This is a genomic window from Enteractinococcus helveticum (genome assembly GCF_001657475.1).
Lineage (GTDB): Bacteria > Actinomycetota > Actinomycetes > Actinomycetales > Micrococcaceae > Yaniella > Yaniella helvetica.
Genome location: NZ_LXEY01000022.1, coordinates 288,358 through 484,753 on the forward strand (window position 1 = coordinate 288,358; position 196,396 = coordinate 484,753).

Consider the following 196,396-nt stretch of genomic DNA (forward strand, 5'->3'; position numbering starts at 1 on the left):
GATCTCGCTGCCATCATGGGCATCCAATCGCTGCCTACGGTCGTAGCATTTCGCAAGGGCAAACACGTCTTTGCCAAATCAGGCGTGACCACCCGCAGACAATTGGCAGAGATCATTGAACAGCTCAAAATGATCCAGCCAGAAAACACCTCGAACCTGGCATAAGAGTTATCCACAGTTTCGCCGACACGACCTGCGGGCCGGCATAGCTGCTGTCAGAGTCGTGATCATCCACACCATTTCTAGGCAAGGAGATCATGATGGACCGTCAAGCAGGCACCATATTCCGGATTCGTGAATTCACTCGGCGTGAGAAAACCTGCATCCGCCAGGACGTTAAACGTTTCGAGAAAATTGGGCGAGACCATCACTGCCAAAGTCTCGATGACTATGCCAACTTTGTGCGTGAACGCATGAAGCGCACTGTCGACGGTGAATTCACGCTCAAATCCGTGATGCTCATCAGAGGATTCATCGCGTATTTTGGTGATCGGCTCATGCGCGAAACCAAATTGGCAAGAGTTGCGACAACGCTTGAATTGGCGCCTGGATGGCTTTTGCGGGACGCAGCGACGTTCCAGACAGTTTTTGTAGGTGATGTGATCGTCGATTGCCTCCTGACAGACGATCTGTGGGCTCCAACCTTGGATGAAATCATGGATGAGTTGATCGATTGGAATTACGGATATTTAGATACCGAAGATGTTCCGACTCCGTATGTGTGGGATCCCAATACCGGACTACAGAATTACCTCGCAGCCTGACATCTCGGTCAACCCCTGACGCCATGGCCCTGCCTCGCTCGGGGCACCGTGCGTTGTCGAAGACGGGCATGTAGAACGAATTTGTGGAAAGGTTGAAAGCCAGAACCTTTTCATTCAGTTCATCCTCTGCACATCGAAAGCGAGGCGCAGCTAGATGCCAGAACACGAACGCCACCATCACGACGTCCACACGACCCAAGAACATGAGCATCATGCCGACCAAGACAACCACTCAGGGCATGGGCATCATGGCCAGGGTGATCATGGAGACCATGTAGGGCAATTCCGTCGGCTCTTCTGGATCAACCTGGTCATCGGCATTCCAGTGGTCTTGTTCTCTCCGATGTTTGGCCATTTACTGGGATATAACGTCCCGGACGGGGCACTGTGGATCGCACCGTTACTTGGCACAGTCATGTATGTCTGGGGTGGATGGCCGTTTTTGAGCGGTGCAGTTGGTGAGATCAAGGCCCGAGCGCCCGGGATGATGTTGCTGATTTCGTTGGGTATCACGGTGGCCTTTTTCGCCTCCTGGGCGGCGACCCTCGGGCTGGTCGCTGCTGATCTCGAATTTTGGTGGGAACTGGCGCTTCTGGTCGTGATCATGCTGCTGGGACACTGGATCGAAATGCGCTCGTTAGAGCAAACTACCTCGGCACTGGATTCGCTGGCGGCGCTGTTACCGGATGAAGCCGAACGTCTCGACGGCGAGGACATTGTCATCGTGACGCCAGACGAGCTGAAGGTCGACGATGTCGTGTTGGTCCGACCCGGCGCTAGCGTACCGGCCGACGGAGAGATCCTCGATGGACGGGCCGCTATGGACGAGTCGATGATTACCGGTGAATCACGACCAGTTGGCAGGGGCATTGGATCCTCTGTCACGGCAGGAACCGTGGCCACAGACTCTGGAATCAAAATCCGAGTGACCGCCTCGGGGGACGACACGGCGTTGGCCGGTATCAACCGGCTGGTTGCCGAAGCTCAAAGCTCATCATCACGAGCACAACGCCTTGCAGATCGCGCAGCTGCATTACTGTTTTGGTTCGCCCTTGCTGCCGCTGTGATGACCGCAATCATCTGGTTCGTTGTCGATGGCCCTGAAACTTCCGTCGCCCGAGTCATTACCGTCCTAGTCATTGCTTGTCCTCACGCACTGGGGTTGGCCATCCCCCTTGTCGTCTCGATTGCCACGGAACGTGCTGCACGAGGTGGGGTGTTGATTAAGGATCGCTTGGCATTAGAAGCGATGCGCGAGGTCGATGTAGTGCTCTTTGATAAGACTGGCACGCTGACGAAGGGCAGCCCGGCTGTCACCGATGTCGTGCCTGTGGGCGAGTACACGCAAGATGAGGTTTTGGCACTTGCTGCGGCGGCTGAGACACCCAGTGAACACCCACTAGCGAAAGCTATCGTTGGCGCAGCGCAACAGCGCGGTCTCGACATTTCCCGTCCTGCCGAATTTTCATCGTCACCGGCAGTCGGTGTGTCAGCGATGGTCAATGCTCAGCACATCCAAGTGGGTGGGCCGTACATGCTGGCTGAAGCTGAACGCGAGGAAATTACTGTGGCCAAGCAATGGAAGACCGAAGGCGCCATTATCTTGCATGTGCTGTCTGACGGGGAAGTGATCGGAGGACTCAAGCTTGCCGATGAGATCCGACCCGAATCATACGATGCCGTCAAAGCCCTCCATAAGCTCGGCGTCGAGGTCGTGATGATCACCGGTGACGCCGAAGCCGTCGCTCAAAACGTTGGTCGACAACTCGGCATAGATCGCATCTTCGCAGGGGTACGCCCCGAAGATAAATCTGCCAAAGTCGCCCAATTGCAAGACGAAGGTAAGAAAGTCGCGATGGTCGGAGACGGTGTGAACGATGCCCCCGCATTAGCGCAGGCTGATGTCGGTATTGCCATCGGTGCCGGAACCGATGTGGCCATTGCCTCCGCAGGGGTGATCCTGGCAAGCTCGGATCCACGCTCAGTGCTATCAGTGATCGAACTGTCACGTGCTGCGTATCGCAAGATGAAACAGAACCTGTGGTGGGCTGCCGGTTACAACCTGCTGGCTGTTCCACTGGCCGCCGGTGTCTTGGCACCCATCGGATTCGTGCTACCGATGTCGGTTGGCGCAATCCTGATGTCGCTGTCGACTGTGGTCGTTGCACTGAACGCACAGCTGCTCCGCCGCATCGATCTAACACCGGAAAACAGCACAGCGTCTGTACTAGCTGCTTGATACCTGTCGAAGATAACTCCACACAATATCTTTGACAGAAATCAACGCGCTGACCTGTGTTGGTCTTCGGATAACGAACGAATAGCAGGACTCTGCTTGGCGAGGTCTTGCACCGTAGACAGAATGAGTTCCTGCATGGCCCGAGCTGCACGACTCAGGGTGACCTCACGGCGATGCGCCAATGAAATGGTTCGGGTGAGCGCAGGATCAGTGAGACGGCATGACACCAAGTTCGGCCGATCAAGCAGCACCGTAGCCGGCACCACCGCGACCCCAAGCCCACGTTCAACAAAGCGCAGCACGGCGTCCATTTCTGCCCCTTCCAAGACAATATTCGGTTCCAATTTTTGCTGCCGGTAGGCGTCCATGGTCGTCGCACGCAGGTCATAACTGTCGGAAAATACGATTTGTGGTAAATCGGCCAATTGCCGAAGCGTCAGCTGGTTTCGGTGCCTGCCAAAATGCCGTCGATCGGAAGCAATCACCACCAATTCTTCCTCGAGCAACGGGATATGATCCAGGCTCTCAGCCGACGATGGATCATGCTCAGAGGCGACCACAAGTGCTAGATCAAGTGTGCCACTATTCAACTCGTTCAACAGATGATGTGAGCCAGATTCCCGGAGATGCAGATCTACTCCTGGGTAATCACGGTGATAGGGTCCAACAGTCTCAGCCACCACTGAGACACACATGCTCGGGGGCGCGCCAAGCCGTACGCGGCCACGATGCAAACCGGCCAGTTCTTGCATTTGGAAGCGGATTTGCTCCGCATCTGCCAGCATGCGGGCGGCTACCGGCAACAGTGTCTCTCCGGCAGCTGTCAATGTGATGTTTCCCCGAGCGCGATAAAACAGTTCGGACCCCAACTCTGATTCCAAGGTTGAGATCTGCCGACTCAGGGTGGGTTGAGCAATGTGTAATTGCGCGGCTGCCCTGGTGAAGTGCCCTGTTTCGGCCACCGTGAGAAAACTTTGCAGTTGTTCAAGATTCATATTGATAGCATATCTGCATTGAATCAACTCAGATAATTCATTGGACTAATCATTGCTGGGGTTCTTAGCGTGGAGTCATGATGAAAACCAGAACCAATGAACAACAGATTTCTACCAGCGTCTTAGTCATCGGCACCGGTGGCTCAGGCTTACGAGCGGCCATCGAATTGGCAGAACACGGTGTCGACGTGACCGCCGTCGGTAAACGTCCACGAAATGATGCGCACACTGCGCTCGCAGCCGGGGGCATCAACGCAGCTCTGGGCACCATGGACGCCGAAGATACCTGGCAACAACATGCCGCCGACACCATCAAAGAAAGCTACTATCTCGCTGACCCGAGAACCGTGGAGATTGTTGCCAAAGGGGCGGCAGAAGGAATCGGCGACCTTGAACGCTACGGCATGGGTTTTGCCCGAGAAGAAGACGGCCGCATCTCCCAGCGGTTCTTCGGCGCACACACCTTCCGTCGTACCGCATTCGCTGGAGATTACACAGGTCTAGAAATCCAACGCAGCCTGGTTCGACGAAGCGAACAACTTGAAATCCCGATCCTAGATACCGTGTACATCACGGACGTTCTGACCAACGACAATCGAGTCTTCGGAGCCTACGGCTTCGACATCAATAACGGCACCCGATACCTGATTCACGCTGACGCGGTGATCCTGGCGGCCGGTGGACACAACCGCATTTGGCGACGCACCTCCTCTCGGCGCGACGAGAATACTGGTGACTCATTCCGTCTGGCAGTCGAGGCCGGTGCTCGACTCCGCGACCCCGAACTTGTCCAGTTCCACCCCTCAGGTATTTTGGAGCCCGAAAACGCTGCCGGAACCCTCGTATCAGAGGCCGCCCGCGGCGAGGGTGGAATCCTCCGCAATGCGCTCGGAGAACGTTTCATGGAACGCTATGACCCCGAGCGCATGGAACTGTCCACTCGAGACCGGGTAGCGCTTGCCGCATATACCGAAATCCAGGAAGGCCGCGGCACCGAAAACGGGGGAGTCTGGCTCGATGTTTCCCACCTGCCACGCGAGATTATCCTGGAACGCCTCCCACGGGTCTATCAAACACTGATGGAAACCCAGATGCTTGATATCACTCGCGAACCAATCGAAATCGCACCGACGGCACACTACTCGATGGGTGGCGTCTGGGTGCGCCCAGAAGACCACTCAACTGATGTTGATGGGCTCTATGCAATCGGTGAAGCATCCAGCGGCCTACATGGTGCCAATCGGCTTGGCGGTAACTCACTGATCGAATTACTTGTCTTCGGCCGCATCGTCGGACAGGCCGCAGCACAATATTCTGCCAATCTGCCGGCCCAGACGCGTTCCGCAGATGTAGTTGCCAAGGCACGCGGCGAAGTCATTCGACTACTCACTGCTGACGGTGAGGAGAACGTGCGAGCCTTGCAGCGCGCCATCAGAGACATGATGACCGAATACGCCGGCGTTGTTCGTTCCGAAGAGGGACTACTGCAAGGTCTCGCTCGCCTGGATGAAATCGAAGCGCGGATGAAAAACGTTGGGATCCACCCAGACATCGCCGGATTCCAGGATCTGGCACACGCATACGATCTGAAATCCTCCGCGCTCGCCGCCCGGGCCACGCTCGAAGCAGCGCTGGAGCGTCGAGAGACTCGCGGCTGCCACAACCGAAGTGACTACCCAGAGATGGATCCAGACATGCAGGTCAACCTCGTATGGTCACCAGACACTGGGGTAACCCGAGAAGAAATCGACCCGATTCCAGAAGAAATCAGTGAGCTCATCCGTGACGTCAGCCAAGAAGGCAAGCTCGTCGAATAGTGCTTACAATGTGGTCTCCTGCGGCTAATAGGGGCGGGAGACCACACTGTCAACGCATGGGACCGGAGTCGCTCTGCGTCGGTGTGAATCACGAATTATTCCGCCGAAAGTTCAAAAACCCACACAGCCAACTCTGGACCAATTCCACCAGGTAGAGTAGGGGCCGTGTCTTTATCAATAGGTTTTGTCGGACTGCCCAACGTCGGTAAGTCAACGTTATTTAATGCCATCACTCGCCAGACGGTTCTCGCTGCAAACTACCCGTTCGCAACCATCGAGCCAAACGTCGGGATCGTGAATCTCGCCGATGAACGGTTGGACAAGCTCGCAGAAATCTTCGGCTCACAAAAGCTGCTGCCAGCAACTGTCTCATTCGTAGACATCGCCGGCATTGTTAAAGGCGCTTCCGAGGGTGAAGGCCTGGGCAACCAGTTCCTGGCCAACATTCGTGAATCTTCTGCCATTGCTCAGGTAGTCCGCGTATTCGAAGACACTGATGTTATTCATGTCGACGGCGAGATCGATCCCTCCTCGGACATCGAAACGATCAACACCGAGCTGATCCTTGCCGATATGCAGACTCTGGAACGCGCCATCCCACGTGTTGAAAAAGAGATCAAAGGCAAGAAGACGGATAAAGAAGTCCTGGATGCAATGCTTGCCGCTCAAGCAGTCCTGGAACGTGGCGACACCATTTTCTCGTCGATTGAATCCGACAAGTTGGAGATGGAATATCTGCAGGAACTCAACCTGTTGACAGCAAAGCCATTTATTTATGTCTTCAACTCTGACGACGGCGTGCTGGCTGACGAAGCACGCAAACAAGAGCTTGCTGACATGGTCGCTCCAGCTCAAGCCGTATTCCTCGACGCGCAGTTTGAATCCGAACTCGTGGAACTGTCCGAAGACGAGGCACGCGAAATGCTTGAGATGGCCGGCCGCGAAGAATCCGGTATGGACCAGTTAGCCCGCGTCGGCTTCGAAACGCTCGGTCTGCAAACGTACCTGACCGCCGGGCCAAAAGAAGCACGCGCTTGGACCATCAACAAGGGCGACACCGCACCACAAGCTGCCGGGGTCATTCATACCGACTTCCAGCGAGGATTCATTCGTGCTGAGGTTGTCTCCTTCGAAGACCTCGTTGCTGCAGGATCCATGGCCGAAGCCAAAGCACAAGGAAAGCTCCGAGTCGAAGGTAAGGATTACCTTATGCAGGATGGCGATGTTGTCGAATTTCTCTTTAACGTGTAGCGTTATTGACGCATCTCGTTAAGCTTGCGAGACTGTTTGTGTGATCAGATCCTTTGCGGGCAAAGAGACGGAGAGGCTATGGCATCGGGACAAGGTACGCTCGATCGATCCTCGCATACAAAAGGTTGCCCTCCGGAAGTTGACGCAGATTCACGCGGCTCGATTTCTCGACTCACTGCGCGTGCCACCGGGAAACCGGCTTGAGCAGTTGAAGGGTGATCGAGTGGGGCAGCACAGTATCCGTGTGAACGATCAGTGGCGGATCTGTTTCAGATGGATCGAAGGAGGCACTGAAGATGTCGAACTTGTCGACTACCACTGACAAGTTGGATCCCGTTCATCCTGGTGAGGTTCTGATGGAGGACTTCATTAGTGGCTTTGGGATTACACAGAATAAATTGGCGGTATCGATTGGGGTGCCGCCCCGACGCATAAACGAGATTGTGCATGGTAAGCGTGGTATCACGGCTGACACTGCACTCCGCTTAGGACGCTACTTCGGAATTGATCCGCAGTTCTGGTTGAACTTGCAATCACACTATGAGTTAGAAATCGCGGAGGACCGCGTCGCTGAACAGATTGCCGCGATCAAGCCTCTGAATGCCGCGTAGAACTTCGAAGTCTCGAAGGAGTTATGAAAGTCGCATGAAGCAGGGTACCGAACAGCGTCTCGAAGTATTCGAAGATACTGGAGTCTCCATGCGCGTCGTCAGGGCACTGGGTGTTGAGAGATGCGATATGTGACCTGCCAAATCGGAGATACACGAACGACTTTTCTTGCAACCCGCTCTGCTGGATGATGATTTCCCCGGGGCGACTCGGTGAAATCGTATTGTAGCGCCCGCGGGTTGCAGCACTCTCGAGGACGGACCCTGGCACCAAATCGCTAACCTAGTAGGCTGGTAAACGAATACGCAGAACAAATCCGGCTACATGCGATACAGGAGTATTGGGTCATGACTTTTTCTGTCTATCTTTCTGGTGAAATTCACACTGATTGGCGTGACGAACTCCAGCGCGGTGCGGAAGCCGCTGGGTTGGACGTGGTGTTTACCGCACCAGTAACCGATCACCCTGCAAGCGACGCTGCTGGCGATCACCTGGGCGAAACTGATAGTCAGTTCTGGCGTGATCATCAGTCCGCTAAGGTCAATGCTATTCGCACGCGAACACTCATCGAACAAGCCGACATGGTCGTAGTGCGTTTCGGCGACCAATATAAACAGTGGAACGCTGCATTCGACGCCGGTTACTGCGCTGCCCTGGGCAAACCATACGTGACCCTGCACGACGCCGACATTGTGCACCCGCTCAAAGAGGTCGATGCGGCAGCGCAAGCATGGTGTACCACGACCGATCAGGTGGTTGAAATCCTGCGCTACGTGCTCAAAGCTTGAGCACGACCTAAGGGCCCCAAGCGGTTTGACCGTATGCGGATCTGGGAGCACGAGACCTTGATCGCGTACGGCTCTTTGTTTGCGGCCCAAGACTGTCGGTAATCTAAACGCATGTCGTCAACTCACCCGTATTTCGCTAACTCGCTGCCAGGCCGATCGCACTGGCCCATCGTGGAGCCGACATTCAACGCGAGAACACCCTAACCGCGGTACGTCGCGCTGTTGACGCCGGCTTTGGATACATCGAAGTCGATGTGCGCGCCACAGCAGATCACAAGGTCGTGGTGTTCCACGATGAAACCCTCGACCGAATCACCACGGGGACCGGGAAACTCGGCGGCACCACGTGGGATGAGCTGGCATCCGTGCAGATCATCGGTGCGGAACCCCGGGACGAACAGATTTCGGAGCCGCTTGTGCTCTTTGAAGAGTTACTCGAGATGTTCCCGACGACGCGGTTCAACGTTGACCTGAAAGACCGGGCGTCGGCTGTACCGATGGTGGAGATTCTGCGCCGCCAAAACGCCTGGGACAGGGTGCTCATCGCCTCATTTCGAGATACCCATCGACGGCTATTCTTCAATAGTCTGCGTCCAACGGACCCGCCCGTGGCATCGTCGGGCGGTATGGAGACGGTCGCCCTGTTGCTGTTAGCCCACCGCACAGGTGCTTTCAAGACGGTGGTTCGTGGACTGCGTCGGAAGCTCCCGCTCGATGCGGTTCAGGTTCCGATACGCAAAGGGCCAATCCGGGTGGTGACACAGCAGTTTGTCGATGCCTGCCACACCGCGGGGATCGCTGTGCATGTGTGGGTGATCAATGACCCGCAACAAATGAAAAGCCTTCTGGCGATGGGCGTCGACGGAATTGTGACCGATAACGGGCCAGCAATTGCCCAAGTGCTTGGTGCGAGGGGAACATGGCCCCAGTGCTTCCACCGTCAAGGCCGTGAGTAATGTGACGGTTTGACGGCTGCACAATAGCCTTCCTAATGACGTAGCCCAGGGCTTGGTATTGGAACACGTGATCCGCCAACCTCCGTTGTCGAAACCAGAATGTTGTCTGCCCGCGCCCAGATGATTTCATCATCCCTACGAAACGTCACTCAAATAACTAGTGTCGTAATCTGCACTACGTATACGCAGGAAAACAGCCAAAAACCATTAGATTAGGTGGACCACTTGCCTATGAATGAGGTTGTATGTTTGGCGTTCGCCATAAGAACATGTTCCTAACTTCGGTGCTGTTGACTGGTTTATTCTTCGCTGGCTGCAGTTCTCCAGAAGCAACTCCGCAGGAGAGTGCCGATCTCCAGGGCCCAACAGCAACAGCAGAGGTCGAACACGACAACGAAGTGTCCGAAGCGACCGAAGACCAAGGTCTCAGTGAGAACGAAAGTGCTAATGCCGAGTCTGGAGACATAGAAGCAGCATTTGCTGAGCGGGATCAGTTTCACAAAGACCAGCAACTTCTAATGGACGGGTCACCCCTTTCAGCAGTCACACCGGAACAAAAGCAGTTTGTCGCCGAACAGCGTGCTCACATCGAGTCACAGGGTGGAACATGGACCCCGGAGTATGAGACCCTGATCCTCGCATTGACCGGCGACGCGTGCGAAAGCGCGATCTTGAGTTTTCATGACGTGGACACTTCAGCTGTTCAGATTCATATCGCGAGTTCACCGCTGTTCCGCGGCATGATCCCGGAGGATATGAATGACGCCGAGCGTGAGCAAGCAGAGGCGAACATGGCTGAGATTATGGTCTACGGCATGCAACACATGTGCCCGGCTGATTATCCGCAATGGGCGCAGGCTGTGATCGAACTGTATCCAGGGCTCATCAACGTACAGTGACGCAGCTCGCTGGACCTCGATGACGACCACACATGACCCTGTCGTTTAGAGTTGTGACGGGTAGCCGGCAGTTGCCGCGATCCGGTGTAGGTGATCCGTTAGCGGCCATGGATTTACCAGCTGAAGCATCTGTTCATTCATATTTATCCTGGTGTGGTGTCAACCATAAATATGAAATCCATCGCTGTGTTGGTATCAGAATGCAATTGTGGATAACACGCCCATCTACACAACCGGGGCGCTAGCAATCGACCACACCTAGGTGCCAGCTGTAGCGTGCTATAGGTAGAGACAAATGCGTTGGTCGCACGATGAAGGGGCATCAGGCATGGCATCGCCGGAGAACATTCTTTTGCATCTGTCGCAAGATGACGAACAACAGGTGCGCGATGTTTTCAAACGTCTGGAAGAGCGTGGATTCCCTGCTCAGCAGCAGACTCCTCACATCACCATTACGTTCTCTCCGAATATGCACGACGACGTTGTACAAAGCGCAGCCGAGTTACTTCCGCCCGTTATTCCAGCGTCCTTTCAACGCGTGGGCAGCGTTGTGTTTGGAACGAAACGTAAACAAACCGTTGCGTGGCTCCTCGAAACCACAGACGAGCTGGAGATAGCTGCTCGTCAGATCAGTGCGCTGAATCCTGATGGGCGTGGACCGCGCTGGATTCCACATCTGACGGTCGGCCTCAGGCTGCCCCGTGAAATTATTCCAGAATATATACGTGCCTTGGACGAATTGACCTCGGCACACCTCAGGGAGTTTACGGCTGTTCGAGCGGCATTCTGGCGGCCGCGAGATCGGGAGCTCACGGTTCTTGCCGGGACGAAGGAATCCTCGAATAGTCGCTAAGCCAGACCGCTTGAACGTGTAGGAGGACGGATAACGCCGTAGCGGTGAAAAGCGTGTAAAACATAGTCCCTGTTGCATTCCCTCGGTCGATGATACAGTGAGCGCCAAACACGGTCGCGACCTGTGATCGTGCCATCCGTTTTGAGGAGAATCCATGCCTCGTCCAGTCACTAATTCAGCAAAAGCCGTCTGGAACGGCGATCTCAAATCCGGCAGCGGCACCACCAGTCTGGAGACATCTCAGCTCGGCACTTTCCCAACGCACTGGAAAGCCCGCTCTGAGGAGTCCGAACGCGGCACCACCTCGCCCGAGGAACTCATCGGTGCTGCCCTAGCCACTTGCTTCTCAATGCAGTTTTCGAACATGCTCGCCGAGAATGGCACACCACCAACCACAATCGAGAGCACCGCAAACGTAACCTTCAACATCGCTGAAGGTGGCATTACTGGCATCGAACTGATCAACAACTCCACTATCGAAAATATCGAAGATGCAGACTTCCAGCGTCTTGCAAATGAAGCCAAGGAAACTTGTCCCGTCTCGAAAGCACTGCAGGGTGTGGAGATCACTTTGAACGCCACGCTCGCCTAACCCGGTTCACGTGGCTGTGGACGGGATCTCGGTCCGCAACCAGTGACTTGGTCCGGTGGTTCCTGGCGGAAGAGCCTTATCCAGGGTCTGGGGACTTTAGGCTACTGAAAGGGCACGGCTGTTCCGAGAGAAACTCCCTGAGTTAGGCATCGCACCAGGATTGTTTGTCGGTCCGCTACTGGCTGGAACCCTCGAGTGCTGTGTCAATCGTTATCACGATTGAGGCCTTGATTGTCAGTACTTTCTTCGTGCGTGATGCATCTGCATAAAAAACGAAGTAATCCCCTTCTTGCCGGTAGCTCGCAGCTTCGACGGTGCGTTCGTTGACGCCCTGTGTGTCGGTCGTTAGCTGGGCCTTGTTGATTACAACGTTGGCATTGATGTCTCCTATAAGCGGCTTCTCTGGTGAGGAAGCTCGGTGTTGTTTCGGAATCCACCATGTGAAGCGTGGATTCCGCATATCAGTGACAACTGTAGCTGGCAGGTGGGCACTGCCGCAGCCAGTAGCAGGGGGAAATAAAATGGAGCTGTGAGCACCCGTGCAACCAGCCCTCGCATCAGCATCCGCGCCTATGCAAGCACCGACGCAGAACCAACGATGCGGATATTCCAAGAAGCCATCAGGGTGACGGCATCCCTGGACTACACGCCTGAGCAGCTCGCAGCGTGGGCGAGGTCGCAGCAACGTGACCTCTCCACATGGGATGCTTCAATGCGGCGTCGTCATAGTTATGTGGCTGTCGTGAACGAACGGCTCGCGGGGTTCTCCGACGTCAGCGAAAGCGGTTATATCGACATGATGTATGTTGCCCCTGAGTTTGCTGGCAGAGGGGTGGCACGAGAACTCATAACGTTCCTGGAAGAACGAGCGCAGAGCTATGGAGCCAGGCGGCTGACGGCGAATGTGAGTATCACGGCTCGAGCGTTTTTCGAAGCGGTGGGCTTCGCGGTGGAGGCAGAGCAATATCCGGCGGTCGACGACGTCGTCCTGACTAATTACCGCATGGCCAAAGACCTTGAATCTCGCGACTGACTTTCTGGGGCTAGTCGGTGACTTCGGCGCCGGCGTCAACGGTCTCGGCTAGTTCAGCGAGCTTGATCACCGACCGATCCAGCGCTTCTTTGGTGTTGGCTCGGGCTCGTTCAAACCGGCTTTCGTCGGTAAGTTGGCTCCAGTCGTAGGTGTGACGGACCAAGGTTGTGACATTATCTATTGGTTCGAGTTCCCAACGCCACAAATGACCGGGAGCCTCTTCACCAACTGGGGCTGGCTTCCACGCAATGACGCGGCCTTCTTCAAATTCTACGATCTCGTTGACTCGTTGCTTGCCGCTGGTCAGCTCCATGGTGAAGCTCTGACCGACGCGGTCGATGCGTTGGCCCTGATCAGCATGGGCGAGGTTATCGTTGCCGTCAAATTGTGGGTGCCGAGAGGGGTCAGCGATCAGTTTGAAGATCTCGGCGGCTGGAAGTGCGATTTCACGTTCAGTACTGATAATTCGTTGTTCCGTCATGGCTCCACTCTTCCACTGGTAACCGACCCCGTCCAGGGGAGACATCGTTTCACAGCAAGTTCCCGGGTGGGCACGAAGCCGCACCGCCGAGACCGATCAGATCAACGACGAATCCGTGAACATTGTTGAATAAGGTCACAGGCCTGCACGGTCAGTGACATGAGTACCTCGGATGCCCACGGAAGTTCCTGCTTGACGCAAGTTGATATGTGAGGTTCGGAGTGCGCTCGTCGGAACGCACCCCGCCTGTGATGAGAAACATGCATGGGATTGACCATCAGTCGCGGAACGGGGCTTGCGTCCATGGCGGTGGCCTGTTTGTGTGGAACGTGGAGCCCATCATAGATCTGAAGGAGGACGTATGGCTGAGAACCTGAATGGTCACACTATTGCATTTGTTGCTTCCAACGGCGTCGAACAGGTGGAGCTCACCTCACCCTGGGAGGCAGTGAAAGAAGCCGGAGCTACTCCGGTGTTGGTATCCGATAAGGAAGACAGCATCACCGCAATGCAAGGTGACTGGGAACACGGCGATTCTTTCACCGTAGATCGTCACATTAGTGAAGCCAAAGTCGAAGATTTTGATTCCGTGGTTCTGCCAGGCGGGACGCTGAATGCGGATGCGCTACGTACCAATGAAGATGTACTGAACTTCGTGCGCGGATTCTTCTCTGCCAAGAAGCCCGTGGCATCAATCTGCCATGGGCCGTGGCTGCTGATCAACGCTGGCGTGGTCGAGGGTCGAACCGTTACCAGCGTCGATAAGATCTCCATAGACCTGAAGAATGCAGGTGCCAACTGGGTGGACAAAGAAGTGGTCGTTGACAATGGTCTGACGACCTCACGGAACCCAGGCGATCTTGACGCATTCAACGCCAAACTCATTGAGGAAGCCGCAGAAGGCAAACACCAGCAACAGACCACATAAAGCCTCACCTACTGACTGACCGCAAGGCCCGCTATCGTTCAATCGGTAGCGGGCCTTCGCCTGCGAGAGTCAAACCCCTTGAGGTCGTTACTTCTATTTGAATTGCGTGCTGGGGCAGGGCTAATGCACAAGATATGAAGGTGTCACATTAATTGTGGTCGGACGTCTTGATTCACCAGCGGATGAGTTTATTCCGTCATCAGTTAGATTCAGCGAGGAAGGGTGTGGACCGACAGAGGATCGTGGCAATGTTCTCGGATCCACTGATGCGCCATGATGTCGACAGCATCGGTAACGGTGCTACAGTTGTTAGCGATTTTTCAAAGGAGTGTTCAGCAGGCGTTAAAACCTGGGAACTTATCGGTGGCGTCATAGCACTCATCGCCTTGATTTTGTGGGTGCGATGGCTCCGAACACCTTCGCCATCAGCAACCTGGCCACGACTCCCGCTGTGGCTGCCATCCTATACATGATTCCCGTTTTCCTGTTGGGTTTAGTGCGATGGGTTTCACTGAGTTTGCACTGAGCCTTGGCGTGCCCAAAGAAATCGAAAATCTCACGTTCGGGATACCGGGGTTCTTCCTCATCATGCCCGTCATCATCATGGGGTATGAGATTTTGTAGGCGTCCCAGCACCACCAATTCTTGTACCTCGGTGGATTCGAGAGCAGGATCGGGAATACCGCACTATGAAACGAACGGCTCGACGACGTCGATGGCAAGACCCAAAAGTTAAAAGAGCCGATATTCAAGCGGCAATCACCGGGCCGATTATGGCTGTGGTGGTTGCCGCAGCGATCTTCTTTGTATTTTTTGTGATGGGGAAGCTTCTGTCCTCGCTGATAGAACGTCATTAAACTCCGGTACTGAGTTATCTCCGTGACCATATCGCTGAGGAGTCAGCCAGAAGGTTCAAAGGCAATATCGAATATGGCTTGTGGCTGTTTGGGAGGCAACACCCTTCCCGTAGATAAACCGGGCATGCTATGAGTTCTCCCTGTGTCCGAGGATTTTACGCGCGTGACTTCTGCTGAGCTACTGGAAGGTCCGGACTAGCAGGCGAGCACGCACAGTCACAGGGCTCAGCCCAGCATCGTCCCCTCTCCAGAACCGGAGGGTTCGGGATCCGGAAGCCGCATCATGCGGAAGGAGTTGGCCAAGCCAACGAGTCCGGCGAGAATTGGAATGAACAGCGCGATCTGTAATGCGATGGGCCGTGCGTCCGTGTTGATGCTGACGATCTCATCGTGGATAGCTTCTGGTTGGCCGACGAGCAGTTCTTCGAGTTGAGCATCACTGAGCAGCTGGGCATCTTCTTCCAGTACTTGGGCGACCTGCTGCTGCTCGTCGGGCGGCAGCACCGTACTGGTGGTCGCCATGCTCGTGAAGATGATCGACAAGGCTGCCAGCATCACACCGCCAGCAAATGCGAGACCGAACGATAAACCAAACGACCCGGCAGCTGAGTTCACGCTGGCGGCTTCACTGACTCGCTCGTCCGAGATCGGAGCTAACGTGTAGTTATTCAGTTGCGAGACCAACAACCCCAGCCCACCACCCGCGATGATTAGCGGGAACAGGAGCCACCAACCGTTGTCCGCTCGCGGCACGATCGGTACGAGCAACACCAAGCCCGCTATCAGCAGCAGGAAGCCCCACCTGATGAGACTAGCCGGGCGCCGTGTCCCGGATTTCTTTCCGGCGAGCATAGCGATCGCAAACATGCTCAGGGAGAGCGGAGCGATCGTCAACCCCGTGAGCATGGCGTTGTAACCGAGCACCATCTGCAGATAGATCGGCAGCACAATCATGGTGCCGCCGAGGGCAATCTGCTGGAGCATTTGTCCCGTTGCACCAAACCGGAAGCCCTTCGAACGGAATAAGACCGGGTCCAACAGGGTCGGCTTTTTGCTGCGTTTACGCCGCATGAGCCAGTAGATCAACCCGCCCAACCCGACGGCCCCAACAGCCAAGAGCGCGCCCACGGCTTCGCCGCCTTCCTGCCACACCAGAATGCCAAGCACGATTCCGCCCATGCCTACAATTGACAGCAACGACCCGACGACGTCTAGCGTTCTGGGGCCCTGGAACGGAACGTCGTGTACCAGTTTGATACCGGAGAGCACGACGGCGATGATGACAGCCTCGAGCAGGAACGCGATCCGCCACGACAGAAACGTCGTGATAAATCCGCCAAGCAGGGGCCCGACGGCGGCCGCGACCGCAGCGGATGCTCCGACCGAGGCGTAGACCCGTTTTTGTGCGTCTCCTTCGAAGTTTCCGTGGATGAGGGACTGCATGGCAGGAAGGAGCAGCGAGGCGCCCAGGCCGCCAATCAACGCCCAAAAGATGATGATTGGGAGCAGGGTCTGCGCCAGTGTCATCGACACGGCACCGATGGCATAGCACACCAGCCCGATCACGTAGGCGCGCTTTCTCCCGACGAGGTCACCGATCTTGCCGCCGATAAGAATAAAAGCGGCAGACACCAGTGCTTCGAGCGCGATTGTGGATTGGAGACCGCTGACTGTTGTGCCGGTATCCTTCACAACGGCCGAGATCGAGACGTTCATAATCGAAGTATCGACGACGAGCACAAACATCGCCATCGACAGCAGCAACGCGAGTTTGCCGTTGAACGCTTCCGTCTGGGTGCCGCTGTTCTGAAAGTTCATTGGCGGTCGCCTTCGGGGCTCGCGGCGGTCAGGCTCGTGCCGGACATGCCGCATCCGTCACCTTTGGGATAACGGATAGGTTTGGCTGAAGCTGTGAGGACGATCGAGCAGAGCCAAAGGTGTTTAACAATGCGCCCGCCGACCCGCTCGCCGGATTGGACTGCGCAGCCAAAATAGCCGCTGTTGGCCTTGAGCGTTTCAGCACCGACTTCCAGAGCGGCCTCGACATGAAAAGACTGGTCATTCATGCGCTGAAACTCCTTTATTGCGGCAGGGCCAGGGCATCAGCATCGGACCCCATAATGCATCACGGCGGGTGGTTCGAACGGCACGCGGTGTGCTTTCCACGATCTGCCTTTCAGCAAATAGACCCCACGCAATAACCATCCGACACCGCGGCGCATGCAGGCATCACCCAATCAGGGTGAAACCCTTTCGGGGCACCACTTTTTGCCTATCTTCCACATACCTGCGTCGGGCTCGCGGCCATAAAATGGTCAGTAAGAAACAATGCCGAAAGAGGCTATGAAACCATCCATCAAGTGCATTCACTTGGATACCACGGTTCTGCCGATCTTCCTGACGGTCCGACGCTGGGCGTGAGTGCTTCGCATAGTGGTCTGGACATTGGATTAGAACTTGGAGCAGACCGGGAGACGACATTGATGGGCCCGGACCGCGGCACAATATGGGCGAGATCTACGTGGTGTGTGTTGATCCGGCATATCAGGGTCATGGGACCGGAGAGCGGCTAATGGATCACGCGCACCAAGCAATCCGGCGTGCCGGGATGAGCCTGGTCATGGTCGAGACCGGCGGCGCTCCTGGGTATGCAGCAGCCAGAACTGCCTATGAAGCGCCGGTTATCAGCGGTGGCCCGTTGTACGGTACTTTAAAGACCTTACCGACTCAATGATCAGTGATTTCTTCGGGGTTTAGCCCGTTCGAAAAATGACGGTAGTGGTACCATGATGTGGTACCACTAAATGTTCTCTAAGGACGTCCCTCAAATGAAAATGTCAATGAGTGCAAGTGAAGCTCGCAAGACTCTGTATCCCCTCATTCAACGGGTCAACGAAGATCAAGACGCTGTTGAAATCGTCTCTCGGCACGGCAACGCTGTCCTGATGTCTGCTGAAGAATACGCCGCGTGGAAAGAGACTGCATATTTGTTCCAGTCGCCCGAGAACGCTCGCCGCCTTCTCGACTCATACCAGAGGGCTCGTTCCGGACAAACAGAAGAACACCCGCTTGACCGGGAGTGATGAGTGCGTTTGGTGTGGGACCGCAATGCGTGGAATGACTACAAGTATTGGCAGACGACTGACCGAAAGATCTTGAGCCGAATTAATGTCCTTATTGATGCATGTCTCCGCGAGCCATTTGGGGGAATCGGGAAGCCCGAACAATTGAAGTATGGTGCAGCTGGCGCCTGGTCTCGCAGAATCACTCACGAGCATAGGCTGGTATATCTCGTAGACGGTAACGACCTCATCATCTTGCAAGATCGTTACCACTATTAGGTCTGTAGACCTGCGCTCACAGAATTTTCAACGGCGCTCAACGATAGTCCCGTTGTGAGGGATTGACCCGTCGAACTGAATCGGAATGGCATGTGCTTGCGTGATATACCGGCCATCTACTGCATGCAGGTGCAGGTGGGGTTCTGTACTATTGCCCGAGTTGCCGCAGCGCCCAATCGGTTGGCCAGATGCCACCCGCTGACCGGTGGTCACCTCAGCGCTGCCTTGTTTCAGATGACACAGCGCAACGACTGCGGTTCCTGTCCGATACCCCGTCTCGATCAACACGTGATTACCGATCAGCGCAAGCCAACCTTCAGCGGCCCGACGACGCTGGGTCCGCGCGTAGCCGACCGAAGGGAAACCGCGATATGCATGATGATCAGCCTCGATATCGTGCACGCCGACAACCACGCCGTCGACAGGGGAGAGGACTGGCCGCCCAAAACCGGTAAACGCCTCGGGGGCTTCAGACCGAAACAAGGAGCCTAAGGTGAACGGCGCAGAGCGACCATCGTCGTCCACAGGCACGAAATCGATGGCATAACTGAGCCCAAACAGTGCTGTGCCGTGGCTCGGCACGCGATTTGCGGGGCTATTGCGAACCTGCCACCTGCCATCAAAGGGATAACTGAGATTCAACGGTGGATTCGGTGCCATCTGCGCCTCGATTCTTCCTCGGTGCGTACTGACGATTCCATCCTACGAGCTCCCCCGCTTGGGGCAGTCTCCTATAATTGAAGCAAGTCTCTATCGCCATATCTGAGGCCCCAAAAGCACCTCACCTTAGTGATCCAGACTGACGGCAACTGAAGTACGCACGCTTCGACGCCATCACATATCCGATGGCCTTTCTGTTGCCAAAGCTACAAGGAAGTCGCAATGGACCCGCTGAATCTCGTGGCTCAAATCGCCGCCATTTTCGGTGCCGTGACACTCAGCGTGGTAGCTCCCTTCGAAATGTTTTTCTACGCGCGCCCCTTTGCCCGCAAGTTGTTACATGTTGACACAAAAAATGTTGACGACGCCAGGCTGTGGGCATTTTGTATCGGTGCTCGAAATCTCATGGCAGCCGCCGGGACAATCATTGGCCTGGTGATGATGTGGACCGGCGATGTGCCTACGGGCGTCGTCATAGTTATGACTGCTAGCTGGTACATGTTGCTCTCGGCCATCGCGATGGGAGCGGCAGACCTGTTGGGGTTCTGGAGACCTCGAGGTGGGAGCCTAACCGGGGTGCTGGGTTCCGGCATTCCACCGCTGGTCGTGCTGATCGCTGCATTGTTTTAGTACCAGACGGCCGTGGCGTCAGTCGTTATTCTGGCCGCAGTCGCTGGCGATTGCGCTTAATTTCAGAACGCTGCCGTTTGGCTTCAAGACGACGACGCTTTGAACCCCGCGTGGGACGAGTCGGGCGCCGCACCACCTCGGGCATCACGGCCTCGCGTAATAGGGCAGCCATGCGCTGCCTGGCCGCCTTGCGGTTTTGACGTTGGGACCGGTGTTCGGCTGCATCAATGGTCAGCACGGTGCCAGCAAGCCTGGCAGCTAACCGGTGCAGGACTCGTTTTCGTTGGACGTCGTCCAGGGCAGTTGTTGTGCCAAGGTCAAGACTGAGTTGTACCCGTGAATCGGCGGTATTGACACCTTGGCCGCCGGGCCCAGAGGACCGAGAAAACTGTTCAGTCAGTTCGGCTGCTGGTACCCGGAAGCCTCGAGGTGCGCCGGGTCCTGCTGGTACAACCAAATCTTGCATAGCTTCAGCGTACCTGTGCTCCGCCTGCGGTTGGTTGACCCGATGCCTGCGGTGGCATAGACGTCGACGCCGGCTGGTGGAACACTTGAGAGCAGGAAAACTCAAGCTGCGGAGGACCCATGATCAGCGAAAACCATCACGCAATCAGTTACATAGAATTCGGCGTGACAGACCCGCCCGCAACCCAGGCATTCTATGAGGAAGCCTTCGGGTGGCAATTCAACGATTACGGGCCGATGTACAGCGGGATTCAAGCTGCCGACGGCGCGTCTGAAGTTGGTGGGTTGAACCCTAACGCCGAGCCTTCCAACACTGGGCCGTTGGTCCTGATCTTCTCCACCGACCTGGACGCAACGCTTGCGGCAGTCGAAGCCGCAGGTGACATCATCGTCGAAGCCCCATATGGGTTTCCCGGTGGCCGTCGATTCGAATTTATGGATCCCAGCGGTAATCGTTTGGGTGTCTATGCTGACCAGTGAGTGAGGAGCTCGAGAGTAACGACGAGATAGGAGAGGTGAACACGATGGGAGTCAGCAAACGGCACGCTGATCCAACTGCTGGTCGAACTTCACGGCATGTACCGCCACCTGTACTGGCAGCGGGCGCTCTTGGCGCCCAAGTATTGTTGAGCGAAAAGCACGAGCGAACGAAACGAGCAAAGGCTGCCGGAACGCTCGTTGCAGCCGGATCGTTGCTGTTAATGGGTGGTGCGGTGATCGAGTTTCAGCCTTACCATACGACCGTCAACCCAAAGACCATGGACACCACCACACTGGTGATTGAGGGGCCGAATCGGTTCACCCGAAATCCGATGTACCTGGGACTGGCTGGGTTACTGACCGCTCATGCACTGTGGCGACGGTCCTGGTCAGCGCTCATTCCGGTTGCAGCCTTTGCACTGGTCATAGACCGAACACAGATCCCAGCCGAAGAAACGGTACTCCAACAGCGCTTCGGAGCCGCCTATGAAAGGTATCGGGCGACCACTCCGCGGTGGATCGGACTCCCACGGCGCAATTGAACGGCCAATACGTCCACACCAGGGAACTGAGAGCTTAGTTCTCCTGGGTGGACTTTGGGAAACGTCGTCCAGTGACTTCATGGGGACGGATCCGAACGAAGCGCTCCTTCTTGCCGGCTTGCCACGGACGCACCTCAACTTCGAAGGAATCGACGGCTTCGTCAATCGCCCGGAAAGACGTTGCGTGGCCTTTGATCACCACGCTCCAGACCAAACCCGTCAGGGCGTCATAACCATCGGCTTCAAAAGCCACCGCTGCATCGCTCAACGCGCTGGCCACCTTGGTGCCTTGTGCAGAACGGAAAAGGACGGTGCCCTGATCGACCGCAAAGTTCACTGGGAAAATCTCGGGGTGGTCACCGACGATAACGGCCAGCCGTCCCACCTCGGTACTTCGCAATAGCTCCCAGCATTGATTTTCCGACAGCTTCTCAACCGAACTCATGATCCACTCTCCAGCAGACGACAGTACTTCGACTAGCGATTTCCATGCTACAGGCTGGCTGAAAATGACAACATGATCCACCACAGGTCGCTTGTTCAGCTGCCACGCTCCCATTAGTCTGTGAGCATGACGGCGCCGGTGTACCAGCGAGAAACTTCAAGTTTTGATCGCGTGCTCGGGTTCTTAGACGCGATCTACGCTTTTGCAGTGACTTTGCTTGTCCTCAATATTGACGTCACCTCGTCAGATGCCTGGAGCAGCATCGAAGCGTTTTTCACCCAGGGGATGGGTGGGCAATTACTGGGTTTTCTGATTAGTTTCGTCGTCATCGTTGCCTTCTGGCGCCGCAATCATGAGATCCTGGCAGACTTCACCGGGCTGGACTCAACCACCATCACCTGGAATATTGTTGTTGCCGGTTTGATCATATTCATCCCGTTCACGACGCAAGGCATAAGCGATCCGCACACCGATGAGCTGCCATTGCCAACCGCGGTATATGCCGCCAATATTGCGTTGGCAGTTATTGCTCATTCGATCATGTTGCAGGTCGCGGCTCGCCGAGGTTTACTCATCAAACCGTTGAATCGCCACCAGTTACGTGCCAGGGCTCTCGACTCACTGGGCGCCCCGCTAGTTTTTCTTGTCTCCATCCCGGTTGCATATCTCGCCGATGGCAATACGGCGAAGCTCTGCTGGCTCACGTTGTTGATCGTTGGGCCACTCGGAGCCCGTCTGGTACGCCGTGTAGACCGCACTCAGGCTTCGGGCTAAGCACTTTTGACACCTGCATACTCGCTTGATGACAGGCCGACGCGGTATTCAACGTCTCGTACGACGGATGCTGCACGAGTTGTGAACCGTTTTTGATGACGAAGCCAGGTTCTTCGCCAGTACTCGCCTCTGCTAGCTGAGCGTGTCATGGTGGAACCATGCAACAACTTTTAGTGATCCACCACGCACCGACCCACAACGTACAGCAGCTGCTTGAGTCAGCGCTGCGAGGGGCCAATCATCCTGACATCGAGAGCGTGGAAGTCACCTCCGTGCCAGCTTTGGCTTGGGCCCGAGGTGAACAAGATGAGACCGTGATCCAACAAGCTGACGGGTATTTGTTCATCACCCCGGCAAACTTCGGATATATGAGCGGTGCACTCAAACACGTATTCGACAGCACCTTCCTGAAAATTGGCGGGTCTCTGAGTGCTGACGGAAGTGCTAGTGGTAGTGGCAGCGAGGCGCGTCGTCGACTGTATGGTCTCATTGTGCATGGACGATATGACACCACCGGTGCGGTTCGATCTGTGGAAGGAATCGTTGGTGGTTTAGGGTGGCGCCGTGGCGGTGAAATCTTGGAAGCCCTAGGCGATGTCACACCAGAACATCTCGAAGCAGCTGAAGACCTTGGAGCCACCGTAGCCATCCAACTCGTGGACTAGTTATCTATCGGAAAACGTCTATATATCGGTTCTTTGCTCCGTGCCTCAGAGCAGGGCGAGATCGAGGCTTATATCGACGATAAACGGTCAAGAAACGCGCTGTTGTCTATACACTTGGCTCCACACACCGACTCGTTAGCCTTGAGGGGCGGCAGCTATGGGCATGCTGAATTATGCTGCGACCATTTCTCTTGATGGATACGTGGCCAATAGCAACGCAGATTTTCAATGGGCGGCTCCCAGCGACGAAGTGCTTGCACATCATCTACAACGCATGCATCAAGTGACCACCCAAATACTTGGACGCCGAGTATATGGACTCATGAAGCATTGGTCCACGGTTTGTGAGCAAGCTGCGCACTCCACAGCAGCGACCGAATTCGCTCAGCGTTGGGTAGCTATAGACAAGATCGTCGTTTCCAATACCCTCTCCAAGGTCGACTTTTCAGCCAACGGGAGCCGGTTAGTTCGCGAGCTGACTCTGAGCGATATACGCCATATGGTGGCAAGAAGCCACGGTGTCACCCAGATCTTCGGGCCCACCACAGCAGCCGAAGCGCTTCGCACGGGAATGGTTGATCGCTTAGAACTGTTCATTGTTCCGGTTATGCTCGGCCAAGGCCGACGAGCCCTCCCGGAGGGTGCGTATCGCAAAATGAAACTCACGCAGCAGCAAGTATTCGACGATGGCACCGTCTTTCTTCAGTATGACAGAACCTAAGGTCGGGCAATACCTAGTCTGGGGCCTCCACGTGGCACCCTGTGCTTCGGATGATGCAGCTGCGCAACCCAGAAAGTCAACGCGGCGCAGGCACCTCATGACGCCGGGTTTATATAATTCGAACAGGTCTCTATCGCGGTATCTGAGCTGGTTTCATCATCTTGCCTGCGCACAGATGCTGCAACTTATGGTAGAGGGAGTCATAGTCATCGATGCTTGAAGGTGGCCGAAAAGGCCACCGTTGAGCGTAACAGATTTTAAACTTTCGCTCTAATCAAGCGTTGTCGTGGGGCTATCTAACAATCTGCGCTGGGAAAGGCTTCTGGAATCTAGCGCTTTTTATTCCTCGTGTGTCCGTCAAACGAAGGCCGTATCTGACGCGACAAGCAACGTCATGACGGTTTGAGTTCTTGAGCGAACATCACAATGATGCCGCTGGGGCCACGAACATACGTGAGTCGATACTGGTCACGATAGGTCGCGACGCCGCGCAACGGATGGCAACCGTGACGCGCGGCGATGTCGAGTGCATCGTCGATATCGTCAACGGCAAACGCGACCCGATGCATGCCGATCTCATGGGGCAGTGTTGGTTGAGTCTCAATTGCTTGCGGATGAATATATTCGAAAAGTTCCAGCCGGCCATGGCCATCCGGTGTCTGCAATAACGCGATTTTGACGTGATTGCCATCCAGCCCGACAGCGGTATCGGCCCACTCACCATGGACAGTGTCACGTCCTAAAACAGTGAGCCCGAGGTCGGTGAAGAACGCGATGGTAGCTTCCAAATCTCGGACCGCAATTGCGACGTTATCGATCTTGATGCTCATGCACGCAGACGACCTAACCGGACGTTGCTTCGGAAGAGCGCTGCCGAAGGAAAATGTGTAGCGGAGTTTCCCAACCGTTACAGTTGGGCTAAGACGTCCTTCCAAATCGGTCGCCAGTAGGCAACAGCTTCTGCAGAATCGAGCTTGAAATGCTGCAGCCCAACGAGTGCTTTGCCGGCCTGCTTGTCATTGATATTGACAACAACCCGCGTGCCGTCCGACAACGATACTCGCCAGTACCGCCAACGATCAGTGCTCGACGTTGATGCTTCGCCTTCGATCGGTACCTCACCAAACTCGGTTCTGGAACCAACGAGCTCTAACCATGCCTCCAGCACCTGATCTTTATCACCTCCAACGATGCGTGAAGTGGAGACCTGGAAATCACCGGTGCTCGTCTGTCCCGGTACGCGCAGTCCGGCATGTTGTTCAAAAGCAACTGCCGTGCCTTGGGCCCACCATTCTTTCTGTTCCACATCGGCAGGCATCAGCTCAAGGGCCAGCACAGCAATCTGGGAGTGATTCATGTGCCTGGCACCAGCATCTTCAAGAAGTTGTACCCATCGTTGCCAAGGACGGTTCGTTGCAGCCGCAATGGCAGAAGTATTCATCGGTTTGACCATGCCTTCTTTGATACCAGCGATGAAGTGAGTTGTCACTGGTGCTGTCTTGTTGGATGTTTGGTGCAAGCGTAAAATTCTGTGCATGCACAGGGAGCTGAGCACGCAAGGTTTCCTGCGCAACCCGCATGGTTGATCGCTTCGACAACGTCAACCTTGACCTTCGACTTCAGGACCTGTCACGACCCACAGTTGGGTCCCACGAAAGTGTGAATATGACGAGCCCACAAATACACAGCCACCAGCTGGCCGTTGAAACGCAAAACCTCACGCAGCGCTTCGGCACCCAAGCAGCTGTGGACAACGTCAATCTCCACATCGCCATGGGTGGCGTTCACGCCGTGTTAGGCCCCAATGGTGCAGGAAAAACCACCGTCATGCGAATCCTGGCAACACTGCTGCGACCTAGCAGCGGGTATGCCCGGGTTCTTGGCTATGACGTTGTCACCCATCCTGCACAAGTTCGTGAGCGGATCGCATTGACCGGTCAGTTCGCTTCGCTCGATGAAGATCTGACCGGGGTGGAGAATCTCGCACTGCTTGCCCGGTTGCGGGGGTATCGAGGACGCAGCGCAAAATCGCGGGCGGAGTCGTTGTTGGCCGCGTTTGGTTTGATGGATGCTGCAGCTCGCCAGGTTCGAAAATACTCTGGTGGCATGCGACGTCGGCTCGATATTGCCGCCTCGCTGTTGGTCCGACCAGATCTGTTATTTCTGGATGAACCAACGACGGGCTTGGATCCGCGCAGCCGAAACGATGTGTGGAACGCTGTACGTACCCTCGTCGATGCCGGAACGACAGTCTTGCTCACCACACAATATCTCGATGAAGCCGACCAACTGGCAGACCGGGTTACCGTCTTAGACACCGGACGGATCGTGGCAGAAGGTACGCCCAGTGAACTCAAAGCCATCGTTGGGTCCGGAATGTTGCACATCCGGTTGGCCAGCCCTGACCAGGGACGTACGGCGGTCACGCTGCTTAATGCACGATCCGAAGAATCTGCTGAACTCAGTAGCGATGGCTTCACGGTGAGCCTTCGGTTAAGTGACATCGCCAAGGCCGCTCCGATGATCGCCGAACTGCAACACCAAGGTATACAGCTGACGGAGTTTTCACTTGGTCAACCCAGCCTGAATGAGGTCTTTTTGGCGCTGACCACTCCGCGTTCTACTCCACAGGAGCAACACGATGACGGTTAACAATCGTAGTGACGAACAGTTTGCTGTTCGCCTGGAAGACGCATTGGAAACTGCTGGATCGGTGCGTCTTATTGGACCTGGGTTAGCTGTGCTGACCTATACTCGGCGATCCCTGCTCAAAATCCGCCATGTGCCCGAGCAATTGCTCGATGCCGTGCTGTACCCGGTGTTGTTCGTCCTGATGTTTACATACGTATTTGGTGGTGCCATCAGCGGCACGCCCGAAGATTATCTCCAATTTGCGCTGCCCGGGATCCTGACACAGACGGTGATATTTCTGACGATCTACACCGCGATGACGATCAATACTGATATCGAAAAAGGCGTTTTTGATCGGTATCGTACCCAACCGGTCTGGCGACCAGCTCACCTGGTTGGAGCATTGCTTGCTGACTCCCTACGGTATGGCATCGCCACCACACTGACGTTGGTCGTCGGATTGCTAATGGGCTACCGTGCACCAGGTGGAGTGCTTGGTGTCGTGGCGGCCGTTGCCGTGTTATTCATGTTCTGTTTTGCACTGAGTTGGATGTGGTTGGTCATCGGGCTCAAAGTGCGAACGCCCAGCGCGGTCCAAGGTGTCTCGGTGCTGATCCTGTTTCCGCTGACATTCATCAGCTCGGTCTTTGCGCCACCGGACACGATGCCTGACTGGCTGCAGGTGTTCGTCAATGCGAATCCGGTCAGTCAGCTCGTCGATACGCTGCGAGACCTCATGAACGGTATGGCTAACTTCCAAAGCATCCTGATTGTGATCGGGGTATCAGTCCTGATAACGGTGATCTTTGCACCCATCGCACTGCGGATATACAACCGCATCTCATAACAGCACGACCACTCTTTTGCGCACATCGGATAACGCGTGTGAACTCGGTTGAAAGTGACTGGCCTAACGCCTTGAGTAAACTCTGGGTGGCTTGCTTGATGAAACCTCGATGAACAGCAATGGAAATTTCCCTGAGTTTCAAGATATGCAAGAAGGCTGCTGACGTGCGGGCGTGACGAGGGCTTCATGCTTCGGGATTGAGAGCGGCGGCTGCGGCACGGACATGTGCCGGATCTCCAGTTGTCAGAGCATAGATACCGTAGTTGATCGGTGAAATAGAATAGAGCTCGGCGCAGTGCTCAGCGAATTTCGGTCCAACGTTGCCACCGTGTTCTATGTACCGTTGAACGGTTGCCGCAAATGCTTCGTCGGAGACCAAGACACGATGAAACGCGAAATCCTGAGCAGGATCACCGATCGCGGCGGTCGTCCAGTCCAAGACACCGACTATTTTTTGATCGGTGAGCAGCAGATGACCCGGGTACACCTCGCCGTGGGTGAGGGCCGAAGTTGCCGGCCAGAATCCGTCATCGGCTAACCAGGTGTTCCACCGATCTAGCAAGCTGGCGGCGACCTGAAACTCAGACGACACTCGAGTGATGTCGTCTGCAATGGCCTGCCGCACCTCATCTGGAGTCCGGATTTCAATACCGGTGTCTGCAACCTGCCGGTGATCGATCGAATGCAGCTGTGCTAGGAATTCACCCAACGAATGCGTGTAGGTCGGGTCCTCAACATCCACGTGCCAATCCAGTGAGCCGTCGAGGCCGATTGATAAGCCAGGTTCCCCGGGCAAAAGCGGGTAGGCAATCAGCTCTGAACTATGAATACGCCAGTCGGGGACGGTTACATCTAGTAGCGGAGCAACACGTTGTAAGAGTCGACCCTCAATAGTGGCTCGGGGCATGACATCCGAACGGCGGGGAATCCGCAGGACCCATCGTTCGCCGTTGTGAGCCGTGGCAATGGCAACCCGAAAGTCCAGTCCGATTTCATTGATAGTGATGGTCTCAGGGATAAGGCCGAGGCCGTGCTGGGCGGCAAGCTGTGCGATAGATGTTTGGTTGTTGGCTTCTGTCTGCATGTTTCTACTGTTCCATACCAATTATCGAGGCAATAGGGGATGCGCAGCTACACAGCGGTGATCTGCCAGACGTGACCATCGGGGTCAGCACATAGCGCTGTGTAGCCCCAGGCCTGTTGGGCTGCAGCGGTGATAACCGTTCCACCGGCTGTGATGATTCGTTCAACGAGCTTATCAACATGTGCGGCGGCTTCCACCGGGAGACCGAGGATGCTCTCGTTGACGCCTGCGGGTGCATTTGTGTGTTTGTCCAGCACCCAGTCGAACCCGTCGTTTGGGATGAGCATCAGTCGGGTGTGATCATTGAGCCGGAATTGCAGGGGTTCCGGAACGCCGTCTTCGAGTGGCTCACCAATAAGTTCGAAGTCAAACGCCGCCATATAAAAATTCATGGATCGTTGCCGGTCGGCTATACCCATACTGATGATGAGGTCAACGGACTGTTCAGCCATAGAGCACTTCCTAAAGACCAGAGTCTGGTGATTGATGATTCGCGTTTGCACGATATGACCTAATTTTATGAGGTCGACTGGGAATGCAAAACGTGCTGGTCAACGGCTGTTGGAACTACAGCACAGATCAGCTCACATGCCGTCGGCGCATTGTCCAACAAGCTTAGGGGTGCTCAGATGCCAAACGGTGCGGAATAGCGAACAACCCCTGCCGGGAGTTTGCGATCCGGTCTGAGCGAAAGGGCCATGAGGGCATTGTCGGGCACCTCGATACTGAGCTTGATGCCATACGGTGAAGCTGGTTTGAAACCAAAGCGCGGGTAGTACTCGGGATGGCCCAGGACAATAACGAATGCTTCGCCTTGTTCCTCAGCAGCGTTCAGCGCGGCTCGGATTGCTGCAGAACCTGCGCCGGAGCGTTGATGGGAGGGTAAGACGGCACACGGAGCAAGTGCCAAAGCAGGAACTTCATCAATGTAGCAACGTGTTAAGAGCGCATGTCCGACGATCGCGCCGTCATCAGAGGTAGCCACCACAGATAACGATGCGATCCATTCTGGTTCGTCACGCAGCGCAGCTACCAGTTCGGCTTCCTCGGCCGTTTCAAATGCGGCACGATGCACTCGATGAATTGCGGGAATATCCGAGCTGGTTTCAGGACGTGTTATCCATGCTGGGGAAGGGCTCATAAGCATTACCTATTCGTTCGGGCGGGAGCGAGCGCTGGTGGACATTCGACGTGCAAGGCTCACACCACGTGGTGTGAGCACCAGCTCTGTCCCATGGTGCTTGGTTTCACGGCTCATGGTCAAGCTTGCTCACGGTGGTACCGAATTGAAAGGAACACAGGAACCATGATGACTGCATTGAATAGGCCATAAATTTTCAGAACCCACCGGATGTGCCAACGGGTCGACGACTAACGTTGTTGCAGCATGGGCTGACCCGTGAGAAGGCGGCGCCAATCGGTGGCAACGAGACTCAACAGTCCCGAACCGATAAGGAGCAGCACGCCAAGGACCAGCAGACCAACTTCAAACCAGGAGAGGCTCAGCCCACCACGACCGGAGTAGGCCTGCAAGGTACTGACCAGCACAATGAGCACGTACCCGAGGCTGGCTGCGCTGACCGTTGCGTACCGACGGGTGGGACTCCACTGCGTGAATAAGCCCAGCAGCCCAATGACCGGCAGGACTTGAATTGCATGCATGGCAATACCGTGCGGGTATTTCAAGATGCCTGCGTCACCGAACACAACACCGCTTGGCCCAAAGACGGCGTCATCATGACCGACGACAGCAGGTTGTACCCCGTGGGCGATGATCAGTGCCCCCAGCACTTGGCCTGCAAGTAACAACAGCATGCCGACCCGAATAGCCAAAATAATGCTGGAGGGCCCCCGGCGCATGTTGGTAAACGACAAGACTGTCAGGATCAGCAGAGTAGTCGCCACAATGGCCACGATAATACCCATTGCCTGAAAAACCATCGCATCGAAGGTCGTGGTGAAGTTGAAATGGGATGGCACGCCGCGCCAAGTTTGCATCGTAATCAGTGCGGTTTCGGCAACACTGGCGAGGCCAAGTGACCCCAACAACACCCATGACACGGTCTTGGACAGCCGCAAGGCTGGGCAGATTAGCGCGATCGTGGCTGCGGTAATCCCAAAAGACAACCCGAACAGCATCGGCTTGCGCCATGACAGTGGTCCATCGAATGAACCGCCTGTGGCGAGTATGACGATCCCATGGAAGATTCCCGAAGCGATCAGCAAGATCCCGCACGCTAGCAAAAAATGATGCGGTGCCTTAAGCCACCGTTGGGACCCTGGAGACAGCGTCGCCTCGCCCGTAGGTGATGGAGACGAAATATTGCGTGCCATGACATGAATCGTACGTTGCGGAGGTGCACTGCAAGTAGCCATTGTTCAACGGCAGGCCCAATTGTATTGCCGGGGGATTTTAGAAAATTTTCAAGTTATGCGTCATGTCAATCCTCCCGGTCATGTTGGCTGCTATCTTGCATAGAGCACTTCAGTAAGTGTGAAGCAGACGGCACGTGAGAGATAGGACGTAACGATGACCAAGCCAGTCAATACTCAGCAACCAGGGCGGTCGGGTGAAGATCGATCCGCCCGCATTGCGGTAACGGTCTTTCCGGTCATCATTATCGTCGCGTTTCTCATCGGGTTTTTGTTCCCAACACAGACGGCACCGCTTGCGCAATACACCAACATTGCACTTGGCATCATCATGTTTGCCATGGGGATCACCCTGACCATCCCGGATTTTGCTTTGGTCATCAAACGACCACTACCAATTCTGCTGGGTGTCATCGCCCAGTACGTGATCATGCCTACCCTGGCTGTGGCACTGGTCTTTGTCTTCCAATTGCCACCCGAACTCGCCGTTGGCGTGATTCTGGTGGGTTGTGCCCCGGGCGGCACCTCGTCAAATGTCATTACCTACCTCGCCAAGGGTGATGTCGCACTGTCAGTCACGATGACGTCGGTTTCAACGCTGTTGGCCCCAATCTTCACACCGTTGCTGACCCTATGGTTAGCCGGTACCCTGCTGCCGGTGGATGCCGGCTCTATGGCGATGTCCATTGTCCAGATGGTGCTCCTTCCAATCGTTGCCGGACTGCTGGTCCGCTGGTTGCTGCGCACCTGGGTTGATAAAGTTCTGCCGCTATTGCCATGGGTCAGCGTGCTGGGTATTTCCTACGTCGTTGTTGCTGTGGTCTCGGGCTCTGCCGATCGCATCGTCGAAGCAGGCCTGCTGGTCTTAGCTGTCGTCATCCTGCACAACGGCCTGGGATACCTACTTGGTTACTTCGCAGCTCGGGTATTCAACTATCCAGAACGCGTCGCGCGCACCACCTCGGTAGAAGTCGGCATGCAAAACTCCGGACTGGCAGCCACACTTGCTGCAGCACATTTCAGCCCGGTCGCAGCGCTTCCAGCCGCGGTCTTCAGTGTGTGGCACAACATCTCCGGTGGCCTGTTGGCACTGTTCTTCCGTTACCGCTCGGCACGCCAAGAACGACGTGACCTGGAAATCCAAGAAACACCCAGCAACGTCTCATAACCGCCCATCCGCACAAGCTCCTGGATTACGCTGGGTGCACACGATCATTCATGAGACGACTCGCGTTGCGAACTGGGCACTCTGGGGTGGTAATTCGCCATCAACGTCCGGTCTGCACGTGGGCTGTAGCCACGACAGGTCAGGAGCACAGGATGGCGTCGAATCACAATCGTTCGGTGGGAGCATTTTTTGCCGGGGTCTTCATGGTCAATAGTCTGGGACATTTCGCAACAGCGATTGCAGGAAAACAACACCTCACCCCGCTGGCAGGACGACGCTCAGGGCCTGCCGTCAACGCGCTATGGGGTGCCATGAATCTGGCCGGTGGGCTGGCCCTTGCCCGCCGGTAGACAACACCGGGTGCCCGATGGGGTCAGGAACTCCACAGCTTCGGTGTGGGTGCAGCGGCCATGAGTGGCTGGATGTTTGTCAGCGAGCTTGTCTGGCGGGTGAATACAACGGCATAACACCGCATGCTGTCATTGTTGGGCACAATGCAGCGTGCGTCGTCGAGCGCGAGGAAAACAGGTCCTGACCGTCTGGTACTGCCACAACTGGTTAGGACCGCATGCCGCGAATCACGCTGTCAAGAATTAAACTCTGTGCCCGTTGCACTTGGACTCCGGTGGCAAACCACTGGTGACCGTAATCGGAGGGCACCCAACGTGTCTTGCCAGCCTGACTGCCGTAGGCCGGGATCTGGATCTTCGCCTGTCGAAACTCAAAGACCTCCGGATGGCTGACCGCCAGCAGTGTGAGCGGATCACAGGGATTGGACTGTTCTAGGCCGTGATGGTGCCACCACGTCTGCGATTGCTCGACAATCAGCGCTGTAAGTGGATGCTCGGGTCTGGCTCGTTGGATCGTGTCTAGATCGGATGCAGCATAGGGTACTTGGCGGCACAGCTCGATGCCGATGCAGATAATGGGGATGCCCAGTTCCATGAACCGCGCGGCAGCCACGGCGTCGGAGAAGACATTGTGGTCGGGCCGGCCTTCCTCGAACTGGCCTGCCATGGCTACCACACATCGTGGTTTGACCTTGCAACCCTCCAGTGCCTCAACGGCATTGGTGAGCGGCCCGATGGCGGCGACGACCAGTGTCGAGCCGTGGGCCCGCAATGCGTCGGCATACACTGCGGCCGCGGTGGTTTCCGGGTCTTCAACCTGGCTGAGGTCGAATCCCTCGCCTTCGTGTCCGGTCCAGAACACATCGCGCCCAGATCTTGGTTCAGCACTGCCAAAACCAATAGGAACGTCGTCTCGTCCAGCGATCGACAACGTAGCGGCGGCAATTCTGGCCCGAAGGTGAGTGTGTCCGTAGACCGTCGTCACGCCGACCAGTTTCAAGTTTTGGCTGCCCAAGATAAATAATAGAGCCAGTAAATCGTCCACATTAGAACCGATATCGGTGTCTAACAGTACGGGTGTTTGTGATGCATCTTCGGTGTTGGTGAGTGGTGGAGGTGTCGACATGATGAGTGCTCGTTTCTCCCAAGCAGTCCGGCTGATGCGCCGCGCTTGTTCTTGCCTCTGTACCACCAACACTAACGGAAAACCTCCGTCAAAACGGGTTGCTAAAATACTAATCGACTCGTAGGTGAGCATATTTTTCATCGGCTCGACGTGTCTGATCGGACAACCCCGAGATGATGTTGTGTTCGCCAGGAATTGTCTCTGGAACCACGAACAAGATTCGGTGATTTTGCACTATGCGACCCTGTAGTATCCAAATGCCAGGAATACACATCGCGCAGCATGTCACGCTTTTTATCGTTGTGACCGCCTATGCGGTGGAGGATTTCGGACAATGCGCTAATTGCATCTACGATGAATGGGCCTTTGTTGAGCATGACGGCCTCGGCCTGCTGCGCGGCGCCCGCATCGGTAATTTCGGTTCTGGAGGGTAGCTCGGATCAGGGTTCGATCCGTCGATTACCGGGCAGGTCAGTAGGTTATCCACAGGCCCATAAAAGAATTCTGACGCCAGTCCTAGGCTGTAGACATGACACAGCACACCAAAGAAGACTCCATGAAATTCAAGTTGGCGTTGCACCCCTGGCCAGAGTTCAACATACGAAGCGAGAGCCTGTGGGGACACTGGCTTGATCAGGAACAAGGCCTGGTCAGTTGCAAGAATAATGCTTTCTACGTCCCGCTTGCGGTCAATGACACTGTTCGTGTTGCCCGGGATAGATCCGGCATTTGGCAGGTGGTGGAGATTGTCAGACTGGCGGAGTCTGTCGTCACGCTAACCTCATTCGACCCACCTGTGATGCCGAAACAAGCAGTGGCGGTCTATGACGGGTGGGTTGCCGAGGGCAAGTCCGTGTACACCGAGGGTCCGGGCAATGGAATGATGGTGACTGCTTGGCGAGAGTTCTTGTCAGTCGATGAGGTATTGGAAGCACTCTCACAGTGTTCGACGCACGGGTGGGCCATTTGGGAGATACTCACGCCGGAACGGCGCAATCAGGAATTGGTGGAATGCGTTGATCTTGTACTCGGTGGCTAGAAACCGTGCTGAGTGCAGCAATAGCTGGCACTTGACGATGGCAGACCACCTCTGTGGATGTGACTCTTGGCGAGATAACACTTGGTATGCGCCGACATATTGTAGTCACCGCTGCCGAATGGATGGCCAACCTGGGCCCTGCCATAGGATGGGGCTATGTGGATACGCGGCAGGCCCAAGCGCCAAACCAATAATGCCGAGCAGCGCACGCCGGTCAACCGTTTTGTGCGCGCGGTTCTCGGGTTCTTTGCCGCGCCGCGGGTCGATATGCGTGAAGATTATGAAAAAGTGCGCAGATTCCAACGTCACATTGCCGCACCCCGGGTTGCAACCAACCGCGCCGTCGACCACGAGGTGCCATCCGAATCGGGAACACACCACATCCCGGTCAGAGTCTTTCACCCCAAAGAACAAACCCGAGACGAGGTGCTGGTCTTTTTCCACGGCGGCGGTTGGGTTATCGGGGATGTCGAAAGCTACACGCCAACCTGTATCAACATGGCCGATCTGACCGGCGCCGTCGTCGTCGCCGTCGATTACCGACTTGCCCCTGAATACCCGTTTCCTGCCGGTCTTGAGGACTGCTATCAAATCCTTCGCAGTTTATTAGATGACCCCAACCCGGCTGGCATGGAGGATGCCGACAACATTGTGCTGATCGGTGACTCAGCAGGAGCCAACCTGGCTGCGGCCGTGTCACTGCGCTTGCACCAGGAAGGCCACCGAGGTGTGGCTCGTCAGATTCTGTTGTATCCGGTCACGTATTGGGATCACGATCCGCAAACTTCACCGTTCGACTCGGTACGAGAACACGGCGAGGGCCTGCGACTGACCAACGCCGAAGTCCAAGCGTACTTTGACCTGTATGTTCCCGACCCCGCCGGCCGCAAAGCATGGGAGGTGGCGCCCCTAATGGCACAGGATCTGACCAACCAGCCCCGCACACTGGTCATCACCGCAGAACTCGACTTGCTGCGAGACGAAGGTGAAGCCTACGGGCAGGCATTACGATCGGCCGGAAACAACGTGCATATTCACCGGGTCAACGGCGCCCTGCACGGGTTTATCGCCCTGCCCAGACTCTCCCGAGCGCTGCGGGAGTCCTACGAGGTGATCACCGCATTCTTGGATGACGCCGACCAAATACAGGACCCGACATGACGCGACGCAAATGGGTCCGATTAGACAACGCTTCGAATATTTTCCTGGCGGCACGCAGTGAAACCGACACCAAGGTCTTCCGGCTCAGTGCTGAGCTGGATCACGAGGTGGACCCCCAGCTGCTGCAAACCGCACTCGATATAACATACGACCGCTATACGCTGTATCATGCGGTGCTCCGCCGCGCGATCTTTTGGTACTACTTACAAGACAGCGATCTGCGCCCAACCGTGACACCGGATGAGCAACCGACGTGTGCTCCCATCTATGACGCCGACCGCACGGGTCTGTTATTTCGGGTCATATATCACCGGCAACGCGTCATCTTAGAGGTCTTCCACGCGCTGTCCGATGGCACCGGCGCCCTATGGTTTCTCACGGACCTGGTGAGCGAATACATCCGGTTACGCTACCCGCACCGCCCCGAATTTACCGACACCTCCACAGCCCAGCTCATCGCCCAACCGGGGGCCGCCGATGAGAACATCGCCGCACGAGATCTCGCCGTTGACAGCTTTGCCCAATACTTCCGACGGCGCAGCCTGTCCGATGACCAGGTCACAGACATTGAGGCCGACTCAAGCCTGACCACAACCACCAAGGTCTTCCAAGTCTCCGGAACCCGCACCCCCGACTACCGCACACGGGCCGTGGAACTGACCGCGTCCGCCAACGATGTGCTCACTTTGGCAAAAGCCGAAGGCGTGTCGATGACCATGTATCTCACCGCCCTATTTTTTGAAGCAATCCGCCGTTCCTCCGGTGGTTTCGGCAGATCTCGCACGGTGGCGGCAACGATCCCTGTCAACCTACGCCAGTTCTTCCCATCGGTGTCGCCCCGAAACTTTTTCGCCACCGTGCGCGTCGAACACACCTATGGTGAAGGCCCCGACGACATTGCTTCGGTCGGCCGACAACTGGAACAACAATTCCGACCCAAAGCCTCCCCGGAAGCACTGGGCAAAAAACTGCGCCGACTCACCCGGGTTGAGCGCTCGCCGGTATTACGCATCGTGCCACGCCCCCTCAAAGACGTCATCTTGCGTGGCCTGAACTGGGCCAATAACCGCGGGCTGACCGTTTCGGTTTCCAACCTGGGACGCGTGACTCTGCCCGAAACCATTGATGCCCACGTCGGAGCCATGGGCTTTCACGTCTCGGCCGTCCGCCCACAGATGTGCGTGATGTCGCACGCCGGACTCCTGACCATCAGCTTCACCTCACCGTTCATCGAAACTGACCACATCAGAGAATTCGCGCGCTATCTGACAGACCAGGGCATCGCGGTCACGGTCGCTGCAGCCCGGGTCACCGAAGCAGAACTCGCTCAGGAGCAAGAGCCATGAAACGATGCCCCGAATGCTCAGTCGAAATCGCAGGCGGCTGGCAGCACTGCCCACTGTGTGCCAAACCCACCCGCGGTCACGCTGCACCCAGTCCCTTTCCAGCCATTGCTCTGAACTTCTCGCGACGGCACATTTTCCGGATGTTGTTTTTTGGTTCCCTAGCGATCATCATCGGTTCCTTCGCAGTCCAACTGCTGCTGGGCCGCGGCGCGGCTGAATTCGGTGCGGTGCGCTCCGTATGGCTTGGCGTGGTCACCATGTGGCTGGTCGCGGTCATGGCGGTGCGCAAACGTCGCAACGTCGCCAAAAGTATCGTGTACCTGGTACTGATCGTCGGACTGGTGTGTCTCTACTGGGATTATCTCAACGGTTGGCAGGGGTGGTCGCTGAACTATGCCATCCCCATTGTGTGTGGTTCCTCCATCCTGGCGCTTTTGATCACTGTGTGGTCGATGCGCATGGAGGTCGGTAACTACATTATTTACAGTGGCATCACCATCCTGCTGGGCCTGTTGCCCATCGGGTTCTTAGTCTTCGGGTGGGTCACCACCACTCTGCCCTCGGCCATCTGCGTTGCCGTGAGCGTGATCGCACTGGTCGTCATCCAGGTTTACCGTGGCGCTGAAGTCCGGCACGAACTTGCCAAACGCCTACACGTATAAGCCGTACACCGCTAGACTTTGAGGCAGCAACCGCGCCTGCCATTTGGGCACGCGAGTCCCGCGCCAGGAGGTTCACCTCATGGGAACGCTGAGTTATGCAGTTACGATGTCGCTGGACGGCTACATTGCCGATACCAAAGGCGACTTCCAATGGGCCACCCCCAGCCCTGAAATCTTTGACGTCCACCTGCAACGCATGAGCGAAGTTTCCACAGAAATCATAGGGCGCAAGACCTATGAACTCATGCAATTCTGGGATATCTACCCAGATTCCGATGAGTCCACGCCAGCCGAAAAAGTCTTTGGGCGTCTGTGGCAGCACATCGATAAAGTCGTGGCATCATCCACCCTGAGCCCAGCAGATATGGTCGCCGACGACGACGAACTGGTACCCCACCTGGAAGTGGAACGGATACGACGCATCGGCCAAGAGGTTGAGGGAGTCGTGGAGATCTTTGGCCCAACCACTGCCGCAGACGCAATCCGTGCGGGACTCATTGAGCGTTTTGAATTCTTTATCGTGCCGATCATCATTGGTGGCGGCCTAAAAGCCCTGCCCGAAGGGGTGGAGTTGGGCATGGAGCTTGTCGAACAGCGCACCTTCGACAACGGTACGGTCTACCTGCGCTATGAACGGAGCGCGTAGATTTTCTGCGGTTTTCAAGTAATCGCACCCCAGAGGTAGCTTCTCTAGACCATCCCCGGTACGCTATGAGGTTGTTTGCCGCGGTTCTGTGCTGTTGGTGAAAGTCTTCTCACGTTACTAAAGCACCGAAGGATGTGTTGTTATGGATGGCTCATTTCTGTCTGGAGGGGCGCCCATCATCATCGGCCTGATCATCGTTCTCCTTATTATCTGGGGCATCGTGATCTACAACCGGTTAGTCAAAGCTCGTAACGCTTCGAAGGAAGCGCTCCAAGGCATCGACGTCGCCCTAGAAACACGCTTTGACCAGATCAAAGCCCAAGCCGATGCTGCCTCTGGAATCGTCCAAACCGAAGTCGAGCTCATACTGAAAGCCACATCACTGCGCACCGGTCGCACCATTCGCGACCTGACCGTCGATGAAAAATCTGAGCTGAATGCATCGCTGAAAGAAGCCGAGCAGTACCTGATCCAACAAAGTCAACAGGGTCCGGGTGCACTTGCCTCAATTGAGAACTACCCGGATATGAACACGTGGCAGAACGTTGAGTTGCTGCAACGTACCATCAATGAAGTTGAAGAGCGTCTGCAAGCTGCTCGTCGCGTCTACAACCGTGCTGCCACTGATTACAACACCAAACGCGAAGTCTTTCCAACCGTGCTGATCGCAGGCATGCTTGGCTTCCGCGAACACGAACTGTTTGAACTCACAGACCAACGCAAACGCGCTCAGTACAACCTTGAAGGATTTCTCGACAAATGAGTTCGCATCCAAGAATCTCTGTGCCATCATTTGACTCCGTTTGGTCAAATATTCGTCAACATTCCACCAAGGTCACCAAGGATACCTCCTGGATGACCACCTGGAATGCTAAATCCATCGGCTTGATGATTCCGGTGTTCATTGGTCTGGGCCTCTTTGTTCTGGCGCTATTATTCTTTTTCACCGGCCTTGAGCTCCTCGGTATGCTCGCCCTGGTACTTGCCGTGATTATCGCTGCACCCACCGTCGTCTACGTGATGCGCCAGATGAACCAAGCCTCTGGCCAGTACTCCCAAACCGTTGTCGCACCAATGCTTGAAGCGCTCGTCGAAGAACTCAGCGCCCGCACCGTCACCGGTAGTGAATCGAATTTGAAAGCATCCTATGATCCTGACGGTGGTATCTCCAGATCTGTGCTGTCTTCATCCGGTTTCATTCGGGACGCTAACGCAACTCAGGAAGACTACATTCGTGGCACCTTCGGTGACACCGACTTTATGATCTCCGATGTTAAATGGCAGACCTCCAAGATCGAACTGAGTCAGGAAGCCAAACAACGCCAGGCCCGTCGCCAAGAGCGCGAGCGCAAACGTCACGAACGCGAACGCGACCGCAGACTGCGTGATAAACACGGTGATAGCTGGCGTATTCACAAACGCATTGAAGACCACCGTCGCAACTCCAGCGGCTCGCTCACGGATTTGTTGCCAGGCTCCTTGGTAGAACAAGTCAAAGAAAAATACTCTCGGTTTGAAGAATCCACCAATTGCATGGGGCCTTCCATGGTGTTTTTCGTCGCTGATTTTCACAAAGATTTCAACTCTCGCACGTATCTGTTACCCCGCAAACGTGAAGACCAGGCGATCCGGTCCTTCACCGAAGAAAGCGCTGCAAAAACGGGACTTGAACCGATGGTGTTAGAAGACCCTGAAATCACTAAACGATTTGAAGGCTGGACCACCGATCAAGCTGAAGCTCGTTACTTAATCACCCCGCAACTCATGCTGGCTATTAGTGACGCTGCTGAACGCATGGAGTCCGATCGGATTGCCGTATCGTTCCATGGCACTCGTATGTACTTTGCGGTGGTCATGGATACCGACCGTTTCAGCCTGGGATTCCAGAAAAACGAGGACGATGGCTACCAGATGGCCAAAGAGATTTACGAGGATTTGGTCGCTTTCATTTCGCTGATTGAACATTTCAATCTCAACACCAGGATCTGGACCAAGGTCTAATCCGGGTCTGACCGGGTACGCTGTTAACACCACCAGCGAGCCCGGAAGGACGCAGATGCAAGCCAACCAAGCCCTGCAACGAGTCGGTCCCTTTTATAAAGCGTTACGTGAGTTTGCCTATGACGACGGCATCTTAGTAGATCTCAACGCATTAGATTGCCGCCGCACCCCGGGCTTTGAGGATTCCAACGGCGAAAACTTTGGCAAAGTGGCGGGACAACAACTGCTAGCCACCAATACGGAACGGTTATCAGAACTGCAAACCAAACTGTTCGCTAATGCCCAAGCCGCCGATCTTCACAGATCCGTGCTGCTCGTTATTCAGGGGATGGACACCTCTGGAAAGGGCGGTATTACCAAACACGTGGTCGGGTCGATGGACCCCCAGGGCATCCACCAGGTTGGTTTCAAAAAACCCACTCCAGAAGAGCTACAACACGACTTCCTATGGCGCATCCGCCGCCATACCCCACGGCACGGTGACATTGCGGTGTTTGACCGTTCCCACTATGAAGACGTCCTCGTGCACCGGGTTGAAGAACTGACCCCACCTGCTCGCCTGCAGCGCCGCTACGGTTCGATACGGCAGTTCGAACAAGAACTCGCCCACAACGGCACGCTCATTATCAAAGTCATGCTGCACATTAGCCTGGATGAACAATATCAACGGCTCTCCACCCGACTTGATGACCCGAATAAGCACTGGAAGTTCACCCCGGCAGATATCGATGCCCGGTTGAAATGGGATGATTACATGGAGGCTCATCGCATCGCAATCGAGGTCACCGATAAAGAACACGCCCCGTGGTTTGTTATCCCAGCTGACCGGAAATGGTACGCCAAGCTGGCTGTTCAACAGTTATTGATCGAAGCCCTCGAATCCCTGGACCTCTCGTGGCCGCCGGGCAATTTTGACCTTGCAGCGCAGCGTCGCAGACTCGAAGCGAGCCGATAGACAACCCAGGGGTCGATGGGAGAAATTGGGACGGCGGCTTTGCAGACAAACTCATCGCCACCGCAGACTTATGATGCACCCTCCTGCGCAGCGTTCTTCGCGTTGAGAACGGATGCACTTCAAAATCGTCTGCTTGACTATGATGAGCGCTCATGGAGACAACCGAAGTCGTACTGCAATCCTCCGAAGCGGTAATCGCACATATCGAAAACCACGCCACACCAGGTGGGGTAATCCTGGATCCTGAACAGCGCCGGCTTGTCGAAGAGATCACTGCGTTTCTGCACAACGCCGCCACCGCAGGGCACACCGCCAAGCTGGGACAAAGCGGCTATTTCGTCTACGGTCCACCAGGGCGCGGGAAAACCTGGTTGATGACGCAGCTATTCGAAACCGCACCGTATCCAGCCGAGACGAAACGTCAGGTGCATTTCCACGACTTTTTTCGCGGACTTCAGCGACAGCTCGGGGCCAAAACGAGTACACGGGAGGCCATCGAGGCGACGTTACAAGACCTGCTCACCGGCACCGAGCTCTTCTTCTTCGATGAGTTACACGTCCACGATCCCGGTAGTGCTGTCTTGCTGAACCGGCTGTTAGCCGCCATTGCAGAACACGGTATTCCCACCCTGATCACCTCGAATTATGAGCCGGAAGGATTATTACAAGAGCCAGCGTTTCATCACGTGATTGAGCCAGGCATCAAAATACTTCGTGAACATTTTTCGGTGCTCACGCTAGATGGCGGAACCGACTATCGCCTGCAACATGTATCCCATGATGCAGGGTTTGCCTCCGGCCGCTGGCTCGTCGTCGAGCCAGGACACACCCCGGCTCAGACGCTCCGCGCAGCGGGCTTGGTGCCGCCGGAACCAGAAGAGGCAACGACTGTGCTTGAGGGTCACCGAGTGCTGAGAGCCTTAGCAGCACGGGGCAGGCAGATTTGGTTCGATTTTGCTGACCTACTGCAGGCGCGCTCAGTGACAAGTGACTTTATGGAACTGGTCGAAGACTACGACCAGTGGGTGTTGACCGGTGTGCCCAAACTGTCCAATACCGACCCGGCCTCTCGTCAGCGTTTCGTGACACTCATCGACGTCTTGGTCGACCGGGACATCCCGCTGACCGTTTGTGCCACGGTCCCTCGTACGGAGCTGTCCCATACTGAAGAGCCACCACCAGACCTGTTTCGCACGATGAGTCGCCTGGCACTGCTCGGAGATCACTAGCCGACTCATCCCAGCGGCGCCGATGGGCACCAGTGCGTCGTCGAGGCAATTGCTCCACAATAGCTAGCTCACCGAAGCCTGCTGAATACTGAATTCACGCCGGTTCAGGGAGAGTTCACCGAGTGTTTCCTGAGCCTCGGAATTCATCTGTGTACAGAGCCAAGAGTCAGTCGTAGGGTGGAAGTGGATATCCTGTAGGAGGGCTTCATGTCGGATGTAACCAAAAGTGCACAACAGCTAGCGGACCTTCACGAATCTGGTCGCATGATCGTTTTACCAACCGTCTGGGATACCTGGAGTGCCGGGGTCGCAGCGGATGCAGGATTTCAAGGGCTCACTGTGGGGAGCCACCCCGTTGCTGACTCTATCGGTAGCGAAGACGGCGAGTACATGAAAATCACCGCATACCTCAAGGTCGTCAAACGCATTGTCAGAGCCGTGGATGTTCCCGTTAGCGTCGATGTGGAGTCAGGCTATGGGCTGCAGCCGGGGGAGTTAATCCACAGACTGCTCAGCGTTGGCGCAGCCGGTGCCAATATCGAAGACGTCGTACACACCGAAGGTGGCCGGGTGCGCTCCCGCAATGAACACGCCGACTACATTGCCCGGGCCCGAGAGGCCGCAGATGCCGCAGGTGTCCCATTTGTCATCAACGGACGGACAGATGCGGTCAAGCTTGGCATGGAATTTTACCGCGACCCACTCCACGAAGCTGTCGAGCGGCTTCGTGTCATGGAACAGGCGGGTGCTCGAGCTGTCTACCCGGTTGGGTTGACCTCAAAAGATCAAGTCAAAGCGGTCGTTGAGGCTGTTTCCGTGCCGGTTAATGTCACTGCACATCCCGTCGATGGTCACGGGGCCGGCGATTTCTCTGCTCTGGAGAGATTGGGTGTGCGCCGCGTGACTTTCGGCCCACTGTGGCAGAAATGGCTCGCGGAAGTCTCCACAAAACAGCTTAAACACTGGGTTGCTCCCTAGCGCAACGCCTGTTGATATGATGCATGGAGCTGACATCAGCTCATATCGCTCGATTTATTCAACAGGTGGAGTTTCCAAGTTATGTCTGATCAGTTGCCCGCATGCCCAGAGTGCTCCGAAGAATACACCTACGAATCCGGTGCACTATTCGTGTGCCCGATGTGCGGCCACGAGTGGTCCCCAGCCATCGCCGATGAAGCCGATACAGCACTGTCGGGTGCAGTCATCCGTGATGCCGTCGGCAACGTGCTGACCGACGGCGACACCGTCACCGTCGTGAAAGACCTCAAAGTCAAAGGCGCCGGCGGGACCATCAAAGTGGGTACGAAAGTTACCGACATCCGACTTCTTGAAGACGGCGTTGATGGCCACGATATCGACGCTCGAGTCCCGGGCTTTGGCAACATGCAGCTAAAATCCAGCGTGGTCAAAAAGGCCTAAGACTCCCGAAATGTAACAAGAGAAAGTGAGTCGTTATGACCCGACCTCGCATTATCTGCCACATGCACACGCTACTCAACGGCAAAGTCGATGGCATTGCCAACATCACAGACGTGGGGTGGCGCGCCCAGAAAGCGTATTTTGACCTTATGCTGGGCGTCAATCGTTTCTATGACCAACACCGCGGCTGGATCAGCGGCAGCGGTACGAGCGAAGCGATCATGGGTGGGCCCCGCGAGGTTGAGTTGTCGGAACCCACCGAGCCGGTTCCGGCAGGTGATTACCTTGCGGATCCAGAAGCAGCGATGTTTTACTTTGCGGTCGATCGGACCGGCAAGCTCGCCTGAGATCGCAATAGCTTTGAGTATTTCGATGTTAACGCGCACATTGTGGAGCTCATCCCGGCCAGCGTCAGTGATGCCTTCAAGGCGTATTTGCGTAGCATAGGCATCTCATATCTCATCGCAGGTGAAGAACAGCTCGATATGTCTGTGGCGGTAGAAAAGATTGGCCGCATTTTCGATATGGATCAGTTGATACTCGGCGGTGGGCCGACCCTGAACTGGTCCATGATCCGTGAAGGACTGTGCGACGAACTCAGCCTGGTGTTGATGCCGACCGCCGATGCGCAAAACCACACAAACTCACTGTTTGAATCGCATGAGCAGTTCTCGACACCAGCACCATATGAGTTCAAATTCCTTGACGCTCAACCGCTCGAAGACGGTAGCGTTTGGATACGCTACGATGTCGTCGGCGAGATCCAGGCAGACTAGAACGTCACGATAGGTTTGATGGTCTTACCCGAAGCCGAATCCTCAAATGCCTGGTTGATGTCAGCCAGGGGATAGGTCTGGGTGAGTTTTTCGATTGGGAATTTGCCCTGGCGCCACAGGCGGACCAATTTGGGGATGAATTCTTGTGGAACGGCGTCGCCTTCAATAATGGTCTGGAAAGACCACCCCTTGAGTAACGATGCCCCGACTTCGAAGCTGACTTCGTCACCGAGATTTGGTGCGCCAACTAATCCAACGCGACCGTTAATGCCGACTGCATCGGCGGCCTGGCGCGTCACTGCGGTGATACCGGTCGTGTCCAGCGCTACGTTGACTCCGTCGTCGCCCACGATCTCGTGTAGCCGCTTGCCAAGGTCTTCGGAACCCGAATTGATGGTGTCGGTTGCGCCGTAATCTTTAGCGGCTTCGAGCCGGGAATCGACCAGGTCAATGGCGATGATGGTGGTTGCCCCAACGGCTGCGGCAGCCATAATGGCCGATGAGCCAACCGCACCGGTACCAAAGATGGCAACCGTTTCTCCAGCGCCGACTTTCAGAGCGTTGATGATCGAGCCTGCACCGGTCATCAGGCCACAGCCCAAGGGGCCAAGTAGATCCAGTGGTGCGTCGTCGTCGACTTTTACGACCGAACGCACGGAGACGTTGGCGTGAGAGGCAAATGATGATTGACCAAAGAAGTGCGATGACACCTGAGTGCCGTTATCAGACAGTGCGGTCGTGCCGTCGATGCGGACGCCGCTGAAGTTATGGTCATAAAAGTTTTTGCAGTATGCGGGGCGGCCGTGCAGACACTGGGTGCATTCACCACACGAGTTGAATCCCAGCACGACGCGGTCTCCGGGTTTGATGGTGGTCACCGCCTCACCGATGGCTTCAACAATGCCGGCGCCTTCGTGCCCGAGCACAGCGGGTAGTGGGGTGGGGTAGACCTGATCACGAACGATCGCATCGGTGTGGCAGACCCCCGTTGCGGTGAGTTTGACTTGAACTTCGTCGGGACGAGGATCGTCGAGTTGCAGGGTTTTGATTTCAAATGGTGCGCCTTTGCCCGGCGTCACGGCTGCGGTAATTTCCACGGTGCCCTCCTAAGAATTGTGGCCTCGCTAAGACTCGCGAGACCACTTTTCACCGTACGCTTCGGTCGTAGCAGTGTCTAGGCGTACTCTACGAATCCCACCAGAGTGGTGCCTCACTTGTGCCAACCAGCTATGACCTCATTGATGGTTGCGGTGGAGGCCTGACGGTCTTCTTCGAGCCGTTGGAGCTGGGCGTCGTGATAATCCTGGCGAGCATCGGCCGTGGCATCGCGGATGACTGTGGTTCGAATGTTGTGCGCATAGGCATCACGCGCGGTTTGACTGACACAACCGTGGGTGGAGACTCCAGCGATCACAATCCGGTTGACCGACAGGTTCATAAGGCGCAAGTGCAGATCGGTACTAAAGAACGCGCTGTCGCGAGTTTTTTCAATCCGAGTGGTGTTATCAGTGTTGATACCCGGAATGACCTCGGTGCCTTCCTCACCTGAAAACAGGAAACCCTCACCGGCTTCGAACATGTTGAGTGTCCAGGTTGAGGTATCACGACTATGCACCGTCGTCACCACGAAGACCGGAATATCCGCTTGATTGGCTGCTTCAGAAAGCCTATTGGCGGCTGTGGCGAGCGCGTCTTCTTGTTCTGCCAAGCCTTCTTCATCAAAGAACGCATTTTGTAGGTCGACCAGTAAGAGTGCATCACGGTGGTGGGGCATGAAAACATTGTATCGGCTCAACTTAAGACATGCCTTTCAGCTGACAGTTACAAATTTGAAATAACCCTCTGTTTCAGGTGAAATAGAAAGGGAGTGCCCGGCTCAGAAGACCACTTCTTCGAAGATAGTCGGGGAAGAACTTTCAACAATGAAGGAGCACCCGTCTATGAAGATCGGTATCATCAACGGTTCAATCCGTGGAGAACGCAACACTGAACCCGTAGCAAAATTCGCTCACGAGATCGCTGCCCAGCGCAACGGCGAATTCGAATACGAATACGTCGATCTGGCAGCATACAACGTCCCGCTGCTGACCAGCGACGTCCACCCAATGGTTGCGAACAAAAACCACGATGATCCTAACGTCCAGAAATGGTCGGACAAGATCGATTCGCTGGATGCCTACATCTTCGTTACCCCCGAATACAATCACGGCGTGCCAGGCGGCTTCAAGAACGCTGTCGACGTGCTTGGTTCAGAATGGGTCGGCAAACCGGTTGCGTTCATTGGTCACGGTTCCGTCGGTGGCGTCCGCGCTATCGAGCAGTGGCGCCAGATCGTTGCGAACTTCTCTATGCCAGTGGTGCGTGCTGAGCTGAACTTCAACCTGTTCATCGACTGGAAAGACGGCGAGTTTGCACCCGCACAGCGTCACCCAGCAGAGATGAACGCCATGCTGGATCAGCTTGAAGAACTGGTCGCCAAGAATAGTGCCAGTGTCACGGTGTAGTTAGTGTTCTTCAAAACCGCGTGTATTGATCTCATAGATCAATACACGCGGTTTTTTGTACCCCAAGAATGCGCTAGTCGTGGTCTTGGTCTTCGGTTCTGACATCGATAACGCCTTCGACTTCACTAATCTTGCGAAGTAGTGATTCTGGTGGGCGTTGTTTACCATGGGTAAATTCAATGCGAGCCAGGACTGTGTGGCCACCTTCTCCGCGTTCACGACGTGTTTCCGACAGCGACATGTCGTAGCCTGCATCGGAGGCGACCTGCAGGATATCGCGCAGTATTCCGTGGCCATCCTGATAACGGACTTGATACAGCTCGGTGCGTTGTTGGGTTGGGAGCCGCCGAATCAGTGCGGTCAGAGCGGTGACAGCAAACACATATAACGCAACCGTTAGCGCGGCGATCAACGGCATCCCCGCACCACAGGCCATGCCCACTGCCGCCGTGACCCACACGGATGCTGCCGTGGTCAGCCCCGAGACAATATTTCGTCGAACGAAGATTACCCCGGCACCCAGAAAACCGATACCGGTCACGATCTGGGCGGCGATGCGTGAAGGATCCAGAACAACCTCATCACCCAGTACGTGTGCGAAACCGTAAGCTGAGACCAACGTAAAGAGCGCCGAACCCATGCCGACAAGAATGTGGGTTCGTGCCCCGGCAGATTTCTGTCGTAATTCTCGTTCAAGACCAATGATCCCCGACAGGACAAAAGAGCACACCAATAAGATCGCTTCGGTAACAAGCGTCTCTGGGAACCACTCAATTTCCATAGCACCCAGGATACGCTGCCTGGTGTGTGGTGTCCCAGGTGGCAGTGGAGATGGGCGCCTTACCCGGCGGGATGCCAGCCCAATAATGGCCCGAGGCGGTGAGCGATGTCGGTCAAAATTTGGACATAGTCATCGTGGTCGAAACTAAATGGCAGGGCGAAAGCTACTTCGGTGACCTCTTGGAATCCCGCGTGTGCATGCAGCTCTTCGACAATTTCTTCGCTGGTGCCGATCAGGTCTTTGGCAAACAGCATGTTGCGCGGGCCTTGCGGTTTCTCGGTGCGCGGTGTGCGCTCATCTACGTAGGCGTGGTATTTCGCTTTTTGTGCCGTGGTGGCGGAATCTGTGGGGATGACAACGAGACCCTGAGAGATACGAGCCGGGGAGTCCGGGGCATGCTCAGTCGCAGCTTGTCGAAACGCTTGGACCTGCCGGGCCTGGACCTGGGCGAAATCTGGTGTTTCGTCATCCTGTGGGAAGACCACGCTACTGGTGAGCAGATTCATGCCGTGCTCACCAGCCCAGACGGCCGAGCCCATGCTGCCGGCTCCGTACCAGAGACGATCCCGTAGGCCAGGGGAGTGCGGTTCCACGCGGTCGGAAAACTCTTCTACCACGCCCCTCTTGCCCGAGAATTCACGCACCGGCTCGCCAGCGACTAGCCGGTTGAACAATTCCACGCGAGCTTTACTGAAGTCCTCCACCTGAGCAGTGTTCGGGTACAACACATGCTGGACTGTCTCATAGTCCATGGGAGTGCCGACGCTGATCCCGGGGTTGATGCGGCCATGGGACAAGATGTCTACGGTTGCGAGATCTTCAGCCAGCCGCAGCGGATTCTCCCATCCCAATGGGGTCACCGCCGTGCCCAGTTCAATACGACTGGTGCGCTGCGAGGCAGCCGCCATGACTGCGATAGGCGAAGAAATGCCAAATTGCAGGTGCCGATGACGTAGCCAGGCGCTATCAAAACCCAGCCGCTCACCCAGTTCAATAATTTCCAGGGTCGATTCATGTCCTTCGGCTGGATTCTGTGGATCAAATAATCCGATCGTCAGAAATCCCAGACGTTGTAGATGATGTTCAGCAGACATGAGGCACCTTCAGAAGAAACTTGGAACTATCGGTGACTCTGAGTTTAGTGACACCACGTTTGCCCGGCACACTGGTCGGTCATGCAAGGACACTAAGATCTCGTGCGCTCGTTGGTCGAAAGTAGCCTCACCGGATGCCAGTCTCGACCATGACCGTAACGGATCGCTCAACAATGTTTGCCGCCACCCTGTGGCTCACCATGCGCTATGGACTGCGTTGAGCTACGTTTTCTTGGCGCGCTTGGGCATGTGAAACCTTCAGGTGGTTATAGCAGACATGTCTCTGCCGAGCATCATTCTGCAAGAAGTTTGCCAAGCAGAACTGGACTCTGTCCATGTCTTGGTCACAAGCCGAGATGACGCGAACCAAGAATTTCCGAGGCTCAAAGCTCATCTGAGTCCACGGGTTAACTGTGGTCTAGAGCGGCGCTAGCGGCGTCGTCGTTGGGAGGTGCTGAAGTGAAAGACGATTCCGGCAGCGGGGCGCTAATCTGAGGGATATAGCATTGTGAAATTGAGCGAGCCCAACCCTTAGACGTCGGGAGGATGCATGCAACAGGTCAAGGCTGATGAGATCTGGGACCTGGTTTATCGAACCACTCGACGGGCAGGTTTCACTGAGGCCGTGTGCCAGGCCCTTGCTGATGCAACGACCGAGGCCGAACTGCATGGTAAACCCTCGGTAGGGCTTGAGCACTTGTTTTACTACTTTCAGGCGGTCACGAATCGGTTGATCACGCCCACACCGCGAGTGAAACTGGCCTCGGTCACCGATTCAATGCTGATGGTTGATGCGGATCATGGGCCCATGCAGTATGCCTACCGCCAGGCTGAGGACTCCCTGCTGGCCGGTGTGAAAGCTCATGGACTGGTCATACTCATGATGAAGAACGCGTTTGCCGGCGGTGAGCTGGGATATTATGCTCGTCGACTGGCCAGACACGGTCTGGTGTCGTTGGCATTTGCGAATAGTCCCGCGGTGATGAGCGTGGGTGGCAGTTATGACCGGTTGTTGGGCACCAATCCGTTGAGCTATGGGGTGCCGATGGCTGATGGGCGGGCCCTGATTATTGATCAGGCGTCGTCGTCAACAGCGCGCGTGAATTTTCAAAAATACGCCATACGGCGTGAGCCGATCCCAGACAGTTGGGCGCTGAACCGGCACGGTCAGCCCACCACCGATGCCGGGGCCGCGCTGGAAGGCACCCTGTTACCGTTTGGTGGTTACAAAGGTGGCAACATTGCCCTGCTGGTAGAGTTCATGGCGATGCTGGGTGGTGGAGACTCTTCGTATGAGGCTGCCCCGTATTATGCCGGGGAGCGGCGTCAGGGGATCGGGGCCACGATCATCGCACTTGATACGGAGAAGCTGCCTGGCTATCGCCAACGTATTGATTCGCTGATTCACCAGTTTCGATATGATCACGGCAGTAAGATCCGGGTGACCGAGCTTGAGCCGAGTGATCGCATGGTGGAGGTGCGGCAGAGTCTGTGGTCGCAGCTGCAGCACTATGCTGAAAAAGGTGAAGTCAAGGAAATCTAGTGGGTGTATTTGGCTCGCAGGTGATCGCGGGCCTGAGCCATCAGACCCAGGTCTCGTTCGGCGGCACGAGCCGACTGGATAGGGTTATCGGCAAAGGTTGCAAAACCACAATCGGTATTGAGTAGGACTCGCTCGTAACCGAAAAGCTCGATTGCCCGCTCAGCACGCGCAATGACGTCATCGATCGTATCGTCAGCTGAGTCTTTTTGATTCAGGACCCCCACCCCCACGCGCTGATCATCGCGGATCCCGGCAAGCGCTTCGAGCTCGCCGGCACGTGGCGTACACAGTTCCAGCACGAGGGTGCCCACATTCACTGACCGAAACAGCGGTACCAATGGTTCATAGCCTCCTGTTAAGGCGGACGTCTCATCGGTGGTCCAGTTGCCGCGGCACACATGTAGGGCTAATCGGTCGGTGGGGAAGCCTTTGGTGACTTGTTCCAGCACTTTCTGGGCAAAGGCGAGCTCTTCGTCTTGTGCACCGCGCTCGCCGAGGGCGCCACACATAAAGGTGCGGCCACCTTGGCCTTGTTCGCCATAGAGCACTTCGGTGAGTACCGGTTCATCGAGCTGGACCAAGGCGGTGCCTCCGGCCAGCAGGTAGGCGATTTCTTCGCGAAGGATGCGCACGATGTCGGTGGCAAGTTGCTCACGGTTATCATAGGCCCGGTCAGAAATGCACTCCATCCACATGGTCCGAGTCAACAGATAGGGGCCAGGCAGACTAACCTTGACGGGCTTTGTGGCAATCGATTGGGCATATCGGACCTCGTGGACGGTCAACGGGTTCTTTCGTCCTAGCGGTCCGAAGACTGCGGGGTGGCGGACCTCCCCGGCAGGAACATCAAGAGCTTGGAGTTCCTTGTTGAACTGTTCGGGATCGTCCACGTATGGCAGCAGATCGGTGACCGGAATGAGCTGGCAGTTTTGCAGGATGCCACCGACAAAGGATGAGTAGTTGTCGCGGCGCTGTTCACCATCGGTCACCACATCGATGCCGGCGCGTTCTTGGGCCGCGATAGCCAGCTGCACCGCATCATCGGCGTCGGCTTGGAATGCTGCATCATCCAGCCGGTCTTCCAGATGTTGATGTAATGCATCCAGCATCCAGCGTGGTCGCGGCCAGGAGCCCAGACTCATCACTGACAGTGGCTCGATGGCCGGCGCATCGGCGGGCTCGGGCAGACTAGCTGGGATGTGTGGCGTCACGACCTCTTGGGTGATCGCCATCTGTGGTTTCTTCCGCTTGTGCTTCAGTTGTACTGGCTGCAGCGGTGCTTCTGATGCGGCGGCAGTGGCCGGTTTGCTGGGTGGGCTGGTTTCTTCGGGCGGTGTGAAAGGTCCCTTGCTGACTAAGAATCGCCACACACCGGGTTCGGTGTGCATATTGATCAGCTCGTTTTTAGTCAGCCTGCACCAGGAGGGCAGATCGACTTCCACCGTGGAATCGTATGAAACAATTTCCAACAGTTCGCCTGGTTCAAGCGGGTCAATGTGTTTACGAATCAACAGCAGCAGGCCATTGCCACAATCGAGATCCCCGCCGTTGAAGCTGGTCTTCGGTGGGTAGGGGTGCACGGTGGCAACGGACATAACAGGACCTTTCACACATCAAGAGTTCTAGTACGTGACGCTTGGGGTACCGTCGGCCAGGAATTCCACAAGTTTTGCCCCACCAACAATGGTTGCACCGTCAATCAGGTTTTCTGGATCGATGTCGCGTTTTTTGACACACGGTGCACACACATAGACCTGGCCGCCAGCCTCAACGAAGTTGCCGATCAGCTCGGCCAGCGGAGCAAAACCGTCTTCGTGGATGTCTTCGGCATAACCCTTTTCGGCTAGACGTACTCCTTCAGTGGACAAGAAGACCATGGTGTCTTGGTCAGATCCCACTGCAGCGTTGGCGACAACAAAACCAACGGTTGCTTTATCAGTATCGTTTTTGGCGTTGGTGATGGACACACAGAATTTTCCGGTACCGGACATGTTAGGGCTGCTCCTTGGCTTGAATATAGTATGTCGGATGCTCTTGATAGATCAGCGGATTGCGCGTGAGACGACACCAAGCAGGGATGTCTTGCGGGGCACCGGGGTCGGTTGCGGTCAGTTGCAGAATATCGCCGGCTCCCAGCTCATCGCGAAGCTTGAACTTGAGTTTGACGATCAGTTCGCCACAGCCCATATTTCCGGCATCCCAGGTCGTATCCGGTTGGGGTCGATCCACTGATAGAGCTCCTCACTCGTGGGAAATGGATATATCCACACCAGCGATATCTTAGTATCGAAACCCGAGCACCTCAATGCTGCATATCCTGTCAAAAGCTGCTGTCAGGACGTACTCAGGCATTGAACGACGTCGGTAGCTATCGTACTGTGAAGCCCATCGTAGCCACCGAAAGGATATATCATGCACCGGGTCAACGAATATGATCAACCCGTTGGGCCTGCGCTGCCGGATTGGGTGCCGCCTGCTGTCCCAGATGCCCTCACGATATCCGGACGTTATTGTCTCTTGGAACGACTCGATCCCCAGCGGCATGCAGCAGCACTCTTTGCAGCCTACGCCCAAGCTCCAGATGACCGGGACTGGACGTATATGTCAGCCGGGCCATTTGCCACCGAAGACGACTATGCCAACTGGACAACCGCCGCCGCCAACCGTGATACCGAACGTCACTATGCCATCATTGATCGGGCTACGCTGCGTCCGCTTGGCACGATGGCGTTGATGCGGATGACGCCGCAACACGGGTGTCTGGAAGTCGGCACCGTGATGCTATCTCCGGCAGTGCAGCGCACCCGAATCGCCACCGAAGCTCACTATATGTTGATGCGATATGTTTTCGAGCTGGGCTACCGGCGCTATGAATGGAAATGCGACAGCCTCAATCAAGCCTCCATCCGGGCTGCCCGCAGATTGGGATTTACCTACGAAGGAACGTCTCGTCAAGCGATGGTCTATAAACGCCGCAGCCGCGATACCGCCTGGTTTGCCATCATCGATCAGGATTGGCCGGCGATCCAGCGGGCCTTCGAACAATGGTTGGTACCCGAAAATTTTGACCCTGATGGAAATCAAATAACACGACTCAGAACTCAGCCCACCACGCTCTAAGACATATGTGCTGGTCAAAGAAGACAGACAGCATTCCATTAGCCATTTTTTAGCCCCTATTGCTGATGAGAAAATCAGGGCGAATTTTCTCATCAGGATGATGGTGTCTACAAGACCAGGGTGGTAGTTCTGCCACGACCATTCAGCATGCCGCTGGGACCGATATTGTTCATCGATCAACCACATCGGTCACCACGCGGTAAAACCAGCACGGTGTCACGTCCGAAGTCGGGATATAGCCCGTGTGAGCTACGGTAAGAGCATGCGCTTTTGTGGCATCGACCTGGCGGCAGAGCCGAAAAATACCGGGCTTGCGATCTTGGTCGACGACGATACTCGACTCACTGTCGACTCGGTTGTGGTGGGCGTTGTCGATGACCTCATCGTGGCAAGCATCCCAGACGTCGATTATGCGGGCATCGATGTGCCCTTTGGCTGGCCACAAGACTTTGTAGCTTTCGTGCAGCAGCAGGCCACTCACACCTTGGCAAGTCCCGAGACCCCCGGCCCTACATGGCGACGAGAATTGGCACTGCGTGTTACCGATCGGGAAATTCAACGCACCACCGGACTGACGCCCTTGAGTGTGTCAGCAAACCTGATTGCCTACCCAGCCTTCCGCTGGGCCGGAATTGAGGCGCGATTACGAGCCGCCCAGGTCGACGTCAGCAGAGACGGATCCGGTGCCATTGCCGAAGTCTATCCAGCAGCCGCGCTCTATCGCTGGGGATTGCCCCACACCGGGTACAAAGGTTCGCAACGACTAGCCATCCGCCAGCAGATCCTGGATGGATTAGCCCAACGCTTTCCGCAACTTGATTGGAACGGTCACGAAGCGTTGCTGTTGGCAAATGATAACGCCCTCGACGCGGTGCTCGCAGGATTAGTTAGTCACGAGATTCGGTACGGCCGCTGTGAAGGCCCACCGGAGCGTTATCGCAAAACAACATTGGTTGAGGGTTGGATTTGGGTTCCCCAACGTTGGGATCAGTGAGGGCTGTACCGACCTCGTTCCAGAGACGGCCACGATAGGACGGACGCGTGTGGCTGCAACAGACTGATAGAAAAATATCGGTAGACCAGTGTTTCGAATCAGCGGCGATGAAAACCTATGAATCACGTATTGTCAGAAGTAGACTCGCCACAACATCAAGGTGTTGCACTAGTGACGAACTTAGGCACGCCTGTAGCACTGAGCTGACGGTCATCCTTGGGTCCTCTAATCTCGAACCGGTTCATGGATCCGAGGAAGAAGGTGGTACCGATGATTGGCAAATGGTTCAAATTCGACAGACCAAAGAAATCGCTTGGCAAGATTATGACAGGCACTGCAACGGCTGTTGGCCTGGGCGCCGTCGTCGCTTACGATCTGCTGCAAAAGCGTTCAGGCGTCTTGCGCAATTATCCAGTAATTGGGCATGGTCGCACACTTCTGCTGAAGATACGTCCCGAGATTCAACAATACTTTATTGAACGAGATTGGGACGGTCGTCCCTTTGACAAAACATCACGTGAACTGATTTATTCGCGCTCTCGCGACGACAAGAGCGAAGAGTCATTCGGCACGGTGCACGATGTAACAGCAGAAGGCAAAGAGTGGTTTGTTCATTCGATTACTCCCGTGAAACCACTGGTTGACCCGCCTCGGATTCCGGTGGGAGGCACAGATTGCAACAAGCCTTACGACATGGCATTACTGAACGTATCTTCGATGAGCTACGGGTCCTTATCAGCACATGCTATTCAGGCGCTGAATGCCGGAGCAGCAAAAGGCAACTTTGCTCACGACACCGGTGAAGGTGGTATTTCACCACACCACTTAGCTGGGGGCGGGGACTTGGTTTGGGAGATCGGAACCGCATATTTTGGCGCGCGCACCAATGATGGTGCTTTTGATCCACAAAAATTCGCTGACCAATCCTCCATGGATGCCGTAAAAATGGTGTCACTGAAACTGAGTCAGGGTGCTAAACCCGGTATTGGCGGGGTCCTGCCGCAGGGCAAAATTACCGAGGAAATCGCTGAGATCCGGGGTGTTCCGCGGGACAAAAAATGCGTTAGCCCGCCGTATCACACGGTCTTTTCGACCCCGGTGGAACTTATCGAATTCATCGCATCGATGCGCGAGCTGTCGGGCGGAAAACCTGCTGGATTTAAGTTATGCGTGACGTCACAACGCGACGTCCTGGCGATCTGTAAAGCGATTCATCAAGTCGGCACAGCACCAGATTTCATCATCGTCGACGGGTCGGAAGGTGGTACCGGTGCTGCTCCTGTGGAGTTCGAGGATTACATTGGCATGCCGTTGACTCAGGGCCTCATGACGGTTCATAACGCACTGGTAGGAACTGGGCTACGAAACCAAATTCGCATTGGCGCCTCCGGAAAAGTTGCTGAAGGCAGTGACCTTGTGCGCAGGATGCTCCAAGGGGCGGACTACCTGAACTCGGCACGTGCCATGATGATGGCTCTTGGATGCATCCAGGCGATGAGGTGTGCAGAGAATACTTGTCCGGTGGGTGTTGCCACACAAAATAAACGTCGTCAGCTAGCACTGCACGTCCCTACCAAAACAGAGTACGTGTACAACTATCAGCGCAATACGGTCCGAGAAGCATTGCGGGTGATGGCGGCTCTTGGAGTGCAACATCCGGACGACCTCCACCCAGCCATGTTGCGGCGAAACCTGTCTGAAGGGCAAAGCGCATCCTATGCCGAACTTTATGAGTGGCTTGAACCGGGGCAACTCTATGGAGATGCACCAGAGCAATGGCAGCAAGCATGGCAAGAAGCGAGCCCAGATCGCTTCGGGCCAGGCAGTACCTATATGTCAAAGTAGTGCTTGGCCGTAGGAAACGGCGGTTGTCGCTCGGCTCGAAGGCGCAGGAGCGGTGCACAAGTTGCCTGCCCGAGTCAGGTGCAATAACATAGCGGGCATGAAGAAATGATCCTGTTCCGCCCCGTATCAGAGGCTGACGCCCGGCGGGGAATGTTCAATTACAGGAATCATTGTGTCGAGTTTTACTTCATTTACCCACCTCAAAGTCTCTGGAATCTCCAAATCGTTCCCAGACCGACGCGTCTTTACGAATATCTCGTTTTCGGTGGCCCACCACGAACGGGTTGGCATCATCGGGGAGAATGGTTCAGGCAAGACCACTCTGCTCAGCATCCTTGCTGGTGAACTGCCATCTGATGCCGGCACCGTGGAGCTCTTTGCTCCGCAAGGCGAAGACCTGCATATCGGATTGCTCCACCAACAGCCGCAATTTCCCGGGTCACTCACCGTGGCTGAGGTCTTGGAACGCTCAATTGCGCGCTTACGAACCGCCGAAGCCCAGGTAGCTGACGCGGCAGCCGCCATCGCCACAACGCCTGAGGCTTCCGGTGCGATGCATGACTATATGGCAGCACTGGATGTCGCAGAACGACTCGGAGCATGGGGGATCGAGGCGCATCTTGAAACGACCATGCATGGACTCGGTTTGGACGAATTAGCCCGTGACAAGACCGTGGACCAACTCTCCGGAGGCCAACGCGCTCGGCTCGCCATGGCAAGTCTGTTATTGTCGAGCCCGGATATCCTGCTGCTTGATGAGCCAACTAACCATCTCGACGATAGCGCGCTGCAATATTTAACAACCGTCATTGCTGACTGGCACGGACCGGTGATATTGGTCAGTCACGATCGAGCATTTCTTGACGAAACGGTCGTGTCCATCCTCGATCTCGACCCCGCTCCTCGACAGATTGCAGCTCAGACTCACCACGACGTCTTACCAAGCATTGGCGTGACCCGTTTTAGCGGCACCTATTCGGACTACGTGCGCTATCAACGCGAAGCCCGGCAGCGATGGCAGCATCAATTCGATCAAGAACAAGCCGAGATCAAACGTCTGCGTGCCGCCGTGCATGAGCAGCAAGTCGTGGGTCATAGTGATTGGAAGCCACGCACGGAAAGCCGTATCGCCAAAAAATTCTATGCCGACCGGAACGCCAAAGTGGTGGCTCGAAGGGTCAACGATGCACGCTCGCGTCTGGCCGAGGCAGAACAGCACCAGATCGTCAAACCACCTGAACCGCTTATCTTTCAGGGACTCGACGCCGCGACAGAGGACTCCGAAACGACGATCCCGGTCGATGAAGCCCTGATTCGCGCCCAAAATATTCGAGTAGCAAGACGGCTTGATCCCGTGTCCCTAAACCTCAGCCAGGGCGAACATCTCCTCATCACCGGGGCCAACGGCACCGGGAAATCCACCCTCTTGGAAGTGCTTTCGGGGGCGCTTACACCCACCGGAGGAACGTTAGAATGCGCCGCAGATGCCACCTATCGGATGCTACGCCAAGAGAGCAGCTGGGATGAGGTGGCCGATCAAACGGCTCGGGCGGTCTATGAACAAACTGTGGGATTCGAACGCGCCCAGGTCGTCCCGTTGTCGACCTTTGGATTGCTAAGTCCGCGCGATGAGAACCGACCGATCGCTACGCTGAGCGTCGGCCAGCAACGCCGCCTCGATTTGGCAGTCCTACTGGCGAACCCACCAGAGGTGCTGCTACTCGATGAGCCAACCAACCATCTATCGCTGGTCCTGGTGACAGAATTGGAAGCTTCCATGGAGCACTATCCCGGAACCGTGATCGTAGCCTCACATGACCGGTGGCTACGTGAACGCTGGCAGGGCAAACGCCTTCATCTGCAATAGCTAAGGTCACGACGAGCGCCCAAAACCCCCGCAGCGCGGCCTTGGTTCGGTATCGGTCATTTTCATCCGGTGGTCGATTTGCCTCTGAACCGGCGGGTATCTCCAGTAAGCACCGGCCAGCAATTTCGCTGCACGATAGCTGATCGTTGGACTTCGAAACTTTGCCAGAGCACCGGGTCACACCCTGCTCCAATTCCAACCGTGGCGAAAATCTCCTAAGCTACCGGCATAGCAACGATCATGGGTTGATATCGAAGACTGACTAGGTGTGATGTCAGGCAGCGAAGACCTCGCTGCTTGGTCGGTGCACGCGCATCTGGCACACTAGAGTTACCATCACAGCATCTCAAGGAATCCATGTCATATACACCCCCGCCACCTGGCGCATATCAACCCGATAACGTTCCAACACAAGAAAAACCCCGACGTCGACCAGGCACCGGTATGCTCATCGCCGGCCTGATTTTGATCGGTGTCAGCATCCTGGGCGGCATCATCGCTGTGGTGGCTTTCAGCGTCTCCTCGTTTAGTAAACTCGAAGACTTTGCGTCCTCGACCCATTCGATTGACCAGCACGTCACGGTTGATGGTCTGGGGGACAACCAGTGGTTTATCTACCAAGACCCCAATGTCATGACCGGTGCCAGTTGCACGGTGGTTGATGAACAAGGCAACGATGTCACCACTCAGTCGGCAGATCTGGACATGACGCTCAACGATCTGTCCTTCCAAGCTATCCAGACTTTTGAATCCACCGCCGGTGGAGTCTATGACATCTCCTGTACCGACTACCCCGTCATACTCGGCGGGTCACTACCACTGGGCGGTCTTTTTGGCGCAGGCATTAGTGTCTTTGTCGCCGGTCTCCTCTTCCTGGTAGGTGCCGTGTTGACCATTATTGGCCTGGTGCGCCGCTCGAAATCAAAGCGCCAGCAATACCCTCCATACGGAGGTAACTCCTATCCCGGTTATGGGCCAGGACAACAGCCGTATTATCCGGGGCCGCCTGCGTGACCCACATGATGCAACGCCAGTCCACCGCACCATCACGTCGTCCCGTTGCCGGCTATATTTTGGCCAGCATCGTGGTCGGTGTGCTTGGTTTGGTGACGGCGATTGCCATCACCATCTCCGGCATTATGAACACGTTCTCTGATGTCGGAGAATCCTATGCCGACGCTTTTGAGACCGGGGAACGCGTCGGACCGCAGGCGACCGCAGTCGAACTGGGCGACGCAAAATACACGGTCCTTTCGTTGTACTATCGCTCCGAAGAACCGTCGGTGGCTGAACAAATGCAACAGTGCGATATCACCGATCCTGATGGAGACCCGGTGGCGTCGAATACCTCATCTCAGCCGGTCACCGAAGCGCAAGCAACAGCTGCCGGCTATGATGCGCCGGGACTCTATCACGTGGTCTTCACACATTTCGAAGCCCGAGAGGGCACCTATGTTGTGGAGTGTCAGCAGGAAGCTATTGTCAGTGATGGTGCCAGTTACAAGATGAGTAATACCGCCCTGCAGGGTGTGCTCATCGGGCTGTTCAGCGTTGTCATCGCCGGTGGGTTATTCATCATGGGAGTGGTGAATAGTTCCCGCAATAAGAAAGCCCAAGCCGCAGAACTCGCCCAGGCCGCCGATCACAACGTCACCTAGTAGGCTTTATGTCGCCCGAGTGAAGACTCCGGTGGGCAGGTGACAGGTGTCTTTACTAAGCTGAGGAACATGATGAACTGTTCGGATCCAGCCGGTCGCCTCCACACGGAAGTCCTGGAAGGTGGACTACGGCGCGTTGTCTTTATGCATGGGCTAATGGGCCGCGGCAAAAACTTTACGACCATTGCCAAAGGCATCCAAGAAACCACTACCTCACTGCTTGTGGACCTACCTAATCACGGGGCCTCTTGCTGGACTGATGACTTCGACTACATCGAAATCGCCGATCTGGTCGCCGAAGAACTCCGCCGAGATTTTTGCAAAGACGAGCCAGCCGTGATCCTCGGCCACTCGATGGGCGGCAAGGTCGCCATGCTGCTCGCGCTGCGCCACCCAGAGCTCACCGCTGGGCTGATCATCGAAGACATCTCGCCAGTGCAGTCATCCACCAGTGAATTCGAACACCTCTTGGGCACACTGCTGAAACTTGACCTATCTCAGGTCACCTCACGTCGCGACGCACATGCCAAGCTCAAAACCGATATCGACGACGCCGGTGTACGCGGCTTCTTATTACAAAACCTAATCCGCGACGAGCACGTCGGATTCGCATGGCAGCCCAATCTGCAGATGCTCTACGACAAACTCCCAACGATCGTTGATTTTCCACAGGTAGAACAGGCCTATGACGATCATCCCGTATTGTGGATCAAAGGCTCCGAATCGGATTACATCAACGACGAGACCACCGTGGCCATGCGCAAACTGTTCCCAAGCACCCGCAAGATCCAAATCCGCAATGCCGGTCACTGGGTGCACTCAGAACAAGCCAGGCCATTTATCGAAACCATCGACTACTACATTGCAGGGCGCTACTCCTAAGCCAATTGCGCCCCTGACGAGCACGCAGTCTGGAAACGTCAGGCTCTGATAACCTAACGATGTGACAGCCCAAGAAGATCTTGCCCAAAATATCCCAGAGGTCCCAGTTGGACCAGGTGGCCGCGATGCACTGGTCGGCCGCCGGATTTTTCGGTCCCCACTGGCTCGACGCATCACCTACGCGGTAGTTTTTGAAATTCTCGCGGTGGGCTTCACGACACTGATTCTGGCAATCCTTGGTAACGACTCCGGCTCGTCCTTTTTAGTCGGGGTGGTCTCCTCGACGGTAGCCCTGGCATGGAACATGCTGTTCAACTGGGGATTTGAAGCATTCGAACGTCGAATCGGGGTCACCCACCGACCCTGGTACATGCGCGTGACACACGCAGTGTTGTTCGAGGGCGGTCTGGTGACCATGTTGGTACCAGCCATCGCTTGGATCCTTAGCATTAGCCTGTTGGACGCCTTCATTCTAGAGATCGGGCTGTTGATCTTCTTCTTGATCTACACCGCTATCTACGCCTGGATTTTTGACCGGGTCTTCGGGCTGCCCGAACCGGCTGCACACTATCAGCGTTGATCACAAGTTTTGCACTGAGCGGCGAACAGCCGTCGATAAAACCTCCTGCTGACGCATACAGTAGAGGCATGGCTAAAACGCATTTTAAAGGTAACCCCACAAACACCGTCGCCGATATTCCAGCTGTTGGATCGCAGATTCCCGATTCCACGCTGGTGGGCATTGATATGTCCGAAGTGAAACTCTCCGATTATGCCGGTCAGTGGCTGTTGGTTAACAGCTTCCCGTCCCTGGACACTGGGGTATGTGCCGCCAGCGTGCGTGAATTCAACGAACGCGCAGCCAACCTGGAAAATACCGTGGTACTGAATGTTTCCAAGGACCTGCCGTTTGCTCAGGCGCGCTTCTGTGGTGCCGAAGGCATTGAACGTGCTCACACGGCTTCGGCATTCCGCTCAAACTTTGGCATTGACTTTGGTGTTGAACTAGCAGATTCACCGATGGCAGGCCTGCTTGGCCGCTCTGTGGTCGTGGTGAATCCCCAAGGTGAAGTCACCTACACCGAGCTCGTCGAAGAAATCACGAATGAACCAGACTACGACGCGGTCATGGAGCACTTGGGCGCATAACCCATAAAAGAAAACCACCGGCGTGAACTACCAGAATCCTTCCGAACCCGAATCGTCACCAGAACCAGACGATCAACGACCTGACCATTACCGGCAGGCCTCAGAAGAGAGCGCTGGAAGTCCGCCACCACCGCCCGGACCACCACCATATGGTCCGGGCGGTGGTGATCCACAAGCCTTTGGTCCCTACGGGCCCAACACCTTCAACCCCGAGCCTTATCGCACCGGACCACCGGACCCGCCCTACGGTTCCCATCACGACCCGCGATATGATCCCCGTTGGGTCCACTCCACCCACCACCCGACCGATGAAACTCGGTCCATTCCGTATTTCAGTAACGAATACAACGACCCTGGTCAATACTCGAAACCGTCACGACGTCGTCGCGGCCCGCTGAGTCTCATTCTCAACGGCATCGGGATCTTAGCATTCGGTTTTCTACTCATCGGATTTCTTGCCCTAGTCTTTGACTGGGATGGCCCAGACATCGCCGTCGACGACTTCTCCCTGGAAGAATTCTTCGCACCAGATGGTGCATCAGAACAAGCTGATCCGATTATCCCGGACCCCGAGGCCGCGAATGCCAGCCTGGTCGAGCAATTGGACCATGTTCACCAGGGCATCACTGTCGACTGGGAAAACGGTGATCAACACACCGGAAGCGGTCTCGACCCTGGCCAAGAAGTTTCAAAGGCGCCTGGCATCTTCATGGTCGATACTCAGGTCTACCAATACCTCGGGTTCGGTTCTGGCATGGTGCTCAGCTCCGATGGGTTAGCCATTACCAATTACCACGTCGTTGAATCGTCAACCTCGGTGTCGATCACCATGGCTGATACGAATGAGCGCTACTCCGCGACCGTCCTGGGTCGCGATGCCAGTCAAGACATTGCTGTGCTGCAGATCGACACCGATGAGCCACTTGAAGTCGCCTCAATCAATCCGGGCGAAGTTAGCGTCGGCGATACAGTCGCCGGGGTCGGCAACGCCGGGGGACAGGGATACCTGACCTCGGTGGTCGGAGAAATCCAGGGCACCAGCGAAACCATCCACATCGAACCGCAGGAACCTGGTTCACCGGCCCAATGGCTTGAAAACCTCATTATGATCACCGCCGATATTGTGCCCGGGTATTCCGGTGGACCAACGGTGGATGCCAATGGTCAGGTGATCGGGGTATCGACTGCCGCAAGCCAAAACACGACAAACTCCGACGACGCCTATGGGTATGCGGTACCGATCGTCAATGCCTTGGAAGTGGTGGAACAGGTTCTAGCTGGGGATGATTCTGGCGACGTCGTCATTGGCGCTGGGGGAGCGCTGGGGATCGTGGTGTCCTCTGAACCCGATGCCGGAGCACGGGTCATGGAAGTCATGAACGGTTCCGCCGCGCATCAAATTGGGCTGCAGCCAGATGATGTGATTTTAGAAATTGATGGCAACGACGTGCTCAACTCCTCGTATATTTCCCGCTATGTGCGAGATAAAGACCCCGGCGAGGAAGTTGAAGTCGTCTGGCGTACCGTAGACGGGGAGATACGGACCGCCACCGCGGTCCTTGAAGAAGCTTCGATCAACTAATTCCCAGGGTTGTGCGGCTGGAGCTGGTCATCGACGTTGACATCACGGGCGGCGAGCGCACCGGCCAGGGCCATGAGTATTGCCAACACAAACAGAAATACCAACGTCGTCGTCCAGGTGTTGTTGGCCGTATACAACACCCCGACCAGCAGGGGTCCGACGCCGGCCAGAATGTAGCCGACCGGTTGGACAAAGCCTGAGAGTCTGGCGGTGATGTCGTGGTCTACACTGCGCGCTGGGATCAGGCAAATGGCGGTGGCAAACGCCATGCCGCCCACCCCGAGCAGCAACGACCAGAGCCAGCGGCCTTCGGCAGGCCACAAAAATAGGCCAAGGTAGCCTATTGCGCTGAACACCCCAAAGACTACCGGCCAGACCCAAAGGCGTTTGGAACGATCCACGACGGTGGGCATAATGAGACTGCCAACCACCCCGATGCCCGCGGTGACCGACAACAGTAAACCGGACTCATTGGCGCTGACCCCGGCGTCACGGTAGATCTGGGGTAGCCAACCAAACTGGACATACACCTGCGTGGATTGCAGCGAGAAGAAGGCCATCATTGCCCAGGCGGCCGGTGACCGGAAGATGCGCGTGGTGGGGGTGGCATGGGACGGGGTAGGCGGGTAGTCGTAGCCGATGCGTTTGGTCACAACGAACCACAACGCTGCCGGAATGATAGCCAGTACAGCCCACAGGGTCAGGGCGGTACGCCAGCCGATATCGGGGCTGAACCATGCTGAGAAGACCTGGGCGGCGGGCGCGGTGAAAGCGGCACCAATGGCCCCGGCGGCGACGACACACACCGAGTAGACGGTCATGAGTTTGACCGTGTGTTGGCGACCGTGGATTTTGATCCAGGCGGGCATGAGCACATTGGCAATGGCGATACCGGTCAGGCCAATGATCGACAGGATCAAAAAGAGCCACGAATTATCGACCCAGGCGCGCAGCCCAATGCCAAAGACTATGGCCAGCGCAGATAATAAGAGGGTGGCCGAGATGCCAAAGCGCTTGCCGATTCGCACCGCAAGCAGCCCCAGGACGCCGAAAATCAGCCCCGGCAGCGACGTCAAGAAGCCCAGGGCGCCGCCACCAAATTGCATGCCGTCACCGATTTCGGCCAACAACGGACCGATCGAACTCGCCGCAGCCCGTAGGTTTAAGGCCAGCGCGAGTACGGAAATGAACATGAACCCATAGGTCAGCGTCTTGGGCGTGGTAGCAACAGCGGTGCGATTAGACATAGGACCAGTTCTACCCGCAATACTGGCTTTCGTCACGTATTGGCTGAGGCCCGTTTTGTGGTGCTGTGCGAGGTGGGAGGCTGTTTGGCACGATGTGTTCGTTCATGTCTTCGATACGTTCCATAGTTAATCGAGCATCGACTGCTGTCAGGCTTGATCGGCATGTCCCCTCGCCTTTCCAGCGGTGGAGCACCGGTTATGACAGGAGGTATGGACCGTGCAATTTGAGCCCAATACTTCAGCAAAACCACCGGTTCGCGCCCCAATGCGTTTCAAGTGTATATAACGCCTCACGGTGGATCGGTCAGCAACACCCAAGGTGTGCTTTACACTAGTAACGTGGCCAATGCGTACACACCTACAGTATCTTCGGCCGCAGCACATCTTACATTTCTACCTTCAAACGAGGTATGCCCATGACCAATCAGACCGCCACACGTGATGACCTTCGTAATGTTGCCATTGTCGCCCATGTCGACCACGGGAAAACGACCCTGGTCAACGCCATGTTGACCGCGACCGGGGCATTCGGCGAACACAAACAAGTCGAAGATCGTGTGATGGACTCTGGGGAACTGGAAAAAGAAAAGGGCATTACCATCCTGGCCAAGAACACCACGGTGTTCTACTCTGGCCCGGCGTCCAATGGCGAACAGGTCACGATCAACGTGATCGATACGCCAGGACACGCCGACTTCGGTGGAGAAGTCGAACGCGGCCTGTCTATGGTCGATGGTGTTGTCTTACTCGTGGACTCCTCGGAAGGTCCACTGCCACAAACGCGCTTCGTGCTGCGTAAGGCCCTAGAAGCTGCCAAACCGGTGATCCTGTTAGTCAATAAAGTAGACCGCGCCGACGCCCGCATTGACGGGGTCGTCTCAGACTCGATGGACCTGCTGCTGGGGCTGGCTGAAGACGTGGCCAAAGATGTCCCAGACCTGGATTTGGACGCCGTCCTCGATGTTCCAGTGGTCTATGCCTCGGGTAAAGCCGGTCGCGCGTCGACCGTACAACCCGCCGATGGACAGCTACCAGACAACGAAGATCTGGAACCGCTATTTGCAACGATCATGGAACACATCCCGGCGCCAACCTATGACGAAAACGAGGTCCTGCAGGCCCACGTCACGAACCTGGACTACTCCTCGTTCCTGGGCCGTTTGGCGTTGCTGCGTATCCACAACGGTACGCTGAATAAGAACCAGACTGTGGCATGGTCCTCAAAAGCTGGCATCAAGAACGTCAAGATCACCGAATTATTGCAGACCAAAGGTCTGGAGCGCGTACCAGCAGAGTCGGCTCGCCCAGGTGAGATCGTGGCCGTGGCCGGTATTGAAGACATCATGATCGGTGACACCTTGACCGATCCTAACGACCCGAAACCGCTGCCGCAGATCACGATTGAAGAGCCCTCGATTTCGATGACCCTGGGCGTCAATACCTCGCCGCTTGCTGGCAAGGTCAAAGGCGCGAAGGTCACCGCACGTCAAATTCGAGATCGTCTCGACCGTGAGCTCATCGGTAACGTGTCGCTACGTGTCCTGCCGACGGATCGCCCCGATACCTGGGAGGTTCAGGGCCGTGGCGAGCTTGCACTGGCTATTTTGGTAGAACAGATGCGCCGTGAGGGCTTTGAACTGACGGTCGGTAAACCTCAGGTTGTGACCAAAGAGGTCGACGGCGTTCTGCACGAGCCGATGGAACTGATGACCATCGATATTCCGGAAGAACATATGGGCGCTATCACGCAGCTGATGGCTTCGCGCAAGGGTGCCATGGAGAATATGGTCAACAACGGTACCGGTTGGGTTCGCATGGAATTCAAAGTCCCTGCCCGTGGTCTGATTGGGTTCCGGACGCGCTTTTTGACCGAAACACGTGGCGCCGGTATTGCGTCATCATATTCCGCCGGTTACGAACCGTGGGCCGGGCATATCGTCTACCGGGCTACCGGTTCGATTGTGTCAGACCGGTCCGGAACGGCGACCCCGTACTCGATGATCAACCTGCAAGAACGTGCATCCTTCTTCATCCAGCCCGGCGCCGATGTCTATGAAGGCATGGTCTTGGGCGAAAACTCGCGGAACGAGGACATGGACGTCAACATCGTGCGCGAGAAGAAACAGACCAACGTTCGTGCCGCGTCGTCGGATAACTTCGAAGGTCTCACCCCACCACGGATCTTAACACTGGAAGAATCCCTGGAATGGGTTCGAGATGACGAATGTGTCGAAGTGACACCGGAAGCTATCCGGATGCGTAAGGTTGTGCTTGATGCTAATGACAGAGTCAAACTTGCCCGCGCCCGAGCACGCGCCGAATCGCAGTAACCACGCCACGACTATCGGCTGGAGCCTGGCAGGCATCCTGCTGGGAATCCTCACCGGGGCGATCGGCACCGTACTGCACCTGAACTCATACTGGACCGGCAGCTTCGGTCTGCCCTGGGGAGTCGTGTTGGCCCTGGTGATAGCCTGGCTGGCCCAGTGGTGGATCGGCCTGCGCAGTGTCAGCATTGTGGCCACCGGTCTGACGGGTATTGCTCAGTATGTGACGCTGGCTGCGATGGTTGCCCTGAATCAGGGCAACCACTTCAGTGTGCCGCTCAATGACCAGACCTGGGAGTTTGTGCCCCACCTGGTGATTGCCACGTTGGCCTGGAATATCGGCATCGTCGCGGTGACCCTGTTGAGCCTGATTCAGCTAGCCCGGACGATGCGGCGGACCAAAGCTGAGCTTGCGGCCAACCAGTCATATCTGACACCCGCTGTCGGTCCATGGGATAAACAGTAGACTGTATGACACGAAACGCTGTGAAGGAGCAACGCGAAGATGACCTACGTAATCGCCTTACCGTGTGTTGACCTGAAGGATAAATCCTGTGTCGACGAATGCCCGGTTGACTGTATCTATGAAGGCGAACGCATGCTGTACATCCACCCGGATGAATGCGTGGACTGCGGTGCCTGTGAACCCGTCTGCCCGGTAGAAGCTATCTACTATGAAGACGACACCCCAGAAGAATGGGCCGATTACTACGATGCGAACGTGGAATTCTTTGACGACATCGGCTCCCCGGGAGGCGCCGCCAAGCTTGGGTTGATCCCCAAAGATCACCCGCTAGTTGCCGCTCTTCCGCCACAGGAGCATGACGTTTAATGCTTGACCTGCCTGAATACCCTTGGCAGTTGCTGGCCCCATATAAAGCCACCGCGCAAGCCCACCCCGACGGTCTCGTTGATCTGTCCATTGGCGCGCCAGTTGACCCAACGCCAGACGTCATCCAACACGCATTGCGCTCTGCCACCAACTGGCCCGGCTATCCCGGTGCCTCTGGCACAAATGAACTCCGCGATGCCATTGCCCAGTGGTACCAGCGACGTCGTAGCGTCAAAAATTTGACCCGTGACAACGTGGCCGCCACCGTGGGTTCCAAGGAATTTATCGCCTGGCTGCCACTGTTACTGGGACTGGGCCCCGGCGACGTTATTGTGTATCCAACCGTTGCGTATCCGACCTATGACATCGGTGCCAAAATTGTGGGGGCCACATCAGTCACCGCGGATTCCCTGGCTGGCCTTGATGATGAGACTCGGGACAAGATCAAGTTGGTCTGGGTGAACTCACCGGCAAACCCGACCGGCATCGTCCAGGAAGCCAGCGCACTGCGGGCCGTTGTCAACGATGCACGTGGTCTTGGTGCTGTTGTCGCCTCGGATGAATGCTACGCCGAGCTTGGGTGGGGTCGCTGGGAAACTGAACTGATCCCATCAATTTTGCACCCCCAGGTTGCTGGCGAGGATTTCACCGGTCTGCTATCGGTGTACTCGCTGTCGAAACAGTCGAATATGGCCGGCTACCGGGCGGCTTTTGTTGCCGGCGACACGAAACTTATTGCAGCACTGATCAACTTGCGGTCACACACTGGCATGGTGGTGCCCGGACCTATTCAGCAGGCCACCATCGCGGCCCTGGCAGATGAAGCTCACGTGGCCGAACAAAAGGCGCGGTACAGGGCCCGCCGCGAAAAACTTGTGACCGCTATCGAAGCTGCAGGATTAGTTATCGATCATTCGCAAGCAGGTCTGTACTTGTGGGTGCGCGACCCAACGGTCACCAATCCCACTGCTGACGATTCCTGGGAGCTGGTCGATCGCTTCGCCAAGGCAGGCATGCTGGTGGGCCCCGGAGTGTTTTACTCATCGGCAGGCAACGGGTATATCCGCATTTCCATTACCGCGACTGATCAGGACGTCGATCAAGCAGTACCCCGACTCAGAGCGGGGTTATGATTACAACGTTTGGCCATAAAGTTCCAAGCGTTCCTAAAATTGGTAAATTTGAACGGCAGAGCCATAACGAATAGTGCCACTGATCGGTGGCCATAGTGCAAGCGTCACTTTGCACGGACAAGAGGGAAAACCATGACAGATAAACACGACGGCAAGCTTACGGTAGGCAATACCAACGTAGACCTGGCACGTGTTGAAGCAACTGCGGGTAACGATGGTCTAAGCATTGCCAAGGTGCTGCGTGATACCGATACCGTCACTTACGACCCCGGTTTCATGAACACCGCCAATGCTCGCTCAGCCATCACCTACATCGACGGGGACAACGGTATTTTGCGTTACCGTGGCTACCCAATCGATGAGCTGGCACAAAAGTCTTCCTTCCTGGAAGTCGCCTACCTGCTGATTTATGGTGAACTGCCGACCAGTGATGAGCTTGCGGCCTGGGATCAGAACATCCGTTCGCACACCATGTTGCACGAAGACATCAAAGCCTTCTTTGACGGATTCCCACGGAACGCACACCCCATGGCAGTCTTGTCTTCAGCGGTCTCTGCACTGTCGACTTTCTACGAAGATTCTTTGGACCCATTTGATGAAGAACAGGTCCACATCTCGACCATCCGCCTGATGTCCAAGGTGCCAGTCTTGGCAGCATACGCGTACAAGAAGTCGATCGGTCAGCCGTTCCTTTACCCGGACAATTCGCTGAACCTCACCGAGAATTTCTTGCGTCTGACTTTCGGGGTTCCAACCTCACCGTTTGAGCTGGACCAAGACATGGTCGATGCGTTGGATATGCTGCTCATTCTGCACGCCGACCACGAGCAGAACTGCTCGACCTCCACGGTTCGTCTGGTTGGCTCGTCGCACGCTAACATCTTTGGTTCGATCTCAGCCGGCATAAACGCCTTGTTTGGTCCACTGCACGGTGGCGCCAACGAGGCCGTACTGAACATGCTCGACCAGATCCAGGACGAGGGCGTCAGCCCAGAAGACTTCATGGACAAGGTCAAGAACAAAGAATCAGGCATCCGACTGATGGGCTTTGGCCACCGCGTCTACAAGAACTACGACCCACGGGCCCGCATCGTGAAATCAACCGCCGAGAAAATCCTAAACAAACTTGGCAGCAACGATCCACGCCTGGAAATCGCCATGCGTCTGGAAGAACGCGCCCTGAACGATGATTACTTCATCGAGCGCAAACTCTACCCGAACGTCGACTTCTACACCGGGCTGATCTACTCCGCGATGGGCTTCCCACCGCGCATGTTCACCCCGCTGTTCGCACTGGGTCGTCTGCCCGGTTGGATCGCACAGTGGCGTGAAATGATCACCGACCAAGAAACCAAGATTGGCCGTCCACGCCAGGTCTATGTTGGTGAAGATCTGCGTCACTACCCAAACGCAAAATAATCGGTACCTAGATGATTGAGGCCCCACTTCGGTGGGGCATCAATCGTTAACGAGGCTATGACGAACAGTGCCGGGTCGTGACGTCGCTGGCTGCCGAGACATCAGGCTGCAAACCGGTTGATTCTTCCCACCCAAAAAACGCTTCATCAAGCGATCCTTGCGTCAGGGCCGTGCGCAAAGCCTCAGCAAGGGCGTCACACTGTGATGGATCAGTACCGATCCAATATTGGTGTGGTTCTAGCAACTCGTCGGCCACTTCGGCTGCTTCGTCGTCTGCAACATCTGACCACGACAGCAATTCGTAGTTGGATCCTAGATTCGGGTCCATCAACACACCAGCAAGTTGCAGATCATCAGCGGCGATTGCGTCATAGCGTCCCGAACGCATCCCGACTTCGCACTCGGTGACGGTTTCTTGGATCGTGATGTTATCAAGCGGTAGCTCAGCCGCACCAGCGACCGAATTTTCCACGACACAAACGGGTGCCTCGACCAATTCCTCGGCTGAAGTGATCGTCTCTAATGGCGTGATGGTGGGTGGAGCAGCATTTGTCTCATCCGGTGCTTGTCGGATCAACAGAGCTGGATTGACGGTTGCATAGGGACCGACCCAGCCCAGTTCATCAGTCACCTGTGCATCAGATAGTTGACCGAGCATAAATTCCATATCACCAGCTTGAACGGCTGCTACTGCATCGTTGGCCGAACTGATGGGAACCCATCGCAGCTGGCTTTCTGGACCGGGGGTGTCTAATTCAGCTACGATCGCCTGGGCTAGTGCGATCTCCGCGCCAGCTGTCTCAGCAGGATCACTACCTGAGGCCAACCCGGGGGAGGATAATGCCACTCCGACGCTGACAACTTCTTCAGGGACCTCAGCATCTTCTGCTACCGGCTCCTCAGTAGTATCACAACCACTGAGGGCCGCAGCCAGAGCAACCATCGCCAAGCTTGCTGATGATACCTTCAAACGACGCACGAGTTTTTTAGTCACGTTCAGACACTAACCCAACAATTGCGCCAATCCCAATGGTTGCGCACAAAACACATGGGTTAGTAAGACCCTGCGCCGAGTATTCTCTGGGCTTGATCGCTGGTGATGAACCAAACGCTTACTTGCTGTCCTGCTTGGCCGTACAAAATAAGTGATACCGGTAGTCAACCCGCACCAAATGCCGATAAGTGTGGGCGGATGCCATGATGCCCAATGCCTGTGTTCACCTGGAATTGTGGCGTCCGACAAGCAAGGTTAGAAACTTCATGAGACAATAGCACTATGGGCGATGCGATACTGATGATTGAAATTCTGGTGTTAGGTGTCCTAATCATCGGATTTTTAGCACTCATGGTCACCCGTGGCCAACAGCATGTGGTCAAACCCATGGCTGAGCCACTCCCAACATTACCCCCGGTGCTCTTACCGGAGGCGCAAGATGTTACCGCCCGAGATATTCAAGACATTCGTTTTGCAGTTGGACTGAGAGGATACCGAACCGACCAGGTCGATCAGGTACTCGCTCGACTTTCCGCAGCGATCGAAGCACGTGATCAACAGATCGCTGATCTGCGCCAAGTCGCGGGCAATCCTCAGCCCTATTCCAACGAACAATCCTAGAAAAATGTCGACCGTTCGCGTCGCGGCATAGACGCGTATAGAAAGGAACAGTAATGGCTGCAATGAAGCCTCGTACCGGTGACGGCCCAATGGAAGTTGTCCGTGAACAACGAAAACTCGTAATGCGTATTCCCACCGACGGTGGTGGACGTCTTGTAGTGGAACTCAACGACGAAGAAGCTGAGGAACTCAAAAACGCCCTATCCGGTGTAATCAACGTCAGCTAATGACTGTTTGACCCTAGACCCGGGTCGCCAATAATAACCCTGTACCAGTAGGCAGCAGTGTGGAAGTACGCCAAACAGAGGTGTCATCACGAAGCGTGTTGCCAACCTCGCGAAGCATCACCGTGGACGCCTCCCGTACAGCCGGACGTGGCACCCGATCATGATCTAATGCATCATGAATGATCACCATGCCACCGGAGCGCAGCACACGTGCTGCTTCGGTGACATGGTATTCCAACAGCAGTGGATCTGCATCAATGAACACCAGATCATAGGCGGACGCCGACAGCTTGGGCAATACTGTTCGACCGCGTCCTGCAATCAGCCGGGTAGTGGAACTGGGATAACCATCGGCCACGAAAACCTCACGTGCCGCACGCTGCGCTTCAGCATCCGGATCTAATGAGGTTAATACAGCCCCGGCGGGCGCACCGCGCATCAAAGCCAAACCTGATACGCCTGCTCCGGTGCCTAATTCCACCATGGTTTGTGGTCTGGACGCGGCAGCCAGGAACGTCAGGACCGATGCGGTGCCTTCAGATACCGGCGTGATACCAAGTTCTGCTGAACGATCACGAGCCATCAACAGTACATCGTCTTCAACTGGACGTGCCTCGGCAAAAGCCCAGCTAGCGTATTTGCCGGTCTGTTGTGGGCTCAGCGCCTTCATAACTTGTGTACTCCCGTTGATCGTTGACGTCTGCGCGACATATGCTCACTACATTGTAAAGCCAGCCAGACACGTTATCGTATTCATGCCAAACAACCATTGACGTTTCAGAATATTCTCAGAATCTTTTGCCACAATGAGTGGAGTTTGGAATTATAGCTAGATGACGACTTAACCACGGAAGCGAGGACGTTGATGAGCAGAAGTCCATCAAACTTCGCTTTTCACCCCCGTTCCAAGTTCGATGCGTTCCTGGAAGGACAATTGTCCTCGACCGCAGACGAACGAGTCCGAGCACATCTTGCTGGATGCGACCAATGCGCCAAAGAAGTCGAACAACGTTGGTCTGCACTGTCGATTACGAAGCAGCTAGAACGCTTATCCCAAGATGACACTCCCACGCCAGTTGGGCAGCAGCCTGCAGCCGTAATGCAGCCCAGCGGTGTAGCAGGCTGGAAATTCTTAGCGAGTGCCGGAATTGTCGGACTGGTCATCGTCGGTGTCTTTTTTAGTCTGTGGATGCTTGGGGGAGATGAACGCTCGTATGAATCGGCTGATTCCACGTCACCTGCCTTGATTCCTGAAGAAATTGAAGTCGTTCAAGCAGACCCACAAGACCTCATTCGTCCTACCCCCAGTGACGATTCGACCAAAGTGCCCACAGACTTCGGCACGTCACGTGCCCAACTGTCGTATAGCAGTGCACCACTGGGTATTGACGGGACGCCGATACGGCTGACTTCAGTGAGTGATCTCCGTGCGGCAGGCTGGACGATCCCACAATTCCGTGCTCTTGGCATGACCTTTGAATCTGCCGTCTTTGATGAAGAAGACGGACAAGTCTATGTGGTCTCGATCTTCAACGGCACGACGGTCGATAGCGAAGATCAAACCGTTGTGCGCGAATGCCGTGTCGAAAACGAAGATGGTTCCGTGACAGCCTGCAGCCGCCTGGACTTTACAAAATCAGCAGCTGATGAGGTCTCGCTACCGGTTGCAGAAAACGTCTGGGTCTACACATATCCGGATGGTTCGTGGACAGCGTACATGTCGACCAATAAGTCCCAATATCGGGTCGATTCGACGTCAGATGCAGATTATGCCGGCGGAATCATGTCGACATTATATCTAGAAGAGAAATCCCGCCTGAGCTCCAGCACTGACCAAGTCGAAGAAGGCGTCAGCCAGCGCTTCGAGCGCGGAGTAGAGCGGTTATTGGGCCGTTAGACGCCTTCCCTCACCCGCCGACCACCACCATTTCGGGTAAGCTGTAGCCAGTATGAACATCTTTGGTATTAATGGTGGCGAGCTGATCATCCTCATCGTGCTCGCCTTGCTACTGTTGGGTCCCGAAAAGATCCCAGAGTACCTTCGGAAGCTACGCGAATGGGTCCACAAAATTCGCGTGCTCGCTGAAGGTGCCAAAGAGCAGTTCAAAGAAGAAACAGGCACCGATTTTGACGAGGTCGACTGGAAGAAATACGACCCACGTCAATACGACCCCCGTCGAGTTATTCGCGAAGCCCTATCTGAACCGATCGAAGATCTTGAAGCGTCCATGCTTGATGCCAAGAGCACGGTGCAGGATGCCGCAGATACAGTGCTCGATAAGCCCACGCCACGCCCGGCACTCACGCAAGCAGAAATTCTTGCGGCTGCCGTACCGATCGATCAGCTCGACCAGCAATCACAGTTTCCTGACCCGAGTAAACCGGCTGTTACTCAGCAAGCCGTGCCTGCTGCAGGGGTAACAACGCAACAAGCGGCCAGCCAATCAGAACCGACTGCTGTCGACCAACAGCAGCCTGCTGAGGTCGAACAACTCACCGAGACTGTTGAGCCTGAGACGGTTACAACACCGTTTGACTCTGAAGCTACTTAGGGGTCACCGGGAGCTTGCGTCCGGACAATCCTCGGGGTGTACCAGCTAATTGGTCCACGATCATATTCAGCGCTTGACCAGCTGGCGTATCAGCGGACGTCACCACCGATGGGGTACCGGCCTCACTATCAGCTCGTAAAACAGGATCCAGCGGAATCGAGCCCAGCAGCGGAACATCTTTGTCTAACACTTCGGTCAGTCGAGTACTGACCGCCTGGCCGCCACCCGAACCGAAGACTTCAACGACGGTGCCGTCGGGCAGGCGCATTGGCCCCATATTCTCAATGACACCGGTGACCGGCTGATTCGTTTGAGTCGATAATTGCCCGGCCCGAGCAGCGACCTGAGCGGCGGTGTGCTCGGGAGTGGTGATGACCAATAATTGTGCATTCGGCAGCAACTGCGATGTGGAAATGGCAATATCGCCGGTACCTGGCGGCAGATCGATCAGCAGCACATCTAGGTCGCCCCAGTAGACATCGGTGACAAACTGTTCTAACGCACGATGCAGCATCGGTCCCCGCCAGGCGACCGGCTGATCAGAGTCCAAGAACATGCCAATCGACATGACCTTGACGCCATACGCAACCGGCGGCATGATCAAGTCTTCAACCTTGGTGGGCTTGGCTGTGACACCAAGTAAGCCAGGGATCGAAAACCCATGAATATCAGCGTCAATGAGTCCCACCGCAAGTCCGCGCTCGGCTAGCCCCACGGCCAGATTTGCGGTGATCGTTGACTTACCAACCCCACCCTTGCCGGATGCCACCGCATAAATTTGGGTCAGTGTGCCCTCCCCGAATGGGTTGCGCGGCCGAGAAGCCGTCAGATGCTGTTGTAGGGCCACCCGCTGTTCTGGGGACATCGTCGTCAAACGGACCGACACCTTGCCATCGACCAGAGGTTGTACAGCAGCGGCCACGTCGGCATGAATCGTGTCCTGCATTGGACATCCATCGATCGTGAGCCGGATTCCCACCGTCACGTCGTCACCGGAAAATTCCACTGCAGACACCATTCCCAGGGTGGTGATGGGTTTTCGGATCTCTGGGTCAATGACGTCGGACAGGGCGCGCCAGGCCGCCAGTTCATGGTCTGTAGCCGGGGCCGTGTCAGGTCCGAGAATGCCACGTGGATAGAGCTCAGTAGTGGTGGACATGGGCTGGTCATTCTCCTTGCTCACAGCGCAATGTGGGCGGGGTGGTGGAAAGTCTGGCTGACAGGGTAGAAAATGGACTCTATGACTATGTTTGGCCCCGGAGCCCCCATTGGATCGCCACTGCCACAGGGACAGCTGATTGGCAACTACCGTTCATATGAAGCTGCGCTGTCTGCAGTAGATCGAGTCGTTGAAGCCGGGGTGGATCCGAGGTTTCTTTCTATCGTAGGGCGTGATCTGCGTTCGGTCTATCGGTTGCGTCACCGGCCAAGTTATGCCGCAGTTGCTGGACGAGCTGCGCTGCAAGGCGCATTTTTCGGCGTCTTTATTGGCCTGTTGATCTCCATGATGTCTGGGGGACAGGACCTGGCCATGACGATTGGATCAACTGTGGTCATGGGTGCCGTTATCTGGGTGCTGTTCGGCGTGATCGGTGAGATGATGCGTCGTCGTCAATTGAAATACGCCATGATTCCCACAATGACGGCGGTCAGCTACGATCTGGTGGTTGATAATTCAGTTGCTGATCAGGTCAGCTCTGTGCTTGGCCCACAGCCCACGGGGACCCCGTCACGACCGGCGCCTGCACCTACGCCTGAGCAGGCGGAGCAGCCTGGAACTGATGCGAGTGACGAGAACAGCCGTGGCATCCCAGATCTGCCGGATGGCCGTCCGCAGTACGGTGTCCGGGTCGATCCGACACCGGACACCGATCAAGACTCAGACGAGTCGCAGACCCGCTAGCTGCGCCACAGATCGGCCATCCACGATTCGATGTCTTCAATCGTGCGTGGCAGGTGAGCCGACAGTGATTCGGCGCCGTGAGCGGTGACCAGAATATCGTCTTCGATGCGAATCCCGATGCCCCGGTATTCTTCCGGAATCGCCAGGTCTTCGTTCTTGAAGTACAGTCCCGGTTCGATCGTAAAGACCATGCCTTCTTGCAGGGGAGCATCCAGGTACATTTCTCGACGAGCCTGGGCACAGTCGTGAACATCCAGCCCGAGATGGTGTGAGGTGCCGTGTGGCATCCACCGGCGGTGATGCTGTCCGTCGCTAGACAGGGCCTCTTGCACGGATACCGGCAGCAGACCCCAGTCATCAAGGTGGTGGGCTAACACCTCCATGGCGGTGTTGTGGATATCGCGGAACAACACTCCGGGTTTGGCCGCATACAGTGCAGCATCGGCGGCAGCCAGCACCGCGTTATAGATCTTGGCCTGTACCGGGGAGAACGTGCCGTTGACCGGCAGGGTTCGGGTGATGTCAGCCGTATAGAGCGAATCAGCCTCCACACCCGCGTCAACTAACAACAGGTCACCCTCATTGACTTCTCCGGTGTTGCGGATCCAGTGCAGCACCGTGGCATTATTGCCGGCCGCAGCAATCGTGTCATAGCCCAGATCGTTGCCTTCTAACCGGGCGCGGGCAAAGAATGCTGTCTCAATGACGCGCTCACCGCGGGCGTGCTGGGTGGCCTGCGGGATGGCTCGGACGATGTCTTCGAAACCGCGGATGGTGGATTCTACAGAACCCCGCAATTCGGCGATCTCAAATTCGTCTTTGATCAACCGCATTTCGGATAGGAACTCTGCCAGCTCGCCGTCCATGGCATCAGAACGTTCTAGATCCACACCGGTATTAATGCGAGACGTATCGACCAGTGCATCAAGATTCTGATCCGTTTCGCGAACTAAGCGGATGCGTGTGCCGCCAATTTCCACGACCCCGGCGTCTACCGTGACGGCGTATTCCAGCTCGGAGAGATCCTTGGTTGGAATACTCGTACGTTGGTGCAGTTCTTTCAGCGTCGGTTGCGGACCAACCCAGAATTCACCGGTCTTGGTGTTTGCATAGAACTCTTCAGAGTCCCGTCCCGCTAGCGGCCGGAAGAACAGGGTCGCCACGTGGTTACTCCCGTGATCGCCGGTGCCTTCCGCAACAGGCTGCATGACCAACACCGCTTCTGGCTCATGGTCAACGCCCAAACCGGTCAGGTGGGCAAAGGCAGAATGGGGGCGGAACCGGTAGTCGGTGTCATTGGAACGAACCTTGGGTGCACCGGCAGGAATGACCAGGCGATCCGTCGGGAATCGTTTCGACAACGTGACACGGCGCTGTGCAGCATATGAGGCGGCAGCATCCGGTTGAAAATCGATGTCTTCGGTCTGTTGCCACTGAGAAGCCATGAACGCTTTGAACGCGTCTGATGATGGACGATGAGACCGGTTTTCGACACGGTCTTCCATGGGCTGATCTTGGGCAGCGGGCTGTACGGCATCAGATGGTTGAGTCATACCTGCCATCTTCCCACGATTGACCAGACATTCGATGTGACACAGCGAAATTCGCAACTAGCTTGTGCGCACTGGCTGCTGTAGGGACGTTTGCGAGTCGCGTGAAGCTGCCACATTCAGACCTGGGCTAGTACAATGACGACTTATGGCCTTCGACATGCACACTCATTCGAATTTCTCGGATGGTACGACTTCGCCTGCGGATGTTGTCCGCGCAGCGGCACATGCCGGGCTTGAAGGGGTTGCCATAACCGATCACGATACGACCGCCGGATGGGAGCCTGCCGAAGAAGCCGCCCAAGAACACCAGATCGCCTTGATCCGAGGTATGGAACTATCCACGGTTTCTCGAGAAGGCATCGCTGTGCACGTGCTGTCATATCTGCACGATCCGACCAACTTAGATTTGCTGGCGGAGATCGCCAAATCGCGCAATGCGCGCTATAAACGAGCCAAACGCATGGCCATGTTGTTATCGGCCGACTTTCCGATCACCTGGGAGTTAGTCAAAGCACAAACGACCGTGGAATCTACTATTGGGCGTCCGCATCTTGCTGACGCATTGGTGCAGATTGGTGCGGTGCCGAACCGGTCAGCTGCATTCGATACGATTCTGCGGGGTGGGTCCAAATACTATGTGCCGCACTATGCCCCGGATCCGGTGTTAGGCGTTCAGTTGATCCGCAAAGCCGGTGGGGTACCGATTTTTGCGCACCCGATGGCTAAAGTGCGTGGTAGAACCGTCAGCAAACGCCTGTTTGATGAAATGCTCGACGCCGGACTGGCCGGGGTAGAGGTGCATCACCGAGATAACAGCGGCAGCGGCAAAGAGTGGCTTTTGGAATTCGCGCGACAGCACAACCTGCTGGTAACCGGTTCCTCGGATTACCATGGCACCGGCAAACCGAATCGCCTGGGCGAGCACGTGACCTCCCGGGAAACGGTGGAGGCCATCGAGGCCCAGGCGACCTCGGGCTATAAAGTTCAGTGGAACGGGATCTAGACGCCCACCAACGCGGCTGCTGGCAGTCGTTTGGTCATCACATCAATGGCCTGTGGATTCTGATCCACGAGCACGTAGCGTCGTCCCAATTGCTGGGCGGCAGCGCCTAACGTACCGGAGCCGGCAAAGAAATCCAGCACCCAGTCGCCGCGTCGTGACGAGGCAGCAACCATCCGGCGCACCAGCCCAACGGGTTTCTGCGTCGGGTAGCCGGTTTTTTCTTTCCCAGTGGGGGAGACGATCGTATGCCACCAGACATCGGTGGGCATTTTTCCGCGTTCCCGTTTTTCTGGTGTGACAAGTCCAGGTGCCATATATGGTTCGCGATCAACTTCTTCGGAGTCGAACCAGTATTTGCTGGGGTCTTTGACATAGACCAGGATGGTGTCGTGTTTCGCTGGCCAACGACTACGGGATTTGCCGCCGTAGTCATAGGCCCAGATGATCTCATTGAGAAAATGGTCTCGCCCGAAAATCATATCGAGCATGACCTTTGCATAGTGGACTTCACGGTAATCCAAGTGCAAGTACAGCGTGCCGTCTTCGGCAAGGATTCGCCAGGCTTGTTCCAAACGTGGTTCAAGAAAGTCCCAGTAGTTGGTAAAGGCGTCATCATAAGACGCCAGCGCACCACGTAGCGTCTCATATGAGTGCCCACCAAAACCGACGCGGTCGCCCTTGCCGTTTGCAACCCGGACCGTCTTCATCTGGGTGCGAGACTGTGTGCGCCCGGTATTAAACGGGGGATCAACATAGATCATGGTGACCGATTCATCCGGTACCGAGGTCAAGAATTCCATGTTGTCGGCCAGGATGATCTTATTGTCACCCGAAAAAATTGCGCTCATTGATGTTATGCGTCACCCTTTGAGCCACGGTCGACTACCTGGCCGTTCTTGCGGCGTGTACGAGTGCGTTGACGACGTGGCTTCTGCTCAGATTTTGAGGTTGATTCCTGAGATTTCTCGGATCGATTGGACCGGGTACGCTGACGCTGACGCCCCTGGCCACGACCGCGAGACTGACCATCCCGACCACGACCGCGCTGCTTGCCGCGGCGTTTCTGATCCGGACCACCCAGTTCTTCCTGTTGCTCGGCGTCTAAACCGGCACGGGTGCGTTGTGATTTTGGCAGTCGTCCCTTGGTGCCCTCCGGGATATCAAGGTCCTCATACAGGTGCGGGGAAGCCGAGTAGGTTTCAACCGGTTCAACTTGCTCGATCTCTAGGGCTTGGGCGATGAGTCTCCAGCGGGTGACGTCTTCCCAATCCACCAGGGTTACGGCGATACCTTTTTGTCCGGCGCGCCCGGTGCGTCCGACACGGTGCAGGTAGGTGTTTTCGTCTTCGGGTGCTTGGAAGTTGAATACGTGGGTGACGTCGTCGACGTCGATACCACGGGCAGCAACATCGGTGGCCACCAGCACATCGATCTTTCCGTTACGGAAGGCCCGCAGAGCTTGTTCGCGGGCGCCCTGGCCGAGGTCGCCGTGGAGCGCGCCGGCGGCAAAGCCACGGCGTTCCAGTTCTTCAGCCAGCCGTGCAGCGGTGCGTTTGGTGCGAGTGAAGATGATTGTCAGACCGCGACCGCGTGCTTGCAGGGAGCGGGCGATGAGCTCATCTTTGTCCATGTGGTGCGCCCGGTATACCAGCTGGCGGATATCGCGTTTGACCAGCGAATCATCTTCTGGGTCCGATGCTGAGATATGGGTGGGTTGGACCATGTAGCGGCGAGCCATTGTAATGACGGCGCCTGGCATGGTGGCCGAAAACAGCATTGTCTGCCGCTGTTCGGGCACGGCTTCTAAGAGGGTTTCCACATCCGGGAGGAAACCCAGATCCAACATTTCATCGGCTTCATCAAGTACCACGGTGCGGATTTGTGACAAATCCAGGTGGTTTTGTTTCATCAGGTCAATCAGCCGCCCGGGTGTTCCCACGACGACGTCGACGCCTTTTTTCAGGTCGTCGATCTGTGGTTCGTAGGCGCGACCACCATAGATTGAGCCAATGCGCGCGGAAATGTGTTTTGCTGCGCCTTCCAGATCTTTGGAGACCTGGACTGCTAGCTCACGGGTGGGGGCCACGATGAGGGCCTGTGGTGCGCCGGGAATGGGGAGGTCCTGGTACCCGTCATCTTTAGGGCCCAGGACCTTATTGAGTACCGGTAGGCCAAAACCGAGGGTCTTACCCGTTCCGGTTTTAGCTTGACCGATAATGTCATGATTATCCAGCGCGATAGGTAGCGTCATGGACTGGATGGGAAATGGACTTTCAATACCTTGATCGGCCAGTGCTGCAACGATTTCGGGTCGTAAGTCGAAATCTGCAAACGATTCTTGATTGGTATTTGTCACGATCGAATAAGTTCCTTAAAGCTCGGTTTTCAACACCTTGTGGTGCTTGCGGAGCCGATCGTGGATTAGTCAAAAGTAACAGATACGCATACACGTACGACCGGTCATCCGGGGTGAAGTTCATTAGATCCAAACATGTGGACCAGTATCCAAGTCTACCTGGTGGAAGGGTCGGTGAAATCTAGCCGGCGATAAAGCCGACGCGACGTGCGGTAGCGTCACCAATTTCAACGTAACCTAGGACGCCGGCTGGCACAATAATAGTGCCACCTTTGTTGTCGGTCAGTTCGAGGTTGGCGTTGTCGTTGACTGCTGCGCGAACTTTTTCGGTGACATCTTCTTTCGACATCTCGGTTTCAAATGCGATCTCGCGGGCAACGTTCTGGATGCCAATACGAATTTCCACGGGTAGTCCTCCTAGAACATGGGTATTCATGGTGTGTCTGTCATCAATTAGCTTAGATCAGTTTGTTCGTGAAATCGCATAGCTTGATGCTCGCTACGCTGGGGGATTATTGGATAAATCAAATCCGATGGCGCCATAGGCGACGAATCGACACGTATGTTCCACCGCGGTCTCCAACGGAATATTTGGGTGCGTTGGGTGCTGGCCGCGGTATTCTTCGGCCCATCGGGTGGCCATGAACAAAACACTGGATGCAATACCGCGGGTAATAAATCGCGAGCTGTCGACATCCAGAATCGAGTTATCCAGGATATACGGGGAGACGAATTCCACTAACTCGCGCAGGAAATATTCCACGCGTTCTTCGAGCTCGTTGGGATTGTCCATCGAGGTATCCAGCAGCAGCCGGTAATGTCCGCGTGGATCTGCGGTGAACTCAAAGACGCCGTGCACGGCTTGATAGGCGACTTCTTCATCTGCGGTCGCCGAATCCGGGTTAACGGTTTGCATTGCGGTGGTAATGCGAGTGCGGAGCGTTTCGAGCTGGCCGTCGATCAGCGTGAAGAACAGATCGCGTTTATTGGCAAAGTGCTGGTATAACACCGGTTTGGAGACTGCCGCACGCTGGGCAACGTCATCCATTGTGGTTTGGGCGTAGCTGCGTTCGGCGAAGACATCGAGCGCCACATCGATTAATTGGGCGCGCCGTTGATCGCGCGGTAGGCGAGTCGGGGGCGCAGTAGTCTTCGACATTTTCAGCTTCCTATTCTGGGCTGATGCGTATGAGATACCACGGCGGGCGGTTATGCGGTGCGTTGTTGTGCTTCGCTGGTATCCAGTTGTGCCGCAGCTACGGTATTGGTGCGGCCATTGTGCTGGCGATCTTTGGTAGCTTCAGCAACATCCAAGCCGAACACGGTTTCTAAGGCTGCCTCATACTCTTCAAGCGTGCCATTGGCTGCAGCTTGACGAGCACGCACGGTGGGTTCGTGCAGAATCTGACGCACCATGCGACGCATTGCTAGTTGAACCTCTTCAGCGGCAGCAGTGCAGCCGTGCCGATCTTGCACTCGGGCCATTTCTTCTTCCAACACGGCCATTGTGTGACCACGCAGGGTGACAATCGCATCAGCTGCCGTGCGTTCGCGTTTTTCGGTGAGGTATTCATCTACAGCTTTATCGACCAGCTGATGTGCCTGGGTGATCGAGGCTTGCTGCTCGGTGGGGGCGGCCATTTTGACCGACTCTAAGGTGATGAGATCAACGGCTGGTAGATCGCCGATGGCCGGATCAAAGTCGTGCGTTAAGGCAAGATCTAAGACGGTGAGGCGGTGGGTTGCGCCTTCACGCAATTTTTCTAACTGGGTGGCACTTACGGTTCGTTCGCCACCGGAAACACCAATGAGTACATCGGCTTCAGCAAAGGCACCTTCAACATCCGAACCACCCAGGGCCATGGCCCAGTCGCCGCGATCTTCAACGAACTGTTGGGCACGACCAGATGATGAGTGCACGGCCACATTCTTGGCGCCACGAGCTTCAAGCTGAGCCAACGTGGTGCCGGCATACGCGCCAGTTCCAACCAGGAGAATGTTGGCATCTTTCCAGAAACGCTGAGCACCGACAACCGAAGTCCCGGCACGCAATTCTGTAGCCAAATCCAAAGCAACAGAAACGATGGAGCGGCCGGTGGCGCCTAATGCGGTTTGAGCTCCGATGTCTTTGGCGGTGCGGGTGGCGGTTTCAAAAAGTTTGGTGAGTGTGCCCGTAGTATGCCCGGCTTCACGAGCCTCGGACAGCGCGCGCCGGACCTGTCCGGCAATTTCCCGTTCGCCTACGACCGCGGACTTCAGTCCCGAGCCAACTTCAAAAAGGTGGCGCACGGCAGCATCATTCCGGTAGAGCTTGAAGGCTGCCGCAACGTCGTCATACGGCATATCGGTGGTTTTAGCGATGGTGCGCAAAATCTCTTTGGATGCCTGTTCAACATTTTGCGGGGAACCGGCCTCGGCGTAAATCTCGACGCGATTGCAGGTTGACAGCGTCACGACGCCGGCCACGGCGTCGGTAGAGACAGTTTCGGAGACCTCCGCAGAGCCGCTAGCTAACTGCGCCACCGTCTCGAGGTCCAACCAGGTGTGCGCCGCGACTAATGAAAACATCACCACAATGCCTCCCATGGTACGAAATTTGGCCGCCGGAACAAAATGCACCCCGCGGTTTCGCTGTCGGGGTGATCAGGCCGATTGTGAGGACACGTACAGGCAATGGTGCTCTGATCCTGGAATAATGAACTGTCATGACCCAAGCGTTTTCTCAGTCTCCGGCCCTGCCGGCAACCCATCCACTCATGACCGACGACGCGGAACGTTCGACCGCGGAGTCTGCACTGATTAAAGGTTATCGAGGTCAGGAGGGGCATCGTCGTCCCGTCTGGTTTATGCGCCAAGCTGGCCGCTCGCTACCGGAGTATCGGAAACTACGCGAGGGCACGACCATGCTGGAATCGTGCCTGATCCCCGAGATGGCATCAGAAATTACCTTGCAGCCAGTTCGTCGTCATGACGTTGATGCTGCGATCTTCTTTTCCGATATTGTCATCCCCTTGAAACTGGCCGGTATTGGTGTCGAAATCCAGCCCGGCGTCGGCCCTGTCCTGGATGCACCGATCCGCTCAGCCGAAGATATTAATAAGCTGCCGGAACTGACCGACGACATATTTGAGCCCATCACGGAAGCGGTCAAACTTACCGTCGCTGAATTGGGCCCGCGTCCCCTGATCGGCTTTGCCGGCGCCCCCTACACGGTGGCCGCCTATATGGTGGAAGGTCGCCCGTCACGCGACCACCTGGGTCCGCGTACGATGATGCATAACGACCCGGAATCCTGGGACCGGTTGATGGCCTGGACCGCGGAAGCTTCCGGGCGTTTCTTGCGAGCACAGATTATGGCCGGTGCCTCCGCAGCCCAACTTTTTGATTCCTGGGCAGGCTCACTGTCTCGCACGAATTACGAGACCAGAGTGATGCCGTACTCCAAGCAAGCCATTGAGCACATCGCGGATCTGACCGGTCCCACCGGCGTTCCACTGGTGCACTTCGGTACGGGCACCTCGGAGATCCTGGATCTGATGCGTGACACCGGAGCCTCCGTGGTCGGAGTCGACTACCGACTGCGTCTGGATGAAGCAAACCGCCGACTGGCCAACACCCCCGGACCAGATGGTCGCACTACGGTGCCACTACAGGGCAATATTGACCCGGCGCTGTTGTCCGCGGACTGGGATGTTTTAGAAGCCCACGTGCGCGACGTCATTGCTCAGGGTGCTGAAGCCCCAGGCCACGTGTTGAACCTTGGTCATGGTGTGCCCCCGACCACCGATCCCACCGTGCTGACGCGTCTGGTGGAATTGATTCACTCGATCGATTACTAAATGCCCCACGTTGTTGTCATTGGTGCCGGGATTGCCGGGCTGACCGCAGCCTATCGCGCGGTCAATGCCGGGCATCACGTCACGGTGCTCGAAGCCGAGCCCACCGCTGGCGGGGCCATCGCCCCGGCCACCTTTGACCTGCCTGAAGGCCAGCTCACCGTTGACGCCGGCGCCGAAGCTTATGCCGCCCGATCAACCCACATGACTCAATTGCTCGAGGGGCTTGGTCTGGCCAATGAACTGGTGACCCCGAATCCGGATGGCTCCTGGCTCTACCTGCCCGAGGTTGGCGCTGTACCAGCACCAAAACTCGGAATGTGGGGGATTCCCGGTGACCCAGCAGCTGCCGAAGTGATCCAGGCGCTCGGCGCTGAAGCTGCTGTGCGTGCCGCAGCCGATTTGGCGACACCCATGGACGCCTGGGCTAAACGTCGCGCCGAAGGCCAGCCCGTCACCGTGGGTGAACTCGTGGCAGACCGCTTCGGTCCTGTCGCACTGGAACGACTCGTCGCGCCAGTGGTGGCCGGTGTGCACTCGGCCGATCCCAACGACGTCGACCTTGACAAAATTGCCCCCGGCCTGCTGGATAAAGCCATCCAGCGGGGCTCAGTTGCCAAGGCCGTAGCCGATATTCGGGCTGCGGCCCCGCCAGGAGCAGCGGTCAAAACCCTACCCGGCGGGATGCACCGACTCATCGATGCCCTGCTGGACGCCCTGAGAGATCGCGCCGAGGTGCGTTTTGGCACGCGCGTGACCGCACTGGATCCGGCAACACGCACCGTGACGACTCAGACTGGTGAACAGCTGACCGCAAACCAAGTGATCCTGGCGGTGGACGCGCCCAGCGCCTACGACCTGCTAACACCCAGCACCCAGCTGACCAAGCGGCCTGCCTACGGCACCGGCGTGGCATTGGTCGTACTTGTCATCGATGCACCCGGTTTGGATGTGCATCCTCGTGGCACCGGAATGCTGGTATCACCTGCCGTCACCGATGCCCACGCCAAAGCCGCAACGCATGTGACGGCGAAATGGCAGTGGGCCGGTCAGGCCGCCACCAGTCTGGCAGAGCATCGCCACGTCATTCGCCTCAGCTACGGCAGAATTACCGATCCATTAGACGGTTCAGCCCCCGGGCACGACACCGCAGAGGCCGACTTGCTCGCCATGGCAACCAGCGATGCCGCCGCCATGTTCGGACTGGAACACGAGCAGCTGCAGGCCGGACTCGTCGCCTCCAAAATCGTCCGGTGGCGTCGTGCCATGCCACTGACCACACCCGATAACACGACCCGCATTCGCGCAGTGCAAGAAGCAGCGCGCACCACCAATTGGATTCAGGTGACCGGGGCGTGGTTTGCTGGAACGGGCTTAGCCGCCATCACCCAGCATGTAACAGGACTACCGTTGAATCCACTACAGTAAGTTCTACATCGTGTAGAACAATGCAGTTCATACAGCATGAAGGAGCAGAAGTGACTGAAGAAACCAAAGTCGTCCAGGGCGAAGAATCCGCAACCAGCTGGTTCACCACCTACACCGTATTCGCCCGGGACAACAATGCCCCGGCCAAATCTGACGCGGACATCGCAAGCGACAACGAAGCCTTTGCCAAGCTCGTCGAAGAACTGGCCGAACAGGGCGTGACGGTCCGCGGGCTCTACGATGTTTCAGGTATGCGTGCCGAAGCCGACATCCTGGTGTGGATGTGGTCTAAATCCCCGGAAGCCTTACAGGATGCAATCCGCCAGGTGCGCCGTGCTGGGCTGCTGTCCGGCACAACCATGGTCTTTACCGCCATGGGTGCCGATCGCATGGCCGAATTCAACCCCGAGCACGTGCCAGCCTTCACCGAAGGCCGCAAGCCACGCAAATGGCTGTGCTTCTACCCATTCGTTCGGTCCTATGACTGGTACACCCTGGATCCGAAAGAACGCGCCCGCATGCTGCGCTCCCACGGGGAACTGGGCCAGGACTTCCCAGATGTGTGGGCCAACACCGTTTCGGCTTTCGGTCTCAACGACTGGGAATGGCTGCTGGGTCTAGAATCCCCACGCCTGGACCGTCTGGTCGACATGATGCGCTCGCTGCGCGATAATGAAACACGCCACTATGTGCGCGAAGAAGTGCCGTTCTACACCGGACGCTACATTGAAATCGACGAAGTTGCAGAGGTGCTGGCCTAATGGCCTACCGTATTGGAACCCGCGGCTCCGCATTGGCCACCACGCAAACGCAGTGGGTGGCCAATGCGATGACCACGGCGGACACCGCATTTGAACAGGTCATCATCAAAACCAAAGGCGATGTGACCACAGGCTCGCTGGCCAATTTGGGCGGCACCGGTGTCTTTGCTACCGCACTGCGCCAAGCCGTGATCAACGGCGAGGTCGACTTGGCCGTGCACTCGCTCAAAGACCTGCCGGCAAAACAACCCGCCGAACTGCGCATCGCCGCGATTCCAGAACGTGCCGATTATCGCGACGCACTGTGCGCCGCCGATGGGATGACCCTCGACACCCTGCCCAAGGGCGCCAAAATCGGCACCGGCTCTCCGCGCCGCGTGGCCCAGCTCCTGGCGCTGCGCCCAGACCTGGAAATGGTCGACATTCGCGGCAACGTCCACACCCGACTAGCTCGGGTCAAAGGCTATGAACACCACCACGACAACGCCCCGGCCGCCGCGGGCTCACCCAAGGGCGACCTGGACGCCGTCGTATTAGCCTGCGCCGGCATTGACCGACTGGGCCTGGACTGGGCAATCACCCAGCGCATCGACCCCGAGATCATGCTGCCGGCTCCTGGCCAAGGCGCCCTCGCAGTAGAAGTCTCAGCCGAAAAAGCCCTGGACGCCCCACTGGCCACCGCGCTAGCAGATCACGATCAGCTCGCAGCCCGCCTCGAAGCCACCGCAGAACGTGCCCTGCTAGAAACCCTTGAAGCCGGTTGCGCCGCCCCACTAGGTGGTCTGGCCCGCTTCAACGGCACCAGCCTGCACCTGGATGCAATCGTTTCGGCCATGGACGGTTCCAAAACCATCCGCCGTGAGGCCACCACAACCATCGCGATCGAAGCCATCACTGATGCCACCCTGGCCACCGCCTACCAGCTGGGGGTTGAGGTCGCCAAGATGATGATCGACGACGGCGCCGACCTGCTGCCACCGGGACCTGCACGCGGCAATCGATGAGAGTCATCTTGACCCGCCAACCCGCTCAGGCCGGCCACATTGAGGCCGGTCTTGAGCAGTTGGGATATCACATAGGGTTTCTGCCGCTCACCGACTTCCAGCTGCCCGACGACCAAACGGCACTGCATGGTCTGGTCACCGGATTACACACCGGGACGTGGGATCAGGTGTTGATCACCAGCCCCAATACCATCCGCGCACTGGTCGCCGTAGGCTGGGATCCGGCTGTGACCGAAACCCACACGACCATCGCCGTCACCGGCCCCGGCACCGCCCGCGTCCTGCACGACCACGGGGCGAGCAACACCCCATGGATGCCCACCGATGAAGCGTCAGCCCAAGGCATTCTGACCCAATTTCCACCCGGACCCGGTCGCCTCGCACTGCCCCAGGGCCAAGCCGCCGGTACTGCCATGACCCAGGGTCTGACCCAACGCGGCTGGGATGTCACCCATGTTGTGGCCTACCACACCGTCAGCTACCCGGCCGCACCCGGGCTGGCCATCTTGCCGACCGGCAACGGCGTCCTAACACCCACCAACCTCACCGCCGACGACGTCGTCGTGCTGACCGCACCCAGCGCCGCCAACCGCTGGGCCGAAACCGCAGTCGACGTCGCAGCGGTCATCGCCATCGGCCAACCCACCCGTCGCGCCGCTGAACACCACCGTATTGCCCTTGCCGCTACTGCAACCTCACCCGATGCCACCGGCATCGCCCAGGTTCTGCACCGTTTGTAGAATCCGAAAGGACCCCATGTTCCCGCACCGCCCACGCCGCTTGCGCCAATCAGCCCCCATGCGCAACCTGGTTGCCCAGAATCGTCTGGCCCCGGCCGATCTGATCCTGCCCGTCTTCGTCAAAGAAGGCGCAGCACTACCCATCGATATTTCCTCGATGCCCGGCGTCCAACAGCACTCCATGGACTCGCTGAAAGCCGCCGCCCACGACGCCGTTGCCGCCGGAGTCGGTGGCATCATGCTGTTCGGCGTGCCCGAAACCCTCGACGCCCAGGGCAGTGCGGGCGTGGATCCCAACGGCATTCTCAACGTCGCGATCCGCGAAGTAGTCGCCGAAGTAGGCAACGACATGGTGGTCATGGCCGATACCTGCCTGGACGAATTCACCGACCACGGCCACTGCGGTGTACTCGATGACGCCGGCAACGTGGACAATGATGCGACCAACGAGATCTATGCCAACATGGCTCTTGCTCAGGCCGAGGCCGGTGTACACGTCGTGTCCCCATCGGGCATGATGGACGGCCAAGTCGGCGTCATTCGCGATGCCCTAGACGACGCCGGATACACCAACACCACAATCCTGGCTTATTCTGCCAAATATGCTTCGGCCTTCTACGGTCCCTTCCGCGAAGCCGTGGACTCAGCATTGACCGGGGACCGAAAGACCTACCAAATGGACTCGGCCAACCGCACCGAAGCCATCTTAGAAACCGAACTCGATATTCAAGAAGGCGCCGATATGGTCATGGTCAAACCGGCCATGAGCTACCTGGATATCCTGCGCGATGTGGCCAATATGTCCCCGGTTCCGGTTGCCGCCTACCAAATTTCGGGTGAATACGCGATGATCGAAGCCGCCGCCGCCAACGGCTGGATCGAACGCGTGCCGGCCATGCTCGAATCACTGACCGCGATCCGTCGCGCCGGTGCCCAAAACATTCTGACCTATTACGCCACCGAAGCCGCCCGACTACTTGCCTAGGAGACTTGCATGACAACCAATCAACAAGCCTTTGATACCGCCCGCGCCATTATCCCCGGCGGGGTGAACTCCCCGGTGCGCGCCTTTGGCTCCGTTGGTGGCACCCCGGCCGCCATGATCAAGGCCTCGGGACCGTATTTGACCGACGTCGAAGGTAAAACCTACGTCGACCTCGTCGGCTCCTGGGGCCCGATGCTGCTGGGACACAACCATCCCGCCGTCGTCGAGGCCGTGCACACCGCAGTGGACGCCGGACTATCGTTCGGCACCTCAACCCCCGGTGAAGCCAAACTGGCCGAACTGATCGCCCAAATCATGCCGGTGGAACGCGTACGTTTCGTGTCCACCGGTACAGAAGCCACCATGACGGCGATCCGCCTGGCTCGTGGCGCCACCGGCCGCAACCTGATCATCAAATTCGCGGGCCTCTACCACGGCCACTCCGATGGCCTGCTGGCTGCTGCTGGCTCCGGGCTGGCCACTCACGCCCTCCCCGATTCAGCAGGGGTCCCCGAAGCTATCACCAGCCAGACCCTGGTATTGCCGTATAACGATGAAGAAGCCGTCAAACAGGCCTTTGAGACCTACCCAGACCAGATCGCCGGGATCATTACCGAATCTGCACCGGCCAACATGGGTGTGGTCCCACCGAAACCAGGCTTCAACAAATTCCTGCGCGACATCACCACCCAACACGGTGCCGTGTTTATTATGGACGAAGTCCTGACCGGATTCCGTGCCAGCGCCAAGGGCGGCTGGGGCTTAGAACACGCCGAGTGGACACCGGATCTATTTACCTTTGGCAAGGTCATTGGTGGGGGACTCCCCGTAGCATCGGTTGCTGGTAAAGCCTCCGTGATGGACCTGCTGGCACCTGTCGGCCCGGTCTACCAGGCAGGGACCCTGTCTGGAAACCCCATTGCCATGGCAGCCGGCTATGCGACCCTGACCAACGCCACCGATGCAGCCTATGCAACCATCGAGCAGCGCTCGACCCAGTTGCAAACCATGGTCGGCGACGCCCTGAACGCAGCCGGGGTCAACCATTCGATCCAAAATGCCGGGTCGCTATTCTCGATCACCTTTGGCACCGCCAACACCCCGGTCATCGATTACGCAACCGCCCAGGCACAAGAAGCCTTCCGCTACGGACCGTTCTTCCACGCGATGCTAGACGCCGGGGTGTACCTGGCACCGTCGGTGTTTGAGGCCTGGTTCGTTTCAGCTGCTCATGACGACGACGCAATGCAAAGAATCGCCGAGGCATTACCTGCCGCAGCCCAAGCAGCAGCGAAAGCCACGAACTAGAGCCTTCCTGCCGTCTCCGGATCAAAACCAGTCCTGGTTTTGATCCGGATTTCTGCGTTAATGTTGGACAGATTCAGGCGCAATCCCAGGTGCTTTCCTCGGAATATTTGGTTCGGTCCCAGCGCATGATTCTCAAAACATCGGTCTGACAAGCTGTTTCGATCACGTCGGATGACCGGTCATGGGATGTCATACCTCGGTATGAGGCGGTGTACACCTGCGGTCCGTATCGCGGTGACTCAGGTGCCACTACTGTACTTTCGTATCCCGACAGGGACACTCCAATGTGACATTGACATCCTCATGAAGAAAAAGGGAGAAGACCATGTTTCGCAAAATTCCTACGACATTGGCGGCAGGAGCGTTAGCACTTTCCGGGCTTGTCGCCCTGAGTGCCCCAGCCCAAGCAAACACTCCCGCGGTCCAGTGCCCATCCGCATTGTTTATTTGGGACGCCCATGATCAGGCGAAAAAACGTGGTCAAATGGTTGACGAGTATTGGCGGGGTAACACCGCCGTGGTCGTCTATCGGATCGACAACCGTCATGAAGTCTATGAGACCAATGGCTGGAACACGTCGCGAAAATGCTACAACCAAAAACCTGAACGGCCCAAAGACGCACCAAAGCCCGAAACTCCTAAACAAGGTGGTGGTGGAGGTGGCCGTGTGGATGCGCCAGGATTCGGCGGTTTTGGACACAACCTCTATCCTTCTCCATCACAGAACAAAGGCAAGGTAACCGTCGGTCCTGTTGAGTCGGTTTCCTAAGCCGAAGATATACCTCCTCGTCACCAACCGAGGCCAAACGACGGGGCGTCCACAGACACAACTGTGACCGCCCCGTCGGTGTTGCCCGTCAGTCCAGCGGCCGGGAGGCGACGACAGTCGTGGAGTCTCGAACCGGCTTCGGCAATCCACTCCATGGCTGGCTCATGAATCTCGAGTTTCACACCCTGGGCGTCCAGACGGTCCTGTGAGTCTCGTAACTGCAGAGCAACGATCCGATGCAGCTGCTCGCGTGACCGCGCGGTGAACAGGACCGTTCCATCAATTCGATTCAAGAATGCAGGGCGCATGCATTCCCGGAACCGGGCCATAACCTTATGATTGACGTCGCGTTGTGCGGCATCCGCATCACCAGAGGCAATGCTCAACGGAGTTGAACTGCACGATAGGTGTCTTGAGCCCACGTTCGACGTCATAATGATCATGGCATTACGGTCAACACCCCGGTCATCGATTACGCAACTGCCCAAGCACAAGAAGCCTTCCGCTACGGACCGTTCTTCCACGCGATGCTAGACCAAGGGGGTCTACTTGGCACCATCGGTGTTTGAAACCTGGTTCGTTTCGGCTGCTCATGACGACGACGCGGTGAACAGAATTGCCGAAGCCCTGACTGCCGCAGCCCAAGCAGCAGCGGCCGCCACCGCCTAATTCTTCGTTACACAACATCCGCTGAGGGCCCTTTCACCGGGGATCTCAGCGGATGTTGGTGTTTAAGTGTTCTGACTGGGAACGACGTCGACGGGCAACCTGGAGACCAGCTGGATGAGTGGCTGGAGTCTGCTGAAATTGGTTAAAAACTGTTGTAAGCATCAGTACTGGCGCGTACTCTGATCCGTATACGACCTCCCCAAATAAGCATCACATTGGAGACGGGATGGGCAACAACGCAGGACAATTAGCAGTCCTAGCAGCAGGATATTTGCTGGGACGTTCAAAAAGCATGAAAACAGTACTGATGGTTGCCGGCGGTGTCGCATATGGGCGCCTGACGGCCCCGCGTCGGGAAGAAAGCGATTCACCAGGATCGCTGATTAGCCGCTTCAGTAACTCGGGTATCGCCGCAGCTGCTCGAGATGCGATCACCTCTAGCGCCACCAAGGGTATGGAAACGCTCAATAAAAATCTCCAGAGCCGATCCGAAGCTCTGCGTGGTACTTCGGATGACGAAGCCGGCGAGGACGTCGACGACGAATCAACTGTCGAAGACGAAGAAGCCGATGAAACTGACGAGACGGAAGAAACGTCCTCGAAAGCCGCCAAGAACGGAGACAGCTGAGATGGCAGATACTTCCAAAAAATCTGACGGTTCAGCTTCATCCGGATGGGGCGACTTTTTCAAATCCCTTCCCCTCGATGAGTTGAAACATAACCTCACGGACTATGCCAGTGCCTGGGGTGAAAAGACCATCAAAGGACTCGGCGATAAGGCCAGCAGCTTATTTGACGGCCTAGGTTCCGCAGATAGTCCCGTTGGCAAAGCGGCCCAGAAAGGAGCTGAAAAGCTGGCCGAAGGTGACTCTCCGATCAAAGCTGGCCTCTCGGGGGCGGCAACGGGTGTGAAAGAACAAGTCAAAGACGTCTTTACGGGTGGCGGTGGCAGTAAGGGCAGCAATAGGGGTGCCAAGAAGGTCACCAATATTGTAGAGACAATCGAAGTTGGCGTCCCTATCTCAGTTGCCTATAATCAGTGGACTCAATTTGAAGACTGGTCCGACTTTATGAAAAAAAGTCGAAAACGTTGAGCAAGAGTCCGAGGAAAAAGTCAATATCAAAGGCCAAGTCTTTTGGTCACATAGAACATGGGACTCGACTATCATCCAGCAGGTCGCTGATGAGCAAATCGTGTGGCGATCTACGGGACAGAAAGGCCATCTCGACGGTGCTGTCACGTTCCATAGGCTTGGTCCACGCCTCACGCGCATTTTGGTCGTTGTCGAATACTATCCCCAGGGCTTCATGGAAAAAACCGGGAATATCTGGCGGGCCGTGGGACGTCGTGTACAAGTAGAACTCAAACGCTATGTTCGACAGATCATGACCTCCACCATTCTTGACCCCGACGCCGTTGAAGGATGGCGCGGTGAAATTCGCGATTCCGAAGTCGTTCGTACCCACGAAGAAGTCGTGGAAGAAGAACAAGCCCGAGCTGAACAAGGTGAAGACAATGAAAATGCTTCAGAGCAGGAAAGCCAAACAGATGCTGACGGCGATACCACGTCCGCCGCAGAAGATGCTACCGAACAGTCCGACGCTGCAGCAGATAGCGATGAAGTCGCAGACTACGACGAAGAATACGTAGAAGACGAACCCGTTGAAGACTTCGAGGACATCGAAGATGAAGATGAAGAATACGTTGACGAGGAGCCCGAGGACGAAGAATACGTCGATGAGGAACCTGTCGCTGAAGATGACGAGCCTGTCGACGAAGAATTCGTCGAAGAAGACGGATTCGAAGACGAGCCCGTTGAAGATGAAGTAGCTGAAGTCGAAGCCGAGGATGAAGAGGACCTCGAAGAAGAACCTCCCGAAGACGAAGAAGTCGAGGAAGAATCCATCGACGAGGGCGAAGAAGCTGATGAAGAATCCGAATCTGACGATGACGAAGTCTCCGAAGACGAGGATGAAACGGTGGAGGACGAGCCTAACAAGAGACCGGCAAAGAAAACTGCTAGCAAATCGAGCGGCTCAAAATCCTCTGCGAGTTCTTCGAAACGATCCTCGTCTGGTACGAGCGCAAGGCGTGCGTCTTCAAGTAACCGTTCCAAGGCCACCAAAGCTTCCGGTGGCAACAAATCATCGAATCGATCCACGGGCCAAGCCAAGAATACAAGGAGCACCCGATCTACCACCAAGGGCAAGACCCAAAAAAGTAGCTGATCGGCATATACGTCAGCCGATCCAACTGAGAAAGGCAGACACCCATGACCACCACTCCAACACGACGTTCCCAAGGCAGTTACATCGACCGGCCCTCATCGAGCTCACTGGCAGACGTTGTCGAGCTCATCCTGGACAAAGGGCTTGTCATTGATATCTATGTTCGAGTTTCACTCGTCGGGATTGAAATTCTGACCATCGACGCCAGAATCGTCATCGCCAGTGTCGATACGTATCTACGTTTTGCTGAAGCCACTAATCGGTTAGATCTGACCCAACAGGGCGGAAAAGATCTTACCGAAATGATGGAAGGCCTCACCGAGAGCGGTTCCAAAGGAAAAATTGGCGGAGCTCTTGAGGGCGTGAAAGAGGCCTTCACCTCCGACGATGATGATGAAAAAGAAGAAAAGCCTAAAAGAACCGCGACCCGACGACAAAAGCAATCCTCTGAATAGCTAGGACCACGGACAGGAACCCGATGACAGCAGACGCTGAGAATGACCAGTTGTATGTGTACGGTATTGTCGCTGAAAACACCACGCTGCCCGCCGGGCTGACCGGCGTCAGTGAAGGTGCCGTAGAGACCACCACCCACGGACCGCTTGCTGCCGTCGTGACACGACTCAGTGATGAAGACGAACTCGGCACCCCCGATAATTTATTAGCTCACAGTAGGGTGCTCGATTCTATTGCTGAGCACATCACGATTCTCCCTATGGCTTTTGGGACCATTGTGCCTTCAGAAGATGAGCTGCAAGAAGCCGTCCTGGAACTCAACGAGACGGAATATCATGAAGCGCTCGAACGATTAGCCGAGTCGGTGCAATTCACGGTCCGAGCTCGGTATATTCGCGATGCCGTGTTAGCGGATCTTATTGAAGATGATCCCCAGGTGGTCGAGCTTCGAGAAGCGATCGCTGGAACGACGGAGGATGAAACCCGACAGGAACGTATCGCCCTGGGGGAGCTGGTTGTTGGAGCTTTTGGCCGCATCCGGCCGGAGCATGCCCAGTACATCATTGATGCGGTGAGCCCGATCGTTGAAGATATCCAAGAACACGAGGGTGGTCAGGTTGAAGACGTCGTTGAAATGGCTGTCCTTGTGAGCCGGGATCGGGTATCGGAATTTGAAGCCGCCCTGGAAGTGGCAGCAGAACAGCTGCACACTCGGATCAATTTCCAATTACTCGGGCCTCAGGCTCCCTACGATTTTGTTGGCGATTAAAACAGGAAGGGTGCCATCATGGGACTATTTTCTGGGATTTTCTTCGGCCCCGTCAAAGGCACAATCTGGATTGCCGAACAACTCAAGGAAGAGGCAGAGCGGCAATACTACGATCCTGCCTCGATTCGCCGCCAGTTGGAAGACGTTGCCCAAGCTCGCCAAGACGGCAGACTCACTGATGAAGAAGCCTCCAGTTTGGAAACTGAACTCATCCAACGACTGCTCACGGCACACCATCGCGACTCCGAGTAGTCTTCCCGGGTGCGACAGGCAACAGAAAGCAGTACACCATGACTGAAGAACAGAAATCTAAAACGAAACCCAGTTCCTCATCCGAGGGTTCCCGAAGCACAAGGTCTGCAGAGAAGGAATCATCGAATCGGGAAACAGCCACGAAGAAGCAACCCCAATCGCAGTCATCGGAAACCGCTCACAAACGTCGTCCGAAGCCAAAAATTGCTGCAAATAAGGCCGTCGTCGCTGCGATTAAACAGCTCCAAATGTTGACGACCCGCACACCAGAATCCGTGGTGGGCGTGACACCTCACCATGCTGGCTGGCGAGTAACAATTGAGGTTGTGGAATCTGCACGTATTCCCAATACCGCAGACATCATGGCCGAGTATGAAGTAGATATTGACGGCAATGGAGAACTTGACGGGTATTCACGTAAATCTCGGTACTTCAGAGGTCGAACCCAAGGGGAGTGACATATGACGCCCGCGTTCAGAAAGGGGGTACGACATGACCGTTGCACGAAGCGGCAATAGTGGAGGCATGGAGCCACAGCGTAGCCGCGAAGGCACGTTGATGCACGTGGTTGAAACCCTTCTGGACAAAGGACTTGTGCTCAACGCCGACATTATGGTGTCAGTGGCAGGAGTGGAACTGCTGGGCATTAGGATTCGCGCTGCCCTGGCGTCATTTGAAACGGCAGCTCGATATGGACTCGAATTCCCAGCCGGCACGAATACCGAAACGGTCGCCTGGCAAAGCGCGGTTGAAGCCAAAGAAACCTGTCCCAGCTGCCAGAAAGTTTCTCCGGTTTCCCAGTTGCTCTATGAATTTTGCCCATGGTGCGGCTGGCAATCAGCTCAAGCGCTCCGAAATGCAGAACACGACACCGAAGAACACCAGGTGGAGGCATCCTCTGAGGACCGACAGGAAATTCGTCGGGAGCAGTCATGACGGACTCGACCTTCCGTCCGCCTGAACAATCGGTGCCGATGGAACCCACCCGCAACCCTGAGGTCTCACTGTCAGACCTGATTACCGTGCTGCTAGATAAGGGCACCTATCTCAATCTTGATCTCATCATCTCCGTGGCAGACATTCCACTCATTGGAGTGAATCTGCGCGCGACCATTGCGGGGATGGAAACCATGCTGGAGTATGGCATGATGCGGGACTGGGATGAAAAGACACGAGCATGGGTCCGGCAGTCTGTTGCCCGACATTTCCCATTAGACGATGGCGAAGAGGTCGTAGCCAAAATGGCCGGCGGGTATTTTCATGAAGGCTGGACCAAAACCTGGCGACCTGGCTCCGTATACATCACGAATCAACGGCTTGTGGTGTTTCGGCGTGAACCCAAAGAGATCTTATGGGAAACACAATTAGCACATATCAACGCGCTGCGGTTATCTGACGAGAAGACCATCGGTGCAGAGATTCGAACACGGCTTTTGGTCGACACCGCTGACGGCGTTACCACCATGTTGTCGGCCTCCGCACCGGGCCGAATTCGCGAACTGATTGCTCAGCAACATCCCCACTTGCGAACGCCGGCACACCTCGCCCCACCGGCAGGTGAGACACCACAGTTGACCAAGCATGCATGGTATTTGGAACATCGCGCCGGGGGCACATTATGGCGTGGTGGGACCGTCTCGATCGACGAACAGCGACTAGCATGGCGAGCTCCCACCGATGCTCGCCATGCAGTCAATCTCAGCTGGCAGCAAATCACCGGTGTGGACCTAGCAGACATGCGAGCCCCATCGGGTGAAGGCCACGCCCTACATCTGACCACCCGCCAGGGTGATGAATATTTCGGCCTGGCACAGCCGGAGCAATGGGTCCGGCTGATATCTGAACGGATCGCCGGGGACGTCAATTCGAAAGAGGAATCCAATGCTGGAAATTGACGAAGGCAGCCTCAAACACGGGGTGCTCACGTTGGTCGTGACACTTGTCGAAGTCATCCAAGAGGCTTTGGAAACTCAGGCCGTCCGTCGACTCGAAGGTGGCGACCTCACCGAGGACGAACAAGAACGCCTTGGTGAAGCGCTGATGGAATTAGACGAAGCGCTAGACGAGATCAAAGCCGAACACGGCATTACCGCATCAGTGGCAGACCTTCACCGTGGGCTGGACGATGTGGTAGACGAAGTCATAGATAAACTCATCAACCCGGCCCGCTGGGCTGACGAAGCACACAACGAAGGGCGCACTACTCCGTGAGTAATACCGGGCTCTATGTCTACGCGATTATCCCCGCCGAAGGCCTCTCCACCGACCAACTGCCACAAGGTATCAACGGCCAGAGCCTGCACCTTGTGGAAAGCAACGGTCTTGCCGCCATCGTCCACGAATCCGCGCCGGAACCCTACCAGGGGCCAGATTCTGATGTGAAACGCTGGATACTTGAACACAGCGACGTCGTCGATGCCGCATGGCAACACCTGGGGACTATCCTGCCGATGACCTTCAACGTCATTGTGGCACCCGGCGATGACGCAGAGCAGCAACCTGTACAACGGCTGCAGGCATGGCTTGCCGAATCCGCCGATACGATGCGAGCACACCTAGACAAACTCCGCGATCACGTCGAATTACGGGTCAATATCTCCCTGGACGAAGACACTGCCACGGCGAACGATCCAGAGTTAGCGCAGCTGCGTGATGGCATAGATACTCGACCAGCTGGCGTACAACGCTTATACCGCAAACGCTTGGCCGAACGTACCCGAAACGTGGCCGACCGGATCGCTGATGAACTCTACCCGCAGATTCGCAAACGCCTGGTCGCACTGGCCGAGGACATGGTAGAAAACCCCCGTCTAGGACGCGAACCCGGCAGTGTAACGGTGGTCAATGCATCACTACTCGTTCACCATGATGCCGTCGATGCCATCGGTCTGGAGCTCGCGGATATTCGCGACAACCAGCCCGGCGCCCAGATCCGTTATTTGGGACCCTGGCCCCCATACTCTTTTGCGGATCTGCCGGAACTTGAGAACAAACCCACCACCCCCTAGGCACGCGGCCCGGAGGCTCCAGCAACAATCCGGTCGATGAGCGCATTGATCTGGCGGAGCTTTTCTCCAAGCGTCACCACGTCATAGGACCGAGCATCCCGGTGCGCATACCACGGCACCAGCACACCAAAGTCGATACCACGCAGCAGAGTCAGCGTATTCAAAAACGCTTGCCGATCACTTTCAGACAGGATCACAGCACTCCAGATCCCATCATCCACCCAAATGGCGTCCCCAGGAAACAGAAAACGCTGTTGTCCGTTGTCCCATACGAAAAACGTCGTCCCCACCGTGTGTGAACAGCTGGGCAAGATCTCGAGATCATCACCAATGAACTGTCGGTGCTTGAAATCCCCGGCCACCTGCATCTTGGGCTCAACGCCGGGGCGATCCCACTCGTGCACATACACGGGCACTTCAAGCCGCGGCTGCCCGTACATCGCTTCGTGATAGTGGTTGAGCAATAACCGCGTGGGCGTCCCTAGCTGCATGATCTCGTGTGCCGCAGCATCAATGCCCGGAGAGTTATACATAATGACGACGCCGGTGTCAGTTTCCAACACATAGGACCGCACCACCGTGTTTTCCATAAAAGGCAACGGGGTAGTGTCCGTGGCCCACAGCCCAGTAAAAAGTTTCTGCAGACCAGAATTTTGATGAGGAATCTGGGATGGCATTGGCTTGGTTTCCTTCGAATAAAACCGCTCTTCTCCAGTGTAGTCTTCATCCCTGCAAAATCTCCGATGCGGCCATGCACCCTAGGAGTTGAGAAAACACTTCCGGGTGCCCACCGCGTTATGCCAGTGAGCACCCGGAAGTGATGTCGTCGCCACGTGTTGAGAGTGGCTGCAGCTTTAGGCAGCTACGGTATTGACTGCCGGAATTGGTAAGGCAACCAATTGGCCGTTGTCGACAGTTACCTTGATCTTGTTACCTTCACCAACTGCTTCGGCAACCAACAGATCGGCAACTTTGTCATCCAACTGGCGCTGAATGACTCGACGCAGTGGGCGAGCACCATAGGCCGGTTCATATCCTGCCTCGGCGATCCAATCGCGAGCGGCGTCGTCCACCTCGAGCGCAATACCCTGAGCGGCGAGCCGATCCTCGGAAGCCGTCAACTGCAGCCCAACGATCTGGCGCAACTGCTCGCGGCTCAGCGGTTTGAACAGCAACGTGTCATCGATACGGTTCAAGAACTCAGGACGCATGAATTCCTTGAGTCGGCCCATGACCTTTTGCTTGATGTCGTCCTGGGCGGCGTCGGCATCACCAGATGCAAAGCCCAGAGGAGCTCCACCTGACGACAAATGCTCAGAGCCAAGATTCGAGGTCATAATGATCACGGTGTTGCGGAAGTCCACGGTCCGACCCTGTCCATCGGTCAGGCGTCCATCATCCAAGACCTGCAACAACAGGTTGAAGATATCTGGGTGAGCCTTTTCGATTTCATCGAGCAGAATCACCGAATATGGACGACGACGCACCTGCTCGGTCAGCTGACCGGCTTCGTCGTAGCCGACATAGCCTGGAGGGGCACCGACTAACCGGGATACGGTGTGGCGCTCGCCGAACTCTGACATATCGAAACGAACCATCGCATCGTCGTCGTCGAATAACGACTGTGCCAGCGCCTTCGCCAGTTCGGTTTTGCCGACACCGGTTGGGCCCAGGAACAAGAAACTACCCACCGGGCGTGACGGATCTGCCATGCCAGTGCGCGAGCGACGGATCGACCGGGCGATCGCGGTGACAGCATCATCCTGACCTACCACCCGTTCGTGCAGTTCTTCTTCCAAACGAGCCAAACGGGATTTTTCGGCTTCGGTCATGCGGGCAGCCGGAATACCGGTAGCACGCGAGACCATCTCGGCGATTTCTGTCTCGCCAATAACCGATGACACCATTTCTGGTCGAGCTGAGGCTTCAGCCAACTGCTGGCTGATCTCATTGACTCGATCGCGTAATTCACCGGCGCGCTCGTAGTTTTCCGCATTGACGGCAGAGTTTTTCTCCGACTCCAACTCGGCGAGTTTCGAACGCAAGGCTTCGATATCTACGCCGGTTCCATCAGCATCTGGACCTCTGCGAAGCGAAAGGCGAGCACCAGCTTGGTCAATCAAATCAATGGCTTTATCCGGTAAGAAACGGTCAGTGATATAGCGATCAGACAGTTCAACCGCAGCACGTAGTGCATCATCGGTGTAGGTGACCTTGTGGTGCTGGGCATAGCGATCAGCCAGACCGTGCAGAATCAGGACGGCGTCCTCCACCGAGGGCTCACCAATAGTAACCGGTTGGAAACGACGTTCCAGCGCCGAGTCCTTTTCGATAGTGCGATATTCCTTCAGCGTGGTTGCACCGACCATATGCAGGTCCCCGCGAGCCAAGCGAGGTTTCAGGATATTTCCGGCATCCATACCGCCGGATTCACCCGAACCACCGGTTCCGACCACGGTGTGCAGCTCATCGATGAACACAATGGTGTTTTCGTCTTCAGCAAGCTCTTCGATTGCACCGGTCAGGCGCTCTTCGAAGTCACCGCGGTAACGAGTCCCAGCTACCATGCCGGCAAGATCCAGGCTCATGACCCTTCGACCTTTGAGCTGGGCAGGAACTTCGTCATTGACAATGGCCTGAGCCAGGCCTTCAACGATTGCAGTCTTACCGACACCGGCTTCACCAATTAACACGGGGTTATTTTTGGTACGGCGAGCCAGAACCTCAATGGTTTGTTCGATTTCTTCATCGCGACCAATCACAGGATCCAAACGACCGGCTTTCGCCTCTTCGGTCAGATCCAGACCGTATTTCTCTAACATTGAATCTTCGGCATCGTCATCAATGTCGGCCTGCTGCTGGGCAGCCTGCTGCGCATATGCTTGCTGGGCGCCTGCTTGAAGGGCCTGCGGTGTGACACCTGCTTGTGCCATGAGACCACCGGCGGGGGAGTCCTGGTTCAGGACAAACGCGAAGAAAACGTGTTCCGGGTTGATATAGGTCGAGCCCATGCCACGGGCAACCTGGTAGGCATCCAGTAACACTTTCTGTGCCGAACCATTCAGGGTTGCGGCACTGGCGCCATCAATTTCAACTGGTGCAGGCAGCTGCTCATCAATGGCTTTGATAATCGCTTGTGGGTTGGCACCAGCTTGGCGTGCACCAGAGATTGCTGGATCTTCTTCGAGCATCACGCGCAGAATATGCAGCGCGTCGACCTCGGTCTGGCCGCGATCGACCGCGAACTTCGCGGCGTTGGTAAGAATTTCTTGGGTGCGCTTGCTCAATAGACGGTTAATATCAACGGGACTCGACTGACGACCGATGGGTTGTCCTTGGAGAAATCGAGCAATGAAATCGTCGAAGGAACCGCCATTGGAGCCACCTGGGCCGAAAAATGCGGGCATTCTCTCCTCCTAATAGTCGTACACAGTCTGTGCACGAAAGTTGAGTGCTTCTAACTCAAGTAACGCATCGTTGTTTTGAATTATTCCGAAAAGTTCGGACTTTTGCAAGAAACCTGAGTCTTGGGCGCTCAACTCTTTGTGGCTGAGGCCAAGAGGGGGGTAGCGGATTGTATTGACACAATAATTGTTGCGCCAGTACAGTGTTTGTATTGATACAGAGAAGGGCTCGTTATGAACATCGCAATTTGGATTGCTATCGCTCTGGTATGTTTCGTGCTCCCCGCCACCGGGCTTACTCGCGGCGGTAGTAGCAATCCGCAGCAAACCAAGCTTGCACAGTACGCTCGGCAGGTTGGTCTACCGCTGCCGGAACACCTCGTGACGCCCGTTGTGCAGCGCTTACGACGCAGGCAGCGTGGCATCATGATCGGCGGGATCACGGGTATCGTGATCGCGACAATTATCTACATCCTGTTATTTGACAATGACGATGGAACAGCTCCGGCGCTCGTTATTGCTTTAACAGCAGCCGGTACTGCTTTTGGAGGAGCCTGGGCCATCGCAGGACATAAACCCAGTGTGAACAGTCGGCGGCCGGTGATAGCCAGGGGACGATCCGTAACGTTGTCTGACTATCTCACTAAAGGTGAACGAATCGGATATTGGCTGGTTCCTGCCGTCATTATTGGCGGGGCCATTGCTGGACCGCTCTTGTTGGCACCCCTACCATATGTGGTGCCATATGCCACTGCATTGGGGTGGGGGCTTGCGGCTGCAGCCCTGATCACTTGGGCTGTCGCATGCTTTGCCCTTCGAAAGGTCCTCGCTGCACCTGCCCGCAGCAGTTCGGAACTTGAATTAGCCTGGGACGATGCAGAGCGTTCCGACGGCCTGCGCCAGGTAGCCAATCTCAGTGTGGCGGTGTCGTGCATCTCCTTGCTCTTTTGGCTTATCTTCATTGGACAAACGATTCTTTTTGCTGAGTTTTATCAACAGGACGCTCGCCTGGCCGGCATCATCACCATACTGTCGCTGCTCATTTACGGTGCGCTTGTCATTGCTCTCACCGCAGGGCCGGTGTTGTCATGGATAACTGGGGCTCGCAAAGGCTATGAACAACGTCAACTGTGGCCAACAGGCGTGGCGTCATGAATATGTTGCGCATTGATCCCGCTGCAGAGATTCCGCCCTATGAACAATTGCGGCGTCAACTGACCGAACAAATCCAGTCTGGGAAGTTACCTGAAGAAACCCGACTTCCGGCGGTACGGCGGCTGGCAGCAGATCTGGGTATCGCACCAGGCACCGTTGCTCGAGCCTATAAGGAATTAGAAACCGAAGGCTACCTGGTCGCCCGGGGACGCCACGGAACGATCGTCGCGGCCCAAACATTCGGCGAGCACGCGCCCACGGTACAGCAACTGACAACCCACTACGTGGCATCGATGCACCGGCTGGGTCTGAGTGCAGACGATATTATCGCAGCCGTACATCGGACCATTGCAGGCATTGATTAACCATAATGGGCCCTGATCCTTACACCAGAGCCCATTATAGATTCTGTGAGGATTAGCCTGCCAGCGGGATATCTCGACCGGGGATGGCTGCCAGCAGTTGTTGGGTGTAGGGCACTTGTGGGTTGTTGAAGATGCTATCGGCATCGGCTTGCTCCACGACCGTGCCGCCCTGCATAACTAGCACATCATCGGCAATCTGACGGACGACCGCCAGATCATGAGTAATGAACAGGTAGGAAAGACCCAGTTCGACCTGCAGATCGTTGAGTAGTTGCAAGATCTGGTCCTGCACTAGGACGTCTAGCGCCGATACGGCCTCATCGAGCACCAGAACCTCTGGTTTCAACGCGAGCGCTCGAGCGATGGCAACGCGTTGGCGCTGACCACCGGAGAGCTCATTTGGAAACCGGTTCATAACGGTATCTGGCAGTGATACCTGATCTAACAGTGTGCGAACACGCGCTTCACGTTCGGCCTTCGAACCCACTTTATGCACCACGAGTGGTTCCTCGATCGCGTCATAGATTGAGAACATCGGATCCAGGGACGCATATGGGTTTTGAAAGACCGGTTGAATACGACGACGGAACTTCAGCTGCTGGTCCCGTGAGGTGATGGTCGAAATATCCACCCCGTCGAAATATACGTGTCCCTCGGTGGGGGTTTCCAATCCGAGCACCATGCGTGCCACGGTGGATTTCCCAGAGCCTGATTCGCCCACGAGTGCAGTTGTAGTACCTCGGTCGAGATCGAAATTGACGTGCTGGGCCGCGATGAGATCAGTTTTCGAAAATCCTTTGCCTGGCAATTTGAACACCTTGGTGAGGTTCTGGATTTGCATGGCTGGGGTTTGGATATCAACTTCAGGCTCTTCCTCGATGTGCTCCTGAGCGCTCTTGCGGATCGCTTCGCGCTCGTGAGCCGAGGCTCGTTCCGATTGCAGGGAAGGCGCTGCATTGATTAACCGTTTTGAATACGGGTGTTGCGGATCCTGCAGAATCTCAAGTGCCGGCCCCGATTCAACAACTTCGCCCTTATACATAACCAGCAGATGATCGGCGCGTTCAGCAGCCAGTCCCAAGTAGTGAGTGATCAATAAGACCGCGACGCCAAGTTCTGAGGTCAGTCCGTCTAAGTGGTCCAGAATTTGTTTCTGCACGGTTACGTCAAGGGCTGAGGTGGGTTCATCGGCGATGAGCAGTTTTGGTCGTGCAGCAAGACCTGCTGCGATCAGTGCGCGCTGACGCATTCCGCCGGAAAACTCGTGAGGGAACTGTTGTGCACGGCGTTTGGCATCGGGCAAGCCGGCTTCTTCTAGCAGTTCTACGACGCGTGCATCAGCAGTCTTACCCTTGGCCACGTTATTGACCTCTAAGACCTCACGGATTTGAGCGCCAACCTTATACAGCGGGTTCAGGTTGGATAGTGGGTCCTGGGGGACCAGACCGATGTGTGAACCACGATAGCTGCGCCGTTTGCGTGCTGGCAGCTTCACCAGGTCGGTGCCATCGTATTTGATGGAGCCTTTGGTGACTTTACCGGTCCCTGGCAGCAGGTCGATGATCGCATGTGCGGTGGTGGATTTCCCGGACCCAGACTCACCGACAATCGCGACCGTCTGACCCGGATAAATGGTCATGTTCAGACCGCGAACTGCGTGCACGCTGCGCTTATCAACACTGAAATCGATGTGCAGATCAGTGACTTCCAAAAGTGGTTGTGACATTATTTTCTCGCTTTCGGATCCAGTGCATCACGCACAGCGTCACCGAGCAACATGAAGCTCAGCACGGTCAGCGCCAGCGCGCCAGCAGGGAAGAACAAAACGTGCAAGTTATCACCCGAGCGCACCTGTGGCTGAGCGGCTGCAATGTCGTTCCCCCACGAAACGACTGATGGGGGCAGCCCAATGCCCAGGAACGACAGCGTCGCTTCTGCCACAATATATACACCCAGGGATACTGTTGCAGTCACAATAACCGGTGGCAGTGCGTTGGGAATGATGTGGGTAAACAGGTTGCGCCATTTGGAAGCACCCAGGGAGCGAGCGGCATCAACGAATTCTAGGTTCTTAATTTCCATGACTGCCCCGCGAGCGATACGCGTGATTTGGGGCCAGCCAAACACCGCTAGTGCGATCACCACGGCTGTAACACCGCCCCAGTACCCACGGTCGGGCCAAACATTATTTAGGGCAGACAAGCCCACAATTGCAGCAAGAAGCAGTGGAATCGCAAAGAAAATATCGGCGGTACGGGAGACGATTGTATCGACCCAACCGCCGAAAAATCCGGCGATTGCACCCGTGAATAGCCCAATAATTGTCACGATGAGGGTGGTCAGTAGACCGATAACGACTGAAGCCCGTGCACCGTGAATGGTGCGTGCAAAGACGTCGTAGCCTTGTCGGTCAAAGCCAAAGATGTGCCCGGGTTGCGGTTTTCCGAGGCTATTTGATAGATCAGCCGAGCGCGGGTCGACCGAAGTAAATAGGGTAGGGAAGCAGACGACAACTAACACCAGCAGCAACAAGATGGCGGAGAACCAGAAGATCCAGTTGCTGCGTAGCGACTTCCAAGCCTGTTTCCATTGGCTTTCAGGCGGATGCGAGGTGTCCACATCGACGGCTGCAGGTAGCTCCGTGTCGATGGACGGCGCGACGAAACGTTCTTGTCCAGGTTGTGGCGTGTGGTTATGCATATCGAATCCTCGGATCTAAAGCAGCGTAGAGCAGATCAACTAGCAGGCTGGCGACCACGTAGATCAGGACCATGATGGTGACCACCGATACGACGGTGGGGTTTTCGCCTCGCAGAATGGCCTGATAGGCCAGATTGCCGATGCCGTTGATATTGAAAATTCCTTCGGTGACCACAGCTCCTGCCATGAGCGCGCCGAGATCAGCGCCCAAGAACGTAACCACTGGGATCAATGAGTTGCGCAGTACATGTCGGCGGTTCACCAGTCCATCAGGAACGCCGTGGGCTCGTGCTGTGCGGACGTGATCTGCGGTGAGGTTTTCAATGACTGATGTTCGGGTTAAACGCAATACGTAGGCAAACGAGACCAGTCCCAAAACCACTGCCGGCAGCAGCAGGTTGGTGAAGGTCGTGTCCGAGCCTACCGTTGGTGGGACCCATTGCAACTGCACGCCGAAGATCAGCTGGAGTGCGAAACCCAGAACAAAGATCGGAATCGCGATCACGATCAGCGACACCACCAACATGGTGGAATCAAATAGTTTGCCGCGACGCAGTCCAGCATAAAAGCCAGCGATGACACCGAGGATGGCTTCGATGATCATGGCCATGAATGCCAGTTGGAAGGTGACCGGTAAGGCTCGTGCAATGAGATCGGCTACGGGCTGTCCTGAATAGGACATACCGAAGTCACCTACGAGGGCGCCTTTGAGAAAGAGGAGCCACTGAACGATAAAGGGCTTATCAAGATTGTATTGAGCTTCAAGTTGTGCTCTGGCTGCTTCTGAGACCGGTTTTTCTCCAAAGAGCGCCACGATGGGGTCGCCAGGCTGGAGAAACACTAGCGCATAAATGAGCAGTGTGGCTCCCAGGATAACCGGGATGGTCTGGAGCAGTCGGCGGACGATATAACGCCACATGCTGTACCTCGAATTTTTGTCGTATCACCTTGTGAGTGATGTGACCTAGAAGTTGGATGACCAAAGCCTGTGACCGCCGAATTTTTCGGCGGTCACAGGGATGATTCAATCGTCGTAGACTATGGTGTGACTACTGAATTATTTGGTGACAAGGTAGTAGTCTGGCTGGTTTTGCCAGTTAACTTGTACACCTTCGATTCCTTGAGCCGCGATGGCGATAGCATCACGGTTCCACAGAGGAATGGCAGGCAGCTCTTCCAGCAGGATGGCCTGCGCTGCTGCAAGGTGCTCTGCACGGGTAGCTTCGTCTTCAGCGGCGGCTGCTTGGCGCAGTAGCTGGTCGAAGTCTGGGTTGGAGTAATCTCCGTCGTTAGCGCCTGCTCCGGTTCCAAAGATTGGGCCCAGGTAGTTGTAAACCGATGGGTAATCAGGCTGCCAGCCGGTACGGAAGGCAGTATCCAGTTCACGGTTGGTGATGAGCTCACGGAATTCGGCGAAGGCGGCAAACGCATTTGGTTCAGCGTCGATTTCGAGGTTTTCACGAATCTGGTTGGTGACTGCTTCCACCCATTCACGGTTTCCGGCACCATCAGCGTTGTATGAGAGTTGGAACGAACCGGTAAATTCACTGATTTCATCAGCTTGTGCCCACAGATCTTTGGCTTCTTCAGCATCGAATTCCAGTACTTCTGCACCTTCAATGTTTTCAGTGAAGTCTGGCATCAGCGGGCTAGAGAAATCGGTGGAGGGAGTATAGGTGTCATCGAAAATGGTCGAAGTGATGGCCTCGCGATCAATGGCCTTGGAGATGGCCTGACGACGGAGTTGGCCTTCTTCATCTTCACCAAAGTGTTCCATGCTGCTTGGAATGGTGATGGTGCCGTTGACTGAGCCTGGTTCGGTGAAAGCCTGGATGCTCTCATCGTCCTGGAAGGTTGAGACAGCAGATGGTGGGACCTGGTCCATGATGTCCAAAACGCCAGACTGGACGTCGGTGTAGGCAGCATCTGGGTCAGTGTAAAACTTGAAGGTTAGGCCGTCATTTTGTGGAGTGCGGTTACCCTCGTAATCAGGGTGGTCGATAGGACTGCATCGACATCGTGGTTCCATTCATCCAGGACATAGGGACCATTAGAAACCGGTTTTTCGCCGAAGGCCTCCATGTCTTCAAAAGCAACTTCTGGCAGTGGGAAGTATGCGGAGTAGCCAAGTCGATCGGGGAAGTCTGCTGCGACTTCCTTTAGGGTGACCTCAAAAGTTAGGTCATCGATAACTTCCAGACCGCTCAGGGTTTCACCTTCGGTGCTGTTGCCCTCGTCATCGGTTCCTTCAATCGGGTTGAAGAAATATGCATTGAGCTGGGCGTTGTCTGGGTTCGCGCCGTAGTTCCAGGCATCAACGAACGAATTTGCGGTGACAGGAGTGCCATCTGAGAAGGTCCAGCCGTCATTGAGCTTGATGGTCCAGGTCAAGTTGTCTTCAGATTCGATCGACTCAGCGACCTCAAGCTCGGTGGAGCCATCGGTAGCATACGATACGAGGCCGGCAAAGATCGCATCGACGATGTGTCCGCCGCCGACTTCGTTCGTGTTCGTTGGGATCAGCGGGTTTTGTGGTTCAGTGCCATGGGCATTGATGACCATGTCGCCTTCAGCAGTGCCGCCGTCGGCATCGTCTCCTCCGCCGCCACAGGCAGTCAATGCCAGGGCTGCGACTGAAAGCGCTGCAACGTATTTGAGCATCCTTTTGGGTTGCATACGGGATCTCCGTTCAAGGGTAAGTGCAAGCAATTGATGTTGCGCTAGGTTTTGTCTCAACGCAACGCATGATTCACATTACTTGAAAGCAGGGTGATTCACATCTCAGAGTTTACGCCACTATGAACAAAATGTAACCATTGGCGCCGTTCGGCGAAGCAGAAGCGAGCGAAATCCGTCCCTAAGCTGTCATCTACACGTAACTGAAAGTATCGCGTATCTTCATAAAGCCAGAGAATTTGAGCTGGTTAGAGCACTGAATCGGGTACCGAAAGTTTTTCTACGGGCCAATCGCGGGACACTGTGGCGTCTGGATCTTTTCGGCGCAAAAATTGTTCGAAGCTGGCAGCCTGGGCCGCTTTCCAGCGGATCTGTTGATTGAAAATCGTCTCAAGCGGGGTATCAAAATGCCCGGGGTATTTGGCCACGATTGCTTGTGCTACTTGCGCGGCGGCTACCGAGTCCGCCAAGGAAGTATGAGCCTGATCAAGCGTCACATCGTAGAGTTCGCTGACTGCTTCGAGGGTGCGTTTTCCCTTGCGGTACGTGTCGACGTGTTTATCTAAGATGTACGGATCAACAACGCCGGCCACTGCGAAATCGCCCATGTCGCGTCGCGCCATTTCCGCACTAAGTACGGTGAAGTCATACACTCCGTTGTAGGCAACGATAGGAACGCGGTGATACATAAAATCCCTTAGCGTCGCAACGATTTCCCCTAACCCTCTGGCGGCGTCCATACCGTGCTCGCGAGCGTAGTCAGTGCTGATGCCGTGGACGGCAGCGGCTTCCGCCGGGATTTCTACCCCGGGATTTACCAGCCACTCGGAATGAGCGCGCACACTGCCTGCAGGATCCAGCAGCACGATGGAGGCCGTGACGATGCGCGCGGTATGAGGATTCTTCCCGGTGGTTTCAAGGTCAAACCCCAGCAATGTCCCGGTGTGCCAGGGTTCATCCGGCCCAGGGATGGATAATATGCTTGCCGCAGTCGTCATGCTTCCAAAATACCTGCTTGTACGTCAGAACTGAACTGCCTGGGGATTGCGAGCCGACGTGTGGATAAGGTTGACCCCTCCGGTAAGAAAAGTGGTTCAATGGAAGCCATGGTGTCAACTCCGCGACTGCTTCGGCCTCGAAACCTCTACCGTCCTGCCCCAATACTCGACGCTGGCCAACATGAGGTGGTCAACCAACCCGCTGGACACGGCCCGCTGATGGTGCTGGGTGGGCCAGGCACCGGAAAAACCACCACGGCTGTCGAATACGCCGTCTCAAAGATCACCTCGGGTGTTGCCACCAACGAGGTCTTGTTCTTGACGAATACCCGTACCGGGGCGGCACAGCTTCGCGACTATCTCACGGCACGTCTTAATTACGAATCAGTTGATTCACGTGCTGAGACACCGGTGCGCTCGTTTTCCTCATATGCTTTTGACCTGATTCACAGGATACGAGAAGCAGAAGGTGCCACTCCGCGCCTGCTGGCCGGTGCCGAACAGGACCGGCTGATTGCGGAACTGATCGAAGGCTACGTCACGGATCCACAGCTGACTATCGAATGGCCAGACAGTTTGAAACAGGCCGTGGGTCTGCGTGGATTGCGCCACGAACTGCGCGAACTGATTGACCGATGTGCTGAATACGGTATTGAACCCGGGGACCTCGAAGTCTTGGGCCGCACAAAAGGGCGTACTGAATGGGTTGCTGCTGCAACAATCTTGCAGGATTATCGCGATGTGTTGGACCTATCCGGTGCTGATGCCTATGACCCCTCAGGTTTGATCACCGCAGCGGTCAAGCTGTGGGAAGCCAATCCCGATTTCGCGGCTGTGGAAACACAACGCATCAAACACATCATTATTGATGACTTCCAAGATGCCACCCCAGCCATCCACCGGCTGATCCAACTTATCGGAGCCAACCGGGATGTCCTCATCACCGTCAACCCAGACACCACCGTCCAAGGATTCCGCGGTGCCCGCCCACAAGCATTAGTGAATTGGCCAGAGATATTAGCCCCTGATGCCACCACCGTGACCTTAGAGAAGGGATATCGGCTCGGTTCATCACTGCACGGCGCCTATCAGCGGACTGTGGGACGAATCCCTGCCATCGGTGGCCTGCCGGATGCCCGATCACATCTCAGCGCGGCAGCTCATGACGACGCCGTCACAGTTCACCGATTGGCATCACCGGTCCAAGAGCACCTGTTTATCGTCCAACAGATTTTGGAATTGCACCACCGACATGGCGTTGCATTTGAAGACGTGGCAGTTCTTGCTCGCACCTCTGCCAAAGTCGCTGAGGTCGCTACCGCGCTTGAAACCGAAGCGATTCCAGTGGTTCGGTCGATTTCCGAAGTCATGCTCAACCAGCAACCGGCCGCAGCGCCCTTACTCGTGCTCACCGCAGCAGCGGATGCCGTTGCACACGGCGGTGCCGAAACCGCCACCGGACTAGAGCCTGCAGACTTACATTGGTTGATCACCGGACGCTATGGCACCTCTACGCCGGTGGAGCTGCGCAATCTACGTCGTCGTCTTCTGGCAGTGGAACGCGACGCCGGTGGCACCCGTGATTCCACACACCTGCTTGATCTATTGGTGTCCGACACTGATCGGGCCTTCGAACTTCTTGCACTGGACGCTGATCAGCGTATGCCGCGGTATGCAGCCGGGGCAGTACGCATCGGGCGCATGCTGGCGGCCATGGTCAAAGCGACCATCGAAGAGCAGGCCTCTGCTGAAATGGTGTTGTGGGCAGGGTGGGAGACTGCCCTACCAGATGTCGGCGACGTGTGGGAACAGCAAGCGTTATCTGATGATCCAAACGCATCGGTTCGTGCCAACCGCGACCTTGATACGGCTGTAGCGCTTTTTGAAGCAGCTGAACGTTATGTCGTGCAGTTCCCGGGTCAGACCGCCCTTGGTTTCACCCAGTATTTAGCAGAACAAGATCTGCCTATGGATACCCTCTCGGCACGTGCCGGTCAGTCAGGGGTTTCTGTCCTGACACCAACGACAGCAGCCGGACGTGACTGGGACACCGTGTTTGTCGTCGGGGTTCAAGAAGGCGTTTGGCCGAATACACGATTGCGGGGGCAGCTATTGCACACCCAAGAGCTTGTCGAAGAAGTCACTGGCACCGCCGGACAACAGCTGATTAACGAGCGCATCGCTCAGGTACGTCACGATGAGCTGCGGACTTTTGCTGCGGCAATATCACGGGCCTCCCGTCGGCTGATTGGTACCGCTGTTGCCGACGCGGATCACCAGCCGTCGATGTTCATTGATCGTCTTGACCCGTGGAAACCTACCGACGATGAACCCGTACGTCCATACACAACGGTAGCGACCCCGCTCACGGCTGACGGCTTGGTGATCCACCTGCGCCGGACCTTGGAAGAGACCGAACGAAACCTCCTCAGTACTGTCGACCCCGTCGAGGCAGAAGCGCTTGAAACCCGTGGCGATCAGGCCGCCAATGCGCTCGCAGTACTAGCCGATGGTGGGATTGGCACCGCTGAACCAGGCCATTGGTGGGGACTAGTCGACCTATCAACGACCGCACCAATTCATGGTGTCGATGAACACGGCGTTCCCAACCGAGTGCGCCTGTCGCCATCAACGGTGGAGACCGCCGTTGAGTCGCCGTTGCAATGGTTCATCTATCAAATCTCCACCGCTGGAACCCACCCTGCTGCAGCAACCGGAACCTTTATCCACGCGATCGCTGAGAAGTTCCCAGATGCCTCCGTGGCCGATATGTTTGCAGAACTCAAAGAAAAGTTCCCCGTGCTTGCGGCCGAGGCTGGAATTGCCCCCGGCTGGGAATACGACGCCCTATATGCTAAAGCACAACGCACCTTGGAGTATTACTATGAGTATGTCTCCGGTATGCGGGCAGGTTATCAGACCGGTCGGGGCAAGACCGCTGAAGCCTTTGGCCCCCGCCAACTCGTTGACACTGAGCATCGTGTGACTGTGGACATGGACTTTGACGAGGTTCAGGTTCAACTCAACGGTATTATTGATCGGGTCGAAGTCGACGCCCAGGGCCGCCCTTACGTCGTTGATCTGAAAACCGGTGCCTCGCAGGTTACGGGTGCTCGCCTGGCACGACTGCCGCAATTGGGTGTCTATCAGGCCATGGTCAAAGCTGGTGCGCTGCAAGATATCGTGCCGAGTCGTCAACCCGCAGGTGCAGCGCTGGTTCAACTGGGCACAACGAATAAGTCTGTCAATATTCAGCCCCAAGCCCCGTTGGATGACGGTATGACCTGGGCTGAACAAGACATTGCCGATGCCGCCCGCTGGGTGCAAGGGCCATACTTCTATACAGTGCACGATGCTGATGACTGCAAGCTGACCACACTGTGCCCCATCTGTAAGGAAGGACAACAGGTAACCGAATGGCTGATCTAACGTGGGGACATGCACCGCGCTACACCGCACGCGAGCTGACGGATCTGCTCGAAGACCACAAACCCGCCGACAAACGCCTGTATCCAACGGACGAGCAAACCGCGATCATTGAGGCTGGACCAGATCCGCTATTGGTTGTGGCGGGTGCAGGCTCTGGCAAGACGCACACGATGACTGACCGAGTCATTTGGTTGATCGCCAACGGTTATGTTCGGCCCGAAGAGGTCCTGGGGGTGACCTTCACCCGCAAAGCAGCCGGTGAACTGGAAACTCGCATCAACACTGCCATTGAACGGTTGGCTGCACGTGAAGACATCGAGTTGGACTTCGATACCACCGACATCGGTCAAGCCACTGTGACCACGTACCACTCCTATGCCAATACTTTGGTCGCCGACCATGGGCTACGAATCGGGGTCGAACCGGATTCTCGACTTATCGGGGAAGCCGAGACTCACCAACTGATCACCGAAGTCGTTCGGGAACACGACGCCGATATTGACCTCTCGGATGTTGACTCTGAAGATTTAGCTACCAGTATTGCCGCCGGCGTGCGCGACAGGCCGTTGTCCTCGACGATTAAAGCTGTTTCCAAACTGGCCGGTGACTGCGCGGAGCACCTCGTAGAACCAGGCCAAGTCAAACAGGCTCTGGCAGAGATGTTCACTTTCGGGCAGGGGCTGCCCGAAGGCAAATCCACCGCTAGCACCAACTCGATCTTCACCAGCCTGAAGCTTCGCAGCAAAATCGCCGACATGGTCACCGATTACCTTGAGCTCAAAAAGGCCAGTAACGTCATGGACTACGGCGATCTCGTGCGCTATGCCGCCTTGATCGCCACCCAGTTACCCGAAGTGCGGGCCATCGAACGTGAAAAATATAAGATCGTCCTCCTGGACGAATTCCAGGACACCTCGCATGCCCAGCTCAAGCTGTTCTCATACCTGTTCGGCCGCGCCGACGGTACCCAATCTTCGCACTCAGTGACTGCAGTTGGCGACCCGAACCAATCGATTTATGGATTCCGTGGTGCATCGGCAGGACAGCTATTTTCATTCGTTGAAGAATTTGGCGCCCAACAACTGGTTCTCACTACCGCATGGCGGAATAGCCGTGGAATCTTGGACATGGCTAACCATGTAGCACAACCCTTACGTGAAGAAGCCGACACCGGCCATATCATTCCTGAACTCCAAGCCAGACCAGGGGCAGGAACCGGAACCGTGGAGCTGAACTGGTTTGGCTCGGCTGATGAAGAAGCCAGTGATCTGGCCAAGCGCATCCAAGAGCTCGACGTCGTCGATGGCACGACCACTGCTGCTATTTTGTGCCGTACGAAAAAACAATTCGACCCCCTGATCGAAGCACTCGAAGCCCGTAGCATCTCTTATGAGGTAGTTGGCCTAGCCGGGCTCTTGACGATTCCCGAGGTCATCGAGATCGTTGCGATCCTGAAAGTTTTGGCCGAACCCCAAGAATCCGATGGCCTACTGCGATTGCTAACGAATGCTCGCTGGCGCATAGGTCCTGAGGATCTGTGGGTCCTGAACCAGTTCGCACGAACCCTGGAATATCAGACGCGCAATGATCCGCTGGATGCTGACACCTCAGCGCTTGAAGATATCGATCATCCCTCTATGGTCAGTGCCTTGCTGCGCTTGCCCAAGGACAACTGGGTCAGTAGCCGAGGCCAAACGTTCAGCGAAGATGGTTTCCAACGACTCCACACAGTTCGGCTGTTGATCAGTGACCTGATGCGTCAAATTCACTTGCCCATCCCAACCCTGATTCGTCACATCGAAAACATCACGGGTCTAGGGGTCGAAGTCGGGGTTCGCCCCGGTCATCAGTCCGTTGAAGCACGACGCTATTTGGATGAGTTTTTGCGCATCGCCGAAAGCTTCCAAGCCTCGGCGGACCAAACCCGGACCCTGGACCTCATCACATTCCTCACGTGGCTTGAAACCGCCGCTGAAGAAGAAGACGGGCTGGACATGCCACCCGAACAGCCCAAACCCGGTGCGGTTCAAATCATGACCATGCACGCTTCAAAGGGCTTGGAATGGGATGCCGTATTTGTTCCAGGGCTGACGCAAAATACTTTCCCTGGTAATAAAGTGGATCTGTGGACCAGCACCAGTCGAGGCGATCTGCCTTGGCCATTGCGGGGAGACTGCGCCACCCTTCCGTCATGGGATCAACAATTTGCCGGTGACCGCCGCGAGTGGGCAGGACTATCCGGGGTGGACACACTCACAGCAAAGATGGCCGATGAGCTGTCCGAAACGCATGGCCGTGAGGTGCTGAGTCTCAAACAAAAGGTCCAACGCCACGAGTTGGAAGAAGCACGTCGCCTTGCGTATGTGGCATTTACCCGAGCCAAAGATCTCTTGTGGGTCTCTGGCTCATATTGGGAGGGTACGTCGAGCCGTCCTCAAACGATGTCTGTCTTTTTGGAAGAGATGGTGGCCTACGACGAGCATTATGGCCTCAACCAGAAAGCTCACTGGGCCGAAGAATTCCCGGAAGAAAATCCTCGCCGGGCTAAGGCACTGGTAGCCCAGTGGCCTTTCGATCCGCTTGATGGGCCGGTGCATTTTCAAGTGGAGGCCCGCGACGACGGCAGACTGCCGGAACCAACACAAGCTTCCATCCAGGTGCGTAGAAGCCACCCACGTAGAGAAGTTTTGACTCGTGCCGCGCAGCGCGTTCGGCATGCCACCGGGGCGCCCATCCAGCTCGACGAGGATCTGGCCCAACGCATTGATTGGGTGTTGGACCGAGCAAATATGCCGGTCACCCACGACGTCCCGATGCCAGAACACATTTCTACTAGTCGCTTTGTTGAACTGGCACATAATCCGGATGCGGTGGCACGTCAGATTCGTCGACCTATGCCGCAGCGTCCGACTGCTGCTGCACGAGAAGGCACACTTGTCCACGAATGGATTGAGCACTTCTACACCAAGAACCGGCCTGGGCTGACGCCGATGCTGGATATTGAAGATACCGAAGTCTTAGTGGATGCCGAATGGGATGAAGTCACCGGTCTTGCTGAGCTGCGCGAAAAATTCGAAGTCTCAGATTGGGCGGAAAAAGCACCTGTCATGATTGAGGCCGCGGTGGAAACCTCTGTTGCTGGGTTGACGTTGCGTGGGCGTATTGACGCAGTGTTTCGTCATGGGGGAGACCCAAATATCGAATTTGATCCCGAAGCGCGGTGGGAGCTGGTGGATTGGAAGACAGGGCGTGTCCCAAGCGACGCGGAAATGCCGCACCGCAGTCTCCAGCTGGCGATTTACCGGCTTGCATGGTCGCGTCTGCACGGCATTCCGCTGGAGAATATCACTGGAAAATTTGTGTACTTAGCTCACGGGGTTGAAAAGACGCCTCAAGACTTTGCTAGCGCAGCCCAACTGGAGAAATTACTGGCTGCTGCATTTGGTGACGAGGACTAATCTTTGCGCAGGTTTTCCTGCACGACCTTCCAGGATATGGGTTGAGTGTCGTCGTCCTCTGCTGTGGGCTGGGGAGCATCGTGACGAACGATCTCCCCGGCATCCGTTAACGAGTGGACAACCAGTTCAGCCCCGCCGTCTTGACGATCAGCAGTCTGGGAGTCTTCGATGGGCTCCGTCTGCTCGTCATCATCGGTATCAGGTTCTTCGTTATCTCCTGGGACCTGGTCAACATCAGAGGCGGTCCCTTGTGCTTCAGTTGACTCCACATCAGTGTCAGTTTGCACGTCATCTGTGTCGTCGTGGTCTTCTTCCTCGACGGTCTCGACTGGCGCGGACTCGGATGGAGCTGCCGGCTCGGTGTCAGAGGCGTCTTCGTCACTGATCCCCACGGGTTCTGCAGTGGCGACTGGCTCCCAGAATTGCTGGCCGACATCGTGGCCACCCGTGTGGTCGATGTCAGCGGCTAAATCTTTAAGCATTGACTGGGCTTCTGCGATGACTGCGTCGTCAGAGGCATGGATCGCAGACATGAGGTATTTGCCCAAGGAGAATTCAGCAGCCAAAGCGGCACGACGCATCAGATGCAGATCGACCTGGTCTGCGGGCAGCTTCATGTGTCGGTGGTAGGACGAGATGACAGCATCCCGAAACTCGATGGACCCTGTCGAAGCAAGCCACATAAAATCACGGGCCGGATCGCCAATGTGCAGATCGGTCCAAGCGGTAACTCCTACCGCCCGGTTCCGGTCAATTAATAGTGAGGTTTCATCAAAATCCCCGTGGACCACTCGGGGTACGAACGTCCACATCTGGCGTTCTTCAAACGCATTTTCCCAGCGACGCAACAGGTCTGCAGGGACCTTGCCTGTGAGCGCCATTTGATCAAGTTCGGAGAGCATCCGGGCCCGTGACTGCTCGGCACCATAGGCCGGTAAGTCTGCGGTTTCGACAACAGCACTTGGAAGTTTGTGAATTGCTGCGATGATCCGGCCGATGTCATCAATGGTTTGTGTTTCAGCCTGGGTGATGGTGGCCAAATCAATCGGAGCACCGGGCATTTGGTGATAAATGAAGGTCCGTAGTCCATCAATTTGCACCGCACCGGCAACTGAAGGCACCCGGAACGGCAGATGTGCCCTGATGGCAGGGGTAAACCCGGATAGCACTTGGATCTCGGTCTCTAGACGGAATGCAGCCTGAGAATGGCGAGGAGCACGTACGCGCCAGTGATTATTATCCGTATCGGTCACGATGGCTGAGTCAAAGGCTCGCGGGTCGTCAGGTGACGCGGCGGCTTGGACAATGTCAAGCCCCGGCATGGCGGCCGAGGCCAGTGCTGCTAGTTCCATGGCGGTACGTTTCATCACATCTACCTTACGCGGGATCGCACACGGTTGGTGTGCACGGCCATGGTGAGTCGAAAAACTTCGAATGCCGACTAAGCTGGAATCCATGGATATGCTGCCCGCTCTTGGACGATTGCCCCTAGCCCGTGACGATGTCGATCGGGGTACCGAACTTCGTGATGACGAGACATTATTGTCTGAGCTGTGGGAGCGTCCCAATACCCGGGTTCTGTGGTTGCACGGTCGAACAGCCCCCGTCTTTTCGGGCCAGATCGTCCTTGCAGCACCCGATGGTGATCTTCCTGACGACGCAGTGTATCTGGGACGTTCGGCGCATCACCGGTCTCAGCACAGTCAATTCGTTGAACCTGCTGCAGAGCATGTAGAAATCATCTTATTGGTCGCCAATTCAGACACTGCTGCACCAACACTGCAGGACCCAGAGACCGGTGGTGTCAGGGTTGAACACCCCGACTACGTCGAGTGGCTCGGTGTCTTCGATATCGCTGCCGGACTTGATGATCGCGACGTCGGTATCTTCGTATCTGCTGTGGCCATAGCAAACTGGCATAAGGTCAATAAACACTGTCCGCGCTGCGGAGCAAAGACCCAATATAAATCTTCAGGTTGGGTGCAGGTATGCCCAGAAGATGGCTCCGAACACTTCCCGCGAACCGACCCCGCCGTCATCATGCTTATCACCGACCCCCAGGACCGCGCCATGTTGGGCAATAATAAAGCGTGGGGAGATAAGCGCTATTCTGCTTTAGCCGGCTTCGTGGAACCCGGAGAGTCGTTGGAAGCGGCAGTCAAGCGTGAAGTGTATGAAGAATCCCAGGTAGTTGTAGAAGGCGTGAAGTACATGGGCTCTCAACCGTGGCCTTTTCCACAATCATTGATGCTGGGGTTCATTGGCCATACAAGCCGTCCCGAGGATGCCTTGGCCGATAAAGAAGAAATAGCCGAAGTGCGGTGGTTTACTCGCGATGAATTACGCGAGGAGGTTGAAAATGGACGGATGTTCATTCCCGGTGCCTCCTCGATCGCCCACCACCTGATCAGCCACTGGTACGGTGGACCCTTGCCACAACCCAGGACTTTAGAGAATTAGATTGCAGACTCCAGAAGACATCCTCGCCGGCCTCGACACTGAACAACGGCAGGCCGCCACCGCGTTGCGCGGCCCAGTACGAATCCTTGCCGGTGCGGGAACGGGTAAGACACGGGCCATCACCCACCGGATTGCCTACGGCGTAGCCACGGGTGTCTATAACCCGTACAACATACTTGCCGTGACCTTCACCGCACGAGCTGCCGCAGAAATGCGCTCGCGACTCCGGGATCTCGGTGCCCATGGTGTTCAAGCCCGGACTTTTCACGCCGCAGCTTTGAGCCAGTTACAGTACTTCTGGCAGCACGCTGTCGGCGGGGATATGCCCCGGCTGGTCGATCATAAAACCAACCTCATCATCGAAGCGGCCCAACGGTTACGGATGAGCACCGACAAAGCCACCATTCGAGACCTCGCCGGCGAAATCGAATGGGCAAAATTCAACATGTTGACGCCGCAGACCTATCACCAGCAGTCGGCACATCGCACTATGCCAGCCGGCTGGGACTTGATTGCGGTAACCCGGTTATTTCAAGCCTATGAGGATCTGAAATCCGATCGGGGATTGATCGATTTTGAAGATGTGCTGTTGATCATGGTGGGTATCTTAGAATCAGAACCTCGTATTGCCGCTACGGTTCGTAAGCAATACCGAATCTTCTTGGTGGATGAATTTCAAGACGTCTCGCCATTACAGTACCGATTGCTCAAAGCCTGGCTGGGCGACCGGGATGACGTATGTGTCGTGGGAGATACCTCGCAAACCATCTACTCCTTTACCGGAGCCACCGCAGATTACTTACTGGACTTTGGTCAGGAATTTCCCAACTCGACTCAGATCAAACTCATCCGAGATTATCGTTCCACGCCGCAGATCGTAGATCTGGCGAATCGATTGCTGTTGGAACGCACGAAAGCACACCGGTCGGGCATGCCGCGGTGGCCTGAACCCCTGGAACTGTTGTCGCAACGCGAGTCTGGCCCAGCTCCTGTGTTTGCAGAATGCACTCATGAGCAAGCTGAAGCCGAATGGGTTACCGAACAGATTCAGCAGCTGTTGGCTGCGGGCCATAAAGGTTCGGATATCGCCATCTTATTCCGGACGAATGCGCAGTCGGCAAACTTTGAACAAGTGCTCAGTAATGCCGGAGTTTCGTATCAAGTGCGCGGTGCTGAACGCTTCTTCAACCGTAGAGAAGTCCGTGACGGCATCTTGCAACTCCGCGCAGCGGCAAAATCTGCTGAGGGAGTGGCCGGACGTGATGTGGTCGCTCGCATCAAAGATGTGTTGGCGTCTTTGGGGTACACGCCGGCGGCTCCGCAGCAGTCGGGTGCGGTGCGTGAACGCTGGGAATCGCTCAATGCCATAGTGAACCTTGCCGAAGATCTGGTCGAGGCACGAGGCGACCAAGTCACCTTAGACGTAGTCGTTGCTGAACTAGATGAGCGAGCTTCCCACCAGCATGCTCCGGTTATGGACGGCGTGACGCTGGCATCGATTCACTCGGCCAAGGGGTTGGAGTGGGACTCGGTATTTCTTGTAGGACTGACTGAGGGACTCATGCCGATTAGCTTTGCAACGGATGACAAAAACGTTGACGAAGAACGACGGTTATTTTATGTGGGTATTACCCGTGCAAAAACACGGTTGTATTTGTCCTGGTCGCTCTCCCGGTCTGCAGGAGGACGGGCAAGCCGTCGTCCGTCACGATTCCTCCAGGCGATTAGGACGTCTACGATGCAGCAGTCATCAGGTACAGCCTCCGAGCCTCGCAAGCGCGTACGGGGAGCGAAGGTCGCGAAATGTCGTACCTGTGGGGCCGTTTTATCGAACGGTGCCGAACGCAAGATAGGACGGTGTGAGAACTGTCCGCCCACGTACGATCAAGATGTTTTCGACAAACTCGTTGGTTGGCGCAAAGCGGTTTCATCCGAAGACAAGGTACCGGCATTTGTTGTCTTCACTGATGCCACTTTGGTGGCGATCGCTGAAAAGATGCCCACTGATTTACAGCAACTTCGACAGCTACCGGGTATCGGCCCCAAAAAATTGGAACGTTATGGCGCCGATGTGCTGGCGATCTTAGGTTCGTGAAGTGCGACGCAGCAGCCCGTGAGCGGCTCAATCGTAAAGGTCTGCACCCATCCATTGGCTAGATGTACTCGAGTGAATGTGTTGAGGTGTAACCCAGGGACGAGACCGTATTTCGTTTTGGGTACCTGATGGCGTAAATGCTGTGAATCAATCATGGTTAGAACATCTGTTGCGATGAGTCCTGCAACAAGATGCGCTCCGGCAACTGTCTCAATGCCACCGCGATTCTCATAGAGTGCGCTGGCACGTTGTGCACGTACAGCATTGGAGCTGGCATCGTCTAAACACAACGGACAAGCTGTGGCTTGGGGGACTACCCAGGGACCAATGTCGATTTCGTCGTCACGAATCACTACGGCAAGATATGGATGCCGCTGCTGTTTTGCTTGGGCAATCGTTTCGGCATGGGCTGCACCTAATGTAATATGCACGGTTGCCAACGTTGAAAGTTCTGGTTGTTTCAACCAACCGGTGGGATGGACTACTGGGCGTTGAAGTTTCGGATTACTGGCCGTTGCCACAGCTAAAGAACGCACCTGTCCGATGTCTTCTTCCGCCAGCCCGGTGCCGACATCTGCCGACGTTACTCGTGCCGAATCCCAAACATTGAGGTGGCCAATGCCAGAATCCCGCAATATTCTCGTCAGCACCGTACCAGTTCGACCCAATCCGAAGATCTGCAGGGATGCACCGTAGCGTTGGGTCTGAAACTGTTGCCGGTCTTGTGCGGCCAAACCGTGTAATTTACCCCGGGCAAATACGGGGGTGACGCAGCGTAAGCCAGCCAGACTACCTCGATGTTCCGGGTCTTCGCTTCTGACAAAGAACTCCTCCGTTGGTGTCGAGACCAGGACGGGACGCAGCCTTGTCAGCAGCACGTGACAATCAAATTCGGGGACCTGACATTGCTGGGCCGCATGATATTCGTAGCCGTCAATAATGCCGATGCGTAATGCATCGATGAAATCAGCCACGGGTTTGGTCACCCCGGTGAGTTCTAATGCCCGAAAACCTGATCCGAGTTGAATGTGGCTCTCCGACACGTAGGTGATCGACAGGCCAGGATTGATTTGCATGGTGACTCCTCAGCGTTGCAGGGTGTTACCATGATGTGCCACCGGTGGACATTCTTGAGCGGGTTTTCCACAATATTCACTGGACACCAGTGATATCCACATCCAAACACTGCTGTGGCCCGAGGGCCGTATCAGTGCGGCAGCATGAAGGGCATGAACACTATTTCAACTTTAGTACGTGAGAATATCCAACAGTTGTCCGGCGGTCGTATCGCATCCGTGGTGGAAATTGACGGGGAGCCCATTCGGTTAATTGCCTCTTCACGCCGTCGGAAGACGATTTCAGCTTCGGTACGAGACGGAATGATTCAGCTGTCTGTGCCGATGAACATGCGAGACGCCGAGATCGTGAGCTCTGCCCGCAGTTTGATTGCAAAAATCAAAGCCCGTCAACGCCGTAGCAACCGATTTCAATCAAACCCGGAATTGTTTGAGCGAGCTGTGCACTTGGCCCGAGTCTGGCTCAAGGCAGAAGTCCGTCCCACATCGGTGGTTTGGTCAGATCGACAAACCACGCTATGGGGATCGTGTACCGCGACCACCGGGGCAATACGGATTTCTACCATGCTTCGGGGTATGCCCCAGTGGGTCATTGACGGTGTGCTGGTCCACGAACTAGCGCATTTAAAATACGCCGGCCACGGCCAGGAATTTCAGGATTTTACTCGCCGCTATCCCAGAATGGCCGAAGCCGACGCCTTTTTAGACGGAGTTGCATTTGCTCAACGCCGCGGTGACGATACGCCGTTTCCAAATGCCTACGACTAGTTTTCGTCGAAGCCACCTTCGAGCAATTTCTTGAGGTCGTCATCGAGACTTGCAGACTGTTCATCAGCAGTCTTACGTCGTTTAATGTAACCCTCGGGATCATCAAGGTCTTCGTTGGTTGGCAACCGGAGCTGTGATTCCCAAATCGCGTCGCGGTATTTTACACCTTCGGCTTCTTGGATGATCGTCCAGAGTTTCGTGGCGTCATGGAGACGGCGCGGACGGAGATCTAGCCCAACCAACGAGCCGAAGGCGTGTTCGGCCGGTCCACCCGCTGCACGACGACGGTTGATCATCTCGCGTAGGGCTTCAGCCGACTCAAGTGGTTTGGCGGCTTCTGTTACAACCACATCGACCCAGCCTTCGATGAGGGCCAAGAGGGTTTCGAGTTGATCGATGGCAGCCTTTTGAGCTCCTTCGGGCTCGGGGATAAACATCGAACCGGAAAACATCTGATTCATGGACTCGGGGTCCATTGGGTCAAGTGTTTGGACGGCATCTTCGATAGCCGAGACGTCGATGCTGATACCGGCGGCGTACTGTTGAACCATGGCCATCAAGTCGCGGGCAAGCCATGGCGAGTTGGCAAATAACCGCATGCGAGCGGCTTCACGCAGAGCCAGGTAGATGCGCACCTGATCGGCTTCAACCGATAGCCCGTCACCGAATTCCTCAATGTTAACTGGCAGCATGGCCATACGTTGTCCCGCGATTGGGAAGCCAGTGTCGGTACCGGATAGAACCTCTTGGGCTAGTTCACCAATGGCCTGGCCTAATTGCAGCCCAAACATCGACCCGCCAAGGTTCTTCATCATGGGCTGCATCTGACCAAATGCTGCTTGGAGTTCTTCTGGAAGTTGTCCCGGGAGCTGCTCGGTGATTGCTCGGGTTAGTGCTTCGGATAAGGAGACCGCCACCGGTTCGGTCATTTCTCGCCAGTTCTCCATGGTCGCTTCGACCCATTCGGCGCGTGACCACGCGACGATGGGTACATTAGCGGCTTCAATGGTCGTGGCTTGATCGAGCCAGGCGTCGGCCACCCGTAAGGCGTCGTCAATTTCTTTGGCGGCAAAAGAGCCGACTGACGGATCTTGGCCGGCAATGGATTGTCGTGCTGTTTGTTTGGCTAGGTCCCATTTCACCGGGCCATCGTCATCCGAGGATGCCATCATGGACTGGAACTGCGCCATGATGTTTTGCATCATCTGTGGATCCATCATTGAGGGATCAAATGGCATGCCGGACGCACCGAACTGTTGCATGGCGCGTTGGATTTCTTCGGGATCAGGAGCGTTGTCGCCGAACATGCGACGGAACATCTCCTCCATTGGATCTTGGTCATCACCGTTTGCTGGACCTTGGTTGCTCATAACACTCCACGTTACTGTAGCGACGGGTTGAAAAAATAGCCTTTGTTAGCTTTGCGCTGAGTGAATCTCTAGCGCTTCTTGTTCACGTTTTGCTTGCCGTTTGGCCAACGTTTCAGCAGTGCCTTCCGTCATACGATACAAGACCGGAACGATGACCAGGGTAATTAGGGTTGATGCGATCAGTCCACCGATCACAGCGATGGACATCGGGGCGGACACGAAACTGGATTGTCCGGCTAAGCCGAGAGCTGGTGGGATCATCGCGCCGATGGTCGCAGCGGCCGTCATAATGATTGGCCGGACACGGTTCTGTGCGCCAGCGATGATCGCCTGATCAAGGTTCGCATCTCGTCGTCGATATTGGTTAATCAAGTCCATCAACACAATCGAGTTGGTCACCACAATACCAATGAGCATCAGCATACCCACCAGGGTTGTGGCTCCTAGCGGAGTATCGGTGACTAATAGGGCCAGGATCATGCCGGTGGCACCAAAGGGGATCGCAACCAAGAGGATCAACGGTTGTACCAGAGATTTCAGCTGCCATACCAACACGACGTAGATCAAGAGGATGGCTGCGGCCATGGCCAGAGCCAACTGCTGGAATGTCGTATCGATCTCCTCGGCCACACCGGCTAATTCGGTTTGTACACCTTCGGGGAGCTCTGCGTCGTCAATGGCTTGGGTCAAAGCAGCGGTCGTTGCGCCGACGTTATCGGTGGAAGCAGGAGTGACCGAGATGGTGACCGTGCGCACCGCATCGATGGTTGCCACCGACGGGGCGATATTGACGCGATTGACTTCAGCGATATCGGTCAGCGGGATGCCGAAGAGATCCAAATTTTCGATGTCTTCAACAGTTTCCACGGTTGCTGCCGACTCCATATGCACGTTGAGTTCAGCGTCATCGATGGTCACCTGGGCGACGGGGAAATCGGTGGTGTGGGACGCAATCAGCCCCATCGCTTCGGGCACGGTCATACCGTACTGGGCTATCTCATCTTCCAGGGGCACGATCTCCAAGGATGGTTGAGCTGCCGCGTAGTCGGATTCCACGCGTGCGACGTCGTCGAGCTCCTCAAAAGCTGCACTGAGCGTTTCGCTGGCCTCGGCGAGATCGTCGTCGTCGAGGGCATCGAGCCGAACATCAACCGTGTCGGAGCCCATCAAGGCGCCGCCGGCTTCCATCTGGAACTCGCCAATGTCCGGGTTGTCTTGGAAGTAGGTTTCCAAGGTTGTTTGGATATTGGTTTCAACTTCGGCCTGATCGGCAGCGGGGTAGGTGATCAGGGTCAGCGACGCCTGATTGGGTCCGGCCCCGCCCATCATGGATTGTCCACCAATATCGGTTTGGACAGTTTCGACCTGTTCGATCTGGGCCAGTTCATCCTCGAGCCCCTGGGCCAGTTCTGAGGTGCGCTGCAGGGAGGAACCCTGTGGTGCCTTATAGGTCACCGTGTGCATATTCATTCCGGTATCGCCCAGAAGATTAACCTTCAGCGCAGGCACCAGTGCCAACGACCCGGCAAATACCACGAGTGCACCCAAGGCGGTGATCCAACGGGTAGCCCGAGATTTGATGGTCCAGGCAATAATGGGGCGGTAGAGCCGGGAAAGCCAGTTGGCGGTCACGCGGATATCGGTGCCGGGCATTTGGTGAGCGTCAGCACCGCGAATGCGCTGGTTACGCATAAACCAGTAGGCAAGGACCGGCACAATCGTCAGGGCGATCAGGGTGGAACCGATCATCGCCAGCACAACGGTCAGGGCGAAGGGCCTAAAGAGTTCTCCGGCGAGTCCTTCGACCAACAAGATCGGCACGAATACCATCACGGTGACCACCGTCGAGGAGATCACTGCCGCCGAGACCTCAGCGGTTGCGCGGGTGATCGTCTTACCTTTCGTTTCACCCGGTGGTGCTTGGCGTAGGTGGCGCATGATGTTTTCAATGACCACAATGGAGTCGTCGACCATACGACCGATCGTGATCATCAGCCCGGCCAAGGACATCATGTTCATCGTGGTGCCGGTGGCTAACAAACCCACGAAGGCAAACAGCACCGACAACGGAATGGTAATACCCGTGATGATCGTGGGGCGGATGGATAACAGGAAGACGAAGATGACCAGCACGGCCAGCATCAGGCCCCACATGCCCTCGTGGGCCAGCCCGGCAATAGCGTCTTCAATGAACTCGGCTTGGTCGAATACGATCGTAAATTCGGTTCCGGAACCCATTTGCACGGCGGCTTGATCCATGACGGCGTGGGCGGCTTCAGACAGTTCAATGAAGTTGGCACCGTGCGACGGGAGCACCAGCAGCGTGATCGAGTCGTTGCCGTTGGTCCGTGAAATTGTTTCGGCTTCTGCTTGGGTTCGTTCGATATCGGCAACCTCAGACAACTGCACTGGTTGCTCATCTTCAACCGCCAATAAGGTTGCAGCCAGGTCATCGACGTCGTCGAAGGCCTTGCCAATGGAAATATCAAGGGTTTCGCCATCGTCGGTGATGTTGCCGCCGGGCAGGACCACTCCGGCATCTTCTAAGCCATCTACAATCGCGGCACGGTCCAGGCCGTGTTCGGTCAGGGCGTCGTCGTCGGGATCAATCCGAACGATTTCTTCTTCAACACCAAAGAGTTGGACCTGAGCGATGCCAGATATATTTTCCAGATCGGATCGAGCGGACTGGTCGAAACGCTGATTGAGCTCGCCGGGGGATAGCTCCGAGGACATGGACACCACCATGGCCGGAATACTGGCCGACCCACCCGTCAAGGTGCGGGTCGTGGTGCCATCGGGCAGTTGCTCTTCCAGCGTGTTCAAAATGGTGTCGGTCTGTGATGCGGCACGGAAAATATCGGAGCCGTATTCCATCTCCAACATGATCATTGAGAAGTTCGAGCTGGAATTCGAAGAAGTAGAGGTGACATTATCGACGGCGGTCAGCTGGCGTTCAATGGGTTCGGCCACCTGCTGGGCCATCTGTTCGGAGGAAGCCCCGGGGTTGGTGGCGGTCACAGCAACCGTGGGTAACTCAACCGGTGGGATCAGCTCACGCCGTAGCATGTTAAGGGAGATAAGCCCCAGTACCATGATGACAATGGTGACCAGGGCGATGAACGCACGATTTTTCATGCTGAGTTTGACGAGCCAGTCCACGGTGGTCCTTTTAAGAAACGGGAAGCCAGAAAATGCTGGTCTCAATTTACCCTAGTTAAGCTAGGAAAACTCAATCGATCCGCGAACGAAAGCGATATATGGACGTCAAAACAACACTGCGGGCCCGGGCAAGACGCGTGGGGATCGTGTTGGCTATTCTGCTGCTGGCCACATTATTTATCCCCACCCCGTATACGATCCAATCACCGGGTCCCACGTTTGACACCCTGGAGCAGGTCGATATTGAGGGCGAGACCCTCGACATGATTGAGATCGACGGCGCCCAAACCTATCCCACCGATGGACAGTTGGATCTCACCACGATTTCTGTGTCTGGGCCGCCAACGTCCACCTCGACACTGCTTGAAGTCCTCTATCATGCAGCACAGCCGTATCCGGCGATTACGCCGGCGGAACTATTGTATCCACCGGAAACTACCGGTGATGAGGTTCGCAGCCAAAACGCTGAAGCGATGGCAGATTCGCAGTCCTGGGCGGTGGCTGCTGCTCTGGAGCATTTGGGGATTGACTACCAGCAACGCTTATTCGCTTTAGACTTTGCTGAAGACTCTCCAGCCGCAGAGTTTTTGGAACCCAATGATGAAATCATCAGTCTCAATGGCACGCAGATTACCGGTCACGGGCAGTTAGTTAACACAATTCAAGAGGCCAACGGTCAACCGGTGGATCTGCGGGTGCGTCGCAACGGTGACGATCAGACCTTCACCATCCCGGTGAACCAAGCCGAGGACGGGACCTATCAGATCGGCGTGTACCTAGATTCAGAGTTTGTCTTCCCGATTGACGTTGAGATCCACTTACAAGACGTTGGGGGACCCTCCGCCGGTTTGATCTTCACCCTGGCGCTGATCGATCGGATGACCGAAGACTCGGTCACAGATGGTCGCCACATCGCCGGGACCGGCACGATAGACCCCGACGGCACTGTTGGCCCAATTGGTGGAGTACAACAGAAAGTCATGGCGGCAGCCTCGGCAGGGGCCACCATTTTTCTGGCTCCTGACATGAACTGTTCAGAAATTACGCATGTCCCAGACGGCATGACCGTTTACAGTGTCGATACACTGGACACAGCACTTGAAATTCTGGATGCGCCAGCAGGTGAAACAAATCACGCCACCTGTTCGTGAGCTGGCATTTCGATAGAATTTCACTAATTTGTAATCAAACGAGTCGGGCATAGCCCGCAGATAGGGAACTACCGTGAGTTTCGGACAAGGATTCGGTGGCATTTTTGGCCGCCCGGATGATCCTTCCGGTGGCTCTGACGATTCCGGCGGGTCGAACCGCGGATTTGGTTTTTCGTCAGGCAACGGAGGCTCAGGAGACGACGACAAGTCACGACCGGCGGGCGCGGGTTCGCGCCGTCCAGGTGCACTACTACTGACACTGATTATTCTTGGTGTTCTGGTAGTACTATTCGTGCTGTTCGCCATGGTGTACACCGAGGTGTTGTGGTTCAACCAAGTGGGGTACCAGAACGTCTTCTGGACCGAACACTTCACCAAGGCCATATTATTTGTCCTTGCCGGTGTGGTCATGGCTGTGATCACCTGGCTGGCATTGCACCTGGCATATAAACACCGGCCCAAAAACCTGGCCGGTCAGCTGCGTCAGAACGTCGAACAGTACCAGAAACAGCTGGAACCAATCCGCCGTCTGGTCTTTATCGGTGCTCCGATTCTGATTGGTTTCTTCGCCGGAACCGCGGCAATGAACGGTTGGGAGCAGGTACTGCTGTTCTTCAACCAGGTGCCCTACGGCATGGAAGATCCAGAATTCGGCATGGATCTCACCTTCTACATGGCCACCCTGCCACTGCTGAGCACCATCATTTCGTTTTTGACTTCGGTTGTGCTGGTTGCCGGTATTGCCGGCATCATCGTGCACTACCTCTACGGCGGTATCCGCATTGAAGACGGTACGGGCATCACGGTGGAACGTGCCGCACGCTTCCACATTTTGATCTTCGCTTCCCTGTACATGCTGCTGCAGGGTGGGCGCTACTGGCTCAACCGCTACGAAACTCTGCAGGATCAATCCGGTAATTGGGCCGGTGCGCTGTACACGGATGTCAACGCCGTCATTCCGACGTCGACCATCCTGGCCATCGCTGCCATCCTGGTCATCGGGCTGTTCATCGCCACCATGGTCAACGGCCGCTGGCGCTTGTCGATCATCGGTGTAGCCGGATTTATTGTTGCCGCGCTGATCGCCGGATCAATTTATCCGTTCTTGATTCAGGAATACCGGGTCGCGCCAACCGAGCAGACCATGGAAGCCCCATATATTGAACGCAACATCCAATACACTCGCGAGGGCTACGACGTCGCCGACGTCGAATACACTCCCTACGCGGGCGAAACCGAAACCGAACGTGGTGCACTCAGTGGCGATGGAGCAACCACCGCCAACGTGCGCTTGATGGACCCCAACCTGTTGTCCCAGACCTTCGGTCAGCTGCAGCAGTTCCGTCCGTACTACTCGTTCCCCGAGATCTTGCACGTGGACCGCTATGAAATCGACGGCGAGGTTCGTGACACGGTTCTGGCAGCCCGTGAAATTAACCCACCCGGGGATGATTCCTGGGTCAACCAGCACGTGATTTACACCCACGGCTATGGTCTAGTCGTTGCCGACGCATCAGAAGTTGGCGGCGGTGGCCGTCCGTCCTTCCTCTTATCAGGTATTCCAACCTCGGGTGTGCTGGCCTCCGAAGAGGACTACGAACCACGCATTTACTTCGGTCGCAACGCACCGGAATACTCGGTGGTCGGTAAAGAAGAAGGCGAAGCAGACCGCGAGCGTGACCGCCCGCAGGAAACCGGCTCCGAGCAGGACACCGCATATACCTTCTCTGAAGAGGGTGGCCCATCGATCGGTGGCATGTTCAACCGACTGGCCTACGCGATCAAATTCGGGTCCACTGAACTGTTCCTGTCGCAGGACGTGAACTCGCAGTCGCAGATTCTGTTTGATCGTGACCCGGTCCAGCGTGTGGAAAAGGTTGCCCCGTACCTGTCGGTCGATACCAATACCTACCCGGCGATCGTTGATGGGCGGGTGAAATGGATTGTTGACGGGTACACCACCTCGGATGCCTTCCCATACTCCGACCAGTCCCAATTGGAATCAGCAACCCAGGATGCGCTCAACGTTGACCCCAACCTCATTTTGAGCGGTCAGGTCAACTACATTCGTAACTCGGTCAAGGCCACGGTTGATGCCTATAACGGTGAAGTCGAACTTTACGCGTGGGAACCAGAAGACCCGTTGCTGCAGGCTTGGATGAACGTCTACGACAATACGGTCAAGCCGTACTCCGAGATGTCGGCTGAGTTGATGGATCACGTCCGCTACCCAGAAGACATGTTCAAGGTCCAGCGCGAAATCCTGGCCACTTACCACGTGGATGACGCAGGTGACTTCTACGAAGCAAACGACGCCTGGTCGATCCCGGATGACCCAACCTCGGGCTCCGAAGCCGGCGTGAAGATCCCGGCGTACTACATGACCATGCAGATGCCAGGTCAAGAGCAGCCAGCCTTCCAGCTGACCACCCCGTATATTCCACAGGAACGTGAAGGTGTGGCCCAGCGAAACGTGCTCTACGGCTTCCTGGGTGCGAATGGTGATGCCGGAACCGGCGAGGACGGCGTCAAGGCCGAAAGCTACGGTCACATGCAGATGCTGGAATTGCCACGCCAGACCACAACCCCTGGTCCTGGGCAGGCGCAGAACAACTTCAACTCCGACGACACCGTCTCACGTGAGCTGAACCTGCTGCGGCAGGGCGCATCTGATGTGATCAACGGCAACATGATCACCTTGCCGGTCGCTGAGGGTATCCTCTACGTCCAGCCGGTCTATGTCCGCTCGACGGGTGAAACCTCCTATCCGGTCCTGAGGAAGGTTCTGGTGGCATTCGGTGACAAGGTCGGCTTCGCTGACACCCTGGCCGAATCTCTCGATCAGGTCTTCGAAGGTGAATCCGGTGCTGAAACACCAGAGGAACAGCAAGCCGAAGGCGCACCAGAAGGCGAAGAAGGTCAGGCTGAACCACCAGTGGCCTCTTCACCTGGGGAGCAGCTGACCGAGGCACTCAATGACGCCCGGGATGCCATGGAACGTTCTGACTCCGCAATGGCTGACGGTGACTGGGCAGCCTATGGAGAAGCCCAGGCGGATCTGCAGGACGCTCTAGAGCGCGCACTGGCGGCTGAAGGTGATGAAGCCCCAGCTGAACCAGAAGGTGATGCTGGTAACACTGAAGCTCCAACCCCGGCTGACTAGGGGATATATGGCCGGATGAACTAGTCCTCCGATTTGCATTCCATTTTCGCGGCGTGTACAGTAGAGAAAGACGCCGCGGGGTGGAGCAGTTCGGTAGCTCGTCGGGCTCATAACCCGAAGGCCGCAGGTTCAAATCCTGCCCCCGCAACTGAATAGACAAAGACCCTCGAGGAAACTCGGGGGTCTTTGCGTTTGCCACAACAGATCCAAAGAACCGCGGCCTGCTTATTCGGATGCCCGACAGCTGCGGAACCAGGGGTATCGAAGCTGGACGAATATCAGGATCTGTCAGAGATTCGCACTCGCATGACCGAACTTGCCGATAACCAGCTGCACAACACACGTATACCGGTCGGCCGAACCTTCAGCGTCGACGCTGCACCGGGCGATGCGTGGGTTCACAGCGGCGCGGTAGGTCGCGTGAACACCGCGCAATTACTTCCCGATGACTTCACCGGTGAAATCCCGAAGGACTCGAACGGCTCAGCGGCGATCTGACCGCAAACTAAGTCGGTCCATTGATGCGACGACTGCGACGTTTTGGCCACTTACTTATGACACAGTGGACATATTGCCAGGATGCGGGATATTTTCAGCAACCGTCAGGAAAATATCGTGGTAACACCCAGATACCTGTACCAAAATAGAGCTGACATGAAAGGACGATAATGCACGAGACTAAGCCTTCACAACCGGAGCACAACAACCCGTCGGATCGATACAACGCCTCATCCGCCGATGCAGGCGACACTGCTCCGCCACCACCGCCTCCGTCTCAGCACGCGTTCGACCCGCAGCCTGATCCCAAACCCCATAATGCTGAACCGCGCTCCAAGAGCCGCTTTGGGTGGCCAGTTTTAGCCACCTCCGTCGTGCTCGCCGGTTTGCTTGGCGGCGGTGCTGGGGGACTAGCAGTGCATTATCTCGACGACGGCGCACCGACCGCATCTAACGAACTCCGAGACTCTGAACAGTTCAACCGCACAGATAACGTCACCGCCACTACAGAAGCCGCTGCCGTAGCTTCGCCATCGGTGGTGACCCTTTCGGTCGGTGGTGAACAAGCCGAGGGCTCCGGTTCCGGCATTATCCTGGACGACCAGGGCCACATCCTGACCAACACCCACGTGGTCACCCTGGGCGGGCAAACGGCCGCTGCCAGTGTGATGGTCCAAACCCATGACGGCGAAGTGTATGAGGCCGAGGTGGTAGGCCTTGATCCGATGTCGGACCTGGCCGTGATCAAAATTGAGGCCGAAGGTCTTGAGCCCATGGAAATGGGTAGCACCGAAAACCTCAATGTCGGCGACCAGGCCGTAGCCATTGGCGCGCCGCTGGGCCTGTCTGGCACTGTGACCGAGGGTATCATTTCGAATCTTGATCGCACCATCTCGGTGGCCTCATCTGCGGCACCCGAGGAACAGGAAGCTCCGCAAGAGGAGAACCCTTTTGAATTCCGGCTCCCAGACAATACCGAGGCACCTGCTGCCCAGGGACAGATTCATCTCAACGTCATTCAGTCCGACGCCGCTATCAACCCGGGCAACTCAGGTGGTGCCCTGGTTGATCAAGAGGGCCGTCTCATTGGGATCAACGTGGCCATAGCTACTCGTACTGAGGGCAACGTGGGCCTCGGCTTTGCCATTCCGGTGGAATACGCCCAGCGTGTGGCGCAGGAGCTGATCGAAAACGGTGAAGTCTCCCACGGGGTGCTCGGTGTCACGATCGTGCCGACTGCTCAAGGCAATATCTCCTCGGGCGCTCAAATTGTCGAGGTGGTGGAAGATGGCCCGGCTGCCGGAACCCAACTCCAGCCCGATGACGTGATTACCGCGGTCAATGGCCAACCCGTCATGGATCCTGGCTCGCTGTCGGCCACTGTGCGGGAATACCCCGGCGGCACAGATGTGGAACTGACCGTAGTCCGTGACGGTGAAGAGCTGACTGAAACGGTCACCTTGGGCTCCATGAACTAGGGCTACACTATAAGGCGTGCTCAACCAACCTGTCTTTGCCGCTGACCTTGTCCAAAAGTCCAACATCACCCGTGCGTTGGCTATCGCTGCGCACCCGGATGATATCGATTTCGGGGCCGCCGCCACGATCGCGGCCTTGACCGACGCAGGCGTAGAGGTCACCTATTGTTTGGTGACCTCAGGTGATGCTGGCGGATTCGAGCTGGACCATTCGCGCGAAGCGATGATCGCCCGTCGCGAGCAGGAACAACGCGCTGCGGCCGCCGTCGTGGGGGTCTCTGAGGTGCGCTATCTCAAACATCTTGATGGGTACGTTGAACCCACCCACGAATTGATGGCGCAACTGGTTCAAGTCATGCGTGAAGTCCAGCCCGACGTCGTCATTACGCAACACCCGCAGCGCCACTGGGATCGGCTCCAGGCCTCACATCCCGACCATCTGGCGGTGGGGGAGGCGACGGTTCGTGCGATCTATCCGGCCGTGGAAAACCCCTTTGCCTACCCTGAATTAGCCCATCTGCCGGCGTTTCGCATCGGGCAACTGTGGATGATGGCGGCCCCGTCGCAGCTGGCGAATCTTGCCGTGGATGTCACCGAGTATGTTGAGCGCAAGCTTGAAGCACTTCACGTGCATGCCTCCCAGCACCCGGACCCGGAGTTTATGGATCATCGGGTGCGCACCGCGCTGCAAGAGTGCCACCCCGTGCCAGGGCGTGGTGCCGAAGTTTTTCACGTGGTCGCGGTCAATGATCAGACGACGTTTGCTGGGTTCTAGCCCGGTGCAGCCCGGACGCGCCGGATTCTGCTGGCGCGTCCGGGCTGACTGCTACTGCTCGAGTGGCATTTCGACCAGGGCGGTACTGGACGGCGTTTCGGAACCGGTTTCTGGTTCGACGGTAATCCACAACAGCTCATAGTTGTTTACGCCGCGAAATTGGACCTCACCGTTTTCCAGTTGCTGGGCGGTGTAGGTGCCCACGGAGACCACCGAGCCGCCGGGTTCTTCAAACAGCCACACCTGATAGCGCTGGTCTTCTTCCAGCTCTGTTACGTCACTAAACGACAGGTAGGCCACATCTTCTTCAGTCGAGAAGTGTCCGGTGACCGAGGCGCCGTCCATGGTTGCCGAAACGCTGGTCTGGTCGTCGGCATTGTCCACGGCACTGCGGATGCGCTGGTCGCCGGTATTCAAAAAGATGACGGCGACGATGACCGCAATGATCAACACCGCTCCGACCACGATGAACATCGCCCGGCTGCGGCGTTGCTGGTCGGGATCTTCCTCGACCTCATACTCATCCACGGTTTCGATAAACCCAATGCCAACATTTTGTTCGGGCAATTGCTCAAGCACCGAGTCCAACAGGTTGGCCGGTGGGTGGGCTGCGACCCGGCGATACGCCCAGGTGAGCATCCGTTGAAATAGTGCGGTGCGGGCACGCAACTGGGCGGCGATTTCCCGATCCTGGCGATTGATCCAGGCCTCCACCGCCACGGCGTTGTCGTCATCCAGCGCCTGCAGCGCATTGAGCGTGGCTAGTTCGGTGCCGAGGCCCACGTGCAGATCAGTTTCGACGTCGTCGGAGAACGCAGCTGTTTGCCCGCCGGACGACGATAGGGTGCCGGTCACCCGAGTGGCCAGCAGTGGATCGGAATCCGCCGAGGTGCTGCCGGTGATTTCCGACAGGTAGTGACGGGTCAACCGCACCGCAGCATCGCGCAGCCGGGACTTCAGCGTCGGCAGGGCGACGTCGAGTTCTACGGCTGCCTCTTCGACCGTGCGCCCGCCCAACCAGACGGTGGTCAGTGCTAAGGCTTGGGCCTGCGTGAGTGGTTCAAGTTCGCTCAAGCGAGCGGCAATCGCACGCATGCGATCCACATCGCCCTCCGAGGTGGCATCGGGGCGGTGGTAGCGCCCGGTTTGTTGGGCAATGGAATTGATCCAGGCGACCACCGTGCGGTCGCGGGCCAGTTCATCGGCGTGGTCGACGTTGAAGTCGAACGTGAAATGCGGGGCCTGGCGCCATAGCGTGACATAGGCGTCAGTCGTGGCTTGCAGTGCGTCGTCCTCGGCTGGGAATAGTGCGGTGAGCATGCCAAAGACCTGCGGCGAGGTCAGATCGTACAGTGCCGCAAAGGCGGCGGAGTCGTTGTCGCCGGATTGGAACAGTAATTGCGCTGGGCCAGGAGTGTGTGTTTCCATCACGTCTTAGCTTAGTAACTGCATTGTGTTCGTGCTGGCTCGGCGCGCCCTAGCGTGGCGAACTGCCCGCGAAATCATACTGGCGCCACGCCTCATACAGCGCAATTGAGGCCGAATTGGCCAGGTTCAGTGAGCGCCGCCCGGATTGCATCGGCAAATAAACGGTTTCGGTGATCATCGGATCGTTGAGCACTTCGTCAGGCAGGCCAACGGATTCCTGGCCGAATAGCAGCACATCGTGGGGCCGATAGGCCACCTCGTCGTAGCGCGCCTTCCCGGTACCAGTGAATGCGAACACGCGTTCGGGTGCCAGGGCGTCGAACGCTGCGGCAAGATCTTTGTGGACGGTGACCACGGCCAGATCGTGGTAGTCCAGACCGGCCCGGCGCAGGTGGGCGTCGTCGAAATTAAAGCCCAGCGGTTCAACCAGGTGCAATTCGGCCCCGGTGATTGCGGCAAGCCGGATCGCGTTGCCCGTATTGCCCGGGATTTCTGGGGTGTGGAACACCAGCCGGAAGCCCGGGTTGGTGGGGTCGGTGGATTTGGGCGCGGTGTGGTGTGGATTCTGTGTCATAGTTTGGCGATGAGTTGTCCCATGGCGGCCCGGTCGACCACATTGTGATTGCCGGTACCGATAAACAGTTTGATATTGCGAACAGCATCCATCATGGACGCCGGTGCCTCGGTGAGACCAAGCGTATTGAGCGCATCGGGCGCCTGGATCGTCGGGGCGTGTGGATTGGTAGAAAACACGACGTCGAACCCACCGACTTCAAAATTGGGCAGCAGTCTTTGCAGACCCAGCACGGCCTCGGTCAGATCCGGCAGCTCAATGCGTTTGCGTCCAAGCAGGTGTGTCCCATTGAACTGATAAACATCCGGTGGGGCATGCTGGACGCCGAACACCGCCACTTTCGAACCGCCCAGTACCACGGTGTCCAAGACGAGTTTGCGGTCCAGTTTGACCCCGTGGAAAATGCGGACGGCGGGCAATGCACCGTAGACTCGCGACTGCAAGACCTCGGAAAGCCGAGCGTGCAGCGAACGCTGTTTTCGACCGAAAAAACCGCCCGGAATAGCACCGTGCACGACCTGTTGGGCCAAGAGCGAATCCACATTTATGGGCGGGTTGGTCGCGGTGCGGATGGGTCCATCGGCCAAGGGTGGGATGAAGCGGACCGGTTCGGGGGTCGTCTTGGGTGCCGACGTCGTGGGGCGGCGGGGTTTCCGCTTCGGACTCGATTGCGGGACGGAATCAAGTTGGGAAAGTTGTTTCCACGCTTTGGAGATTTCGTCGAAGCGCGCTGCGTCACCACCGCGATCCGGGTGATGTTGTTTCACCAACGCCAAATACGCCCGCCGGATCTGTCGCTTGGACGCCGAACGGTTGACCCCCAGCACGTGATAGGGGTCGAATTGGTTACTGCGATTGTCTGGCACGGGCCATATTCTACCCGTGCTGTTCTAAACTAGAGGACATGTCCCGGATATATCTTGACCACGCCGCAACCACCCCGGTGCGCCCCGCCGCGCTCGACGCTTTTGTCGCGCAGGCTCAACGCATCGGGAATGCCGCTGCCCTGCATTCTGCCGGGCGCTCGGTCAAACTCCAGGTCGCTGACGCTCGGGATCGCCTTGCGGCTACGCTGGGCGCACACCCCAGCGAGATCATCTTCACCTCGGGTGGCACCGAAGCCGATAACCTAGGCATCAAAGGCCTCTACCTGGCCAACCGGGCGGCCGATGAGACCAAGAACGTCGTCATTGCTACCGGCATTGAACACCCGGCCGTAACCGATTCGCTGCAATGGCTGGAAACCCACGAGGGAGCCCAGCTGGTGGTGGTCGAGGTTGATGCAGAAGGCTTTGTTGATCTCGACGCCTGGCGCGCCGCACTGGAAACTCACCGTGGCCGGATTGCCCTGGCCACCTTGATGTGGGCCAATAACGAAATCGGGACCATCCAGCCCATTGCCCAGGTCGCCGAGCTGTGCGCAGCCGAGCAGGTGGACTTCCACGTTGACGCCGTTCAAGCCTTCGGTGCCATCGATGCAACCTTTGTCCCCGGAATCACCACCATGGCGATCTCGGGGCATAAAATTGGTGCGCCCGTGGGCATTGGCGCGCTGTTGGTACGCCGTGATGCCAAACCGCTGCCGGTGCTGCACGGTGGGGGACAGGAACGCGATATCCGCTCGGGCACCACGGCCGATGCGCTCATCGTGGCCTTTGCCGCAGCCGCCGAAGAGGCCACCGCGAATTTAGCCGAAGAATCCGCGCGCCTGGCCGGGCTGCGCGACCAATTGATCGCCGCCGTGACAGCACAGATTCCCGAGGCCAAACTTCAGGGACCTGCCGATGGAAAATATCGGCTGCCAACGAACGTGCACTTTTCCTTTGCTCAAGCCGAGGGTGACTCGTTATTATTTGGGTTAGACATGGCAGGTATTGAGTCCTCCACGGGTTCGGCCTGCAATGCAGGAGTCTCACGGCCCTCGCAGGTTATTTTGGCCACCGGTCAGGATGAGGCCGCGGCCCGATCCACCCAGCGGTTCTCCTTAGGCCACACGACGACGCAAACAGATATCGACGCGGTCATAGCCACGCTGCCGGGGATTTACCAGGCGGCTGCGAAGGCCGGGATGACAGCCCAAACATCCTCGATTCGCACGGCAAACTCCCACCGCTAACGAAAGAGAAGTTTTTATGAAAAAGTTGAAGGTTTTGGCAGCAATGTCGGGCGGTGTCGACTCGGCTGTGGCCGCCGCACGTGCCGTTGACGCCGGCCACGACGTCGTCGGTGTCCACCTCGCACTGTCTCGCATGCCCGGCACCCTGCGTACCGGTTCACGCGGCTGCTGCACCATTGAAGATGCCTCGGACGCCTGGCGCGCCTGCGAAAAACTGGGCATCCCGTACTACACCTGGGACTTCTCCGAGCGCTTCCAAGAAGAAGTGGTCGAAGACTTCATCGAAGAATACGCCGCCGGGCGCACCCCGAATCCGTGCATGCGCTGTAACGAACGCATCAAATTCGCCGCCCTGCTGGAACGCGCCCTAGCGCTGGGCTTCGACGCCGTCGTCACCGGCCACTACGCCAAGGTCATTGAAAACGACAACGGCGATCTGGAACTACACCGCGCTGCCGACGACGCCAAGGACCAGTCCTATGTCCTAGGTGTCCTCACCGCCGAACAGCTCAAGCACTCGATGTTCCCACTGGGCGACACCCCGTCAAAAGAAATGGTGCGTGCAGAAGCCGCCGAGCGTGGCCTGTCGGTTGCCCAGAAACCCGACTCGCATGACATCTGCTTCATCCCCGACGGCGACACCCGCGGTTGGCTGGAAGAAAAGATCGACATGACCCAAGGCGCGATCGTTGACACCCAAGGCGATCAGGTCGGCACCCACCCGGGCGCGCAGGCCTTCACCATCGGGCAGCGTCGCGGCCTAGCCATTGGCAAACCTGCTGAGGACGGCAAACCCCGCTTCGTATTAGAAATCCGGCCCAAAGAAAACACCGTCGTCGTCGGCTCGCGCGACATGCTGGCCGTGGACCGCATCACCGGTATCCGACCCTCCTGGGCCGGGGCCCCGATAGCCGAAGAAGCCACCGGTAAATGGTTCAACTGCCACGTCCAGGTCCGCGCCCACGCCGAACCCGTACCAGGCCGCGCCCGCGTCACCACCGGAGACGTTGACGGCGCCACCGACGTCGTATGGGAAATGGAACTTGACGAGACCATTCAGGGCGTTGCCCCAGGTCAGACGGCCGTCTTATACCAGGGCACCCGTGTGTTGGGCCAGGTAACGATCCACAAGTCAATCAACGCGCAGCGCTTGGCACACGTCTAGACTAGGAACCATGACTTACGATTCCACGGCGTCGTCACTGACGGGCACCACCGATCCGGCCATCCTGGATGAACTCCTATCCATCCGCTCCAGCATCGACAACATCGATGCCACCCTGGTGTATCTATTAGCCGAACGCTTCAAATGCACCCAAAAAGTTGGCCAACTCAAAGCCCGCCACAACCTGCCCCCATCCGATCCGGAACGGGAAAAAGCACAAATCACCCGGCTACATGAACTCAGCCGCGACGCCGATCTCGACCCGGCCTTCGCCGAGAAGTTTCTGAACTTCATCATCGAAGAAGTCATCCGCCACCACAAAGCCATCTCGCAGGAGCAACGGTGACCCACCCTCTCGGGGTGGTTGATGGCACATTTGCCGGCACCGACCCGCATGCGGTCTATGCCCTGCAGCTCAACGAGCTTGGTGCACCCCATATCCCCGCGCTGGTTGAACTGCCCGACGTCGGCCCCCACGCCAACGGTCTTGGCAAAGTTATTGCCAACCTCGGTATGCCCTTCGAATTGCGCCCCTACGGGTGGCAATTGCAGCGCGGTGAGCGTCGCAACGCCGCTATTCAATTGCGCGTCGTATCGCACCGCAACTCCATCATTCAGGCCATGGCCGATATCGCTGCCGACGACGACGTCCCCGCCGTTTCCGTACGCCTGCTTGGACCCGTGAGCTTACTGGTTGACGCAATGTTGCCATCTGGGCAGCGAATTCTGCGCGATGCCGGAGCGCGAACCGACGTGGCTGCGGCCTGGGCCGAAGGTGCTAGCGATTTGATCGCTCGAATTCACAGTGTGCTTGGTGCACGAGTCAGCTTATTCGTGCAGGAGCATCGCGCTGACGACGTCGTCAACGGCACCATTCGTTCGGCATCTGGTGCAGATATTGAACGTGCCGTAGATATCAGTGAGATTCGATCCTACTGGGAACAGGCCGCAGAACTCGATGCTGAAGTATTTTTCGAAACTCCCGTTGCATTACTCGCCGATGCCGCGCAGGTCGGCTCCGTTGCATTGCACTGGCCAGTGGGCCGAAGCAATCAAACGGAACAAACCTGGGAACTCATTGACAGACTTCTCAGCGCAGACAACCCGGTTGCCTTACATCTGCAACGACGGCGAGATGCCGAGCGCTATGCCGAAGAACTGATTCAGCAGTATCTCGACTGGGGTTTAGACCCCGCGAACCTTGAACATGTGCGACTCGTGTATCAGTTCAACTTAGAAACCGAAGTTGCTGTTGGTTCCGGTCTTGAAGCATTGCGCACTATCGCCGGCCACGCCGGAGGATACGCCAGCAGCCTCTAGCCTCGTTTTTGATTCGCATCGATAGCACTACCTCTGCGCAAGATCGCCGAGGTAGTGCTTTTTTACTGCCTAACCCATCACCGCTGCTACCTGGAACGTGTTAACCGGGGACGAGAGCCTGAAAGCCTGGGCACACGGCACCACCGATATCGACAACGCCATCACCCTATGCGCACTCCACCAGGCCGCGGTCCACAACGGCAAATGGACGATCCACACCATCAACGGCACCCACTTCTTCCAACCCGCACCCTGGTTAGACCCCACCCAACCACTGCTACGCAACATGTACTGGGCGATATAACAACTCCTGTGGTTTGAAATTTTTTATAACCGGCCAGCAGCCTTCAATCGCAAGTAAGCATCTCCTACGGCCAACGGTAGATCAGCAGGTTGGGCCTCGATAACCTCAGCCCCATAACGATTCAGCAACTGAACCATCTTCCGATTCCGCTGTTTCTGAGCCTCAGCACTTGCTGCAATATACACCTCATCAGAAGTGGTGCGCTGGGTCGCCATGTCTTCGAGTTCCGGATCAGCCACTGCGGCAATGAGCACCACATGATGACGCGTCAGAATCGGCAAGATTGGGATCAGGCCCTCTTCGATTGCAGCCGAATCCAACGGGGTGACCAGCACAACCAACGCCCGTTGCCGCGTGATCTTGGAAACTTCAGGCGGAAGAATCGTCCAATCTGCTGCCAGCAGGCGAGGAAACACTTTGGCCAGTGCCGTAGCCATGCGATGCAGCAGGTGACCTTTTTCCTCAGAGGAAGACCGAGCGCGAATGGACTGGTCCATCGTCAAGAGATCTACTCGATCACCCCCAGCATGAGCCAAAGCAGAAATGAACAGTGCTGCCTCAATACCTGCATCGAATCGCGTTTCATCACCAACACGAGCAGCAGAGGCCCGCGAGGAATCCAGCACCACAACAACCCGACGATCACGTTCAGGACGATAGGTACGGACAATCAGGCCGTCCGATCGAGCAGAAGCCCGCCAGTCAATGGTGCGCACGTCGTCACCACGCACATACTCACGCAATGCATCGAACTCATGTCCAGCGCCCGGACGGTGGACGGCAGATCGTCCCTCAATCTCACGCAGCTGTTGGATACGAGACGGCAAGTGCCGACGCGACCGAAACGGCGGAACGACGGTGACTTCACCCTCGTGGTGATGCGTGTGTTGCCGACCACCAAGACCAAGCGGACCATAGGTACGAATCGTCAGCTTGCGTGTGCGGACGGTGCCGCGTCGGTTCGGCGTCAGTATTGTCGTGAAGCGTTGTGTGGCATTGGGATCCAGATGGAGCCGTTGTTCCGGTTGGGTGTCGTGGGCAGACGGCTGCCATCCGTCGCGAACCAGTCCACGCATGACACGAGCTGTGTGGTTGGTTATTTCTACCCACACCTCCACTGGCTCCTCCAATCTGACCGGTGTATTGTCGCTGCGTCGGATCATGACCGCACGCGGGGAGGGCGTGAGCCACAGGTCGATGCCCAGCACGACGACAAATACGCCCAGCAGTGCAAAGATCGTGCCCCAGCTGGGCCACAGAATCATCGGAATGAACCCGGCCAGGGCGAGCAGAACACAACGGAAAGAAATAAACATTAACGTGGCACCGACACAGTAGCGATCAGACCGGTCAAAACCTGGTCGATGCTGACCCCGTCCATCTCGGCTTCTGGTCGCAGCGACACACGGTGGCGCAAGCAAGGTAACAGGAGTGCTTGAACGTCGTCGGGGGTAATGAAATCCCGACCGACCAGCCAAGCCCAGGCCTTTGCGGTCTTCATCAGCGCGGTGGACCCACGCGGTGACACGCCCATTTGGAAGGAGGGCGAATTTCGGGTCGCATGGATCAGCTCAACGATGTACCGCAACACCTCGGGGGAGGTCTTCACCTGAGCGATTTCTGCGCGAGCAGCCGCGATCGTGTCGGCGTCCGCGACAGCTTTCAGGCCAGCCTGGACCAGATCCGTGGGACGGAAACCGGTTGCGTGCCGATGCAGAATTTGTAGTTCTTCTTCGGGCGAGGGGAGATCGAGTTTGACCTTGAGCATGAAGCGATCCAGCTGGGCCTCGGGCAGGGGATAGGTGCCCTCGTATTCGATCGGGTTCTGGGTGGCAATGACCATAAACGGTTCGGGCAAGGGATAGGTAGTGCCATCCACAGAGACCTGATGTTCCTCCATGGCCTCCAGCAGCGCGGCCTGAGTTTTTGGTGGGGTGCGGTTGATTTCATCGGCCAACATCAGGTTGGTAAATACCGGCCCCTCGCGGAAGCGGAACTCGGCGGTGGAGGCGTCATAAATCAACGACCCGGTCACATCACCGGGCATCAGGTCCGGAGTAAATTGGACACGCGAGTTGTTCAGGTCCATGGCCTGGGACAGGCTACGCACCAGCAGGGTTTTGGCCACACCGGGCACGCCTTCTAACAGGACGTGTCCTTCGGCAAGTAACCCAATCAACAGCGAGGTTACGGCGTGGTCTTGCCCGACGACGGCTTTGGCGACCTCAGTTCGGACGTCGTTGAGGGCGGGACGGGCGGTGGTGTTCACGAGGACTCCTTTGTTGGCGCGCTGACGCGGTCGCGCACCTGGTGTTCGAGGTCTTGTAGCTGATTGGCCCAGGCGACGAGTTGCTGTGTGCTCAGCTCGCTGGTGGGCGGGGTGTAGAGCTGTTGCAGCTCGGGCCGGGAGGCGTTCAACTGCACGGCGGTTTCATTTAGGATCGCATCGGAGGAGGCCTGGGCACCTAGGCGCAGGAGCCGAGCCAGCCGGGCAAGCGATGCCTGTTGGAGTGTGACCAGGGCATGATACCGCTGGTGAGTTTTGGCATACATTCGCCCGCGGCCCACTGTGGTTTCGGCTGCCGGGACTTCTGCTGGGAGTGGCTCAACGATCACGGGGCCGGTGCGTCGCCCACGGTAGAGCAACCAAATACCTGTGACGATGACCGCCCAGACAATACCCATCCGAGCCCAGTCGGGCAACTGGACCGGCGAGAGCTGGCCGTCGGTGTCCGGGTCGAACTGGAAGTCGGGTTGAAACCAGATCACGGTGTCTGATTGCCCCAGCGACCACAGCGCTAATGTTGCCGTGCCGTTGTCATACAGACCGGCGTTGGACAGCATGCGCCAGTCGGCAAAAATAATTGAGCCTTCGGGGCTCTGGGCAAATGCGTAGGCCGGATCCGCCTGGCCGGTGGATTCATCGACGACGGCGAAACAACCGTGGGCGTCGTCATCGATGACCACGCCCTGTCGAACAGCACCGATGGACCCGGCCTCCTGGGCTGCGGGCAGACGACAACTCTGGTCTGCTTCCAGGTTGTCTATGAAACCCAGGGTGCGGGTCTCATAGACGCCGTCGATGAGGTCTAGCTGTTGGGTGGCGGTGACTCCCGCGAACACCCGCTGGTCTGCCGGGACCAGTTCGGCCAGTTCGCTCAGGCGCTCGTAGGATGCGGTGGCCATGGCCTGGTACTTATCGTGAAACAGGACCGTGGCATCGGGATTGCGCTGCAGTTCCGAGCGTAACTGGGTCATGGACTGGGCTGGGTGTACGGCAATGCCGTGGTCGCTGAGCACACTGGTCAGCGCTGCGGCGCCGTCGTTGGTTTGATCGTCAACGCCCAGGCTGCCATCGGTGCGGGCAGGCTGCATTGAGATCCAGACCATGACGGCCAACCAGATGGCAACGATCAGCGCTATGACCAGCACAAGCCCGGTCTTGCGGCGAGTTTTGGTCATCGAGGCATCAACCTGACCGGGTTGTCGTGTGGGTGTGTTGCGCTTGGTTGGGCGGCGGCGACGGTTTGGGCCAGGGTGATCATGGTGCTCGTGGCCTCACGAGTTGGGATCGCACTGCCGTAACTGATCTCGTTGAACTGCTCCGAGGCCTCATGAATCGGGATGCGGTAGGAGGGCAATACACTGCCCAGCGACCAGCCAAACACAGTCGCGGTGGTTGCCGGGGTGACCTCAATAAGCTCCCGTTCCGCAGCCGAGCGCACCATGGACCGGTACGCCTGTAAATAGGCTTGGTCCAGTTGTTCGCTGGCCAGCAGTTGGCGGGCCTGGTCGAGGTACTGGGTCGCAGAAACACTGGGGTCAACCAGCTGGGCCTCGGCTTGGGTCGCGCCGGAGACTGATGGTCGGAAAAAGCGGATCAATAAAATCACCAGGATGACGACGGCGAGCACGAGGAATACCTGAATGATGACGCTACCGGCTCCGGAGGCATCGACGTTGAGTTGCATGGCATCGCTAAGCCATTGCAGCACACGTTCCCACCAGCTCATCGCAGCAGGGTCGACGTCATAGGAATCGATACGATCATTTAGTAGCCGTCGAGCGTCGTCGTCATCGGGCGTCCAGGGGATGGACGTCATGCACGCGGCCCCGGTGGGTTGGGTGGAGCTTGCGGTGGACCGGATGGGTCAGCCGGACCGGTTGGGCCAGCATATGGCGGGTATTGCGTTGGCGGGTAACCGCCGCCGGGTTGGGTGGATGCGGCTGAGGCGAATCGACCGGGAACCAGGTCGTCGGTTTCGTCGTTGGACGATAGTCCTTGTTGCCCGGAAGTGTCGAAACGATCGGCAACGGAACCAGTGGCGCGCTGGGCGGCCAGCTGTTGGAAGTGGATGCCCAGGCCTTCTTTGCGGAAGCGGTAATCGTAGTAGAACATGATCGAGATCAACAGACCCATGTTGGTTACGATGAACCCGACCAGCGAGCTGACCGCGGTAATGATGAGGTTGGTGATCAGCATTGAGGTGAGCAGTTGTCCCTCGGTTCCAGCCGACATCAACACAAAGCTGCCCAGGAAGGACAGCGGACCGGTGATCACAACGGATACGAAGCCCAAGATGATGCCAAACAGCAACGCTATGCCCAACGTACGCCAGAAATAGCCGCGGGTCAGTCCCCAGGAGCGACGAAGCGCTGCGAAAATGCCGATATCTTCGACCACCATGGCCGGGATGACCAGGTGCCAGCGAATGGCAAAGAATACCGCTGCGATCGCTGGGAGGATTACCGCCAAGAGAAATCCAAAAATTGCCGCAGCGATAGCTCCGCCGCTGTCAGGTTCCCCACCGGCAAAGACCGCGGCGGCAACCAATACCAGCAGTAGTGCCATCACCAGGTAGATGACGATCACGGCTGCCACCATCAGCGCCAGCAGACCAACAAGTTTGCCCCATTGGCCGCGCAAGAGTCGAAAACCCTGACTCAGTGAGGTCTTCATGTCGATCGCGCCGCGACCCAACATGATCGAATACATGCCCCAGTTAAAGGTTTGACCAACCATCAGAACTAACTGTGACAGCAAGATAGAACCGAAAAACCCGATGCTCCCTCCTGCGGTGAACAGCTGGTCGGCGGTTGCAAACGGATCAGCCATCGTGGCCCCGAAAGACCGTAGTAAGAAGAACTCGCCGGTTGCCGTGATGACAGCCGCAACTGAGCCAAAGATTAAGGCTGCACCGAAAAATAAGCCCGGCGATTTGCGAATCGTGGCGAAAAGTCCTGAGAAGTAATCACCTAACGTCAGCGCGCGCAGGGGTAAGGTGCCCGGTTGCGCGACTGCGGCATAGGGCGACGGGGACCCGTAAGGCGGATACGGTGACGGCTGTGCTGCACCCCCATATGGAGTATTGCTCTGAGGGTTCCAACCGTAGGATCCCGGCTGGTGAGCGCCCGGTTCCTCGTTGGGTGGTGGGGTTGGGCCTTGATAAGACATGGGCTCCTCACAGTGTCGGACAAACCGGGCGTGCAGGTACAGTAATCGTCAACCGGTTACTACAACAGATTCTAACCACGCTTGACCGACAACAGCGATCATTTTTGACGTGATTGGGGGGAATCCCCAATATAAAGCGGGTTCTAGGCTCTTGTCCGGTATGCTTTAGACGGGTAATTAATACGCCAGTAGCGCGGGAAGGAAGCCGGTTGAAGACCAAAATTCTAGTGGTTGACGACGACGAAGCGTTAGCCGAAATGATCGGGATTGTGCTCAGTAACGATGGGTTTGAAACCTATTTTTGTTACGACGGCGCCCAAGCAAACGATATGTATCGCAGCGTTCGTCCCGATTTGGTGCTATTAGACCTTATGCTTCCCGGTAAGGATGGCATCGAGATTTTGCGTGAGCTTCGCAAAGAATCTGACACGCCCGTCGTCATGCTCACCGCCAAGTCTGAAACCGCCGACGTCGTGCGCGGACTCGAAGCCGGTGCCGACGACTATGTGCCAAAACCGTTTAAACCCGCTGAACTGGTGGCACGCGTGCGCGCGCGACTTCGCGAAACCGACACAAAAGACTCCGAAACCTTACAGATCGCAGATCTATCGATCGATGTTGCCGGTCATGAAGTCACACGCGACGGTGTGAATCTGAACCTGACCCCGCTGGAATTTGATCTATTGGTGGAGCTAGCGCGTCGTCCTGGGCAGGTGTTGACCCGTGAAGAGCTGCTCGAAGAGATTTGGGGCTATCGTCATCAGGGCGATGCCCGGTTAGTCAACGTGCACGTGCAGCGACTGCGCGCCAAAGTGGAAAAAGACCCCGATAAACCCGAAGTGATTCTCACCGTACGCGGGGTTGGATACAAAGCCGGCTAGCTTATGTCCACAGACGCCGCTACCCCCACCGAGGAACCACAAGAAGAGCCACGACAAGGCTGGTTCAAACGGTTTCTCGGGATGTTCGACCGGACCCGACGACGCTTCATTCGGGAATGGGACTCCTCGATGGCGCTGCGTACTGCGGTCATTGCCGCGGCCGCAACGATTATCGGATCGCTGTTCTTGGCCTTCTTTTTGACCCAACAGATTACCTCGGGACTGTTTCAGTCTCGCTTTAATCAGGTGCAGGCTGAAGCCAACCACGCGCTGCAACAAACCCGCCAGGTGTTTGAAAATGCTGCGACCGCAGATGAGGATTCCACGACCTCACTGGTTGCCGACACCCTGCGCCAGTTGACCACCGACGATACAGCCTTTGCTCGTGACTTCTTATTGGTTCCCTTAGAAGAAGACAACAGCATGTATGTCGGCTCGATGAGCTCCGGGGGAGCGACTGAACAACTGATCACCGATGAACTGGCCGACCAGGTCGCATCGGGCAACGGTATCTACTACCAGTCCATTGCCCTGCCCGATGCCGGCTCGACCCAGCCCGGTTTAGCCTTTGGCACCCAGGTCGTGCTGCCACCGGGCAACTACTATGCGCTGTATTTCATTTACGACCTAGCTGACGTGCAAGCCACGATCGACTATCTGATGAATGTGCTGCTGGTGGCCGGCGTCGTCTTGGTTTTCATGAACATCGGGATTGCGCTGTGGGTGACTCGCTCGGTTGGCAAGCCCATCCAACAGGCGGCTCAGACGGCGGAATGGTTATCTTCAGGCGACCTTTCGGTGCGGATGGATGTCCAGCGCACCGATGAGATCGGCTCCCTGTCCGAGTCGTTTAATAAGATGGCCGACAATATTCAGGACCAGATCACCCAGTTGGCAGACCTGTCACAAATTCAGCAGCGTTTCGTCTCGGACGTCTCCCACGAACTGCGCACCCCGCTAACCACCGTGGCCATGGCTTCCGAAGTCCTGTATGAGTCCCGCAACGAACTCGACCCGGTGTTGCGGCGCTCCACCGAACTGATGCATCACCAGGTTGAACGCTTCCAAGCACTGTTAGAAGACCTATTAGAAATTTCACGCTTTGACGCCGGTGCTGCCCAGGTTTCCGTTGAAAAGACCGACCTGTTGCACCTGGCCGCCGACGTCGTGCTGACCGCCCAACCGCTGGCCGATAAGACCAACACGCAGCTGTCGATCGTGGCCAAAGGCGATAACTTCACCGCCGACGTCGACTCGCGCCGCATCGAACGCATCCTGCGAAACCTGGTGAATAATGCGATTGAGCACGGCGAATCCAATCCGGTGGATGTCATCCTGGAAGGTGACGACACCTCCGTGTCCATTGTGGTGCGAGACCATGGCATGGGCATGACCGAAGCCCAACTCGAGCACGTTTTCGACCGGTTCTGGCGCGCCGATCCAGCCCGCACCCGGACAACCGGTGGCTCGGGGCTCGGCCTGGCCATCGCCGTCGAAGATACCCGCTTACACAATGGCACTATCGACGTCTGGGCACGTCCTGATCAAGGCTCCTCATTCCGTGTCACCCTGCCGCGTATCTCCGGCACGGTTGTTTCCGGTGAACCGCCACTGAGCCTGCCACCCGAATACGACCGCGCTAAACGCATGTCAGCGCGCGACGTCGATGTTTCTGATAGCCAACCACAGGGCTCAACCGTATTCAATCGCGTCACCGAGCAGCATCTCTACCACCCTCGAAAAGAGCTGCCATGAGGTTGGAGCGGTTGTATAAACTGCTGGTAACCGTGGCTGCCGCTGCCGCGTTGGCTGGATGCGCCAGTCTGCCGCAGTCGGGCCAGGTTGGCGAATCCGACCAACAAGCCGATATTAACCGTGACGTCGCCTATACGTTTAACCCGGCAGGCCCAGCCAATGACGCCACCCCAACGTCGATCATTAACGGGTTCATCCTGGCCGCGACCGGGATCCAGGGCGATTTTTCCACCGCCCGCCAGTTTCTGACCGAATCCGCAGCTCAGCAGTGGGATCCTTACACTCAGACCACGATCTATACTGATCGCCCGATTGTGGATGCCACCGGCGATAATGAGTACACCGTTGAACTGGTCACGGTGGGTTCCCTGGACGACGCCGGCGTGTTAGAACTCGCCGATGACGGAAGCACCCGAAATCACGAGTTCTCGCTGACCCAGGTCGATGGGCAGTGGCGCATTGATCAACTGCCCGATGGGATAAATCTCGACGCTGCACAATTCCGCGCGCTGTTTAATACCCAAACGTTGTACTTCTATGATCCGACCTACACGTACGCGGTCCCGGACGTCCGCTGGATGCTCAACACCGCGGATCAGACGTCAACGCTCGTCACGGCACTTCTGGAAGGACCCGCAGATTACTTGGAAGGCGCCGTCGTCACCGCATTCCCAGCCGGCGCGGAGCTCTACCGCGACACCGTGCCGGTGTCTAGCGGGATCGCCCAGGTAGATTTCACCGATGAAACCCTGCGGGGCATGTCTGAACTGGCTCGACAGCGAATGTATCAACAGCTGGAACTGACCCTGCAACGATATCCCGGGATCTCCGAAGTCAATATGACCCGGGAGCGTTCCAGCTTAGAATTTGATGAACCTGCCCAGGGATTTGTCCCCGCCGCGACGTCGGTCACCACCGGTAACTCACAGGTCGGGATCCACCCAGAAACCAGCCAATTGGTGAGCTATGAGGCCAGCACCATGTCAGCGCTGCCGGGTTTCCCCAACGTGGCGAATCTGGAACCAATTGAACCCACGATCAACCGCGACCGTGACGTCGCTGCATTTCTCAATGCTGATCGCGACACGATGTATGTTGCAAATAATACAAGTGAAGCCTTTGAAGTCGCCACGGGTACCGACCTGATCGCACCCACCATGGACGTGCACGGCTGGGTCTATACGGTGACCGATAAAAACACTATTGTCGCAGCAAACACCAATCGCACCGGCCAAGTTTTGGAGATCATGCATCCGTGGGCTGGACGCGATATCGACATCTTGGCATTACGCATCTCACCGGAAGGCGCCCGCGCTGCCGTCATCGTCCAAATTGAAGAAGGTCCTACTCAACTGTTTGTCACAGGACTCATCCGCGACGACGACTCCCAGCCTCAAGCACTGGGCAATACGTTTCGACTGCAAACCGATGAACCTCCCAACGCGGTGGAGTGGTATTCAAATGCAGAAGTCCTGGCCGGTCGCCTGTCTGAACGAGAACGTGTGGAGCTGGAACTGGTCGGGTTCAGCGGCACATCGATCAACTTCAAACCCATGCTGGGCATGACCAACTTCTCAACTGGCGCCGGCAACATCTACGCCGAAACCCAAGACAATGTCTACCTGCGGGTTGGTAACAACTGGCGAGCCCAGTCCGATGCCCCCACACAACTGTCGTATCCAGGGTAGTTATCCACACTGTCGCCCCGGCACGACCAGCACAGTGCCTGAGTCCGTCATACTCACAGCATGACCGGAATCTTGGATGTATTAGATAGGGTGGCGACGTCATCAGCGGCGAACATGGTGGGCACGGCGTGGCGGGGCATGTTGAATCTCCTGGCACCGAATCCGTGCTCGTTGTGCGTCTGGTCGGATGCGGTGATGCATCAGTTGTGCCAACCGTGTACAAAATTGTTGAAAGAACAGGCGAAACAAATTTTCCAAGCTCAGGATTTCGCCGACGCACTCCCTTTGGATTTGGTAACTGGACAGCCGCTCCCGGTATTTGCGGCATCTTTTTACACGCCAGAGATGGCCAAAGTGTTGCTGAAATTCAAAGACCACCAGCGCATCAAAATTGCTGGATTTCTGCGCCCTATCGTCTATCGAACACTGCACTACGCCAGTGACACGTTGGGCTATTCGTATTATCGGGTGGTACCGATTCCGGCATCGGGAGCCAGCATGAGAAAACGTGGCTATAACCCAGTGCTCACGATGCTGCCACGTCAACTCCCACCCGCATTAAACCTCGATACCGGGCTATTGAAAACACGCTGGCACCTCCTGACTCGAGCGGCACACCACGGCACCGGTGTCCAAATCCGCAGAGAGCAATCCCGCAAGAAATTTCGCGTCTCCACACGACATACCGAACCAGCAGAACCAGTGATTCTGATCGATGATGTCCTCACGACGGGGGCCACACTGGCGGCGAGTGCTCGAACGCTGCAGGCACAGGGATTTGATGTCGTAGCAGCTGTGGTTTTCTCGGCGGTGATGCCCCGCGGCTGAGCAATCCGCCCCTTAGCGGTAGGCAGAATTTCCCAGAATTTCAAGGAATTCAGAGACCAAAACTTATCGTGAAGAGTTCCAACGGGTAACATAATGGGGACCAGCCTCGGCGGCGGAGCAGTAGCTAAACGTTTGTTGTTTCGCCGCTGACTTTATTGCTCTAAGTACACGAGGAGGATTTGATGGCACTTGACATCAATTACCTGGCCCGCGACACAGATCTAACGGAAGATTTCCGCTCGTACGTAGAAGAAAAGTTCGACAAGATCTCGTCATTGACCGAACAAGCTCAGCGTCTGGAGGTCAAACTCGTTTCTCGTGAATCACACACCGGAGCTTCCGGACTGGTGACTGCAGAACTTACCCTGCACTCACCTCGCAACGTGGTTCGTTCGGAAGCCAACGACAACGATAAGCAAATCGCCTTTGACCACGCGTTTGCTCGTCTGCAGGAGCGACTGCGTCGCCTACGCGAACGTGCAAAGGGTGGTCGTCGTCGTCCTTCGGTACAAGAAATCACCCAAAACTTTTCCCCTGTTCCATCAGATGTTTCCCTGGTTGAAGAAGTCCTGGAACAGCAGGCTGCTGAAGCAAAAGAGCAGGCAGCACAAGAACGTCTAGAGCAAAACGGTGACATTCCAGTAACCATTCGTCGCAAGGTCTTCCCGACCCAGAAGATGAACCTGGATGATGCCATCGACAACATGGAGCTGGTCGGACACGACTTCTACCTGTTTATTGATGAAGAAACAGGGCTGCCATCGGTAGCGTACCGTCGTCGTGGTTGGTCCTACGGTGTCATTGCCATGGGCGATGAAGAATCCGAAACTACACGCGATTATCGCCAAGCTGAAGCCTAAAGCTGGATGCTAAAAATGATGCCCCACCGTTTTCGGTGGGGCATCATGTATGTCAGAGGCATGTGGATTTGGTATCCACAAAGCTCGGCAACGTAGACTGTCCAGAGTATGCGGTAGCCCCCGCTAGACAATAAGATTTCGGGAGTACAAGACACGTGGCATCATTTATTGAACGGATTCTGCGAACCGGTGAGAAACGGATCCTCAAACGCCTGCGCCATTATGCGGACGCCGTCAACGCTGTTGAAGAGGACTTCACAGCACTCAGTGACGCCGAATTGCGCGCCGAAACAGACTCGTTCAAAGCCCAGATAGCCGACGGCGTCACCCTGGATACCCTATTGCCGGAAGCGTTCGCAGCAGTACGCGAAGCCGCCTCTCGGACGATCGGGTTACGTCACTTTGATGTCCAGCTCATGGGTGGTGCAGCACTGCACGAAGGCTTGATCGCCGAGATGAAAACCGGTGAAGGTAAAACACTGGTAGCTACCGCACCGGCCTATTTGAATGCCTTGTCTGGGGACCCCGTGCACATTGTGACGGTCAATGATTATCTGGCCGAATACCAATCCGAACTGATGGGTCGTATTTTCCGATTCCTGGGCATGTCAACGGGCGTCATCTCTTCCGGTCAGCCACCATCGGAACGTAAAGCGCAGTACGATGCCGACATCACCTACGGGACCAATAATGAATTCGGTTTCGACTACCTTCGCGACAACATGGTCATGAATATGGCCGATATGGTCCAACGTGGCCATGGCTTTGCGATCGTGGACGAGATTGACTCGATCCTCATTGATGAGGCCCGTACTCCGCTGATTATCTCTGGTCCTGCACAAGGCGATGTATCCGGGTGGTACTCGCAATTTGCTGCGCTGGCTCCACGCTTGAAGCTCGATGTCGACTACGAAATTGACGAAAAGAAGCGCACCGTGTCGGTTCTGGAACACGGTATCGACAAAGTTGAAGACTGGTTGGGTATTGAGAACCTCTATGAATCCGCCAATACACCACTGATCGGTCACCTCAATAACGCGATTCGTGCCAAGGAACTCTTCCTGCGCGGTCGCGAATACGAAATTGTCGACGGCGAAGTCCGGATCGTTGATGAACACACCGGGCGTATGTTGCCCGGTCGACGCCTCTCAGATGGTTTGCACCAGGCCATTGAGGCCAAGGAAAAAGTTAAGGTTCAGGCAGAAAACCAGACGCTAGCTTCCGTAACGCTGCAGAACTATTTCCGCAAGTACAAAAAACTCTCGGGTATGACCGGTACGGCTGAAACGGAAGCCGGCGAATTCATGTCGACCTACGAACTCGGCGTCGTACCAATTCCAACCCACCGTGATGTACAGCGAATCGATCAACAAGACCTCGTCTTCAAACATGAAAAGGCCAAGTTTGAGGCCGTCGTGAATGACGTCGTTGAACGTCACAAGACCAAACAGCCGATTTTGATCGGTACGACCTCGGTCGATAAGTCCGAGTATGTGTCCAAACTGTTGGCCAAAGCGGGCATCCGGCACGAGGTTCTCAACGCGAAGAACTACGCTCGTGAGGCTGCGATCATTGCTCAGGCAGGGCGACTGGGTGCTGTGACTGTGGCGACGAACATGGCTGGTCGCGGTACGGACATCATCTTGGGTGGTAACGCTGAGTTCACAGCCGTTGCTGAAATGAACCGCCGTGGTCTGGACCCTGTGGAACACGCTGAAGAATATGAAACCGTTTGGGACGAAGTCTTCGCCAAAGCTCAGGCGGACAGTGAAGAAGAACGCGAGGCTGTTCGAGCAGCCGGTGGATTGTATGTGCTGGGTACGGAACGTCACGAATCGCGTCGTATCGATAACCAGCTTCGTGGTCGGTCTGGTCGTCAGGGTGACCCAGGTGAATCACGGTTCTACCTGTCCATGACCGATGACCTTTTGCGACTCTTCAACGCAGGCATGGCCCAGCGCGTCATGAGTATGAGCAATTATCCTGACGATATGCCGCTGGAAGCCAAGATGGTAACGAAGGCAATTGAGCGCGCCCAGGCAACCGTTGAAGAACGCAACACGCAGCAACGCAAGGACCTGTTGAAATACGACCAGGTCATGAACTCGCAGCGTGAAGCAATTTACGACGACCGACGCCATATTCTTGAAGGCGAAGATCTGGAATCCCGAGTCTACGAGTTCATCGAAGGCTCCATCTCTGACATTGTTGACGAAGCATATCTTGTCGAGAGCAATGAAGAGGTTGATGGCGACCAACTTTGGCAGAACCTCAAAGGGCTCTATCCGGTATCGCTGACCGAAGAAGATATCGAATCCGAGTTGGGATCGTTATCATCGATTAAACCGGCCGATATGAAACGCGAGCTGGTCTCGGACGCGAAGGTTCTCTACGGTATTCGCGAAGAAGAACTTGGTGAAGAACTCTTACGCGACCTAGAACGTCGTGTACTGCTTGAAACCATTGGCCAGAAGTGGCAAGAGCATCTCTATGAGATGGACTATCTCCGTGAAGGTGTTGGACTGCGTGCTATGGCACAGCGGGATCCTCTCGTAGAATACCAGCGAGAAGGCCACACCATGTTCCAGTCCATGATGCAGGCTATTCGCGAAGAAACCGTTTACAAACTCTTCCATCTGAAGGTCCGCAAACCTGAAGTAAAAATCGGTTCGAAGATGCCCGGTGTTGCCGCTGATTTCTCCCAGATTGCGAACTTTGGTGCTCAACGCCAGCAACCACTGCAATATTCTGGACCCTCCGCGTCAACGCCAGGTACAGCCACTACACAGACTCGCGCAGCTGATGGTCAACAGGTCAAGACCGCTCAGAAGTCTCGTGCAGAACGAAAAGCAGAAGAGCGTGAAGCTCGTAAAGCCGCAAAGAAAGCTCGTCGGGACGTCTAACCGACTTCAAAAGCGATAACCCTCCAGCGGTCGCGGTGCAACTGTAAACGCATCGCGATCGCTCGAGCACGCTGGCCTACACGAATGGTCATGGATGCTTCCCATTCCCCATTGGCTTTGGGCGATGCACGAACCCCAAGGGTTTCAATCGAAGGCACTTTTTTCGATCCCTCCTCTCCACGTCGGGCGGCCAAATACTTTTCATTGACGCTATGTTCGACTCGCGCCCGGAGTTTTTGAAAGAGTTCCAGTTCCATCCATGAGCTCAGCTGCATGTAGGGGCGGATTCCCAATTCAGCTTCAATAAAAGCTGCCCCAATGGTCTGAGTCATCTTTTTGATCGACGCCAATTGCTGACGATACCGTCGGTCCATCGTCTGGGACGAAGGAGTCCTCCGGGCAGGAAATACGCTCGTCAGTTTTCTGGGTTTCAAGAATTTTGATGGCTCATATTCATCCACCGGATCCATGGGCACCTCATCTAACCGAGCCACCTGCCGAACATCCGTGGCCAACAGGTTTGAGACGGGCGTGATTTGTAATTGCTGTTGTGGCACAGGCCGTAAGTGTGACGGGCTCGGGACGGCGTGTGGAGTGTGACCTGGTTCTTCGGGGACGGATGGCTCATGAAGTGCTGTAGACATACTCATTTCCTCTTTTCAGTGTGAGAATGATCGATTGTTTAATCGGTGAACGGCGGAATCTCGAGAATGGTTCCCGGTTGTATGGTGTGTGGGTCGCTGCCTAGGAGTTGGTAGTTGTGCTCCCACCACTGTCTCCAGCGAGCGTCAATCTGAAACAGGGTCGCATCTGCACCAAGTTCGTAATGGGCAATGTCCCACAGGCAATCGCCTGCTTTGACCACGAATGTTTCGGTCTGTGTGGTGTTGTTGCTGGGTCGTGGTGTCGACAGATGCGGCGAGACAGGAACTGGCTGCGGTGTGAACGTGCCTGATTGGTGATTCTTGCCCTCTCCATCTGACGCCTCAGGGTGAGCGGGGAGAGACTCCACCGGAATAGTTGAGGTCTGGCGCGGAGTTGGGAGGATTTGTGCTTCGCTACTGGCAATGGCAGAGGGTTCGGGTGACACTTCGACGTGGCTTGTCTGCCGAGGCTTGGACGTAAGAGGAAGCTCTGTTGCACTTGGGGTGGCGCCATGGACGGGTGCCGTCAGTGCGCTCGGGTCAGGAGACGGGCTAGGAGATTGAAAGCCCGATGGGTCTTCCTGTGCGTGCTGGTTCGCTTCCGTAGGGGTTGCCACGTACGGCATGAATCCTTCTTGCTGAGAAATGCTCGGTGTCTCAGCCGGAGTGCTGTCATCTTCTGGGGCGGCGACAGCTTGGGAAGAAAATGCCAGCTGTGCGCCGAGGACAGAAATAAGGATGCGACGAAGAAACTTCGGGGTGAACAGTTCAGACCAGTATGTAAGTGCAGCATGTCGAGTCTTGACCCCGATTATGTATGTCATGCCTGCAACTAAGAAGATCACCCAGACGGCGGCCAGAGCCGCGCCAATAAGACCGCATAGTAAAGCGATCCAGTATTCCAGGGTATGCAGCGAGGAAGTTGCTGGCTGTGATTTCCAGGATTGGCCCATCCACCAGAGGAGCGGTCCGGATATCACCCCAAGTATGGCTAGCAAGATATCTTCTACGCCAGCTCGATGCTTCTCGTTCGTCGTATCGATCGTCATACTCTCTCCTGAAACGGTGGTGTCGAGGATGACAGTAGTTTGGCAGAGCCGTTATTTGAATGTCAATGAGTCAATTTCTTATTGTTAGATGCCGTTTGATTCATTTTGAGCGATTAGGCGCGACTTGCCTGCGCAGAGTTCTCGAGTTGGTTGGTAGTTAGCGTGCGATCAACCCGTGAATTCAAGCGGATCTGGTTTTAGGGTGAACTCATGCGATGGAATGATTTATTTGCTGATCTCGAAGCTCAGCTGCAATTTGGTCACTGGGAGGCTGTTGAACAAGATGCTGCCGAACTGACTCGTGGCTTATGGGCAGAGTTGACCTTGATGGATCGCCTGCGTGGGGCATTGGGCCAACGCGTCCGGATGGTTTTGGCGGATGGGCGGATTCAAGTCATTGACCTCAAGGCTGTTGGGCCTGCCTGGGTCGGTGGCATTGACGAGACAAGTTCAGTCATCATCTTGCGGGATGCCATCCTGGGGATTGACACAGATTTGAATCGAGCAGTTGTGCCATCTCGTCCCTTACATGCCGGCCCGAGCGTGCTGGCTATTTACCGGGCATTGGCGCGACGTCGTGAACCGGTGCAAGTTGTCTCACGGCAGGGCACAACGTTAGCTGAAGGAACGATCGACCGCGTCGGGAAGGATCACATCGACATGGCGATGCATGCACGTGATGAGTTCCGGCGTTCATCGTCGGTGCAGGGGTGGCGCATTATCCCAACTGATGCAATCCAACTCGTAAGGGCTTCGCCCATGGGCCTTGATGACATAGCGTGACGAGCTAGAAGTCCTACTGATGCTGGTCGGTGTGCTGTTCTTCCGCTACACGCTGGCGCTGCTCTTCGTGGAGCTGTTCGATGAATTGCTCGAACTTCTGGGAATCAACGCGCCACTGACCACGACCGCCGATCTGGAAAGCTTCAAGTTCGCCTTTGAGCACCATGTTGCGCACGGCGGCGGCTGAGATCTGGAGTTCTTCTGCAACATCCGTCAGGGTCATAAAGCGGGCCACTGCAGCTCCTGTATCGGCAAATTTGGGGATCTTTGATGATTTTAGAATACGTGAGATGCCGAGTGTTCACAAGTGATGCGATATGCGTTAGCCTGACCGTGAATCGCATCTCTAAAAGTTCCTCCGAATATGGGGTGACCAGCCCTTTTATTCTTTCATGCGATTCGCCACAGTAGATGACTGTAACCGCCCTTGAGGAAGACCCATGAACGATAAAATCGTAGAAGCCCCACGTATCCGCACACCTGGATGGCGCGACCCGCGCTTGATCGTGGGCGTTATTCTTGTTGTCCTATCAGTCGCCGGGGTCGTAGCGCTGATGCAATCTGCAGACTCTCGGCAGGGCTACTGGGCGGCGTCGGTTGATATCGTGCCTGGAGTCAAGATGAAACCTGAAGACTTCCACGTCGTTCAAGCCAGCATGTCTGAGGCCTCGGATATGTATTGGTCGGCCGAACAGGACCTGCCTTCGGAATTTTATGTGGCCTCAACAGTCTTGCAAGGTGAGTTCCTAGCCCACCGACAAGTCAATGAAGCTGACCCAGGCGGACGACAGCAAGTGGGGATTCGAGTTTCGGAAGATATGCCGGCTTCGGTTGCAACCGGCTCACGAGCCGATGTGTGGGTTGCACTGGCGGATTCAGACGGTCGAGGCTTCGAGGAACCACACAAACTCATCACCAGTGCAGAAGTTGTGGGTATTGACGACAACACGTCCACGTTTGCTGCCGCAGACACCACCACCGTGTACTTGATGCTCTCACAAGATGCTCTACCCGGGGTTTTAGACGCTCAGGCTAATGGGGCGAAGATATCGCTGGTGCCCTCCATTTCGGGAGATTGATTTTGAAATGGCAGTACTCAATGTTGCAACAACCATCAACCCGCGTTTTGATCATGTCACCCCGATCGAGTCCACACGCTCGGATGTGACGATAACCCACCGATGTCATATCTTTGCCGAGCTGATGGCGGTGGCTCGTTCTGGGCTGGTGGATATTGTCCTGGTGGCCGATGATTTAGACCTGGTGACTTTGGAGACCCTACAACAACTGAACAACAGCGATGACAGAGCTCCTAAGCTGGCTGCCATTAGCGACGTCGTTGACGATCGTCAGCGATTGACTGAACTGGGTATTCCCGTGGTCTCACCGCAATTGTCGGGTGCCGAACTCGTCGCGTGGCTAGAAAATGTTGACGATCACCGGCAGATTCCACAAACTCAGGGCGACTCGGCATTGAGCCCGGCAGATCTGCAAGTCCTTGCAGAACTCGATCCCGATGCCACGCCCTTGCGGCGTCGCGGTCGCCGAGCAAGACCATATGACCCGACCAAGGATCTACCCGAGAACTCACGTGCTTCTGCTATAACTGCCGATGCCGGCGTGGGGCAGGATGATTTTGAGATGGACGTCCTCAATAATGGGGGCGCACCCAGTGAAAGCGCCAGCCTGGATGACGTCGACTTTGGATCAGCCCAGCGTGCTGAGGATTTCCCGGCTGTTGACGTTGGCGAAGTTGAAACGCCAACTGGGCCAGCAGGTAACAATCGCGGCCAGATCGCTGCCGTCTGGGGACCGATAGGTTCGCCCGGCGTGACAACTATCGCGGTAAATTTAGCGGTGGAAGCGGCACTGGTGGGGCATCGTACGCTGCTGATTGACGCAGATACCTATGGGGCTGCGGTCTCGGTGCATCTGGGACTATTAGAAGACACAGCAGCCATTGCCCAGGCCTGCCGTGCGGCCGAACATCGTGGTCTGGATACCGCAAATTTAGCGCGCTTTACACAGCGGGTCACCGTTCAAGGAGCCGCAGTAGATGTGCTCACCGGGTTGACGCGTCCAGAACGTTGGCCACAAGTGCGTGCGGCGGCGTGGGCACACGTCTTGGATGTCGCACGTGAGGGCTGGGATGTCATTATTGTCGACTGTGGATTCGGCCTTGAAGAAGACGAGGAACTCAGTTTTGACATTCCTGCACCGCAGCGCAACGCCACCACCATCACCGCTGTGAGAAATGCCGATACCGTGATAGCAGTTGGCACCGGCGACCCGGTTGGGTTTGTCAGGTTCATGAAAGACCTAGACCACCTGATCGAAACAACCGACAGCGACATCGTGCCAATCGTCAATAAGGTCACCCCTATGACAACAGGTCTGACTCCGAAACGGCAACTGCGTAGCGTTTGGGAACGTTTCGGGCCGAAAGTGGGCTTGGAACAATTTATCGGGTGGGCCCCGGAAGTTGCCGCTGGGGCGTTACTGTCTGGCAAAGCCCTGGCAGAAAGTGCTCCGAAGGCTGAGGTCCGGCTGGCGATCCAACGACTCATGCAGGCATGTGTGCCCAACGCGGCAACTGCCGCGAACGACTCCTCGCCGAAGCCGAAAGCCTTGTCAACACCGCGGGCCAAACTGTTGAAATTCACCAAGAACTCTTAACCGAACGCCTCGACAAACTTTTTGGGTGCGGTCACGAACCAGATTGTGCATCAACCCTGTTTTCAGACCTGGTCAGAAGCTAGGGTGATGGGTGGCGGCAATGGCGCCGTCACCCTGAAAGATTTTCAACAGAAAGTTGCATGATGCCCGCGAACGAACCGTTGTGGACAGCGCCGTCCACGGATAGTCCCGTCGAAGCGACAAATAAGCTTACCCGAGCCTATTTTCGACATGTTGGCCCAGAAGATCAGCGAGTCCTCGGCGAGCAAGGTCGTGACGAGATGGTGCAATGTCACCTGGAACTTGCCGTCAAAGCCGCCGGCAAACCAAAAATTGCCATCCGGCACTATCCGCGGCACGCCGTAGTTCAGGTTGTCCACCCAGACATCCGGTTCTTGGTCGACTCGGTATCAGCCGAACTCAATAAGATGGACGTGCCCATCTCGGTGGTCGTCCACCCCATCGTGGTCGCCCAACACGCAGACGACGACGGCCAACTCACCGATATTTTTGAACTCCCCGCGCACCCGCCCAGGATCTCAGGCGACCGGGTCATGCCGCTGGAACAAATTCCGCCATCTCCCGAGGGCTACCACGCGGAACTGCAATCCTGGATTTCCATCCAAACCGGTATACCGTTGCAACCAGAACAAGCCGAACTTCTGGTGGCGGCCATCGAGGCGTCGCTGTCCGATGTGCGTGCCGCAAACACTGATTACGAAGAACTGAAACACGCTGCGACCAATACCGCCCAGGCGCTGCGAACCGAGGGCCCGGATTGGGCCCAAGATATCGAACCGGCTGCCCGTCTGTTGGAGTGGATGCGCGATGATAATTTCGTGTTCCTGGGCTATCGCGAATACGAGCTGGCCACCAATGAGCATGGGCAACAGTACCTGGCCGCCAATATGGAAACCGGACTGGGCATCATGCGGGACCAAACATCAACCGCACAGCCGCTGACCGCACTGGGGCAGCAACAAATTGATAAGCCCCAGCCGCTGATCATCACCAAAACCAACTCGCGTTCACGGGTGTATCGCAACGCCTACATGGATTTTATCGGCGCCAAAAAATATAACGACGACGGCGAGGCCATCGGGGAACGCCGATTCATTGGACTGTGGCGTCCCACATTGACCTCGGTTCCGATCGACCAGGTGCCCTATGCCCACGAACTTGCCGACCAGGTCCGCGCGGAAGCAGGATTCGACCCGCAATCACACTCGGGCGCCGCGCTGAATCATGAGCTCGAGCGGTATCCGCGCGACGAAATGATGCAAATGAGCCCCAAAGAGTTACTCGACACGATGCTGGGCATCTTGTCCTTGGGCCAACGTCGCAAAACCCGGCTGTTTTTGAGACCAGATATCTATGGCCGATTCATGACAGCCATGGTGTATCTGCCGCGCGATCGGTACAACACATCGGTGCGGTTGCGGATCCAAGAGGTTCTGGTGGATCACCTCAACGCGACCTCGCTGGACTTCAACGTCTACCTCGATGAATCGGTGCTGGCCCGATTGTTCTACCGCATCCAATTACCCAAAGATTGGGACGGCTATGACCAGGTTGACCACGACCTGATCGAAGAAGACCTCGTGATGGCCGTACGGTCCTGGAAAGAAGGTGTGGACATCCAGGCTGTCGCCGTCTTTGGCGAAAACTCCGGAGTCGAAGCCGCTCAGGTCTGGGATGAGGCATTCCCGCCGAACTACCGGGTGCGCTTTGAAATCGATGACGCGATGGAAGATATTTCGCGTTTCACCGCTCTGGAAGAGGACCGGCCCGCCATTTATCTGGTGCCAGGGGAGGTGGGGGCGCGCATGAAAATTTATTCGGTCCAGCCCATCACCTTGACCACGCTGATGCCGATCCTGGGGGAGCTGGGGGTGCAAGTCACCGATGAGTACCCGTTCCGTATTTCACCGCGCAATAGAGACGACTATTATCTCTACGACGTCGGGCTACTTGCCGGCGAGGACGTGAACCTCTCCAGCGTGGCACAGCTCCTGGAGGATACGGTTGCCTCGGCTATCGCCGGGCATATTGACGCCGATGCCTTCAACAAACTGGTGCTTCACCAGGGTATTTCCCCCGAAATGGTGGCAGTACTGCGTGCCTACGGACACTATCTGCGGCAATTGCAGTTACCCAACTCGCTGCAATTCATGGCCGAGGTGCTGTTGGCCAATCCAGGAGTCACCGCCGGATTAGTGGAATACTTCCACACGCGCTTTGCCCCGGATCTAGCCGGTGTTGGTGACGAACTCGACGGGGTGGCCTCGCAGGCACGAGCCACCCAGCTCGATGACATCGTGGCCAAGCTGCACGAACGCTTCGACAAAATCCCAACCTTAGACGCCGACCGGTTGCTTCGCCACTATCTGACGGTCATGCAAGCCACGGATAGAACGAATGCTTATACCGGCCACGGGTGGCTCAGCTTTAAGATCGCACCACAACGGATCCCATTTGCGCCACATCCGCAACCGTTGCATGAAATCTGGGTGCACTCACCACAGGTCTCCGGCGTGCATTTCCGGTTCGGGGCGATTGCTCGCGGTGGGCTGCGGTGGTCGGACCGTCGAGAAGACTTCCGCACCGAAGTGCTGTCCCTGGTACAAACCCAACAAACCAAGAACGCCGTCATTGTGCCCCAGGGCGCCAAGGGAGGCTTCTATGCGCACCGTCTGCCAGATCCCACGGTCGATCGAGAAGCCTGGCTTGAAGCCGGTCGCGCAGCCTATCGAACCTTCATGCGCGGCATGCTGGACATCACCGATAACCAGCGCACCATCGAAGGACAACGCGTGACCTGGACTCGTGACAATATTATTCGCCACGATGGCACGGATACCTACCTGGTCGTAGCGGCAGATAAGGGGACCGCCGGTTTTTCGGATACCGCAAACGAAATCGCCGCCGAATACGGCCATTGGCTCGGTGATGCCTTCGCCTCCGGTGGGTCGGTGGGCTACGACCACAAAGGCATGGGCATTACCGCTCGCGGTGCGTGGGAGTCAGTGAAATCGCATTTCGGCACACTGGGCATAGATGTGACAGCCGAACCGTTCACGGTCGTGGGCATCGGCGATATGTCTGGTGATGTGTTCGGCAACGGTATGCGCCGATCTCGTCACACCAAACTGATCGCTGCCTTCAACCACCTGCACATCTTTATTGACCCCAATCCAGATCCAGAAGTTTCCTTCGAAGAACGCGAACGCCTCTACCATTTGCCTCGCTCGTCGTGGAGTGACTACAACCCGGAGCTGATTTCTGCAGGTGGCGGTGTCTTTGACCGTACCGCTCGCTCGGTGGAAATCACCGAGCCGATGCGCAAGGTCTTTGCTATCGATCAGGCCATCACGGAAATGACGCCGAACGAACTGCTCAAGGTAATTCTGCAAGCCCCGGTGGATTTGATCTATAACGGCGGTATCGGAACCTACATCAAATCATCAGAAGAAACTCACGACCAGGTCGGAGACCGTGCCAACGACCAGATTCGGGTCAACGGTTCCCAGGTGCGTGCTCGCGTGGTTGGTGAAGGCGGAAACCTTGGTGCTACCCAGGCCGGACGTGTTGAAGCAGCCCTCAACGGGGTGTTAATCAACATGGACGCGATCGACAACTCAGGTGGTGTCGACGCCTCGGACCATGAAGTCAATATCAAGATCTTGATCGATACGATGCTTGAAGAAGATCTCATCGCCCCTGAGGAACGCACCGAGCTATTGCTGTCGATGACCGACGAGGTGGCAGAGCTGGTTCTGAAAACCAACGTGTCCCAGAATGCGTTATTACGTCTGGAAGAAGGACTCGACGCGGAATGGACCCCGACGCTGATCCGCCACACCGCGTGGCTGGAAGAACACGCCGGGCTGGATCGAGAACAAGAGGCTATCCCTTCCGAAGAGGAACTTCGCCAGCGCATGGAACAAGGTAAGGGGTTCGTCACTCCTGAGCTAGCGATCCTTGCCTCATATACCAAGATTCAGATGATGCACGACCTGCTGGAATCTGAAATGGTCGACGATGAATGGTTCAACGACTGGCTCTATGCGTATTTTCCAAAAACCTTGCAGCAACGAGCTGGTCGAACGGTCTTGAATCACCCGTTAGCCAGGGAGATTATTGCGATGTCGGTTGCAAATCATGTGGTCGACACCGGGGGTATCACCACCGTATTCCGTGCCCAAGAAGAAACCGGAGCCGACGTTCACACCGTTGTCGAATCGTTTTTGGCGGGCCAGTGGATCTATGAGATCAATGAGTACCGTGAAGAACTCCATGCGTTGCCACGAAGCGTCGATCCGGATGTTCGATGGGAGATTGGATTCCGGCTGCGTCGTCTCACAGATCGAATTACCCGGTGGATTATCCACCACCAGCGTGCCGATCTGACCATGCAACAACGTATCTCGGCCTACCTGGAACCGGTGACCGAATTGATTCCAGAAATTTCTGGAGCATTCGTGGGGGATACCAACCGCAGGTTTGAATCCGATCGTGATCGCTTGATCGAAGCTGGCTTCGAGCCGCAGCTGGCCGTTCGCACCTCACGCATGTTCGAAGCGTATTCGCTGATGGACATCGTGGACCTGGCCGCTCGTCTCGATGAAGATCCCAAGCGTGTCATCGGAGTGTTTTTTGCCCTGCATGATGTATTCAACGTCAGCTACCTGCTGGATCTCATCAGTGGCCTGTCTCGGGAAACCCGGTGGGACTCATTGTCCAGAGTGTCGATGCGTGAGGAACTTTACTCCTGGCTTACCGAACTTACTGGTGAAGTCTTGACGACCGAGGGCATCGAAGAGCGTTCGCCAGCCGAAGCACTGGCCCACTGGGAATCCGACCACCTCCGGCGTGTGGCACGCGTTCGCAGTTTCCTAACCCAGGTAACAGAACAATTCGATGCCCAGACCATGCACGAAGACACGGACCTTGCCATGATGACTGTAGTCTTGCGCCGACTGCGCAGTTTGATCCTGTAATCGCCGCACCGCTTCGCAAAACCCGGGAGTCGAGACTACGCTACAAACATGCATACCTCGACTCCTGGGTCTTTTGTTGACCAGCGGCACGCACCACGATTAGAGCTCATTACCGCCGAATGGCAGATCGCAGCAGATCTCTCGTTCTGCGACATGGTGTTGTGGTATCCACACGACGGGTCATATATTGCCATGGCACAGGCTCGACCCGTGACCGCCCAAACCACGCTGCCACAAGACATGACCGGAACCACGCCTCCGGCAAGTATGGGCCCGGTACTAGAGCGAGTCTTTACCAGCGGACAACCCTTCACACAAACCAGCGACGACGTGGGTGGTCCACCCGGTGTGTCTGCCTGGCCCGTGGTCGGGCAGGACGAAACCATGGCGGTGGTAACCGTCCACCAAAATCTGGTCTCACAACGTCACACCTCACGGCTGGAAGAAGTCTACCGACAATCCGCAAACGATCTATTCGTTATGATCGCCCACGGCACCTGGCCGGCGCAAGATTCCAAGGCGTCGTCGACAAGTCATGGGAATCCGCGAGTGGGGGATGGGTTGGTCCGCATCGACGCCCACGGACTGATCACCTATGCTTCGCCGAACGCGACGTCGGCTTTTCGAAAACTCGGCATCAGAGATGCCGTCGACGGGCGTCAGCTTTCGAGACTAGTGACCAATCAACTTGATCTCAATCTGCCCATCGACGAGGTTATGCCCACAGTTCTGTTTGGACGCCAGTCAGCCCGAGTCGATATCGAAACCCGCAATATCGTCCTGTCAGCACGTTCGATTCCCCTGCTAGACGATCAAGGCCAACACTTCGCCGCCCTGGTGTTGCTCCGAGACATCACCGAGATTCGTCGCAGGGACGAACAACTCATCAGCAAAGACGCCACCATCCGAGAGATCCATCACCGGGTGAAGAATAATCTGCAGACCGTGGGGTCCCTGCTCCGGATGCAGTCGCGGCGAATGAAATCCGACGACGCACGCCAGGCGCTCCTGCAGGCTATGTCGAGAGTCGATGCGATCGCCTTGGTCCACGAAACCCTGTCGCAGACCATGGAAACTACCGTTGACATGGACGACCTCTTGAATCGTCAGTTTACGATGGCCGTTGAGATTGCAGCAGGCTCGCATCCGGTGTCGACCCGGATTGAAGGAAGCTTTGGACAGTTGCCAGGTCACCTAGCCACTCCATTGGCCCTGGTAGTCAATGAGTTAGCCACAAATGCCGTTGAACATGGCACGGGCCCGGATGGCGGGATGATCTCATTGCTGACCAAACGGGTTCATACGCCTGGCCAGCCCCATCCGTATTTGAAAGTCGAAGTCCTTGATGAAGGTGTCGTGGATGGTCCCGAGGCGACCGCAGCGATCGGTAGCGGCTTGGGTACTCAGATTATTCGGACCCTTGTGGAATCTGATCTTCGTGGTTCGATCAGTTGGGAACGCCAGTTACCCGATAAATTCGGAGCCGCAGGTACTCGGGCCGTTGTATTGATTCCACTTGACCATTAGATATTTGGAAAACAAAAGGTCGGTGTCACATCATGTGCAACACCGACCTTTTGAAAAATATCTGTGGTTATGAGGCGCGACGAGCGCGAGCCTTACGACGTTTCAGTGCACGGCGTTCGTCTTCGCTCATGCCGCCCCAGACACCAGAGTCTTGACCGCTCTCAATTGCCCATTGCAGACAGACTTCTTGAACTGGGCAGGTACGGCAGATTGCTTTCGCTTCTTCTATCTGCAGTAATGCAGGGCCAGTATTACCTACTGGAAAGAACAGTTCCGGGTCTTTGTCAAGACAGGCTGCTTTACTGCGCCAATCCATTATAATCGCTCCCTAAAAGACGCTTTGTAAGCGTGAGATAAAAGTGCCTTGTGATCGGTAATTAAAAACGCGTCAGTCTAGATGACACGTGGTGTGTCCCATAAAGACAAACAGATTACGGATCTCCATTAATATGTTATGAACAAGCTTTTCACGGAGTGTGCACCTCTTCAAGAGCTTTTCTGAGAATTCTTCGGAAAACCGCGAGTTGTTAATCACATTGAAGGTTAAATGTGGTTAGCGATGATGCGGCGATCACATTAAGGGCGCGTAAATGAAGATACGCTGAGACGGGCATCTTTTTTGTCTTACATTCGATTTTTAGTCATGGAGTTACGACATGTCACAGTCACCACAGAGCACTCAAGCGTCTCTTCTCGTCAGGGTCGTGGTTCTAGTGGTCTTAGGTCAGGCCGTCGCGCTTTTGGTCAACGCCGTCTTAACGATTGTGGGGAGCGGGACGGGTCAGCTGCCGGTCTCAGCGGTTATCTTCCTGGTTTTCTTGTATTTACTTGGAACCGTCTGGCTGGTCGCTGCCGCTGTCGGAGTGAATAAAGGCAAGGCATGGCCGCGCGGTGCGCTGATCGTCGCAGAAGTGTTGGCGGTCATTGTTTCATTTACCTATTTCCAACTTGGCGACATTTTGCTGGGAACTGCGCTGATAGTATCGGGCGGCGTCGTGCTGATCTTGCTGTTTACTCCGGCGCTGAACAATCATCTTGTGCAACGCCGGAGTCGGGATTAGTCGTTAGTTGACTGGTCCGGTGTATTTTTCACCGGGGCCTTGGCCTGGTGGGTCAGGCACGATGGATTCCTCGCGGAATGCCAGCTGCAGACTCCGCAGGCCGTCCCGTAGTGGTGCAGCGTGAGCTGAGCCCATGTCAGGAGCGCCGGCAACAATGAGTCCGGCAAGGGCGGTGATGAGCTTGCGTGCCTCATCAAGGTCAATATGGTCTCGGGCATTCGGCATGTCGCCCAAACCAACTTTGACAGCAGCGGCTGTCATCAGGTGCACAGCTGTCGTGGAGATAACTTCGGCGGCCGGTACTTCGTGGATCTCGCGAACTTGATTCTCGACGTCATCCAGCCCGAATGCATATACACCGTCTTGGGTGTGATCATGTGGTTCAGTCATACGTCTAAGCTTGGCATAACTTCTGCCTGAAAATTTCACTGGGACGGAATTTTCGTGCATAGAGGAGGCGCAAGGCCTATTGCATTGAATTGAGATCATCGGTCGAACATGATATGGTTTATCGACGTATGACAAGTGGAGGTTTCCTCCCACCCGCCGACGGATTCACATCTTGTTATCGGGTAGCCCGAATGGAAGCATAGGCTTTCTTCGATGAGTCGATAGCACCCCTGTGCTATCGGTTTAGCCTCCACTGTCTTTACAGGGAGGCATTTTTTATGCCTCCCCTGGAAGTCCGCCATGGGGAGTGGTGACTACCAGCATGACACCCAAGCAAGGAGATATCTCATTAGCGAGCCAAGAGTAAACGAACGCATTCGCGTGCCCGAGGTCCGGTTGGTTGGCCCAGAGGGCGAACAGGTCGGGATCGTGCGCATTGAAGATGCGTTGCGGTTGGCTGTTGAAGCTGATTTAGATTTGGTGGAAGTAGCTCCCAAGGCCAAACCACCCGTTGCCAAATTGATGGACTTCGGCAAATGGAAATACGAGGCAGCTGTTAAAGCCCGCCAGTCTCGCCGCAACCAGGCAACTACCCAGCTGAAGGAAGTTCGCTTCCGTCTAAAAATTGAAGACCACGACTACCAGACCAAAGTCTCTCAGGCTCAGAAGTTCCTGAAGGCTGGCGACAAAGTCAAAGCAATGATCCAGTTCCGCGGCCGCGAACAACAACGCCCTGAACTTGGTGTTCAGTTATTGGAACGCTTTGCTGATGATGTTGCCGAGTTTGGTGAGGTTGAATCCAAACCTCGTCAAGACGGACGAAACATGGTTATGGTCGTTGGCCCACTGAGGGGTGCACAAGCTACTCGCGGAAAAGGCGGAGCTCATAAGCCTCGTCAGGGTGGCGGTTCCCGTCGTGACCGTGCGGCAGCGGCCGCACGTGAGGCACGAGAAGAAGAAGCACAGCAAGCAGAACCAAAGAATTCGATTGCTGATGCCATGCCAGAAGAACTGAAACAACAAGCCTCGCAAGCAAATGATGGTCCCAAGCCTGGACCAAACAACTAATCAGTTCGTTTTGACGAAAGATTGCCCGAGCTGATCTCGGTTCCGGGACATAAAGTCTTGCCACAAGACTGAGACTGGTTTCGTGCGGAAGCCAGCCGACAACGATAAGGAGAACGGCCACTATGCCGAAAATGAAGACTCACAACGGTGCCCGTAAGCGCTTCCGCGTGACCGGGTCAGGAAAGCTGATGCGCGAACGTGCAAACCGCCGTCACTACCTGGAGCACAAGTCCTCACGCTACAAACGTCGTCTGAAGCCAGACGTCGCACTGGCTAAAGCCGACGTTGCACGTATTCGTCGCATGCTGGGCATCTAGCAGACCGCTACAGGTATCATCACCATCAGTTTTCTTCCCGCCACGGGGAACATATAAATAAGGAGTAGAACGCATGGCACGTGTCAAACGTTCGATTAACGCAAAGAAGAAGCGCCGCACAGTACTGCAGCGCGCTAAAGGCTACCGCGGTCAGCGCTCACGTCTGTACCGTAAAGCACACGAGCAGCTGCTGCACTCGTTTGTTTACAACTACCAGCACCGCCACAAACGTAAGGGCGACTTCCGTCGTCTGTGGATTACCCGCATCAACGCCGCTGCACGTGCCAACGGTATGACTTACAACCGCTTCATCCAGGGTCTGAAACTGGCTGAAATTGAATTGGACCGTCGCATGCTGGCCGAAATTGCCGTATCTGATGCAGAGACATTCTCCGCTCTGGTCAAAATGGCAAAAGAAGCTCTGCCTGCAGACGTCAACGCACCAGCAGCTAAGTAACATTTAGCACTCAAGACATGAGACAACGCCCCGTCAATCTGATGGATAACCCGCACGCCGATCGCGTCAAACGGGTCGCTCAGTTGGCGGGGCGTTCTGCTGTGCGAAACCGTCGACAGCAATTTCTGGCCGAAGGTCCACAATCAGCCACCGAGGCTATTCGTGCCCACCTGGGATTTCTCAAACTATCTGAGCCGGCCCAACAAATGTGGCCTGTTGGTGAAACCGTAGCTGAGGTGTATTACACACAGCGGCTTATAATTTCGCACCCTGACCTATTTGCGCTCGTACAGCAACTTCCCGCTCACGTGTTCGTAGCTGAGACATCGGATCAAGTACTACAAGCCATGTCCGATGCTGTAGTGCATCAGGGCATTGTCGCCGTCGTCAACATGCCACCACATAGCTTGCAACCGTCTCCAGGCGCTGAGTTGGTCGCTGGGATCGTACGTGTTCAAGATCCGGGCAATGTCGGCACTATCATTCGAGTAGCCGACGCTTCTGGCGCTGATTATGCTCTGGCCACTGCAGGTACAGTCGACATCTACAATCCCAAAGCTGTCAGATCCACAGCGGGTTCATTGTTTCACCTTCCGGTCTACACCCGGGTAGAACTGGGGACATTCGTTGCATCGTTTCAGGGACGAATCTTCGCTGCAGATGGTTATGGCACTCGTGTGTTAGATCAGACAGACTCCGGTATGCTCAATGGGCCAACGGCTTGGTTATTTGGTAATGAAGGCCAAGGACTCAATGACGATGAACTTCGATTGGCAGATCAAAGGGTAGCAGTTCCCCTCTACGGGCTAGCGGAGTCCTTGAACGTGGCTACCGCAGCAACGATCTGTCTATACTCTTCCGCTATGGCTCAACGCCGTCAGGATCCATCGACCAGCTGAACTTCCCAACCGCCGTTGGGTTCATCCGCTGTTACCAAGACTGCACGAGATGTCACCGTTGGGGTATCTACGAGCTTGGGCCAAATCATTCGATGTTCAGTGGATGAATTCTTTGGTAAATAGAATCGATCGGGAATCATTCCGAGTAAACGACCTCCGGCGAGTTCGCGGCCACCAAACACATACACTTTCAAGTTCGTAGAGTACTGCCGCAAGATGTGAATTAGCTGTTCTTCAAAACCCTGAAAACTACCTGTCACGAGCGCATCGGCCCAACTGCCCCAATCAGCAATGACCATGATGACTTCTGCACCGCTAGACAGTACCGTCGCGGTATCGGCTAGGAACTGTTTTAGCACATCTGCGTTAGCCTCAGAATGGTGCAAATATGTGTCCCATCCCTTTGGGGCTTGAACCTGAGGCTGCCCGTCGAGAAATATTCGGTGAGCAGCCGTTGCCAAAACATAGCGTGCTGCGTCGTGTAGTGACTGTGTAATGCCACTACCTGCTGCGCCGATCCAGGCGACAGACCTGCACAGCACAAGTTGTTCGTCACCGCTAGGTGTTTGGCCGAGATAGACCGGATGCTGTCTAGACCGCATAGGGTCATCGACTAACCCAATAGCGGTGGCTTCCATGCTGCTGTCGACCGGTTGGATGGCAGACTTAGCTACATGCTGTGGCAAAGCTGGCAATATGATCGGATCAGGAATCGGTAGGTCACTGGCTCGCTTCCGGAGCGTTTGAACAAGTGCTGACCAATCCGTTGTGGCTTGGTCAGATGACCGCTGGTGGGTATGGAGAGGCTCCAGAACTACTGGCTCCTCATCGAGCAGATAGCGAGAAGTCTGAAAAAGTTGAGGTTTACTCGCTCCACCCTTGTAGTAAGCCCGTCCAGGGGTCGTACGGGAGATCGAAAATGCTTCAGCAGTTCCTAAGACATCCCATGAATCGTGCTCTGTAGCAGTTCTCAGACAGATTGATGAACCGATATTAGCTCGAATGTCGGCACTGACAGCGCCTTGGGTTCGCTGGGTCGCGATGATGAGATGAAAGCCAAGTGATCTACCGGTGGCTGCAAGGTGGGCAAGCGTTGTAGACGCCTCTGGGTTTTGTTCGACCAATACTCTGAGCTCATCAATGGCTACAACCAGCCGGGGCAAGACGATATGGGGTGCCCGACGCCGGAAATCGTCATAATCTGCCACCTCGTAGTCAGCAAATAGGCTTTCTCTGCGGAAGAGTTCGGCGGCGATAGCTTTGAGAGACCGGAGAGAAATCGCTGCTGTATGGTTGGTCTCCACACTCATGGTGTGCGGCAGTGCAGCTAATACATTGAATGATGAACCGCCTTTGAAATCCAACAGAATCATGCTGACCTCGCACGGGGGATACCGTTCCGCAAAGCCAGCGAGCAGCGTGAGTAACAGTTCAGATTTGCCAGATCCGGTTGTTCCGGTAATGAGTACATGCGGACCGTCGGGAACCAGATCGAACGTGAGACCAAGCGGTCCGGTCCCTAATTTGGTTGCAAGTTGCGATATTGCCTGATCACGCATGCATTGTGACGACAACATCAGGTGATCAGAACTGAGATGATCACCTGGTTGGTGTAGTCCCAGTTCGTGGGCGATCCGGTCAAGAAGTATGCTGCTAATACCAATCGGGAGGACATCGGTGGCAGTCCAGGATCCCTCAATCCGATGATGATGTAGATCTATTACGACGGTGGAGCCATCCGCGACATAGACATCCTTGGTGAATATCAGATGGTGTACTGAGGTGTTTTCTGATGGAGCCAGGCCGTCCGATATCTCTACCAGAGGTGAACTACCAACCTGGGCACCATCGATGACTAGACCTGTCGCCGTTGCACGGACATGGCGCAACAGCTGAGCCATTATCCAGTTCTTCAGCGGTTGAAGAAGATCTGATTCTCCAATGACCACGGTACGTTGGCCTGGTAGTAGCTCCAAGACTAGGTCAGTTCGTGCATCGAGATGCGCATCCCATTGCTGCGTATTTTGGACATGCAGCATCTGCGCCCTGCAGATACCGGAGCCTAAGTGAATCACTGGATGCTCTGGCTGAATCTTCGTGAGGGCGAGGGGATCAGCAACGTGAGCTGTCAAAGCTAACATCAGCTGAGACGGAGTAAAGATGCTGTTGTGAAAGCTGTCCACCGTTGTGGCCAGTGCCGTGCGAATTTTCTCGATGAATCGCCTTCGGGACTTTCGATATTGAGTGATGAGCACAAAGGCTATGATGACGGAGATTCCCGAAAACAGCAGAAAGTACCACATCCCGGTAACAACCATCAGCACTATGCCGATCATCAAGGGTGCAGCTGCACCGATCACTTGCAGTACTATGTTGGGCGGTGAGGGAGGTTGGCCACAAGACACTTCGAAAGCGCCCGGATAGTGGGGGACTTGCAATGGTTCGCCAGCACCTCGGTGAAGTTTGAATCGCGTCGTACCTGCCACAAACGTCTCGTCGGTTTCCCAATGGATGGGGTTGTTGTGTATCGGCGTGATGACCGTGCCGTTGGATGATAATCGAATGTCAAAGTCATGAGCCGAGAGCCATGGATCTCGGATCTGGGCTTGCGCGCCACTTCTTCCGACCCTGAGATCAGCTCGAGTCAGGGGAAAGATTCTGCCAGCATCACGACCTTCATCGGTCACTAATAACAGCCTGGATTCTGGCGTACGTGGAGCAGCGGCCTGAGCCGGCTTTGCTATCAGATGTCCCACGCCATCAGACCACAGCTGTGAGAGTTGCTGAGCAGACATGTCATCCAGCGGTAGTTTCTGAATGTAAAAGCTGAGGTTTTTTGCTGAGGGAACGACTTGACGTAACCGCAAGGCTAGCTCACGACCACCCTCTGGAGGGATGCGGTTGAGTTGCCACCAGGTAGGGCTGTCAGTCAAACCAAAGATTTGGAGTAGCATTCCTTTCCTTTCGCGTCTGTCCACTTATGCTCATGCATTTGCGGCAAATCGTGAAGACAGTTGCCCACCCGTGTGGAAAACGAGCGCACTCTTTACGGTTATCCACAATGCGTCAATCAAGGCTTGAAACTTAAAGCTAACTTGGCGAAAGTGAATCCTGTCACTAATTCATTGAATGCACCTTGGTTGAAGACGGAGACCCATGGAAGCCAAGCAATTGCTAGAGCTGGAAGTTCGTGAGCTGATTCGCACTCGTGGCATTGATCCCACTGGACAGCCTGACGAAGTACGCGCACTGGTTGCGTCGGCGACCGCTGACTACGATGCTCGCAGCCTACAGTCTCAACTTCCGGTTCTAAATGATTTAGATTCAACTCAACAGGCTGTCTTTGATGCTGTAGCAGGATTTGGCCCACTTCAGCCCTTGCTTGACGATCCCGAAGTAGAGGAACTGTGGATCAATGCACCGTCACAAATTTTTCTAGCGCGCAATGGAATTACCGAACTCACCAACATTTCGTTAACGTCTCAGCAGGTGGCTGATCTTGTTGAAAAGATGCTCAAGACCAGTGGGAGACGGCTTGACCTGTCGACGCCTTTCGTTGATGCCGCATTACCGGATGGTTCACGGCTGCATGTCGTCATTCCGGATATCACCGCAAAACACTGGGCGGTAAACATTCGCAAATTTGTGGTCCGAGCGCATCGGTTATCGGACCTTGTGCGTAAGCGCAGTCTGACCTCCCAGGCGGCGGCATTTCTTGACGCTGCCGTTAGTGCTGGCCTAAACATCCTGGTATCTGGAGCAACCCAGGCAGGCAAGACCACCATGCTCAATTGCCTTTCTGCATCGATAGGCCCACGAGAGCGAATCATTACTGTCGAGGAGATCTTCGAACTCAAGGTGCCGCAGAGAGACGTAGTCAATATGCAGTGCCGCCAACCTAACCTCGAAGGGGTAGGCGAGATCTCGCTACGTCGGCTAGTGAAAGAAGCCCTGCGTATGAGGCCTGATCGCATCATTGTTGGTGAAGTCCGTGAGGCAGAGGCGCTCGACATGCTCGTAGCCTTAAATGCCGGTCTGGCTGGAATGTGCAGCGTGCATGCCAACTCTGCCCATGACGCCTTAGCAAAAATTTGTACCCTGCCACTGCTGGCCGGAGAAAACATTAGCAGGGACTTTGTTACGCCGACTGTGGCCAGCTGTTTTGACCTTGTCGTGCATTGCGCTCGAGGTCATGATGGACACAGGTATGTATCTGAGGTTCTGGCGGTTGGTAACCGTGTGGAAGGCGGGATCATCGAATCGACCTCGGTCTTCCGCTTAGTAGACGGCGAACTGATGTTGAACCATACAGGCCTGATGGAGCACCCAAAGTTCACTGCTGCTGGGATAGACATTCGCACGGTCATTGGAGAAGCCGCATGAGTGTCATTATGGGGCTGCTCCTCGGAGCGGGATTACTACTGATCTGGTGGTCCTTTTGGCCACAGCCCATCACATCCAAGAATCGGCCCCCATCTAAGGCACACCAACTCATTGCCCGGTCAGGAATAGCCCGTCTAACGGTTCCCAGTGTCGTGATGTTATCTGTTGTGCTCGCGTTGGTGGTATTCGTGAGTCTCTCCGGTCTTACCGGAGCGGTTCCGATTGGTCTGTGTTTTGCACTATTTGCTGCCGCGACACCATGGGCTGCGCTGAGTTGGCAAGCCAACCGGCGGCAAACTGCGCTACGCGAGATCTGGCCCGATGCCATCGACAACCTGCGCTCAGCTGTACGAGCTGGCTTGACCCTGCCCGAAGCCCTAACTCAGTTAGCTGATCGTGGGCCTGAAGAGCTTCGTGATGTGTTCAAAGAATTCGCCGCGGATTATCGAGCGGGGGCACGATTTACAGATGCTCTTGATCGGCTCAAGCAGTCCTTGGCAGATCCCACGGCTGACCGTCTCATCGCCTCCCTGAAAGTGACCCGTGAGGTCGGTGGTGCAGATATCGGTCGCCTACTCGAAACGTTGTCTGATTTTTTGCGTGATGATGCACGAACCCGAGCGGAACTTGAAGCGAGACAATCCTGGACCGTCAACGGAGCACGGTTGGCTGTAGTGGCACCCTGGTTAGTTCTCCTGCTGCTGGCCACTCAGCCTGACGCCGCGGCTGCCTACCAATCTGTTAGTGGGTTGATTATTTTATTAGGTGGCGTGTGTGTTTCAGTCGTGTGCTACCAACTGATGCTGAAAATCGGTTCCCTGCCTGCCGAGCGGAGAGTCCTATGACCGGTTCGATGTGGATAGCCGTCGGGCTGGCAATTGCAGGGGCCATCGGGGTCACGATGTTGCTAGCGGTAGGTATCCGGTTTAATAAACCGAGCTTGGCACAACGAGTCGCTCCCCAGATGCGTGGACATACGAATGCAGAAAAAACCGAACGGGCCACACTCACCATGTTCGGTACGCTGTCGAACATCAGCGCTCCCTTGGTGCAGGCAGGAGTTGACCAGCTCAATAAGCTGAATCTTGGTAACGCGCAGCTCACCGCGCGATTAGCACAAGCAGGCTCTCGGCTAACAGTGGCGGATTATCGAGCTCAGCAATTGATCATGGCTGTGGGAGCTGCAGTGCTGGCTACCTCTGGTTGCATTTGGGCAGCGCTCAATCATGCTTTGAATCCAATCATCGGACTGATTGTCGTCACAAGTGCCACTGTCATCGCATTTTTTGCTCGGGATAATCTCTTGACAGCGCAGATTAATCGACGACGAACGAAGATTTTTGCGGAATTTCCGACTGTCGCCGAACTATTAGCCTTGTCTGTGGCGGCAGGTGACTCGGCATATAGTGCACTCGAACGGGTTGCCACCACTGCTCACGGGGAACTCGCCTATGAGTTCAATCTGGTGATAACCGACATACGCTCCGGAGACAGCCTGACTACAGCACTCCAGTCGTGCTCAAATCGCTTGAAACTTCATCCGGTTGAACGGTTCATTACTGGCTTCACCGTTGCGCACGAACGAGGAACACCCCTTGCCACTGTGCTGTATGCACAGGCCAGGGACGTTCGTGAACTTACCAAACGCGAACTGCTCGAGCTCGCTGGCAAAAAGGAGATCTCGATGCTTGTCCCATTAATATTCGGCATTTTACCGCTGACCGTAGTTTTCGCAATTTTCCCCGGACTCTCATTACTCAACATCGGATTGTAATTTCGAAAGGATTCACTATGCGCCTAGTTCACCGTCTTGTGACGTACTTCAGGATCGATTCCATCCACGACGAGCGTGGAGATGTCCCCGGGTGGGTCATGATCACCCTCATGTCTGCTATTTTGGTGGCAGGTTTATTGGCGCTCGCAGGACCTGCACTCAACGGGTTGTTTGAAGAAGCGATTGCGCGTGTTTCAGGGTCCTAAGTTGACCTCTACTCAAGAATCTGGCTCGATCGTAGCCGAATCAGTGATGATCATCGCTCTGGTGACTTTACTGTGTGGGACTATCTTGCAACTCGGGGTGATCATCCATACCAGAAACACTATGATCGATGCGGCCTCCGCTGGAGCCCGTTATGCGGCGCTGGCAGATCGTAATCTATCTGATGGACAAAATCGAACTGCTGCACTGCTTACCAGCAGCATCCCGAACGCAGAATCAGCAACCGTAACCATCGCACGGGCGGGCCAAGGCGATCTCATCAGAGTTACTGTGACACACCAGCTTCCCCTACTGGGATTTATCACCGCTCCCATCCCACTGTCAGCGACGGCACAAGCATATGATCTCACCCCGTAGCGATGAAGGATCGGCCACAGTTGAGTTCATTGGCTTGTCGATCATCTTGTTGATCCCAGCCATATATTTGCTCCTGACAATCTCACAGCTACAAGCTGCAGGATATGCCGCTGTAGCTGCGGCAGACCAGGCTGCAAAGACTGTGGGCTTCTCCGAGGATGCAGCACAGGCTGAAAGGCGTGCGGTCCGCACTGTCCAGTTAACCGCGGCCGATTTTCAACTGGACCCACAAGCCACCAGCACGACTATTCACTGCAGCAACTCCGAATGCACGGACCCTGGAACGCAGATACAAGTTCATGTATCGATCGATGTGGCTTTGCCACTGGTCCCTACTTTCCTAGGCAACCCCACCCGTATTGCCACCATGAATGCCACCGGGTATCACGTGATCGGAGACTTTGAATGACCCCTCAATGCCAACGCGATGACGGCCAGACGTCCATATTCGTCATAGGTGCCACGGTCATCATCTTGCTCTTTGCCTTGACCATCGCAGCAATCATGTCCGTGACCCTGCAGCATCGGAAGCTATTGTCTCTAGCGGACTCCGCTGCTCAAAGTGCTGCTACAGCTTTTACCGTTGCCGATTCGGAATCATTCACGCTTACGATTACGCAAGACACAGCAACGAACCAGGTCAACCAGCACCTCAGCAACGTCGAAGCCGCAGACAGGTTCCCGAATCTTCGTGTCGATCAGGTCCGTGTTACCGGAGATACGACGGTGTCGGTGCAGCTTTCAGCCACTGCACACCCGCCTATTGTCAGTTGGGTTCTGCCCGCCGGCGTCGTGGTGACGACAGAAGGCACCGCACGGACACAGCTCACGCAATGACTCGGCGTTTATGACCTGACTCCCATTTCGCGTATCCTTGAAGAATAATGGCTGATATTGACTTTTCCGCAGAAATCGCAGACCTGCGCCACACGTACGAATCTATCGAGGCGGTATCTGACGTCGAACAGATCCGTGCCGACATCGCTGAGCTGTCCGAACAAGCTAGCGCGCCGAATCTTTGGGACGATCCGGCTGTCGGGCAGCAGGTTACTTCTGCCCTGTCACGAAAAGAAAATGAGCTAGAACGTCTTACATCCTTGGCCTCCCGGATCGATGATCTAGAAGTCATGGTTGAGCTGGCACAAGAGGCGGGCGACACCGACCTCTATGCGGAAGCCGATAGGGAACTGGCCAGTATTACAAAAGCTTTGGGCCAATTGGAAACTGTTACTTTGCTCAGTGGTGAATATGATGAACGTGAAGCCGTTGTCACCATTCGCGCTGGAGCAGGTGGGGTCGACGCATCGGACTTTACCCAGATGCTCCTGCGGATGTATTTGCGTTGGGCAGAGCATAACGGGTATCCAGCCAAAGTCATGGACACCTCCTATGCGGAAGAAGCTGGACTGAAGTCGGCGACCTTTGAAGTCACCGCTCCTTATGCATACGGCACGCTATCCGTTGAAGCTGGCACCCACCGTCTGGTGCGCATCTCACCATTTGATAACCAAGGACGACGTCATACTTCCTTTGCTGCGGTAGAAGTGGTGCCACTTATCGAATCGGATGACTCTATCGAGATTCCGGATACCGATTTACGAGTCGATGTGTTCCGTTCCTCGGGTCCTGGCGGCCAGCACGTCAACACCACTGACTCGGCCGTCCGACTGACACACCTCCCAACGGGCATTGTCGTTTCGATGCAGAACGAAAAATCGCAGATTCAAAACCGCGCTGCGGCCATGCGAGTTCTGCAGTCGCGTCTGTTGCTGTTGCGTAAAGAAGAAGAGGAAGCCAAAAAGAAAGAACTGGCCGGTGACGTCAAGGCCTCCTGGGGCGACCAGATGCGCTCCTATGTGCTCAACCCGTACCAAATGGTCAAAGATTTGCGTACCAACCATGAAGAAGGCAACCCAGACAAAGTCTTCAATGGTGAGATTAACGAATTCATCGAAGCCGGCATTCGTTGGCGCGCTGAAGGTCGACACGAGTAGTCACTGAACCTAGCCAACCTCGCTGGCGGGTGCAACACTAGAAGGCATGACTGAACAACGCATTGTGAAAGCCACACGGACGATTAATGCGCCTGCGGCAACCATATTCGAACTCATCGCTGATCCTGCTCGACAACCAGAATGGGACGGCAACGATAATCTTGCACAAGCCCCAACAGGGCAACGAATCACTGCGGTAAATCAAGAATTCACCATGGCCTTGACCAACGGGGAAAGCCGCACCAATCACGTGATTGAGTTCGATGAAGGCCGATGCATTGCCTGGAAGCCAGCACCGACTGGCCAAGAACCTCGTGGCCACATCTTTCGGTGGGAACTACGTGCGATCGATGACAACAGCACCGAGGTGACTCACACCTACGACTGGACACAACTAACCGACGAAACCCGTTTTGCACGGGCGCGTTCTTATACCGAAGACGCCCTGATGAGTTCAGTTAACCGGCTATCACTGAAAGCCGAAAGCTAGCGTTATACAACTGACCAGTTTTTGCCGGTTTTGCGTTAGAATGTGTTAGACAACAGGCCAGAATCTTAGGAGTCACGTTGTCTACAATTTCACCACGCGATGCCGTGATCGTCGGTGGGTCGCGCACCCCTTTCGGACGCTTACTTGGATCTCTGAAGAGTTTCTCAGCCATCGATCTGGGGGCGCACGCAATTACCGGTGCGCTGCAGGACGCCGGTGTGGGTGCTGAAGCGGTGGATACAGTGATTATGGGGCAGGTTATCCAGGCCGGCTCCGGCCAGAACCCGGGTCGCCAGGCAGCGCTCCAGGCAGGCATCGGTCGAGATGTGCACGGTATAACCATCAACAAGGTCTGCCTTTCGGGAGCTACCGCGGTCATCGATGCGGCCCGCATGATCGCCCTTGGTGATGCTGATGTTGTAGTCGCTGGGGGACAAGAGTCCATGACAAACGCGCCGCATCTAATCCCTGGATCGCGCGGTGGCCATAAATACGGGTCCGTCACGATGCTCGACGCTACCGATCACGACGCACTGACCGACCAGGACAGTCAGGTTTCGATGGGCATTCTCACCGAGCAAGGCAACGTGACACATAATCTTGACCGACCAAGCCAGGATTATGTTGCAGCACGGTCACATCAACGTGCAGCCGACGGCGTTGCCTCGCGTGCAGAAGAGATCCTGCCGGTCGAAATTCCACAGCGTCGCGGGGAGCCGGTCGTATTCGATCGTGACGAAGGGATTCGCGACGGTACAACTCCAGAATCGCTGGCTAAACTTCCGGCAGCTTTTGCTGAAGACGGCAGTGTGACGGCAGGAAACTCTTCGCAAATATCGGACGGCGCTGCAGCCGTCGTCGTAGTGGCAAGACAATATGCTCAAGAACACGGACTCAACATCTTGGCGACTGTGGCAGGCTACGGCCAAGTCGCCGGTCCACGCAACGCGCAGTTACATTCACAACCAGCCAATGCTCTGCTGGCCGCCACCAAGCGTTCCGGCTGGGAGCTTTCCGATCTGGATTTTATCGAGATTAACGAAGCTTTCGGTGCCGTCGTCGTGCAGTCGCTCAAGGAGCTCGACGATTATCCGCTGGAACAGACGAATCTCTATGGTGGCGCCATTGCACTGGGTCACCCGGTTGGTGCATCCGGTGCTCGGTTGACGCTGACTGCCGCAAAAGAACTCGGCAGACGCGGTGCCGGCAAAGCAGCTATTGCACTGTGTGGCGGCGGTGGCCAGGGGGAAGCCATCTTGCTTGAACGATAAAACATAAATTTCAACACACCCCCGGCACCAGCCCCAAGATCCCACGGATGTTATCCAACCGTGATTAGTCTTGGTGTTGCTGGTGCTTTTTGCTTCCCCGACAAGACCAAGCGCCGGTGGATCGTGCGACGATTCGGTCGAGGAAAAAGATGATCCGATTCGAAGATGTAACGAAGGTCTATGACACGACCTCGCGTCCTGCATTGGACGGTGTGACGACCGAAATTATCCGAGGCGAATTTGTATTCCTCGTAGGACCTTCGGGATCCGGAAAATCGACCTTTATTCGACTTGTTCAACGTGAAGAAAGAGCATCTTCAGGGACCGTCTATGTTTCTGGTCGCGACGTTGCGCGGCTCTCATCGTGGCGAGTGCCTCACCTGCGCCGCGATCTCGGGGTAGTGTTCCAAGACTTCCGCTTATTACCCAACAAGACTGTGTTTGCAAACGTAGCGTTTGCGATGCAAGTACTGGGCAAACGTCGCAGTTTGATTAATCAGACGGTGCCCGAGGTGCTACAAACCGTGGGCTTGCATGATAAGGCACACCGTTTCCCGCACGAACTATCCGGTGGTGAGCAGCAGCGCGTTGCAATTGCCCGCGCCGTCGTCAATAAACCAGCAATCCTCTTGGCAGATGAACCTACCGGGAACCTCGATCCGGAAACCTCCTGGGGAATCATGGAAGTACTCGATACGATTCACCAGAACGGGACAACCGTGGTCATGGCAACTCACGATCACGAAATCGTCAATACCATGCGGCGTCGAGTCGTTGAGCTCGAAGCCGGCAAGATCGTCCGCGATGAAGCCGAAGGTGGCTATCAACCCGCCGACAATACCGTGCAGCTTCAATCTCGACTCAGAAAGACCGAGGTGAAATAGTGCGGTTCGCGTTCATTCTGTCGGAAACGTTCTCCGGCATTCGCCGGAACCTGTCCATGGTCATCTCGGTTGTCCTCGTGACGTTCATCTCTCTGACATTCGTGGGCTCTGCTGGTTTGCTGCAGATGCAGATCAACCAGATGAAAGGCTACTGGTACGACCGGGTCGAAGTCGCAATGTTCTTGTGTAACGACACCTCGACGGCCGCCAGCTGTGCCGGCGGGGGAGTCACAGATGCCCAGCGCGAGGCCATTGAAGCCCAACTTGAGTCGCCACAAGCCGCTGCCTATGTGGAAAGCTATGAGTACGAATCCCAGGAACAAGCCCTGGAGTTGTTCCAGCAGCAATATTCCAACCTGGATATGGCAGAAAGTGTCACCGCCGACCAGCTACCAGAATCATTTAGAGTCTCACTGGTTGATCCAGAACAGTACGAAGTTGTCAACGAAATGTTCTCAGGCATGGCGGGTGTCGAAGTCGTCTCCGACCAGCGAGAACTCTTAGAGTCACTCTTTTCGTTGATGAATATCGCATCAGTGATCGCCATTGCCCTGGCCGTCATCATGCTCATCACCGCTATCTTGTTGATAGCCACCACCATTCGACTCTCTGCATTCTCCCGACGGCGCGAAACCGGCATCATGCGCCTGGTGGGTGCATCCAAGACAATGATCCAGCTACCATTCTTGGCTGAAGGAGTGGTCGCGGCCCTGCTGGGTGCAGCACTTGCGTCGATTGCAACGTGGGCTATTGCCAAGTTCTTTATTGCCGACTGGTTGGCCGGGCAATATCCACAAACTGGATTCATTTCTTCGACCGAAGCATTATGGCTTGTCCCGCTGCTGTTCTTGATTGCACTGGTACTTGCTGCAGCGTCGTCGATGTTGACGCTTCGACGCTATCTGAAAGTTTAATAATTGAGTAATGTTAGTGACCGAGCCACCTTCAAGTTATCCAACACGATATTTGGCGCGTGTCTAAAGGAGACAGGAATATGACACAACGACGGTTCACAAGCGTTCTTGCGGCCGCCGGCATCGTTGCCGTTTTAGGTGTCACCTCGGTGGTGCCTGCATTCGGACAGGATCGTATTGACCGGCTTGAACGCCAGCTGGAGGACTCCAAAAAGGAGCGCGATCAGCTGGGCAACTCGCTGGAAGATCTTAACGATAAAAAAGCTGGGCTCGACTCGGACCGTGGCGATCTGAACGCTTCGCTTGAAGGTCTCGATGAGGATATTGCCAATAAAGTCACTGAGCTACAGGAACTGCAAGAGCAGTTGCCGGCAGCCCAGCAAGCTGTTGAGGAAGCCGAGTCACGGGTCGCTGCTGCGCAGCAAGAAGTGAACTCGCTCAATAATCGTATTGCCGACGCCGAAGCTCGCCTGGCTGATATACAGCAGGAAATTGCAGAATCGGAAGCGGCTCTTGACCTCGCACAAGACGAAGTCGGGCAAATCGCGGCCGAAGCGTATAAGTCCGGGGGCGTCAATAACCTGTCGTTCTTACTTGGCGTGAGCGACTCATCGCTTCCTGAAGCTATGGGAATGGCACAGCAGGCCCTGCGCATCCAAGAGAATCAGATTGCTGAAGTCTCCCAGCAAAATGCTGAAGACATGAATGCACAGGCCCGCCTCGAAGCAGTAGAATCCGAGATCCGCGAACTGAAAGCTCAAGCAGAAGAGGCTCTTGCAGCCGAGCAAGCCGCGCGAGATGAAGCGAATGCTGCCAAAGAAGAACTCGATGGCATGATCGACACCAACGAGCGTCTCACCGCAGAACTTGAAGCAGAGCGTCCGCGGATCGAAGCTGCGATCGAAAAGAATCGTGAAGCAGCCAGCAGCGTCAACGAAGAAATTCTTGCTCAGCAGGAAAAGGTCAACGCTCAGTCCTCTGAGGTCTCACAGATTCAAAAAGAATACGACGAGGCCGTTGCCGAAGCAGAAGCCAAACGCAAAGCCGCACAAGAAGCTGAACGCAAGGCTCGCGAAGCCGAACGACAGGCCGCTCAGCGCAACGCTACACAACAGCAGAAGAAGTCTGCAGAAAAAGCCCGCAGCTCAGCAAATAGCGCCAATAAGAGCTATGAAGCCGCTGAGAAGAAAGTAACGCAGCAGGCGAATCGTGGTAGCGCGTGGGGACTGATTGCCCCGATCAACACCTATGTCACCTCAGGCTTCGGATGGCGTCCAACACCTGCCGGTACCTATGATTACGGCGGCCGCGGTGGCTACGTCCATACCGGTATTGACTACGGTGGTGGTTGCGGCATCCCAATTAAGGCTGCACGTTCTGGCACCGTGATCAACGCCGACTGGGCCGTGTCGACTTCGGGCCGTCGTGTAGTGATCGACCATGGACGTGTCAATGGTGACCTGCTTGCCACCAAGTACCACCACATGACCCGATACATTGTCAGCCCAGGTCAGAAAGTTTCACAGGGACAGGTCATTGGTTATACCGGGACCACCGGTAACTCAACCGGTTGCCACCTGCACTTTGAAACGCTGCGCAACGGTACTGCGGTCAACCCAGCTGGACTGCTCTAAAATTCAATACTTCACGACGCCTCTGTTCAGTTGATTGCAATTGAACAGGGGCGTCGTTTTGACAGGGCCTGTATAATTGCAGGTTGGACGAAAATGAACAGCGGAAGGAGTGCGAATGTCCAAGAAATCTGGTCGCAGTAAGCCTGCGCGTTCAGATCGACAAGTGATCGCTACCAACCGCAAAGCGCGCCATAATTACAACATCAAAGACACCTACGAGGCTGGCATTTCACTCATGGGGACTGAGGTCAAGTCCCTTCGTGACGGTCAGGCATCCATTGTGGATGGCTACGCGATGTTTTCCGGCAATGAGCTATGGCTCGAAAACGTCTACATTCCTGAGTATGGGTACGGTACATGGACCAACCACTTAGCGCGACGCAAGCGCAAGCTGTTATTACATCGCAGCGAGTTGAATAAGCTAAAACGCGAGCTAGATGCCGCGGGAACCACGATCGTTCCATTGTCCCTGTACTTTCGTGACGGCAAAGCCAAGGTTGAAATCGCGCTTGCAGAAGGTAAACGTGACTACGACAAACGCCATGCCCTCCGTGAGGCACAGGATAAACGCGAAGCACAACGCGCCATGCGGGAAGCGAACCGTCGTGGCAAGTCGATGCTCTAAGGAGTTCGTCCCTGCTGGAATAAAAGTAGGTGACTTGCGGTTGTACAAGTTGAGCCTTTTACGTTAGAGTAAAGGGTCCTGGCTACGCCAGGTGCTGTTAGACAACAGAATATGGGGATGATCGGTTTCGACGATGTGAGTTGCCGTAAGGGAAGCGTGCCGAGGACGCAAAGTTATCTCGTAAACACCCTTTGCAACCAATTAAGTGCCGATTCTAAACGCACTGACTTCGCTCTCGCTGCCTAACTAATCCAGCGAACGAGTCCGTCAGCCCAGGCTTTGCTATCGACCTGGTGTCTGGCGTCGCTTAGATAGCCACTGTCTGTCGCCCCTGTCGGGGGAAGTGACAGAGACCTGAATCCGACTAGACCTAACAGGTACTCGTCTGCGAGTTCCTGAGGTCGATAAAACTCCATGCAGACTGCGCACGGAGAAGCCTAACGAATGCCACATCGGACCCGGGTTCAATTCCCGGCATCTCCACAGGAAAGCCCGTAAACCTTTGAGTTTGCGGGCTTTTCCCTTGTCAGGAGCCGTTTCTCATCTCCGCCCTAGTGACGATGATTAGTCATTATTGCTCACAGTGTAGCATTTAATTAGTCAATGGCTAGACAATGATCTGGGGCCATTTATTTTCAGGCCCGGGCGAAGGGTGAATTAGGCAGTGGCGGCGAAAAAACGTAAGAAATATCCGGAGGGCATCCAGCCCACAGGATCAGGAACATACCGTGCTCGCATATACCGCGATCACGAGAACCACCATCTTGGCACTTTCAAAACAATCGGTGATGCCCGCGCAGCCCTGGATATCGCCCGTTCAGAAATAGCCAGGGGTACATTCGTGCCCCCTAAGCAGCGTCGAGCTGCGGCTCGGCAGGAACGTGAGCAGCAAGAACAACAGGCCCTGGCCGAAGCCCGTACCGTCAGCGACTTGGCTAAGGCTTGGCTAATTTGGCTAGAGTCCATCGGCCGTTCTACAGGTACGCTCTATACGTATAGGCGCCGCTTAGAACAATCATTTCTTCCAGCGTTCCGTCAGTCGTCGGTGGTCGACCTCACCGCGGGCGATGTGACCGGCTGGTATACGAAGTTGGTCGCCTCCAACGGGGAAGGTGTGGCCAGGCAGCACTACCGGACGGTCGACGGAATGTTCCGTTATGCGACCGGGAAGTCGAAACAGCTCCCGCGCTCATTTGAACCGTGGCTCGATAGCAGCCCGGTCGATATCCCCGAAGCAGGGGCCAAAAAACGTGCCCGCCGCAAGCCCGACGAAGTCGTGGTCACGACTGACGAAATATACACAATTGCCGACAATATGCCGCCCCACGAACGGCTCGCTGTGCTGCTCGCTGGCTGGTGTGGCCTACGAATTGGTGAAGTGCTGGCTGTACGGCGTCAGGACTTCACCGTGGCCGCCGACGGGGTCATGTGGCTATCGATTAACGAACAAGTCCAAGGACGGGGCACCCCGGCCCGATTAGACCCCACAAAAACCGAAGCTGGCGACCGCGACGTTCCTGTTGCCAGTAGCATTGTCCACGAGGTGAATCATCATCTCGAGGAGTACGTAGAATCGCCAGGGGAGTCGTTTCTGTTTCCTCGACACAAGGTCGGTAACAGGCCGCACCATCCGAACACGTTTCGAGGTCATTTTGACAAGGCCCGCGATGATGCACAGAATCCGCGCTTTCAAAACCTAACTTTTCACGGTTTGCGCCACAGCTGTCTGACCCGGCTCGGTCAAGCCGGCGCGACGTTATCGGACCTAATGTCGTTCGCCGGACATTCGGATATAGAATCCGTACTCATCTATCAGCACTCGGAAAAGCAACGGTTAGCGTCCCTGGCCGAACAACTGTCCGTGGACGCGGAGAAAGGCAACAGTGACACGGATTAATATCTATTGCGACCAGGGCCACTCCCGTTGGCATATTGCGACCATGAGAAAAGGTGGGGCCGATGGGCATCCTAAGATCTGGATGCAGGACACCAAATCCTCGCACCGTCGACGTCTCGAACGGTTTCGAACCGGTGACACCAGTCTGCCTGATGATCAGCCGGTGAACTATAAACGCATAAGGGACGGCAAGGAAGTCGCGCCCGCAGCGCCCAGTGAATCGCCGGCCGTATATGAGCACGTCACCTACACGTTTAAGTGCGAGCATTGTGTGAATTTGCGTCGACATTCCACGGTCACCCGGCGCGCTGAGCGGCTTGCACCAATTCTGGATTTGCTCCTGCAGGCCGGGTTACGTGAGGTCAGTCTTGATCAGCTAGCCCGCGGAATTGGGGAATATGACAGAGAAAGACGCTCGTAGTTAGCTTTTCTTAATCACAGTAGTTTATTCTTGTACAACAGCCGTGTGACGGTGGATCACACCGCAGGCGAATAAATAGCCTGCGAACCTAGGACCAAGCCTCCCGCCTGGTACGTCTTTGACGTGCCCGGGAGGCTTGTCTTGTTAACGAATACTTTTCTGCAACGCCAGCGCATTGCAGCCGAATCCCCAGAACTTCCAACAGCTCTTGTTCCAGTTGCCCGACCGCTCACGATCCAGGAAGTCGCCGACTATCTTTCGGTCACGCATGGCACCGTACGTCGATGGATTAGCCAGGGGAAACTGCGTGCTCACTACTACGGCCGTTCAATCCGCATCGAGCCAGCTGACCTCGATAAATTCCGAGAACAAAAAGCCAAGGCAACTTATGACCACGTTTCTGGTGGTGGCCACTAATGGCTCCGGACAAGAAAATTCCCCCGGCACCAACACCGGGGGAATTTCAGGAAAAGGCAACGAGCACCATATACAGCACGTCTAGCCTAGCTCAAGGACGTGCTCGATCCCAGTTGTTCGCTGAGCAGCTCGAGGGGATTTATTTGGTCATCGCCGAGATTAAGACCACGGCGGATGAACAACGGTTCCGTCGCCGGTTCTACGCGAACCTGCCCAGCGCCCAGCTGGCCGTGGATCGCGCCCGAATGAACGGCCGTGAAGCGCATTTGTTCATTGGTCAGATCAGTATCGTGGGCGGTGATCATCATGAGTGAGCCGAAACTCATCGACTTTGAGAGCTACGCACAAGGCCAGAATGATTTGCTCAACGCGCAGGCACCCACGAGTGCCGAACGCGAGGAAATCTACCTTCAAGAGCAGGCGTCATCAATCGAGTGGGATGACCAGCACTTACGGTCACACCAGCGGATGGCGGCACGGCTGGCCCAGTATGCAGAAGGCGTGGCTCTGTACGTCGAGGGGCTCGGCTGGCAATACTGGTGCGGCACCCATTGGGCATTAGATCACCGTGAAGCCCGAATCAACGAGCTACTCAGGGATTTGCTGAAAATGTCGTGGGTCGAGGCCATGAATGACCAAACCCTGCAAGCCGACGTACGGTCGGCAATGAACGCGACCGGCACCCGCGGGGTGATTGACCTAGCCTCCCGGAATTCGCGACTATTCACCGAACAAGTCGACCAGGACCCGTATTTGCTCAACTGCGTTAACGGGACCCTGGACCTGCATACGCTCCAGCTGCGCCCGCACAGCCCGGCCGACCGCATCACCAAAATTACCGGAGCAAATTATGACACCAGCGCCCCGGCTGACTCCTGGACGGAGTTTCTCGCGTCATCGCTACCCGACCCAGCTCTGCGGTCATTCATGCAACGATACGCTGGCTTGTCATTAATTGGCCGAGTCATCGAGCATGTCATGCTCATCGCTACCGGCACCGGGCGCAACGGCAAGGGCGTGCTGGCCAGGACGCTGTCTAAGGCCCTCGGTGATTATGCGGTAACAGCCACCAGCGATCTGCTCGTGACCGGCCGACACGGCGGCAAAACGGCCGGAGAGTTGGCGGCCCAAATGGTGCTGCGTGGGGCACGGTTCGCGGTCATGTCCGAACTCGACAAAAACGACAACATGAACGAAGCCCTCATGAAGTCGCTGACCGGCGGTGACGAAATCACCGCGAAACTCATGGGCCAGAACTTTGTCAGCTTCATGCCGTCGCATTCATTCTTTTTGCAGACCAATGACTTACCGGCCATGGATGCCGACGCCAAAGCGGCCTGGGCGAGGATCCGGGTCGTGCCCTTCGATGTGTCATTCGAAGGCCGTGAGGACCACGGCCTGGAAGAGCGGTTAGAAACCGAGCTGTCCGGTGTGCTCACCTGGGCGATTGAAGGCCTGCGCCAATACCAACAGACCGGACTAGATGAACCGGACGCCGTCCGGGCCAGCACGGACGCTTACCGCGCTGACAATGACGCCCTGTCCCGGTTTATCGCAGACCGTTGCGTCCTGAACCCGGCCGCATCGGTTACTACCGCAAAAATCACCGAGGAATATACCCTGTGGGCTGCGATGGCCGGAGAGGCGCCGATGAAGAAGATTGCGCTCAGCAAACGGCTTCGAACTATCGACGGGGTGACCGACAACGGCAACAAGAATAGTCGAGGACTTAATGGAATCGGGTTAAGAAATGACTAATGGGCAGTTAGGGCAGATACCCCCAGAGGTTCTCGTGAGAAAACACTATAGGGAATCACTGGGACCAACTGCCCGTTCTGCCCAGATCGAGAAGAAAGCAAAATACATGGCCCGAAACACGATGCGAATCATCCGATTCTTACAGCGCCGTAGGCGGCAAAAACAACAGATAAGGAACAAGTGATTATGACCAACCGGAAGCCAAAATCAGAGCTCGATAAATGGAAGCAAGCGGTTAAGGACTCTCTGAAAACCATCAAATGGCTGGAGCGCCGCGGTGATGAGAAAACAGAGCGCATCCGCGTCCTCGAGTACCAGATCAAAGAACTAGGAGACACCCCATGACCACCGCCGGCGTAAATGAGAAACCAACCGAAACAGACTTCAAAACATTCTGGTCGGTTTTCGAGGCCCAGCAACACCGCCAACAGCAGCAGTTAACCCAGCGAATGGAGCAGAAAAAATGACACGGCCCAACCCAATTAAAGCACGCCGGTACCACTGGTTAGCTAAACGCCAAGAAACCCCCGGCATCGCCATTATTGGAGAGCACGGGATCCTTGCCCACATGACCATGAGCGAAGCCCTAAAAATTGCGCACGAAATTGCCGACATTTTGCAGGCCGAAAAAAGCCGGCGCAAGGCGAGCTCGTCCACATGAACACGCCCCATCCGAACCAATCTTCAGCAGTCAATACGTTAGGAGTCACTATGACCAACGACCACATCATTACACCGGCCCAAGATTCATGGGCAGCCGCAAACAAGGCCCGCATTGAACGCGAGAAAATCGCCCTGGAAAAAGCGCAGCAGATCTCGGAAATCGGCGCAAAATCCTCCCGGAACGAATTGCATCGGATGCTGAGCATCACCCCCGGGGCCGAGAGCGCTCTCAAAATCGGGCAGTTGCTCGACGCAGAACAGCAAAACAACATTAACCAATAGCCGAAAGGATCTAACACCATGACTACGACCCAAAATCAACAGTTGAACATTGAACAAGAACTCGAGCAAGCCACTGAGCAGGCCGCTGCAGCAACCCGTCGCGCCCGTGAGCTTGAGCACCAGGCAGCTGTCGTCCGTGAGCATCGAGAACGGCTCCGGGGCAAGCTGCGTCAACAGTTCGAAGAGGATGCCGGGCAGTTCTTCGTGGAACTGGACGCCCTGCGTAAACAGAAGCTCGCCGAGTTCGAACAGGCCGTCATCACCGGAGTAAACGTAGCACCTGCCTGGATCGCCTACATGACCACCGTTCACCAGCTGACTTTTGAAGAAGAACAGCGGGCGCGTTATTTCTACAATTCGCGGCGTAATCACTATGACGCGATCCGGGGCCAAATGCAGGCATGGGCCGATGAATTGGAATACGCAAAACAATCCGGCATGGTTTACCCGCCACAGGAAGAAGAGCCTCGCAACTGGTACACCCCGCTGATAACCGTCTTACTCGATGAGGTCGACGGCATCCGAGACACAGAATCAGAAACCCGGGTGCAACAGATCAACGCGATGGTCAACGCGCTGGCCACCGCTCATGACCTGCCAGTCCACCGGGAACTGGACGATCTCACACCGCCCCTGGCATCCCTGGTGTGTGGTGAGCCGCCAGCGGCGCTGTCCCTGACGCTGGGAGAAACTCGACGCTTCGAACGTCGAACGATGTGGCAGGCCATCGACGACGTCGTACGCGACCAAGTCCAAAACGGTTTAGACCAGTACGAACAGGACCGCGCCCAAAAGTTCGAGCAACTAGTCGTCGCCCACGACCCAGAGCTCGACGCCTAAACCCACCGAGAGGTAAGTAACACCGGTGCCGGGGCACCGGCCGGCATTTGACCGGCCAGAGCCCCGGCACTCACTGTTTAATAAGGTGAACGGCGGAGCTGCATGGACGCCCTATACCGGACGCTTCATGTCAATGCCCACAACAATCTGCGCCGCCCAGGCTACCAAAAGCAATTGGTCCGTGACTGACTCCAATAAGCCCTCCAGTGCACAAACCGTCTCCGAACCATCACGGCCGCCCGCGAAATGATCCACACTGACCTTGAAAACACACTCCAGGAATCCAGTCGCGACGGCATCACTTTTTGTCAACTGGCCAAAGAACTAGGCGAGCGTCAGCGGCCCCGTCACCTAAGAGTACTTACAGATTCGAGAATAGCCACGAACAACCGGGAAAGAGCGGCCCCATGGTAAGTTAGCCCACACCCCTCACCACCCACCCAGAGAGGCCCCATGAAAAAAACCCCAGCCCTCATCACCGCTACACTTATCGCGGTCACCGCGCTCGCGGGCTGTTCCTCCAATGCACAAACCGAATCCGCCCCAGAGCAGGACACGGTTTCAGTTTCCCCTGAGTCCGCTCCAGAGCAGGTTGCAACGCCGGCGATTTCCCCCGATACCCGGCAGGCCTGGGCCGACGATGTTGTGAACCACTGGCTGCAAAGTGCTGATATAAATAGCTTCGAAGGCTTTAGAGCGGATGACCCGGAGGCTGCGAGGGGCTATGTTCTTGACTATGGCTCTGACGACAATGGGACCGTTCACTTCACCGTCGAGGGAGACGAGTGGAATGAGAAAGATTTCTCACGGCTCATCCATGACTTCATGGGGTCGGTGGGATACGAACGTCCGGGCGAACTGACAGAGACTTCGGTGACCACAGAGAACGGAAAATACACGTTTTCCATGACCTGCGAAGAGATTCCTCGTTGCGACACTAACTAGAGACGAAAAAACGGGCACCCCGGACCAAATAGTCGCGGGAGTGCCCGTTCTATATGCTTATACGAAGCGGTAGTAGTTCAAGAAGCACTGCAATGCCATAGCAGAGGAATACTGACCCCTTGCCCCTACCGTAAACATGTTTGTTGCCGGGAATGAGAACGGGATTGCGCTACGGTACTTGCCATTCATCATTCGAGCAAATTCTCGAATAGAGGCAAGCCCCCAGTATCCATCGACGTTGTATCCACGGTAGTAACCATATTTCTGCATCCAGCGTTGCAGACCTCGGTGGGTCGTTGATGGTAACGCACCGTTTCATATAGCAAAATTCGCCACCGACTTTGACACGATTACGGCCGTCACTGAGGACGGTTCATCTTCTTACACCGAGCCATACCTGCCGTATCTCGAAACATACTTCGACGGTATAGACCTAGAGGACCAAGCCGCCCACTAGAGACTGCTTTTCATACAAGAACAAAGGATCAGGCTGTACGGACTGTAGTTGCCGGCCGATCTTATTGCCGAGGGACGTCAGGCTAGGGGCCGCGAGTCGCCTCACCTCGCGGCTATAACGTCGCCCCGCCGGTGTCACGCGTGACTCACGCTGTGATAAGACCTCGACCACCTGAGCGTCAAGACCGCAACACTAACTGGCAGCGGACCAGCCGACACCTAATGCTCAGCTGTTCACCATCGGAGCGTGAACACAGCGGTCCAGGGGCTTTCCCCTTCCACCCCGGGGCCGTTCGTGGTGATATGGGGTCCAAACCAACCCGGGGGCTTTATTTTCTTTCGACCCGTGGCGGTAGTGGACACCAGGGGGAGGGGGTCATCTGATCACAAGCCCCGGGGCCTACTTTCAGGCCCCGGGCTATAACTTTCTTCAAGCCCCGCAAACCCGAGGGGACCAGGCCCAGGGGTCACACGACCGCCAGCACAAGGCCGGGGGCCTCATCATCACTCACCGGCACACGCTGAGACCACCGCGCCGCCACGTGCGCCGTGTCGGCAGCCAGCGCCGCTCCCGGCGCGTGACTACATCACGGAGACAGCGCATCATCACCGCAGCCCAAGCAGCAGACTGCCGACCAGCCAGCACCCAACACGCAACCGAGCACCAACCGAAGCGATGCGACCTCACAACGCAGCACCGATCAGCGCAGCATGTTTGTGATCAACTAGAACTAGGCCAGATGAGCAGGGAAATCCAGCCAGTTCAGCGGTTGGTTTCCGGCCAAAAGAGCGTCAAGAATCCGGCCAGTTATCCACATGTTTATTGTGTGGTGTTGTCC

202 protein-coding genes, 1 tRNA gene, 1 other RNA gene and 1 pseudogene (1 of these 205 cut by a window edge) are annotated in these 196,396 nt (G+C 56.0%); 146 read left to right on the plus strand and 59 right to left on the minus strand.

Translation table 11 applies throughout. The features are described from left to right. From A6F49_RS13375 to A6F49_RS13385, 3 genes are all read left to right on the plus strand, one after another. Window positions 1-165, plus strand: the end of a protein-coding gene (locus A6F49_RS13375) for a thioredoxin family protein (protein WP_043058674.1). It extends 177 nt beyond the left edge of the window; only the last 165 of its 342 coding nucleotides appear in the window; the start codon falls outside the window, past its left edge; the stop codon is at window positions 163-165. 92 nt (window positions 166-257) lie between these two features. Next, window positions 258-764, plus strand: a complete 507-nt coding sequence (locus tag A6F49_RS13380) for a hypothetical protein (protein WP_150119498.1) — start codon at window positions 258-260, stop codon at window positions 762-764. A gap of 154 nt (window positions 765-918) precedes the next feature. Then, window positions 919-3,003 carry a heavy metal translocating P-type ATPase gene (locus A6F49_RS13385; RefSeq protein ID WP_043058672.1) on the plus strand — a complete coding sequence of 695 codons (2,085 nt, stop codon included), beginning with the start codon at window positions 919-921 and terminating at the stop codon, window positions 3,001-3,003. A 41-nt stretch (window positions 3,004-3,044) separates the two neighbouring features. Here the strand turns inward: A6F49_RS13385 and A6F49_RS13390 are convergent, their stop codons facing one another. Next, the gene (locus A6F49_RS13390; RefSeq protein ID WP_043058671.1) at window positions 3,045-3,998 is read right to left on the minus strand and encodes a LysR family transcriptional regulator; all 954 of its coding nucleotides are present in this window, start codon (window positions 3,996-3,998) and stop codon (window positions 3,045-3,047) included. 77 nt (window positions 3,999-4,075) lie between these two features. Here A6F49_RS13390 and A6F49_RS13395 point away from each other — a divergent pair, with 77 nt between their 5' ends. The 9 genes from A6F49_RS13395 to A6F49_RS13430 all read left to right on the plus strand — a co-directional run bounded on the left by A6F49_RS13395 (window position 4,076) and on the right by A6F49_RS13430 (window position 11,763). Further along, window positions 4,076-5,815, plus strand: a complete 1,740-nt coding sequence (locus tag A6F49_RS13395) for an L-aspartate oxidase (protein WP_235604995.1) — start codon at window positions 4,076-4,078, stop codon at window positions 5,813-5,815. A gap of 165 nt (window positions 5,816-5,980) precedes the next feature. Continuing rightward, on the plus strand, window positions 5,981-7,066 hold the full coding sequence (ychF, locus tag A6F49_RS13400) for a redox-regulated ATPase YchF (protein ID WP_043058669.1): 1,086 nt from the start codon (window positions 5,981-5,983) through the stop codon (window positions 7,064-7,066). A 40-nt stretch (window positions 7,067-7,106) separates the two neighbouring features. Beyond that, a complete protein-coding gene (locus A6F49_RS17395; RefSeq protein ID WP_082911791.1) occupies window positions 7,107-7,388 on the plus strand; it encodes a type II toxin-antitoxin system RelE/ParE family toxin in 282 nt (93 codons plus the stop codon). Beyond that, entirely contained in the window at window positions 7,363-7,677 is a 315-nt protein-coding gene (locus tag A6F49_RS13405) for a HigA family addiction module antitoxin (protein WP_043058668.1), read from the plus strand. Before A6F49_RS17395 ends, A6F49_RS13405 begins: the two co-directional genes overlap by 26 nt. Before the next feature lie 345 nt (window positions 7,678-8,022). Next, entirely contained in the window at window positions 8,023-8,463 is a 441-nt protein-coding gene (locus A6F49_RS13410) for a YtoQ family protein (RefSeq protein ID WP_043058667.1), read from the plus strand. A 161-nt stretch (window positions 8,464-8,624) separates the two neighbouring features. After that, entirely contained in the window at window positions 8,625-9,419 is a 795-nt protein-coding gene (locus A6F49_RS13415; RefSeq protein ID WP_407643845.1) for a glycerophosphodiester phosphodiesterase family protein, read from the plus strand. A gap of 245 nt (window positions 9,420-9,664) precedes the next feature. Further along, complete coding sequence (locus A6F49_RS13420) at window positions 9,665-10,318, plus strand: hypothetical protein (protein WP_043058665.1); 654 nt, start codon at window positions 9,665-9,667, stop codon at window positions 10,316-10,318. Between the two features lie 295 nt (window positions 10,319-10,613). Then, the gene (locus A6F49_RS13425) at window positions 10,614-11,171 is read left to right on the plus strand and encodes a 2'-5' RNA ligase family protein (protein WP_235604996.1); all 558 of its coding nucleotides are present in this window, start codon (window positions 10,614-10,616) and stop codon (window positions 11,169-11,171) included. Window positions 11,172-11,325: 154 nt separating this feature from the next. Continuing rightward, on the plus strand, window positions 11,326-11,763 hold the full coding sequence (locus tag A6F49_RS13430) for an OsmC family peroxiredoxin (protein ID WP_043058664.1): 438 nt from the start codon (window positions 11,326-11,328) through the stop codon (window positions 11,761-11,763). Window positions 11,764-11,938: 175 nt separating this feature from the next. Here the strand turns inward: A6F49_RS13430 and A6F49_RS13435 are convergent, their stop codons facing one another. Next, window positions 11,939-12,223: a hypothetical protein gene (locus tag A6F49_RS13435; protein ID WP_043058663.1), complete on the minus strand. Its 285-nt coding sequence runs from the start codon at window positions 12,221-12,223 to the stop codon at window positions 11,939-11,941. A gap of 69 nt (window positions 12,224-12,292) precedes the next feature. On the opposite strand from A6F49_RS13435, the gene A6F49_RS13440 reads away from it, so the two are divergent. After that, window positions 12,293-12,796 carry a GNAT family N-acetyltransferase gene (locus A6F49_RS13440; protein ID WP_043058662.1) on the plus strand — a complete coding sequence of 168 codons (504 nt, stop codon included), beginning with the start codon at window positions 12,293-12,295 and terminating at the stop codon, window positions 12,794-12,796. A 10-nt stretch (window positions 12,797-12,806) separates the two neighbouring features. Here A6F49_RS13440 and A6F49_RS13445 read toward each other — a convergent pair whose 3' ends face one another. Next, window positions 12,807-13,277 (minus strand): SRPBCC family protein, encoded by a 471-nt coding sequence (locus A6F49_RS13445; RefSeq protein ID WP_043058661.1) that lies wholly within the window; start codon window positions 13,275-13,277, stop codon window positions 12,807-12,809. 361 nt (window positions 13,278-13,638) lie between these two features. On the opposite strand from A6F49_RS13445, the gene A6F49_RS13450 reads away from it, so the two are divergent. The 3 genes from A6F49_RS13450 to A6F49_RS18080 all read left to right on the plus strand — a co-directional run bounded on the left by A6F49_RS13450 (window position 13,639) and on the right by A6F49_RS18080 (window position 15,062). Then, entirely contained in the window at window positions 13,639-14,205 is a 567-nt protein-coding gene (locus A6F49_RS13450; RefSeq protein ID WP_043058660.1) for a type 1 glutamine amidotransferase domain-containing protein, read from the plus strand. 501 nt (window positions 14,206-14,706) lie between these two features. After that, window positions 14,707-14,829, plus strand: coding sequence for a hypothetical protein (locus tag A6F49_RS18605; protein ID WP_268751204.1), 123 nt, complete (start codon window positions 14,707-14,709; stop codon window positions 14,827-14,829). 65 nt (window positions 14,830-14,894) lie between these two features. After that, window positions 14,895-15,062 carry a hypothetical protein gene (locus A6F49_RS18080; RefSeq protein ID WP_161485821.1) on the plus strand — a complete coding sequence of 56 codons (168 nt, stop codon included), beginning with the start codon at window positions 14,895-14,897 and terminating at the stop codon, window positions 15,060-15,062. Between the two features lie 225 nt (window positions 15,063-15,287). On the opposite strand, the gene A6F49_RS13460 is transcribed toward A6F49_RS18080, so the two are convergent. Beyond that, complete coding sequence (locus tag A6F49_RS13460) at window positions 15,288-16,880, minus strand: MFS transporter (RefSeq protein ID WP_043058658.1); 1,593 nt, start codon at window positions 16,878-16,880, stop codon at window positions 15,288-15,290. Further along, window positions 16,877-17,128: a hypothetical protein gene (locus tag A6F49_RS13465; protein ID WP_043058657.1), complete on the minus strand. Its 252-nt coding sequence runs from the start codon at window positions 17,126-17,128 to the stop codon at window positions 16,877-16,879. Before A6F49_RS13465 ends, A6F49_RS13460 begins: the two co-directional genes overlap by 4 nt. A 440-nt stretch (window positions 17,129-17,568) precedes the next feature. On the opposite strand from A6F49_RS13465, the gene A6F49_RS18505 reads away from it, so the two are divergent. From A6F49_RS18505 to A6F49_RS13475, 3 genes are all read left to right on the plus strand, one after another. Then, window positions 17,569-17,796 carry a GNAT family N-acetyltransferase gene (locus A6F49_RS18505; RefSeq protein ID WP_327019970.1) on the plus strand — a complete coding sequence of 76 codons (228 nt, stop codon included), beginning with the start codon at window positions 17,569-17,571 and terminating at the stop codon, window positions 17,794-17,796. Window positions 17,797-17,896: 100 nt separating this feature from the next. Further along, window positions 17,897-18,145: a type II toxin-antitoxin system Phd/YefM family antitoxin gene (locus A6F49_RS13470; protein WP_043058923.1), complete on the plus strand. Its 249-nt coding sequence runs from the start codon at window positions 17,897-17,899 to the stop codon at window positions 18,143-18,145. A gap of 3 nt (window positions 18,146-18,148) precedes the next feature. Then, a complete protein-coding gene (locus A6F49_RS13475) occupies window positions 18,149-18,403 on the plus strand; it encodes a Txe/YoeB family addiction module toxin (RefSeq protein WP_043058656.1) in 255 nt (84 codons plus the stop codon). A gap of 27 nt (window positions 18,404-18,430) precedes the next feature. On the opposite strand, the gene A6F49_RS13480 is transcribed toward A6F49_RS13475, so the two are convergent. Next, a complete protein-coding gene (locus A6F49_RS13480; protein ID WP_043058655.1) occupies window positions 18,431-19,063 on the minus strand; it encodes a M23 family metallopeptidase in 633 nt (210 codons plus the stop codon). Between the two features lie 222 nt (window positions 19,064-19,285). On the opposite strand from A6F49_RS13480, the gene A6F49_RS13485 reads away from it, so the two are divergent. After that, window positions 19,286-19,693: a DUF1304 family protein gene (locus A6F49_RS13485; protein WP_235604997.1), complete on the plus strand. Its 408-nt coding sequence runs from the start codon at window positions 19,286-19,288 to the stop codon at window positions 19,691-19,693. A gap of 25 nt (window positions 19,694-19,718) precedes the next feature. Here A6F49_RS13485 and arfB read toward each other — a convergent pair whose 3' ends face one another. Then, on the minus strand, window positions 19,719-20,159 hold the full coding sequence (gene arfB, locus A6F49_RS13490) for an alternative ribosome rescue aminoacyl-tRNA hydrolase ArfB (protein ID WP_043058654.1): 441 nt from the start codon (window positions 20,157-20,159) through the stop codon (window positions 19,719-19,721). Window positions 20,160-20,278: 119 nt separating this feature from the next. Between arfB and A6F49_RS13495 the strand changes: the two genes are divergently transcribed. Then, on the plus strand, window positions 20,279-20,638 hold the full coding sequence (locus tag A6F49_RS13495) for a VOC family protein (RefSeq protein ID WP_043058653.1): 360 nt from the start codon (window positions 20,279-20,281) through the stop codon (window positions 20,636-20,638). A 44-nt stretch (window positions 20,639-20,682) separates the two neighbouring features. Continuing rightward, window positions 20,683-21,180, plus strand: coding sequence for a methyltransferase family protein (locus A6F49_RS13500; RefSeq protein ID WP_043058652.1), 498 nt, complete (start codon window positions 20,683-20,685; stop codon window positions 21,178-21,180). 34 nt (window positions 21,181-21,214) lie between these two features. Here A6F49_RS13500 and A6F49_RS13505 read toward each other — a convergent pair whose 3' ends face one another. Next, window positions 21,215-21,625: a pyridoxamine 5'-phosphate oxidase family protein gene (locus A6F49_RS13505; protein WP_043058921.1), complete on the minus strand. Its 411-nt coding sequence runs from the start codon at window positions 21,623-21,625 to the stop codon at window positions 21,215-21,217. A gap of 126 nt (window positions 21,626-21,751) precedes the next feature. Between A6F49_RS13505 and A6F49_RS13510 the strand changes: the two genes are divergently transcribed. From A6F49_RS13510 to A6F49_RS13520, 3 genes are all read left to right on the plus strand, one after another. Further along, window positions 21,752-22,399 carry a TMEM175 family protein gene (locus A6F49_RS13510; protein WP_043058651.1) on the plus strand — a complete coding sequence of 216 codons (648 nt, stop codon included), beginning with the start codon at window positions 21,752-21,754 and terminating at the stop codon, window positions 22,397-22,399. A 158-nt stretch (window positions 22,400-22,557) separates the two neighbouring features. Next, complete coding sequence (locus tag A6F49_RS13515; protein WP_043058650.1) at window positions 22,558-23,064, plus strand: flavodoxin family protein; 507 nt, start codon at window positions 22,558-22,560, stop codon at window positions 23,062-23,064. Between the two features lie 157 nt (window positions 23,065-23,221). Then, window positions 23,222-23,785, plus strand: a complete 564-nt coding sequence (locus tag A6F49_RS13520) for a dihydrofolate reductase family protein (RefSeq protein ID WP_043058649.1) — start codon at window positions 23,222-23,224, stop codon at window positions 23,783-23,785. A 392-nt stretch (window positions 23,786-24,177) separates the two neighbouring features. On the opposite strand, the gene A6F49_RS13525 is transcribed toward A6F49_RS13520, so the two are convergent. Both A6F49_RS13525 and A6F49_RS13530 read right to left on the minus strand, forming a co-directional pair. Continuing rightward, window positions 24,178-24,615, minus strand: coding sequence for a VOC family protein (locus A6F49_RS13525; RefSeq protein WP_043058648.1), 438 nt, complete (start codon window positions 24,613-24,615; stop codon window positions 24,178-24,180). Window positions 24,616-24,692: 77 nt separating this feature from the next. Continuing rightward, window positions 24,693-25,274, minus strand: a complete 582-nt coding sequence (locus tag A6F49_RS13530) for a hypothetical protein (protein ID WP_201120323.1) — start codon at window positions 25,272-25,274, stop codon at window positions 24,693-24,695. A 176-nt stretch (window positions 25,275-25,450) separates the two neighbouring features. Here A6F49_RS13530 and A6F49_RS13535 point away from each other — a divergent pair, with 176 nt between their 5' ends. Continuing rightward, window positions 25,451-26,437 carry a daunorubicin resistance protein DrrA family ABC transporter ATP-binding protein gene (locus A6F49_RS13535; protein ID WP_043058919.1) on the plus strand — a complete coding sequence of 329 codons (987 nt, stop codon included), beginning with the start codon at window positions 25,451-25,453 and terminating at the stop codon, window positions 26,435-26,437. Continuing rightward, the gene (locus A6F49_RS13540; protein WP_052504990.1) at window positions 26,427-27,263 is read left to right on the plus strand and encodes an ABC transporter permease; all 837 of its coding nucleotides are present in this window, start codon (window positions 26,427-26,429) and stop codon (window positions 27,261-27,263) included. The genes A6F49_RS13535 and A6F49_RS13540 overlap by 11 nt, the downstream gene beginning before the upstream one ends. Window positions 27,264-27,447: 184 nt before the next feature. Here the strand turns inward: A6F49_RS13540 and A6F49_RS13545 are convergent, their stop codons facing one another. The 4 genes from A6F49_RS13545 to A6F49_RS13560 form a co-directional block, all read right to left on the minus strand. Continuing rightward, the gene (locus tag A6F49_RS13545; protein ID WP_043058647.1) at window positions 27,448-28,347 is read right to left on the minus strand and encodes a macrolide 2'-phosphotransferase; all 900 of its coding nucleotides are present in this window, start codon (window positions 28,345-28,347) and stop codon (window positions 27,448-27,450) included. A 47-nt stretch (window positions 28,348-28,394) separates the two neighbouring features. Continuing rightward, window positions 28,395-28,799 (minus strand): VOC family protein, encoded by a 405-nt coding sequence (locus tag A6F49_RS13550; RefSeq protein ID WP_043058646.1) that lies wholly within the window; start codon window positions 28,797-28,799, stop codon window positions 28,395-28,397. Between the two features lie 173 nt (window positions 28,800-28,972). Next, window positions 28,973-29,488 carry a GNAT family N-acetyltransferase gene (locus tag A6F49_RS13555; protein WP_043058645.1) on the minus strand — a complete coding sequence of 172 codons (516 nt, stop codon included), beginning with the start codon at window positions 29,486-29,488 and terminating at the stop codon, window positions 28,973-28,975. A 230-nt stretch (window positions 29,489-29,718) separates the two neighbouring features. Continuing rightward, on the minus strand, window positions 29,719-30,681 hold the full coding sequence (locus A6F49_RS13560; protein WP_150119499.1) for a hypothetical protein: 963 nt from the start codon (window positions 30,679-30,681) through the stop codon (window positions 29,719-29,721). Between the two features lie 196 nt (window positions 30,682-30,877). Between A6F49_RS13560 and A6F49_RS13565 the strand changes: the two genes are divergently transcribed. Continuing rightward, entirely contained in the window at window positions 30,878-31,888 is a 1,011-nt protein-coding gene (locus A6F49_RS13565; protein WP_043058644.1) for a bile acid:sodium symporter family protein, read from the plus strand. A 152-nt stretch (window positions 31,889-32,040) separates the two neighbouring features. Next, a complete protein-coding gene (locus tag A6F49_RS13570) occupies window positions 32,041-32,238 on the plus strand; it encodes a hypothetical protein (protein ID WP_043058643.1) in 198 nt (65 codons plus the stop codon). Window positions 32,239-32,446: 208 nt separating this feature from the next. Here A6F49_RS13570 and A6F49_RS13575 read toward each other — a convergent pair whose 3' ends face one another. Continuing rightward, window positions 32,447-33,364, minus strand: coding sequence for a nucleoside hydrolase (locus A6F49_RS13575; RefSeq protein ID WP_161485822.1), 918 nt, complete (start codon window positions 33,362-33,364; stop codon window positions 32,447-32,449). Window positions 33,365-33,621: 257 nt separating this feature from the next. On the opposite strand from A6F49_RS13575, the gene A6F49_RS18085 reads away from it, so the two are divergent. The 14 genes from A6F49_RS18085 (at window position 33,622) to A6F49_RS18205 (ending at window position 44,598) form a co-directional block, all read left to right on the plus strand. After that, window positions 33,622-33,798 carry a hypothetical protein gene (locus tag A6F49_RS18085; RefSeq protein WP_161485823.1) on the plus strand — a complete coding sequence of 59 codons (177 nt, stop codon included), beginning with the start codon at window positions 33,622-33,624 and terminating at the stop codon, window positions 33,796-33,798. 95 nt (window positions 33,799-33,893) lie between these two features. Further along, window positions 33,894-34,403: a hypothetical protein gene (locus A6F49_RS13585; RefSeq protein WP_150119500.1), complete on the plus strand. Its 510-nt coding sequence runs from the start codon at window positions 33,894-33,896 to the stop codon at window positions 34,401-34,403. Between the two features lie 156 nt (window positions 34,404-34,559). Then, window positions 34,560-35,564 (plus strand): alpha/beta hydrolase, encoded by a 1,005-nt coding sequence (locus A6F49_RS13590; RefSeq protein WP_043058640.1) that lies wholly within the window; start codon window positions 34,560-34,562, stop codon window positions 35,562-35,564. Next, the gene (locus A6F49_RS13595) at window positions 35,561-36,910 is read left to right on the plus strand and encodes a hypothetical protein (RefSeq protein WP_043058639.1); all 1,350 of its coding nucleotides are present in this window, start codon (window positions 35,561-35,563) and stop codon (window positions 36,908-36,910) included. The genes A6F49_RS13590 and A6F49_RS13595 overlap by 4 nt, the downstream gene beginning before the upstream one ends. Continuing rightward, the gene (locus tag A6F49_RS13600) at window positions 36,907-37,572 is read left to right on the plus strand and encodes a DUF6320 domain-containing protein (protein WP_043058638.1); all 666 of its coding nucleotides are present in this window, start codon (window positions 36,907-36,909) and stop codon (window positions 37,570-37,572) included. The genes A6F49_RS13595 and A6F49_RS13600 overlap by 4 nt, the downstream gene beginning before the upstream one ends. 79 nt (window positions 37,573-37,651) lie before the next feature. After that, entirely contained in the window at window positions 37,652-38,218 is a 567-nt protein-coding gene (locus A6F49_RS13605) for a dihydrofolate reductase family protein (protein ID WP_043058637.1), read from the plus strand. 142 nt (window positions 38,219-38,360) lie between these two features. Next, entirely contained in the window at window positions 38,361-38,981 is a 621-nt protein-coding gene (locus A6F49_RS13610; RefSeq protein ID WP_043058636.1) for a LemA family protein, read from the plus strand. Beyond that, window positions 38,978-40,219, plus strand: coding sequence for a DUF3137 domain-containing protein (locus tag A6F49_RS13615; RefSeq protein WP_082911794.1), 1,242 nt, complete (start codon window positions 38,978-38,980; stop codon window positions 40,217-40,219). Before A6F49_RS13610 ends, A6F49_RS13615 begins: the two co-directional genes overlap by 4 nt. Before the next feature lie 55 nt (window positions 40,220-40,274). Continuing rightward, complete coding sequence (locus A6F49_RS13620; RefSeq protein ID WP_082911795.1) at window positions 40,275-41,174, plus strand: PPK2 family polyphosphate kinase; 900 nt, start codon at window positions 40,275-40,277, stop codon at window positions 41,172-41,174. A gap of 152 nt (window positions 41,175-41,326) precedes the next feature. Continuing rightward, window positions 41,327-42,403 carry a cell division protein ZapE gene (zapE, locus tag A6F49_RS13625; protein ID WP_052504987.1) on the plus strand — a complete coding sequence of 359 codons (1,077 nt, stop codon included), beginning with the start codon at window positions 41,327-41,329 and terminating at the stop codon, window positions 42,401-42,403. A 207-nt stretch (window positions 42,404-42,610) separates the two neighbouring features. Further along, the gene (locus tag A6F49_RS13630; RefSeq protein ID WP_043058634.1) at window positions 42,611-43,381 is read left to right on the plus strand and encodes an isocitrate lyase/PEP mutase family protein; all 771 of its coding nucleotides are present in this window, start codon (window positions 42,611-42,613) and stop codon (window positions 43,379-43,381) included. A gap of 81 nt (window positions 43,382-43,462) precedes the next feature. Next, window positions 43,463-43,822, plus strand: a complete 360-nt coding sequence (locus A6F49_RS13635) for a zinc ribbon domain-containing protein YjdM (protein ID WP_043058633.1) — start codon at window positions 43,463-43,465, stop codon at window positions 43,820-43,822. Window positions 43,823-43,857: 35 nt separating this feature from the next. After that, window positions 43,858-44,169 (plus strand): hypothetical protein, encoded by a 312-nt coding sequence (locus A6F49_RS18200; protein WP_043058632.1) that lies wholly within the window; start codon window positions 43,858-43,860, stop codon window positions 44,167-44,169. Window positions 44,170-44,211: 42 nt separating this feature from the next. After that, on the plus strand, window positions 44,212-44,598 hold the full coding sequence (locus A6F49_RS18205) for a dihydrofolate reductase family protein (protein ID WP_201120325.1): 387 nt from the start codon (window positions 44,212-44,214) through the stop codon (window positions 44,596-44,598). Here A6F49_RS18205 and A6F49_RS13650 read toward each other — a convergent pair. Together A6F49_RS13650 and A6F49_RS13655 are read right to left on the minus strand one after the other, a co-directional pair. After that, window positions 44,595-45,695, minus strand: a complete 1,101-nt coding sequence (locus A6F49_RS13650) for an NAD(P)-dependent alcohol dehydrogenase (protein WP_043058631.1) — start codon at window positions 45,693-45,695, stop codon at window positions 44,595-44,597. The genes A6F49_RS18205 and A6F49_RS13650 overlap by 4 nt on opposite strands. 113 nt (window positions 45,696-45,808) lie before the next feature. Further along, complete coding sequence (locus tag A6F49_RS13655) at window positions 45,809-46,372, minus strand: cysteine hydrolase family protein (RefSeq protein ID WP_043058630.1); 564 nt, start codon at window positions 46,370-46,372, stop codon at window positions 45,809-45,811. A 166-nt stretch (window positions 46,373-46,538) separates the two neighbouring features. On the opposite strand from A6F49_RS13655, the gene A6F49_RS13660 reads away from it, so the two are divergent. Continuing rightward, a complete protein-coding gene (locus A6F49_RS13660; RefSeq protein WP_043058629.1) occupies window positions 46,539-47,102 on the plus strand; it encodes an NADPH-dependent FMN reductase in 564 nt (187 codons plus the stop codon). A 73-nt stretch (window positions 47,103-47,175) separates the two neighbouring features. Here A6F49_RS13660 and A6F49_RS13665 read toward each other — a convergent pair whose 3' ends face one another. Both A6F49_RS13665 and A6F49_RS13670 read right to left on the minus strand, forming a co-directional pair. Then, window positions 47,176-47,883, minus strand: coding sequence for an MgtC/SapB family protein (locus A6F49_RS13665; RefSeq protein ID WP_043058628.1), 708 nt, complete (start codon window positions 47,881-47,883; stop codon window positions 47,176-47,178). 59 nt (window positions 47,884-47,942) lie between these two features. Next, a complete protein-coding gene (locus tag A6F49_RS13670) occupies window positions 47,943-48,977 on the minus strand; it encodes an LLM class flavin-dependent oxidoreductase (RefSeq protein WP_043058627.1) in 1,035 nt (344 codons plus the stop codon). 550 nt (window positions 48,978-49,527) lie between these two features. On the opposite strand from A6F49_RS13670, the gene A6F49_RS13675 reads away from it, so the two are divergent. Beyond that, complete coding sequence (locus tag A6F49_RS13675; RefSeq protein ID WP_052504986.1) at window positions 49,528-50,520, plus strand: Ldh family oxidoreductase; 993 nt, start codon at window positions 49,528-49,530, stop codon at window positions 50,518-50,520. Here the strand turns inward: A6F49_RS13675 and A6F49_RS13680 are convergent. From A6F49_RS13680 to A6F49_RS13690, 3 genes are read right to left on the minus strand one after another with little or no spacing between them, the layout of a single operon-like run. Then, window positions 50,517-52,115, minus strand: a complete 1,599-nt coding sequence (locus A6F49_RS13680) for a sulfurtransferase TusA family protein (RefSeq protein ID WP_043058626.1) — start codon at window positions 52,113-52,115, stop codon at window positions 50,517-50,519. The genes A6F49_RS13675 and A6F49_RS13680 overlap by 4 nt on opposite strands. 27 nt (window positions 52,116-52,142) lie before the next feature. Beyond that, entirely contained in the window at window positions 52,143-52,511 is a 369-nt protein-coding gene (locus A6F49_RS13685; protein ID WP_043058625.1) for a DsrE family protein, read from the minus strand. Window position 52,512: 1 nt separating this feature from the next. Beyond that, a complete protein-coding gene (locus A6F49_RS13690; protein ID WP_201120328.1) occupies window positions 52,513-52,749 on the minus strand; it encodes a sulfurtransferase TusA family protein in 237 nt (78 codons plus the stop codon). 183 nt (window positions 52,750-52,932) lie between these two features. Between A6F49_RS13690 and A6F49_RS13695 the strand changes: the two genes are divergently transcribed. The 10 genes from A6F49_RS13695 (at window position 52,933) to A6F49_RS13740 (ending at window position 63,617) form a co-directional block, all read left to right on the plus strand. Then, window positions 52,933-53,640 carry a GNAT family N-acetyltransferase gene (locus A6F49_RS13695; protein ID WP_043058624.1) on the plus strand — a complete coding sequence of 236 codons (708 nt, stop codon included), beginning with the start codon at window positions 52,933-52,935 and terminating at the stop codon, window positions 53,638-53,640. A gap of 262 nt (window positions 53,641-53,902) precedes the next feature. Further along, a complete protein-coding gene (locus tag A6F49_RS13700) occupies window positions 53,903-54,634 on the plus strand; it encodes a DUF429 domain-containing protein (RefSeq protein WP_043058623.1) in 732 nt (243 codons plus the stop codon). 270 nt (window positions 54,635-54,904) lie between these two features. After that, window positions 54,905-56,479, plus strand: coding sequence for an FMN-binding glutamate synthase family protein (locus tag A6F49_RS13705; protein WP_235604999.1), 1,575 nt, complete (start codon window positions 54,905-54,907; stop codon window positions 56,477-56,479). Between the two features lie 172 nt (window positions 56,480-56,651). Next, entirely contained in the window at window positions 56,652-58,346 is a 1,695-nt protein-coding gene (locus tag A6F49_RS13710) for an ABC-F family ATP-binding cassette domain-containing protein (protein WP_043058622.1), read from the plus strand. 357 nt (window positions 58,347-58,703) lie between these two features. Continuing rightward, on the plus strand, window positions 58,704-59,360 hold the full coding sequence (locus A6F49_RS13715) for a hypothetical protein (protein ID WP_043058621.1): 657 nt from the start codon (window positions 58,704-58,706) through the stop codon (window positions 59,358-59,360). Window positions 59,361-59,365: 5 nt separating this feature from the next. Then, a complete protein-coding gene (locus A6F49_RS13720; RefSeq protein ID WP_150119502.1) occupies window positions 59,366-60,004 on the plus strand; it encodes a hypothetical protein in 639 nt (212 codons plus the stop codon). A gap of 69 nt (window positions 60,005-60,073) precedes the next feature. Next, window positions 60,074-60,886, plus strand: coding sequence for an alpha/beta fold hydrolase (locus tag A6F49_RS13725; RefSeq protein ID WP_052504985.1), 813 nt, complete (start codon window positions 60,074-60,076; stop codon window positions 60,884-60,886). Between the two features lie 61 nt (window positions 60,887-60,947). Then, window positions 60,948-61,466, plus strand: a complete 519-nt coding sequence (locus tag A6F49_RS13730; RefSeq protein WP_052504984.1) for a PACE efflux transporter — start codon at window positions 60,948-60,950, stop codon at window positions 61,464-61,466. Window positions 61,467-61,534: 68 nt separating this feature from the next. Further along, window positions 61,535-62,035, plus strand: coding sequence for a thiol peroxidase (gene tpx / locus A6F49_RS13735; RefSeq protein WP_043058618.1), 501 nt, complete (start codon window positions 61,535-61,537; stop codon window positions 62,033-62,035). A 22-nt stretch (window positions 62,036-62,057) separates the two neighbouring features. Then, the gene (locus A6F49_RS13740) at window positions 62,058-63,617 is read left to right on the plus strand and encodes a S1C family serine protease (protein WP_052504983.1); all 1,560 of its coding nucleotides are present in this window, start codon (window positions 62,058-62,060) and stop codon (window positions 63,615-63,617) included. Here A6F49_RS13740 and A6F49_RS13745 read toward each other — a convergent pair. Beyond that, entirely contained in the window at window positions 63,614-64,864 is a 1,251-nt protein-coding gene (locus tag A6F49_RS13745) for an MFS transporter (RefSeq protein ID WP_043058617.1), read from the minus strand. The genes A6F49_RS13740 and A6F49_RS13745 overlap by 4 nt on opposite strands. 416 nt (window positions 64,865-65,280) lie before the next feature. Between A6F49_RS13745 and typA the strand changes: the two genes are divergently transcribed. The 5 genes from typA to A6F49_RS13770 all read left to right on the plus strand — a co-directional run bounded on the left by typA (window position 65,281) and on the right by A6F49_RS13770 (window position 70,575). Beyond that, complete coding sequence (gene typA / locus A6F49_RS13750; protein ID WP_043058616.1) at window positions 65,281-67,194, plus strand: translational GTPase TypA; 1,914 nt, start codon at window positions 65,281-65,283, stop codon at window positions 67,192-67,194. Beyond that, on the plus strand, window positions 67,145-67,657 hold the full coding sequence (locus tag A6F49_RS13755; RefSeq protein ID WP_150119503.1) for a hypothetical protein: 513 nt from the start codon (window positions 67,145-67,147) through the stop codon (window positions 67,655-67,657). The genes typA and A6F49_RS13755 overlap by 50 nt, the downstream gene beginning before the upstream one ends. A 39-nt stretch (window positions 67,658-67,696) precedes the next feature. Continuing rightward, window positions 67,697-68,023 carry a ferredoxin gene (fdxA, locus tag A6F49_RS13760; RefSeq protein WP_043058614.1) on the plus strand — a complete coding sequence of 109 codons (327 nt, stop codon included), beginning with the start codon at window positions 67,697-67,699 and terminating at the stop codon, window positions 68,021-68,023. Next, complete coding sequence (dapC, locus tag A6F49_RS13765) at window positions 68,023-69,156, plus strand: succinyldiaminopimelate transaminase (RefSeq protein ID WP_043058613.1); 1,134 nt, start codon at window positions 68,023-68,025, stop codon at window positions 69,154-69,156. The genes fdxA and dapC overlap by 1 nt, the downstream gene beginning before the upstream one ends. Window positions 69,157-69,288: 132 nt before the next feature. Then, window positions 69,289-70,575 (plus strand): citrate synthase, encoded by a 1,287-nt coding sequence (locus A6F49_RS13770; protein WP_043058612.1) that lies wholly within the window; start codon window positions 69,289-69,291, stop codon window positions 70,573-70,575. A gap of 55 nt (window positions 70,576-70,630) precedes the next feature. On the opposite strand, the gene A6F49_RS13775 is transcribed toward A6F49_RS13770, so the two are convergent. After that, window positions 70,631-71,569, minus strand: a complete 939-nt coding sequence (locus A6F49_RS13775; RefSeq protein WP_150119504.1) for a type 2 periplasmic-binding domain-containing protein — start codon at window positions 71,567-71,569, stop codon at window positions 70,631-70,633. A 282-nt stretch (window positions 71,570-71,851) separates the two neighbouring features. On the opposite strand from A6F49_RS13775, the gene A6F49_RS13780 reads away from it, so the two are divergent. Together A6F49_RS13780 and A6F49_RS13785 are read left to right on the plus strand one after the other, a co-directional pair. Next, complete coding sequence (locus A6F49_RS13780) at window positions 71,852-72,190, plus strand: DivIVA domain-containing protein (protein WP_043058610.1); 339 nt, start codon at window positions 71,852-71,854, stop codon at window positions 72,188-72,190. A 53-nt stretch (window positions 72,191-72,243) separates the two neighbouring features. Further along, the gene (locus A6F49_RS13785; protein WP_067605807.1) at window positions 72,244-72,417 is read left to right on the plus strand and encodes a DUF3117 domain-containing protein; all 174 of its coding nucleotides are present in this window, start codon (window positions 72,244-72,246) and stop codon (window positions 72,415-72,417) included. Window positions 72,418-72,430: 13 nt separating this feature from the next. On the opposite strand, the gene A6F49_RS13790 is transcribed toward A6F49_RS13785, so the two are convergent. Next, complete coding sequence (locus A6F49_RS13790) at window positions 72,431-73,087, minus strand: O-methyltransferase (protein WP_043058609.1); 657 nt, start codon at window positions 73,085-73,087, stop codon at window positions 72,431-72,433. A gap of 195 nt (window positions 73,088-73,282) precedes the next feature. On the opposite strand from A6F49_RS13790, the gene A6F49_RS13795 reads away from it, so the two are divergent. Both A6F49_RS13795 and A6F49_RS18300 read left to right on the plus strand, forming a co-directional pair. Next, a complete protein-coding gene (locus tag A6F49_RS13795; protein WP_082911796.1) occupies window positions 73,283-74,314 on the plus strand; it encodes an anti-sigma factor family protein in 1,032 nt (343 codons plus the stop codon). Window positions 74,315-74,366: 52 nt separating this feature from the next. Beyond that, window positions 74,367-74,969 carry a Sec-independent protein translocase family protein gene (locus tag A6F49_RS18300; RefSeq protein WP_052504982.1) on the plus strand — a complete coding sequence of 201 codons (603 nt, stop codon included), beginning with the start codon at window positions 74,367-74,369 and terminating at the stop codon, window positions 74,967-74,969. On the opposite strand, the gene A6F49_RS13805 is transcribed toward A6F49_RS18300, so the two are convergent. Continuing rightward, a complete protein-coding gene (locus tag A6F49_RS13805; protein WP_082911797.1) occupies window positions 74,962-76,128 on the minus strand; it encodes an Mrp/NBP35 family ATP-binding protein in 1,167 nt (388 codons plus the stop codon). The two genes, A6F49_RS18300 and A6F49_RS13805, sit on opposite strands and share 8 nt — an antisense overlap. An 81-nt stretch (window positions 76,129-76,209) precedes the next feature. Between A6F49_RS13805 and A6F49_RS13810 the strand changes: the two genes are divergently transcribed. Next, complete coding sequence (locus tag A6F49_RS13810) at window positions 76,210-76,872, plus strand: general stress protein (protein WP_067605810.1); 663 nt, start codon at window positions 76,210-76,212, stop codon at window positions 76,870-76,872. Here A6F49_RS13810 and A6F49_RS13815 read toward each other — a convergent pair. Next, window positions 76,869-78,425 (minus strand): aminopeptidase P family protein, encoded by a 1,557-nt coding sequence (locus tag A6F49_RS13815; RefSeq protein WP_043058606.1) that lies wholly within the window; start codon window positions 78,423-78,425, stop codon window positions 76,869-76,871. The genes A6F49_RS13810 and A6F49_RS13815 overlap by 4 nt on opposite strands. 157 nt (window positions 78,426-78,582) lie before the next feature. Between A6F49_RS13815 and A6F49_RS13820 the strand changes: the two genes are divergently transcribed. Then, window positions 78,583-79,428, plus strand: coding sequence for a PHP domain-containing protein (locus tag A6F49_RS13820; protein ID WP_235605000.1), 846 nt, complete (start codon window positions 78,583-78,585; stop codon window positions 79,426-79,428). Here the strand turns inward: A6F49_RS13820 and A6F49_RS13825 are convergent. The 5 genes from A6F49_RS13825 to A6F49_RS13845 form a co-directional block, all read right to left on the minus strand. Continuing rightward, window positions 79,425-80,276 (minus strand): DNA-methyltransferase, encoded by an 852-nt coding sequence (locus A6F49_RS13825; RefSeq protein ID WP_043058604.1) that lies wholly within the window; start codon window positions 80,274-80,276, stop codon window positions 79,425-79,427. The genes A6F49_RS13820 and A6F49_RS13825 overlap by 4 nt on opposite strands. Before the next feature lie 5 nt (window positions 80,277-80,281). After that, window positions 80,282-81,784 carry a DEAD/DEAH box helicase gene (locus A6F49_RS13830; RefSeq protein WP_235605001.1) on the minus strand — a complete coding sequence of 501 codons (1,503 nt, stop codon included), beginning with the start codon at window positions 81,782-81,784 and terminating at the stop codon, window positions 80,282-80,284. A 181-nt stretch (window positions 81,785-81,965) separates the two neighbouring features. Next, on the minus strand, window positions 81,966-82,220 hold the full coding sequence (locus tag A6F49_RS13835) for a DUF3107 domain-containing protein (RefSeq protein ID WP_327019971.1): 255 nt from the start codon (window positions 82,218-82,220) through the stop codon (window positions 81,966-81,968). A 63-nt stretch (window positions 82,221-82,283) separates the two neighbouring features. Next, window positions 82,284-82,943 (minus strand): TetR/AcrR family transcriptional regulator, encoded by a 660-nt coding sequence (locus A6F49_RS13840; RefSeq protein WP_052504981.1) that lies wholly within the window; start codon window positions 82,941-82,943, stop codon window positions 82,284-82,286. Between the two features lie 50 nt (window positions 82,944-82,993). Continuing rightward, on the minus strand, window positions 82,994-84,358 hold the full coding sequence (locus tag A6F49_RS13845; RefSeq protein WP_082911816.1) for a glutamyl-tRNA reductase: 1,365 nt from the start codon (window positions 84,356-84,358) through the stop codon (window positions 82,994-82,996). A gap of 131 nt (window positions 84,359-84,489) precedes the next feature. Here A6F49_RS13845 and hemE point away from each other — a divergent pair, with 131 nt between their 5' ends. The 8 genes from hemE to A6F49_RS13885 all read left to right on the plus strand — a co-directional run bounded on the left by hemE (window position 84,490) and on the right by A6F49_RS13885 (window position 92,615). Beyond that, window positions 84,490-85,623, plus strand: coding sequence for a uroporphyrinogen decarboxylase (gene hemE, locus A6F49_RS13850; RefSeq protein WP_043058601.1), 1,134 nt, complete (start codon window positions 84,490-84,492; stop codon window positions 85,621-85,623). Continuing rightward, entirely contained in the window at window positions 85,624-87,048 is a 1,425-nt protein-coding gene (locus tag A6F49_RS13855; RefSeq protein ID WP_043058600.1) for a protoporphyrinogen/coproporphyrinogen oxidase, read from the plus strand. Between the two features lie 29 nt (window positions 87,049-87,077). Next, entirely contained in the window at window positions 87,078-87,809 is a 732-nt protein-coding gene (gene hemQ / locus A6F49_RS13860) for a hydrogen peroxide-dependent heme synthase (protein WP_407643846.1), read from the plus strand. Then, on the plus strand, window positions 87,809-88,813 hold the full coding sequence (hemC, locus tag A6F49_RS13865) for a hydroxymethylbilane synthase (RefSeq protein WP_043058598.1): 1,005 nt from the start codon (window positions 87,809-87,811) through the stop codon (window positions 88,811-88,813). The genes hemQ and hemC overlap by 1 nt, the downstream gene beginning before the upstream one ends. A gap of 8 nt (window positions 88,814-88,821) precedes the next feature. After that, window positions 88,822-89,553 carry a uroporphyrinogen-III synthase gene (locus A6F49_RS13870; RefSeq protein WP_052504980.1) on the plus strand — a complete coding sequence of 244 codons (732 nt, stop codon included), beginning with the start codon at window positions 88,822-88,824 and terminating at the stop codon, window positions 89,551-89,553. Window positions 89,554-89,569: 16 nt separating this feature from the next. Further along, window positions 89,570-90,538 (plus strand): porphobilinogen synthase, encoded by a 969-nt coding sequence (gene hemB / locus A6F49_RS13875; protein ID WP_043058596.1) that lies wholly within the window; start codon window positions 89,570-89,572, stop codon window positions 90,536-90,538. Between the two features lie 9 nt (window positions 90,539-90,547). Next, complete coding sequence (gene hemL, locus A6F49_RS13880) at window positions 90,548-91,846, plus strand: glutamate-1-semialdehyde 2,1-aminomutase (RefSeq protein WP_043058595.1); 1,299 nt, start codon at window positions 90,548-90,550, stop codon at window positions 91,844-91,846. Between the two features lie 325 nt (window positions 91,847-92,171). Next, window positions 92,172-92,615 carry a hypothetical protein gene (locus A6F49_RS13885; protein ID WP_043058594.1) on the plus strand — a complete coding sequence of 148 codons (444 nt, stop codon included), beginning with the start codon at window positions 92,172-92,174 and terminating at the stop codon, window positions 92,613-92,615. A gap of 20 nt (window positions 92,616-92,635) precedes the next feature. On the opposite strand, the gene A6F49_RS13890 is transcribed toward A6F49_RS13885, so the two are convergent. Further along, entirely contained in the window at window positions 92,636-93,058 is a 423-nt protein-coding gene (locus A6F49_RS13890; protein ID WP_150119505.1) for an AAA family ATPase, read from the minus strand. A 21-nt stretch (window positions 93,059-93,079) separates the two neighbouring features. Between A6F49_RS13890 and A6F49_RS17405 the strand changes: the two are divergent. The 12 genes and pseudogenes from A6F49_RS17405 to A6F49_RS13945 form a co-directional block, all read left to right on the plus strand. Continuing rightward, a pseudogene (locus A6F49_RS17405) lies at window positions 93,080-93,284 on the plus strand (glutamate-1-semialdehyde 2,1-aminomutase); the annotation flags it as partial. Window positions 93,285-93,510: 226 nt separating this feature from the next. Continuing rightward, window positions 93,511-93,912, plus strand: coding sequence for a hypothetical protein (locus A6F49_RS13895; RefSeq protein WP_043058592.1), 402 nt, complete (start codon window positions 93,511-93,513; stop codon window positions 93,910-93,912). Window position 93,913: 1 nt separating this feature from the next. Further along, a complete protein-coding gene (locus tag A6F49_RS13900; protein WP_052504979.1) occupies window positions 93,914-94,378 on the plus strand; it encodes an SRPBCC family protein in 465 nt (154 codons plus the stop codon). Window positions 94,379-94,403: 25 nt separating this feature from the next. Continuing rightward, entirely contained in the window at window positions 94,404-95,513 is a 1,110-nt protein-coding gene (locus tag A6F49_RS13905) for an SRPBCC family protein (RefSeq protein WP_327019973.1), read from the plus strand. A gap of 44 nt (window positions 95,514-95,557) precedes the next feature. Continuing rightward, window positions 95,558-95,968, plus strand: a complete 411-nt coding sequence (gvpJ, locus tag A6F49_RS13910) for a gas vesicle protein GvpJ (protein ID WP_043058591.1) — start codon at window positions 95,558-95,560, stop codon at window positions 95,966-95,968. 23 nt (window positions 95,969-95,991) lie between these two features. Then, window positions 95,992-96,738: a GvpL/GvpF family gas vesicle protein gene (locus A6F49_RS13915; RefSeq protein ID WP_043058590.1), complete on the plus strand. Its 747-nt coding sequence runs from the start codon at window positions 95,992-95,994 to the stop codon at window positions 96,736-96,738. A gap of 18 nt (window positions 96,739-96,756) precedes the next feature. After that, window positions 96,757-96,990, plus strand: coding sequence for a gas vesicle protein GvpG (locus tag A6F49_RS13920; RefSeq protein ID WP_043058589.1), 234 nt, complete (start codon window positions 96,757-96,759; stop codon window positions 96,988-96,990). 38 nt (window positions 96,991-97,028) lie between these two features. After that, window positions 97,029-97,448 (plus strand): gas vesicle protein GvpO, encoded by a 420-nt coding sequence (gvpO, locus tag A6F49_RS13925; protein WP_052504977.1) that lies wholly within the window; start codon window positions 97,029-97,031, stop codon window positions 97,446-97,448. A 34-nt stretch (window positions 97,449-97,482) separates the two neighbouring features. Beyond that, window positions 97,483-97,926 carry a gas vesicle protein gene (locus tag A6F49_RS18725; RefSeq protein WP_327019972.1) on the plus strand — a complete coding sequence of 148 codons (444 nt, stop codon included), beginning with the start codon at window positions 97,483-97,485 and terminating at the stop codon, window positions 97,924-97,926. Beyond that, a complete protein-coding gene (locus A6F49_RS13935; RefSeq protein WP_067605816.1) occupies window positions 97,923-98,885 on the plus strand; it encodes a gas vesicle protein in 963 nt (320 codons plus the stop codon). The genes A6F49_RS18725 and A6F49_RS13935 overlap by 4 nt, the downstream gene beginning before the upstream one ends. Next, the gene (locus A6F49_RS13940) at window positions 98,872-99,201 is read left to right on the plus strand and encodes a gas vesicle protein K (protein ID WP_043058588.1); all 330 of its coding nucleotides are present in this window, start codon (window positions 98,872-98,874) and stop codon (window positions 99,199-99,201) included. Before A6F49_RS13935 ends, A6F49_RS13940 begins: the two co-directional genes overlap by 14 nt. Next, on the plus strand, window positions 99,198-99,998 hold the full coding sequence (locus A6F49_RS13945) for a GvpL/GvpF family gas vesicle protein (RefSeq protein ID WP_043058587.1): 801 nt from the start codon (window positions 99,198-99,200) through the stop codon (window positions 99,996-99,998). The genes A6F49_RS13940 and A6F49_RS13945 overlap by 4 nt, the downstream gene beginning before the upstream one ends. On the opposite strand, the gene A6F49_RS13950 is transcribed toward A6F49_RS13945, so the two are convergent. Together A6F49_RS13950 and A6F49_RS13955 are read right to left on the minus strand one after the other, a co-directional pair. Then, complete coding sequence (locus A6F49_RS13950) at window positions 99,995-100,675, minus strand: MBL fold metallo-hydrolase (RefSeq protein ID WP_052504976.1); 681 nt, start codon at window positions 100,673-100,675, stop codon at window positions 99,995-99,997. The genes A6F49_RS13945 and A6F49_RS13950 overlap by 4 nt on opposite strands. Window positions 100,676-100,852: 177 nt before the next feature. Further along, the gene (locus A6F49_RS13955) at window positions 100,853-103,405 is read right to left on the minus strand and encodes an ATP-dependent Clp protease ATP-binding subunit (RefSeq protein WP_043058586.1); all 2,553 of its coding nucleotides are present in this window, start codon (window positions 103,403-103,405) and stop codon (window positions 100,853-100,855) included. Between the two features lie 231 nt (window positions 103,406-103,636). Between A6F49_RS13955 and A6F49_RS13960 the strand changes: the two genes are divergently transcribed. Next, a complete protein-coding gene (locus A6F49_RS13960; protein WP_043058585.1) occupies window positions 103,637-104,557 on the plus strand; it encodes a hypothetical protein in 921 nt (306 codons plus the stop codon). Next, window positions 104,554-104,922 (plus strand): GntR family transcriptional regulator, encoded by a 369-nt coding sequence (locus A6F49_RS13965; RefSeq protein ID WP_052504975.1) that lies wholly within the window; start codon window positions 104,554-104,556, stop codon window positions 104,920-104,922. Before A6F49_RS13960 ends, A6F49_RS13965 begins: the two co-directional genes overlap by 4 nt. A gap of 52 nt (window positions 104,923-104,974) precedes the next feature. Here the strand turns inward: A6F49_RS13965 and A6F49_RS13970 are convergent, their stop codons facing one another. From A6F49_RS13970 to A6F49_RS13990, 6 genes are all read right to left on the minus strand, one after another. Then, the gene (locus A6F49_RS13970) at window positions 104,975-106,648 is read right to left on the minus strand and encodes a dipeptide ABC transporter ATP-binding protein (protein ID WP_043058584.1); all 1,674 of its coding nucleotides are present in this window, start codon (window positions 106,646-106,648) and stop codon (window positions 104,975-104,977) included. Further along, entirely contained in the window at window positions 106,648-107,622 is a 975-nt protein-coding gene (locus A6F49_RS13975; protein WP_043058583.1) for an ABC transporter permease, read from the minus strand. Before A6F49_RS13975 ends, A6F49_RS13970 begins: the two co-directional genes overlap by 1 nt. Then, complete coding sequence (locus A6F49_RS13980) at window positions 107,615-108,541, minus strand: ABC transporter permease (RefSeq protein ID WP_043058582.1); 927 nt, start codon at window positions 108,539-108,541, stop codon at window positions 107,615-107,617. The genes A6F49_RS13975 and A6F49_RS13980 overlap by 8 nt, the downstream gene beginning before the upstream one ends. Before the next feature lie 138 nt (window positions 108,542-108,679). After that, a complete protein-coding gene (locus tag A6F49_RS18610) occupies window positions 108,680-109,651 on the minus strand; it encodes an ABC transporter substrate-binding protein (RefSeq protein ID WP_268751206.1) in 972 nt (323 codons plus the stop codon). Then, window positions 109,573-110,298 carry a peptide ABC transporter substrate-binding protein gene (locus A6F49_RS18615; protein ID WP_268751207.1) on the minus strand — a complete coding sequence of 242 codons (726 nt, stop codon included), beginning with the start codon at window positions 110,296-110,298 and terminating at the stop codon, window positions 109,573-109,575. The genes A6F49_RS18610 and A6F49_RS18615 overlap by 79 nt, the downstream gene beginning before the upstream one ends. A gap of 248 nt (window positions 110,299-110,546) precedes the next feature. Further along, entirely contained in the window at window positions 110,547-111,296 is a 750-nt protein-coding gene (locus A6F49_RS13990; protein ID WP_082911799.1) for an exonuclease domain-containing protein, read from the minus strand. A 60-nt stretch (window positions 111,297-111,356) separates the two neighbouring features. On the opposite strand from A6F49_RS13990, the gene A6F49_RS13995 reads away from it, so the two are divergent. Together A6F49_RS13995 and A6F49_RS14000 are read left to right on the plus strand one after the other, a co-directional pair. Then, window positions 111,357-114,725, plus strand: a complete 3,369-nt coding sequence (locus A6F49_RS13995) for an ATP-dependent DNA helicase (RefSeq protein WP_150119507.1) — start codon at window positions 111,357-111,359, stop codon at window positions 114,723-114,725. Continuing rightward, the gene (locus A6F49_RS14000; RefSeq protein ID WP_043058581.1) at window positions 114,713-118,183 is read left to right on the plus strand and encodes an ATP-dependent helicase; all 3,471 of its coding nucleotides are present in this window, start codon (window positions 114,713-114,715) and stop codon (window positions 118,181-118,183) included. Before A6F49_RS13995 ends, A6F49_RS14000 begins: the two co-directional genes overlap by 13 nt. On the opposite strand, the gene A6F49_RS14005 is transcribed toward A6F49_RS14000, so the two are convergent. Then, the gene (locus A6F49_RS14005; protein ID WP_052504973.1) at window positions 118,180-119,550 is read right to left on the minus strand and encodes a phosphotransferase; all 1,371 of its coding nucleotides are present in this window, start codon (window positions 119,548-119,550) and stop codon (window positions 118,180-118,182) included. The two genes, A6F49_RS14000 and A6F49_RS14005, sit on opposite strands and share 4 nt — an antisense overlap. A gap of 67 nt (window positions 119,551-119,617) precedes the next feature. Here A6F49_RS14005 and nudC point away from each other — a divergent pair, with 67 nt between their 5' ends. After that, on the plus strand, window positions 119,618-120,643 hold the full coding sequence (gene nudC / locus A6F49_RS14010) for an NAD(+) diphosphatase (RefSeq protein ID WP_052504972.1): 1,026 nt from the start codon (window positions 119,618-119,620) through the stop codon (window positions 120,641-120,643). A 1-nt stretch (window position 120,644) separates the two neighbouring features. Then, on the plus strand, window positions 120,645-122,738 hold the full coding sequence (locus A6F49_RS14015; RefSeq protein WP_043058580.1) for an ATP-dependent DNA helicase UvrD2: 2,094 nt from the start codon (window positions 120,645-120,647) through the stop codon (window positions 122,736-122,738). Here A6F49_RS14015 and A6F49_RS14020 read toward each other — a convergent pair. Then, window positions 122,702-123,814, minus strand: a complete 1,113-nt coding sequence (locus A6F49_RS14020; RefSeq protein WP_043058579.1) for a ubiquitin-activating E1 family protein — start codon at window positions 123,812-123,814, stop codon at window positions 122,702-122,704. The two genes, A6F49_RS14015 and A6F49_RS14020, sit on opposite strands and share 37 nt — an antisense overlap. A gap of 153 nt (window positions 123,815-123,967) precedes the next feature. Here A6F49_RS14020 and A6F49_RS14025 point away from each other — a divergent pair, with 153 nt between their 5' ends. Beyond that, on the plus strand, window positions 123,968-124,582 hold the full coding sequence (locus tag A6F49_RS14025) for a M48 metallopeptidase family protein (protein ID WP_052504971.1): 615 nt from the start codon (window positions 123,968-123,970) through the stop codon (window positions 124,580-124,582). On the opposite strand, the gene A6F49_RS14030 is transcribed toward A6F49_RS14025, so the two are convergent. Both A6F49_RS14030 and A6F49_RS14035 read right to left on the minus strand, forming a co-directional pair. Further along, window positions 124,579-125,952, minus strand: coding sequence for a zinc-dependent metalloprotease (locus A6F49_RS14030; RefSeq protein WP_043058578.1), 1,374 nt, complete (start codon window positions 125,950-125,952; stop codon window positions 124,579-124,581). The two genes, A6F49_RS14025 and A6F49_RS14030, sit on opposite strands and share 4 nt — an antisense overlap. A gap of 45 nt (window positions 125,953-125,997) precedes the next feature. Continuing rightward, on the minus strand, window positions 125,998-129,090 hold the full coding sequence (locus tag A6F49_RS14035; protein WP_150119509.1) for an efflux RND transporter permease subunit: 3,093 nt from the start codon (window positions 129,088-129,090) through the stop codon (window positions 125,998-126,000). A gap of 122 nt (window positions 129,091-129,212) precedes the next feature. Here A6F49_RS14035 and A6F49_RS14040 point away from each other — a divergent pair, with 122 nt between their 5' ends. The 6 genes from A6F49_RS14040 (at window position 129,213) to A6F49_RS14065 (ending at window position 136,179) form a co-directional block, all read left to right on the plus strand. Continuing rightward, complete coding sequence (locus A6F49_RS14040) at window positions 129,213-130,265, plus strand: YlbL family protein (RefSeq protein ID WP_043058577.1); 1,053 nt, start codon at window positions 129,213-129,215, stop codon at window positions 130,263-130,265. A gap of 73 nt (window positions 130,266-130,338) precedes the next feature. Next, window positions 130,339-133,428 carry a UPF0182 family membrane protein gene (locus A6F49_RS14045; protein ID WP_043058576.1) on the plus strand — a complete coding sequence of 1,030 codons (3,090 nt, stop codon included), beginning with the start codon at window positions 130,339-130,341 and terminating at the stop codon, window positions 133,426-133,428. 74 nt (window positions 133,429-133,502) lie between these two features. Beyond that, window positions 133,503-133,576: transfer RNA gene (locus tag A6F49_RS14050), tRNA-Met, on the plus strand. Between the two features lie 158 nt (window positions 133,577-133,734). Further along, window positions 133,735-133,926, plus strand: coding sequence for a hypothetical protein (locus A6F49_RS17780; protein WP_150119510.1), 192 nt, complete (start codon window positions 133,735-133,737; stop codon window positions 133,924-133,926). Between the two features lie 170 nt (window positions 133,927-134,096). Continuing rightward, on the plus strand, window positions 134,097-135,404 hold the full coding sequence (locus tag A6F49_RS14060; RefSeq protein ID WP_052504969.1) for a S1C family serine protease: 1,308 nt from the start codon (window positions 134,097-134,099) through the stop codon (window positions 135,402-135,404). Window positions 135,405-135,420: 16 nt separating this feature from the next. Beyond that, entirely contained in the window at window positions 135,421-136,179 is a 759-nt protein-coding gene (locus A6F49_RS14065) for a PIG-L deacetylase family protein (RefSeq protein WP_052504968.1), read from the plus strand. A 51-nt stretch (window positions 136,180-136,230) separates the two neighbouring features. Here the strand turns inward: A6F49_RS14065 and A6F49_RS14070 are convergent, their stop codons facing one another. Genes A6F49_RS14070 through A6F49_RS14080 form a run of 3 tightly spaced genes read right to left on the minus strand, consistent with a single transcriptional unit; the run spans window position 136,231 to window position 139,047 of the window. Continuing rightward, a complete protein-coding gene (locus A6F49_RS14070) occupies window positions 136,231-137,607 on the minus strand; it encodes an anti-sigma factor domain-containing protein (RefSeq protein ID WP_043058574.1) in 1,377 nt (458 codons plus the stop codon). Between the two features lie 49 nt (window positions 137,608-137,656). Beyond that, window positions 137,657-138,181, minus strand: a complete 525-nt coding sequence (locus tag A6F49_RS14075; RefSeq protein WP_043058573.1) for a tRNA (cytidine(34)-2'-O)-methyltransferase — start codon at window positions 138,179-138,181, stop codon at window positions 137,657-137,659. Next, window positions 138,178-139,047: a J domain-containing protein gene (locus A6F49_RS14080; protein ID WP_043058572.1), complete on the minus strand. Its 870-nt coding sequence runs from the start codon at window positions 139,045-139,047 to the stop codon at window positions 138,178-138,180. The genes A6F49_RS14075 and A6F49_RS14080 overlap by 4 nt, the downstream gene beginning before the upstream one ends. 38 nt (window positions 139,048-139,085) lie before the next feature. Here A6F49_RS14080 and A6F49_RS14085 point away from each other — a divergent pair, with 38 nt between their 5' ends. From A6F49_RS14085 to A6F49_RS14105, 5 genes are all read left to right on the plus strand, one after another. Next, a complete protein-coding gene (locus A6F49_RS14085; protein ID WP_043058571.1) occupies window positions 139,086-140,297 on the plus strand; it encodes a cysteine desulfurase family protein in 1,212 nt (403 codons plus the stop codon). A gap of 25 nt (window positions 140,298-140,322) precedes the next feature. Continuing rightward, window positions 140,323-141,462, plus strand: coding sequence for a tRNA 2-thiouridine(34) synthase MnmA (gene mnmA / locus A6F49_RS14090; protein ID WP_043058890.1), 1,140 nt, complete (start codon window positions 140,323-140,325; stop codon window positions 141,460-141,462). A gap of 10 nt (window positions 141,463-141,472) precedes the next feature. Next, on the plus strand, window positions 141,473-141,808 hold the full coding sequence (locus A6F49_RS14095) for a chorismate mutase (protein WP_043058570.1): 336 nt from the start codon (window positions 141,473-141,475) through the stop codon (window positions 141,806-141,808). Continuing rightward, window positions 141,805-142,782, plus strand: a complete 978-nt coding sequence (locus A6F49_RS14100; RefSeq protein ID WP_052504967.1) for a hypothetical protein — start codon at window positions 141,805-141,807, stop codon at window positions 142,780-142,782. The genes A6F49_RS14095 and A6F49_RS14100 overlap by 4 nt, the downstream gene beginning before the upstream one ends. Window positions 142,783-142,879: 97 nt before the next feature. After that, the gene (locus tag A6F49_RS14105; RefSeq protein ID WP_043058569.1) at window positions 142,880-143,086 is read left to right on the plus strand and encodes a hypothetical protein; all 207 of its coding nucleotides are present in this window, start codon (window positions 142,880-142,882) and stop codon (window positions 143,084-143,086) included. Window positions 143,087-143,109: 23 nt separating this feature from the next. On the opposite strand, the gene A6F49_RS14110 is transcribed toward A6F49_RS14105, so the two are convergent. Genes A6F49_RS14110 through A6F49_RS14130 form a run of 5 tightly spaced genes read right to left on the minus strand, consistent with a single transcriptional unit; the run spans window position 143,110 to window position 148,541 of the window. Then, a complete protein-coding gene (locus A6F49_RS14110; protein WP_043058568.1) occupies window positions 143,110-144,402 on the minus strand; it encodes a DUF58 domain-containing protein in 1,293 nt (430 codons plus the stop codon). Beyond that, complete coding sequence (locus A6F49_RS14115; protein WP_043058567.1) at window positions 144,402-145,355, minus strand: AAA family ATPase; 954 nt, start codon at window positions 145,353-145,355, stop codon at window positions 144,402-144,404. Before A6F49_RS14115 ends, A6F49_RS14110 begins: the two co-directional genes overlap by 1 nt. Further along, the gene (locus tag A6F49_RS14120; RefSeq protein ID WP_043058566.1) at window positions 145,352-146,548 is read right to left on the minus strand and encodes a hypothetical protein; all 1,197 of its coding nucleotides are present in this window, start codon (window positions 146,546-146,548) and stop codon (window positions 145,352-145,354) included. Before A6F49_RS14120 ends, A6F49_RS14115 begins: the two co-directional genes overlap by 4 nt. Further along, a complete protein-coding gene (locus A6F49_RS14125) occupies window positions 146,545-147,189 on the minus strand; it encodes a DUF4129 domain-containing protein (protein ID WP_043058565.1) in 645 nt (214 codons plus the stop codon). Before A6F49_RS14125 ends, A6F49_RS14120 begins: the two co-directional genes overlap by 4 nt. Continuing rightward, window positions 147,186-148,541, minus strand: a complete 1,356-nt coding sequence (locus tag A6F49_RS14130) for a glycerophosphoryl diester phosphodiesterase membrane domain-containing protein (RefSeq protein WP_043058564.1) — start codon at window positions 148,539-148,541, stop codon at window positions 147,186-147,188. The genes A6F49_RS14125 and A6F49_RS14130 overlap by 4 nt, the downstream gene beginning before the upstream one ends. A gap of 209 nt (window positions 148,542-148,750) precedes the next feature. On the opposite strand from A6F49_RS14130, the gene mtrA reads away from it, so the two are divergent. From mtrA to secA, 6 genes are all read left to right on the plus strand, one after another. Continuing rightward, window positions 148,751-149,422, plus strand: coding sequence for an MtrAB system response regulator MtrA (gene mtrA, locus A6F49_RS14135; RefSeq protein WP_043058563.1), 672 nt, complete (start codon window positions 148,751-148,753; stop codon window positions 149,420-149,422). 3 nt (window positions 149,423-149,425) lie between these two features. Beyond that, entirely contained in the window at window positions 149,426-151,177 is a 1,752-nt protein-coding gene (gene mtrB / locus A6F49_RS14140) for an MtrAB system histidine kinase MtrB (protein ID WP_235605004.1), read from the plus strand. Then, a complete protein-coding gene (locus tag A6F49_RS14145; protein WP_082911803.1) occupies window positions 151,174-152,865 on the plus strand; it encodes an LpqB family beta-propeller domain-containing protein in 1,692 nt (563 codons plus the stop codon). The genes mtrB and A6F49_RS14145 overlap by 4 nt, the downstream gene beginning before the upstream one ends. Before the next feature lie 60 nt (window positions 152,866-152,925). Beyond that, on the plus strand, window positions 152,926-153,693 hold the full coding sequence (locus tag A6F49_RS14150; RefSeq protein ID WP_150119511.1) for a ComF family protein: 768 nt from the start codon (window positions 152,926-152,928) through the stop codon (window positions 153,691-153,693). 182 nt (window positions 153,694-153,875) lie between these two features. Beyond that, window positions 153,876-154,553: a ribosome hibernation-promoting factor, HPF/YfiA family gene (gene hpf / locus A6F49_RS14155; protein WP_043058561.1), complete on the plus strand. Its 678-nt coding sequence runs from the start codon at window positions 153,876-153,878 to the stop codon at window positions 154,551-154,553. A gap of 155 nt (window positions 154,554-154,708) precedes the next feature. Beyond that, complete coding sequence (gene secA, locus A6F49_RS14160; protein ID WP_043058560.1) at window positions 154,709-157,456, plus strand: preprotein translocase subunit SecA; 2,748 nt, start codon at window positions 154,709-154,711, stop codon at window positions 157,454-157,456. Here secA and A6F49_RS14165 read toward each other — a convergent pair. After that, on the minus strand, window positions 157,453-158,100 hold the full coding sequence (locus tag A6F49_RS14165) for an Rv3235 family protein (protein ID WP_043058559.1): 648 nt from the start codon (window positions 158,098-158,100) through the stop codon (window positions 157,453-157,455). The genes secA and A6F49_RS14165 overlap by 4 nt on opposite strands. 38 nt (window positions 158,101-158,138) lie before the next feature. Next, a complete protein-coding gene (locus tag A6F49_RS14170) occupies window positions 158,139-159,149 on the minus strand; it encodes a LysM peptidoglycan-binding domain-containing protein (protein WP_043058558.1) in 1,011 nt (336 codons plus the stop codon). A gap of 210 nt (window positions 159,150-159,359) precedes the next feature. Between A6F49_RS14170 and A6F49_RS14175 the strand changes: the two genes are divergently transcribed. Beyond that, the gene (locus A6F49_RS14175; RefSeq protein ID WP_043058557.1) at window positions 159,360-159,932 is read left to right on the plus strand and encodes a hypothetical protein; all 573 of its coding nucleotides are present in this window, start codon (window positions 159,360-159,362) and stop codon (window positions 159,930-159,932) included. 13 nt (window positions 159,933-159,945) lie between these two features. Here the strand turns inward: A6F49_RS14175 and A6F49_RS14180 are convergent, their stop codons facing one another. After that, the gene (locus A6F49_RS14180) at window positions 159,946-160,167 is read right to left on the minus strand and encodes a helix-turn-helix domain-containing protein (RefSeq protein WP_043058556.1); all 222 of its coding nucleotides are present in this window, start codon (window positions 160,165-160,167) and stop codon (window positions 159,946-159,948) included. 205 nt (window positions 160,168-160,372) lie between these two features. Between A6F49_RS14180 and A6F49_RS14185 the strand changes: the two genes are divergently transcribed. The 4 genes from A6F49_RS14185 to A6F49_RS14200 all read left to right on the plus strand — a co-directional run bounded on the left by A6F49_RS14185 (window position 160,373) and on the right by A6F49_RS14200 (window position 169,135). Next, window positions 160,373-161,011 (plus strand): hypothetical protein, encoded by a 639-nt coding sequence (locus A6F49_RS14185; protein ID WP_043058555.1) that lies wholly within the window; start codon window positions 160,373-160,375, stop codon window positions 161,009-161,011. Between the two features lie 7 nt (window positions 161,012-161,018). Continuing rightward, window positions 161,019-162,608: an AAA family ATPase gene (locus tag A6F49_RS14190; protein WP_052504965.1), complete on the plus strand. Its 1,590-nt coding sequence runs from the start codon at window positions 161,019-161,021 to the stop codon at window positions 162,606-162,608. A gap of 140 nt (window positions 162,609-162,748) precedes the next feature. Beyond that, on the plus strand, window positions 162,749-167,608 hold the full coding sequence (locus tag A6F49_RS14195; RefSeq protein WP_052504964.1) for an NAD-glutamate dehydrogenase: 4,860 nt from the start codon (window positions 162,749-162,751) through the stop codon (window positions 167,606-167,608). Window positions 167,609-167,656: 48 nt separating this feature from the next. Further along, entirely contained in the window at window positions 167,657-169,135 is a 1,479-nt protein-coding gene (locus A6F49_RS14200; RefSeq protein WP_043058554.1) for a sensor histidine kinase, read from the plus strand. Window positions 169,136-169,202: 67 nt separating this feature from the next. Here A6F49_RS14200 and A6F49_RS14205 read toward each other — a convergent pair whose 3' ends face one another. Continuing rightward, complete coding sequence (locus A6F49_RS14205; protein WP_043058553.1) at window positions 169,203-169,451, minus strand: WhiB family transcriptional regulator; 249 nt, start codon at window positions 169,449-169,451, stop codon at window positions 169,203-169,205. A gap of 340 nt (window positions 169,452-169,791) precedes the next feature. Between A6F49_RS14205 and A6F49_RS14210 the strand changes: the two genes are divergently transcribed. Continuing rightward, entirely contained in the window at window positions 169,792-170,196 is a 405-nt protein-coding gene (locus tag A6F49_RS14210) for a hypothetical protein (protein WP_043058552.1), read from the plus strand. 3 nt (window positions 170,197-170,199) lie between these two features. Here the strand turns inward: A6F49_RS14210 and A6F49_RS14215 are convergent, their stop codons facing one another. After that, window positions 170,200-170,586: a DUF1844 domain-containing protein gene (locus tag A6F49_RS14215; protein WP_043058551.1), complete on the minus strand. Its 387-nt coding sequence runs from the start codon at window positions 170,584-170,586 to the stop codon at window positions 170,200-170,202. Between the two features lie 300 nt (window positions 170,587-170,886). On the opposite strand from A6F49_RS14215, the gene infC reads away from it, so the two are divergent. The 4 genes from infC to A6F49_RS14235 all read left to right on the plus strand — a co-directional run bounded on the left by infC (window position 170,887) and on the right by A6F49_RS14235 (window position 173,327). Continuing rightward, the gene (gene infC / locus A6F49_RS14220; RefSeq protein WP_082911804.1) at window positions 170,887-171,654 is read left to right on the plus strand and encodes a translation initiation factor IF-3; all 768 of its coding nucleotides are present in this window, start codon (window positions 170,887-170,889) and stop codon (window positions 171,652-171,654) included. Window positions 171,655-171,776: 122 nt separating this feature from the next. After that, the gene (gene rpmI, locus A6F49_RS14225; protein WP_043058549.1) at window positions 171,777-171,971 is read left to right on the plus strand and encodes a 50S ribosomal protein L35; all 195 of its coding nucleotides are present in this window, start codon (window positions 171,777-171,779) and stop codon (window positions 171,969-171,971) included. 73 nt (window positions 171,972-172,044) lie between these two features. Continuing rightward, window positions 172,045-172,428 (plus strand): 50S ribosomal protein L20, encoded by a 384-nt coding sequence (rplT, locus tag A6F49_RS14230; protein WP_043058548.1) that lies wholly within the window; start codon window positions 172,045-172,047, stop codon window positions 172,426-172,428. A 17-nt stretch (window positions 172,429-172,445) separates the two neighbouring features. Then, window positions 172,446-173,327 carry a TrmH family RNA methyltransferase gene (locus A6F49_RS14235; RefSeq protein ID WP_043058547.1) on the plus strand — a complete coding sequence of 294 codons (882 nt, stop codon included), beginning with the start codon at window positions 172,446-172,448 and terminating at the stop codon, window positions 173,325-173,327. On the opposite strand, the gene A6F49_RS14240 is transcribed toward A6F49_RS14235, so the two are convergent. Further along, complete coding sequence (locus A6F49_RS14240) at window positions 173,306-176,281, minus strand: FtsK/SpoIIIE domain-containing protein (protein ID WP_043058546.1); 2,976 nt, start codon at window positions 176,279-176,281, stop codon at window positions 173,306-173,308. The two genes, A6F49_RS14235 and A6F49_RS14240, sit on opposite strands and share 22 nt — an antisense overlap. 202 nt (window positions 176,282-176,483) lie before the next feature. On the opposite strand from A6F49_RS14240, the gene A6F49_RS14245 reads away from it, so the two are divergent. The 26 genes from A6F49_RS14245 to A6F49_RS14365 all read left to right on the plus strand — a co-directional run bounded on the left by A6F49_RS14245 (window position 176,484) and on the right by A6F49_RS14365 (window position 195,101). Further along, window positions 176,484-177,710, plus strand: a complete 1,227-nt coding sequence (locus A6F49_RS14245; RefSeq protein WP_043058545.1) for a CpaF family protein — start codon at window positions 176,484-176,486, stop codon at window positions 177,708-177,710. Continuing rightward, window positions 177,707-178,555, plus strand: a complete 849-nt coding sequence (locus tag A6F49_RS14250; RefSeq protein WP_043058544.1) for a type II secretion system F family protein — start codon at window positions 177,707-177,709, stop codon at window positions 178,553-178,555. The genes A6F49_RS14245 and A6F49_RS14250 overlap by 4 nt, the downstream gene beginning before the upstream one ends. Beyond that, complete coding sequence (locus A6F49_RS14255) at window positions 178,552-179,484, plus strand: type II secretion system F family protein (RefSeq protein WP_043058543.1); 933 nt, start codon at window positions 178,552-178,554, stop codon at window positions 179,482-179,484. Before A6F49_RS14250 ends, A6F49_RS14255 begins: the two co-directional genes overlap by 4 nt. 17 nt (window positions 179,485-179,501) lie before the next feature. After that, window positions 179,502-179,690 (plus strand): hypothetical protein, encoded by a 189-nt coding sequence (locus A6F49_RS14260; RefSeq protein WP_043058542.1) that lies wholly within the window; start codon window positions 179,502-179,504, stop codon window positions 179,688-179,690. Window position 179,691: 1 nt separating this feature from the next. Continuing rightward, the gene (locus tag A6F49_RS14265; RefSeq protein ID WP_235605005.1) at window positions 179,692-180,066 is read left to right on the plus strand and encodes a TadE/TadG family type IV pilus assembly protein; all 375 of its coding nucleotides are present in this window, start codon (window positions 179,692-179,694) and stop codon (window positions 180,064-180,066) included. Continuing rightward, window positions 180,050-180,475, plus strand: coding sequence for a hypothetical protein (locus tag A6F49_RS14270; protein WP_043058541.1), 426 nt, complete (start codon window positions 180,050-180,052; stop codon window positions 180,473-180,475). The genes A6F49_RS14265 and A6F49_RS14270 overlap by 17 nt, the downstream gene beginning before the upstream one ends. Beyond that, window positions 180,472-180,903, plus strand: a complete 432-nt coding sequence (locus tag A6F49_RS14275) for a Tad domain-containing protein (protein ID WP_043058540.1) — start codon at window positions 180,472-180,474, stop codon at window positions 180,901-180,903. Before A6F49_RS14270 ends, A6F49_RS14275 begins: the two co-directional genes overlap by 4 nt. A gap of 47 nt (window positions 180,904-180,950) precedes the next feature. Further along, window positions 180,951-182,060, plus strand: a complete 1,110-nt coding sequence (prfB, locus tag A6F49_RS14280) for a peptide chain release factor 2 (RefSeq protein WP_043058539.1) — start codon at window positions 180,951-180,953, stop codon at window positions 182,058-182,060. Between the two features lie 46 nt (window positions 182,061-182,106). Continuing rightward, on the plus strand, window positions 182,107-182,550 hold the full coding sequence (locus A6F49_RS14285; RefSeq protein WP_043058538.1) for an SRPBCC family protein: 444 nt from the start codon (window positions 182,107-182,109) through the stop codon (window positions 182,548-182,550). A 77-nt stretch (window positions 182,551-182,627) separates the two neighbouring features. Next, on the plus strand, window positions 182,628-183,821 hold the full coding sequence (locus A6F49_RS14290) for an acetyl-CoA C-acetyltransferase (protein WP_043058537.1): 1,194 nt from the start codon (window positions 182,628-182,630) through the stop codon (window positions 183,819-183,821). Between the two features lie 149 nt (window positions 183,822-183,970). Further along, window positions 183,971-184,705, plus strand: a complete 735-nt coding sequence (gene ftsE / locus A6F49_RS14295; RefSeq protein ID WP_043058536.1) for a cell division ATP-binding protein FtsE — start codon at window positions 183,971-183,973, stop codon at window positions 184,703-184,705. Beyond that, window positions 184,705-185,619, plus strand: a complete 915-nt coding sequence (gene ftsX, locus A6F49_RS14300) for a permease-like cell division protein FtsX (protein WP_043058535.1) — start codon at window positions 184,705-184,707, stop codon at window positions 185,617-185,619. Before ftsE ends, ftsX begins: the two co-directional genes overlap by 1 nt. 80 nt (window positions 185,620-185,699) lie before the next feature. Beyond that, the gene (locus A6F49_RS14305; protein WP_052504963.1) at window positions 185,700-187,253 is read left to right on the plus strand and encodes a peptidoglycan DD-metalloendopeptidase family protein; all 1,554 of its coding nucleotides are present in this window, start codon (window positions 185,700-185,702) and stop codon (window positions 187,251-187,253) included. Window positions 187,254-187,368: 115 nt separating this feature from the next. Next, a complete protein-coding gene (gene smpB / locus A6F49_RS14310; RefSeq protein ID WP_043058534.1) occupies window positions 187,369-187,878 on the plus strand; it encodes an SsrA-binding protein SmpB in 510 nt (169 codons plus the stop codon). Between the two features lie 113 nt (window positions 187,879-187,991). Further along, window positions 187,992-188,364, plus strand: a transfer-messenger RNA (tmRNA) gene (gene ssrA, locus A6F49_RS14315). Window positions 188,365-188,719: 355 nt separating this feature from the next. Continuing rightward, window positions 188,720-189,775, plus strand: a complete 1,056-nt coding sequence (locus A6F49_RS14320) for a tyrosine-type recombinase/integrase (protein ID WP_150119512.1) — start codon at window positions 188,720-188,722, stop codon at window positions 189,773-189,775. A gap of 43 nt (window positions 189,776-189,818) precedes the next feature. Further along, entirely contained in the window at window positions 189,819-190,196 is a 378-nt protein-coding gene (locus tag A6F49_RS14325; protein ID WP_150119513.1) for a hypothetical protein, read from the plus strand. A 141-nt stretch (window positions 190,197-190,337) separates the two neighbouring features. Beyond that, the gene (locus tag A6F49_RS17785) at window positions 190,338-190,613 is read left to right on the plus strand and encodes a helix-turn-helix domain-containing protein (RefSeq protein WP_052504962.1); all 276 of its coding nucleotides are present in this window, start codon (window positions 190,338-190,340) and stop codon (window positions 190,611-190,613) included. Between the two features lie 113 nt (window positions 190,614-190,726). Then, window positions 190,727-190,927, plus strand: a complete 201-nt coding sequence (locus A6F49_RS17790) for a hypothetical protein (protein WP_150119514.1) — start codon at window positions 190,727-190,729, stop codon at window positions 190,925-190,927. Next, complete coding sequence (locus tag A6F49_RS14340; protein WP_052504961.1) at window positions 190,920-192,371, plus strand: DNA primase family protein; 1,452 nt, start codon at window positions 190,920-190,922, stop codon at window positions 192,369-192,371. The genes A6F49_RS17790 and A6F49_RS14340 overlap by 8 nt, the downstream gene beginning before the upstream one ends. 186 nt (window positions 192,372-192,557) lie before the next feature. Next, complete coding sequence (locus tag A6F49_RS18090) at window positions 192,558-192,716, plus strand: hypothetical protein (RefSeq protein WP_161485824.1); 159 nt, start codon at window positions 192,558-192,560, stop codon at window positions 192,714-192,716. Next, window positions 192,713-192,838, plus strand: coding sequence for a hypothetical protein (locus tag A6F49_RS18620; protein WP_268751208.1), 126 nt, complete (start codon window positions 192,713-192,715; stop codon window positions 192,836-192,838). Before A6F49_RS18090 ends, A6F49_RS18620 begins: the two co-directional genes overlap by 4 nt. Beyond that, a complete protein-coding gene (locus A6F49_RS14350; protein WP_043058529.1) occupies window positions 192,835-193,032 on the plus strand; it encodes a hypothetical protein in 198 nt (65 codons plus the stop codon). Before A6F49_RS18620 ends, A6F49_RS14350 begins: the two co-directional genes overlap by 4 nt. A 50-nt stretch (window positions 193,033-193,082) precedes the next feature. Next, the gene (locus A6F49_RS14355) at window positions 193,083-193,316 is read left to right on the plus strand and encodes a hypothetical protein (protein ID WP_043058528.1); all 234 of its coding nucleotides are present in this window, start codon (window positions 193,083-193,085) and stop codon (window positions 193,314-193,316) included. A gap of 18 nt (window positions 193,317-193,334) precedes the next feature. Next, the gene (locus A6F49_RS14360) at window positions 193,335-194,156 is read left to right on the plus strand and encodes a hypothetical protein (protein WP_043058527.1); all 822 of its coding nucleotides are present in this window, start codon (window positions 193,335-193,337) and stop codon (window positions 194,154-194,156) included. A 453-nt stretch (window positions 194,157-194,609) separates the two neighbouring features. Next, complete coding sequence (locus A6F49_RS14365; RefSeq protein ID WP_043058526.1) at window positions 194,610-195,101, plus strand: hypothetical protein; 492 nt, start codon at window positions 194,610-194,612, stop codon at window positions 195,099-195,101. The last annotated feature ends 1,295 nt before the right edge of the window (window positions 195,102-196,396 follow it).

What these genes read in the sequence shown, in the direction of transcription:
- A6F49_RS13380 (WP_150119498.1), top strand. Translation starts at nt 258, where the DNA reads ATGATGGACCGTCAAGCAGGCACCATATTCCGGATTCGTGAATTCACT.
- A6F49_RS13385 (WP_043058672.1), top strand. Translation starts at nt 919, where the DNA reads ATGCCAGAACACGAACGCCACCATCACGACGTCCACACGACCCAAGAA.
- A6F49_RS13390 (WP_043058671.1), bottom strand. Translation starts at nt 3,998, where the DNA reads ATGAATCTTGAACAACTGCAAAGTTTTCTCACGGTGGCCGAAACAGGG.
- A6F49_RS13395 (WP_235604995.1), top strand. Translation starts at nt 4,076, where the DNA reads ATGATGAAAACCAGAACCAATGAACAACAGATTTCTACCAGCGTCTTA.
- A6F49_RS13405 (WP_043058668.1), top strand. Translation starts at nt 7,363, where the DNA reads ATGTCGAACTTGTCGACTACCACTGACAAGTTGGATCCCGTTCATCCT.
- A6F49_RS13410 (WP_043058667.1), top strand. Translation starts at nt 8,023, where the DNA reads ATGACTTTTTCTGTCTATCTTTCTGGTGAAATTCACACTGATTGGCGT.
- A6F49_RS13420 (WP_043058665.1), top strand. Translation starts at nt 9,665, where the DNA reads ATGTTTGGCGTTCGCCATAAGAACATGTTCCTAACTTCGGTGCTGTTG.
- A6F49_RS13425 (WP_235604996.1), top strand. Translation starts at nt 10,614, where the DNA reads ATGCGTTGGTCGCACGATGAAGGGGCATCAGGCATGGCATCGCCGGAG.
- A6F49_RS13430 (WP_043058664.1), top strand. Translation starts at nt 11,326, where the DNA reads ATGCCTCGTCCAGTCACTAATTCAGCAAAAGCCGTCTGGAACGGCGAT.
- A6F49_RS13435 (WP_043058663.1), bottom strand. Translation starts at nt 12,223, where the DNA reads ATGCGGAATCCACGCTTCACATGGTGGATTCCGAAACAACACCGAGCT.
- A6F49_RS13445 (WP_043058661.1), bottom strand. Translation starts at nt 13,277, where the DNA reads ATGACGGAACAACGAATTATCAGTACTGAACGTGAAATCGCACTTCCA.
- A6F49_RS13450 (WP_043058660.1), top strand. Translation starts at nt 13,639, where the DNA reads ATGGCTGAGAACCTGAATGGTCACACTATTGCATTTGTTGCTTCCAAC.
- A6F49_RS18605 (WP_268751204.1), top strand. Translation starts at nt 14,707, where the DNA reads ATGGGTTTCACTGAGTTTGCACTGAGCCTTGGCGTGCCCAAAGAAATC.
- A6F49_RS18080 (WP_161485821.1), top strand. Translation starts at nt 14,895, where the DNA reads ATGAAACGAACGGCTCGACGACGTCGATGGCAAGACCCAAAAGTTAAA.
- A6F49_RS13460 (WP_043058658.1), bottom strand. Translation starts at nt 16,880, where the DNA reads ATGAACTTTCAGAACAGCGGCACCCAGACGGAAGCGTTCAACGGCAAA.
- A6F49_RS13465 (WP_043058657.1), bottom strand. Translation starts at nt 17,128, where the DNA reads ATGAATGACCAGTCTTTTCATGTCGAGGCCGCTCTGGAAGTCGGTGCT.
- A6F49_RS18505 (WP_327019970.1), top strand. Translation starts at nt 17,569, where the DNA reads ATGGGCGAGATCTACGTGGTGTGTGTTGATCCGGCATATCAGGGTCAT.
- A6F49_RS13470 (WP_043058923.1), top strand. Translation starts at nt 17,897, where the DNA reads ATGTCAATGAGTGCAAGTGAAGCTCGCAAGACTCTGTATCCCCTCATT.
- A6F49_RS13480 (WP_043058655.1), bottom strand. Translation starts at nt 19,063, where the DNA reads ATGGCACCGAATCCACCGTTGAATCTCAGTTATCCCTTTGATGGCAGG.
- A6F49_RS13485 (WP_235604997.1), top strand. Translation starts at nt 19,286, where the DNA reads ATGGACCCGCTGAATCTCGTGGCTCAAATCGCCGCCATTTTCGGTGCC.
- arfB (WP_043058654.1), bottom strand. Translation starts at nt 20,159, where the DNA reads ATGCAAGATTTGGTTGTACCAGCAGGACCCGGCGCACCTCGAGGCTTC.
- A6F49_RS13495 (WP_043058653.1), top strand. Translation starts at nt 20,279, where the DNA reads ATGATCAGCGAAAACCATCACGCAATCAGTTACATAGAATTCGGCGTG.
- A6F49_RS13500 (WP_043058652.1), top strand. Translation starts at nt 20,683, where the DNA reads ATGGGAGTCAGCAAACGGCACGCTGATCCAACTGCTGGTCGAACTTCA.
- A6F49_RS13505 (WP_043058921.1), bottom strand. Translation starts at nt 21,625, where the DNA reads ATGAGTTCGGTTGAGAAGCTGTCGGAAAATCAATGCTGGGAGCTATTG.
- A6F49_RS13510 (WP_043058651.1), top strand. Translation starts at nt 21,752, where the DNA reads ATGACGGCGCCGGTGTACCAGCGAGAAACTTCAAGTTTTGATCGCGTG.
- A6F49_RS13515 (WP_043058650.1), top strand. Translation starts at nt 22,558, where the DNA reads ATGCAACAACTTTTAGTGATCCACCACGCACCGACCCACAACGTACAG.
- A6F49_RS13520 (WP_043058649.1), top strand. Translation starts at nt 23,222, where the DNA reads ATGGGCATGCTGAATTATGCTGCGACCATTTCTCTTGATGGATACGTG.
- A6F49_RS13525 (WP_043058648.1), bottom strand. Translation starts at nt 24,615, where the DNA reads ATGAGCATCAAGATCGATAACGTCGCAATTGCGGTCCGAGATTTGGAA.
- A6F49_RS13535 (WP_043058919.1), top strand. Translation starts at nt 25,451, where the DNA reads ATGACGAGCCCACAAATACACAGCCACCAGCTGGCCGTTGAAACGCAA.
- A6F49_RS13540 (WP_052504990.1), top strand. Translation starts at nt 26,427, where the DNA reads ATGACGGTTAACAATCGTAGTGACGAACAGTTTGCTGTTCGCCTGGAA.
- A6F49_RS13545 (WP_043058647.1), bottom strand. Translation starts at nt 28,347, where the DNA reads ATGCAGACAGAAGCCAACAACCAAACATCTATCGCACAGCTTGCCGCC.
- A6F49_RS13550 (WP_043058646.1), bottom strand. Translation starts at nt 28,799, where the DNA reads ATGGCTGAACAGTCCGTTGACCTCATCATCAGTATGGGTATAGCCGAC.
- A6F49_RS13555 (WP_043058645.1), bottom strand. Translation starts at nt 29,488, where the DNA reads ATGAGCCCTTCCCCAGCATGGATAACACGTCCTGAAACCAGCTCGGAT.
- A6F49_RS13560 (WP_150119499.1), bottom strand. Translation starts at nt 30,681, where the DNA reads ATGGCACGCAATATTTCGTCTCCATCACCTACGGGCGAGGCGACGCTG.
- A6F49_RS13565 (WP_043058644.1), top strand. Translation starts at nt 30,878, where the DNA reads ATGACCAAGCCAGTCAATACTCAGCAACCAGGGCGGTCGGGTGAAGAT.
- A6F49_RS13570 (WP_043058643.1), top strand. Translation starts at nt 32,041, where the DNA reads ATGGCGTCGAATCACAATCGTTCGGTGGGAGCATTTTTTGCCGGGGTC.
- A6F49_RS13575 (WP_161485822.1), bottom strand. Translation starts at nt 33,364, where the DNA reads ATGTCGACACCTCCACCACTCACCAACACCGAAGATGCATCACAAACA.
- A6F49_RS18085 (WP_161485823.1), top strand. Translation starts at nt 33,622, where the DNA reads ATGCCAGGAATACACATCGCGCAGCATGTCACGCTTTTTATCGTTGTG.
- A6F49_RS13585 (WP_150119500.1), top strand. Translation starts at nt 33,894, where the DNA reads ATGACACAGCACACCAAAGAAGACTCCATGAAATTCAAGTTGGCGTTG.
- A6F49_RS13590 (WP_043058640.1), top strand. Translation starts at nt 34,560, where the DNA reads ATGTGGATACGCGGCAGGCCCAAGCGCCAAACCAATAATGCCGAGCAG.
- A6F49_RS13595 (WP_043058639.1), top strand. Translation starts at nt 35,561, where the DNA reads ATGACGCGACGCAAATGGGTCCGATTAGACAACGCTTCGAATATTTTC.
- A6F49_RS13600 (WP_043058638.1), top strand. Translation starts at nt 36,907, where the DNA reads ATGAAACGATGCCCCGAATGCTCAGTCGAAATCGCAGGCGGCTGGCAG.
- A6F49_RS13605 (WP_043058637.1), top strand. Translation starts at nt 37,652, where the DNA reads ATGGGAACGCTGAGTTATGCAGTTACGATGTCGCTGGACGGCTACATT.
- A6F49_RS13610 (WP_043058636.1), top strand. Translation starts at nt 38,361, where the DNA reads ATGGATGGCTCATTTCTGTCTGGAGGGGCGCCCATCATCATCGGCCTG.
- A6F49_RS13615 (WP_082911794.1), top strand. Translation starts at nt 38,978, where the DNA reads ATGAGTTCGCATCCAAGAATCTCTGTGCCATCATTTGACTCCGTTTGG.
- A6F49_RS13620 (WP_082911795.1), top strand. Translation starts at nt 40,275, where the DNA reads ATGCAAGCCAACCAAGCCCTGCAACGAGTCGGTCCCTTTTATAAAGCG.
- zapE (WP_052504987.1), top strand. Translation starts at nt 41,327, where the DNA reads ATGGAGACAACCGAAGTCGTACTGCAATCCTCCGAAGCGGTAATCGCA.
- A6F49_RS13630 (WP_043058634.1), top strand. Translation starts at nt 42,611, where the DNA reads ATGTCGGATGTAACCAAAAGTGCACAACAGCTAGCGGACCTTCACGAA.
- A6F49_RS13635 (WP_043058633.1), top strand. Translation starts at nt 43,463, where the DNA reads ATGTCTGATCAGTTGCCCGCATGCCCAGAGTGCTCCGAAGAATACACC.
- A6F49_RS18200 (WP_043058632.1), top strand. Translation starts at nt 43,858, where the DNA reads ATGACCCGACCTCGCATTATCTGCCACATGCACACGCTACTCAACGGC.
- A6F49_RS13655 (WP_043058630.1), bottom strand. Translation starts at nt 46,372, where the DNA reads ATGCCCCACCACCGTGATGCACTCTTACTGGTCGACCTACAAAATGCG.
- A6F49_RS13660 (WP_043058629.1), top strand. Translation starts at nt 46,539, where the DNA reads ATGAAGATCGGTATCATCAACGGTTCAATCCGTGGAGAACGCAACACT.
- A6F49_RS13665 (WP_043058628.1), bottom strand. Translation starts at nt 47,883, where the DNA reads ATGGAAATTGAGTGGTTCCCAGAGACGCTTGTTACCGAAGCGATCTTA.
- A6F49_RS13670 (WP_043058627.1), bottom strand. Translation starts at nt 48,977, where the DNA reads ATGTCTGCTGAACATCATCTACAACGTCTGGGATTTCTGACGATCGGA.
- A6F49_RS13675 (WP_052504986.1), top strand. Translation starts at nt 49,528, where the DNA reads ATGCAACAGGTCAAGGCTGATGAGATCTGGGACCTGGTTTATCGAACC.
- A6F49_RS13680 (WP_043058626.1), bottom strand. Translation starts at nt 52,115, where the DNA reads ATGTCCGTTGCCACCGTGCACCCCTACCCACCGAAGACCAGCTTCAAC.
- A6F49_RS13685 (WP_043058625.1), bottom strand. Translation starts at nt 52,511, where the DNA reads ATGTCCGGTACCGGAAAATTCTGTGTGTCCATCACCAACGCCAAAAAC.
- A6F49_RS13695 (WP_043058624.1), top strand. Translation starts at nt 52,933, where the DNA reads ATGCACCGGGTCAACGAATATGATCAACCCGTTGGGCCTGCGCTGCCG.
- A6F49_RS13700 (WP_043058623.1), top strand. Translation starts at nt 53,903, where the DNA reads ATGCGCTTTTGTGGCATCGACCTGGCGGCAGAGCCGAAAAATACCGGG.
- A6F49_RS13705 (WP_235604999.1), top strand. Translation starts at nt 54,905, where the DNA reads ATGATTGGCAAATGGTTCAAATTCGACAGACCAAAGAAATCGCTTGGC.
- A6F49_RS13715 (WP_043058621.1), top strand. Translation starts at nt 58,704, where the DNA reads ATGTCATATACACCCCCGCCACCTGGCGCATATCAACCCGATAACGTT.
- A6F49_RS13720 (WP_150119502.1), top strand. Translation starts at nt 59,366, where the DNA reads ATGATGCAACGCCAGTCCACCGCACCATCACGTCGTCCCGTTGCCGGC.
- A6F49_RS13725 (WP_052504985.1), top strand. Translation starts at nt 60,074, where the DNA reads ATGATGAACTGTTCGGATCCAGCCGGTCGCCTCCACACGGAAGTCCTG.
- tpx (WP_043058618.1), top strand. Translation starts at nt 61,535, where the DNA reads ATGGCTAAAACGCATTTTAAAGGTAACCCCACAAACACCGTCGCCGAT.
- A6F49_RS13745 (WP_043058617.1), bottom strand. Translation starts at nt 64,864, where the DNA reads ATGTCTAATCGCACCGCTGTTGCTACCACGCCCAAGACGCTGACCTAT.
- typA (WP_043058616.1), top strand. Translation starts at nt 65,281, where the DNA reads ATGACCAATCAGACCGCCACACGTGATGACCTTCGTAATGTTGCCATT.
- A6F49_RS13755 (WP_150119503.1), top strand. Translation starts at nt 67,145, where the DNA reads ATGACAGAGTCAAACTTGCCCGCGCCCGAGCACGCGCCGAATCGCAGT.
- fdxA (WP_043058614.1), top strand. Translation starts at nt 67,697, where the DNA reads ATGACCTACGTAATCGCCTTACCGTGTGTTGACCTGAAGGATAAATCC.
- dapC (WP_043058613.1), top strand. Translation starts at nt 68,023, where the DNA reads ATGCTTGACCTGCCTGAATACCCTTGGCAGTTGCTGGCCCCATATAAA.
- A6F49_RS13770 (WP_043058612.1), top strand. Translation starts at nt 69,289, where the DNA reads ATGACAGATAAACACGACGGCAAGCTTACGGTAGGCAATACCAACGTA.
- A6F49_RS13780 (WP_043058610.1), top strand. Translation starts at nt 71,852, where the DNA reads ATGGGCGATGCGATACTGATGATTGAAATTCTGGTGTTAGGTGTCCTA.
- A6F49_RS13785 (WP_067605807.1), top strand. Translation starts at nt 72,244, where the DNA reads ATGGCTGCAATGAAGCCTCGTACCGGTGACGGCCCAATGGAAGTTGTC.
- A6F49_RS13790 (WP_043058609.1), bottom strand. Translation starts at nt 73,087, where the DNA reads ATGAAGGCGCTGAGCCCACAACAGACCGGCAAATACGCTAGCTGGGCT.
- A6F49_RS13795 (WP_082911796.1), top strand. Translation starts at nt 73,283, where the DNA reads ATGAGCAGAAGTCCATCAAACTTCGCTTTTCACCCCCGTTCCAAGTTC.
- A6F49_RS18300 (WP_052504982.1), top strand. Translation starts at nt 74,367, where the DNA reads ATGAACATCTTTGGTATTAATGGTGGCGAGCTGATCATCCTCATCGTG.
- A6F49_RS13805 (WP_082911797.1), bottom strand. Translation starts at nt 76,128, where the DNA reads ATGTCCACCACTACTGAGCTCTATCCACGTGGCATTCTCGGACCTGAC.
- A6F49_RS13810 (WP_067605810.1), top strand. Translation starts at nt 76,210, where the DNA reads ATGACTATGTTTGGCCCCGGAGCCCCCATTGGATCGCCACTGCCACAG.
- A6F49_RS13815 (WP_043058606.1), bottom strand. Translation starts at nt 78,425, where the DNA reads ATGACTCAACCATCTGATGCCGTACAGCCCGCTGCCCAAGATCAGCCC.
- A6F49_RS13820 (WP_235605000.1), top strand. Translation starts at nt 78,583, where the DNA reads ATGCACACTCATTCGAATTTCTCGGATGGTACGACTTCGCCTGCGGAT.
- A6F49_RS13825 (WP_043058604.1), bottom strand. Translation starts at nt 80,276, where the DNA reads ATGAGCGCAATTTTTTCGGGTGACAATAAGATCATCCTGGCCGACAAC.
- A6F49_RS13835 (WP_327019971.1), bottom strand. Translation starts at nt 82,220, where the DNA reads ATGAATACCCATGTTCTAGGAGGACTACCCGTGGAAATTCGTATTGGC.
- A6F49_RS13840 (WP_052504981.1), bottom strand. Translation starts at nt 82,943, where the DNA reads ATGTCGAAGACTACTGCGCCCCCGACTCGCCTACCGCGCGATCAACGG.
- hemE (WP_043058601.1), top strand. Translation starts at nt 84,490, where the DNA reads ATGACCCAAGCGTTTTCTCAGTCTCCGGCCCTGCCGGCAACCCATCCA.
- A6F49_RS13855 (WP_043058600.1), top strand. Translation starts at nt 85,624, where the DNA reads ATGCCCCACGTTGTTGTCATTGGTGCCGGGATTGCCGGGCTGACCGCA.
- hemC (WP_043058598.1), top strand. Translation starts at nt 87,809, where the DNA reads ATGGCCTACCGTATTGGAACCCGCGGCTCCGCATTGGCCACCACGCAA.
- hemB (WP_043058596.1), top strand. Translation starts at nt 89,570, where the DNA reads ATGTTCCCGCACCGCCCACGCCGCTTGCGCCAATCAGCCCCCATGCGC.
- hemL (WP_043058595.1), top strand. Translation starts at nt 90,548, where the DNA reads ATGACAACCAATCAACAAGCCTTTGATACCGCCCGCGCCATTATCCCC.
- A6F49_RS13885 (WP_043058594.1), top strand. Translation starts at nt 92,172, where the DNA reads ATGTTTCGCAAAATTCCTACGACATTGGCGGCAGGAGCGTTAGCACTT.
- A6F49_RS13890 (WP_150119505.1), bottom strand. Translation starts at nt 93,058, where the DNA reads ATGATCATTATGACGTCGAACGTGGGCTCAAGACACCTATCGTGCAGT.
- A6F49_RS13895 (WP_043058592.1), top strand. Translation starts at nt 93,511, where the DNA reads ATGGGCAACAACGCAGGACAATTAGCAGTCCTAGCAGCAGGATATTTG.
- A6F49_RS13900 (WP_052504979.1), top strand. Translation starts at nt 93,914, where the DNA reads ATGGCAGATACTTCCAAAAAATCTGACGGTTCAGCTTCATCCGGATGG.
- gvpJ (WP_043058591.1), top strand. Translation starts at nt 95,558, where the DNA reads ATGACCACCACTCCAACACGACGTTCCCAAGGCAGTTACATCGACCGG.
- A6F49_RS13915 (WP_043058590.1), top strand. Translation starts at nt 95,992, where the DNA reads ATGACAGCAGACGCTGAGAATGACCAGTTGTATGTGTACGGTATTGTC.
- A6F49_RS13920 (WP_043058589.1), top strand. Translation starts at nt 96,757, where the DNA reads ATGGGACTATTTTCTGGGATTTTCTTCGGCCCCGTCAAAGGCACAATC.
- gvpO (WP_052504977.1), top strand. Translation starts at nt 97,029, where the DNA reads ATGACTGAAGAACAGAAATCTAAAACGAAACCCAGTTCCTCATCCGAG.
- A6F49_RS18725 (WP_327019972.1), top strand. Translation starts at nt 97,483, where the DNA reads ATGACCGTTGCACGAAGCGGCAATAGTGGAGGCATGGAGCCACAGCGT.
- A6F49_RS13935 (WP_067605816.1), top strand. Translation starts at nt 97,923, where the DNA reads ATGACGGACTCGACCTTCCGTCCGCCTGAACAATCGGTGCCGATGGAA.
- A6F49_RS13940 (WP_043058588.1), top strand. Translation starts at nt 98,872, where the DNA reads ATGCTGGAAATTGACGAAGGCAGCCTCAAACACGGGGTGCTCACGTTG.
- A6F49_RS13950 (WP_052504976.1), bottom strand. Translation starts at nt 100,675, where the DNA reads ATGCCATCCCAGATTCCTCATCAAAATTCTGGTCTGCAGAAACTTTTT.
- A6F49_RS13955 (WP_043058586.1), bottom strand. Translation starts at nt 103,405, where the DNA reads ATGCCCGCATTTTTCGGCCCAGGTGGCTCCAATGGCGGTTCCTTCGAC.
- A6F49_RS13960 (WP_043058585.1), top strand. Translation starts at nt 103,637, where the DNA reads ATGAACATCGCAATTTGGATTGCTATCGCTCTGGTATGTTTCGTGCTC.
- A6F49_RS13965 (WP_052504975.1), top strand. Translation starts at nt 104,554, where the DNA reads ATGAATATGTTGCGCATTGATCCCGCTGCAGAGATTCCGCCCTATGAA.
- A6F49_RS13970 (WP_043058584.1), bottom strand. Translation starts at nt 106,648, where the DNA reads ATGTCACAACCACTTTTGGAAGTCACTGATCTGCACATCGATTTCAGT.
- A6F49_RS13975 (WP_043058583.1), bottom strand. Translation starts at nt 107,622, where the DNA reads ATGCATAACCACACGCCACAACCTGGACAAGAACGTTTCGTCGCGCCG.
- A6F49_RS13980 (WP_043058582.1), bottom strand. Translation starts at nt 108,541, where the DNA reads ATGTGGCGTTATATCGTCCGCCGACTGCTCCAGACCATCCCGGTTATC.
- A6F49_RS18610 (WP_268751206.1), bottom strand. Translation starts at nt 109,651, where the DNA reads ATGGAACCACGATGTCGATGCAGTCCTATCGACCACCCTGATTACGAG.
- A6F49_RS18615 (WP_268751207.1), bottom strand. Translation starts at nt 110,298, where the DNA reads ATGCAACCCAAAAGGATGCTCAAATACGTTGCAGCGCTTTCAGTCGCA.
- A6F49_RS13990 (WP_082911799.1), bottom strand. Translation starts at nt 111,296, where the DNA reads ATGACGACTGCGGCAAGCATATTATCCATCCCTGGGCCGGATGAACCC.
- A6F49_RS14000 (WP_043058581.1), top strand. Translation starts at nt 114,713, where the DNA reads ATGGCTGATCTAACGTGGGGACATGCACCGCGCTACACCGCACGCGAG.
- A6F49_RS14005 (WP_052504973.1), bottom strand. Translation starts at nt 119,550, where the DNA reads ATGAAACGTACCGCCATGGAACTAGCAGCACTGGCCTCGGCCGCCATG.
- nudC (WP_052504972.1), top strand. Translation starts at nt 119,618, where the DNA reads ATGCCGACTAAGCTGGAATCCATGGATATGCTGCCCGCTCTTGGACGA.
- A6F49_RS14020 (WP_043058579.1), bottom strand. Translation starts at nt 123,814, where the DNA reads ATGCAAATCAATCCTGGCCTGTCGATCACCTACGTGTCGGAGAGCCAC.
- A6F49_RS14025 (WP_052504971.1), top strand. Translation starts at nt 123,968, where the DNA reads ATGAACACTATTTCAACTTTAGTACGTGAGAATATCCAACAGTTGTCC.
- A6F49_RS14030 (WP_043058578.1), bottom strand. Translation starts at nt 125,952, where the DNA reads ATGAGCAACCAAGGTCCAGCAAACGGTGATGACCAAGATCCAATGGAG.
- A6F49_RS14035 (WP_150119509.1), bottom strand. Translation starts at nt 129,090, where the DNA reads ATGAAAAATCGTGCGTTCATCGCCCTGGTCACCATTGTCATCATGGTA.
- A6F49_RS14040 (WP_043058577.1), top strand. Translation starts at nt 129,213, where the DNA reads ATGGACGTCAAAACAACACTGCGGGCCCGGGCAAGACGCGTGGGGATC.
- A6F49_RS17780 (WP_150119510.1), top strand. Translation starts at nt 133,735, where the DNA reads ATGACCGAACTTGCCGATAACCAGCTGCACAACACACGTATACCGGTC.
- A6F49_RS14060 (WP_052504969.1), top strand. Translation starts at nt 134,097, where the DNA reads ATGCACGAGACTAAGCCTTCACAACCGGAGCACAACAACCCGTCGGAT.
- A6F49_RS14070 (WP_043058574.1), bottom strand. Translation starts at nt 137,607, where the DNA reads ATGGAAACACACACTCCTGGCCCAGCGCAATTACTGTTCCAATCCGGC.
- A6F49_RS14075 (WP_043058573.1), bottom strand. Translation starts at nt 138,181, where the DNA reads ATGACACAGAATCCACACCACACCGCGCCCAAATCCACCGACCCCACC.
- A6F49_RS14085 (WP_043058571.1), top strand. Translation starts at nt 139,086, where the DNA reads ATGTCCCGGATATATCTTGACCACGCCGCAACCACCCCGGTGCGCCCC.
- A6F49_RS14095 (WP_043058570.1), top strand. Translation starts at nt 141,473, where the DNA reads ATGACTTACGATTCCACGGCGTCGTCACTGACGGGCACCACCGATCCG.
- A6F49_RS14110 (WP_043058568.1), bottom strand. Translation starts at nt 144,402, where the DNA reads ATGTTTATTTCTTTCCGTTGTGTTCTGCTCGCCCTGGCCGGGTTCATT.
- A6F49_RS14120 (WP_043058566.1), bottom strand. Translation starts at nt 146,548, where the DNA reads ATGACCAAAACTCGCCGCAAGACCGGGCTTGTGCTGGTCATAGCGCTG.
- A6F49_RS14125 (WP_043058565.1), bottom strand. Translation starts at nt 147,189, where the DNA reads ATGACGTCCATCCCCTGGACGCCCGATGACGACGACGCTCGACGGCTA.
- A6F49_RS14130 (WP_043058564.1), bottom strand. Translation starts at nt 148,541, where the DNA reads ATGTCTTATCAAGGCCCAACCCCACCACCCAACGAGGAACCGGGCGCT.
- mtrB (WP_235605004.1), top strand. Translation starts at nt 149,426, where the DNA reads ATGTCCACAGACGCCGCTACCCCCACCGAGGAACCACAAGAAGAGCCA.
- A6F49_RS14145 (WP_082911803.1), top strand. Translation starts at nt 151,174, where the DNA reads ATGAGGTTGGAGCGGTTGTATAAACTGCTGGTAACCGTGGCTGCCGCT.
- A6F49_RS14150 (WP_150119511.1), top strand. Translation starts at nt 152,926, where the DNA reads ATGACCGGAATCTTGGATGTATTAGATAGGGTGGCGACGTCATCAGCG.
- hpf (WP_043058561.1), top strand. Translation starts at nt 153,876, where the DNA reads ATGGCACTTGACATCAATTACCTGGCCCGCGACACAGATCTAACGGAA.
- A6F49_RS14165 (WP_043058559.1), bottom strand. Translation starts at nt 158,100, where the DNA reads ATGTCTACAGCACTTCATGAGCCATCCGTCCCCGAAGAACCAGGTCAC.
- A6F49_RS14170 (WP_043058558.1), bottom strand. Translation starts at nt 159,149, where the DNA reads ATGACGATCGATACGACGAACGAGAAGCATCGAGCTGGCGTAGAAGAT.
- A6F49_RS14175 (WP_043058557.1), top strand. Translation starts at nt 159,360, where the DNA reads ATGCGATGGAATGATTTATTTGCTGATCTCGAAGCTCAGCTGCAATTT.
- A6F49_RS14185 (WP_043058555.1), top strand. Translation starts at nt 160,373, where the DNA reads ATGAACGATAAAATCGTAGAAGCCCCACGTATCCGCACACCTGGATGG.
- A6F49_RS14190 (WP_052504965.1), top strand. Translation starts at nt 161,019, where the DNA reads ATGGCAGTACTCAATGTTGCAACAACCATCAACCCGCGTTTTGATCAT.
- A6F49_RS14195 (WP_052504964.1), top strand. Translation starts at nt 162,749, where the DNA reads ATGATGCCCGCGAACGAACCGTTGTGGACAGCGCCGTCCACGGATAGT.
- A6F49_RS14200 (WP_043058554.1), top strand. Translation starts at nt 167,657, where the DNA reads ATGCATACCTCGACTCCTGGGTCTTTTGTTGACCAGCGGCACGCACCA.
- A6F49_RS14205 (WP_043058553.1), bottom strand. Translation starts at nt 169,451, where the DNA reads ATGGATTGGCGCAGTAAAGCAGCCTGTCTTGACAAAGACCCGGAACTG.
- A6F49_RS14210 (WP_043058552.1), top strand. Translation starts at nt 169,792, where the DNA reads ATGTCACAGTCACCACAGAGCACTCAAGCGTCTCTTCTCGTCAGGGTC.
- A6F49_RS14215 (WP_043058551.1), bottom strand. Translation starts at nt 170,586, where the DNA reads ATGACTGAACCACATGATCACACCCAAGACGGTGTATATGCATTCGGG.
- infC (WP_082911804.1), top strand. Translation starts at nt 170,887, where the DNA reads ATGGGGAGTGGTGACTACCAGCATGACACCCAAGCAAGGAGATATCTC.
- rpmI (WP_043058549.1), top strand. Translation starts at nt 171,777, where the DNA reads ATGCCGAAAATGAAGACTCACAACGGTGCCCGTAAGCGCTTCCGCGTG.
- rplT (WP_043058548.1), top strand. Translation starts at nt 172,045, where the DNA reads ATGGCACGTGTCAAACGTTCGATTAACGCAAAGAAGAAGCGCCGCACA.
- A6F49_RS14235 (WP_043058547.1), top strand. Translation starts at nt 172,446, where the DNA reads ATGAGACAACGCCCCGTCAATCTGATGGATAACCCGCACGCCGATCGC.
- A6F49_RS14240 (WP_043058546.1), bottom strand. Translation starts at nt 176,281, where the DNA reads ATGCTACTCCAAATCTTTGGTTTGACTGACAGCCCTACCTGGTGGCAA.
- A6F49_RS14245 (WP_043058545.1), top strand. Translation starts at nt 176,484, where the DNA reads ATGGAAGCCAAGCAATTGCTAGAGCTGGAAGTTCGTGAGCTGATTCGC.
- A6F49_RS14250 (WP_043058544.1), top strand. Translation starts at nt 177,707, where the DNA reads ATGAGTGTCATTATGGGGCTGCTCCTCGGAGCGGGATTACTACTGATC.
- A6F49_RS14255 (WP_043058543.1), top strand. Translation starts at nt 178,552, where the DNA reads ATGACCGGTTCGATGTGGATAGCCGTCGGGCTGGCAATTGCAGGGGCC.
- A6F49_RS14260 (WP_043058542.1), top strand. Translation starts at nt 179,502, where the DNA reads ATGCGCCTAGTTCACCGTCTTGTGACGTACTTCAGGATCGATTCCATC.
- A6F49_RS14270 (WP_043058541.1), top strand. Translation starts at nt 180,050, where the DNA reads ATGATCTCACCCCGTAGCGATGAAGGATCGGCCACAGTTGAGTTCATT.
- A6F49_RS14275 (WP_043058540.1), top strand. Translation starts at nt 180,472, where the DNA reads ATGACCCCTCAATGCCAACGCGATGACGGCCAGACGTCCATATTCGTC.
- prfB (WP_043058539.1), top strand. Translation starts at nt 180,951, where the DNA reads ATGGCTGATATTGACTTTTCCGCAGAAATCGCAGACCTGCGCCACACG.
- A6F49_RS14285 (WP_043058538.1), top strand. Translation starts at nt 182,107, where the DNA reads ATGACTGAACAACGCATTGTGAAAGCCACACGGACGATTAATGCGCCT.
- ftsE (WP_043058536.1), top strand. Translation starts at nt 183,971, where the DNA reads ATGATCCGATTCGAAGATGTAACGAAGGTCTATGACACGACCTCGCGT.
- A6F49_RS14305 (WP_052504963.1), top strand. Translation starts at nt 185,700, where the DNA reads ATGACACAACGACGGTTCACAAGCGTTCTTGCGGCCGCCGGCATCGTT.
- smpB (WP_043058534.1), top strand. Translation starts at nt 187,369, where the DNA reads ATGTCCAAGAAATCTGGTCGCAGTAAGCCTGCGCGTTCAGATCGACAA.
- A6F49_RS14325 (WP_150119513.1), top strand. Translation starts at nt 189,819, where the DNA reads ATGAGAAAAGGTGGGGCCGATGGGCATCCTAAGATCTGGATGCAGGAC.
- A6F49_RS14340 (WP_052504961.1), top strand. Translation starts at nt 190,920, where the DNA reads ATGAGTGAGCCGAAACTCATCGACTTTGAGAGCTACGCACAAGGCCAG.
- A6F49_RS18090 (WP_161485824.1), top strand. Translation starts at nt 192,558, where the DNA reads ATGACCAACCGGAAGCCAAAATCAGAGCTCGATAAATGGAAGCAAGCG.
- A6F49_RS18620 (WP_268751208.1), top strand. Translation starts at nt 192,713, where the DNA reads ATGACCACCGCCGGCGTAAATGAGAAACCAACCGAAACAGACTTCAAA.
- A6F49_RS14350 (WP_043058529.1), top strand. Translation starts at nt 192,835, where the DNA reads ATGACACGGCCCAACCCAATTAAAGCACGCCGGTACCACTGGTTAGCT.
- A6F49_RS14355 (WP_043058528.1), top strand. Translation starts at nt 193,083, where the DNA reads ATGACCAACGACCACATCATTACACCGGCCCAAGATTCATGGGCAGCC.
- A6F49_RS14360 (WP_043058527.1), top strand. Translation starts at nt 193,335, where the DNA reads ATGACTACGACCCAAAATCAACAGTTGAACATTGAACAAGAACTCGAG.
- A6F49_RS14365 (WP_043058526.1), top strand. Translation starts at nt 194,610, where the DNA reads ATGAAAAAAACCCCAGCCCTCATCACCGCTACACTTATCGCGGTCACC.